Origin of the sequence: Polynucleobacter sp. 30F-ANTBAC, assembly GCF_018882385.1 — a bacterium.
In the GTDB taxonomy this organism is placed as follows: domain Bacteria; phylum Pseudomonadota; class Gammaproteobacteria; order Burkholderiales; family Burkholderiaceae; genus Polynucleobacter.
This window is the reverse complement of record NZ_JACVON010000001.1, coordinates 910,196-1,140,881: the sequence shown is the minus strand read 5'-3', so window position 1 is coordinate 1,140,881 and position 230,686 is coordinate 910,196. Positions and strand designations below refer to the sequence as shown.

At 42.4% G+C, this 230,686-nt stretch carries 240 protein-coding genes, 1 tRNA gene and 1 pseudogene (2 of these 242 cut by a window edge); 186 read left to right on the top strand and 56 right to left on the bottom strand.

Going from position 1 to position 230,686, the window contains the following annotated elements; all coding sequences use genetic code 11:
* From secY to dsbD, 10 genes are all read left to right on the top strand, one after another.
* On the top strand, positions 1-1,177 hold the 3' portion of the coding sequence (gene secY / locus ICN28_RS05425) for a preprotein translocase subunit SecY (protein ID WP_216286751.1). It extends 161 nt beyond the left edge of the window; only the last 1,177 of its 1,338 coding nucleotides appear in the window; its start codon lies beyond the left edge, outside the window; the stop codon is at positions 1,175-1,177.
* A 5-nt stretch (positions 1,178-1,182) separates the two neighbouring features.
* Positions 1,183-1,401, top strand: a complete 219-nt coding sequence (gene infA, locus ICN28_RS05420; protein WP_088812713.1) for a translation initiation factor IF-1 — start codon at positions 1,183-1,185, stop codon at positions 1,399-1,401.
* A gap of 27 nt (positions 1,402-1,428) precedes the next feature.
* Positions 1,429-1,545 (top strand): 50S ribosomal protein L36, encoded by a 117-nt coding sequence (gene rpmJ, locus ICN28_RS05415; protein WP_012357167.1) that lies wholly within the window; start codon positions 1,429-1,431, stop codon positions 1,543-1,545.
* A gap of 33 nt (positions 1,546-1,578) precedes the next feature.
* Entirely contained in the window at positions 1,579-1,944 is a 366-nt protein-coding gene (gene rpsM, locus ICN28_RS05410; RefSeq protein ID WP_216286750.1) for a 30S ribosomal protein S13, read from the top strand.
* 16 nt (positions 1,945-1,960) lie between these two features.
* On the top strand, positions 1,961-2,362 hold the full coding sequence (gene rpsK / locus ICN28_RS05405) for a 30S ribosomal protein S11 (protein WP_216286749.1): 402 nt from the start codon (positions 1,961-1,963) through the stop codon (positions 2,360-2,362).
* A gap of 86 nt (positions 2,363-2,448) precedes the next feature.
* Complete coding sequence (gene rpsD / locus ICN28_RS05400) at positions 2,449-3,072, top strand: 30S ribosomal protein S4 (RefSeq protein WP_216286748.1); 624 nt, start codon at positions 2,449-2,451, stop codon at positions 3,070-3,072.
* A 27-nt stretch (positions 3,073-3,099) separates the two neighbouring features.
* The gene (rpoA, locus tag ICN28_RS05395) at positions 3,100-4,080 is read left to right on the top strand and encodes a DNA-directed RNA polymerase subunit alpha (RefSeq protein ID WP_216286747.1); all 981 of its coding nucleotides are present in this window, start codon (positions 3,100-3,102) and stop codon (positions 4,078-4,080) included.
* Between the two features lie 18 nt (positions 4,081-4,098).
* Entirely contained in the window at positions 4,099-4,485 is a 387-nt protein-coding gene (gene rplQ, locus ICN28_RS05390; RefSeq protein WP_216286746.1) for a 50S ribosomal protein L17, read from the top strand.
* Positions 4,486-4,549: 64 nt separating this feature from the next.
* Positions 4,550-4,879 carry a divalent-cation tolerance protein CutA gene (gene cutA, locus ICN28_RS05385; protein WP_216286745.1) on the top strand — a complete coding sequence of 110 codons (330 nt, stop codon included), beginning with the start codon at positions 4,550-4,552 and terminating at the stop codon, positions 4,877-4,879.
* Positions 4,843-6,522 carry a protein-disulfide reductase DsbD gene (dsbD, locus tag ICN28_RS05380; protein WP_370626448.1) on the top strand — a complete coding sequence of 560 codons (1,680 nt, stop codon included), beginning with the start codon at positions 4,843-4,845 and terminating at the stop codon, positions 6,520-6,522. The genes cutA and dsbD overlap by 37 nt, the downstream gene beginning before the upstream one ends.
* Positions 6,523-6,544: 22 nt before the next feature.
* Here dsbD and hemB read toward each other — a convergent pair whose 3' ends face one another.
* A complete protein-coding gene (gene hemB / locus ICN28_RS05375; protein ID WP_216286743.1) occupies positions 6,545-7,531 on the bottom strand; it encodes a porphobilinogen synthase in 987 nt (328 codons plus the stop codon).
* Positions 7,532-7,539: 8 nt separating this feature from the next.
* Entirely contained in the window at positions 7,540-8,223 is a 684-nt protein-coding gene (gene yihA / locus ICN28_RS05370) for a ribosome biogenesis GTP-binding protein YihA/YsxC (RefSeq protein ID WP_216286741.1), read from the bottom strand.
* A 109-nt stretch (positions 8,224-8,332) separates the two neighbouring features.
* On the opposite strand from yihA, the gene ICN28_RS05365 reads away from it, so the two are divergent.
* The 3 genes from ICN28_RS05365 to ccsB all read left to right on the top strand — a co-directional run bounded on the left by ICN28_RS05365 (position 8,333) and on the right by ccsB (position 12,420).
* The gene (locus tag ICN28_RS05365; protein ID WP_216286739.1) at positions 8,333-9,010 is read left to right on the top strand and encodes a cytochrome c; all 678 of its coding nucleotides are present in this window, start codon (positions 8,333-8,335) and stop codon (positions 9,008-9,010) included.
* Between the two features lie 76 nt (positions 9,011-9,086).
* Complete coding sequence (locus ICN28_RS05360) at positions 9,087-11,240, top strand: cytochrome c biogenesis protein ResB (RefSeq protein WP_216286737.1); 2,154 nt, start codon at positions 9,087-9,089, stop codon at positions 11,238-11,240.
* Entirely contained in the window at positions 11,230-12,420 is a 1,191-nt protein-coding gene (ccsB, locus tag ICN28_RS05355) for a c-type cytochrome biogenesis protein CcsB (RefSeq protein WP_216286735.1), read from the top strand. Before ICN28_RS05360 ends, ccsB begins: the two co-directional genes overlap by 11 nt.
* Before the next feature lie 37 nt (positions 12,421-12,457).
* On the opposite strand, the gene lysA is transcribed toward ccsB, so the two are convergent.
* Positions 12,458-13,747, bottom strand: coding sequence for a diaminopimelate decarboxylase (lysA, locus tag ICN28_RS05350; RefSeq protein ID WP_216286733.1), 1,290 nt, complete (start codon positions 13,745-13,747; stop codon positions 12,458-12,460).
* Positions 13,744-13,914 (bottom strand): lipoprotein, encoded by a 171-nt coding sequence (locus ICN28_RS09505; RefSeq protein ID WP_255536125.1) that lies wholly within the window; start codon positions 13,912-13,914, stop codon positions 13,744-13,746. Before ICN28_RS09505 ends, lysA begins: the two co-directional genes overlap by 4 nt.
* A 53-nt stretch (positions 13,915-13,967) precedes the next feature.
* Between ICN28_RS09505 and cyaY the strand changes: the two genes are divergently transcribed.
* A complete protein-coding gene (cyaY, locus tag ICN28_RS05345) occupies positions 13,968-14,342 on the top strand; it encodes an iron donor protein CyaY (RefSeq protein ID WP_216286933.1) in 375 nt (124 codons plus the stop codon).
* A 29-nt stretch (positions 14,343-14,371) separates the two neighbouring features.
* Here the strand turns inward: cyaY and ICN28_RS05340 are convergent, their stop codons facing one another.
* Positions 14,372-16,681: a penicillin-binding protein 1A gene (locus ICN28_RS05340; RefSeq protein WP_216286731.1), complete on the bottom strand. Its 2,310-nt coding sequence runs from the start codon at positions 16,679-16,681 to the stop codon at positions 14,372-14,374.
* Positions 16,682-16,877: 196 nt separating this feature from the next.
* On the opposite strand from ICN28_RS05340, the gene ICN28_RS05335 reads away from it, so the two are divergent.
* The 24 genes from ICN28_RS05335 (at position 16,878) to ICN28_RS05220 (ending at position 38,887) form a co-directional block, all read left to right on the top strand.
* The gene (locus tag ICN28_RS05335; RefSeq protein ID WP_216286729.1) at positions 16,878-17,333 is read left to right on the top strand and encodes a hypothetical protein; all 456 of its coding nucleotides are present in this window, start codon (positions 16,878-16,880) and stop codon (positions 17,331-17,333) included.
* Positions 17,330-18,439: a type II and III secretion system protein gene (locus tag ICN28_RS05330; protein ID WP_216286728.1), complete on the top strand. Its 1,110-nt coding sequence runs from the start codon at positions 17,330-17,332 to the stop codon at positions 18,437-18,439. The genes ICN28_RS05335 and ICN28_RS05330 overlap by 4 nt, the downstream gene beginning before the upstream one ends.
* 10 nt (positions 18,440-18,449) lie before the next feature.
* Positions 18,450-18,974, top strand: a complete 525-nt coding sequence (locus ICN28_RS05325) for a shikimate kinase (RefSeq protein ID WP_370626447.1) — start codon at positions 18,450-18,452, stop codon at positions 18,972-18,974.
* Complete coding sequence (gene aroB, locus ICN28_RS05320; protein WP_216286727.1) at positions 18,971-20,053, top strand: 3-dehydroquinate synthase; 1,083 nt, start codon at positions 18,971-18,973, stop codon at positions 20,051-20,053. The genes ICN28_RS05325 and aroB overlap by 4 nt, the downstream gene beginning before the upstream one ends.
* A 5-nt stretch (positions 20,054-20,058) precedes the next feature.
* Positions 20,059-21,168: a deoxyguanosinetriphosphate triphosphohydrolase gene (locus ICN28_RS05315; protein WP_216286726.1), complete on the top strand. Its 1,110-nt coding sequence runs from the start codon at positions 20,059-20,061 to the stop codon at positions 21,166-21,168.
* A gap of 5 nt (positions 21,169-21,173) precedes the next feature.
* A complete protein-coding gene (locus tag ICN28_RS05310) occupies positions 21,174-21,872 on the top strand; it encodes a transposase (protein ID WP_216286725.1) in 699 nt (232 codons plus the stop codon).
* A 215-nt stretch (positions 21,873-22,087) separates the two neighbouring features.
* Positions 22,088-26,836, top strand: coding sequence for a glutamate synthase-related protein (locus ICN28_RS05305; protein ID WP_370626445.1), 4,749 nt, complete (start codon positions 22,088-22,090; stop codon positions 26,834-26,836).
* A gap of 31 nt (positions 26,837-26,867) precedes the next feature.
* Positions 26,868-28,331 (top strand): glutamate synthase subunit beta, encoded by a 1,464-nt coding sequence (locus ICN28_RS05300; protein ID WP_216286724.1) that lies wholly within the window; start codon positions 26,868-26,870, stop codon positions 28,329-28,331.
* A gap of 79 nt (positions 28,332-28,410) precedes the next feature.
* Positions 28,411-29,223 (top strand): ABC transporter ATP-binding protein, encoded by an 813-nt coding sequence (locus ICN28_RS05295; RefSeq protein ID WP_216286928.1) that lies wholly within the window; start codon positions 28,411-28,413, stop codon positions 29,221-29,223.
* Positions 29,220-30,008, top strand: coding sequence for a lipid asymmetry maintenance ABC transporter permease subunit MlaE (gene mlaE, locus ICN28_RS05290; RefSeq protein ID WP_216286723.1), 789 nt, complete (start codon positions 29,220-29,222; stop codon positions 30,006-30,008). The genes ICN28_RS05295 and mlaE overlap by 4 nt, the downstream gene beginning before the upstream one ends.
* A 26-nt stretch (positions 30,009-30,034) precedes the next feature.
* Positions 30,035-30,511: an outer membrane lipid asymmetry maintenance protein MlaD gene (mlaD, locus tag ICN28_RS05285; RefSeq protein ID WP_216286722.1), complete on the top strand. Its 477-nt coding sequence runs from the start codon at positions 30,035-30,037 to the stop codon at positions 30,509-30,511.
* A gap of 58 nt (positions 30,512-30,569) precedes the next feature.
* Positions 30,570-31,310, top strand: coding sequence for a VacJ family lipoprotein (locus ICN28_RS05280; RefSeq protein WP_216286720.1), 741 nt, complete (start codon positions 30,570-30,572; stop codon positions 31,308-31,310).
* 35 nt (positions 31,311-31,345) lie between these two features.
* Positions 31,346-31,987: an ABC transporter substrate-binding protein gene (locus ICN28_RS05275; RefSeq protein ID WP_216286718.1), complete on the top strand. Its 642-nt coding sequence runs from the start codon at positions 31,346-31,348 to the stop codon at positions 31,985-31,987.
* Positions 31,988-31,999: 12 nt separating this feature from the next.
* The gene (locus ICN28_RS05270) at positions 32,000-32,278 is read left to right on the top strand and encodes a lipid asymmetry maintenance protein MlaB (protein WP_216286716.1); all 279 of its coding nucleotides are present in this window, start codon (positions 32,000-32,002) and stop codon (positions 32,276-32,278) included.
* Positions 32,275-33,018 (top strand): ABC transporter ATP-binding protein, encoded by a 744-nt coding sequence (locus ICN28_RS05265; RefSeq protein WP_216286714.1) that lies wholly within the window; start codon positions 32,275-32,277, stop codon positions 33,016-33,018. The genes ICN28_RS05270 and ICN28_RS05265 overlap by 4 nt, the downstream gene beginning before the upstream one ends.
* Positions 33,015-33,809 carry an ABC transporter permease gene (locus ICN28_RS05260; RefSeq protein WP_370626444.1) on the top strand — a complete coding sequence of 265 codons (795 nt, stop codon included), beginning with the start codon at positions 33,015-33,017 and terminating at the stop codon, positions 33,807-33,809. Before ICN28_RS05265 ends, ICN28_RS05260 begins: the two co-directional genes overlap by 4 nt.
* A gap of 18 nt (positions 33,810-33,827) precedes the next feature.
* Positions 33,828-34,067: a BolA family protein gene (locus ICN28_RS05255; protein ID WP_216286712.1), complete on the top strand. Its 240-nt coding sequence runs from the start codon at positions 33,828-33,830 to the stop codon at positions 34,065-34,067.
* 72 nt (positions 34,068-34,139) lie between these two features.
* The gene (gene murA / locus ICN28_RS05250) at positions 34,140-35,423 is read left to right on the top strand and encodes a UDP-N-acetylglucosamine 1-carboxyvinyltransferase (RefSeq protein WP_216286924.1); all 1,284 of its coding nucleotides are present in this window, start codon (positions 34,140-34,142) and stop codon (positions 35,421-35,423) included.
* Between the two features lie 7 nt (positions 35,424-35,430).
* Positions 35,431-36,069 (top strand): ATP phosphoribosyltransferase, encoded by a 639-nt coding sequence (gene hisG, locus ICN28_RS05245; RefSeq protein WP_216286711.1) that lies wholly within the window; start codon positions 35,431-35,433, stop codon positions 36,067-36,069.
* A 14-nt stretch (positions 36,070-36,083) separates the two neighbouring features.
* On the top strand, positions 36,084-37,409 hold the full coding sequence (hisD, locus tag ICN28_RS05240; RefSeq protein WP_216286710.1) for a histidinol dehydrogenase: 1,326 nt from the start codon (positions 36,084-36,086) through the stop codon (positions 37,407-37,409).
* A 162-nt stretch (positions 37,410-37,571) separates the two neighbouring features.
* Positions 37,572-37,916 carry a CCDC90 family protein gene (locus tag ICN28_RS05235; RefSeq protein WP_216286709.1) on the top strand — a complete coding sequence of 115 codons (345 nt, stop codon included), beginning with the start codon at positions 37,572-37,574 and terminating at the stop codon, positions 37,914-37,916.
* A 3-nt stretch (positions 37,917-37,919) separates the two neighbouring features.
* A complete protein-coding gene (locus ICN28_RS05230) occupies positions 37,920-38,165 on the top strand; it encodes a hypothetical protein (protein WP_216286708.1) in 246 nt (81 codons plus the stop codon).
* A gap of 90 nt (positions 38,166-38,255) precedes the next feature.
* On the top strand, positions 38,256-38,498 hold the full coding sequence (locus tag ICN28_RS05225; protein ID WP_216286707.1) for an AbrB/MazE/SpoVT family DNA-binding domain-containing protein: 243 nt from the start codon (positions 38,256-38,258) through the stop codon (positions 38,496-38,498).
* Complete coding sequence (locus ICN28_RS05220) at positions 38,495-38,887, top strand: PIN domain-containing protein (RefSeq protein ID WP_216286706.1); 393 nt, start codon at positions 38,495-38,497, stop codon at positions 38,885-38,887. The genes ICN28_RS05225 and ICN28_RS05220 overlap by 4 nt, the downstream gene beginning before the upstream one ends.
* On the opposite strand, the gene hisC is transcribed toward ICN28_RS05220, so the two are convergent.
* Positions 38,879-39,949, bottom strand: coding sequence for a histidinol-phosphate transaminase (gene hisC / locus ICN28_RS05215; RefSeq protein WP_216286704.1), 1,071 nt, complete (start codon positions 39,947-39,949; stop codon positions 38,879-38,881). The two genes, ICN28_RS05220 and hisC, sit on opposite strands and share 9 nt — an antisense overlap.
* Before the next feature lie 125 nt (positions 39,950-40,074).
* On the opposite strand from hisC, the gene hisB reads away from it, so the two are divergent.
* Genes hisB through tatC form a run of 10 tightly spaced genes read left to right on the top strand, consistent with a single transcriptional unit; the run spans position 40,075 to position 45,880 of the window.
* On the top strand, positions 40,075-40,662 hold the full coding sequence (gene hisB / locus ICN28_RS05210) for an imidazoleglycerol-phosphate dehydratase HisB (RefSeq protein WP_216286702.1): 588 nt from the start codon (positions 40,075-40,077) through the stop codon (positions 40,660-40,662).
* A gap of 39 nt (positions 40,663-40,701) precedes the next feature.
* Positions 40,702-41,379, top strand: coding sequence for an imidazole glycerol phosphate synthase subunit HisH (gene hisH, locus ICN28_RS05205; RefSeq protein ID WP_255536123.1), 678 nt, complete (start codon positions 40,702-40,704; stop codon positions 41,377-41,379).
* 47 nt (positions 41,380-41,426) lie between these two features.
* Complete coding sequence (gene hisA / locus ICN28_RS05200) at positions 41,427-42,170, top strand: 1-(5-phosphoribosyl)-5-[(5-phosphoribosylamino)methylideneamino]imidazole-4-carboxamide isomerase (protein WP_216286700.1); 744 nt, start codon at positions 41,427-41,429, stop codon at positions 42,168-42,170.
* Between the two features lie 45 nt (positions 42,171-42,215).
* Complete coding sequence (hisF, locus tag ICN28_RS05195; protein WP_216286698.1) at positions 42,216-42,974, top strand: imidazole glycerol phosphate synthase subunit HisF; 759 nt, start codon at positions 42,216-42,218, stop codon at positions 42,972-42,974.
* A gap of 51 nt (positions 42,975-43,025) precedes the next feature.
* A complete protein-coding gene (gene hisI / locus ICN28_RS05190; protein WP_216286696.1) occupies positions 43,026-43,397 on the top strand; it encodes a phosphoribosyl-AMP cyclohydrolase in 372 nt (123 codons plus the stop codon).
* Between the two features lie 37 nt (positions 43,398-43,434).
* On the top strand, positions 43,435-43,827 hold the full coding sequence (locus tag ICN28_RS05185; protein WP_216286694.1) for a phosphoribosyl-ATP diphosphatase: 393 nt from the start codon (positions 43,435-43,437) through the stop codon (positions 43,825-43,827).
* A gap of 25 nt (positions 43,828-43,852) precedes the next feature.
* On the top strand, positions 43,853-44,218 hold the full coding sequence (locus tag ICN28_RS05180) for a histidine triad nucleotide-binding protein (protein ID WP_216286692.1): 366 nt from the start codon (positions 43,853-43,855) through the stop codon (positions 44,216-44,218).
* 14 nt (positions 44,219-44,232) lie between these two features.
* The gene (gene tatA, locus ICN28_RS05175) at positions 44,233-44,463 is read left to right on the top strand and encodes a Sec-independent protein translocase subunit TatA (protein ID WP_216286690.1); all 231 of its coding nucleotides are present in this window, start codon (positions 44,233-44,235) and stop codon (positions 44,461-44,463) included.
* Positions 44,464-44,523: 60 nt separating this feature from the next.
* Positions 44,524-45,033, top strand: a complete 510-nt coding sequence (gene tatB / locus ICN28_RS05170; RefSeq protein ID WP_216286688.1) for a Sec-independent protein translocase protein TatB — start codon at positions 44,524-44,526, stop codon at positions 45,031-45,033.
* A 31-nt stretch (positions 45,034-45,064) separates the two neighbouring features.
* The gene (gene tatC / locus ICN28_RS05165; protein ID WP_216286686.1) at positions 45,065-45,880 is read left to right on the top strand and encodes a twin-arginine translocase subunit TatC; all 816 of its coding nucleotides are present in this window, start codon (positions 45,065-45,067) and stop codon (positions 45,878-45,880) included.
* Positions 45,881-45,899: 19 nt separating this feature from the next.
* On the opposite strand, the gene ICN28_RS05160 is transcribed toward tatC, so the two are convergent.
* Complete coding sequence (locus ICN28_RS05160; protein ID WP_216286685.1) at positions 45,900-47,606, bottom strand: tetratricopeptide repeat protein; 1,707 nt, start codon at positions 47,604-47,606, stop codon at positions 45,900-45,902.
* Positions 47,607-47,850: 244 nt separating this feature from the next.
* Here ICN28_RS05160 and ICN28_RS05155 point away from each other — a divergent pair, with 244 nt between their 5' ends.
* From ICN28_RS05155 to ICN28_RS05130, 6 genes are all read left to right on the top strand, one after another.
* Positions 47,851-48,999, top strand: a complete 1,149-nt coding sequence (locus tag ICN28_RS05155; protein ID WP_216286684.1) for a porin — start codon at positions 47,851-47,853, stop codon at positions 48,997-48,999.
* 253 nt (positions 49,000-49,252) lie between these two features.
* Positions 49,253-50,149, top strand: a complete 897-nt coding sequence (locus tag ICN28_RS05150) for an amino acid ABC transporter substrate-binding protein (RefSeq protein WP_216286683.1) — start codon at positions 49,253-49,255, stop codon at positions 50,147-50,149.
* Between the two features lie 65 nt (positions 50,150-50,214).
* Positions 50,215-50,982: an amino acid ABC transporter permease gene (locus ICN28_RS05145; RefSeq protein WP_216286682.1), complete on the top strand. Its 768-nt coding sequence runs from the start codon at positions 50,215-50,217 to the stop codon at positions 50,980-50,982.
* Between the two features lie 15 nt (positions 50,983-50,997).
* Positions 50,998-51,663 carry an amino acid ABC transporter permease gene (locus tag ICN28_RS05140; protein ID WP_216286681.1) on the top strand — a complete coding sequence of 222 codons (666 nt, stop codon included), beginning with the start codon at positions 50,998-51,000 and terminating at the stop codon, positions 51,661-51,663.
* 41 nt (positions 51,664-51,704) lie between these two features.
* The gene (locus ICN28_RS05135) at positions 51,705-52,439 is read left to right on the top strand and encodes an amino acid ABC transporter ATP-binding protein (protein WP_216286680.1); all 735 of its coding nucleotides are present in this window, start codon (positions 51,705-51,707) and stop codon (positions 52,437-52,439) included.
* 145 nt (positions 52,440-52,584) lie between these two features.
* Positions 52,585-53,208, top strand: coding sequence for an OmpW family protein (locus tag ICN28_RS05130; protein WP_216286679.1), 624 nt, complete (start codon positions 52,585-52,587; stop codon positions 53,206-53,208).
* A 72-nt stretch (positions 53,209-53,280) separates the two neighbouring features.
* Here ICN28_RS05130 and ICN28_RS05125 read toward each other — a convergent pair whose 3' ends face one another.
* On the bottom strand, positions 53,281-54,477 hold the full coding sequence (locus tag ICN28_RS05125) for a S1C family serine protease (RefSeq protein ID WP_216286677.1): 1,197 nt from the start codon (positions 54,475-54,477) through the stop codon (positions 53,281-53,283).
* Positions 54,478-54,575: 98 nt separating this feature from the next.
* Between ICN28_RS05125 and ICN28_RS05120 the strand changes: the two genes are divergently transcribed.
* From ICN28_RS05120 to ICN28_RS05085, 8 genes are all read left to right on the top strand, one after another.
* Positions 54,576-55,343, top strand: coding sequence for a Nif3-like dinuclear metal center hexameric protein (locus ICN28_RS05120; RefSeq protein ID WP_216286920.1), 768 nt, complete (start codon positions 54,576-54,578; stop codon positions 55,341-55,343).
* 169 nt (positions 55,344-55,512) lie between these two features.
* Complete coding sequence (gene petA / locus ICN28_RS05115; protein WP_216286675.1) at positions 55,513-56,112, top strand: ubiquinol-cytochrome c reductase iron-sulfur subunit; 600 nt, start codon at positions 55,513-55,515, stop codon at positions 56,110-56,112.
* Positions 56,113-56,123: 11 nt separating this feature from the next.
* Positions 56,124-57,524 carry a cytochrome bc complex cytochrome b subunit gene (locus ICN28_RS05110; protein WP_216286673.1) on the top strand — a complete coding sequence of 467 codons (1,401 nt, stop codon included), beginning with the start codon at positions 56,124-56,126 and terminating at the stop codon, positions 57,522-57,524.
* Positions 57,525-57,552: 28 nt separating this feature from the next.
* On the top strand, positions 57,553-58,308 hold the full coding sequence (locus tag ICN28_RS05105) for a cytochrome c1 (protein WP_216286671.1): 756 nt from the start codon (positions 57,553-57,555) through the stop codon (positions 58,306-58,308).
* 22 nt (positions 58,309-58,330) lie between these two features.
* Positions 58,331-58,942 carry a glutathione S-transferase N-terminal domain-containing protein gene (locus ICN28_RS05100; RefSeq protein ID WP_089515064.1) on the top strand — a complete coding sequence of 204 codons (612 nt, stop codon included), beginning with the start codon at positions 58,331-58,333 and terminating at the stop codon, positions 58,940-58,942.
* 24 nt (positions 58,943-58,966) lie between these two features.
* Positions 58,967-59,365, top strand: a complete 399-nt coding sequence (locus ICN28_RS05095; protein WP_216286670.1) for a ClpXP protease specificity-enhancing factor — start codon at positions 58,967-58,969, stop codon at positions 59,363-59,365.
* Between the two features lie 33 nt (positions 59,366-59,398).
* Positions 59,399-59,472 (top strand) — tRNA-Thr (locus ICN28_RS05090).
* Between the two features lie 222 nt (positions 59,473-59,694).
* The gene (locus ICN28_RS05085; RefSeq protein ID WP_216286669.1) at positions 59,695-60,321 is read left to right on the top strand and encodes a phasin family protein; all 627 of its coding nucleotides are present in this window, start codon (positions 59,695-59,697) and stop codon (positions 60,319-60,321) included.
* Positions 60,322-60,444: 123 nt separating this feature from the next.
* Here ICN28_RS05085 and ICN28_RS05080 read toward each other — a convergent pair whose 3' ends face one another.
* The 3 genes from ICN28_RS05080 to prmC all read right to left on the bottom strand — a co-directional run bounded on the left by ICN28_RS05080 (position 60,445) and on the right by prmC (position 62,908).
* The gene (locus ICN28_RS05080; protein ID WP_216286668.1) at positions 60,445-61,647 is read right to left on the bottom strand and encodes a DNA recombination protein RmuC; all 1,203 of its coding nucleotides are present in this window, start codon (positions 61,645-61,647) and stop codon (positions 60,445-60,447) included.
* Between the two features lie 66 nt (positions 61,648-61,713).
* Entirely contained in the window at positions 61,714-62,025 is a 312-nt protein-coding gene (grxD, locus tag ICN28_RS05075; RefSeq protein WP_370626459.1) for a Grx4 family monothiol glutaredoxin, read from the bottom strand.
* A 25-nt stretch (positions 62,026-62,050) separates the two neighbouring features.
* Positions 62,051-62,908 (bottom strand): peptide chain release factor N(5)-glutamine methyltransferase, encoded by an 858-nt coding sequence (gene prmC, locus ICN28_RS05070; protein ID WP_255536122.1) that lies wholly within the window; start codon positions 62,906-62,908, stop codon positions 62,051-62,053.
* A 63-nt stretch (positions 62,909-62,971) separates the two neighbouring features.
* Between prmC and ICN28_RS05065 the strand changes: the two genes are divergently transcribed.
* Positions 62,972-63,712: a DUF3800 domain-containing protein gene (locus ICN28_RS05065; RefSeq protein WP_216286666.1), complete on the top strand. Its 741-nt coding sequence runs from the start codon at positions 62,972-62,974 to the stop codon at positions 63,710-63,712.
* A gap of 81 nt (positions 63,713-63,793) precedes the next feature.
* Here the strand turns inward: ICN28_RS05065 and prfA are convergent, their stop codons facing one another.
* Positions 63,794-64,873, bottom strand: coding sequence for a peptide chain release factor 1 (gene prfA, locus ICN28_RS05060; RefSeq protein ID WP_216286665.1), 1,080 nt, complete (start codon positions 64,871-64,873; stop codon positions 63,794-63,796).
* On the bottom strand, positions 64,874-66,193 hold the full coding sequence (hemA, locus tag ICN28_RS05055; RefSeq protein ID WP_216286663.1) for a glutamyl-tRNA reductase: 1,320 nt from the start codon (positions 66,191-66,193) through the stop codon (positions 64,874-64,876).
* Positions 66,194-66,224: 31 nt separating this feature from the next.
* Between hemA and ICN28_RS05050 the strand changes: the two genes are divergently transcribed.
* Entirely contained in the window at positions 66,225-66,476 is a 252-nt protein-coding gene (locus tag ICN28_RS05050) for a hypothetical protein (protein WP_216286661.1), read from the top strand.
* A gap of 23 nt (positions 66,477-66,499) precedes the next feature.
* On the opposite strand, the gene ICN28_RS05045 is transcribed toward ICN28_RS05050, so the two are convergent.
* From ICN28_RS05045 to ICN28_RS05030, 4 genes are read right to left on the bottom strand one after another with little or no spacing between them, the layout of a single operon-like run.
* Positions 66,500-67,231, bottom strand: a complete 732-nt coding sequence (locus ICN28_RS05045; RefSeq protein ID WP_216286660.1) for a uracil-DNA glycosylase — start codon at positions 67,229-67,231, stop codon at positions 66,500-66,502.
* Positions 67,232-67,290: 59 nt separating this feature from the next.
* Positions 67,291-69,084 carry a M61 family metallopeptidase gene (locus ICN28_RS05040; RefSeq protein ID WP_216286659.1) on the bottom strand — a complete coding sequence of 598 codons (1,794 nt, stop codon included), beginning with the start codon at positions 69,082-69,084 and terminating at the stop codon, positions 67,291-67,293.
* Between the two features lies 1 nt (position 69,085).
* On the bottom strand, positions 69,086-69,811 hold the full coding sequence (locus ICN28_RS05035) for a DsbC family protein (RefSeq protein ID WP_216286658.1): 726 nt from the start codon (positions 69,809-69,811) through the stop codon (positions 69,086-69,088).
* A gap of 33 nt (positions 69,812-69,844) precedes the next feature.
* Positions 69,845-71,050 (bottom strand): FAD-dependent monooxygenase, encoded by a 1,206-nt coding sequence (locus ICN28_RS05030; protein ID WP_216286657.1) that lies wholly within the window; start codon positions 71,048-71,050, stop codon positions 69,845-69,847.
* Between the two features lie 19 nt (positions 71,051-71,069).
* On the opposite strand from ICN28_RS05030, the gene ychF reads away from it, so the two are divergent.
* The 7 genes from ychF to ICN28_RS04995 all read left to right on the top strand — a co-directional run bounded on the left by ychF (position 71,070) and on the right by ICN28_RS04995 (position 76,686).
* Positions 71,070-72,164, top strand: coding sequence for a redox-regulated ATPase YchF (gene ychF / locus ICN28_RS05025; protein WP_216286656.1), 1,095 nt, complete (start codon positions 71,070-71,072; stop codon positions 72,162-72,164).
* 25 nt (positions 72,165-72,189) lie between these two features.
* Entirely contained in the window at positions 72,190-72,723 is a 534-nt protein-coding gene (locus ICN28_RS05020) for an antibiotic biosynthesis monooxygenase (RefSeq protein WP_216286655.1), read from the top strand.
* 109 nt (positions 72,724-72,832) lie between these two features.
* A complete protein-coding gene (gstA, locus tag ICN28_RS05015; protein ID WP_216286653.1) occupies positions 72,833-73,438 on the top strand; it encodes a glutathione transferase GstA in 606 nt (201 codons plus the stop codon).
* Between the two features lie 12 nt (positions 73,439-73,450).
* Positions 73,451-74,761 carry a DUF1329 domain-containing protein gene (locus tag ICN28_RS05010; RefSeq protein ID WP_216286651.1) on the top strand — a complete coding sequence of 437 codons (1,311 nt, stop codon included), beginning with the start codon at positions 73,451-73,453 and terminating at the stop codon, positions 74,759-74,761.
* A 205-nt stretch (positions 74,762-74,966) separates the two neighbouring features.
* Complete coding sequence (locus ICN28_RS05005; protein WP_216286649.1) at positions 74,967-75,221, top strand: phenol hydroxylase subunit; 255 nt, start codon at positions 74,967-74,969, stop codon at positions 75,219-75,221.
* 54 nt (positions 75,222-75,275) lie between these two features.
* Complete coding sequence (locus ICN28_RS05000) at positions 75,276-75,545, top strand: MmoB/DmpM family protein (RefSeq protein WP_216286647.1); 270 nt, start codon at positions 75,276-75,278, stop codon at positions 75,543-75,545.
* A gap of 79 nt (positions 75,546-75,624) precedes the next feature.
* A complete protein-coding gene (locus ICN28_RS04995) occupies positions 75,625-76,686 on the top strand; it encodes an NADH:ubiquinone reductase (Na(+)-transporting) subunit F (protein ID WP_216286644.1) in 1,062 nt (353 codons plus the stop codon).
* On the opposite strand, the gene ICN28_RS04990 is transcribed toward ICN28_RS04995, so the two are convergent.
* Positions 76,683-77,417: an FCD domain-containing protein gene (locus tag ICN28_RS04990; protein ID WP_216286642.1), complete on the bottom strand. Its 735-nt coding sequence runs from the start codon at positions 77,415-77,417 to the stop codon at positions 76,683-76,685. The genes ICN28_RS04995 and ICN28_RS04990 overlap by 4 nt on opposite strands.
* A 163-nt stretch (positions 77,418-77,580) precedes the next feature.
* Here ICN28_RS04990 and ICN28_RS04985 point away from each other — a divergent pair, with 163 nt between their 5' ends.
* Genes ICN28_RS04985 through ICN28_RS04930 form a run of 12 tightly spaced genes read left to right on the top strand, consistent with a single transcriptional unit; the run spans position 77,581 to position 86,802 of the window.
* The gene (locus ICN28_RS04985; protein ID WP_216286641.1) at positions 77,581-77,907 is read left to right on the top strand and encodes a 2Fe-2S iron-sulfur cluster-binding protein; all 327 of its coding nucleotides are present in this window, start codon (positions 77,581-77,583) and stop codon (positions 77,905-77,907) included.
* A 42-nt stretch (positions 77,908-77,949) separates the two neighbouring features.
* On the top strand, positions 77,950-78,876 hold the full coding sequence (locus ICN28_RS04980; protein ID WP_216286639.1) for a catechol 2,3-dioxygenase: 927 nt from the start codon (positions 77,950-77,952) through the stop codon (positions 78,874-78,876).
* On the top strand, positions 78,876-79,295 hold the full coding sequence (locus tag ICN28_RS04975) for a heme-binding protein (RefSeq protein ID WP_216286637.1): 420 nt from the start codon (positions 78,876-78,878) through the stop codon (positions 79,293-79,295). The genes ICN28_RS04980 and ICN28_RS04975 overlap by 1 nt, the downstream gene beginning before the upstream one ends.
* 24 nt (positions 79,296-79,319) lie before the next feature.
* Positions 79,320-80,774, top strand: coding sequence for a 2-hydroxymuconic semialdehyde dehydrogenase (locus ICN28_RS04970; protein WP_216286635.1), 1,455 nt, complete (start codon positions 79,320-79,322; stop codon positions 80,772-80,774).
* 39 nt (positions 80,775-80,813) lie between these two features.
* Complete coding sequence (gene dmpE, locus ICN28_RS04965; protein WP_216286916.1) at positions 80,814-81,596, top strand: 2-oxopent-4-enoate hydratase; 783 nt, start codon at positions 80,814-80,816, stop codon at positions 81,594-81,596.
* Positions 81,597-81,601: 5 nt separating this feature from the next.
* A complete protein-coding gene (locus ICN28_RS04960) occupies positions 81,602-82,396 on the top strand; it encodes an SDR family NAD(P)-dependent oxidoreductase (RefSeq protein ID WP_216286633.1) in 795 nt (264 codons plus the stop codon).
* 35 nt (positions 82,397-82,431) lie between these two features.
* A complete protein-coding gene (locus ICN28_RS04955; protein ID WP_216286632.1) occupies positions 82,432-83,328 on the top strand; it encodes an acetaldehyde dehydrogenase (acetylating) in 897 nt (298 codons plus the stop codon).
* A 40-nt stretch (positions 83,329-83,368) separates the two neighbouring features.
* A complete protein-coding gene (gene dmpG, locus ICN28_RS04950) occupies positions 83,369-84,400 on the top strand; it encodes a 4-hydroxy-2-oxovalerate aldolase (protein ID WP_216286631.1) in 1,032 nt (343 codons plus the stop codon).
* 31 nt (positions 84,401-84,431) lie between these two features.
* The gene (gene dmpH / locus ICN28_RS04945) at positions 84,432-85,220 is read left to right on the top strand and encodes a 2-oxo-3-hexenedioate decarboxylase (RefSeq protein ID WP_216286630.1); all 789 of its coding nucleotides are present in this window, start codon (positions 84,432-84,434) and stop codon (positions 85,218-85,220) included.
* Between the two features lie 18 nt (positions 85,221-85,238).
* A complete protein-coding gene (locus ICN28_RS04940) occupies positions 85,239-85,430 on the top strand; it encodes a 2-hydroxymuconate tautomerase (protein ID WP_089515093.1) in 192 nt (63 codons plus the stop codon).
* 14 nt (positions 85,431-85,444) lie between these two features.
* On the top strand, positions 85,445-86,284 hold the full coding sequence (locus ICN28_RS04935; RefSeq protein WP_216286914.1) for an alpha/beta fold hydrolase: 840 nt from the start codon (positions 85,445-85,447) through the stop codon (positions 86,282-86,284).
* A gap of 32 nt (positions 86,285-86,316) precedes the next feature.
* Entirely contained in the window at positions 86,317-86,802 is a 486-nt protein-coding gene (locus ICN28_RS04930) for a Spy/CpxP family protein refolding chaperone (RefSeq protein ID WP_216286629.1), read from the top strand.
* A 104-nt stretch (positions 86,803-86,906) separates the two neighbouring features.
* Here the strand turns inward: ICN28_RS04930 and ICN28_RS04925 are convergent, their stop codons facing one another.
* The 3 genes from ICN28_RS04925 to ICN28_RS04915 are packed head-to-tail and all read right to left on the bottom strand — an operon-like array spanning position 86,907 to position 91,800.
* Entirely contained in the window at positions 86,907-87,608 is a 702-nt protein-coding gene (locus tag ICN28_RS04925; protein WP_216286628.1) for an NAD(P)H-dependent oxidoreductase, read from the bottom strand.
* 39 nt (positions 87,609-87,647) lie between these two features.
* Entirely contained in the window at positions 87,648-88,334 is a 687-nt protein-coding gene (locus ICN28_RS04920) for a Crp/Fnr family transcriptional regulator (protein ID WP_216286627.1), read from the bottom strand.
* 16 nt (positions 88,335-88,350) lie between these two features.
* The gene (locus ICN28_RS04915; protein ID WP_216286912.1) at positions 88,351-91,800 is read right to left on the bottom strand and encodes a pyruvate carboxylase; all 3,450 of its coding nucleotides are present in this window, start codon (positions 91,798-91,800) and stop codon (positions 88,351-88,353) included.
* A gap of 216 nt (positions 91,801-92,016) precedes the next feature.
* Here ICN28_RS04915 and ICN28_RS04910 point away from each other — a divergent pair, with 216 nt between their 5' ends.
* The 18 genes from ICN28_RS04910 to ICN28_RS04825 all read left to right on the top strand — a co-directional run bounded on the left by ICN28_RS04910 (position 92,017) and on the right by ICN28_RS04825 (position 113,163).
* A complete protein-coding gene (locus ICN28_RS04910) occupies positions 92,017-92,763 on the top strand; it encodes an FCD domain-containing protein (protein ID WP_216286626.1) in 747 nt (248 codons plus the stop codon).
* 37 nt (positions 92,764-92,800) lie between these two features.
* Positions 92,801-94,261 carry a 2-hydroxymuconic semialdehyde dehydrogenase gene (locus tag ICN28_RS04905; RefSeq protein WP_216286624.1) on the top strand — a complete coding sequence of 487 codons (1,461 nt, stop codon included), beginning with the start codon at positions 92,801-92,803 and terminating at the stop codon, positions 94,259-94,261.
* Between the two features lie 32 nt (positions 94,262-94,293).
* The gene (gene dmpH / locus ICN28_RS04900; protein WP_216286623.1) at positions 94,294-95,097 is read left to right on the top strand and encodes a 2-oxo-3-hexenedioate decarboxylase; all 804 of its coding nucleotides are present in this window, start codon (positions 94,294-94,296) and stop codon (positions 95,095-95,097) included.
* A gap of 69 nt (positions 95,098-95,166) precedes the next feature.
* Entirely contained in the window at positions 95,167-96,096 is a 930-nt protein-coding gene (locus tag ICN28_RS04895) for an acetaldehyde dehydrogenase (acetylating) (RefSeq protein WP_216286622.1), read from the top strand.
* A 2-nt stretch (positions 96,097-96,098) separates the two neighbouring features.
* The gene (gene dmpG / locus ICN28_RS04890; RefSeq protein ID WP_216286621.1) at positions 96,099-97,154 is read left to right on the top strand and encodes a 4-hydroxy-2-oxovalerate aldolase; all 1,056 of its coding nucleotides are present in this window, start codon (positions 96,099-96,101) and stop codon (positions 97,152-97,154) included.
* A gap of 215 nt (positions 97,155-97,369) precedes the next feature.
* Entirely contained in the window at positions 97,370-98,314 is a 945-nt protein-coding gene (locus ICN28_RS04885) for a YCF48-related protein (RefSeq protein WP_216286620.1), read from the top strand.
* A gap of 9 nt (positions 98,315-98,323) precedes the next feature.
* Positions 98,324-100,705 (top strand): MMPL family transporter, encoded by a 2,382-nt coding sequence (locus ICN28_RS04880; protein WP_216286619.1) that lies wholly within the window; start codon positions 98,324-98,326, stop codon positions 100,703-100,705.
* A 141-nt stretch (positions 100,706-100,846) separates the two neighbouring features.
* Positions 100,847-102,961, top strand: a complete 2,115-nt coding sequence (locus tag ICN28_RS04875) for a DUF1302 family protein (protein WP_216286618.1) — start codon at positions 100,847-100,849, stop codon at positions 102,959-102,961.
* A gap of 18 nt (positions 102,962-102,979) precedes the next feature.
* A complete protein-coding gene (locus tag ICN28_RS04870) occupies positions 102,980-104,290 on the top strand; it encodes a DUF1329 domain-containing protein (protein WP_216286617.1) in 1,311 nt (436 codons plus the stop codon).
* A gap of 150 nt (positions 104,291-104,440) precedes the next feature.
* Entirely contained in the window at positions 104,441-106,114 is a 1,674-nt protein-coding gene (locus tag ICN28_RS04865) for a sigma-54-dependent Fis family transcriptional regulator (RefSeq protein WP_216286616.1), read from the top strand.
* A 240-nt stretch (positions 106,115-106,354) separates the two neighbouring features.
* Positions 106,355-107,356: an aromatic/alkene monooxygenase hydroxylase subunit beta gene (locus ICN28_RS04860; protein ID WP_216286615.1), complete on the top strand. Its 1,002-nt coding sequence runs from the start codon at positions 106,355-106,357 to the stop codon at positions 107,354-107,356.
* A gap of 21 nt (positions 107,357-107,377) precedes the next feature.
* On the top strand, positions 107,378-108,925 hold the full coding sequence (locus tag ICN28_RS04855) for a YHS domain-containing protein (protein ID WP_216286614.1): 1,548 nt from the start codon (positions 107,378-107,380) through the stop codon (positions 108,923-108,925).
* A gap of 11 nt (positions 108,926-108,936) precedes the next feature.
* Positions 108,937-109,296 (top strand): phenol hydroxylase subunit P4, encoded by a 360-nt coding sequence (locus ICN28_RS04850; protein ID WP_216286613.1) that lies wholly within the window; start codon positions 108,937-108,939, stop codon positions 109,294-109,296.
* A 289-nt stretch (positions 109,297-109,585) separates the two neighbouring features.
* Positions 109,586-110,518, top strand: coding sequence for a catechol 2,3-dioxygenase (locus tag ICN28_RS04845; RefSeq protein ID WP_216286612.1), 933 nt, complete (start codon positions 109,586-109,588; stop codon positions 110,516-110,518).
* Between the two features lie 71 nt (positions 110,519-110,589).
* Positions 110,590-111,363: an SDR family NAD(P)-dependent oxidoreductase gene (locus ICN28_RS04840; RefSeq protein ID WP_216286611.1), complete on the top strand. Its 774-nt coding sequence runs from the start codon at positions 110,590-110,592 to the stop codon at positions 111,361-111,363.
* 30 nt (positions 111,364-111,393) lie between these two features.
* On the top strand, positions 111,394-111,831 hold the full coding sequence (locus tag ICN28_RS04835) for a tautomerase family protein (protein ID WP_216286610.1): 438 nt from the start codon (positions 111,394-111,396) through the stop codon (positions 111,829-111,831).
* Positions 111,832-111,866: 35 nt separating this feature from the next.
* Positions 111,867-112,658, top strand: a complete 792-nt coding sequence (locus ICN28_RS04830; RefSeq protein ID WP_216286609.1) for a 2-keto-4-pentenoate hydratase — start codon at positions 111,867-111,869, stop codon at positions 112,656-112,658.
* A 58-nt stretch (positions 112,659-112,716) separates the two neighbouring features.
* Entirely contained in the window at positions 112,717-113,163 is a 447-nt protein-coding gene (locus ICN28_RS04825; protein ID WP_216286608.1) for a nuclear transport factor 2 family protein, read from the top strand.
* A gap of 52 nt (positions 113,164-113,215) precedes the next feature.
* Here the strand turns inward: ICN28_RS04825 and ICN28_RS04820 are convergent, their stop codons facing one another.
* Together ICN28_RS04820 and ICN28_RS04815 are read right to left on the bottom strand one after the other, a co-directional pair.
* Positions 113,216-114,637 carry an outer membrane beta-barrel protein gene (locus ICN28_RS04820; RefSeq protein WP_216286607.1) on the bottom strand — a complete coding sequence of 474 codons (1,422 nt, stop codon included), beginning with the start codon at positions 114,635-114,637 and terminating at the stop codon, positions 113,216-113,218.
* A gap of 34 nt (positions 114,638-114,671) precedes the next feature.
* Positions 114,672-115,247 carry a TetR/AcrR family transcriptional regulator gene (locus ICN28_RS04815; RefSeq protein ID WP_216286606.1) on the bottom strand — a complete coding sequence of 192 codons (576 nt, stop codon included), beginning with the start codon at positions 115,245-115,247 and terminating at the stop codon, positions 114,672-114,674.
* A 112-nt stretch (positions 115,248-115,359) separates the two neighbouring features.
* Here ICN28_RS04815 and ICN28_RS04810 point away from each other — a divergent pair, with 112 nt between their 5' ends.
* The gene (locus ICN28_RS04810) at positions 115,360-115,785 is read left to right on the top strand and encodes a hypothetical protein (RefSeq protein ID WP_216286605.1); all 426 of its coding nucleotides are present in this window, start codon (positions 115,360-115,362) and stop codon (positions 115,783-115,785) included.
* Positions 115,786-115,797: 12 nt separating this feature from the next.
* Here the strand turns inward: ICN28_RS04810 and trpC are convergent, their stop codons facing one another.
* From trpC to rpe, 5 genes are read right to left on the bottom strand one after another with little or no spacing between them, the layout of a single operon-like run.
* Positions 115,798-116,604, bottom strand: a complete 807-nt coding sequence (trpC, locus tag ICN28_RS04805) for an indole-3-glycerol phosphate synthase TrpC (protein ID WP_216286604.1) — start codon at positions 116,602-116,604, stop codon at positions 115,798-115,800.
* A gap of 28 nt (positions 116,605-116,632) precedes the next feature.
* Positions 116,633-117,670, bottom strand: coding sequence for an anthranilate phosphoribosyltransferase (trpD, locus tag ICN28_RS04800; protein ID WP_216286603.1), 1,038 nt, complete (start codon positions 117,668-117,670; stop codon positions 116,633-116,635).
* A gap of 16 nt (positions 117,671-117,686) precedes the next feature.
* Positions 117,687-118,271, bottom strand: coding sequence for an aminodeoxychorismate/anthranilate synthase component II (locus ICN28_RS04795; RefSeq protein WP_216286602.1), 585 nt, complete (start codon positions 118,269-118,271; stop codon positions 117,687-117,689).
* Positions 118,255-119,772 (bottom strand): anthranilate synthase component I, encoded by a 1,518-nt coding sequence (gene trpE, locus ICN28_RS04790; protein ID WP_216286601.1) that lies wholly within the window; start codon positions 119,770-119,772, stop codon positions 118,255-118,257. The genes ICN28_RS04795 and trpE overlap by 17 nt, the downstream gene beginning before the upstream one ends.
* Entirely contained in the window at positions 119,772-120,482 is a 711-nt protein-coding gene (rpe, locus tag ICN28_RS04785; protein WP_216286600.1) for a ribulose-phosphate 3-epimerase, read from the bottom strand. Before rpe ends, trpE begins: the two co-directional genes overlap by 1 nt.
* A 58-nt stretch (positions 120,483-120,540) precedes the next feature.
* Here rpe and apaG point away from each other — a divergent pair, with 58 nt between their 5' ends.
* From apaG to ICN28_RS04770, 3 genes are all read left to right on the top strand, one after another.
* Entirely contained in the window at positions 120,541-120,915 is a 375-nt protein-coding gene (gene apaG, locus ICN28_RS04780) for a Co2+/Mg2+ efflux protein ApaG (RefSeq protein ID WP_216286598.1), read from the top strand.
* Between the two features lie 81 nt (positions 120,916-120,996).
* Entirely contained in the window at positions 120,997-121,236 is a 240-nt protein-coding gene (vapB, locus tag ICN28_RS04775; protein ID WP_216862367.1) for a type II toxin-antitoxin system VapB family antitoxin, read from the top strand.
* Positions 121,236-121,634 carry a type II toxin-antitoxin system VapC family toxin gene (locus ICN28_RS04770; RefSeq protein WP_216286597.1) on the top strand — a complete coding sequence of 133 codons (399 nt, stop codon included), beginning with the start codon at positions 121,236-121,238 and terminating at the stop codon, positions 121,632-121,634. Before vapB ends, ICN28_RS04770 begins: the two co-directional genes overlap by 1 nt.
* Before the next feature lie 17 nt (positions 121,635-121,651).
* Here ICN28_RS04770 and ICN28_RS09570 read toward each other — a convergent pair whose 3' ends face one another.
* Complete coding sequence (locus ICN28_RS09570; protein WP_255536121.1) at positions 121,652-121,777, bottom strand: hypothetical protein; 126 nt, start codon at positions 121,775-121,777, stop codon at positions 121,652-121,654.
* A 242-nt stretch (positions 121,778-122,019) separates the two neighbouring features.
* On the opposite strand from ICN28_RS09570, the gene ICN28_RS04765 reads away from it, so the two are divergent.
* Positions 122,020-123,006 (top strand): murein transglycosylase A, encoded by a 987-nt coding sequence (locus ICN28_RS04765; RefSeq protein ID WP_255536120.1) that lies wholly within the window; start codon positions 122,020-122,022, stop codon positions 123,004-123,006.
* Positions 123,007-123,021: 15 nt separating this feature from the next.
* Here the strand turns inward: ICN28_RS04765 and ICN28_RS04760 are convergent, their stop codons facing one another.
* Positions 123,022-123,810 (bottom strand): enoyl-CoA hydratase-related protein, encoded by a 789-nt coding sequence (locus tag ICN28_RS04760; RefSeq protein ID WP_216286595.1) that lies wholly within the window; start codon positions 123,808-123,810, stop codon positions 123,022-123,024.
* Positions 123,811-123,932: 122 nt separating this feature from the next.
* Here ICN28_RS04760 and ICN28_RS04755 point away from each other — a divergent pair, with 122 nt between their 5' ends.
* Together ICN28_RS04755 and ICN28_RS04750 are read left to right on the top strand one after the other, a co-directional pair.
* On the top strand, positions 123,933-124,709 hold the full coding sequence (locus tag ICN28_RS04755; protein ID WP_216286594.1) for an enoyl-CoA hydratase: 777 nt from the start codon (positions 123,933-123,935) through the stop codon (positions 124,707-124,709).
* 31 nt (positions 124,710-124,740) lie between these two features.
* Entirely contained in the window at positions 124,741-125,502 is a 762-nt protein-coding gene (locus tag ICN28_RS04750; RefSeq protein ID WP_216286592.1) for a DUF3047 domain-containing protein, read from the top strand.
* Between the two features lie 3 nt (positions 125,503-125,505).
* Here ICN28_RS04750 and ICN28_RS04745 read toward each other — a convergent pair whose 3' ends face one another.
* Positions 125,506-126,702, bottom strand: a complete 1,197-nt coding sequence (locus ICN28_RS04745; RefSeq protein WP_216286591.1) for a M20 aminoacylase family protein — start codon at positions 126,700-126,702, stop codon at positions 125,506-125,508.
* Positions 126,703-126,847: 145 nt separating this feature from the next.
* Here ICN28_RS04745 and ICN28_RS04740 point away from each other — a divergent pair, with 145 nt between their 5' ends.
* Positions 126,848-128,521: a long-chain-fatty-acid--CoA ligase gene (locus ICN28_RS04740; RefSeq protein WP_216286589.1), complete on the top strand. Its 1,674-nt coding sequence runs from the start codon at positions 126,848-126,850 to the stop codon at positions 128,519-128,521.
* Here ICN28_RS04740 and bioD read toward each other — a convergent pair.
* The 4 genes from bioD to ICN28_RS04720 are packed head-to-tail and all read right to left on the bottom strand — an operon-like array spanning position 128,507 to position 132,805.
* Positions 128,507-129,241: a dethiobiotin synthase gene (gene bioD, locus ICN28_RS04735; protein WP_216286588.1), complete on the bottom strand. Its 735-nt coding sequence runs from the start codon at positions 129,239-129,241 to the stop codon at positions 128,507-128,509. The genes ICN28_RS04740 and bioD overlap by 15 nt on opposite strands.
* Positions 129,231-130,457 (bottom strand): 8-amino-7-oxononanoate synthase, encoded by a 1,227-nt coding sequence (locus tag ICN28_RS04730; protein ID WP_216286586.1) that lies wholly within the window; start codon positions 130,455-130,457, stop codon positions 129,231-129,233. Before ICN28_RS04730 ends, bioD begins: the two co-directional genes overlap by 11 nt.
* A gap of 9 nt (positions 130,458-130,466) precedes the next feature.
* Complete coding sequence (bioA, locus tag ICN28_RS04725; RefSeq protein WP_216286584.1) at positions 130,467-131,828, bottom strand: adenosylmethionine--8-amino-7-oxononanoate transaminase; 1,362 nt, start codon at positions 131,826-131,828, stop codon at positions 130,467-130,469.
* Entirely contained in the window at positions 131,825-132,805 is a 981-nt protein-coding gene (locus tag ICN28_RS04720) for a tripartite tricarboxylate transporter substrate binding protein (RefSeq protein ID WP_216286583.1), read from the bottom strand. The genes bioA and ICN28_RS04720 overlap by 4 nt, the downstream gene beginning before the upstream one ends.
* A gap of 67 nt (positions 132,806-132,872) precedes the next feature.
* Here ICN28_RS04720 and bioB point away from each other — a divergent pair, with 67 nt between their 5' ends.
* Complete coding sequence (gene bioB / locus ICN28_RS04715) at positions 132,873-133,829, top strand: biotin synthase BioB (protein ID WP_216286582.1); 957 nt, start codon at positions 132,873-132,875, stop codon at positions 133,827-133,829.
* Here bioB and ICN28_RS04710 read toward each other — a convergent pair.
* Entirely contained in the window at positions 133,826-135,001 is a 1,176-nt protein-coding gene (locus ICN28_RS04710) for a porin (RefSeq protein ID WP_216286581.1), read from the bottom strand. The two genes, bioB and ICN28_RS04710, sit on opposite strands and share 4 nt — an antisense overlap.
* A gap of 234 nt (positions 135,002-135,235) precedes the next feature.
* Between ICN28_RS04710 and coq7 the strand changes: the two genes are divergently transcribed.
* The 18 genes from coq7 (at position 135,236) to lpxC (ending at position 155,045) form a co-directional block, all read left to right on the top strand.
* On the top strand, positions 135,236-135,865 hold the full coding sequence (gene coq7 / locus ICN28_RS04705; protein ID WP_216286909.1) for a 2-polyprenyl-3-methyl-6-methoxy-1,4-benzoquinone monooxygenase: 630 nt from the start codon (positions 135,236-135,238) through the stop codon (positions 135,863-135,865).
* Between the two features lie 194 nt (positions 135,866-136,059).
* On the top strand, positions 136,060-136,488 hold the full coding sequence (gene mraZ / locus ICN28_RS04700; protein WP_216286580.1) for a division/cell wall cluster transcriptional repressor MraZ: 429 nt from the start codon (positions 136,060-136,062) through the stop codon (positions 136,486-136,488).
* 12 nt (positions 136,489-136,500) lie between these two features.
* Positions 136,501-137,460, top strand: a complete 960-nt coding sequence (gene rsmH, locus ICN28_RS04695) for a 16S rRNA (cytosine(1402)-N(4))-methyltransferase RsmH (protein ID WP_216286579.1) — start codon at positions 136,501-136,503, stop codon at positions 137,458-137,460.
* Positions 137,457-137,720 (top strand): cell division protein FtsL, encoded by a 264-nt coding sequence (gene ftsL, locus ICN28_RS04690; RefSeq protein ID WP_216286578.1) that lies wholly within the window; start codon positions 137,457-137,459, stop codon positions 137,718-137,720. The genes rsmH and ftsL overlap by 4 nt, the downstream gene beginning before the upstream one ends.
* Positions 137,720-139,480: a penicillin-binding protein 2 gene (locus tag ICN28_RS04685; RefSeq protein WP_216286577.1), complete on the top strand. Its 1,761-nt coding sequence runs from the start codon at positions 137,720-137,722 to the stop codon at positions 139,478-139,480. The genes ftsL and ICN28_RS04685 overlap by 1 nt, the downstream gene beginning before the upstream one ends.
* 71 nt (positions 139,481-139,551) lie before the next feature.
* Positions 139,552-141,051, top strand: coding sequence for a UDP-N-acetylmuramoyl-L-alanyl-D-glutamate--2,6-diaminopimelate ligase (locus ICN28_RS04680; protein WP_216286576.1), 1,500 nt, complete (start codon positions 139,552-139,554; stop codon positions 141,049-141,051).
* Positions 141,048-142,487, top strand: coding sequence for a UDP-N-acetylmuramoyl-tripeptide--D-alanyl-D-alanine ligase (gene murF, locus ICN28_RS04675; RefSeq protein WP_216286575.1), 1,440 nt, complete (start codon positions 141,048-141,050; stop codon positions 142,485-142,487). The genes ICN28_RS04680 and murF overlap by 4 nt, the downstream gene beginning before the upstream one ends.
* Entirely contained in the window at positions 142,487-143,656 is a 1,170-nt protein-coding gene (mraY, locus tag ICN28_RS04670) for a phospho-N-acetylmuramoyl-pentapeptide-transferase (protein WP_216286574.1), read from the top strand. Before murF ends, mraY begins: the two co-directional genes overlap by 1 nt.
* A gap of 9 nt (positions 143,657-143,665) precedes the next feature.
* Positions 143,666-145,231, top strand: a complete 1,566-nt coding sequence (gene murD, locus ICN28_RS04665; RefSeq protein ID WP_370626442.1) for a UDP-N-acetylmuramoyl-L-alanine--D-glutamate ligase — start codon at positions 143,666-143,668, stop codon at positions 145,229-145,231.
* Complete coding sequence (gene ftsW, locus ICN28_RS04660) at positions 145,228-146,505, top strand: putative lipid II flippase FtsW (RefSeq protein ID WP_370626441.1); 1,278 nt, start codon at positions 145,228-145,230, stop codon at positions 146,503-146,505. Before murD ends, ftsW begins: the two co-directional genes overlap by 4 nt.
* Positions 146,502-147,602, top strand: coding sequence for an undecaprenyldiphospho-muramoylpentapeptide beta-N-acetylglucosaminyltransferase (gene murG, locus ICN28_RS04655; protein ID WP_216286573.1), 1,101 nt, complete (start codon positions 146,502-146,504; stop codon positions 147,600-147,602). Before ftsW ends, murG begins: the two co-directional genes overlap by 4 nt.
* On the top strand, positions 147,599-149,032 hold the full coding sequence (gene murC, locus ICN28_RS04650) for a UDP-N-acetylmuramate--L-alanine ligase (protein WP_216286572.1): 1,434 nt from the start codon (positions 147,599-147,601) through the stop codon (positions 149,030-149,032). Before murG ends, murC begins: the two co-directional genes overlap by 4 nt.
* Positions 149,025-150,017: a D-alanine--D-alanine ligase gene (locus ICN28_RS04645; protein ID WP_216286570.1), complete on the top strand. Its 993-nt coding sequence runs from the start codon at positions 149,025-149,027 to the stop codon at positions 150,015-150,017. Before murC ends, ICN28_RS04645 begins: the two co-directional genes overlap by 8 nt.
* Entirely contained in the window at positions 150,014-150,835 is an 822-nt protein-coding gene (locus ICN28_RS04640) for a cell division protein FtsQ/DivIB (RefSeq protein ID WP_216286568.1), read from the top strand. The genes ICN28_RS04645 and ICN28_RS04640 overlap by 4 nt, the downstream gene beginning before the upstream one ends.
* 5 nt (positions 150,836-150,840) lie before the next feature.
* Positions 150,841-152,070, top strand: coding sequence for a cell division protein FtsA (gene ftsA, locus ICN28_RS04635; protein ID WP_216286906.1), 1,230 nt, complete (start codon positions 150,841-150,843; stop codon positions 152,068-152,070).
* A gap of 54 nt (positions 152,071-152,124) precedes the next feature.
* Positions 152,125-153,423, top strand: coding sequence for a cell division protein FtsZ (gene ftsZ / locus ICN28_RS04630; protein WP_216286566.1), 1,299 nt, complete (start codon positions 152,125-152,127; stop codon positions 153,421-153,423).
* Between the two features lie 160 nt (positions 153,424-153,583).
* On the top strand, positions 153,584-154,084 hold the full coding sequence (locus ICN28_RS04625) for a peroxiredoxin (RefSeq protein WP_216286564.1): 501 nt from the start codon (positions 153,584-153,586) through the stop codon (positions 154,082-154,084).
* 46 nt (positions 154,085-154,130) lie between these two features.
* A complete protein-coding gene (gene lpxC / locus ICN28_RS04620; RefSeq protein ID WP_216286562.1) occupies positions 154,131-155,045 on the top strand; it encodes a UDP-3-O-acyl-N-acetylglucosamine deacetylase in 915 nt (304 codons plus the stop codon).
* A gap of 28 nt (positions 155,046-155,073) precedes the next feature.
* Here lpxC and ICN28_RS04615 read toward each other — a convergent pair whose 3' ends face one another.
* Complete coding sequence (locus ICN28_RS04615) at positions 155,074-155,583, bottom strand: hypothetical protein (RefSeq protein ID WP_216286560.1); 510 nt, start codon at positions 155,581-155,583, stop codon at positions 155,074-155,076.
* A gap of 7 nt (positions 155,584-155,590) precedes the next feature.
* On the opposite strand from ICN28_RS04615, the gene secA reads away from it, so the two are divergent.
* Genes secA through mutT form a run of 4 tightly spaced genes read left to right on the top strand, consistent with a single transcriptional unit; the run spans position 155,591 to position 160,954 of the window.
* On the top strand, positions 155,591-158,332 hold the full coding sequence (gene secA / locus ICN28_RS04610) for a preprotein translocase subunit SecA (RefSeq protein WP_216286558.1): 2,742 nt from the start codon (positions 155,591-155,593) through the stop codon (positions 158,330-158,332).
* 57 nt (positions 158,333-158,389) lie between these two features.
* Positions 158,390-159,625 (top strand): bifunctional glutamate N-acetyltransferase/amino-acid acetyltransferase ArgJ, encoded by a 1,236-nt coding sequence (gene argJ, locus ICN28_RS04605; RefSeq protein ID WP_216286556.1) that lies wholly within the window; start codon positions 158,390-158,392, stop codon positions 159,623-159,625.
* Positions 159,626-159,662: 37 nt separating this feature from the next.
* Positions 159,663-160,523: an ATP-binding protein gene (locus ICN28_RS04600; RefSeq protein ID WP_216286554.1), complete on the top strand. Its 861-nt coding sequence runs from the start codon at positions 159,663-159,665 to the stop codon at positions 160,521-160,523.
* Complete coding sequence (mutT, locus tag ICN28_RS04595; RefSeq protein WP_216286552.1) at positions 160,523-160,954, top strand: 8-oxo-dGTP diphosphatase MutT; 432 nt, start codon at positions 160,523-160,525, stop codon at positions 160,952-160,954. The genes ICN28_RS04600 and mutT overlap by 1 nt, the downstream gene beginning before the upstream one ends.
* A gap of 24 nt (positions 160,955-160,978) precedes the next feature.
* Here mutT and zapD read toward each other — a convergent pair whose 3' ends face one another.
* Together zapD and coaE are read right to left on the bottom strand one after the other, a co-directional pair.
* Positions 160,979-161,731, bottom strand: a complete 753-nt coding sequence (gene zapD, locus ICN28_RS04590) for a cell division protein ZapD (protein WP_216286551.1) — start codon at positions 161,729-161,731, stop codon at positions 160,979-160,981.
* Between the two features lie 42 nt (positions 161,732-161,773).
* The gene (gene coaE, locus ICN28_RS04585; RefSeq protein ID WP_216286549.1) at positions 161,774-162,439 is read right to left on the bottom strand and encodes a dephospho-CoA kinase; all 666 of its coding nucleotides are present in this window, start codon (positions 162,437-162,439) and stop codon (positions 161,774-161,776) included.
* 88 nt (positions 162,440-162,527) lie between these two features.
* On the opposite strand from coaE, the gene ICN28_RS04580 reads away from it, so the two are divergent.
* From ICN28_RS04580 to ICN28_RS04540, 9 genes are all read left to right on the top strand, one after another.
* The gene (locus ICN28_RS04580; protein ID WP_216286547.1) at positions 162,528-163,298 is read left to right on the top strand and encodes a hypothetical protein; all 771 of its coding nucleotides are present in this window, start codon (positions 162,528-162,530) and stop codon (positions 163,296-163,298) included.
* Positions 163,299-163,320: 22 nt separating this feature from the next.
* On the top strand, positions 163,321-164,391 hold the full coding sequence (locus ICN28_RS04575; protein WP_216286545.1) for a site-2 protease family protein: 1,071 nt from the start codon (positions 163,321-163,323) through the stop codon (positions 164,389-164,391).
* Positions 164,392-164,775, top strand: a complete 384-nt coding sequence (locus ICN28_RS04570; protein ID WP_216286543.1) for a hypothetical protein — start codon at positions 164,392-164,394, stop codon at positions 164,773-164,775.
* Positions 164,768-166,348 carry a hypothetical protein gene (locus ICN28_RS04565; protein WP_216286542.1) on the top strand — a complete coding sequence of 527 codons (1,581 nt, stop codon included), beginning with the start codon at positions 164,768-164,770 and terminating at the stop codon, positions 166,346-166,348. Before ICN28_RS04570 ends, ICN28_RS04565 begins: the two co-directional genes overlap by 8 nt.
* Before the next feature lie 2 nt (positions 166,349-166,350).
* Complete coding sequence (locus ICN28_RS04560) at positions 166,351-167,589, top strand: hypothetical protein (RefSeq protein WP_216286541.1); 1,239 nt, start codon at positions 166,351-166,353, stop codon at positions 167,587-167,589.
* A gap of 17 nt (positions 167,590-167,606) precedes the next feature.
* A complete protein-coding gene (gene flgA, locus ICN28_RS04555) occupies positions 167,607-168,335 on the top strand; it encodes a flagellar basal body P-ring formation chaperone FlgA (RefSeq protein ID WP_216286540.1) in 729 nt (242 codons plus the stop codon).
* A 17-nt stretch (positions 168,336-168,352) separates the two neighbouring features.
* Positions 168,353-168,685 (top strand): hypothetical protein, encoded by a 333-nt coding sequence (locus tag ICN28_RS04550; RefSeq protein ID WP_216286539.1) that lies wholly within the window; start codon positions 168,353-168,355, stop codon positions 168,683-168,685.
* A gap of 12 nt (positions 168,686-168,697) precedes the next feature.
* The gene (locus ICN28_RS04545) at positions 168,698-169,087 is read left to right on the top strand and encodes a hypothetical protein (protein ID WP_216286538.1); all 390 of its coding nucleotides are present in this window, start codon (positions 168,698-168,700) and stop codon (positions 169,085-169,087) included.
* Positions 169,088-169,180: 93 nt separating this feature from the next.
* A complete protein-coding gene (locus ICN28_RS04540; RefSeq protein WP_216286536.1) occupies positions 169,181-169,912 on the top strand; it encodes a hypothetical protein in 732 nt (243 codons plus the stop codon).
* Here the strand turns inward: ICN28_RS04540 and ICN28_RS04535 are convergent.
* From ICN28_RS04535 to flhA, 4 genes are read right to left on the bottom strand one after another with little or no spacing between them, the layout of a single operon-like run.
* Positions 169,909-170,610: a FliA/WhiG family RNA polymerase sigma factor gene (locus tag ICN28_RS04535; RefSeq protein WP_216286534.1), complete on the bottom strand. Its 702-nt coding sequence runs from the start codon at positions 170,608-170,610 to the stop codon at positions 169,909-169,911. The genes ICN28_RS04540 and ICN28_RS04535 overlap by 4 nt on opposite strands.
* 8 nt (positions 170,611-170,618) lie before the next feature.
* The gene (locus tag ICN28_RS04530) at positions 170,619-171,425 is read right to left on the bottom strand and encodes a hypothetical protein (protein ID WP_216286532.1); all 807 of its coding nucleotides are present in this window, start codon (positions 171,423-171,425) and stop codon (positions 170,619-170,621) included.
* Complete coding sequence (flhF, locus tag ICN28_RS04525; protein ID WP_216286530.1) at positions 171,422-172,792, bottom strand: flagellar biosynthesis protein FlhF; 1,371 nt, start codon at positions 172,790-172,792, stop codon at positions 171,422-171,424. The genes ICN28_RS04530 and flhF overlap by 4 nt, the downstream gene beginning before the upstream one ends.
* 9 nt (positions 172,793-172,801) lie before the next feature.
* Positions 172,802-174,901 carry a flagellar biosynthesis protein FlhA gene (gene flhA / locus ICN28_RS04520; protein WP_216286529.1) on the bottom strand — a complete coding sequence of 700 codons (2,100 nt, stop codon included), beginning with the start codon at positions 174,899-174,901 and terminating at the stop codon, positions 172,802-172,804.
* 382 nt (positions 174,902-175,283) lie between these two features.
* On the opposite strand from flhA, the gene ICN28_RS04515 reads away from it, so the two are divergent.
* From ICN28_RS04515 to ICN28_RS04485, 7 genes are all read left to right on the top strand, one after another.
* Positions 175,284-176,219 (top strand): flagellin, encoded by a 936-nt coding sequence (locus tag ICN28_RS04515; protein WP_216286528.1) that lies wholly within the window; start codon positions 175,284-175,286, stop codon positions 176,217-176,219.
* A gap of 35 nt (positions 176,220-176,254) precedes the next feature.
* Positions 176,255-177,208 carry a flagellin gene (locus ICN28_RS04510; protein WP_216286527.1) on the top strand — a complete coding sequence of 318 codons (954 nt, stop codon included), beginning with the start codon at positions 176,255-176,257 and terminating at the stop codon, positions 177,206-177,208.
* Positions 177,209-177,293: 85 nt separating this feature from the next.
* On the top strand, positions 177,294-177,716 hold the full coding sequence (locus tag ICN28_RS04505; RefSeq protein ID WP_216286526.1) for a flagellar protein FlaG: 423 nt from the start codon (positions 177,294-177,296) through the stop codon (positions 177,714-177,716).
* A gap of 82 nt (positions 177,717-177,798) precedes the next feature.
* Positions 177,799-179,268, top strand: a complete 1,470-nt coding sequence (fliD, locus tag ICN28_RS04500; protein WP_216286525.1) for a flagellar filament capping protein FliD — start codon at positions 177,799-177,801, stop codon at positions 179,266-179,268.
* A gap of 9 nt (positions 179,269-179,277) precedes the next feature.
* On the top strand, positions 179,278-179,664 hold the full coding sequence (gene fliS, locus ICN28_RS04495) for a flagellar export chaperone FliS (protein WP_216286524.1): 387 nt from the start codon (positions 179,278-179,280) through the stop codon (positions 179,662-179,664).
* 48 nt (positions 179,665-179,712) lie between these two features.
* Positions 179,713-180,672 carry a hypothetical protein gene (locus ICN28_RS04490; protein ID WP_216286522.1) on the top strand — a complete coding sequence of 320 codons (960 nt, stop codon included), beginning with the start codon at positions 179,713-179,715 and terminating at the stop codon, positions 180,670-180,672.
* On the top strand, positions 180,662-180,967 hold the full coding sequence (locus tag ICN28_RS04485) for an EscU/YscU/HrcU family type III secretion system export apparatus switch protein (protein WP_216286520.1): 306 nt from the start codon (positions 180,662-180,664) through the stop codon (positions 180,965-180,967). Before ICN28_RS04490 ends, ICN28_RS04485 begins: the two co-directional genes overlap by 11 nt.
* 73 nt (positions 180,968-181,040) lie before the next feature.
* Here the strand turns inward: ICN28_RS04485 and fliE are convergent, their stop codons facing one another.
* From fliE to ICN28_RS04470, 3 genes are read right to left on the bottom strand one after another with little or no spacing between them, the layout of a single operon-like run.
* Positions 181,041-181,373 (bottom strand): flagellar hook-basal body complex protein FliE, encoded by a 333-nt coding sequence (fliE, locus tag ICN28_RS04480; RefSeq protein ID WP_216286518.1) that lies wholly within the window; start codon positions 181,371-181,373, stop codon positions 181,041-181,043.
* Positions 181,374-181,393: 20 nt separating this feature from the next.
* Complete coding sequence (locus tag ICN28_RS04475) at positions 181,394-182,767, bottom strand: sigma-54 dependent transcriptional regulator (protein ID WP_216286516.1); 1,374 nt, start codon at positions 182,765-182,767, stop codon at positions 181,394-181,396.
* A 35-nt stretch (positions 182,768-182,802) separates the two neighbouring features.
* A complete protein-coding gene (locus tag ICN28_RS04470) occupies positions 182,803-183,924 on the bottom strand; it encodes a PAS domain-containing sensor histidine kinase (protein ID WP_216286514.1) in 1,122 nt (373 codons plus the stop codon).
* Positions 183,925-184,173: 249 nt separating this feature from the next.
* On the opposite strand from ICN28_RS04470, the gene fliF reads away from it, so the two are divergent.
* The 26 genes from fliF (at position 184,174) to ICN28_RS04340 (ending at position 209,092) form a co-directional block, all read left to right on the top strand.
* Complete coding sequence (gene fliF / locus ICN28_RS04465) at positions 184,174-186,027, top strand: flagellar basal-body MS-ring/collar protein FliF (RefSeq protein WP_216286512.1); 1,854 nt, start codon at positions 184,174-184,176, stop codon at positions 186,025-186,027.
* An 11-nt stretch (positions 186,028-186,038) separates the two neighbouring features.
* Positions 186,039-187,154 (top strand): flagellar motor switch protein FliG, encoded by a 1,116-nt coding sequence (fliG, locus tag ICN28_RS04460; RefSeq protein WP_216286510.1) that lies wholly within the window; start codon positions 186,039-186,041, stop codon positions 187,152-187,154.
* 9 nt (positions 187,155-187,163) lie between these two features.
* Positions 187,164-187,862, top strand: a complete 699-nt coding sequence (locus ICN28_RS04455; protein ID WP_216286509.1) for a FliH/SctL family protein — start codon at positions 187,164-187,166, stop codon at positions 187,860-187,862.
* Between the two features lie 9 nt (positions 187,863-187,871).
* Positions 187,872-189,254 carry a FliI/YscN family ATPase gene (locus tag ICN28_RS04450; protein ID WP_216286508.1) on the top strand — a complete coding sequence of 461 codons (1,383 nt, stop codon included), beginning with the start codon at positions 187,872-187,874 and terminating at the stop codon, positions 189,252-189,254.
* A complete protein-coding gene (locus ICN28_RS04445) occupies positions 189,251-189,700 on the top strand; it encodes a flagellar export protein FliJ (protein ID WP_216286507.1) in 450 nt (149 codons plus the stop codon). The genes ICN28_RS04450 and ICN28_RS04445 overlap by 4 nt, the downstream gene beginning before the upstream one ends.
* Positions 189,701-189,728: 28 nt before the next feature.
* The gene (locus tag ICN28_RS04440; RefSeq protein WP_216286506.1) at positions 189,729-191,744 is read left to right on the top strand and encodes a flagellar hook-length control protein FliK; all 2,016 of its coding nucleotides are present in this window, start codon (positions 189,729-189,731) and stop codon (positions 191,742-191,744) included.
* A gap of 12 nt (positions 191,745-191,756) precedes the next feature.
* Positions 191,757-192,800, top strand: a complete 1,044-nt coding sequence (fliM, locus tag ICN28_RS04435; RefSeq protein ID WP_216286505.1) for a flagellar motor switch protein FliM — start codon at positions 191,757-191,759, stop codon at positions 192,798-192,800.
* A gap of 2 nt (positions 192,801-192,802) precedes the next feature.
* Positions 192,803-193,189: a flagellar motor switch protein FliN gene (gene fliN / locus ICN28_RS04430; RefSeq protein ID WP_216286504.1), complete on the top strand. Its 387-nt coding sequence runs from the start codon at positions 192,803-192,805 to the stop codon at positions 193,187-193,189.
* 63 nt (positions 193,190-193,252) lie between these two features.
* A complete protein-coding gene (locus ICN28_RS04425) occupies positions 193,253-193,666 on the top strand; it encodes a flagellar biosynthetic protein FliO (protein WP_216286502.1) in 414 nt (137 codons plus the stop codon).
* Entirely contained in the window at positions 193,663-194,418 is a 756-nt protein-coding gene (fliP, locus tag ICN28_RS04420) for a flagellar type III secretion system pore protein FliP (protein WP_216286500.1), read from the top strand. Before ICN28_RS04425 ends, fliP begins: the two co-directional genes overlap by 4 nt.
* Complete coding sequence (locus ICN28_RS04415; RefSeq protein ID WP_216286498.1) at positions 194,418-194,687, top strand: flagellar biosynthetic protein FliQ; 270 nt, start codon at positions 194,418-194,420, stop codon at positions 194,685-194,687. Before fliP ends, ICN28_RS04415 begins: the two co-directional genes overlap by 1 nt.
* Position 194,688: 1 nt before the next feature.
* Positions 194,689-195,471 carry a flagellar biosynthetic protein FliR gene (locus ICN28_RS04410; protein ID WP_216286497.1) on the top strand — a complete coding sequence of 261 codons (783 nt, stop codon included), beginning with the start codon at positions 194,689-194,691 and terminating at the stop codon, positions 195,469-195,471.
* A gap of 238 nt (positions 195,472-195,709) precedes the next feature.
* Positions 195,710-196,123 (top strand): flagellar basal body rod protein FlgB, encoded by a 414-nt coding sequence (gene flgB / locus ICN28_RS04405; protein ID WP_216286496.1) that lies wholly within the window; start codon positions 195,710-195,712, stop codon positions 196,121-196,123.
* Positions 196,117-196,524 (top strand): flagellar basal body rod protein FlgC, encoded by a 408-nt coding sequence (flgC, locus tag ICN28_RS04400; protein ID WP_216286905.1) that lies wholly within the window; start codon positions 196,117-196,119, stop codon positions 196,522-196,524. The genes flgB and flgC overlap by 7 nt, the downstream gene beginning before the upstream one ends.
* 14 nt (positions 196,525-196,538) lie before the next feature.
* Positions 196,539-197,219: a flagellar hook capping FlgD N-terminal domain-containing protein gene (locus ICN28_RS09660; RefSeq protein ID WP_216286495.1), complete on the top strand. Its 681-nt coding sequence runs from the start codon at positions 196,539-196,541 to the stop codon at positions 197,217-197,219.
* 41 nt (positions 197,220-197,260) lie between these two features.
* A complete protein-coding gene (locus ICN28_RS04390; protein WP_216286494.1) occupies positions 197,261-199,351 on the top strand; it encodes a flagellar hook-basal body complex protein in 2,091 nt (696 codons plus the stop codon).
* A gap of 29 nt (positions 199,352-199,380) precedes the next feature.
* Positions 199,381-200,130 carry a flagellar basal body rod protein FlgF gene (locus ICN28_RS04385; RefSeq protein WP_216286493.1) on the top strand — a complete coding sequence of 250 codons (750 nt, stop codon included), beginning with the start codon at positions 199,381-199,383 and terminating at the stop codon, positions 200,128-200,130.
* A gap of 28 nt (positions 200,131-200,158) precedes the next feature.
* Positions 200,159-200,941 (top strand): flagellar basal-body rod protein FlgG, encoded by a 783-nt coding sequence (flgG, locus tag ICN28_RS04380; protein WP_216286492.1) that lies wholly within the window; start codon positions 200,159-200,161, stop codon positions 200,939-200,941.
* Positions 200,938-201,630: a flagellar basal body L-ring protein FlgH gene (locus ICN28_RS04375; protein WP_216286490.1), complete on the top strand. Its 693-nt coding sequence runs from the start codon at positions 200,938-200,940 to the stop codon at positions 201,628-201,630. Before flgG ends, ICN28_RS04375 begins: the two co-directional genes overlap by 4 nt.
* 22 nt (positions 201,631-201,652) lie before the next feature.
* A complete protein-coding gene (locus ICN28_RS04370) occupies positions 201,653-202,774 on the top strand; it encodes a flagellar basal body P-ring protein FlgI (protein ID WP_216286489.1) in 1,122 nt (373 codons plus the stop codon).
* Positions 202,775-203,104 (top strand): hypothetical protein, encoded by a 330-nt coding sequence (locus ICN28_RS04365; protein ID WP_216286488.1) that lies wholly within the window; start codon positions 202,775-202,777, stop codon positions 203,102-203,104.
* Positions 203,105-203,158: 54 nt separating this feature from the next.
* Entirely contained in the window at positions 203,159-205,033 is a 1,875-nt protein-coding gene (locus tag ICN28_RS04360) for a flagellar basal body rod C-terminal domain-containing protein (RefSeq protein WP_216286487.1), read from the top strand.
* Positions 205,034-205,043: 10 nt separating this feature from the next.
* Positions 205,044-205,919, top strand: coding sequence for a flagellin (locus ICN28_RS04355; protein ID WP_216286486.1), 876 nt, complete (start codon positions 205,044-205,046; stop codon positions 205,917-205,919).
* A gap of 25 nt (positions 205,920-205,944) precedes the next feature.
* Positions 205,945-206,844 (top strand): flagellar motor stator protein MotA, encoded by a 900-nt coding sequence (gene motA, locus ICN28_RS04350; RefSeq protein WP_216286485.1) that lies wholly within the window; start codon positions 205,945-205,947, stop codon positions 206,842-206,844.
* Positions 206,845-206,857: 13 nt separating this feature from the next.
* The gene (locus ICN28_RS04345; RefSeq protein WP_216286483.1) at positions 206,858-207,835 is read left to right on the top strand and encodes a flagellar motor protein MotB; all 978 of its coding nucleotides are present in this window, start codon (positions 206,858-206,860) and stop codon (positions 207,833-207,835) included.
* A 117-nt stretch (positions 207,836-207,952) separates the two neighbouring features.
* Positions 207,953-209,092, top strand: coding sequence for a flagellar biosynthesis protein FlhB (locus ICN28_RS04340; protein WP_216286481.1), 1,140 nt, complete (start codon positions 207,953-207,955; stop codon positions 209,090-209,092).
* Here the strand turns inward: ICN28_RS04340 and ICN28_RS04335 are convergent.
* From ICN28_RS04335 to ICN28_RS04315, 5 genes are read right to left on the bottom strand one after another with little or no spacing between them, the layout of a single operon-like run.
* The gene (locus ICN28_RS04335; RefSeq protein ID WP_370626458.1) at positions 209,089-209,589 is read right to left on the bottom strand and encodes a surface-adhesin E family protein; all 501 of its coding nucleotides are present in this window, start codon (positions 209,587-209,589) and stop codon (positions 209,089-209,091) included. The two genes, ICN28_RS04340 and ICN28_RS04335, sit on opposite strands and share 4 nt — an antisense overlap.
* Positions 209,590-209,616: 27 nt before the next feature.
* Positions 209,617-210,087, bottom strand: a complete 471-nt coding sequence (locus tag ICN28_RS04330) for an A24 family peptidase (protein ID WP_216286477.1) — start codon at positions 210,085-210,087, stop codon at positions 209,617-209,619.
* A complete protein-coding gene (locus ICN28_RS04325; RefSeq protein WP_216286475.1) occupies positions 210,084-211,088 on the bottom strand; it encodes a type II secretion system F family protein in 1,005 nt (334 codons plus the stop codon). Before ICN28_RS04325 ends, ICN28_RS04330 begins: the two co-directional genes overlap by 4 nt.
* Positions 211,085-212,179, bottom strand: a complete 1,095-nt coding sequence (locus ICN28_RS04320) for a GspE/PulE family protein (RefSeq protein WP_216286473.1) — start codon at positions 212,177-212,179, stop codon at positions 211,085-211,087. Before ICN28_RS04320 ends, ICN28_RS04325 begins: the two co-directional genes overlap by 4 nt.
* A complete protein-coding gene (locus ICN28_RS04315) occupies positions 212,172-213,449 on the bottom strand; it encodes an HlyC/CorC family transporter (protein WP_216286471.1) in 1,278 nt (425 codons plus the stop codon). The genes ICN28_RS04320 and ICN28_RS04315 overlap by 8 nt, the downstream gene beginning before the upstream one ends.
* A gap of 257 nt (positions 213,450-213,706) precedes the next feature.
* Between ICN28_RS04315 and ICN28_RS04310 the strand changes: the two genes are divergently transcribed.
* Genes ICN28_RS04310 through ICN28_RS04295 form a run of 4 tightly spaced genes read left to right on the top strand, consistent with a single transcriptional unit; the run spans position 213,707 to position 218,492 of the window.
* Complete coding sequence (locus ICN28_RS04310) at positions 213,707-215,890, top strand: TonB-dependent hemoglobin/transferrin/lactoferrin family receptor (RefSeq protein ID WP_216286469.1); 2,184 nt, start codon at positions 213,707-213,709, stop codon at positions 215,888-215,890.
* A 32-nt stretch (positions 215,891-215,922) separates the two neighbouring features.
* Complete coding sequence (locus ICN28_RS04305; protein WP_216286468.1) at positions 215,923-216,768, top strand: hemin ABC transporter substrate-binding protein; 846 nt, start codon at positions 215,923-215,925, stop codon at positions 216,766-216,768.
* Positions 216,761-217,714 (top strand): iron ABC transporter permease, encoded by a 954-nt coding sequence (locus ICN28_RS04300; RefSeq protein ID WP_216286467.1) that lies wholly within the window; start codon positions 216,761-216,763, stop codon positions 217,712-217,714. The genes ICN28_RS04305 and ICN28_RS04300 overlap by 8 nt, the downstream gene beginning before the upstream one ends.
* 1 nt (position 217,715) lies before the next feature.
* Entirely contained in the window at positions 217,716-218,492 is a 777-nt protein-coding gene (locus ICN28_RS04295) for an ATP-binding cassette domain-containing protein (RefSeq protein ID WP_216286466.1), read from the top strand.
* Here the strand turns inward: ICN28_RS04295 and ICN28_RS04290 are convergent, their stop codons facing one another.
* Together ICN28_RS04290 and ICN28_RS04285 are read right to left on the bottom strand one after the other, a co-directional pair.
* The gene (locus ICN28_RS04290) at positions 218,493-219,608 is read right to left on the bottom strand and encodes a Fic family protein (RefSeq protein ID WP_216286465.1); all 1,116 of its coding nucleotides are present in this window, start codon (positions 219,606-219,608) and stop codon (positions 218,493-218,495) included.
* A gap of 129 nt (positions 219,609-219,737) precedes the next feature.
* The gene (locus tag ICN28_RS04285) at positions 219,738-220,727 is read right to left on the bottom strand and encodes a polyprenyl synthetase family protein (protein WP_216286464.1); all 990 of its coding nucleotides are present in this window, start codon (positions 220,725-220,727) and stop codon (positions 219,738-219,740) included.
* A gap of 196 nt (positions 220,728-220,923) precedes the next feature.
* On the opposite strand from ICN28_RS04285, the gene rplU reads away from it, so the two are divergent.
* The 4 genes and pseudogenes from rplU to proB all read left to right on the top strand — a co-directional run.
* Positions 220,924-221,235 carry a 50S ribosomal protein L21 gene (gene rplU, locus ICN28_RS04280; protein ID WP_216286463.1) on the top strand — a complete coding sequence of 104 codons (312 nt, stop codon included), beginning with the start codon at positions 220,924-220,926 and terminating at the stop codon, positions 221,233-221,235.
* Positions 221,236-221,256: 21 nt separating this feature from the next.
* On the top strand, positions 221,257-221,517 hold the full coding sequence (rpmA, locus tag ICN28_RS04275; RefSeq protein ID WP_216286461.1) for a 50S ribosomal protein L27: 261 nt from the start codon (positions 221,257-221,259) through the stop codon (positions 221,515-221,517).
* An 84-nt stretch (positions 221,518-221,601) separates the two neighbouring features.
* Positions 221,602-222,690, top strand: a complete 1,089-nt coding sequence (gene obgE / locus ICN28_RS04270) for a GTPase ObgE (RefSeq protein ID WP_216286459.1) — start codon at positions 221,602-221,604, stop codon at positions 222,688-222,690.
* 29 nt (positions 222,691-222,719) lie between these two features.
* A pseudogene (proB, locus tag ICN28_RS04265) lies at positions 222,720-223,505 on the top strand (glutamate 5-kinase); the annotation flags it as partial.
* 11 nt (positions 223,506-223,516) lie between these two features.
* Here the strand turns inward: proB and ICN28_RS04260 are convergent.
* Both ICN28_RS04260 and ICN28_RS04255 read right to left on the bottom strand, forming a co-directional pair.
* Complete coding sequence (locus tag ICN28_RS04260) at positions 223,517-223,996, bottom strand: CNP1-like family protein (protein ID WP_216286457.1); 480 nt, start codon at positions 223,994-223,996, stop codon at positions 223,517-223,519.
* A 35-nt stretch (positions 223,997-224,031) separates the two neighbouring features.
* Entirely contained in the window at positions 224,032-224,637 is a 606-nt protein-coding gene (locus ICN28_RS04255) for an RNA pyrophosphohydrolase (RefSeq protein ID WP_216286456.1), read from the bottom strand.
* 83 nt (positions 224,638-224,720) lie between these two features.
* Here ICN28_RS04255 and ICN28_RS04250 point away from each other — a divergent pair, with 83 nt between their 5' ends.
* Positions 224,721-226,454 (top strand): proline--tRNA ligase, encoded by a 1,734-nt coding sequence (locus ICN28_RS04250; RefSeq protein ID WP_216286455.1) that lies wholly within the window; start codon positions 224,721-224,723, stop codon positions 226,452-226,454.
* Between the two features lie 76 nt (positions 226,455-226,530).
* Here ICN28_RS04250 and ffh read toward each other — a convergent pair whose 3' ends face one another.
* Complete coding sequence (gene ffh / locus ICN28_RS04245; protein WP_216286454.1) at positions 226,531-227,895, bottom strand: signal recognition particle protein; 1,365 nt, start codon at positions 227,893-227,895, stop codon at positions 226,531-226,533.
* A 20-nt stretch (positions 227,896-227,915) separates the two neighbouring features.
* Here ffh and ICN28_RS04240 point away from each other — a divergent pair, with 20 nt between their 5' ends.
* The 3 genes from ICN28_RS04240 to ICN28_RS04230 form a co-directional block, all read left to right on the top strand.
* Complete coding sequence (locus ICN28_RS04240; RefSeq protein ID WP_216286453.1) at positions 227,916-228,773, top strand: inner membrane protein YpjD; 858 nt, start codon at positions 227,916-227,918, stop codon at positions 228,771-228,773.
* Between the two features lie 38 nt (positions 228,774-228,811).
* Positions 228,812-229,606: a 1,6-anhydro-N-acetylmuramyl-L-alanine amidase AmpD gene (ampD, locus tag ICN28_RS04235; protein WP_370626439.1), complete on the top strand. Its 795-nt coding sequence runs from the start codon at positions 228,812-228,814 to the stop codon at positions 229,604-229,606.
* Between the two features lie 299 nt (positions 229,607-229,905).
* On the top strand, positions 229,906-230,686 hold the start of the coding sequence (locus tag ICN28_RS04230; RefSeq protein WP_216286452.1) for a ribonucleoside-diphosphate reductase subunit alpha. It continues 2,171 nt past the right edge of the window; the window shows 781 of its 2,952 coding nt (coding positions 1-781); its start codon is at positions 229,906-229,908; its stop codon lies off the right edge, out of view.

The following is a 230,686-nucleotide window of genomic DNA, read 5'->3' as shown; positions in this document are numbered from 1 at the left end:
CGATAGTCAAAGTGGCGGTATTTTAGGAATGTTTAACCTGTTTTCAGGTGGGGCGTTATCAAGATTTTCTGTCTTTGCTTTGGGTATCATGCCTTACATTTCAGCTTCAATCATCATGCAATTAATGACGATTGTTGTACCAACTTTAGAAGCAATTAAAAAAGATGGTCAAGCTGGTCAAAGAAAAATAACGCAATACACTCGCTATGGCACATTGGTACTTGCCACATTCCAAGCTTTTGGTATTGCCATTGCGTTAGAGGCCCAACCAGGTTTAGTAATTGACCCAAGTTTCTTATTTAGATTGAACACTGTTGTTACATTGGTAACAGGAACAATGTTCTTGATGTGGCTTGGTGAACAAATTACAGAGCGTGGTTTAGGTAATGGCATTTCAATTATTATTTTCGGTGGTATTGCTGCGGGATTGCCAAGCGCTTTAGGTGGTTTATTTGAATTGGTTCGCACTGGATCAATGAGCACATTATCAGCAATGTTAATTGTTGTGATTGTTGCGGCAGTGACGTATTTTGTGGTGTTTGTTGAGCGTGGTCAGCGTCGTGTTTTGGTGAACTACGCCAAGCGCCAAGTAGGCAACAAGGTTTATGGTGGTCAATCTTCCCATCTACCGTTGAAGTTAAATATGGCTGGTGTTATTCCTCCAATTTTTGCCTCATCAATTATTTTATTTCCCGCAACAATTGCAGGATGGTTTACAGCCGGCGAAACTACAAACCCAGTAACTTTGTTTGTTAAAGATTTAGCAGCGACTTTGGCCCCGGGTCAACCCGTTTACATCTTGATGTACATGTTAGCAATTATTTTCTTCTGTTTCTTCTACACAGCGATGGTATTCAATAGTAGAGAGACAGCTGATAACTTAAAGAAGAGTGGTGCCTTTGTTCCTGGAATTCGTCCTGGTGACCAAACAGCTCGCTACATTGATAAGATTTTGACTCGTTTAACTTTGATGGGTGCAGCGTACATGGTTTTGGTGTGCTTGTTGCCTGAGTTCTTAGTTTTACGTTGGAATGTTCCGTTCTACTTTGGTGGTACATCCCTATTAATTATTGTGGTTGTAACTATGGACTTCATGGCTCAAGTTCAGTCTTACATGATGCAACAACAATATGATTCACTATTGAAGAAAGCCAACTTCAAAATGGGTAACTCATAAGCTATATGGCAAAAGATGATGTCATTCAAATGGCTGGTGAGATTGTAGAAAATTTACCGAATGCCATGTTCCGTGTGAAGTTAGAAAACGGTCATGTGGTATTGGGACATATCTCAGGAAAAATGCGTATGCACTATATTCGCATTCTTCCTGGTGACAAAGTCACAGTGGAGCTCACACCCTATGACTTGTCAAAAGCGCGTATTGTTTTCCGCGCGAAGTAGTAACTAATTGTATAGAAGAGGTTAATTATGAAAGTTTTGGCATCTGTTAAGTGTATCTGCCGCAACTGTAAGATCATTAAGCGCAAGCGCGTGGTAAGAGTTATCTGTTCATCAGATGCTCGTCACAAGCAGCGTCAGGGTTAATAAAGCAGCCGTCTCAAAAAAGAGGAAAGTTACATGGCACGTATCGCCGGGGTCAATATCCCCAACCACCAACATACCGTCATCGGTCTAACTGCTATTTTTGGCATTGGTAACTCATTGGCTCGCAAGATTTGCGATGCTTCTGGTGTTGCTATTGATAAGAAAGTAAAAGATCTTAGTGATGCAGATTTAGAAAAACTTCGTGAAGAAGTTGGCAGATTCACTGTAGAAGGTGATTTGCGTCGTGAAGTGACGATGAACATTAAGCGCCTAATGGATTTAGGTTGCTATCGTGGTCTTCGTCATCGCAAAGGCTTGCCAATGCGCGGTCAACGCACACGTACTAATGCTCGTACACGCAAAGGCCCTCGTAAGGCCGGTATTGCACTTAAGAAATAATTAGGAAGAGCTGACAATGGCAAAACCACAACAAAACAACGCGGCTCGCGCCCGTAAAAAAGTTAAAAAGAATATTGCTGACGGTATTGCACACGTTCATGCATCATTCAATAACACGATCGTGACTATCACGGATCGCCAAGGCAATGCGTTGTCATGGGCGACTTCAGGTGGCCAAGGTTTTAAAGGTTCTCGTAAATCGACACCATTTGCAGCACAGGTAGCAGCAGAAGTTGCTGGCCGTGCAGCGATTGAGTGTGGAATTAAGAACTTATCTGTTGAGATCAAAGGCCCAGGCCCTGGTCGTGAATCAGCAGTGCGAGCTTTGAATGCTTTAGGCATCAAGATCACTGAGATTCAGGATGTGACTCCAGTTCCGCATAACGGCTGCCGTCCTCCAAAGCGTCGTCGTATCTAATTTTTTAATCAAGACCACCGTCCATCGCTCGTATAGGGTGGACTCACCATCGGTTTTCGAACTGAAGGCAAAGAAAGGAAGCAAACGTGGCACGTTACATAGGCCCTAAGGCCAAACTATCTCGTCGGGAAGGTACCGATCTATTCTTAAAGAGCACACGTCGCTCTTTATCTGATAAATGCAAGCTTGATACTAAGCCTGGTCAACATGGACGCACATCAGGTTCGCGTACATCTGACTACGGTAACCAATTGCGTGAAAAGCAAAAGGTTAAACGTATCTATGGCGTTTTAGAGCGTCAATTCCGTCGCTATTTTGCTGAAGCAGAGCGTCGTAAAGGCAATACTGGTGAAAACCTTTTGTCTTTATTGGAATCTCGTTTAGATAACGTTGTTTATCGTATGGGTTTTGGCTCAACACGTGCTGAAGCTCGTCAGTTAGTTTCTCACAAAGCAATTTTGTTGAATGGTAATGTTGCAAACATTCCTTCAATGCAAGTTCGTCCTGGAGACGTTATTGCAATTCGTGAAAAAGCTAAAAAACAAACTCGTATTCAAGAGTCTTTAGGTCTAGTTGCTCAGTCTGGTGATATCAGCTGGGTTTCAGTAGACGCTGCTAAATTAGAAGGCACATTCAAGCAAGCTCCCGATCGTGATGATATCGGTGGTGATATCAATGAAAGCTTGATCGTCGAACTTTACTCACGTTAATGTGTCGCCCTCTTAAGGAATAAATATATGCAAAACACACTACTGAAGCCGAAAATTATTTCTGTCGAAGTGCTTGCAGAGAACCAAGCGAAAGTTGTTATGGAGCCGTTTGAACGCGGTTACGGCCATACCTTGGGTAATGCCTTGCGTCGTGTGCTTTTGTCGTCCATGGTAGGTTGTGCTCCAACAGAAGTCAGCATTGCTGGCGTTGTTCATGAGTATTCAACAATTGACGGCGTTCAAGAAGACGTTGTTAACCTACTTTTGAACCTCAAAGGTATTGTTTTTAAACTACAACAGCGTGATGAAGTACTTTTAACATTACGTAAAGAAGGTGCTGGCGTTGTTACAGCAAAAGATATTGAATTGTCACATGACGTTGAAATTATCAACCCAGATCACGTGATTGCTAATTTATCCGCTAACGGTAAATTGGATATCCAGATCAAAGTTGAAAAAGGTCGCGGATATGTGCCAGGTAATGTACGTAAGTACCAAGACGAGTCTTCAAAGACTATCGGTAGTATTGTTCTAGATGCATCATTTAGCCCGGTACGTCGCGTTAGTTATGCTGTTGAGTCAGCTCGTGTTGAACAACGTACAGACTTAGACCGTTTGGTAATGACAATTGAAACTAATGGTGTGTTAACTCCTGAAGAAGCAATTCGTCAATCAGCCAGCATCTTGGTTGATCAATTGGTTGTGTTTGCACAACTCGAAGGCACACAAGCTACTGGCGATGCAGCTCCAAGCCGCTCACCAGCTGTTGATCCAATGTTAATGCGTCCAGTGGATGATTTAGAGTTAACAGTTCGTTCAGCAAATTGCTTGAAAGCTGAAAACATTTACTACATCGGCGATCTCATTCAGCGCACAGAAAACGAGTTGTTAAAGACTCCAAATCTTGGCCGTAAATCATTGAATGAAATTAAAGATGTCTTGGCCGCTCGCGGTCTGACCTTGGGCATGAAGCTAGATAACTGGCCTCCTGCAGGTCTTGAGAAATAATAGAAAGGAAGAGCCACCATGCGTCACGGAAACGGACTTCGTAAATTAAATCGTACATCCTCACATCGTTTAGCGATGTTGCGCAACATGTCTAATTCATTGTTGCAACATGAGGTTATTAAAACAACTTTGCCTAAGGCTAAAGAGTTGCGTCGTGTAGTTGAGCCGCTCATTACTTTAGGTAAAAAAGATAATTTAGCTAACCGCCGTTTAGCATTTGATCGTTTACGCGATCGCGAAATGGTTACTAAATTATTTACAGAACTAGGACCACGTTTTGCTACTCGCCCAGGCGGCTACTTACGTATTCTTAAGTTTGGCTTCCGCGTTGGTGACAATGCGCCTATGGCTTTAGTTGAGCTTTTAGATCGTCCAGAAGTAACAGAAGCTCCTTCTGCAGAGTAATCTCAGAAAGACTTATAAAAAAGCCTGGTTATGCCAGGCTTTTTTGTTTGGTGGATAATCAGTTATGGAGTCAATTTACCTGGTAATAACGACGTTCCCGACGAGGGAAGAAGCCATTGATATGGCCAGCAGAATTATTGAGAATCAATTGGGAGCTTGCGTACAGATTCAAGAGTCATGCACATCAATATACGAATGGAAAGGCGTGCTCGAGACTACAACAGAATTTCCAGTTCACATTAAAACAGTTGAAGCCAAAAAAGAAGCACTCAAGACATTTATTAAAGTAAGCCATTCATATGAGGTTCCTGAGATCGTGGCAATTAAGCTAGACGATACATCCGAAACATATGCGCAATGGATTGCAAGTCAAGCATGTGGAGCATCCTCATGAGAACCATTAAAAAAATATTTCTAGTAGGGTTGATTGGGTTAGCGAATTTGTTCGCAATGAGTAGCATAGCTATAGCAGTGGACTTTCTTCCCCCAGAAAAGGCATTCAAGGTTGTTGCTCAAACACAAGAAGATGCGAGCGTGTTAGTAACAGTGAAACCAGAGAATGGTTATTACGTTTACAAGGAATCAATTAAATTTAAATTGCTTAGGCCGAAAATAGACACTGCTCTAGGTCAACCTTTGCTTCCAAAAGGAAAAGTTAAATTTGATGAGAACTTTGGCAAAGAATTAGAAACATACCCCCATCCTTTCCAAATCACTTTGCCAATCGATCGCGAGCAAATGAGCACGGGTTTTTTATTGCAAATCGAGTTGCAAGGTTGCGCGGACAAGGGAATTTGTTATCCACCCATGCAGTTAAATTTCACGCTCTCTGCTCCCAATGTTGTCGTTGAGGGAGTACCTCCCGAAGATTTTTCAGAGCTTGCTGTTCAGTCAGGTGGCTTGAGTGATTTATGGGCAGCTAGAGATGATGTTGGAGAGCTATCAAAACTTTTGATGAGTATTTCACCATTCGTTTTAATTGGAGCATTTTTTATTCTGGGATTGGCTATGGCATTAACACCATGCGTTTTGCCAATGTTGCCAATTATGTCGAGCGTTGTATTTGGTTCAAAAAATAATCAGCACCAAAATATTTCAAAAGTTCGAGCAACATCACTCGCAGCAATCTATGTCTTAGGCATGGCTCTGATGTATAGCTTGGCTGGAATGGCCACCGCTGCATTGGGTTCCAATATTCAATCGTACCTACAAAATCCATGGGTACTTGGTGCATTTGCATTCATGTTGTTAGCTCTCGCGGCGAGTTTATTTGGTTTTTATGAGCTGCGCTTACCTCAGTCACTCCACAATAAGATTGATAAGGTTGCTGGCAAGCAAGAGGGTGGAAGCCTGCTTGGTGCATTTTTACTTGGTGCCATATCAACACTCATTGCGAGCCCTTGTGTGACTGCGCCACTTGCAGGAGTCTTAGCTTTTATTGCGCATACTGGCTCTGTTCCATTGGGCGGACTCTTATTGTTTGTCATGGCGTTAGGAATGGGCTTCCCATTGATGTTATTTGCGGTCGGTGCAAAAGGTTTATTACCCAAGGCTGGCTCATGGATGTTGATGGTGCAAAAGATATTTGGTGTGCTTTTGGTTTTATTGGCGGTATGGGTTGTTTCGCCAGTATTCTTAAATGGCTCTGTGCCAAGGAACGACGCAACTCACCAACTTTCATCAGGCTTGGTTTTTAATGTCGTGAAAACTAGTCGTGAATTAGATACGGCCTTGAAATTAGCAAAAGAAAATAATCAAACGGTTATGTTGGATTTTTATGCGGACTGGTGTGTGACCTGTAAAGAGATGGAAGTTTTGACATTCAATGATGCTACCGTATCAAAGAAGTTAAGGTCTTACCAATTAATTCAAGTGGATATGACAAAGAACACCGCGGATCAACAAGTCATACTTAAACACTATGGTCTATTTGGACCGCCAGCGATTCTATTCTTTGATCAACAAGGCCAAGAGCTGATTTCAAAGAGAGTTATAGGCTTTATGAAGCCAGAGCGTTTTATAGAACGATTAGAGTAAGGCCTACAAAGGCTGTGAGCCCTTACTGATTGAGTATGCGTGCGGCATCTCTAGCGAAATACGTCAAAATGCCATCCGCACCAGCACGCTTGAATGCCAGTAGAGATTCCATCATGACAGCATCACCATCAATCCAGCCGTTGATGGCCGCCGCTTTGATCATGGCATATTCACCGCTAACTTGGTACGCAAAAGTAGGGTGACCCAGCTCGTCTTTTACGCGCTTAACAATGTCAAGGTAAGGCATGCCTGGCTTCACCATCACCATATCCGCCCCCTCTTCAATATCTAAAGCCACTTCACGAATCGCCTCATTGGAGTTGGCTGGATCCATTTGATAAGTTTTTTTATTGCCTTTGCCAAGATTGCCGGCCGAGCCGACTGCATCTCTAAACGGGCCGTAGAAGGCGGACGCATATTTTGCTGAGTACGCCATGATTTGAGTATGAATAAAGCCGTGTGCTTCAAGAGCATCACGTATCGCAGCAATTCGTCCATCCATCATATCTGAAGGGGCAACCATATCGACGCCAGCCTGAGCGTGAGTTAAGGCTTGTTTAACGAGTGCATCAACAGTGACATCATTGATCACATAGCCATCATTATCAATAATGCCGTCTTGACCGTGACTTGTATAAGGATCAAGTGCAATGTCTGTCATGATGCCTAAGTTTGGAAAACGTTTTTTTAATTCTTTTACAGCATTAGGAATTAAGCCGTTGGCATTAAATGCTTCCTTGCCATCTGCAGTCTTAAGGTCACCACTAATGACTGGAAATAAAGCCATGACAGGAATGCCTAATTGAACGCACTCCTCTGCAATCGGCAATAACAAATCCAGTGAAACGCGACTTACTCCAGGCATTGATGCCACTTCTTCCTTGCGACCTTTTCCTTCAAGTAAAAAAACCGGATAAATAAAATCATTACTGCTTAAATTATTTTCTTGAACGAGTCGACGTGACCAATCAGTTTTACGTAATCTGCGAGGACGATGGAATAGTTGCATATAAAACCTTATGAAGAAAGTTGGGGTTTTAGGTTTTTGGAGATACGATTTTCATTGCTGGTATGAGCCAGTGACGCTTCAATGCCCAACCATTCAGCCACTATTGAATCAGCTTCAACTAAGCCAATGCGTTTGGTGCTTGAAAATAGTTGAGCGGTATAAGGGCCGTGAGGATTGAGTTCTTTGAGCTTATTCTGTAATTTTTTCAGAGCCAAGCGACCTTCAGACTGATTGAGCTTGTCACATTTAGTTAACAAAACATGAATTGGTCTGCCAGTTGGAGTAAACCACTCAATCATTTGTTGATCAAGGTCAGTCATGCCTCTTCTGGAATCCATGATCAAAACCATGCCCTTTAGGTTTGGGCGGGTTTGTAGATACGTTGAGAGTAAATTATTCCAGTGAGCTTTTGTTTTAAGGTCAACCTGAGCGTAGCCATATCCAGGTAAGTCGACTAAATTGGCTAAATTGGTCTTATCTTTCGTTAAAATGCCGAAAAAGTTGATATGTTGCGTTCTTCCTGGAGTTTTGCTGGCAAATGCGAGCCTATTTTGCTGGCAAAGGACATTAATAGCCGTTGATTTACCCGCATTGGAGCGCCCAGCAAAGGCTACTTCCGGGATATCCCAGGTAGGAAGATCAACCAAATGGTTAATCGTAATTAGAAATTGTGCTTGGTGTAAGGTAGACATAGGTGTTTAAAAGGTTAGACCTATTGTAAAATCTCTCGTTGATAATTAGTTGTTTAATTAAAAATAAAGATTTTTAATCTTTTGCATCATATACATAAGGTGAATGCACATGCGTCAAACAATTTCAGTCACATTAAAGACTTTATTGATTACTTTAGGCCTATCTTTTGCGGTTGCTAGCTTTGCAGCTGAGCCGCCAGCTAAGGCGCCGACTAAGGCAGCCCCTGATGCTGCTAAGGGTGAAGCTCTATATAACAGCGGTGATGCCAAGAGAGGTGTGGTTGCTTGTGTGAGTTGCCACGGTTCCGGTGGTAATAGTGGCGCAGCAGCCTATCCGAAGTTGGCTGGTCAGCATGCCAGTTACATAGTGAAACAGTTAAAAGACTACAAGGGTGCAAAAGATCGTCCTAACGCCATTATGGGTGCATTTGCGGCCCTTCTCAGTGATGAAGACATGGCCGACCTTGGCGCTTATTTAGAAAAACAAACGCCTGGCGTTGGTACTGCTAAGAACAAAGCAACTATTGAGTTGGGTCAAAAAATATACCGTGGTGGTATCGCATCAAAGTCTGTAGCAGCGTGCGCAGGGTGTCATAGCCCTAATGGCTCAGGTATTCCAGCACAGTACCCACGGATCTCTGGTCAGTGGCCAGAATACACAGAGGCACAGTTAATTGCATACCGTTCAGGTGAGCGGAAGAACAGCGTGCAGATGAGTGCGATTGCATCTAGAATGTCTGATGTTGAAATCAAAGCAGTAGCAGACTATATCGCCGGCTTGCGTTAATAAAACTTCTTTAAGTTTTTTCTAAAAGAAGGGCCCATGAACTTAGTTTGTGGGCTTTATTTTTTTAGATGAGGGTATGAGCATTTTTACATCAGATAGCAGCGTATTTCAGCGTTTTACACGAGCAAGCGTCGAGCTCTTATCATCGATGCGATTTGCCATCGCATTACTGACGATAATTTCAATTGCCAGCATGATTGGCACAGTCATTAAGCAGAGTGAACCCTATGCGAATTACGTCAATCAATTTGGACCATTTTGGGCTGAAATTTTTAATGGCTTGGGATTGTTCGCTGTCTACACTGCATGGTGGTTTTTATTAATCTTAGCGTTTTTAGTGGTATCAGTTTCATTTTGTGTGGTGCGCAATGCGCCCAAAATGTTGGCAGATGTTCGCGCATGGAAAGAACATGTTCAAGAGGGCGGATTAAGAGCGCTCCATCACCATTTTGAGTATTCAACAAAGCTGGATCACCCTGCTGCCGCATCGGTTATTGCCGATCGATTAGTTAAAGATGGTTATTCTGTAAAAACTTTAATAGCCGATGACCATTCCAAAGTGATGGCCAAAAAAGGAGCCGCTAGTAAGTGGGGATATATATTCGCTCATAGCGCCATTGTTTTTATTTGCTTAGGTGGCTTGTTAGATGGCGACCTTTTCACCAGAGGACAAATTTGGTTTGGTGGTAAGAGTATCTTGCCAGCGAATACTCAAGGGATGTTGATTTCAGATATTCCTAGTGAGCACAAGTTAAGCGCCAGCAATCCAAGTTATCGTGCGAATATTTTTGTACCAGAAGGTGCAACGAGTGCTACTGCACTATTAAGCGCAACGAGTGGTAGCATTATTCAAGAGTTGCCCTTTTCTGTATCACTTAAAAAATTCCATGTTGAGTACTACAGTACAGGTATGCCCAAACTCTTCATGAGCGAAGTCTTAATCAAAGATTTAGACACGGGGAAAGAAGTTGAGGCCAAGATTAAGGTTAATGAACCGCTGATTCACCGTGGCGTTGCTATCTATCAATCTAGCTTTGAAGATGGCGGTTCAAAACTAAAGCTAAGGGCTTATCCGATTCAAGGGTCAATAGACTCTGTTAAATCGAGTTTCATTGTCAGTGGCGAAGTTGGCCAAAGTACTGCTCTGAAATCTAATAATGGCACCAGTTATTCACTTGAGTTTGTTGGGTTTAGACCAACCAATGTGGAGAACATTGCCAACGCATCTGGAGAGGTTGATGTCAGAGGGGTTGCAACACAGAAAGCGGATGCTGGCCTAGCACAAGCATTTAATAACCGTTTAGGTTCGGGCGCTAAAACAAGCAAGACCGCTGATTTAAAGAACGTGGGCCCCTCAGTCCAATATAAGCTTCGTGATGCATCAGGCCAGGCGCGTGAGTTTAGTAACTATATGCAGCCACTTTTCTTAAATGGTATGCCTATGTTTATGCTGGGCGTAAGAGAAAGTGCCGCAGAAGAATTTAAATACCTCCGCATTCCTGCAGATGACAACTTCAGTTTGAATGAGTGGTTAACCCTTAGAACTCTTTTACAAGACCAAGGCGCACGACAGAGAGCGGTTCAACGTTTTACACAAGTGCTGAGTCAGCAAACAGGTTTTGGATCTTCTCCTCAAGCTGTTTCTCAATTAAGAGAGAGCGCAATTCGATCCATTGAATTATTTGCAGGGGCTAGTGAGTTTGCAATTAAACAGGCTGAAGAAACCGGCGTGTCACCAGGCGGTTTTGTAGCGCTTGGTTCTTTCATTGATCGCGCTGTCCCTGAAGTTGAGCGTGAAAAAGCAGCAGAAGTTATTTTGAAAGTGCTCAATGGTGTTGTTTGGGAGTTATGGCAAGAAGCCCGAGCTCAATTAAATTTACCTGCAGCTAAACAAGATGAAAAGAGTCAGAGGTTTATTCAGGCTGCAACATCAGCTTTGTCGGATGCTAATTTTTATCCGGCGCCGTTAACGTTTCAGTTAGACTCATTTGAAGAGGTTAAGGCCAGTGTCTTTCAGGTAACCAGATCCCCTGGTAAGAACATGGTTTACTTTGGTTGTTTATTATTGGTATTAGGTATCTTTGCAATGTTTTATTTGCCTGAGCGCCGAATTTGGGTCAGAAGCTTGGGTAATGGTAAAAATCTTTTTGCCATGTCAACCTCGCGCAAGACACTCGATTTTGAAAAAGAATTCAACAAGTATCAGGAAGATTTAAATCATGGAAACTAAATATGTCAGTTCAGTCAAAGGCGGTTTGGTTCAGTCTTTGCTACAGAGCATTACTGATGGCTTAAAGTCATTAAAGTGGGGTGATTATGTATTCGCCCTGGCTCTGGCTGCGGGAGCTATTTTTGCTGAAATGAAATTTTCTGCCTATATGGATAGCTACGAAGAAATTATTTTGTTTTGCTCGGTACCTGTTTTAGCATTTCTTGGCTGGGCATGGTCGCCATTACGAAATTTAATGATTGGCTCAACCATCTTAACTTTTATAGCGATCTATTTCTATCAGACGCCTGAAGGTGGTTCGTTAGCAAGAGCTGAACAAGCTTTCTTCCTGAAGTACATGCTTTCAAGTCAATCTGCGATTCTGTGGATGAGTGTATTTTTTGCATTGAGCACCTTCTTCTATACATTGGGACTGGCTCTTCGATCAAATACCATGGGGCCTGCAGCGTCAAAGCTTTCATGGGCAGCAGTTTATTTTGGTTTGGCTGGCATGCTTGTACGTTGGTATGAGTCCTATTTAATGGGAATTGATATTGGCCATATTCCTATCTCAAATCTTTATGAAGTTTTCATTCTTTTCTGTTTAATTACAGCCATATATCACTTGTATTACGAGGCTCGTTATAAGTCTGTAGCTTTAGGTGCTTTTGTTCTTTGGATTATTTTGGCTGCTGTTGCTTTTATCCTTTGGTATAGCGTGACTCGAGATGCACATCAAATTCAACCGCTAGTACCTGCTTTACAAAGCTGGTGGATGAAAATCCATGTGCCAGCAAACTTTATTGGTTATGGTACTTTTGCATTAGCGGCTATGGTGGCTATAGCGTACATTTTAAAGTCTAAAAATTATTTGGCTGATCGTTTGCCAAGCTTAGAGCTTTTAGATGATGTGATGTATAAATCAATTGCTGTTGGTTTTGCATTCTTCACCATCGCGACCATCTTAGGCGCGCTTTGGGCTGCTGAGGCTTGGGGTGGTTACTGGAGTTGGGATCCTAAGGAAACTTGGGCTCTAATTGTTTGGCTGAATTACGCCGCTTGGTTGCACATGCGCCTCATGAAGGGCTTAAGAGGTATTGTCGCTGCTTGGTGGGCATTAGTTGGTTTATTTGTAACCACCTTTGCTTTCATTGGCGTGAATATGTTCTTATCAGGTTTGCATAGCTACGGCAGCTTGTAAGAAGTATTTAGCTACCTGCTTGGTCTATTAAGAGAGACTAGGCAGGTAGAATTTTCTCATTAGCAAAAAGACTCTCGATAGATTCGCGTTCACGAATTAAGTGAACTGTTGAACCATCCACCATCACTTCTGCTGCACGTCCTCGAGTGTTGTAATTGGAGCTCATGGTAAAGCCGTATGCGCCTGCAGAAAGAATGGCTAACTGATCACCTTGCGCAACTTTTAATGGTCGATCTCGACCCAGCCAGTCGCCTGATTCACATATAGGACCAACAATGTCATACGTTACTTCAGGCGATGCACTCTTATCATTGATTGAAACGATAGCATGATAAGCCTCGTACATCGCAGGACGCATCAAATCATTCATGGCCGCATCCACGATGCAAAAGTTTTTTGTTTCACCGGGTTTTAGATATTCAATGGTTGTTAATAGCAAACCAGCGTTACCAACTAATGAACGACCCGGTTCGAATAACACCTCTAAGTGACCGTAACCTTTGGCTTCAATATGGTTGAGAAGAGTGTTAGCAAAATCAGTAATTGCTGGCGGCGTTTCATTGGTATAACTAATGCCAAGTCCACCACCAATATCCAGGTGTCGAATTTTGATGCCAACACCATTTAAGGCTGTGATCAGGTGTAAGACACGATCTAAAGCATCCAAGTAGGGACTAATTTCTGTAATTTGTGAGCCAATGTGGCAGTCAATGCCAACAATTTCACAAAAGGGCATCTTCGCCGCAGCTTGGTAGGTGGCAATCACATCATCATAGGCAATACCAAACTTATTACCTTTTAAACCAGTAGAAATATAAGGATGAGTTTTTGGGTCAACATCCGGATTAACGCGAAGAGAAATGCGAGCTTTGATGCCCAAGCTTCCAGCAACCTCATTCAATCGAGTTAACTCAGGAATTGACTCCAAATTGAAACACTTCACGCCGGCCTGAAGGGCTGCAACCATTTCAGCCTTGCTTTTACCTACACCGGAAAACACGACTTTGTCTGGCGACCCTCCTGCAGCAAGAACTCTGGCGAGTTCACCTGCACTCACAATATCAAAACCAGCTCCTAATTTTGCAAATACATTCAAGATGGCTAGATTGCTATTAGCCTTCATGGCGTAATGCACGCGAGCACGTCTGTCTCCATTAGGTCTAAGGCAGGCAGCTTCATAAGCATTAAAAGCATCCGTCAGAGCTTTTCTGCTGTATACATAAGTGGGAGTGCCAAATTCTTGAGCGATGTTTGCTAATGAAACATCTTCAGCATGCCAGTTATTGTTTTTAATGGAAAAGCCATTTAATTGGGGAATAAGGCTCATTTAGCCTCCGTTGCTGCAGGCGGCCATTGCTTACCCATGGGTTCGGCTTTTTCCGGAGGGATCGGCAAATTGGGGATATTCGGGTGTGTCAGTGGCCCACGTATCCCGCATCCCAGCAGGGATATTGCTACACAAAGAAGCCAAGTCCTAGATACAATCAAACGCATATACATTAAGATTAAAAATGATCACTGACTATAGCATGGTCGATAAAGAAACTATGAACAATAATTCACCAATAGTAGAGGCTTTAACGGATTCTTCTTTTTATGTTGTTGCTGAGAAGACCCTTAAAGCGATAGAAATGTCGTTAGAAGAAGCATTTCAAGCAAGTGATTTGGATCTTGATATCTCTCGTCAGGGGGGTAATGTGGTCAATATTCAGTTCGAAGATAAAAGTGTCATTGTTGTAAACACCCAGGCCCCTTTGCAAGAAATTTGGGTTGCAGCAAAAGAAGGTGGCTTTCATTATCGTTGGGCAGGAACGCTAGAGACACCTTTATGGTTGGATACTAAAACCGGTGCTGAGCTTTTTTCCGAATTGAGTAGGTTAGCAAGTCAACAGGCTAAAACTACCCTAAAAGTAAGTTTCTAGATCAACCCCTTAAGTGAGGGGTTGATTGATTACTCAAGAATCGTTGCTCTTCCAAAGAATGGTAAAAATTCAGGAATTACCCAGTCACCATCTTGTTGGGTAACACCAGGAGGAGGCACTCTAGGGGACTCAGGAACGCCGTTAAGAGCAGTTTTCATATAGCGAGTCCAGATCGGTAGTGCTAAACCACCCCCTGTTTCACGGTCACCTAGGCTCTTCGGTTTATCAAAGCCTAGCCATGCAACTGCAACGACACTTGGGTGATAACCTGCAAACCAAGCATCCATTGATTCATTGGTTGTACCAGTCTTGCCGGCGATATCATTTCTTCCTAAAGCCGGGCGCGAACTGGCAGCAGTGCCTGTTTTGGTAACCTCTTGAAGCAAGCTATCCATCACAAAAGCAGTTCTTGCATCAAGTGCTCTAATTTGGCTTTCCCCAGCTTTTTGAGGTGAAGCTTCAAAAAGAACATGACCTTTAGCATCTAAAACTTTACTAATGAGATAGGGTTCAACACGGTAGCCGCCATTTGCAAAAACACCGTAACCGGTTGCTAATTGAAGCGGGGTAACAGAGCCTGCACCCAAAGACATAGTTAAATAAGGCGGGTGCTTTTCTGGTTCAAAACCAAATCTTTGAACATAGTCTTGCGTATAGCGGGCGCCAATTTTTCGGATAACACGCACAGAAACTAAATTTTTAGATTTCGCTAATGCCGTACGAATCGTCATGCGACCTTCAAACTTACCATCGTAGTTTTTAGGCTCCCACATCTGCCCGCCTGTTTCTAAACTGCTAATAGAAAGAGGAGCATCATTGGCAATCGTGTTGGGCATGATGCCTTTTTCAATGCCGGCCGCATATACAAATGGCTTAAATGAAGAGCCTGGTTGTCTTTGAGCTTGGGAGACGTGATTGTATTTATTTCTATTATGGTCAAATCCACCAACTAATGCTCGAATAGCCCCATCATGCGTATCTACAGCTACAAATGCTGCCTCAACCTGAGGCATTTGAGCAAGTATCCAGCGCCCCTCAAATGGCAACACGCGAATGATGGCGCCTGGTTTAATTTGTTGCTTTGGTTGCGCCTTGGGAGATAAGGCAATGCTCCCAAGCTTCAGGTCATCACCCTTAATTTTTATGGTGTCTCCTGTTGCAATGACCACACTTATTTCTTTGATATCAGCTTGGGTCACTACGCCCGCTAATAAATCATCGCTACTTGGGTGATCGCTGAGCGCATCATCAATTGCTCTTTGCCTTGGCACTTCATCAGGTGGCAAATTGATGTAGCCTTCCGGACCTCGGTATTTATGGCGTAGCTCATAGTCCATGATGCCTTTGCGAACTGCTGAATAGGCTGCATCTTGTTCGGCTCGTCGAATCGTTGTGATGACGGTCATCCCCTGTGTGTAGATGCTATCTCCATATTCGCTAATTAGAAGCTGACGCGCCATTTCTGCGACGTAATCGGCTTTTGTCACAAACTCTCTTCCAATGCCACGAACATGCAATGTTTCTGAAAGGGCTGATTGGTATTGGCTCTCGGTGATCATCTTGAGATCACGCATTCTTTGAAGAATATATTCCTGTCTAATTTTGGCGCGACGATAATTAACAACAGGGTTATATGCCGAAGGGGCCTTGGGTAGCCCTGCCAACATTGCCGCCTCAGCAATTGAAATTTGCCGAACATCCTTGCCGAAATAAATTTGGGCTGCACTAGCAAAACCATAAGATCTTTGGCCAAGATAAATTTGGTTCATGTAAAGCTCAAGAATATTTTCTTTAGATAAATTGGCTTCAATTTTCCAAGCTAATAAAACCTCATAAAGTTTTCTGCTGAACGATTTTTCATTGGTTAGGAAAAAGTTTCTAGCAACTTGCATCGTGATAGTGGAGGCGCCTTGAGCTAAGCTGCCACGAAGATTCGCTAGGGTCGCTCTGAGTACGCCCCAATAGTCAACGCCACCATGTTCATAAAAACGCTCATCTTCAATAGCAACAACAGCATTTTTAAGATAGCTTGGAATTTCATCAATAGACATGACGCTACGACGTTCTTCGCCAAACTCGCCGATCAATGCGTTATCGGCTGTATAAATTCGTAGAGGGACCTTAGGTTTGTAGTCCGTAATTGTGTCGAGATCTGGAAGATTCGGCTTAGCAATAATGAGTGCATAAGCAGCAACCAAGCCTACTAAGATCAATCCTGAGCTAGCAAGAAAAACACCCCATCGAATCAGAAATTGTTGCCAATTCCTGCTGGGATTTCTCGGCTTTTTCCCATTACCTAGCCTTGAGGGTGGTCGAACTGGGGTGCGTGTTGAACTCATGTTCTGATTATAGATAAAGCTGGGTTATTTAATTAAAAAAGCATGGTGGGGCTTTTACTTAGAAATCATCCTTTTCCTACAAAAAAATCAGAAATAGCTGATTTTTTGTAATTGTTAAAGAATTCAGAATAGCCAGATGTTTAAACGAAACCTAAGCTCTGATGCCTTTGATGCTGTCTCACTCGAAAAAAACGAAATGACCGCGCCATTAACTTCTTTATTGAAAGACCAAAATCCCGTATTGATTTATGGGGCGCTGTTCTTTAGCGCTGTGGTTCTTACGATCTCTTTCTTATTAGGGGCATTCTATTTTGAATTCAAAGCTCAAATTGAAAGGATGACTAGAAGTTACGAGCTTCTAGTCATCCAAACCAATTCAGTACAAGAAGAACTAAAAACTGAGGGGCTAAGAAAAACACATGACGAGTTGTCAGAGGTGGAGTCTTATCCACATATAGTTTACTGGGGAACAATTAAGGTCAAGGGTGTCACAAAAGCGTTGGTTGAAATCAATAACAGTCGCCAATTGGTTATGGTGGGGCAGTCAATAGATTCAAGCTGGCACATTGCAGAGATAGTGGATGACCATTTGATCAGTAAGTCCGAAGCTGGTGCCGTTGTCAAAGTTATGCGTGAGGAGTCTGGCTCATGATAAATAGAAGAAAAATGCTGGCTTGTCTTGTTGTAGGAGGGGTATATGCGAGCATTCCATTTTCGGTTCAATCCAAGTCTGAAACCGTTGGCGGTTCTTCTCAGTCAACGAAGACAGTGAGCTTAAATTTTCCCTCTATTGATGTGCGAGAGTTACTGCAAATGCTTGCTGATGCTCGAGATCTTAACTTAGTGCTCAGTGAAAAAGTGACTGGGCAGATGAGTATTCAAATGAAAGAGGCATCATGGCAGGCTGTATTTGATGCTGTTCTAGCCAGTAGGTCTTTAGGTCATCGATATGATCGAAATATCTTATGGGTAGCGCCTTATGAAGAAGTGGTTTCATTTGAGAAAAAGCAATTAGATCGCTCGCAGCAAGAAAATAAATCTCAACAAAATCAAACAGAGCTTCGCCAAATCATGATTGAGGCAAGAATTGTGGAGGCTGAAAGAAGGTTTGCAAGAAATCTGGGTGCCAAGTTGGCCTATCAATCCCAAACAGGGCACTTATCCGGAGGTCATTCTTTACCCGCAGCTGGTTTGCATGGGTTTGAGCCTGGTGTCGCGGCCATTAGTCTGCTAGGTAAGCAAGCTGGTCAGGCATTGCAAATTGAATTGTCTGCTTTGGAGTCAAGTGGCATGGGGAACATCATTTCAAATCCAAGAGTATTAGCTGCCGAGAATTCTCAAGCACTGATTGAGCAAGGTACAGAGTTGCCTTATCAATCATCCGCTGGGCAAGGGGCAACCAAGGTGCAGTTTAGGAAGGCTAATCTTAGATTAGAGGTGCGGCCTCGAATCCAAAAGAATCAGATGATTGTTTTAGATGTCGATATCAATAAAGATAGCGTGGGTCTTAAAACAGAGCAAGGATTTGCCATTGATACCAAGCATGTCAAAACTCAGGTATTGGTAGAGAGTGGTGGTACGGTGATTTTGGGTGGCATTTTCCAGGATATGGAAAGAAAAGATAAGGCTAGCACTCCTTTTTTAAGTGCTATTCCACTTATCGGGGCTTTATTTAGGCAAGAATCTAAAACTGTTGATAAAACAGAGTTATTAATTTTTTTAACACCAACCTTGGTTTCTGGTCAAAAGCCTCAGTAGAATCTCACTTGTGAATGCAATTGTTGAAAATATCTTCTTAGTCGGTTTAATGGGTGCGGGTAAAACAACCGTAGGTCGCCTTTTGGCTAAGAGATTGGGGCGCCGTTTTATAGACACGGATCATGAGATTGAGGCCCGTTGCGGTGTCAAGATACCAACCATTTTTGAAATGGAAGGTGAGGCTGGCTTTAGAAAGCGTGAAGCGCAAGTCATTGATGAGTTAACTCAAGAAAAGAATTTGGTTCTAGCCACCGGTGGTGGGGCTGTTCTCTTACCTGAAAACAGGGCTAACCTTCATAATCGCGGCATGGTTTTCTATTTGAGAGCCAATCCCCATGAGCTATGGTTGCGTACCAAAAATGATAAGGGGCGTCCATTGCTGAATCAGGGGGATGCAAGACTAACTTTAGAGAAGCTATATGAACAAAGAGACCCTCTCTATCAGGATGCTGCTCACCATACTATTGATACGGGTAAGCCCAGCGTTTCTCAGCTGGTCAATACATTAATAATGCAATTTGAATTGTCAAAATGAAAACACTTGAACTTGAGCTCGGTGAGCGCAGTTACCCAATCCACATTGGGTCACAATTAATTGATCAAGCCGATCTTTATAAGAAGCATCTCAAGGGTTCTTTTAGCGCTGTAGTGACTAATGAGACTGTTGCGCCACTTTACGCCGATAGGGTTGTAAAAACACTTGAGAGTCTGGGGCAAAAAGTTCGCTTGGTAGTGTTACCGGATGGTGAGGTTTATAAAACATGGGAAACCCTTCAAAAAATATTTGATGCTTTATTAGAGAGTGGCGCAGATAGAAAAAGCACTTTAGTGGCTTTGGGTGGTGGTGTAATTGGTGATATGACCGGTTTTGCTGCTGCGAGTTACATGCGTGGCATTCGTTTTATTCAAGTGCCAACCACTCTGCTATCGCAAGTTGATTCTTCCGTTGGTGGGAAAACAGGGATTAATCACCCGCTGGGTAAAAACATGATTGGTGCTTTTTACCAACCTCAAGCAGTTATTGCGGATCTTGATACCTTAAAAACATTACCGCCTAAAGAGTTGGCTGCCGGTTTGGCAGAGGTCATTAAACATGGCGCTATTGCTGATGCTGATTTCTTTTCATGGATGGAAAAAAATATTGAACCATTAAATGCTTGCGATCCAAAGGCTATGGAGCATGCTGTATTGAGATCCTGTGAAATCAAGTCTCAAGTTGTTGCTCTTGATGAAAAGGAAGGTGGCATCCGTGCTACGTTGAATTTTGGTCATACATTTGGTCATGCTATCGAGGCAGGAATGGGTTACGGCGAATGGTTGCATGGTGAGGCCGTTGGTTGTGGCATGGTCTTGGCTGCTGATCTATCCGTCCGTACGGGGCGCCTATTAGAAGTTGATCAGCAGAGAATTAAGAACTTGGTAGCCTCATTAAAACTACCTTCCATTCCGCCTAAATTCGGCGTGGCGCGTTATATGGAATTAATGAGTGTTGATAAAAAAGCAGAGGGTGGTGAGGTTCGTTACATCTTATTAGAAGGTATTGGCCAATCCACGATTAAAACGGTCGATGACAATTTAGTCATTCAAACCTTAGAAGCTACTGGGGCTGCTTAAATCTAATGAATTTGGCTAGCTATGCCGTTCAAGAAAACGCATCGATAGGTCGAGTTCATGCTGAGCCTATTGAGCCCACTCAATCTGGTAGAAGCCCTTTTCAAAGAGACCGCGATCGAATTATTCATTCGACAGCGTTTCGTCGACTTGAATATAAAACACAAGTTTTTCTAAATCATGAAGGCGATCATTTTCGTAATCGCTTGACCCACAGTCTTGAGGTCGCTCAGATTGGTCGTGCTGTTGCAAGGCGCTTAAAGTTGAATGAGGATTTGGTTGAAGCAATTTCTCTGGCACATGATTTAGGTCACACACCATTTGGCCATGCTGGGCAAGATGCACTCAATGAATGCATGAAACCCTACGGTGGTTTTGAACATAATTTACAGAGCTTATGGGTTGTTGATTTTTTAGAAGAGCGCTATGCCCGTTGGGATGGCTTGAATTTATCTTTTGAAACGCGCGAAGGGATCTTAAAGCACTGCTCTCATAAGAATGCGCAAGCCTTAGGTCTTTTAGGTGAAAGATTTATTCAAGGAACTCAACCGAGCCTAGAGGCCCAATTAGCTAATCTTGCAGATGAAATTGCCTATAACAACCATGATATTGATGATGGCATTCGTTCGGGTTTATTAACCATTGATCAAATGAGTGAAGTTGGTTTGTGGCGCGATCAAAAGGAAAAAGTTGAAAATGCATTTCCAGGTTTGAGCGACCGCAGGTTAGTCTATGAAGTTGTTCGCCATATCATTCATGTTTTGGTTGATGATTTAGTTAAAGAGACGCAAAGACGGATACAACTATTTAATCCTTTATCAGTTGATGATGTCAGGAAACAAAAACCATTGGTAGCGTTTTCAGATCACATGCGGGAGCAGGCAACAGAGATGAAGCGATTTTTATTTAAAAATTTATATCGCCATCCTCAAGTTAATGCGATGACAAAGAAAGCTAGTGAAATGATTGTTAGCCTTTTTCATCATTATGAAAAGCATCCCAAAGATTTACCAATTGATTTTCGCCCAAACGATGAGATATATCGCAGAATATCTCACTACATTGCCGGCATGACAGATCGGTATGCCAATAAAGAATTTCAGAAATTGGTCCCTTAATAGCTATGGCCAGACTACCTAGAATTGTTTTGGCAGGCTACCCCTTACACATTATGGTGAAGGGCCACAACGCTCAAGACATATTTTTTTCAGATGACGAAAGAAGGGCCTACTTAGAGTGGTTAAGAGATGCAGCAAGAGAGTATGAGTTAGCCATTCATTCTTTTGTTTTGATGCCCAGTCATATACATATTTTGGCCACCCCCAAAACACCTCTGAGCGCGTCCCGTGTGATGCAGTCAGTGAGTCGCCGTTATGCACAAATGTTTAATCACAATCATCAGCGAACAGGAACAGTTTGGGAGGGAAGATTTAAATCTTCATTGATTGAGCCCGAAGCTTATCTATTGCTTTGCCAGAAATATATTGAACAAAATCCAGTCAGGTCAGGGCTGGTACAAACGCCTGAAAAATGGCATTGGTCAAGTTATCGGCACCACGTGGGTGCTGAAACAATGCCTTGGATAGCCGATCATTCACTTTATTGGGGTTTGGGTAATACCCCTTTTGAGAGACAGCTCTCTTGGCAAAAGTTAATGAGTGAGCCATTAACTAATAATGATGTAATTAAAGTGAGTAATCACTTAAATTATGGTTGGCCTATGATGACAAGTTCTGGACATGAGAAGCTGGCGCTCAAGACAACCCGGCCTTTAGTGCCAAGACGAGCCGGTAGACCTAAAATCATCAAGCCCGTTATTTGAATTTTGCACCAACATTGGGAAATAAAAGACCAAAAAGATTAACTCTGTCCCTTATTTATAAGAAACGCAAAATGACCTTGAAATAATTGGTGACAGACACTAATTATTTTCTATTGCAAGGACGCGGGTATTCCCCTATAGTTACCCAAAACCCCGCTATTGGGGTGTTCCTGTCTCCACTAGGCGGCAGCATTTACTTACCGAAGGAATATTCCGTGACTAATTCAACTTCATTGCGCCCTGAAGCGCAAGGTCTCTATGACCCAGTTAATGAACACGACGCATGTGGCGTTGGTTTTGTAGCTCATATCAAGGGTCATAAAAGCCACGAGATCGTAACTCAGGGTCTAAAGATTCTTGAGAACATTGATCACCGTGGAGCGGTCGGTGCTGATCCTTTAATGGGTGACGGCGCGGGTATTTTGATTCAGATCCCTGATCAGTTTTACCGTGAAGAAATGGCTAAACAGGGGGTGGCATTGCCTCCATTCGGTGAGTACGGCGTTGGTATGGTTTTCATGCCAAAAGAAAGCGCTTCCAGATTAGCATGTGAGCAAGAGTTAGAAAGAACAGTACGCAATGAGGGACAAGTTGTATTGGGCTGGAGAGATGTACCCGTAGATGCTGATATGCCGATGTCGCCAACTGTGCGCAAAACAGAGCCAATTATTCGCCAAATTTTCATAGGCCGTGGCCGAGACATTATGACAACGGATGCGCTAGAGCGTAAGTTGTATGTGATTCGTAAAACAGGTAGCCACGCCATTCAAGCACTGCAGTTGCAACACGGTAAAGAGTATTTTGTTACCTCAATGTCAGCTAGAACCATTGTTTACAAAGGTCTATTGTTGGCTAACCAAGTGGGCGCCTATTACAAAGATTTAAAAGATTCACGAGTTGTTTCAGCCTTAGCGTTGGTTCATCAACGTTTCTCTACCAACACGTTCCCAGCATGGGAGTTAGCTCACCCATACCGCATGATTGCGCATAATGGTGAAATCAATACCGTTAAAGGTAACGTGAACTGGATCAATGCCCGCACAGGTGCCATTAGCTCTCCAGTATTGGGCGATGATCTACAAAAATTATGGCCGTTAATTTATCCAGGTCAATCAGACACGGCAAGCTTTGATAACTGTTTAGAGTTATTGGTGATGGCTGGTTATCCAATGGCACATGCCATGATGATGATGATCCCAGAAGCGTGGGAACAGCATACATTGATGGATGACAACCGCCGTGCTTTTTATGAATACCACGCCGCCATGATGGAACCGTGGGATGGTCCTGCAGCAATTGCATTTACAGATGGTAGACAAATTGGCGCGACATTGGATCGTAATGGTTTACGTCCAGCACGTTATTACGTCACAGATGATGACTTGGTCATCATGGCTTCAGAAGCGGGCGTCTTAACGTTCCCAGAAAACAAGATTGTTAAAAAGTGGCGCTTGCAGCCAGGCAAGATGTTCCTAATTGATATGGAGCAGGGTCGCATCATTGATGACGTTGAGTTAAAAGATGCCTTAGCAAAAGCCAAGCCATATAAGAGCTGGATTGATGCTGTTCGTATTAAATTGGATGAGATTGATGCAACGCAAGCCGACATCAATGATGATGCTGAAAAAATTCGTCCGGCAGCAAGTCTATTGGATCGTCAGCAAGCATTTGGCTACACCCAAGAAGACCTCAAGTTTTTGATGGCGCCAATGGCATCTTCAGGAGAAGAAGCGATCGGATCCATGGGTAATGACAGTCCATTGGCTGTTTTATCTAATAAGAACAAACCTCTCTATAACTACTTTAAGCAATTATTTGCTCAGGTAACTAATCCACCAATCGACCCAATCCGTGAAAACATGGTGATGTCATTGGTGTCATTTGTTGGGCCAAAGCCTAACTTATTAGATACGAACAACATCAATCCTCCAATGCGTTTAGAAGTATCGCAACCAGTTTTGGATTTTGATGATATCGCGAAGATTCGTCACATTGAGCACTACACCGGCGGCAAGTTCCGTTCCTATGAGTTAGATATTTGCTATCCATCTGCATGGGGTAAAGAAGGTGTGGAAGCTCGCTTGGCTTCTTTATGTGCAGAAGCTGTTGATGCTGTGAATTCAGGTTACAACATCATGATTATCAGTGACCGTCAGGTGGCCGCTGATCACGTAGCTATTCCAGCACTTTTGGCAACTTCAGCGATTCATCAACATTTGGTTGAAAAAGGTTTACGCACAAGCACTGGTTTAGTGGTTGAGACCGGTAGTGCGCGTGAAACACATCACTTTGCATTGTTAGCAGGTTATGGTGCTGAAGCAGTTCACCCGTACTTGGCAATGGAAACATTGGTGGATATGGCTAAGGGCTTGAAGGGTGATCTATCTGCTGACAAGGTAGTTAAGAACTTTACAAAAGCTGTTGGTAAAGGTTTACAAAAAGTCATGTCTAAGATGGGTATCTCAACTTACATGTCTTATACCGGTGCGCAGATTTTTGAAGCTATTGGTTTGAATAAAGAGTTGATTGATAAGTACTTCAAAGGTACAGCGTCAAACGTAGGTGGTATTGGTGTATTTGATGTCGCTGAAGAAGCGATCAAGATGCACAGCTTGGCCTTTGGTGCAGATCCCACATTAACAAATATGTTGGATGCTGGTGGTGAGTATGCATTCCGAGTTCGTGGTGAAGATCACATGTGGACACCTGATTCGATTGCTAAGCTTCAGCACTCCACACGTCAAGGTCCTGAAAAAGGCGGCTACCAAACATACAAAGAGTACGCGAACATCATCAATGACCAGACCAAGCGTCATATGACATTGCGTGGTTTGTTTGAGTTCAAGATTGATCCAAGTAAAGCTATTCCTTTGGATGAAGTTGAGTCTGCAAAAGAAATCGTTAAACGTTTTGCAACCGGTGCGATGTCATTGGGTTCGATTTCAACAGAGGCGCATGCAACTTTAGCTATTGCGATGAACCGTATTGGTGGCAAATCCAATACCGGTGAAGGTGGTGAAGATAACAAACGTTATCGCAACGAACTAAAAGGAATTCCTGTTAAGCAGGGTGAAACTCTTGCAAGTATTTTGGGTGATGATGTCATTGAAGCCAACATTCCATTGAGTGCAGGTGATTCATTACGCTCTAAGATCAAACAAGTGGCTTCAGGCCGATTTGGTGTCACTGCTGAATATTTAACTTCTGCAGATCAGATCCAAATCAAAATGGCGCAAGGTGCAAAGCCAGGCGAAGGCGGTCAACTGCCCGGTTCTAAAGTATCGGATTACATTGGTAAGTTACGTTACTCTGTACCAGGTGTAGGTTTGATTTCACCTCCTCCGCACCATGATATTTATTCCATTGAAGATTTAGCGCAGCTCATTCACGACTTGAAGAATGTGAATAGCAAAGCGGACATTTCAGTGAAGTTGGTGTCTGAAGTGGGTGTCGGTACTGTAGCAGCGGGTGTCGCAAAAGCTAAAGCAGATCACGTAGTGATTGCCGGACATGACGGCGGTACAGGTGCTTCACCGCTATCTTCAATTAAGCATGCTGGTAGCCCATGGGAATTAGGTTTAGCTGAAACACAGCAAACTTTAGTTTTGAATGGTTTACGCAGTCGTATTCGTGTTCAAGCAGATGGCCAAATGAAAACTGGTCGTGACGTGGTGATTGGCGCTCTATTGGGAGCTGATGAATTCGGTTTCGCAACAGCACCGCTCGTCGTTGAGGGTTGCATCATGATGCGTAAGTGTCACCTCAATACTTGCCCAGTGGGTGTGGCGACTCAAGATCCTGAGTTACGTAAAAAATTCTCAGGCAAGCCTGAGCACGTGGTGAACTTCTTCTTCTTTATCGCGGAAGAGGCTCGTGAGATTATGGCTCAGTTAGGTATTCGTAAGTTCGATGACTTAATTGGTCATACAGAATATTTAGATACTAAGAAGAGTATTGAGCATTGGAAAGCTCGCGGTTTAGATTTCACGAAGATTTTCCAGGCTCCAAATGTGGACGCTAGCGTGCCACGTTTGCAAGTTGAAACCCAGGATCATGGTTTATCAACGGCTCTTGATCATGTGTTGATCGAAAAATCAAAAGCGGCTTTAGAAAAAGGCGAGCGTGTATCTTTCATTCAGCCGATTAAGAACGTGAATCGTACGGCGGGCGCCATGTTGTCTGGTGAAGTGGCTAAGCGTTATGGTCACGAAGGATTGCCTGATGACACGATTCATATTCAACTAAACGGAACTGCTGGTCAAAGTTTTGCCGCTTTCTTGGCGCACGGTGTCACAGTTGATTTGGTTGGCGATGGTAACGACTATGTTGGTAAGGGATTATCAGGTGGTCGCGTGATCGTTCGTGCACCTCATGAGTTCCGTGGTCAAACATCACAAAACATCATCGTTGGTAATACAGTTCTTTACGGCGCTGTAGCTGGTGAAGCATTCTTCAACGGTGTTGCTGGTGAGCGTTTTGCAGTTCGTAATTCCGGTGCTATTGCAGTGGTTGAAGGCACTGGTGACCATGGATGCGAATACATGACAGGTGGCACAGTGGTTGCTCTTGGCTTAACAGGTAGAAACTTTGCTGCTGGTATGAGTGGCGGTATTGCTTACGTTTATGACGAAGATGGTTTATTTGGTAAACGTTGCAATACAAGTATGGCGACTCTTGAGTCAGTATTAACTTCTGCAGAGCAAGAAGCCAAATTACCAAAATCAGAGTGGCATGCGCCTGTTAATGTTAAAGAAGGTGGCGAGCGTCTAACGGACGAGGTTATCTTGAAGAACTTAATTGAGCGTCATTTCAAACACACAGGTTCAGAGCGTGCCAAAGAAATTTTGGCTGACTGGGAAAAGTCACGAGCACGTTTTGTCAAAGTATTCCCAACTGAATATAAGCGTGCTTTAGGCGAGCTCTGGGAGAAATCTCAAGCTACTAAAAAAGCAGCTTCTGTTTAAGTTAATTAGGTCAAGAGATAAAGGATTAGTGATGGGTAAGGTTACTGGATTCATGGAATACGAGCGCCTCAGTGAGCATTATGAGGAGCCTAAGAAACGCGTTAAGCATTACAAAGAATTTGTATTAGCGTTAACGGATGACGAAGCAAAAACTCAGGGTGCGCGCTGCATGGATTGCGGCATTCCATTTTGTAATAGCGGTTGCCCTGTTAACAACATCATCCCTGATTTCAATGATTTGGTTTATCAGCAGGATTGGAAGCAAGCGATTGATGTGTTGCACTCAACCAATAACTTCCCTGAATTCACGGGTCGTATTTGTCCAGCACCATGTGAGGCGGCATGTACATTAGGTATTCACGAGGCTCCAGTTGGTATTAAGTCTATTGAACATGCCATCATTGATAAAGCTTGGGCCAGTGATTGGGTGAAGCCACAGCCGCCGAAGCAAAAGACCGGTAAGAAGGTCGCCATTGTTGGCTCTGGTCCTGCAGGTATGGCAGCAGCACAGCAGTTAGCCCGTGCGGGTCATGATGTGACTTTGTACGAGAAAAATGATCGTGTAGGCGGTTTGCTTCGTTACGGTATCCCTGACTTCAAAATGGAGAAAGGTTTAATTGATCGTCGCGTTGAGCAAATGAAAGCCGAAGGCGTTAAATTTGAAACAGGTACTTTTGTTGGTAAAGAAGCGCTTGGTCAAGAGGTTAAGAATTATTCCAAAAAAGTAGTTTCTCCAGCGCAGCTTGAAAAAGACTTTGATGCGGTGATTATTACGGGTGGTGCAGAGCAGCCTCGTGATTTACCGGTTCCTGGTCGTGAATTATCTGGCATCCATTACGCATTAGAGTTTTTGATTCCACAAAACAAAGAAGTTGCTGGAGATAACAAAAATGAAATCCGTGCCGATGGTCAGCACGTGATTGTGATTGGTGGCGGTGATACAGGTTCAGATTGTGTGGGTACATCGAACCGCCATGGTGCCGCATCTATTTCTCAGTTTGAGTTATTGCCTCAACCACCAGCAGAAGAGAATAAGCCTTTGGTTTGGCCGTATTGGCCAACGAAATTGCGCACGTCTTCTTCTCATGATGAAGGTTGTGATCGTGATTGGTCGGTAGCAACGAAGCGCTTTGAAGGAAAAAATGGCAAAGTTGAAAAGCTGATCGGTGTCCGTCTAGAGTGGAAAGATGGCAAGATGCAAGAAATCGCTGGCAGTGAGTTTGAAATGAAAGCTGATTTGGTATTTTTAGCAATGGGCTTTGTTTCTCCTGCGCAACAAGTACTCGATGCATTTGGTGTAGAGAAGGATGCCCGTGGCAATGCCAAGGCAAATACCGAAGGTGAAAAAGCTTATTACACCAACGTTCCTAAAGTGTTTGCGGCTGGTGATATGCGTCGCGGACAATCTTTAGTCGTTTGGGCAATTCGTGAAGGTCGTCAATGTGCTCGTGCCGTTGATGAGTTCTTGATGGGAAGTAGCGTATTACCTCGTTAATCTTCTCCACTTCAGTTGATATTGATACACTGCCACTATGACCCAATTAGGAAGCATAGTGGCAGAGTCACATAAAAACATGGCAAGCACTCAATCAATCGTTTCGTTGAAGGGGGTTGATTTCTCCTATGCGCCGGGAGAAAGAACTATTCTTTCCGGTTTAAACATGGAGTTTCCTCGTGGCAAAGTAATTGCTGTCATGGGCGGGTCCGGTTGTGGCAAAACCACTGTGTTGAGACTCATTGGCGGTCAAGTGAATGCTCAAAAAGGCCAGGTTCTTTTTGAGGGTCAAGATGTGGGTCTCATGAATACGTCTCAGTTAATGAGTGTGCGCCGTCGTATGGGGATGCTATTTCAGTTTGGCGCTCTCTTTACAGACATGAGTGTTTTTGAAAACGTGGCCTTTCCATTGAGAGAGCACACCCCCATTAGTGAAGAAACCTTGCGCGATTTAGTTCTGATGAAATTAAATGCGGTGGGTTTGCGCGGTGCTCGCGATTTAATGCCCTCACAAATTTCCGGCGGTATGGCTAGGCGCGTTGCCTTGGCAAGAGCAATCGCTCTGGATCCGCCGTTGATTATGTACGATGAGCCATTTGCAGGTTTAGATCCTATCTCCTTAGGAATCACAGCCCGCTTAATTAAAAATATGAATGCGGCACTTGGCGCAACGAGTATTTTGGTAACGCACGACATTCCTGAAACATTTGAAATTGCAGATTATGTTTATTTCATTGCAAACGGTGGGATTGCTGCAGAGGGAACGCCGGATGACTTGAGAGCATCAGAAGATCCATTTGTTAAGCAATTTGTTTCTGCAGAGCCTGATGGTCCAGTACCTTTTCATTACCCTGGAAAAACTCTGGCGGAAGACTTTGGAGCCTCGGTATGAATGCTATTTTGAATACGTTAGGTGGCCTAGGTTCATTTGTCAGAGAAAACCTGTATGGCTTAGGTTATGCCACCAGGATGTTTTTGACGATTATGCGTCGTTCCGTATTTCTTCTGAAGCGACCTCGCTTGGTGACCGATCAAATTCATTTTGTTGGTAATTATTCATTTGTGATTATTGCGGTCTCAGGTTTATTTGTAGGCTTTGTACTGGGCTTGCAGGGCTACTACACCTTAAATAGATATGGATCTGAGCAAGCTTTAGGTCTATTGGTGGCACTTTCTTTAACTCGCGAATTAGGCCCGGTTGTCACAGCACTCTTATTTGCTGGTCGTGCAGGTACTTCTTTAACCGCAGAGATTGGATTAATGAAAGCCGGTGAGCAGTTAAGTGCTATGGAAATGATGGCGGTTGACCCATTAACAAGAGTGGTTGCTCCGAGATTATGGGCCGGCATTATTGCAATGCCTATTTTGGCTGCTATTTTTAGTGCGGTTGGCATTATGGGCGGGTATTTGGTTGGCGTTCCTCTGATTGGGGTGGATGAGGGGGCTTTCTGGGCTCAGATGCAAGCGGGTGTCGATGTTGCTCAAGATATCGGTAACGGTGTGATTAAAAGTATGGTTTTTGGTGTGGCGGTCACTTTCATAGCCCTTTTCCAAGGTTATGAAGCTAAGCCAACACCAGAGGGTGTTGCAAGAGCCACTACCAGAACCGTGGTGATTGCTTCCTTAGCGGTCTTAGCTTTAGATTTCTTATTAACTGCAGTGATGTTCTCAAGCTGATAAAGTCTTATAAAATTTAGAAAAATATGAAAAAACAATCATTAGACATTTGGGTAGGGTTATTTGTTGCTCTAGGGCTTTTAGCTTTGCTATTTTTGGCGCTAAAAGCGGGCAATATGAGTGCATTTACGTTTGAGCCTACTTATCAAGTAAGTGCCAAGTTTGACAACATTGGCGGCTTAAAGCCAAGAGCTCCTGTTAAAAGTGCGGGTGTCGTAGTAGGTCGAGTGGCTGAAATTCGTTTTGATGATCAAAGCTATCAAGCAACCGTCGTGATGAATTTTGAAACGCGCTATCAGTTCCCTAAAGATAGCTCTGCAAAAATTTTGACATCCGGATTATTGGGTGAGCAATATATTGGTATTGAAGCTGGTGGAGATGAAGCAATGATCAGTCAAGGTGGCAAATTAGTTCAAACACAGTCAGCAATTGTTTTAGAAAACTTAATTAGTCAATTTTTGTACAACAAAGCATCAGACTCAGCGCCTGCGGACAAGAAATAATTTATAAAGCATTAGTTATTTCAATCATATTTAATAAGATAAAAGAATAAACAACATCATGGGTCGACTAAGTCATCAGTTAAGTCATCAGTTTTTAAAAAGTATTTTAATGGCGTGTGTTCTTGCCTTAACTGCATGCGCGTCGATTCAGCAAACAGAACGTGTTGCGCAAATTGATCCATTTGAGCGAGTTAACCGCGCTGTTTTTTCTTTTAATGAAACAGCGGATCAGTATGTTATTAAGCCAATAGCTGAAGGGTATCAGTTTATTCTGCCTGAGTTTGTAAGAACAGGCGTGACTAACTTCTTTAGCAATATTAATGACGTACTCATTGCTGCTAATAATTTATTGCAAGGTAAGCCAGGTAATGCGGCAAGTGATATCGGCCGTTTCTTTGTTAACTCCACCATTGGTGTTTTGGGTTTATTTGATGTGGCCACCGATATGGGCTTAGATAAAAATCGCGAGGATTTTGGTCAAACTCTGGGTGTGTGGGGTATTGGTGATGGTCCTTATGTGGTTTTACCTTTCTTTGGCCCTAGTAACGTGAGAGATACCGTTGGTTTTGTGGTTGATGTGGAAACAGATTTCATGATCAATACAAACAAGTTAAATTCCGATGAAAAAATTGCGATCAACGGCTTAAGAATTATTAATCGTCGCGCTGATTTATTGGATGCGGGTCAATTGTTGGAAGATGCAGCTTTTGATAAATATAGCTTTTTGAGAGATGGTTACTTGCAGCGTCGTCGCAGTCAGATTTACGATGGTGAGCCGCCACCACTCAAAGAAGAATAATTTTCATATTTACATTACAAAAGACAAATTAATATATGCGTTCATTATTAAATAAAATTATTTTTTCAATACAAGCACTATTTCTAGTATTGGTGATGGGGGGCGCTCAAGCGCAAGACGTGAAGGCAGTTGCATCTACACCCGATGGCTTAGTGAAGTTTGTGGTTGATGATGTCATGACAACCATTAAAAATGACAAAGCCATTCAGTCAGGTGATTTAAGAAAAATCAACGCGCTAGTGGATCAAAAGATTTTGCCTTATAGCGATTTTCAAAAAACAACCCGAATGTCAATGGGTCGGAATTGGTCTAAAGCTAGCCCTGCTCAGCAGGCACAGATTACGCAAGAATTTAAAGTACTTTTAATTCGTATTTACGGTGGAGCATTGGCTCAAGTTAAAGATCAAAAAGTTCAATACAAACCCTTTAGAGGCTCGGCTGATGATACGGATGTAGTCGTTCGAACTGCGGTTGTTGGTAAGGGCGAGCCGATCCAGTTGGATTACCGTTTGGAAAAAGGTGCTACTGGTTGGAAGGTCTACGATATCAATATCCTAGGGGCCTGGTTGGTTGAGTCTTATAGAAATCAATTTAATGATCAAGTGAGTAAGGGTGGTATTGAAGGTTTGATTAAATTTCTTCAAGACCGCAATACTGCTTTATCAACCAACAAATAAAGCATGACCGTAATGAGCCAAATCTATCAATTGCCAGCAATCATTTCACATGAGAATGTTGAAGATGTTTTATTGGCTATTGAAAAAATTCTAAAGGCATTACCTTCTAGTGACTCCTTAACAATAAATTGCCAAGAGTTGAAGTCGTTTGACTCTACTGCATTAAGTTTGATCTTATCTATCAAGCGCAGAGCTGAAAAATCATCAGTCGCTATTCATTTGAATAATGTTCCTGAAAAGCTGGCTAGCTTGGCTAAAGTTTATGACTTAGCAGATATTGTTTTGTCATGAGTGCTATTGCGTTTGAAGACCTTAGTAAAAACTACGGTTCACTGAAGGCACTTGACCACATTAATTTAGAAATTCAAGAAGGTGAATTTTTTGGTTTGTTAGGCCCAAACGGTGCTGGCAAAACAACCTTGATATCTATTTTGGCGGGACTGTGTCGTCCAAGTTCAGGTCATGCTCGAGTCATGGGGCATGATGTTCAAGCTGATTTTAGGATGGCAAGACGTCTTTTAGGCATCGTGCCACAAGAGTTGGTTTTTGATCCATTCTTTAATGTTCGTGAAACTTTAGAATTTCAGTCGGGCTATTTTGGGATTAAGAATAATGCTGATTGGATTGATGAAATCATGCATCACTTAGGCCTTACTGATAAGGCCAATCAAAATATGCGCGCCTTGTCGGGTGGTATGAAGCGACGTGTATTGGTTGCTCAAGCATTAGTCCACCGCCCACCTGTGATTGTGTTGGATGAGCCAACTGCGGGCGTCGATGTGGAACTGCGTCAGTCCTTATGGAAGTTTGTAAGTCGCTTAAATCAAGAGGGGCACACAATAGTTCTAACCACTCATTACCTTGAAGAGGCTGAGCAGTTATGTGGGCGGATTGCCATGCTTAAGAAAGGGCAAATTGTTGCTCTAGATACAACAGCCAATTTATTGGGCCGGGTTAAGAATAAAGATACTCGTGATGGCGATCTTGAAGATGTCTTTATGCAAATCATGAATGAGGAGAGCGCATCGTGATTCCTCAGACTTCATTTACCTCTAATCACAATGCAACCAGTGGTTTTTTCGCTCTTTTTTATAAAGAAGTTAAACGCTTTTGGCGAGTGAGTTTTCAGACGGTCGCTGCACCTGTTTTAACCGCCATTTTGTACCTCATGATTTTTGGCCATGTCCTGGAAGATCATGTCAAAGTTTATGGGGCGATCAACTACACGTCATTTTTAATTCCAGGTTTAGTGATGATGAGTCTTTTGCAGAATTCTTTTGCGAATACCTCCTCGTCAATTATTCAATCAAAAATTACCGGCAATTTAATTTTTGTTTTATTAGCACCTTTGTCACACTTTGAGTTTTTCGCTGCTTATGTTCTAGCGGCAATGGTTCGTGGTTTAGTGGTGGGGTTGGGTGTTTTATTGGCAACTTGCTGGTTTACTGATATTCATTTTGAATACCCTCTATGGATCGTTACTTTTGGTTTACTTAGTTCTGCGGTGCTGGGTGCATTAGGTTTAATTGGCGGTATTTGGGCTGAAAAGTTTGATCAATTAGCGGCCTTCCAAAACTTTTTTATCATGCCAGCAACCATGTTGTCAGGTGTGTTTTATTCGATCCATACCTTGCCTGCAGTGTGGCAGACCATTTCTCATTTCAACCCATTTTTTTATATGATTGATGGATTTAGATTTGGTTTTTTTGGCGCATCGGATGTTTCGCCTTGGATGAGTCTCATAATCATTGGCGCTTTTTTAGTTATTGTTGGGCTGATTGCTTTGCGCATGCTAGCATCGGGCTATAAATTACGTCATTAATCAACTAAGTGAGTCAAGATGCTACCGACCCCTGAGCTAGTTAAATCTTATATCGAGCAAGGCATTACATGCCAGTTCATTACTGTTGAAGGTGATGGACAACATTTTTTTGCGACGATTGTTAGCGATGAGTTCGCGGGTTTGAGATTGGTGCAGCGCCATCAAAAAGTTTATGCGGCTTTGGGTGACCGGATGAAAGCCGAGATTCATGCTTTATCCTTTAAAGCATTGACGCCTGCAGAACATCAAGCGCAATAAGATTCATCGCAATTAGTAAAACTGGTGGGAGAATGAGCTGCCACCCCTTTAAGAAAGTTTTTGAGATCAACAGTGGAAAAGTTAGCTATTCAAGGTGGGCAGCCATTAAAAGGTGAAATTATCATCACCGGTGCTAAAAATGCAGCATTACCAATTCTATGTGCAGCACTTTTGAGTTCTGAGCCTATTACCCTACGTAATTTGCCTGATCTTCAAGATGTCAGAACGATTTTGAAAATTTTGGCTCAAATGGGTTTGAAGGTGACTTTCCCAAATCCTGAAGATCGCTCCGTGGTTGTTTTGGATGGGGCTGATATTCATACGCCAGAGGCTTCATACGATCTAGTTAAAACAATGCGTGCCTCTATTTTGGTATTAGGCCCGTTACTCGCTCGCTTTGGTCGCGCGAAAGTTTCTTTACCAGGTGGTTGCGCAATCGGTGCACGCCCAGTTGATCAGCACATCAAAGGTCTTAAAGCTATGGGAGCTGAGATTCGTATTGAGCATGGTTATATTGAGGCGAAATTTGGTAAAAATCCAAACGCCTTAACCGGCGCCAAAATATTGACAGACATGATTACTGTCACCGGTACTGAGAATCTCTTAATGGCTGCCGTTTTAGCTGAGGGTGAAACGATTTTAGAAAATGCAGCTCGTGAGCCAGAGGTAACTGATTTGGCTGAGTTGCTGATTAAGATGGGTGCCAAGATTAGCGGTTTAGGTACGGATCGTTTGATCATTCAGGGGGTTAAAAAACTCCATGCTGCTGAGCACAGCATTATTCCGGACCGTATTGAAACAGGTACTTTCTTATGCGCAGCTGGGGCAATGGGTGAGCTGGGCGCAGATTTAATGATTAAAAACGCCCGCCCCGATACCTTGGATGTGGTGATTGATAAGTTACGTGAAGCAGGACTTCAGATTGAGGTTGGTCCTGATTGGATCCATGTCAAGATGAATCAGCGCCCGAAAGCGGTCAGTTTTAAAACATCTGAGTACCCGGCATTTCCAACAGATATGCAGGCGCAGTTTATGGCTATGAATGCGATAGCGCAAGGCACTTCCCGTGTGACGGAAACTATTTTTGAAAATCGTTTCATGCATGTGCAAGAGTTGAATCGCTTGGGCGCTAATATTGTGATTGAGGGTCATACTGCCACCACCGAGGGTGTGGGTACGTTGTCTGGTGCCATTGTGATGGCAACCGACTTGCGAGCTTCAGCTAGTTTAGTGATTGCTGGGTTGGCCGCAAAAGGTGAAACGATCGTTGATCGAATTTATCATTTGGACCGAGGTTACGACCGTATGGAACGGAAATTAGCAGCAGTAGGCGCAAATATTGCGCGCGTGAAATAATAGAGCCATGTCTAATATGATTACCTTAGCGCTCTCAAAGGGCCGTATTTTTGATGAAACCTTGCCAATGTTGGCCAAGGCGGGCATTACTGTATCGGAAGACCCTGAGTCTTCTCGTAAATTGATCCTACCAACATCTAGCCCCAATCTTCGTGTGATCATTGTGCGTGCGTCAGATGTGCCGACGTATGTGCAATATGGAGCTGCAGATATTGGCGTTGCTGGCTATGACGTTTTAGCCGAGCATGGCATGGATGGTCTATACGCGCCTATTGATCTGGGTATTGCAAAATGCCGTTTATCGGTTGCAGTACGTGAAGGTTTTGACTACGCTAGTGCAGTCCGCCAAGGTGCACGGTTGAGAGTGGTTACAAAGTATGTTCAGCAAGCACGTGAGCATTTTGCAAATAAAGGCGTTCACGTTGATTTGATCAAACTGTATGGTTCTATGGAATTGGGACCTTTAGTAGGTTTAGCCGATGCGATCGTTGATTTGGTGTCGACGGGCAATACGCTTAAAGCAAATCAGTTGAAAGAAGTTGAAGTCATCGGTGAAATTAGTTCACGCTTGGTTGTAAATCAAGCAGCGTTTAAGCGCCGCCGTGATGAATTACAACCTTTATTGGATGCTTTTGCTAAAGTTTAAATAAGCCAATCAAGATGACAAAATTCACAGTCCGCCAACTCAATAGCCAAGATGCCAACTTTGCAAAAGATTTGAAAAATCTTATGGCATTTTCAGCAGAGGATGATGCGGCTATTGATTCGGCGGCTGCAAAAATTTTGGCGGATGTCCGCAACAGAGGTGACGCTGCTGTATTGGAGTACACCCAAAAGTTTGATCGCATAAATGCCAATCAGGCGAGCTCCGTTAAAGCATTAGAAATTTCAAAAGAAGATTTACTCGCTGCCCTTAATGGCTTGCCCAAAGATCAAAGAGATGCTCTTGAAGCAGCTGCAGCTCGAGTTAAAAGTTACCATGAGCGACAGAAATTAGAGTCGGGTTGCCACAGCTGGGATTACGCCGATGAAGATGGCACGCGCTTGGGGCAAAAAGTAACGCCTCTGGATCGAGCAGGTTTATATGTGCCAGGTGGTAAAGCGGCCTATCCATCTTCTGTTTTGATGAATGCGATTCCTGCCAAAGTGGCTGGTGTTGGTGAAGTGATCATGGTGGTTCCTACACCTGATGGCGTGCGCAATCCTTTGGTGCTTGCCGCAGCTGCTGTGGCAGGTGTGGATCGCGCGTTCACGATTGGTGGTGCGCAAGCTGTTGGTGCTTTGGCTTACGGTACAGAAACTATCCCAGCGGTCGATAAGATTGTTGGTCCAGGTAATGCATATGTGGCGGCAGCAAAGCGTCGAGTATTTGGTACGGTTGGCATTGATATGATTGCAGGACCTTCTGAGATTTTAGTTTTGTGTGATGGCAAAACAAATCCAGATTGGGTCGCGATGGATTTGTTTTCTCAAGCAGAGCATGATGAATTAGCTCAATCGATTTTGCTATGTCCTGATCAAAGTTTTATAGATCAAGTGCAAGCTAGCATCCAAAAGTTTTTACCAGAAATGCCAAGGCAAGCTGTCATTCGCCAATCACTACAAGATCGTGGTGCCATGATTTTGGTGAAAGATATGGCTGAAGCGTGTGAGATTGCCAACTCAATTGCTGCAGAACATTTAGAAATTTCTGCTGAGAACCCTCGTCAATGGGCAGAGTTGATTCGTCATGCTGGCGCTATCTTTATGGGGCCATTCACTAGCGAGTCTTTAGGTGATTATTGCGCAGGTCCTAATCACGTTTTACCCACAATGAGAACAGCTCGTTTCTCGTCACCTTTAGGCGTTTATGATTTCATTAAACGTTCTAGCATGATTGAGGTGAGTGCTGCTGGTGCTCAAAAGCTAGGACAGATTGCTAGTACCCTCGCTCATGGTGAAGGCTTGCAAGCACATGCGCGGGCTGCAGAGTTACGACTCAAGTAGTAATGAATGGTAATCGTAATCGATAACCGACAAGCGACAAGCAAGAAACCAAATCTCTAAATTAAACAAAAGTAATGGCACACAACACGTGTGGCATTACTTTTGGTGATTTGATTTATTACTTATAAAAACTATAAAATGTTGCTTTAAGAGGAGATCAAAATGAATAGCCCTGTATTGAGTAATCTTCAATATGCAAAATCATTGCAGGCAGTTGGCTTTACGGAATCCCAGGCAGAAGCCATTACAGAAGGTGTGGGAACGACTCATCATGCCATGCAAGATTTTGCAACAAAGAAAGAGTTATACGAAGTGAGGGATCAGCTTAATCAAAAAATTGATGATAAGTTTAATTTTTTAAATAGTAAGGTCACACATTTAGAGGAAAAAATAAATTGCATGGCGGATGTTTTGACAAGCAAATTATTTAACCGCCTCGGTGGCTTGATCGTGGCATGCATGTCGATTGGTTTTAGTGCCGTGGTATTCATTATTAAGGGTATTTAATTAATGGATACGTATAAGACTATCAAACGAATGGAGACTGCGGGTATTCCTGAAAATTATGCTGAAGTTATAACAGCAGTTATCAGTGAATCAAGAAGACATTCAGATATTGCTACTAAGGGCGATCTTAAAGAAATGCGTTATGAAATTCATTATGAAATGAAATGTTTGGAGCAGCGTATGACTATCAAGGCTGGCGTATTGGGTGTAGCCATATTTATTATTTCAATGATTAACAATAGGTTTTAAATAAAGGGAAACATGACGAATATGGCTTTGTTGTCAAATTTGACACCTTACTTTAATATAAGGAATATACGTATAAGTAAGGAGTTAATCATGCCTGAGGCAAAAATAACTAGCAAGGGGCAAATAACTATTCCAATACAAGTAAGGCACGATTTGCAACTTGACGTAGGGGATAGCGTAGAGTTTATAAAGGTTGGAGATGGTCGTTATGAGGTCGTTGCAGCAAATGCTCGGATTTCAGACATTAAAGGGATTTTTGAAAAACCAAAGAGAAAAATTAGCCTTGATGAAATGAGAGACGCTGTCATTAAAAAGGCAGCCTTAAAAGTATGATCGGCCTAGATACAAATGTTCTAATTCGCTACATCATGCAAGATGATGTAGCCCAGTCAAAAAAAGCATCATTATTAATCGAAAGCCTCAGAGGGGATAGACTAGGGTATTTTTCAAATATCACTATGGCTGAGGTCGTTTGGGTTCTAGAGTCCTGTTATGAACTCAACAAGCAAGATGTCATTAGAGTGATTGAGGGACTATTAAAAGCGCGAGAAATTAAAAAGGAAAACTCAGAGTTACTCTGGCGAGCGCTTCAATTATTCAAAGAAACAAATGTTGATTACTCTGATTGTTTAATTTCCGTGATATCAAGCAATGACGGCTGCACGGAAACATTTACATTTGACAAGAAAGCTAGCAAGCTCTCAGGAATGACTTTACTTTAAAAAGTCCTTTAAGTTTTTCACTAACATGGCGCACTGCTCATCCGTACCAATCGTGATTCTTAAATACTGATCAATGCGTGCCATTTTGAAATGGCGAACAATGATGTGTTTTTCACGCAAGACCGCAGCAATTTCTGCGGCATCTTTTTCAGGATGTTTCGTGAAAACAAAATTAGCGTGTGATGGAATGGTTTGAAAACCGAGTTGGCTGAGATCCTCGATGAGAGTTTCTCGGGTCTGAACAACCGCTTTGCTAATTCTCTTGAGGTAGTCTTGGTCATCAATAGCGGCGATGGCGCCTGCCATCGCTAGCTTATCAATCGGGTAAGAGTTAAAACTATTTTTAACCCGTTCTAGTGCTTCAATGAGATCAGGGTGACCCACGGCATACCCCACTCGCAGTCCAGCTAATGCATAAGATTTTGAGAGGGTGTGAGTGATTAATAAATTCGGGAACTCATTCACCAAATCAACGGCTGATTCTGTGCCGTAATCAACATAGGCTTGATCAATGACGATGACACTTTCAGTATTGGCTTGAAGTAGCGCTTTAATTTGTCCCAATGCCAATGCTTTGCCAGTTGGAGCATTCGGGTTGGGGAAAATAATGCCCCCATTTTTGCCATTATTTTTCTGAATGTAGTCGGTTATATCAATTGAGAAGTTTTCGGTTAAAGGAATCGTTTCAAAGGCGATGTCGTACAGATTGCAATAAACCGGGTAAAAGCTGTAGGTGATATCCGGAAAAAGAATAGGGTGGTCTTGTTTGAGTAGCCCTAGAAAAGCGTGGGCCAATACTTCATCGGAGCCATTGCCAACAAATACTTGATTGGCTTGAAGGTTATGGATTTTGGCAATCGATTGTTTTAAAGCATCTGAATTTGGGTCTGGATACAGGCGAAGCGCATCATTATTGGCAGCGGCAATGGCCATGAGTACTTTTGGAGACGGTCCATAAGGGCTCTCATTGGTGTTGAGCTTGATCAATTGGCTTAATTTGGGCTGTTCCCCGGGTACGTAAGGGGTCAAATTTTTAACAGTTTTGCTCCAAAATCGGCTCATCTTGATGTCTTACCTTGTTTTCTGAATGTTTTTTCGATGGTTTTTAGCTAATTTCTTTAAGAATCAGCGTGTTCAAGAGATTACCACGGGGTGGAATTTCATGAGGACGGTGATATTATGACGATATGCGCCAAGTAGATGTCACAAGAAACACGTCCGAGACTCAAATTCAGATTGCCCTCAATTTAGATGGCACGGGTCAAGCTCAACTTAATTCTGGGGTTCCTTTCCTAGATCATATGCTCGATCAGATCGCCCGACACGGGATGATTGATTTGGCAGTGACTGCAAAAGGAGATACCCATATTGATGATCACCACACGGTTGAAGATGTCGGCATTACGCTAGGTCAAGCTATCGCTAAAGCAGTGGGCGATAAAAAGGGTATCACCCGTTATGGCCATTCTTATGTGCCATTGGATGAAACCTTGTCGCGAGTGGTTGTCGATTTTTCAGGTCGTCCAGGTTTAGAGTTCCATGTGCCTTTCACGCGTGCTCGTGTGGGAGATTTTGATGTGGATCTCACGATTGAATTTTTCCGCGGATTTGTGAATCACGCTGGCGTCACTTTGCACATTGATAATTTGCGTGGCATCAATGCTCACCATCAAGTGGAGACGGTTTTTAAAGCCTTCGGTCGTGCTTTACGCATGGCTCTAGAGTTGGATCCACGTGCGAGCGGTGTTGTGCCATCAACCAAAGGCAGCTTGTAAGCCACTCACTTTAATTATCTTTTGTAATCAAAGCATATCTTGTCTAAAAATTCACCGAGTATTGCTATTGTTGATTACGGCATGGGTAATTTGCGGTCTGTCGCTCAGGCTTTAATGCATGCTGCCCCAGAGGCAAAGATTGTGATTGCATCCAATGCCGACCAAATTAAATCTGCGGATAAAGTAGTTCTGCCTGGCCAAGGGGCAATGCCGGATTGCATGACGCATTTAAGAGAGTCTGGTTTATTGGAGGCTGTTTTAGACGCTGTGAAAACCAAACCTATGTTGGGTGTTTGTGTGGGCGAACAAATGCTCTTTGACAGCAGTACGGAAGTTCGTTTCGATGCACCTGCTGGCACCGATTTAACTCCTGGTTTGGGGTTATTGCCTGGCAAAGTGATTCGTTTTGATTTGGCTGGTAAAAATCAAGCAGACGGTTCACACTTCAAGGTGCCCCATATGGGCTGGAATCAGGTTCAGCAAGTTAAAGCCCATCCGCTTTGGGACGGCATTCCGGATAACAGCAGCTTTTATTTTGTGCATAGCTACTATGCAGTGCCTGACAATTCAGCACATACTGTAGGTGCAACTGATTACGGTACTTTATTTACTTGTGCAGTGGCTAAAGAGAATATTTTTGCAACGCAGTTTCACCCAGAAAAAAGCGCACAATTGGGCTTACGTTTGTATCAGAACTTCACACGTTGGCAGCCTTAAGTAGAAATCTTTTAATCAACCTTTATTTATTACTTATCTAATTCATCATGTTGTTAATTCCAGCTATTGATCTTAAACAAGGGCACTGTGTTCGCTTAGAGCAAGGTGATATGGATAAAGTAACAACCTTCTCTGAAGATCCAGGTGCCATGGCAAAACATTGGGTTGATCAAGGTGCACGACGTTTGCACTTGGTGGATCTTGATGGGGCGTTTGCAGGTAAGCCTAAAAATGAATCAGCGATCAAATCTATTTTGAAAGCGGTTGGTAGCGATATACCCGTGCAATTGGGCGGTGGTATTCGTGATCTTGAAACAATTGAGCGTTTATTGGATGACGGCATCACGTATGTGATTATTGGCACAGCGGCCGTTAAAAATCCAGGCTTCTTGCAAGATGCATGCGTCGCATTCCCAGGGCACATCATCGTTGGTTTGGATGCCAAAGAGGGCAAAGTTGCTACCGATGGCTGGAGTAAGTTAACAGGGCATGAAGTCACTGACTTGGCTAAGAAATACGAAGACTATGGTGTTGAAGCCATTATCTATACCGACATTGGTCGCGATGGTATGTTGCAAGGTATCAATATGGATGCCACGGTTAAGTTAGCTCAAGCCGTTAACATTCCGATCATTGCCAGTGGTGGTCTGACGAATATGAACGATATTGATGCTTTATGTGCTGCTGAGCCTGAAGGTGTGATGGGTGTGATTGCAGGCCGTGCTATTTACACAGGTGATTTGAAATTAGCAGAAGCGCAAAAATATGCGGATCAAAAAAGCGCTAAGTAAAAAATAAAAGTAATTAAAAGAAACTTAAAGAAAAGTAATTAACCAATGCTCTCTAAAAGAATTATTCCCTGTTTAGATGTCACAGCCGGTCGAGTTGTGAAGGGGGTTAATTTTGTTGAATTAAGAGATGCGGGTGATCCGGTTGAAATTGCCAAGCGGTATGACGATCAGGGCGCCGATGAGATTACATTTTTGGATATCACTGCGACTTCCGATGAGCGAGATTTAATTCTGCACATCATTGAAGATGTCGCCTCTCAAGTATTTATTCCTTTGACCGTGGGTGGTGGTGTTAGAGAAGTAGCAGATGTGCGCCGCTTGTTAAATGCCGGCGCTGATAAAGTTGGGATGAACTCTGCTGCTGTGGCCAATCCAGATCTAGTTTCGGATGCCGCTGCTAAGTATGGTTCTCAATGCATTGTGGTGGCCATTGATGCAAAGCAGACTCAGCCTGGTTTATGGGAAGTCTTCACGCATGGCGGTCGGAAAAATACCGGGATTAACGCCATAGCTTGGGCGATGGAGGTGGCCAAGCGCGGTGCTGGTGAAATACTATTAACCAGTATGGACCGTGATGGCACTAAAAATGGATTTGATTTGGAGCTGACTCGCGCTGTGAGTGATGCCGTATCCGTACCCGTGATTGCATCCGGTGGTGTTGGTAATTTGCAGCATTTAGTGGATGGCATCACGCAAGGTCATGCCGATGCTGTTTTAGCTGCGAGCATTTTCCATTTTGGTGAATATACGGTGGGGCAGGCTAAGCAACTTATGGCAGAGCAAGGCATTCCTGTTCGCTTATAAAAACAGACCAAATAGAACAAGCCGAACAAATAGAAAAGCAGAATAAAACAAATGAGCTCACCGAATAATTCAGATTGGTTGTCGCAAGTGACTTGGAATGATCAAGGCTTGGTGGCCGTGATTGCACAAGAAGCCGATACAGGTGATGTGTTGATGATGGCATGGATGAACCGCGAGTCTTTGCAATTAACTCTAGAAAAAGGTGAGGCAGTTTATTGGTCGCGCTCTAGAAAAAAGATTTGGCATAAAGGTGAAGAGTCTGGTCACGTGCAGATCGTGAAAAGTATTCACTTGGATTGCGATGGCGATACGATTTTGATCAAGGTTGATCAAAGGGATCGTATTGCTTGCCATACCGGCGCTCACAGTTGTTTCTTTCTAGATTTAGAAAAAACACCGACAGGACCTGTCTGGAAGAAGTAGTTTAGAGTTTCTTAATTATTTAAATAAAGACCGAACAATGACTGATCCAATCAACGAAGCTAAGGGAAACTCCATGGATGCGATTCAACGCTTGGCAGATGTTGTTGATGCTCGTAAAGCAGATTTTTTGGCGGGTAAGGCTGATCCAGAAGTTTCTTATATTGCTAAGTTATTCAGTAAGGGTGATGACGCCATTCTGAAAAAGATTGGTGAAGAAGCTGCTGAAACAGTGATGGCGGCAAAAGATAGCCGTTTTGGCCAAATGGCTCCTGAACTTCAATCCAAACTAGTGGGTGAGATTGCCGATCTTTGGTTCCATTGTTTTGTGGCTTTATCGCAATTCAATTTAAGACCCGAGGATGTAATTGCTGAATTAGAGCGTCGTGAGGGTGTTTCGGGGATTGCTGAAAAAGCTGCCAGAAAACCATAATCCATTAACAGCATTTTTTAAAGCCATGAGCCAAAACCATTCAGAGAACTGCATCTTTTGTAAGATTGTGGCAGGTCAGATTCCGAGTAAAAAAGTCTACGAGGATGAGGAAATGTATGCCTTCCATGACATTAATCCTTCAGCTCCGGTCCATTTTTTAATGATTCCTAAGCGACATTTTGCAAATTTAATGGATGCATCTAGCGCAGATGAGGCATTACTGGGTAGAATGATGGCAATTGCACCGCGCCTTGCTTCTGAGCAAGGATGCCGCCCTGGCGACACCGGGGGCTTTCGTGTGATGGTCAATAATGGAGTAGATGGTGGCCAAGAGGTTTACCATCTGCATATACATGTGATGGGTGGCCCCCGTCCATGGAATAAAAACTAATTAGGAGCAGTCTCATGGGTTCATTTAGCGTTTGGCATTGGATTATTGTTTTGGTGATCGTTCTCTTGGTATTCGGTACTAAGAAATTACGTAACATCGGTTCAGACCTTGGTGGTGCAGTGAAGGGTTTCAAAGATGGTATGAAGAATGGCGAAGAGAAGCCTGCCGACACAGCTATTGCAAACCAAGCTGCTGCTGATGGCAAAACAGTTGATGTGCAAGCCAAGGATGTGAATAAGGCGTAAGCCTTTAGCCATCAGGCACCTGATGGCTATCACTTCCATCACATATAAAGTTCATTTGACATGATCGATCTTGGTGTTTCCAAGCTCGCCCTCATTGCGGTAGTTGCATTGGTGGTGATTGGTCCTGAGCGTCTACCCAAGGTGGCGCGCATGGCTGGTAATTTGCTGGGTCGTGCGCAACGCTACATGGCTGAAGTGAAGTCCGAGGTCAATCGTCAAGTCGAGTTAGATGAGTTGAAGAAAATGCAGGAAGCTGCTACCTCGGCCATGAAAGATGTGCAGTCGAGTGTGAATCAAGTGGAGTCAGGATTATCGGATATTGGTAGAAATATCAATGATGCAGTTTCCGATCAAAGCTTTGAAGATTTTGGCTATAACGACTACGGCATTCGTGAGCCTAAGACAAATGTTCGTCAAGGCCGTAGCAGTTGGGGTGTCAAAAAAGCAGCGATGCCACAGTGGTACAAGCGCAGCGCTGGTGTTAAGACCAGAGTTCAATCGGGTGCTGCACGAGTCAAGCGTTTTAGACGAGCAGCGGCTCAACAGCGCACACCCAAGTCTTTTTTCTAAATTCGACGTACAAATAGAAATAATTTAAAAGATGACGCAGAACGCCAGTCAAGATTCTAAAAATACTGATCCTGAGAAGGATGATGGTATTCAAGAAACCTTTCTTTCTCATTTGTTTGAGTTACGCGATCGTTTAATTAAAGCAGTAGGTGCTTTGTTATTTGTTTTCTTGTGCTTGGTATATTGGGCGCCAGATATCTTCCATCTTTTTTCTAAGCCACTTTTAGATGCATTACCTAATGGCGGCAGAATGATTGTGACGGATGTCACAGGTTCTTTCTTTGTACCCATGAAAGTAACCATGTTGGTTGCTTTCTTAGGTGCCTTACCCTTCATCATGTATCAAATCTGGTCTTTCATTGCGCCTGGTTTATATAGCCACGAGCGTCGCTTGATTATTCCCATTGTGACCAGTAGTTATGTGTTGTTTATTTCAGGTATGGCATTTGCCTACTTTTTAGTATTTCCAACAGTCTTTCAGTTCATGGCGCATTACAACGCACCATTGGGTGCTGATATGGCAACGGATATTGATAAATATTTAAGCTTTGCAATGACAACCTTTTTGGCTTTTGGTTTAACTTTTGAAGTGCCAGTGGTCGTGGTTGTATTGGTGAAGCTGGGGATGGTCAGAATTAAAAAGCTCAAAGAGATCCGTCCTTACATTATTGTGGGCGCCTTTGTGATTGCTGCTGTTGTGACGCCTCCAGATGTTCTTTCTCAACTTTTGTTGGCGGTTCCTCTTTGCATACTGTATGAGCTAGGTATTATTGTTGCCAGATTCTACGAAGCCAAGCTCGATCCAGAAGATGAAGCTGCTGAGGCTGCCGAAGCGAATAAAGCTTAATTGTTGACTAGTTAGCTAACTAAGTCTTCAAGTCCTCGGCATCATCGTCTTGATCATCTAACTCCTCCATCGATACATCGAGTGTCTGCATGAGTTTTTCTAAGCGATAGCGACGCTGCCTTAAATTGCCCTCATCAATGATGTGATTGCTAAAGACATTTGCAAATGCTTTGCTTGCCATCATCAATGCTTTGCGCTGTTCTAGGGTTTCAATCAGGATGAGTTTAGGTACGGAGCGCGGTAGATGTGCTCTGATATCAATGACGGCACCATGTTCATGTTGAACGCTAGCGATATCCGTTAAAAGAAGTTCGGCTTTGGATAGATTGAGTTGATTTGCAACGATCACCCGATGACAGATTAATAACATATCGCCTGTAAAACGATGCGTACCTTCAGATAGGGCTTTGTTGCTTGCCAGTGCGATGCTGCTCCAACGATTCTTATCCGCATGAGGGCAACTGATCATCACTTTAGATAGCAGTTCTTGTGCAGCAACAACACCTTGTTGTGCTGCATGCCAAATCCAATACGAAGCTTGCATCCCCTCAATGTCTTCATCAATCTGGCTGCGCTTGCGCCATAGGGCGGCACCTTTACGATACTGGGCATCTGGATGACCTAAGTCTGCTGCTTTATCAAAGTATTGATCACTATCTTCCGCACTGTAGCCGGAGTATTGCGGCATACGATTAATAAGCCCCAAGGCATACCATGCATCGCGTTCACCTTTATTGGCTGCTTGCTTTAACCAATAAACCGCTCGCTTAAGTCGTGCATTACCACTTGATAACGCATCAGGAGTAGAGGCTCCTGAAGAGTCAGAGCTAGAGAGTTCATCAGGCTGAGTAGATCGAGTATCAGTGTCAGCAGCTACAACAGTTGCCACGTCTTTTAGATTTAGTTTAGCTAAGCGAAGACCCAATGCCAATTGAGCGGGGGTGTAGGCTAACTCTGCAGCAATTTCTAAAGCATCCGTATCGCCAAGGTGTTGCCATGCAGCCCAATACAGCAAGGTATGCTCAGCAAGAGGTTTCTTGGATGTTAATAATTGCGGCAAATGCACTTTAAGAGCCGGTACTAAATCCGCATCGATGTTATTGGCAAAAGAGGTGAGGCTGGATAAGCCAACGCTATTTGCTTGTATCGCTAAACCAATCATGATCTTTTTAGACCGAGCTACATCTAGAACCCCCAAGCGCCCATCTTGCAAACAATGCGACAGTACTATCTGTGCAGCACTTTGGTCTTCAAATGAAGATAGATCGGCTAGTTCTTCAAGATAGCGTTGGGCATGGACTTTAAAACTTTCCATGCCGCCAGCATCCGCCCAATGCTTATCGGTCATCTGTGCAAATGCCATGGCAGTGATGGGGTTTGAAGAAATGCGTTGTTTACTCAAGCTAAAGTGCGCCACCACCTGGGCAACCAGCCATCTAGCGCGACTATGACCGGCATGTGAAGCATGTAATAGGCACTTCCAAGCAAAGGGCGCATGCTCTGGCGAGAGGCTGGCTGATAGATCGAGATGATCCGCCAATAATTTAGAAATATCTTCAATAAATCCGATACTTAGGGAAGCTTTCTCAAGCCATAACAAAGCATTTTGGGTGTTTTTAGGCACTCCATCGCTTCCAAGTAGGTAAATTTCACCTAATTTCTGTTGCGCAAAAGCATCACCTGATCGGGCTGCTTTCATAATTTTCAGGAAATCTCTACTTGCCATATGACAAATCCACCATATTTATTAGGGTTAATATGTATTTAACACCTAATTTCCCTTGAAATACAGGTAAAAGAATTTAGTTTGTTGCGCAGATGCAACACTAGTTCTAAAACTTCTAAAAATCGACAGAACTAAAGGGGTGTAGACCCACAAGCACTTAATAAGTGCCATACACAAGGAGCAATATGCCTAGGTCCCTAGAAGAACTAGGTACGTTTATTTCACATTATTTGGAGATTTACGAATGAAAAAATTATTAATCGCAACAGCAGCATTAGCAATGGTAGCTGGTACAGCACAAGCTCAGTCATCAGTAACTGCTTACGGTATCTTGGATATCGGTTACTCTGATCTTTCAACAACAGCTGCTTCAGCTGCTGGTGCAGCAGTTGGTGCAACAACAGATACAAAAGGTATCAACGCTGGTTCTGGTTTGTCATCTTCACGTTTAGGTTTCAAGGGTACTGAAGACCTAGGTGGTGGCTTGACAGCTGGTTTCGTTTACGAGTTAGGAATTACAGCAGAAAACGCAACAACTGCTCACTCAACACGTCAAGCTTTAGTTTCATTGGCTTCTAAGAGTGTTGGTTCTTTGAATTTCGGTCGTGGTAACACACTAGGTAAGAACCATAACGATGGCTTCTCAGCTTTCGGTGGTGGTGCTTCATTTGAGCAAGGTGCTGTTGCATTTGAAGTAACTCGTGGTAAGGCTTTGGCTGATGCAACTGCAACAAAGACTAACGGTATTGTTGACCGTGCTTCAAACCAAGCTACTTATGTTTCTCCAAGCTTTGGTGGTGTAACTCTTTCAGCTCAGTTAGTTGCTAAGTCAGTTGACTCAGACGCTGCTGCTAAAGCTGGTGAGACATCATCAAGTGGTACTGCATTCCAGTTGGCATATGCTGGTAACGGCTTCACAGCTGCTTACACACGTTCTGATTTAGATACAGAAGTTGAAGCTGTAGCTGCAGTCGCAAATACATCAACAGCAGTTGGTGGTTCATTGGGTTCAGCAGCTGTTGCAGCTTCTAAATCAGAGACAAAACTTGACCAGTTTGGTGCAACTTACACAATGGGCGGTTTCAAAGTGTTCGGTTTGTACAACACAGTTAAGTACAAAGCTACTGTTACAACAGCAGAAGCTGAAAACAAAGGCTATGACATCGGTGCTACATACACAATGGGTAAAACAACATTGTTAGCATCTGTTGGTGATGGCGAAATGACAACTGCAGCTGGTGCAACAACTGATGTAACTGGTTACCAAGCTCAAGTTCGTTACGCTCTAAGCGGCCGTACTACTGCTTACGCTCTATACGGTAAGACAGAGTACAAGCAAGCTACAACTGGTGAGTCAGATGTAACTATGATTGGTGTACGTCACTCATTCTAATTTAACGCTGGCCTAGCCAGTTTTAAATAGATAGTGTTGAAACCCACTCTTCGGAGTGGGTTTTTTCATTTGCGATTTTACTTTTATCTTTTTCTTTATTTATTCAGTATTTGATTAGGGTCGTGGCTTTTTCCCCAATCTAGGGCATACCCATCTACTTTTATTACCTGAAATCTGCTAAAAAGGATAAATCTAGCTTTCTGCCTGATTAAGGGTGTTTTGCTGGGTTTTTAATAACAATGAAGGAGTATTCATGAAAAAGAATTTATTAGTAGCAGCATTGCTAGGTTTGGGTGTAATTGCCTCTGCACAAGCAGATACATTGGCTAAGATTAAGTCATCAAGTGCTGTAACAATGGGTGTGCGTGAGTCTTCAGGCGCTTTGTCATACACAGTAGGTGACGGCAAGTACGCTGGTTACCATGTAGAGATCTGCCAACGTGTGTTGGGCGATGTTCAAAAGCAATTAAAGTTAAACAAGCTTGATATCAAGTATCAAGCTGTAACGTCACAAAACCGTTTGCCATTGGTTGTTAACGGCACAGTGGATATCGAGTGTGGCTCAACAACAAACAATGCTACTCGTCAAAAAGACGTGGCATTTGCGGTAACAACATATGTTGAAGAAGTACGTATTGCTACTAAAGCTAACTCTGGCATTACTTCTTTGGCTCAGTTAGCTGGTAAGAAAGTTGCTACAACAACAGGTACAACATCTGTTCAGTTGCTACGTAAGCACGAGCGTGCTAACAATGTGAACTTTGAAGAAGTATTTGGTAAAGATCACGCTGACAGCTTCTTGTTGTTAGAGTCTGGCCGTGCTGATGCATTTGTGATGGACGGTTCTATTTTGGCCGGTAACATTGCTAACGCTAAAAACCCAGCAGATTTCAAGATTGTTGGTGAAGTGATTGCAGTTGAGCCAATCGCCATCATGATCCGTAAAGATGACCCAGCTTTCAAGAAATCTGTTGATGACAGCATCAAGAAGATGATGAAAGACGGTACTTTAGCTAAGTTGTGGGATAAGTGGTTCTTACAACCAATTCCACCAAAAGGTAACAAAGTTGGTTTAGCGTTGTCTGCAAGTACTAAAGAAGCTTGGGCTAATCCAAATGACAAGCCTGCTGAAGAGTACGCAAAGAAATAAAAGTAGTAAAAGTAATAAAAAGTGAAATAATTCCCTAACTAAGTCGTATGAAAGAAAATTATTAGATGTCTTGGAATTGGGAAGTATTTTGTAAAAGCACTTTAGAAGAAGATTTCTCCCCTGTATGTTTTGGTACAGGTGGAGAAATCACTTATCTAGATTGGATGTTGTCAGCTTGGGGTTGGACCATTTCGGTTTCAGCTTTAGGTTTAGTTGTTGCGATGGTTCTAGGTATCCTGATGGGCACCCTCCGAACCTTGCCGCCAGACACTTTATTAACTCGCGCTTTGGCCACTCTTGGCAACGCATGGGTAGAGTTATTCAGAAACATTCCTGTACTGGTCCAGGTGTTTCTTTGGTACCACGTCTTGCCAGCATTTTTCCCGGTGATGAAAGGCTTCTCTTCATTTATCTTGGTTAGCCTTGCTTTGGGCTTCTTTACCTCATCTCGTATTGCTGAACAGGTCAGAGCCGGTATTGGGGCTTTGCCACGAGGGCAGCGTTTTGCTGCCATGGCCATGGGTTTGAGTACAGTGCAATCGTATCGTTATGTGATTTTGCCGATGGCATTGCGGATTGTGATTCCGCCATTGACGTCAGAGTCGATGAATATCATTAAAAACTCTTCTGTAGCATTTGCTGTTTCTGTTGCCGAGCTCACGCTATTTGCGATGCAAGCGCAAGAAGAGACCTCTCGAGGTATTGAAATTTATTTGGGTGTGACAGCACTCTACGTTGTGTCAGCACTTACGGTGAACCGTGTCATGGCTTTGATTGAGTCAAAGACAAGAGTTCCAGGCTTTATCGTGACCGCCAGTAGCGGCGGACACTAAAAGGAAGATGAGCCTATGAATATCGATCTTTCTTTTTATAGCTGGGAACTGATTAGTAGTTACGTTCTTAGCGGTTTTATTTTTAGTGTTCAGCTAACTGTTATTGCTACAGTCGGCGGCATTTTCTTTGGCACGCTTTTAGCGCTGATGCGTTTATCAGGTAAACCATTTTTAGCTATTCCTGCTGCAGCTTACGTGAACATGATGCGCTCGATCCCCTTGGTCATGGTGATCCTATGGTTCTTCCTATTGATGCCAACAATTTTGGGTCGACCAATTGGCGCCGAAGCTTCAGCGATTATTACGTTTATTGCATTTGAAGCAGCCTTCTTTTGCGAGATCATGCGCTCAGGCATTCAGTCAATATCAAGAGGTCAAGTTCATGCAGGCCAAGCAATGGGTATGACTTATTCGCAAAATATGCGTTTAATCATATTGCCTCAAGCTTTCCGCAACATGATTCCTGTGCTGCTCACTCAAACCATTATCTTGTTCCAAGATACATCCTTGGTTTATGCCATCGGTGCATATGACATGCTCAAAGGTTTTGAGGTGGCAGGTAAAAACTTTGGTCGTCCGATTGAGACTTATTTAGCAGCGGCAGTAATCTATTTCTTGATTTGCTTTAGCTTATCTAAGTTGGTCAGAGTATTGCAGCAACGTGTCGCGATTATTCGTTAATAGCAAAAATACAATACAAAATAAATATATAAGAGATCACCATGATTGAAATGAAAAACGTCTCCAAGTGGTATGGTAATTTCCAAGTTCTCACAGACTGCACCACCGATATCAAAAAAGGTGAGGTGGTGGTGGTTTGTGGACCATCAGGTTCTGGCAAATCAACCTTGATTAAAACCATCAATGCCTTAGAGCCATTTCAGCAAGGTCAAATTACAGTAGATGGTATTGCTGTTCACGATCCTAAAACCAATTTACCCAAACTACGCTCACGCGTGGGGATGGTTTTCCAACACTTTGAGTTATTTCCTCACTTATCTGTTACTGAAAACTTAACCTTGGCTCAGATCAAGGTTTTGGGCCGCAGTAAAGAAGAAGCGATTGCCCATGGCCTCAAGTATTTAGAGCGCGTTGGTCTTTCAGCGCATAAAGATAAATTTCCAGGTCAGTTATCCGGTGGTCAGCAGCAGCGTGTGGCTATTGCAAGAGCATTAAGTATGGACCCGATCGTGATGCTATTTGATGAGCCGACTTCAGCCTTGGATCCAGAAATGGTGGGAGAGGTTTTGGATGTCATGGTTAAGCTAGCCCAAGAAGGCATGACCATGATGTGCGTCACTCACGAAATGGGTTTTGCACGCAAAGTGAGTCATCGCGTTATTTTTATGGATCAAGGCAAAATTGTTGAAGATTGCGCTAGGGATGATTTCTTTAACAAGCCAGAAGATAGAAGCCCAAGAGCGAAAGATTTCTTATCTAAGATTTTGGCGCATTAAAACACCAATAAGCCTTTTATTGATCTAAATCAATAGATCAATCACTGAGCAATTTAAAGCCTAGCCGATTTGACTTGTATCAAATTGGCCTTGATTGAATGTATTTAATCTCTCCTTGTTAGTGTTACTTAATAAGGAAGAGAAAATGAAAAAAACAACAATTAGTAAATTAGCTTTAGGTCTTTTGGCTGCTTTGTCATTTAATGCAATGGCTGATGAGAACCCTTGGATGGTTCGTGCGCGTGCCACTCATTTGAATTGGGATAATAAAAATGATTCTCAATTAAGTAATGCAGTGGGGGCAGATGTTAACGCGAAAAACCAAACAATCCCTGAAGTAGACGTTACTTATTTCTTTACCAAGAATATCGCTGCTGAATTAGTTCTGAGCTACCCTCAACGTGTTGAAGTAAGAGCGGGTCAAGATACTCTAGGATCTGTAACAGCACTTCCGCCAACACTATTGGCCCAATACCACTTTACGCAATTTGGACCGTTGAAGCCTTACGTGGGTGCAGGTATTAATTACACACGCTTTGGTAGCCGTGATTTAGGTGCTGGAAATTTAGTTTCTGTGGAACAGTCTAGTTTTGGTTATGCCGCTCAGGTAGGTGCTGACTATATGTTGACTAAAAACTGGGGTATCAATTTAGATGTTAAATATATCCAGATTAAAACAGATGTAGTTTTAAATTCAGCAAACGCTTCTTTAGGACAATTAGATTTAAGTCCAATTGCTACTTCAGTTGGTGTGACATATAAGTTTTAATTAAAACTTAGCTCTGAAATAGATGAAGGAGCCATTGGCTCCTTCATTTTTTATGGATTAACTTAAATCAACCTACTTTGTTGCTCGACTCTTAGGCCCTGGCCTCTTGCCAACTTGGATCTCCACTTCTAAGTCTTTACTTTTACGATGGATGATCGCTTTGACTTTATTGCCTGGCGTGATCTGTGCAATCTTGTGAAGTAATTCCGTAATGTCGTTGACATTTTTGCCATCAATACTCTTTAGTACATCTCCTGGTTTGATGCCCGCTCTATCCGCAGGACCACCCTTAAGGGTTCCGTTAATTAAAACGCCACCTTTATTGATGTTGAGAGCTTGAGCTATCTCAGTGCTGATGTTTTGTGGCTCCACTCCAATCCAGCCTCGTATAACGCCACCATTCTTAACAATGGCTTCCATGACTTCTTTAGCCGTGCTGACAGGGATTGCAAATCCAATCCCCATGGAGCCACCGTTTCGAGAATAAATGGCAGTGTTGATGCCAATGAGATGACCTCGGGTGTCAACCAGTGCGCCACCTGAGTTTCCTGGATTGATCGCTGCATCAGTTTGAATAAAATTTTCAAAGGTATTGATACCTAGGTGATCTCGACCTAATGCTGAGACGATGCCAGAGGTCACAGTTTGTCCAACACCAAACGGATTGCCAATCGCTAAAACGACATCACCTACTTTGACTGACTCAATTTTTCCAAACGTAATGGAGTTTGGAAGATTGGGAATTTGTATTTTTAAAACAGCAATATCTGTATCGGGGTCGCTACCTATGACAGTTGCTTTTGCTTTTCTGCCATCGGACAAGGCAACTTCAATTTGATCGGCACCTTCAATCACGTGTTGGTTGGTTAGGATCAATCCTTCTGAACTAACGATCACGCCAGAGCCTAAGTTTGGGTTGCTATCTGCTTGGTTATCAGCAGGATCCCCAAAGAAGAATTTAAAGAGAGGATCTTCTTGATGCGGATCGGACTTACTTTTCTTTTTTGGTTTTGGTGTGTTCGTAGAGGTGAATATATTCACCACAGAAGCCATCGATTTTTTGGCTGCTTCATGGTGCGATCCTGGGTTGGGCGTGCTGGGATCAACATGGGATTCTTTGATGGTGATCGTACTGGTACTTCCCCACTGACTAAAAAGACTAAAACCGCTACTATCTAACCATTGTGGTTTGAATGTGCTGATAATGAACAGCACCGCAAGAAGGGCGGTGATGATTTGTGCAAAGAGTAACCAAAGATGTTTCAACATGCTGTTAGATTAATGGAATGTTGAGAAAAATTCAGAGAAATATTGAAAGAGCCTGATAAGAGATGACAGCCAAGCCTAAAGCCAAAGCAACCCAGTGTATCGATCGTGATCAGCTATCTGTTTATTTAACAGATTTGTTACAAGTGAATCGTGTTAAAGATTATTGCCCCAACGGGTTACAAGTACAGGGAAAAAGTTCGATCAAGAAAATTGTGACAGGTGTCACAGCCAGTTTAGCTTTGATAGAGGCGGCAATTGAAGAGAAGGCGGATGCGATCTTGGTGCATCATGGCTGGTTTTGGAAGAGTGATGATGTGCGGGTGGTCGGACAGCTTCACGCTCGTCTTAAGTTATTAATGGCTCATGAGATCAATTTGTTTGGTTATCACTTGCCCTTGGATTTGCATCCTAAGTTAGGTAACAACGCTCAATTAGCTCAAGTGATGGGCTGGGTCGATGCTCAACCAGCTGTAGGAAGTGATTTGGGAGCAATGGATGGGTTGGTGTGGCAAGGTAAAACCAGTGGCACCCAGAAGACTCTAGGGCAGTTGGCAAGAAGTGTAGCCAGCCGTTTAGGGCGAGATCCTTTGGTCATCGGCGATCTCAATAAGCCAATTAAAAAGATCGCTTGGTGTACCGGAGCAGCCCAGGGCTATATAAATGAAGCTATTTCAATGAAAGTGGACGCTTACATCAGTGGTGAGGCATCTGAGCCAACCTTCCATGCGGCCGAGGAGATGGGGGTGGCCTATATTGCAGCAGGGCATCATGCAACTGAGCGCTACGGTATTCAGGCGCTAGGACAACATATAGCTAAAAAATGGGGTCTTAGTCACCAGTTTATCGATATCCCCAACCCTATTTAGACCTGTAACCCCCATTCTCTTAAGACTTATTTTAGTAAGACCATGTAAGTCCAGCTCTTTTTTATAGATTTAGCTGTTTTTTTGATCCAATGGGGTTTAATTCATGGGGTCGCTTTCGCTATAATCGCTTGTTGACGTGAAAAATAGCCTTTCTAGAGGAAAATCAGTAATGAGTGATCAATGCATGGATAAAAGCCGTCGTAAATGGCTTATCGCAACTTCAGTCGCAGGTGGTGTTGGTACAGCAGCAGTCGCTTTACCATTAGTAAGCACATTTGCCCCATCCGAAAAAGCCAAAGCAGCAGGCGCACCCGTTGAAATGGATATTGCAGGCATGCAACCTGGCGAGATGCGTACGGTTGAGTGGCGCGGTAAACCAGTTTGGGTGGTTCGTCGAACGCCTGAAATGTTGGCTTCTTTAGCTGCGGTGGAAGGCGAGTTAGCCGATCCTAAATCAGAGCGCAATCCCAAAGATTTGACGCCTGAGTATGCGCAAAATCAACACCGTTCCATCAAACCTGAGTACCTTGTCGCAGTTGGTATTTGCTCTCACTTAGGTTGTTCTCCAATTACTAAATTTGAAACCGGCGCTCAGCCATCCTTGCCAGATAACTGGACAGGTGGTTTCTTATGCCCATGCCATGGTTCAACATTTGACTTGGCTGGCCGTGTATTTAAAAACAAACCTGCGCCTGATAACTTAGAAGTGCCACCTCACATGTATTTGAGTGACACAAAGTTAATCATCGGTGAAGATAAGAAAGCGTAAGGGGTTCAGACATGGCATTTCATGAAAAAGAAGTTCCTGCAAACGCATCACGCGGAACAAAATTATTGGCTTGGGTGGATTCACGTTTTCCACTAACAGCAACAATCGAAGGTCACTTAACCAAGTACTACGCACCAAAGAACTTTAACTTTTGGTACTTTTTTGGTTCATTAGCTATTTTGGTTTTAGCGCTTCAAATCATCACAGGAATTTTCTTGGTGATGCATTACAAGCCTGATGCTGAAAAAGCGTTCCAGTCTGTTGAATACATCATGCGCGAAGTACCTTGGGGTTGGTTGGTTCGTTACCTCCACTCAACAGGTGCATCGATGTTCTTCGTGGTGGTTTATTTGCATATGTTCCGTGGTTTGATCTACGGTTCCTACCGTAAGCCTCGCGAACTCGTTTGGATTTTCGGTTGCGCTATTTTCTTGTGCCTGATGGCTGAAGCTTTCATGGGTTATTTATTGCCATGGGGTCAGATGTCTTATTGGGGTGCTCAAGTGATTGTGAACTTGTTCGCTGCGATTCCTTTGGTTGGCCCAGATCTATCTTTATGGATCCGTGGTGACTATGTGGTGGGTGATGCAACTCTTAATCGTTTCTTCTCATTCCACGTGATTGCCGTACCTTTGGTGTTAATCGGTTTAGTTGCTGCGCACATCGTTGCTTTACACGAAGTGGGCTCTAACAATCCAGATGGTATTGAAATCAAAGAGAACTTGGATGCTAATGGTATTCCTCTTGACGGTATTCCATTCCATCCTTACTACTCAGTCCATGACATCATGGGTGTTGGTGTGTTCTTGATGATCTTTGCATTCATTGTGTTTTTTGCACCTGAGATGAATGGTTACTTCCTCGAGTTCAATAACTTTATTCCAGCAGATCCATTGAAGACGCCACCGCACATTGCGCCAGTTTGGTACTTCACACCGTTCTACTCAATGTTGCGCGCAGTGACATCCGAGTTCTTAATCCCAATGTGGTTATTCGCTGCAGTGCTGTTGGGCTTGGTGATTCGTGGGACACAAGATAAGAAGTTGCAAGGTATCTGCATTGGTATCTTGGTAGCTTTAGCGGCCGGTTTCTTCTTGTTTGATGCGAAGTTCTGGGGTGTGATGGTGATGGGTGGTTCAGTGGTAATTTTCTTCTTCTTGCCATGGTTAGATAACTCACCAGTTAAATCAATTCGTTATCGTCCTCAGTCTCACAAATACATCTATGGTGTATTTGTTGTGACATTCGTTATTTTGGGTTACTTGGGTATTCAGGCACCATCACCAATTGGTGAGAAGGTGTCTCAGCTAGGTACTTTGATTTATTTTGGTTTCTTCTTGGCGATGCCTTGGTGGAGCAAGATGGGTCAATTCAAGCAACCTCCAAGTCGCGTTAATTTTGTAGCGCATTAATGCCGAGACCCATTAAGGAAATAAGAAAATGAAAAAATTATTATGGAAACTTCTTGGTAGCTTGGCGCTTGTGGCTACGATGGGTTCAGTTCAAGCTGCAGGTGGCGGTCATCCTTTAGATTCTGCCCCGAATCGCGTGAACAGTGAAGCGGCACTTCAGCATGGTGCTAAGTTGTTTGTGAACTATTGCTTGAACTGTCACGGTGCTGTGAGCATGCGTTACAACCGTTTACGCGATATTGGTTTAACGGATGAGCAGATCAAACAGAACTTATTGTTCAGCGGCGAAAAAATTGGTGATTTGATGAATGTATCAATTTCACCAAAAGATGCTAAAGCATGGTTTGGTGCGATGCCTCCTGATTTATCAGTGATTGCCCGTGCCAAAGGTCCTGATTATCTTTACACCTATTTACGTACATTCTACAAAGACGATACCAAAGCAACAGGTTGGAATAACTTGGCTTTCCCAAGCGTTGGTATGCCTCACGTGATGTGGGAGTTACAAGGTATCCGTACAGCGAAGTATGTTGACGAAAAAGATCCACATGATGCGACGAAAACAATTCATGTGTTCAAGGGTTTTGAACAAGTTACACCCGGCAAATTAAAACCGCAAGAGTTTGATGATGCTATGGGTGATTTGGTTGCTTATCTCCAGTGGATGGGTGAGCCGGCGCAGTTGGATCGTAAGCGTTTAGGCGTTTGGGTTTTGATGTTCTTAGCAGTATTTACGGTATTGGCTTGGGGTTTGAATAAGTCTTACTGGAAAGACATCCACTAAAAATAATTAGGAGATTGACCCTATGATGGTTTTATATTCGGGCACGAACTGTCCGTTCTCGCAGCGTTGCCGTTTGGTTCTATTTGAAAAAGGTATGGACTTTGAGATCCGTGATGTGGATCTCTTTAATAAGCCAGAAGATATTTCAGTGATGAATCCTTATGGCCAAGTACCTATTTTGGTTGAACGTGATTTGATTCTTTATGAGTCAAACATCATCAATGAATATATTGATGAGCGTTTTCCTCATCCACAATTGATGCCGCCTGATCCAGTAGCTCGCGCACGTGCACGTTTGTTCTTATTCAATTTTGAAAAAGAGCTTTTCATTCACGTATCGACTTTAGAAAATGAAAAAGGCAAGGCAGCAGAGAAGAACCATGAAAAAGCGCGTTTAGCGATTCGTGATCGTTTGACTCAGCTAGCTCCTATTTTTATTAAAAATAAATACATGTTGGGTGATGACTTCTCAATGCTTGATGTGGCCATTGCCCCATTGCTATGGCGTTTAGAGCATTACGGCATTGATTTATCTCGTAATGCTGCGCCTCTCATGAAATACGCCGAGCGTATTTTCAGCCGTCCTGCGTATATTGAGGCATTAACGCCTTCAGAAAAGGTGATGCGTCGCTAATAGCGACCTACACCCGTGGACTTCATGAGCGAGGCTCCTAGCAATAAACCTTACCTAATCCGCGCACTGCATCAGTGGTGTGTGGATTATGGTTTGACGCCTTACATTGCGGTATTTGTAACCGAGAAAGTTCAAGTTCCGATGGACTATGTGAATAACAATGAAATTGTTTTAAACATCAGTCCGGATGCTTGCCAAAGTCTCTCTTTAGATAATGATTGGATCAGCCTTCAGGCGCGTTTTGCTGGAGTTCCAAGAGACATTCATGTACCAGTGGCTAATGTGATGGCCATCTACGCTAAAGAGAATGGGCAGGGCATGTCGTTTCCAGTAGAAAAAATTGAACCACCACCTACAGAAACAGATTCAACAATAAATACACCAATTTCTAAAGGAAGACCTAGCCTAAAGCTAGTGAAATAAGTTAGAATATTGGGCTTAGTAGCACTAAAAGTAGCCCCCTTAGTTAAATGGTATAACACTTGACTTGTAATCATGGATTGGCAGTTCGATTCTGTCAGGGGGCACCAAAATCCAGTCCTAAAGCCTATTTTCAAGCTCTTTCTTAATTGAGCATCTAAAATAAAATCCCAAGTAAATCAGTTAAAGAATTTCTCATTATGAGAAATAAGCTATTTTTGACGCAATGCAGCAAAAATAGCTTGAAATGTCCTTTGCTTACCCTAAAATAGAGTTTGTGCGGTGCAATATATGCACTGCAATAATATTAACCAACCTATTTGGAGTAGACCATGAACCAAGACCAGATCACAGCAAAATTCGCAGAATTCCAAGGTGAAAGCCTAAATACAGCATTTGTATTGAGCACAAAAGCATTAGAGCGTGCTCAAGAATTAGCTGACATCAATTTTTCAGCTACTAAATCAGTGATTGAAGAAGCTCAAGATGGTTTAGAGCAAGCTTTAACAGTTAAAGATCCACAAGCATTTGCATCTTTCGTACAAAGCGATGCATTAGCACCAATCGGTAACAAATTAGCTGCACATCAGCGCGCTGTTGCTAAGATTGTTCGCGAAGGTCAAGTTGAGTTGGCAGAAGTTGCTGAAGCTCAATTAGAGCAATTCCAAGCTGGTATCCAAAACTGGGTAAATACATTTGCCGCTAATGCACCTGCTGGTTCAGATGTATTTGTTAATGCATTGAAAACATCTGTAACAACATCATTACAAGGTTTTGAACAGTTCCAAGCTGCTGCTAAAGAAGCTGCTGCTGTTGCAGAAGCAAATGCTGAACAAGCTGTTGAAGCTATTCAAGGTTTAGCTAAGCAAGCTAAGTCAGCTGCTGTTAAGCCAGCAACACGTGCTACAGCAGTTCGTAAAGCAGCTGTTAAAAAGACAGTACGCCGTGGCCGTAAGTAATTAAAAGCCATACCTTCATCAGTTTCGGCTGATGAAACAAAAAACCCGCTTCATGCAAATGATGCGGGTTTTTTATTGGCTGGGTTTAAAAAAAGACCCAATTAGCCCTTATCAATTTAAGCGTTAATCTAGTTCCTCATCAGCCACATCAGTGAGTTTTGATGGCAGTGTTTTATTAGGTTTCACGCCCAATTTTTTAACATTCTCAGCGGTACGAATTAAATTGCCGCGACCTGTTTTCAGTTTGCCAACAGCGTCACTGTAGCTCGATTGAGCTTGTTCTAAGCGCTGTCCTACTTTATCTAAGTCCTCAACAAAACCAACAAATTTGTCATAAAGCATGGCACATTGGCGGGCAATTTCTTGGGCATTTCTATTTTGATGTTCTTGGCGCCACAGGTGTGCAACTGTTCTAACGGTTGCCAGCAATGTACTTGGGCACACCATCACAATATTTTTCTTCAGAGCCTCTTGATAGATATCTGGAGCATGGCGCATAGCAGCTAAAAATGCAGGCTCAACTGGAATAAACATTAATACAAAGTCAATGGATCCCACACCATAAAGATCCTGGTAGTTTTTTGCAGATAAGCCTTGAATGTGTTGCTTGATCGACAGCACATGGCTATTTAATTCGGCGGTTTTTATAGCGTCATCATCCGCTTGCATATATCTTGTGTAAGCAGTGATGGAGACTTTACTATCAATCACCAAGTGTTTGGATTCAGGAAGGCGGATGACGACGTCTGGTTGTAACCGTGATCCATCATCGATGGTATGGCTATCTTGAACAAGGTATTCTTCCCCTTTACGCAAGCCAGAATTTTCTAAAATGGTTTCAAGAACCAATTCACCCCAATCACCTTGTGTTTTCGACTCGCCTTTTAAGGCATTGGTGAGTGCTCTAGTTTCATCCGTCATTTTGACGTTGAGACCAGCTAATTTTTCTACTTCTTGCTTAAGGGCAAAACGTTCTCTGGCTTCTGATTGATAGGTGTAGTCTACTTGCTTTCTGAAGTCGGTGAGTTTTTCTTGGAGGGGCTTTAAAAGAGTATCTAGGTTTTGCTGATTCTGTTCTGCAAAGCGTTTCGATTTTTCTTCTAGTATTTCATTGGCAAGATTTTTAAACTGATCAGATAGGGTTGTTTTAGCATCTTGAGCAGATTGAAGCATGCCCGCTAATTTTTCAGCACTGACTCTGCGTTCAGCATCTAATTCAGACTCGGCACGAACACGTGCTTGGCTCTGATTCCAGGCATAAAAAAGACTAGCAATAGAGATAAGGCAGAAAAGGCCTAATAGAAGAAAAGCAATAGAAGTATCCATACCGCTATGCTAAACCAATGCTGGCTCTTTGGATGAGCCAGCATCAATTATTTATAAAGTGAGTCGTTAAGCTTTGAGCGCTTGTTGAAGTTCACCGCTTTGGTACATCTCGGTCATGATGTCAGAGCCACCAATAAATTCACCTTTAACGTATAGCTGAGGAATTGTCGGCCAGTTTGAGAACTCTTTAATACCCTGGCGGATACCTTCATCTTCTAATACATTCACAGTGTGCGGGGCTGTAACGCCACAAGCCTGCAAAATTTGAATCGCTCTTCCAGAAAAGCCGCATTGTGGGAACTTAGCGTTACCCTTCATGAATAAAACCACTGGGTGGCCTTCAACGATTTCTTTGATTTGTGTTTGAACGTCCATGATGCTTCCTTTTGAATAAGTACTTATTTTAACGAAGCTTAGCACTTAGTGCTCTAGAAATACCCGCTAGATCAAAGTGGACTTGTATCTCCTGATAGCCCTCTGTTTCTAATAGCTGCTTTAAGGCATCGGATTGATCGTAACCGTGCTCTACCAGCAATAAACCGTTTGGTGCCAAATGAGCCTTGGCTTGATTAAAGATGATCTTATAAGGGCTGAGACCATCCTCATGATCTGTCAGGGCATCCGCCGGTTCAAAGCGCAGATCTCCTTCCTGTAGATGCGGATCTCCTGCTCGGATATAAGGGGGATTGCTCACAATCACATCAAACTGCATCAATGCATGAATAGGCTCCAACCAGCTACCCTGAACAAATTCAGTACGATCTAGAAGATCAAGGGTGCGCGCGTTAGCTTGAGCAATCTCAAGGGCATCCTGGCTCATGTCGACGGCTGTGACATGAGCGCTAGGAAGGTTGTGAGCTAAAGCCAAGGCAATCGCACCACTACCTGTCCCAAGATCCAAGATCTTGGTAGGGCGTATCTCAACTGTAGAATTTTTATTACTTTTTTGAACGTGGTTTAAAGCCAACTCAACCAGAAGCTCAGTTTCAGGGCGCGGTATTAAAACACCTGGCGCTACTTGAAGTTGAATATTATAAAAATCCTTCAAGCCTAAGATATAAGCAACGGGCTCACCATCCAAGCGTCGAGATTCGTAGTCTTGCCATGCTTGTGTCACGCTATCAGGAAGAACATCTGTATCTCTGCTAATCAGAGCACTCTTCGGCCAACTCAAATGAACTCCAACCAAATGGGCTAATAAAACTCTAGCATCCACTTTATCCAGTGGTGTGCTGTTGAGGAGTTCTTTAATACTTGTCATGATAAACATCATACGTTGGAAGGGTTATTCAAGCGAGGATAATAAACCGCTTTTTGGCCGAAGATGATTGAAAAATTTAGTAATCACATTGTTTTTGTTGATGAAAGTGGCTCATCCAATACTTGTAATGTTGACCCTCTATACCCACTTTTTGTTCTATGTTTCTTTATATGCAAGAAAGAGACATATGTATTTGAGATATGTCCGAAGATAAATCAATTTAAATTTAATTATTTTGGACATTCTGAAGTCGTTTTGCACGAAAGGGATATTAGAAAAGATCTTGGGAGCTTTTCATTCCTAAAAACAAAGAAAGTAAAAGATGTTTTTATTAATGATTTAACAAATATCATTGAAAAAATTGATGGTCAAATAGTGTGCGTAGTTTTAGATAAAAATAAACTATTAATTCAAGATAAAGATAATAAAAATCTTTATAACTTGGCTTTAGATATAGGATTTAAAAAGATCGATGAGTTTTTCCAATTAAGTGAAAACTCTTCTGAAAGAGACTCATTAGCTCATATTGTTTTTGAGAAAAGAGGGCGCTCTGAAGATGTTAGTTTGGAAAAATCTTTCAAGCAGTTATGTGACAGAAAAAACCTAAGCTTAAATTACAAGCCTATTTTTTCTGATAAGAAAACTAATACGATAGGTTTACAGCTGGCAGATTTATTTGCAAGACCACTGGGCATGTCTGTATTTAAGCCAGATCAAAAAAATAGGGCTGTAGATATTGCCAAAAAAATGCTTCTTAACGAAAGTGGTTCTTTAGTTGGAGGACAGGTTCATGTGTATCCATAAAACAAAAGACTCCCAAACAACAGGAGTCTTTTGTCGACCGAGAATCCCCAGTCCTTGTGAACATTCTACACCAATTTTTCTCTAAATATCACCCAATGCTGCTAGTAGCTCTGCCTGATGCTCAGCTGCAAGGGCACCTAAGAGTTCCTGAATATCACCATCCATCATGGCATCAATCTTGTAAAGCGTTACGTTAATGCGATGGTCTGTAATTCTGCCTTGTGGGAAGTTATAGGTTCTAATGCGGTCGCTGCGATCGCCGGAGCCAACCAAACTTTTACGTGTCTCAGCTTCTTTGTCATGGGCGGCACGTCGTTTGGCATCCATGATGCGTGATACCAAGACTTTCATGGCTTGTTCGCGGTTACGGTGTTGGCTTCGATCATCCTGGCACTCTACGACGGTGCCTGTTGGTAAGTGGGTGATACGAACAGCGGAGTCGGTTTTATTAATGTGTTGGCCGCCAGCACCAGAAGCTCTAAAAGTATCAATTCTTAAATCTGCTGGATTAATTTCAATGTCACTGATGGCATCCGCTTCTGGCATCACTGCAACGGTGCAAGCGGATGTGTGGATACGCCCCTGAGTTTCAGTTTGTGGAACTCGTTGTACGCGATGACCGCCTGATTCAAATTTCAGCTTTGAGAATGCGCCCTGACCGACCACACGAAGGATGACCTCTTTGTAGCCACCGAGATCCGATTCTGAAGCGCTAACGATTTCTATTTGCCAGCGTTGACGTTCGGCATAGCGGGTATACATTCTAAAAAGATCTGCTGCAAATAAAGCGCTCTCATCGCCGCCCGTGCCAGCTCTAATTTCCAAAAAGATATTTTTATCATCATTAGGGTCTTTAGGTAGAAGAAGGCGTTGCAAGTCAGCCTGCATGTTTTCCATACGGATGCGGGCATCTTTGATTTCTTCTTCTGCAAAATCTTTCATCTCGGGATCGTTTTGCATCTCCTGAGCAGCTTTTTCATCGGCTTCCGCTTGAAGAAATAGCTGAAATTGCTCAACTACAGGCGAGATCTCCGCATGCTCACGATTGAGCTTGCGGTACTGATCCATGTCCTTGGTGATTTCTTCTTGGACCAATAAAGAGTTTAGTTCTGCTAGTCGAGCATCTAACTGCTCGAGCTTAGCTTTCATACTTGGTTTCATCTATTTATCGGAGTGGTGTGCGCGGAATAAACCGGGCAGGATTTTCATCAGGGCTTCACGTTCTTCACCCTGGGCATGTTGCAACGCATGGAGAGAGCCATGCAAGAATTTATTCGTTAAACCTTGAGCCAAAGCATCTAAAACTGCTTGGGGATCTTCACCTTTGGCAAGAAGCTTTCTGGCCCGCTCCACTTCAAATGCTCGTAAGTCATCGCCCCGTTGACGAAGGTCTTGAATCAATGGCACTGTGCCACGACCTTCTAACCAATGCATAAAGTTGGATACGCGTGTTTCAATAATCGCTTCTGCTTGACCCACAGCCGCTTGTCTAGAATCTGTTCCTGTTTGAACAAAATCGCCTAGATCATCCACCGTGTACAAGTAAACGTCATTTAAACGGCTCACCTCAGTTTCAATATCGCGGGGCACCGCTAGGTCAATCATAACGATGGGGCGATGCTTGCGAGATTTGATCGCACTTTCAACCATGCCTAAACCAATGATAGGAAGAGTGCTAGCTGTGCATGAAACAATGATGTCAAACTCATGCAGACGTGTTGGTAGATCTGACAGTCTTAATGATTCTGTTACCAAACCTTGCTCTGCTAAATGATCGGCTAATTCTTCGCCGCGCTCCAAAGTTCGATTAGCAACGGCTACTAACTTGGGTTTACGCGCTGCGAAATGGGTAGCACATAGGCTGATCATTTCGCCAGCACCAATAAAAAGAACTTTTTGATCTCCAACACTTTCAAAAATTCTTTCTGATAAGCGTACCGCAGCAGCGGCCATTGAAATCGAATGGCTACCAATTTCTGTGGTGCCACGCACTTCTTTCGCTACTTGAAAAGTTTTTTGAAAAAGTTGGTTGAGATACGTGCCTAGAGAACCTGCCTCATCTGCAGTTCGCACAGCATTTTTTAATTGGCCTAAGATTTGAGTTTCACCCACCACCATTGAATCTAATCCGCAGGCAACTCTAAACGCATGCCTAACTGCTAGAGATTGAGGCAAAACATACACATGGGGTAGTAGCGCTTCACTATCAATACCACGTGTTTTAGCTAACCATTCAATGGTACTGTTCTTAAATAATGTTTTATCGCTTGAAGATTGACCATCATTCGCTGCACAATACAACTCCGTACGATTGCAGGTTGATAAGATGGTAGCTTCTGGTAGTTGGGATGATGAGATTTGAGAGAGATGATCTTTCAGATGGTGCAAGGCAGGTTGAATCATCTCAGGCGTGAATGCAACCTGCTCCCGCATCGATATCGGTGCGGTGTGGTGATTGATGCCTAATGTCAAAATCTGCATAACGAAATTATAAGTTTTTCATGGGGTTAAGATGAGTTTTCTAGCATTTTTAATATTTGGGGGTTCTGTAGGCTTAATTAGCGCCCACTTTTACCCTAAAAAACGACTAAAACTCAAAGATTTGCTGCCTTATAGCCTCGCTGGGATCGTGATTAGCTTCTTGGTTTCGTTTTTTGGTCAAACCTTTGGATTATTCAGTTCTGGCCAGATTTTGGAATGGTTGGGGGCGCTCGTTGTAACGGTTTTACTCGTTGCTTGCTTAAGAGCTTTCGCTAAAAAATAACCAGGTGATGCTTTTTGCATTAATCAAGACCAGGTAATAGGCTGCTCACCACGCTTTTCAAGCAGTTCATTCACTTTTTTAAAGTGCTGGCAACTACCGGTATCTCCCGGCAATAAAAATGGTTCATGGGTCCGGTACACACTCAAACCGGAAGGATGCGATGCAGTCAAGATGGTGGCGCTGATAGCAGAATTTGGGGTATTGATAGTTTGTGACGCTTGCTCAATGAGTGCTTTTTTCTTCTGAGCATGAGCGCCCCAGAGCAGCCAAATCAATTCAGGCTTTTTAAGTGCTAAGCGATACAGTAAACAGTCGGTTAACTTTTGCCAACCGAAGTTGGCGTGAGAGCCAGCTATTTCAAGCTGCACAGTTAGTGTGGCATTGAGCAGTAAGACGCCTTGTTTCGCCCAGTGACTGAGATCGCCATGTTGCAATCCTGAGTAACCATCTAAGGCAATCGCCTTGCTGATGTTTCTAAGTGAGCTAGGAAAACTGCGCCATCCTGGTTTGATAGTCGCTGGGATTGAGAAAGCCAAACCTTGGGCAAGACCGGGAGTTTGGTAGGGATCTTGACCCAATAAAACAACTCTAACTTGTTCAACTGATGTTTCTCTTAAGGCTTTAAAAACATTGTCAGGAGCAGGTTGTATTAATTCACCTAATTCTTCATAGGCTGCTGAGAGATTCTTTTCCAGCTGAGAAAACTCTTCTGAATCCAATTCTTCATGAATCAACTCCGCCCAATCGCTGGGCATGAGTGTGCGTATAGAAAAAAGAGAGTTAGTCACTTAAATGGCGAATGAGGATTAATCAATTAATAAGTGGCTAATGAAAATTGCTGAGGTTGGAGGCTAGCTATCTCTTTAGCGTTACTAGATAAAGTGGCAGAAAACTCTGTTTCATGTCGATAGGCAAGGATGCTAATCTTTTTAGCATTCTCTAAATCGAGAATCAGTTGCATCAACAGCTGATCTAACCTAGCAGGAGTAACGCGCTCCTGCCCGATGCCTGATAAGTAATCCCCAGCTGATAAGCCTGCTCTTTGAGCGAGGCCACCATCTAAAACATGAGTGAGCTTGATCCAACCGTTGTTAACGGAAGTTCTGATGCCTAATAACTGTTTAGCACTTTCTGCATGATCTGAAGCTTTTTTAACTTTTGAAGTTACTTGAATATTTGCCGATATAAGTAATTTCATCAAAGGCAAGTCTTTAGTACCCTCTATGTAATCCGACTTGAAGGATTTCCAGATGGTTTGGAAGCTTGGCCCGATGATGAATTCAATCGCACTGTCAAAATCATTTTCGGCCATGCCCTGTTGCGTCAATTGATACATCTGCCAGAGATGTCTCATCACATCATCCAATGATTGTTGGTTGCGTGTGTGTTGTCGGATCGTGATATCCAGGGCCAAAGCAATTAGAGAACCTTTGGCGTAATAGCTGACCACGGCATTGGGTGTGTTCTCGTCCATCTGATAATACTTTGTCCAAGCATCAAATGAACTTTCAGCCACGCTTTGTTTATGTCGACCTGGCTGACGCAGCACCATGTTCCAGGTTTTTTCTAAGCGCTTCAAGTAAGCTGATAAATCAATACGCTTACTTCTGAATAGTTGAAGATCATCGTAGTAGCTGGTGAACCCTTCAAACAACCAAAGCAATCGGGTGTGATTTTTTTGATCCAAGATGTAAGGATCAAATGCTTTTGGTTTGATGCGCTTGACCATCCAAGCGTGAAAGTACTCGTGACTGCAGAGGCCTAAAAAATCCTCATAGGCTTCGTGCTTGCTTAGGTTCTGATGTGGGTAGGGAAGGTCATCTCTTTTGCACAAAAGGACTGTGCTATCGCGATGCTCTAAGCCACCGTAGCCATCACCGACTGTATTAACGATGAAACTGTATTGCTGAAATGGGGCTCGATGAGACTTGGGCTCAAAAAATTGTATATGTGCATCGCAAATAGCTTTTAAATCTTTGGCTAACTGCTGAGTATCAACCTCTTTGATGGCCCCTTGAATCACCATGCGGTGTGGGGTGCCACAAGATTGCCACGTGATTGTTTGAAACTCTCCGATCGCCACAGGGTGATCAATCAGTGCATCATAAGAATGGGCTTGATAAATACCAAAGCGTGATGCATCCACCTTTTTAACCGGTAAAGTTGTTTCAATACGCCACGATGGGTGAGTTGAAGCCGGTTTGAGAATCTCAAGCTCATGGACTTCATCGGCGTAATCAAGAACCTGCAAACACAAGCTGGTGGGGTTGAAGAACGCACGAGTTGAGTCAATATATGCCGCTCTAACAGAGGTATCAAATGCATAGACTTGATACGTTAGTGTGACATCTTGATTCGATGGGCTCACATACCATGTGTTGCTATCGATCTTTTCTAGAGCAATACTTTTTTTGGTGACTGCATTTTTAGCTGTGATGGTTTCCAAGTGTTTGGAAAAGTCACGCAACATATAGCTGCCCGGGATCCATGCCGGAAGCTGAACTTGAACACCCTGATCTTTTAGGATGCGACTCGGAATTTGAAGGGTCACCTCAAAGCGGTGCCCATGACAATCTTTTAGTTCAACAACGTAACGAATCCGACTCATCTTATTTTAATTTCTTCTCAATTTGCGCTAAAGGAACTGCACCAGCAATACGGGAGCCATCTGTAAAGAACATGGCCGGTGTTCCAGTGACGCCTAATTTCTTGGCTAGAGATGTGTTGCGGTCAAGTGGCGTCGCGCACTCACCATTACCGCTTGGAGTTTGATTCTCAAGCATCCAGGCATTCCATGCCTTGTTGCGATCGGATGCACACCAAATTTGTTTGGATTTTGTTGCGGAGTCCGCTGATAGCAAAGGTACTAGGAATGTATAAATGGTCACGTTATCCAGTTGTTGGAATGACTTTTCTAATTTTTTGCAAAAACCACAGTTAGGGTCTGCAAAAACCGCAAGTTGGCGTGTGCCATTTCCGCGTACAACTTTGATAGCGTCATTGAGAGGCAAGTCTGACCATTTAATACGATTCAAATCGTTACTGCGTTGTTCCGTTAGATTGATGCCTGTTTTAAGGTCGATCAATTCACCTTGAACAAGGTAGCGTGCGCTGGCGTCAGCGTACACCACATCATTACCAATGGCGACTTCATATAAGCCGGAAACAGGTGTGCCGCGAACTGCTGTGATTTTTGCGCGCTCACCTAACTGTTTTTGAAGCTCTGTTTTTATTTTTTGCTCTGCGGCATTTTGTGCATGCGCAGTTGTGCCACTTACAGCTGCTACTAGAGCAAGTGCCAGTGCTTGAAAATGCATTTTTGAAAATGAAGTCATAAATACCTTATTGAATAAATGGAGTTACTTTGATTAAGAAAGTGCTTTTTTAATAAGTTGTCGTTTTAAAAAACGGCTACGGTTCACTAGACCCATGCCCATGTTTCTAACTGTTTTCAATAAACCACTTGGGCTGGCAAATAATTTCTGTAATTGGTCTGTTGTAAAAAGTAATGCGTCTGTGTCGCCATGACGGGAGCGTTCATAACGCCTTAAAAGAACAGGGTCATCAATGCTTCTAAAAGCTTCTTTAGTTTCTATCAGTTGTCCGAGAGTAGCGACATCTCTTAAGCCTAGATTAAGACCCTGGCCTGCTAAGGGATGCATCACGTGAGCAGCGTCACCGATCAAAATGATTCGAGGATGTTGGTCTGGTGCAATGATGCGTTGCGCTTTCATTCTGCGTAAAGGAAAGTTCTTAGGATTGGTGATGACTTTCAGTGTTCCAAAGCGCTGACGCACAGAGCCAAAAGCTGCAGCCATCACTGCAGAGGAGAGGGTCTCAGGATTGCATTGTTGAAGCTGTTCAGCATGCGCTGCTTGCGCAGACCAAACCATAGAGAGTTTTTTATTGGGAAGTGGCAAGAGTGCCAGTATTTCACCATTTTCTAAAAACCATTGGCAGGCTGTCCCTTGATGATCGAGCTCACATTCAAAATTAGCAACTACTGCTGTTTGGCCATAATCATTAATAGGGGTTTCAATTTGAAGCTTTTCTCGAATCGGTGATCGAGCCCCATCCGCTGCTATGAGGAGTTTTGCAGTAAAGCTTTGGCCTGATTCGGTATGAACCGTCACAGCATCTTTTGTTGAGATGAAGTCGGATATTTTGTCGGTAATGCGCTGAATATTGCCTTGAAATTGAGAGGCCGCATCCAAGGTTCTTTCAATATGACTGGCTTCTACAATCCAGGCTAATTGCGGTACGGTAGCGCTATAGGCCGAGAAGTGGAGCTCATCCTGGGCTTGCCCGCTGTCACCAAAAATTCGCATGTCACTGACGATTTGAGTGCGCCCATGATCCATCGCTGCCCAGACATTCATATCCGAGAGTAATTGTTGGCTACTCGACGATAAGGCATAAATTCGGCTATCCCAAGTCAAATCATCATTACAATGGATGCCTGGATCGAAATTGGGTGCTATGTGCACTATCTTTAAGCCTAAACGGGCTAATCGAAGTGCAGTTGCCTTTCCGGCAATACCAGCACCAACAATAATAAGATCGTAACTGTTCATATTGGAATAATAACTCGCTATGTCATTGAAATGCGGTATCGTCGGCCTACCTAACGTTGGCAAATCAACTTTGTTTAATGCTCTTACCAAAGCGGGTATTGCAGCAGAAAATTACCCTTTCTGCACGATCGAGCCTAACGTAGGCGTTGTGGAGGTTCCTGATCCTCGTTTAGCCAAGCTGGCTGAGATTGTGAAGCCTGAACGAGTTTTACCTGCAGTGGTTGAATTTGTTGATATTGCGGGCTTAGTGGCTGGCGCATCCAAGGGCGAGGGCTTAGGAAACCAGTTTTTAGCCAATATTCGTGAAACAGATGCCATTACCCATGTGGTGCGCTGTTTTGAAGATGGTAACGTGATTCACGTGGCTGGCAAAGTTGATCCACTTTCAGATATTGGCGTTATTGACACAGAGTTAGCGCTAGCGGATCTCACAACAGTTGATAAAGCATTTGCCCGTTATTCAAAAGCTGCTAAATCAGGTAATGACAAAGAAGCTAATGCTTTAGCTCCCCTGTTAGCAAAGGTTCAGGCACAGTTAAATCAAGCCTTACCCGTGCGTGCGATGGGTTTAAGTGATGAGGATTTGGCGTTATTGAAGCCATTTTGTTTGATTACAGCAAAGCCTGTAATGTATGTTGCCAACGTGAAAGATGATGGTTTTGAAAATAACCCTCATTTGGATGTAGTTAAAGCGCATGCTGCTAAAGAGAAAGCGCCGGTAGTAGCTGTTTGTGCTGCTATCGAAGCTGAAATTGCTGAATTAGAGGATGAAGATAAAAAGGCATTCTTAGGCGATATGGGAATGGATGAACCAGGTCTTGATCGTGTGATTCGTGCTGGGTTTGGTTTGCTGGGCTTACAAACTTATTTCACGGCAGGCGTGAAAGAAGTTAGAGCTTGGACAATTCATGTGGGAGATACGGCACCTCAAGCTGCGGGCGTGATCCACACGGATTTTGAGCGTGGTTTTATTCGTGCGCAAACTATTTCTTATGATGACTTCATCACCTTCAAAGGTGAATCAGGCGCTAAAGAAGCTGGCAAGATGAGAGCAGAGGGCAAAGAGTATGTTGTTAAAGATGGTGATGTTCTGAACTTCTTGTTTAACGTTTAATTACTAATAAGAGGTCCATAAGCAGATGACTAGCCCAGTCATTCGAGTTGTTCATAGTCGAACCAAGGAAGGTTGTCACGCAGCCTATGAGGCTTTGATTTTGGGGATGTTTGAGTCAATGAGGCATTTCCCCGGATTTCTCGGCTCTGAGCTTCTGCCACCATTATCTGGTGCGGATGAATATCAGGTGATCGTCAAATTCTCATCACAAAAAGATTTAGATCTTTGGGATAGTTCACAAAAAAGACAAATGTGGCATGCGCGTTTTCGACCACTCTTGGCCGCCGATCCTGAGTACCATCTATTGACTGGTTTAGAAGCTTGGTTTTCTCTGCCAGAGGTTCCTGTTGGTAAAAAGCCACCTCGAAATAAGATGGCTTTGATCACTTGGTTGGGCATTTGGCCAACAGCATCCTTTTTCTTATATTTCTTAACTCCATATATAGAGCCTTTGCCTTATTTACTTCGAACGGCAATAGTGACAGGCTTGGTTGTTATCGTCATGACCTATTTATTAATGCCACGTCTCGTTCAGGTTTTTAAAAGCTGGTTGAGTTAGGGATGTTGGGCTTTAGAGCAACTAGGGGTTTACTCTAAATCTCGAGAAATATTGATTATTTCGGAAATATTTGGTTTAGGATATTCTTTTTACCTATACGGAGATATTCATGAAACTCTATTACGCTTCAGGTGCTTGTTCTTTAGCAGTTCACATCGTCCTTTGTGAGACTGGTTTGCCATTCGAAAAAGAATCAGTCGATTTGGGAACAAAGAAGACAGCCGGTGGTGCTGATTTCACCGCAATTAATGCGAAAGGGTATATCCCCGCGCTTCAGTTAGATAGTGGTGAGTTACTCACTGAGGGACCAGCAATTAATCAATATTTAGCAGATTTAGTTCCTGAGAAAAAATTAGCGCCAGCCAATGGAACTTTAGATCGAGTACGCCTGCAGTCATGGTTAACTTTCATCGGCACAGAGTTACATAAATCTTTTACACCTCTTTTCCACCCGAATACAGATGATGTGAAATCACAAGCTAAAACCAATATTGCGAAGCGATTAACTTATGTGAATCAAGAGTTAGCAGGAAAGCAATATTTAGTAGGGGATCAATTCACTATTGCTGATGCTTATTTGTTTACCGTGATCGGTTGGATGGGTTTCTTAGCTATGCCAACAGATGCTTATCCAAATATTCAGGCGTTGGTCGCTAAAGTAGCGGCACGTCCAGCTGTTCAAGCTGCGATGAAGGCTGAAGGTTTGATTAAGTAATTATCAATTTTGATGAAAAAACAACTTGCCTCTCTTGCTGCTTTACTGAGCACAGTATTTTTTAATGTCTCTGTCTATGCAGCGAGTGAGCAAGATCTTCAAAATAGTTTTGATCCGTATGTAAAAGGCTTTCCTCAATTTAAAGAGTTAAAGCCTGGTTTAGTAATTGATAAAACCAACCTAGAGCAATTCAAAGCTATCTTAGATCCTGGTTTGCAGTACGTTATTCAAAATGATTGGCACCAAATCAAAGTAGGGCCAAGTACTCAATTTCAGATCAATCAAAAATTTATTGAGGCCAGTAGGCAGAATCTTAATAAGGCTCAACTTGGTGAAAAGGTTGGAGATATCAATCACTATATCTCTGGGCGTCCATTCATTGAAGAACCTGACTTAAAAGATCCACGCGCCGGTGAAAAATTAGCTTGGAATTTCAGGGCTGGTGCGGGTGTCGGTGATAGTGGGGTGATCTATCCATTCTATTGGCGTTATCGAGATCTAATGAGCGGCAAGATTGAGAAGACAGTGAAGTTTTCTTTCAATATTCTTAAATTTAAGCATCGTGTTGAAGAGCCAGCTCCGGAGATTAAGCCTAATTCTGCTGATTTAGCGGTGGCTATTTATGCCAAAGTTTTTGAACCGCAAGACCTTAAAAATACCCAGCTATTAATTTTGCATGCTGATAATGATCACAAACCACAAGATGCTTATATGTATTTGGGGTTTCAACGTCGTGTGCGCCGTATGGCACCCGGTCAATACACCGATGCATTTTTAGGCTCTGATGTGATGATTGAAGATTTTGAGGGATTTAATGGAAGAATCTCTGATATGAAATGGCATTACAAAGGGGCTCAGAATCTTTTGTTACCCATGTTCAACCATCGTGAGATGAAATTAGCAACAGATTTGCCGATTGAAAAGGATGGCTACCAATTTATTGATGTGAATGGACAAGGCGGCTGTTTCCCTGATGTCACATGGCAATTGCGCAAAACCTTTATCTTAGAAGTTGAGCCACTTGATCCTAAACATCCTATTAGTAAAAGAATGTTTTATTTAGATGCGCAATCAATGCATATCGTTAGAACCTTAATCTACGATCGCAAAGGACAATTGTGGAAGGTGGGTACTTTGGGTAAGACTCATCCAGATGCACATTTACCAGAGAATAAAAATTTGGGATCTCCAGTAGACGATATCTTTTCGGCAGTCGATGTTCAAACTAAGCATTGCACAACTGGGCAATTTAAGACAAAAGTTGATCACAAAGCTAATCCAACCTCACTTTTTCAAGTTCAAAACTTAAGAGGCGGTGATTAAAACGAAAGTTTTTGACCCATATCTAGTAAATAAGGGTAAACATGGGTAGTTCGTCTGAGTTGCTAAGCGCAATCTATTTATAAGATTCTTAGGGCTTACCCTTAAATCTCGAGAATACTATAATATTTCGGGAATATTCAATTATTATTCGATGGTTAAATAGAAGACTTATCTATTAGAGTTTTTTAAAGGTATAGGTGACGAAATGGCAGAAGAGTTCAACCCTGAAAAAAGATTTGTCAGGTTCATAGAGAAACGTGATGATGGTTTTGTTGAGTTTGAGTTCGCTGTTGGCGAACCTGAAATTTTTGCCGAAATGATTCTAAAAGCAGAAGATTATGAAATCTTCTGCAAAGAACAAGGTGTGGTGATGATTGACGAAGATTCCAATCCCATCGATAAATCGGATGATTTTGAATGGCGCTTGCGTGATGCCACTCAAAAAAGATTGGATAAGTAATTTAAGAATTAATTAAATTAATAGAGATATTTTTAAAATTAGGGAAAATAGAAAATGGCAAACGTATTTATTGCATTCCAAACCAATCCAGAAAGTCGTTATATTGTTGAGGCAATTCTTGAAGACAATCCAGGTGCTGTGGTTGACGAGCAGCCAGCGATGGTCAAAATTGATGTGCCGAATAAAATGGTTATTAAACGTGCAACCATTGAAGAAAAAATGGGGCGAGATTTTGAGTTGCAAGAAATGCATATGCACTTGATTACTCTATCAGGCAACGTTGACGAAGATGATGAGCAGTTTGTTTTAGAGTGGAAGTCTTAACAAGACATATAGTATTACTAAGCCACTGCATCAGTTGCATTTGGCATACCTTTTATATAGCTATTATTTGTGAGTTTTTATGTCATATGAATTAACCATTGAACCGCTTGGTCAAACAATCGAAGTTGAAGAAGGTCAGACAATTCTTGATGCTGCTCTTAGAGCAGGTATTTATTTGCCACACGCCTGTTGTCATGGTCTTTGTGCCACTTGTAAGGTGCAGGTGGTTGATGGTGAAGTGGAGCATGGTGAAGCATCAACTTTTGCTTTAATGGATTTTGAGCGAGAAGAGCAAAAGTGTTTGGCTTGTTGCGCTACTTTGCAAAGTGACGTGACGATTGAAGCTGACATTGATGAGGATCCAGATGCTAGAGTCATTCCGGTGGTTGACTATGAAGGCGTTGTTTCTCGTATCGAAAATTTAACGCCAACAATTAAAGGCATTTGGTTAAAGCTTGATGGCGATAAAAAAGTCGACTTTCAGGCAGGGCAGTATGTCAATTTAGAAATCCCAGCATTGAATCAGAGTCGTGCATTTTCATTAGCTAATGCGCCGCACGATGGTGAAGTTGAGTTAAATATTCGTATTGTTCCTGGTGGTTTGGTGACAACCTATATTCATGAGCAACTAAAAGTTGGTGACAAGCTGAAGTTAAGCGGCCCCTATGGGCGTTTCTTTGTTAAGAAATCAACCAATACACCAATGTTATTTATTGCAGGTGGATCTGGCTTATCAAGCCCTAAGAGCATGATTTTGGATTTGCTCAATGAAGGATGTGAATTGCCAATGACGTTGATGTATGGTGCAAGATCGCAAACAGAACTTTATTATGATCAAGAATTTAAAGCTTTGGCTGCTAAGCATCCTAACTTTACTTACATAGCTGCATTATCTGATGAGCCCGCTGACTCTGGATGGACGGGACCTAGAGGTTTTGTTCATGAAGCTGCTAAAGCTCACTTTAACAATGACTTTAGTGGACGTAAAGCCTACTTATGTGGTCCGCCGCCGATGATTGAGGCCGCCATCACAACGTTGATGCAGGGTCGTTTATATGAACGAGATATCTATGCTGAGAAGTTTATTTCAGCCGTGGACTCTACTAATACGGTTCGTAGTCCACTCTTCAAAAATATTTAATCGGCTTGTTGATTAAATATCCCTTCGGGAAGCTTTGATACCAAGGAATAGGTCAGCTTAATATGCTGACCGAGCAGCCTGGTACAAAGCTTGATGTCTCTATTTAAGGCAGCAGATTTAAGTGCCTCATGCTCTGCATGTACATCTCGCGCGTTATCTTTTCTAAAACGCATAGCTATTCGTCTATAGCGTTCTGAGTGGTGATAAAGAATCCCAATAAATTGCAGCAACCATTTTGATGGGCAGGCTGAAACTAAAGCGGAGTGAAACTCTTCATTTCTTTGCTCCCATTCATGAAAGAAACTATCCTCTTGACCGTCTGCTGTTTTACCCAACTTCTTCTCTGCCAGCGTCAGGCGGTGATAGGCTGCAATCACATCCGCTTCCCATTTGTCGTTGCCGTAAGTCATCGATTGGGAAAGTGCTTCCATTTCTAGCATGACTCTCATTTCAGTAATGTCTAAAAAGTCAGCCAAAGACATGGGGCTAACCGTAAAGCCTTTTTGTCCTTGAGTAAAAACTAAGCTATCAGCAACCAAGAGTGCTAAAGCCTCACGCAGGGTCCCTGCGCCAACGTTATATCTATCTTTTAAGTGTTCAACTCGTAATTTAGTCGACGGGGAATGAACGCCATTAATAATGTCGCGTCTTAGCGCTAAGTAGGCACCTTCAACCAGTGTTTTGGGCACTGGCGTTTTAGGTACAAATGAAGACTGAGGAACTAAATGCATGATTTTTATGGAATATCTTATTTTTTATGAATTATCGATATTTTGCCGTGTCTTGAATGGTTTGAGTAAAAAAAACGAGGCTTTTAGGGAAAACACTCATTGTGATAAATCATCAGGTATTTCAAAATAATCTCGAGATTAATAGGTACAATCGAGAAAGCAGATGTCTCATAAGGTATTCATTGAAGATACTCAAGAAGAGTATAGCTGTCGTGAAGACCAGCATTTATTAGCTGGTATGGAGGCGCTTGGTCGTAAAGGAATACCGGTAGGTTGTCGCGGTGGCGGTTGTGGTGTTTGCAAGATAGAAATTACCAGCGGTGAATATACCAAGCGTGTGATGAGTCGAGATCACGTAACAGTTGAAGAAGAGGCTAGAGGTTGCGTCTTGGCTTGTCGAGTGAAGCCGCAATCGGATATCCGATTAAGAGTCGTTGGAAAGATGAAAAAGAATGTTGTAAGAGGCATTACAGAAACAATAGAGAAGTAACTTATTAACACTAATTTTTAGTAGATTTAACAGGAGAAAAGCATGCCAATGACAGGTGTTTTGCGTCCAGGCCACGCACAAATTCGCGTTCTAGATATGGATGAATCCGTACATTTTTATACCAATGTGTTGGGTTTAAAAGAAACAGGTCGCGATAAATCCGGCCGTGTGTACTTCAAGACTTGGGATGAGCGTGATCACAACAGTGTGATTTTGCGTCAAGCCGATCGTGCTGGCATGGATTTCTTTGGTTTCAAAGTTGAAAGCAAAGAAGTCCTTGAGAATTTAGACAAGGCTTTAAAAGCGTATGGAGTAACAACAGAGCGTATGCCAGCAGGTGAATTAATGGAGACCGGTGAGCGTGTCAGATTTAAGGCGCCAACAGGACATACATTTGAACTCTATGCTGAAAAAAATCATGTGGGTAATGGCTTGGGTGATGTAGCTCCAGAAGCTTGGAACCCTGATCAAAAAGGTATTTCTCCAGTGCGTATGGACCATGCGTTGCTTTACGGTAAAGACATCGATGGCACAAGAAAATTATTTGAAGATGTATTCGGTTTCCGCGTGACTGAGCGTGTGAAGTTAGAGGACAAAACGACTGATTTAGCAGCGTTTATTACTTGTTCAACGAAGGCTCATGATTTGGCTTTGGTTCGCCATGGTGAAGATGACAAATTGCATCATGTTTCATTCTTGCTAGATTCTTGGGAGCAAGTGCTTCGTGCTGCTGACATCATGAGTATGAATCGTGTCTCAATTGATATCGGTCCTACACGTCACGGTATTACACGTGGCGCAACCATTTACTTCTTTGACCCATCAGGCAATCGTTTAGAAACTTTCTGTGGTGGCTATGAGTGGTATCCAGACATGCATGAGATTACTTGGCCAATCGAAGAAGTGGGCCGTGCAATTTTCTATCACGATCGTAAATTGAATGAAGCTTTCTTGGCCGTGGTGACCTAATGAGTCATTTTGTATCTCAAAAAATCGTTAGTTCTGATGCTGCTGCAAAAATAACTCAAGGCGCCATTGAAAAAGCCAATGAGTTAGGCATCAAAATTAATGTGGCTGTCACGGACTCGAGTGGAGTCCTGATGGCTTTTTTGAGAATGCCGGGAGCATTTTTACACTCAATCGATATTGCTATCGATAAAGCCTATACCGCTGCAAGTTTTGGTTTTCCAACCAGTCAGTGGATGAGCATCATTCAGGATGATCCGGCGTTAAGGGAAGGTATTGTGCAGCGAGAGCGTTTGGTCATTTTTGGTGGTGGTGTCCCCATACAAATTGATGGTGAATTAATCGGTGGGGTTGGCGTCTCTGGTGGTTCTGCAGAAGAAGATGAAATTTGTGCGCTAGCAGGAATTTCAAAGATTAAATAATTAATAAAACGAATAGAAAACAACATGAAACAATTTCTAAACTTCATTAACGGTGAGTTTGTTGCCACCGATAAAACATTTGAAAAACGCGCCCCTGTTAGTAATCAGGTGATTGGTATGGTTCACGAGGCGGGACTATCTGAAGTGGATCAGGCAGTAACAGCTGCAAGAGAGGCGCTAAAAGGGGATTGGGGAAAACTAACAACGGTCAAGCGCGTTGAAATGTTGTATGCCGTTGCAGATGAGATTAATCGCCGTTTTGATGATTTTTTAGAAGCTGAAATTGCCGATACTGGTAAACCAAGATCTTTGGCATCTCATATTGATATTCCACGCGGTGCGGCCAACTTTAAAGTATTTGCGGACATTATTAAAAATGTACCAAACGAAACATTCCAAATGGACACGCCAGATGGTGGTAAGGCAATTAATTACGCTATCCGTAAACCTTTAGGTGTGATTGGTGTTGTTTGCCCTTGGAACTTGCCATTGTTATTGATGACATGGAAAGTTGGCCCAGCATTAGCTTGCGGCAATACAGTTGTCATCAAGCCTTCAGAAGAAACTCCAGGAACTGCCACACTATTAGGGGAAGTGTTTGATAAGGTTGGCGTGCCTAAAGGTGTTTATAACGTGGTGCATGGTTTTGGCCCTAATTCTGCTGGCGAATTTTTAACGAAGCATCAAGGCGTGAATGGCATTACCTTTACTGGTGAAACCAGAACGGGTGAAGCTATCATGGCAGCAGCTGCAAAAGGTGTTCGTCCAGTTTCATTTGAGTTGGGTGGCAAGAATGCAGCGATTGTTTTTGAAGATTGCGATTTCGACAAAGCTATTGCAGGCGTTACACGTTCAGCATTTGAGAATTGTGGTCAAGTATGTTTAGGTACTGAGCGCGTTTATGTTCAAAGACCTATTTTTGATAAATTTGTTGCGGCTCTTAAAGTAAAAGCTGAGGGTCTTAAAGTTGGACCATCCAATGAGCCAGGCGTCGGTTTGGGGCCATTGATCTCTGCTGAACATAAAGAAAAAGTCACATCCTACTATGCCAAAGCTGTTGCTGAGGGTGCAACAGTTGTTACAGGTGGTGGAACACCCAAGATGGCTGATGAGTTTAAAGATGGTCATTGGGTTCAGCCAACTATTTGGACAGGGTTACCAGAAACTGCTTCAGTGATTCGTGAAGAAATTTTTGGGCCATGCTGTCATATTGCACCATTTGATACCGAAGAAGAAGCGATTGAATTGGCAAATAACACAACATATGGTTTGGCAACATCTGTTTGGACAGAGAATTTGGGCCGGGCGCATCGCATGGCTGAAGCCATTGAAGTGGGCTTATGTTGGATTAATAGCTGGTTTTTGCGTGATTTGCGTACACCTTTTGGTGGAGCAAAAGGTTCAGGTATTGGACGTGAAGGTGGCGTTCACTCATTAGAGTTTTATACTGAGCTACGCAACGTTTGCGTCAAACTTTAATAAGCAAATTTCTAGAGAAATGAAGAGATAAAAATGGCTATGGATAAAAAAATTATCACTGATTTGGGTGATGAACTTTACAACGCATTAAAAAATCGTCATGTGATTGATCCGCTTAGTAGCAGATATCCTGATATGACAGTTGAAGATGCGTATTCAGTTCAAGAGCGCATGATTGCTCGTCGTATCGAAGCAGGTGAGCGCATTGTGGGTAAAAAAATTGGTGTTACTTCAAAAGTAGTCATGAATATGTTGGGTGTTTATCGTCCAGATTTTGGTTATTTATTAGACGGCATGATTTACAACGAGGGTGAATCAATTGAATTTGATAGCATGATTCAACCTAAGGCTGAAGGTGAGATTGCCTTCATCTTGAAAAAAGACTTAATGGGCCCTGGTTTAAGTAATGCTGATATTTTGGCCGCTACTGAATGCGTGATGCCTTGTTTTGAAATTGTGGATTCAAGAATTCGTGATTGGAAAATCAAGATTCAAGATACCGTTGCTGATAACGCTTCTTGTGGTGTTTTTGTCTTGGGTGACAACGCAGTTGATCCAAAGAAAATTGACTTAAATACTTGCGGCATGATTTTAGAAAGAAATGGCGATATTTTTGCAACAGGTGCAGGCGCTGCAGCGTTAGGCTCTCCAGTGAATTCAATTACATGGTTGGCCAATACATTAGGTAGCTTAGGCGTTGGTTTAAAAGCCGGTGAAGTTGTTTTGTCTGGTGCATTAGCGGCTATGGCGCCAATTGCTAAGGGTGATAACTTCAGAGCAACGATAGGTGGTTTGGGCAGCTGTTCTGTTCGTTTTAGTTAATCACTATGGACCTAAAGATTGCAGGTAAAACCGCTTTAATTACCGGCTCAACAGCCGGTATTGGTTTTGCAATTGCTAAAACATTGGCAGAAAATGGCGCGCGAGTGATTGTGAATGGCAGAACCCAAGCATCTGTTGATCAAGCTATTGCCAAACTCTCCGAACGCGTGCCATCTAACTTGTTGCAAGGCTGTGCTGCAGACTTATCAAGTGCTGCCGGTGTAGAGAAACTCTTGGGTGCTCACAGTGATGTGGATATCTTAATTAACAATTTAGGTATTTTTGGCATTGTGCCATTTGCTGAAATTAGTGATGCAGAGTGGATGAGATTTTTTGAGGTGAATGTGATGAGTGGTGTGCGATTATCGCGCCACTATTTACCGCTCATGCTTAAGAAAAATTGGGGTCGCATTATTTTTATCTCAAGTGAGTCTGGTATTTGTCCCCCTGGGGATATGGTTCATTACGGGATGACAAAGACTGCCCAGTTATCTGTTTCTCGAGGTTTAGCTGAAGTGGCTGCAGGTACTGGGGTAACGGTTAACTCAGTTCTACCTGGGCCGACTAAAACAGAAGGCGCGGCTAACTTCTTTGCCTCTATGGCAAAAGATCAAGGTATTACGATTGAGGAGATGGAGCGTAAATTCTTTGCTGAAGGCCGTCCAACATCTTTAATCAAGCGATTTGTTTCACCAGAGGAAGTTGCTTCTATGGTGGCCTATATCAGTAGCCCATTATCAGCCGGAACAACTGGCGCAGCTTTGCATGTTGATGGTGGTGTGATTCGTAGCATTGTTTAAATAATTATTGAATTTGATAAATAAGGTGTTCTTAAATGAAAAAAATTAAATGTGCATTGATTGGTCCTGGAAATATTGGTACTGATCTATTAGCGAAATTACAAAGAAGCCCAGTATTGGAGCCAGTATGGATGGTGGGTATTGATCCTGAGTCTGATGGTTTAAAGCGTGCTCGTGAGATGGGTATCAAGACAACTTCAGATGGCGTTGATGGTTTGTTGCCACACGTTAAAGCTGACGGGGTTCAAATTGCGTTTGATGCAACTTCTGCTTATGTTCATGCTGAGAACTCACGTAAATTAAATGAATTGGGTGTGTTAATGATTGACTTAACGCCTGCGGCGATTGGTCCTTATTGCATTCCACCGGTGAACTTGAAAGAGCACTTGGGTAAAAAAGAAATGAACGTGAACATGGTGACATGTGGCGGTCAGGCAACTATTCCAATGGTGGCGGCAGTTTCACGTGTGCAAAAAGTACTTTATGGTGAAATTGTTGCGACAGTATCTAGCCGTTCAATTGGTCCTGGAACACGTAAGAATATTGATGAGTTCACACGAACAACAGCGGGTGCTGTTGAAAAAGTAGGTGGCGCAGAAAAAGGTAAAGCCATCATTATCGTTAATCCAGCAGAACCTCCATTGATGATGCGTGACACGATTCACTGTTTGGTCGAAGGTGAGCCAGATCAAGCCAAAATTACGGCTTCGATTCATGACATGATCAAGGAAGTGCAAAAGTACGTTCCAGGCTATCGATTGGTGAACGGTCCAGTATTTGATGGCAATCGCGTATCTGTATTTATGGAAGTTGAAGGTTTAGGTGATTACTTGCCTAAATACGCTGGTAACTTAGACATCATGACTGCAGCTGCTGCAAGAACTGCTGAGATGTTTGCAGAAGAAATGTTGTCTGGCAAGTTGGTTTATTAATTAACCAATTAAAAGAATTTAGAAATAAAGGATTAAGAATATGAGCAGCTTAAAAGGTAAAAAAATCACCGTTCATGACATGACATTGCGTGATGGTATGCACCCAAAGCGTCATCAAATGACATTGGAGCAGATGGAAACAATTGCCTGTGGTTTAGATGATGCTGGTGTGCCATTGATTGAAGTCACCCATGGTGACGGTTTAGGCGGGTCATCTGTTAACTATGGTTTCCCGGCACATACGGACGAAGAATATTTGTCTGCCGTCATTCCAAAGATGAAAAATGCCAAAGTATCAGCATTGCTTTTACCAGGCATGGGTACGGTTGATCATTTAAAAATGGCTCACGAATTAGGTGTGCACTGTATTCGTGTTGCAACACACTGTACCGAGGCTGACGTATCAGAGCAGCATATTGGTATGGGTCGTAAATTAGGAATGGATACCGTTGGCTTCTTGATGATGGCTCATAAAGCATCTCCAGAGAAATTGGTTGAGCAAGCTAAATTAATGGAATCCTATGGCGCTAATTGCGTTTATGTGACTGACTCTGCTGGTTATATGTTGCCAGATGATGTGAAAGAACGTTTAACAGCTGTTCGTCAAGCATTAGATCCAAAGACTGAGTTAGGTTTCCATGGTCACCATAATATGGCAATGGGTATTGCCAACTCATTGGCTGCGGTTGAATGTGGTGCAAATCGTATTGATGCGGCAGCTGCTGGTTTGGGCGCTGGTGCTGGTAACACGCCGATGGAAGTATTTATTGCGGTATGTGATCGCATGGGGATTGAAACGGGTGTTGATGTATTCAAGATTCAAGACGTTGCTGAAGATCTAGTAGTACCTATCATGGATCACGTGATTCGAATTGATAGAGATTCATTAACTTTAGGTTATGCCGGCGTTTACTCATCATTCTTATTGTTTGCAAAACGTGCTGAAAAGAAATATGGCATTTCTGCTCGTGAACTTTTGGTTGAGTTGGGTCGTAAAGGCATGGTTGGTGGCCAAGAAGACATGATTGAAGATACAGCGATGACGCTTGCAAAAGCGCGTGGACTTATTTAATAGAAACCTTATTGAGGTTAAAGGAAAGAATATGAAGTTAGATCAAGCAACCATTAAAAAATTAGCAGAGCATCTTGAGAACTGTGAATTAAATGCAAAAGATACTCCAAAGATCACGGATGATCATCCTGAGATGGATTGGGATGATGCTTACGCCATTCAAGATGAAATCAAGCGTCGAAAAATCGCTAGAGGTCATAAAATTGCAGGCCTTAAAGCTGGCTTGACTTCACACGCCAAGATGAAGCAAATGGGTGTTGAGACACCATGTTTTGGTTTCATGGCTGATTACTATGCATTGCCCGATGGCGGCGAGTGCAAAGTATCAGAATTAATCCATCCAAAAGTGGAGCCAGAAATTGCTTTCGTATTAAAGAAAGCACTTAAAGGGCCAGGCTGCCACATTGGTTCAGTATTGGCTGCGACAGACTTCGTATTGCCCGGCATTGAGGTGATTGACTCACGTTATCGCGATTTCAAATTTGACTTAAAGAGCGTGATTGCAGATAACACCTCAGCAGCTCGCTTCGTGATCGGTGGCAATCCTGTGTATGTGGGTGATGTTGATTTGAGAACAGTTGGTATCGTGCTTGAAAAAAATGGTGAGCCAGTAGCCTTTGGTGCTGGTGCTGCGGTATTGGGTCATCCTGCAGCTGCTATTGCCATGATGGCGAATCACTTAGGCGCACGTGGTGAAGAAATTCCTGCTGGCACTTTAATTTTATCGGGTGGTGTAACTGAAGCCGTTGCAGTAGCAGCTGGTGATAACGTGACATTAAAGATTCAGGGAATGGGTAGCACCAGTTTACGTTTCATCTAATTCATAAAGGATACTCAAATGCCATTTGCACAAATTTATTTGATGGAAGGCCGCACTGAAGACCAAAAGCGCGCTGTGATTGAAAAAGTGACACAGGCACTTCATGAGGCTGTTGGTGCGCCCAAGGAAAATGTAAGAGTTTGGATCCACGATATGCCAAAAGAAAACTGGGGTATTGCTGGGGTAACAGCAAAAGATTTGGGTCGATAAATTAAAGGGTCATGATGTCTACAGTTTCAACAAATCCTGAAATCGGTCAATCCATTGTTGCTGGAGGCATCAAAACGAATTATCAAGATCATGGTCAAGGGGATCCGATCTTCTTGATTCATGGTTCTGGTCCTGGTGTGACAGCATATGCTAACTGGCGTTTAACAATGCCAGTCCTTGCAGAAAAATTTAGAGTGGTTGCGCCAGACATGGTGGGTTTTGGATTTACAGAAAGGCCCGCTAATGTGCAGTACAGCATGGATATGTGGGTCTCACATGCCCTGAGCTTGATGGACGCATTGAAAATTGAAAAAGCTCATTTAGTAGGTAATTCATTTGGTGGAGGTCTAGCGCTAGCCTTGGCTTTAAGAGCGCCTGATCGTGTCAATCGTTTAGTTTTGATGGGTGCGGCAGGTACTAAGTTTGAATTGACTGAGGGCTTGGATGCCGTTTGGGGGTACAAAGGCACCCTTGAGCATATGAAAGAGCTTGTTAACTTATTTGCCTTTAATAAAAATTTAGTCAGTGATGATCTTGCTAAGTTACGTTATGAGGCAAGTATTCGCCCGGGATTCCAAGAAGCATTCTCAGCCATGTTCCCAGCGCCACGCCAGCGTTGGGTGGATGCATTGGCTAGCGATGAAGGGAAAATCAAGACATTAACCCATGAAACCATGATTATTCATGGACGCGATGATGCCATTATTCCTTTATCGGCCAGTTTGCGTTTGCATGAGTTAATTTCAAAGTCGCAGTTACATGTCTTTGGAGAATGTGGCCATTGGACGCAAATTGAGCACTCAGCTAGATTTAATCAGCTATTATTGAATTTCTTTTTGGAAGCTAGAGCTTAAAATTTTTTAAGCATAGATCAGTGAGGACTCAATTGAGCGCTAATAAACTTATTCAATCATCTTTGATTCTTATCATCGGGGCCTGTTTTTCATTGACAGCCTTGGCAGATGCTAAGCCAACGGCGCGTGAGGAAATGAACCAGGAATTTAAAAACCGAGGCATCGGCGGCAAACGCTATGAAATTGATCGTAGCCCTATTGGATCATTTGATTACTACATGGAGCGCTTGGATGCGACCAAGAAAAAATTAAATATCACCAAAGAGCAACAGGCATTATGGTCTGAATATGAGAAAAGTTTAGTAGCTTTGTTTACAGATATAAAAAGAGCAAAAGCACGTTTAGGTGGCGCAACAGCCGTTCAGCAAATTGGTCAAGTGTTAGGTGTCACTCAGAATAGATATGCTGGCATGGAGCAAATTCATGATTCAGCAAAGAAGCTCTACGAAAGCATGAGCGATAGTCAAAAGAAAACAGCAGATGAAATTCTCATATCGACTGTGCCAAGTTTTGATTGATGGTTCAGTGATATCAAGTTTCCTTGGTCTTATTAAAAAGAAACCCCTCAGTTGAGGGGTTTCTTTTTATGTGGTGATTTCTAAAGATTCAAAGGAAGAAAGCATTAAATTTTTGGCATCATGCGGTCATCAAAGTTTGCCAAGCTAGGGAAGCTCAAAGGTTCTAGTTGATCTAGATTGGTAAGATATTCGCGATATTGTTTTAAAAGAATTTGGCGGTCCTCATCCGTAATATAAGGAACGTGCCAGCCAATAAATGGGGGAAGTACGGATAAGCCGACATAAGCCATAGACCCTCTCAGCAATGGACGTAGCATGGTGCTCATGTCACCGTGAATCTTATCTTCGCCAAACATATGTTCGCGTCCACCCAAGGTAAACGCCATGAGGCCTTTTTTCCCTTTTAATCCACCTTGATCATAGAAACGTTTGCCACCATAGCAAAAACCAGATATAAAAACGCGATCAATCCAACCTTTAAGAATAGCTGGGACAGAAAACCAATACATGGGGAAATTAAATATCAGAACATCGCACCATTTCAATTTATCAATTTCAGCCTGAATATCAGGTGAAATTTTTCCACTTTTATAGGCTTCGCGCTGTTCAAGCGCATAGACCAAATAATCAGGCTGACTTCTAACCTCAAAGTCATTACTACTAGCTACAGGATTCCAATTCATTTGGTGTAAATCAGATACTTGTACCTCGTGACCTAAGCTTTGAAATGTTTCAACCGCCGTATCTTTCATAGCCGTACAAAAAGATTGTGGTTCTGGATGCGCATGAACAATAAATATTTTCATAATTACTTTAAAAAGGGCTTTTGGATCGAGGTGTGAGGATTACTCATAGGTTTCATTGCCCATTTTTCTTAAATTCTCTAAATCAGTAACTTCAACTTCACCATAACTAATTTTGATGTACCCCAAGCTTTCTAATTTCTTTAATGCCATATTAGTTCTTTGTCGTGAAAGGCCTGTTAAAAAGCCAACTTCTTCTTGGGATAACTTCAGAGCAGTGCTCTGACCTGGGTAAAGGTGTTGGTTAAATAACCCAGCAATGATTTTTGCAACTCGAGAATTAGTATCTAAAAATCTTTCAGATTCAATCATTGAAATGAAATGAAAAAGTCGTTCATTAATTTGCTGAATGATGTATTGATTGAATTCAATGTTCTTACTCAATATCCAATGAAATGTTTCTTTGGGTAGGCAAATTAAAACAGAGTCACGCATAGCAATGGCATCGTAAGAGCGAACCACCTCTTTTCTCATTAAGGGGCTTTCACCAAACCAACTTCCAGAAGGGATGGCCATATAGGTAATGGATTTACCCCCATGAGAAACATTGTTGGCTTTAATTAGGCCTGAGATAACGCCATACCAGTAATCTGGTATTTCACCTTTACGACAAACATATTCATTTTTGGCAATTTGCTTAATGGTTAACTCCTGATGAACTCTTGCAAGTTCATCAGGGTCTAAACATTCCAACCAAGGAACATTATTCATAAAACTATTGCTCAACATTTGTTATCCTGGCAGCTTAGATAAATTCAATTAATAAGTCTTTTGCATCGACTTGATTGCCTGAGCTTACATGAATTTTCTTGATCACACCATCTTCATTGGCTGTAATCATGGTTTCCATTTTCATGGCTTCAATTGATACAAGGGGATTGCCTTTTTGAATCTTTTGACCTTCTTTGACTGCAATGGTTGAAATCATTCCCGGTAATGGCGCAGCAATATGTTTTGGGTTATCAATTTCAGCTTTGATGCGACCGACTTTAGTGGCTGTGGCACCTAACTTCTTGACTTTAACTGTTCGAGGTTGACCATTCAATTCAAAAAATACTCGAACAACTCCTTCTTCATCGACAGGTGTTGTGCCTTGAAGTCGAATGACTAAAGTTTTTCCTGGGTCAATTTCAATCGCCATTTCTTCGCCAGAATTTAAGCCGTAGAAAAACACGGGTGTTGGTAATAGGGAAACATCACCATTGTGTTTATGATGATCCGCATAAGTAGTAAATACTTTCGGATACATTAAGTAAGAAGCTAGTTCGGTATCGCTAATATGACGATTAATTTTTTCTTCAGCTTGTTTTTTAGTTTTTACTAAATCTGTTGATTCAAGATGAGCGCCTGCTCGACCATCAATAGCCACTTTATCTTTAAGAATTTTCTTGCCTAATTCTTTAGGGAACCCATCTGCTGGATAACCCATTTCTCCACGGAAAAGAGAAATAACTGATTCAGGGAAATTGATTTCTTTAGCTGGATCGAGTACTTGCTCAGGTGTTAAATCATTGGTAACCATATAAAGAGCCATGTCACCAACTACTTTGGAGCTTGGAGTAACTTTAACAATATCACCAAATAGTTGATTGACATCCGCATAGGCTTGAGCAACCTCAGACCAGCGTTGATCAATGCCTAATGATCTGGCTTGCTCTCTTAAGTTGGTGTATTGACCGCCTGGCATTTCATGAAGGTAGACGTCTGAGGTGCCTGAGCGGATATCCGCTTCAAATGGTGAGTAAAATTTACGTACACCTTCCCAGTACGCTGAAACAGGTCTAATTTGATTCAGGGCAATGCCCGAGTCACGTGAGGTTCCTTCAGTTGATGCGATGATTCCCCCTAAGCTTGGCTGCGATGTGAGGCCACTCATGGCATCCATAGCACCATCCACTGCATCAACTCCAGCCTCAATGGCTGCTAATACGGATGCAATGGAAGCGCCACTGGTGTCGTGGGTATGGAAGTGAACTGGTAAGCCCACTTCCTCTTTAATCGCTTTAACTAAAGCGGTAATTGCAAGAGGTCTACAAACGCCAGCCATATCTTTAATGCCAATAATATGAGCACCAGCTTTTTCAAGCTGTTTCGCCATATTGACGTAGTAATTTAAGTTGTACTTGGCGCGGTTGGGATTAAAAATATCACCGGTGTAGCAGATGGTTGCTTCACATAGAGCATTATTTTCTAATACGGCATCCATTGATACACGCATATTTTCAACCCAGTTGAGTGAGTCAAAAACGCGGAATAGATCAATGCCATTTTGAGCGGCTTGTTCAATGAAGTAGCGCACCACATTGTCGGGATAGTTGGTGTAACCAACGGCATTCGATGAGCGCAGTAACATTTGTAACAAAATATTAGGAGCAGCTGACCTAATCTTCTTTAAACGATCCCATGGATCTTCGTTTAAAAATCTCATCGACACATCAAAAGTGGCACCACCCCAACATTCTAATGAGAATAGTTGAGATAAATTTTGCGCGTAATATGGCGCAATTTTGACCATATCATCTGTTCTCATGCGAGTTGCAAAGAGCGATTGATGGGCATCACGCATCGTTGTATCGGTTAAGAGGATTCGCTTTTCATTTCGCATCCACTCACTGAATTTTTTAGGCCCCATGGCAGTTAATCGATCCTTGGTTCCCACATCTAGCACTTGATTAGGATCTATTTTAGGAATCAAAGGTTTGCTTAATGGTAATGCTGGTAGTGTTCTGCCAGCAACTTCTGGATTGCCATTCACAATGACGCCACTGATGAAGTTCAAGAGGCGTGTTGCGCGATCTCGACGTTTTGGGAATTTATAAAGTTCGGGCGTGTTATCAATAAATCGAGTTGAACATTCGCCAGAAATAAATAACGGGTGATTAATGACATTTTCTAAGAACTGCAGATTCGTGCTGAGACCGCGAACTCTGAATTCTCGGAGTGCGCGATCCATACGAGCAATTGCTTCTTTAGAAGTTGGTGCGGAGGCTGTCACTTTAACTAATAATGAGTCATAGAATGGGGTAATGACTGCACCAGCATAGGCGGTACCAGCGTCTAAGCGAATCCCAAAGCCCGCAGCACTTCTGTAAGTTGAAATCTTTCCATAGTCAGGTGAGAATCCATTCTCAGGATCTTCAGTGGTTACGCGACATTGCAAAGCGTGGCCGTTCAATTTGATATTTTCTTGAGAAGGAATACCTGATTCAGGAGTACCAATTTTGGCGCCTTCACTGATATGAATTTGTGCTTTAACAATATCAATCCCAGTCACTTGTTCTGTCACGGTATGCTCTACCTGAATGCGTGGATTCACTTCAATGAAATAAAACTCACCTGAATCGCCATCCATCAAAAATTCAACAGTACCCGCATGCGTGTAATGGACCGCTTGCATCAAGCGAATAGCAGAGTCACATAGTGATTTTCTTTGCACCTCATTCAAGTAAGGAGCTGGAGCTCGTTCAACGACTTTTTGATTTCTGCGCTGAACAGAGCAGTCACGTTCAAAGAGATGAACCACGTTGCCATGCTTATCGCCGATAATTTGGACTTCAACATGTCGGGCATTTCTCACAAGTTTTTCTAAATAAACTTCATCGTTACCAAATGCTGCTAACGCTTCGCGTCTTGCAATAGGTAACTCGGCTTCTAAAGATTTTTCATCCTCAATGACGCGCATCCCTCGTCCACCGCCACCCCAACTTGCTTTCAGCATCAATGGGTACCCAACTGCTAAAGCTAATTTTTTGGCTTCATTAAAATCTTGCGGCAAAGGTTTGGTGGCTGGCATGACAGAGACGCCTGCAGCAACTGCGGCGTTACGGGCATCGACTTTATTACCCAGTGTGCGCATCACGCTAGGATCAGGGCCTATAAAGATAATGTCATTTTTACGACATGCTTCTGCAAAGTCAGGATTCTCTGACAAAAAACCATAACCAGGGTGAATCGCATCAACATTGGCTTTTTTGGCAATACGTAAGATATCTTCAATATCCAAATAAGCGGAAATGGGTTTTTTACCCTCACCAACTAAATAACTTTCATCGGCTTTGAAGCGATGCAGGGCAAAACGATCTTCATTGGCATAAATACCAACCGTTCTAATGCCCAATTCGTTAGAAGCACGCATGACACGAATAGCAATTTCGGATCGATTGGCGATGAGTATGCTGCGTATTTTTTTCACAATGGACTCTCTTATCAATTTAAAAATCAGGTTTATTTCCGCAAAGATTTAGTCGTTACAAGTAAAAATTGAACCCATTTTTATCAATATTAACTATAAATCTCGATATTTATGTACAATCTTAATATAAATAACTTGTATTTGGTGAACTAAATCCATTAATACAAGAATGAAGTCGATGTTGATAAGGAATAGCCAAAGTTTGGCAGAAGGTCATAAATGAAAATAGTTTCAAATGCATTTTTTGGTGAAGATCATTTGGTGCCAAAAACATTGGTTGAAGGCGCTTATCTTGCATTGAGAAGTGACATCATCAAAGGAATTTATACGCCATCCAGCAAGCTCAAGGTAGAGCATTTAAAAGAGATCTATCAGGTCAGCGGTGGAACATTAAGAGAGGCTCTGGCACTTTTGGTTGCCGATAGCTTGGTTTATGCAGAAGGACAAAAAGGTTTTTTTGTTTCACCGATGTCAATCAAAGACTTTAAAGAAATCACCCAGTTACGCGTTATGTTGGAATTACAGGCGCTTAAGCAATCGATCCAAAATGGCGATGACAAGTGGGAGGCAGATGTCATGGCGTCATTTCATCGCCTATCACTCGCAGAAAGAAAATTAGCGCTGGAGGATATTGAGCAACGTAATGCCCAGTTTTCACTATGGGAAGAGCGTAACGCAGAATTTCATGCGGCTTTGGTATCAGCATGCGAGTCAAAATGGCTATTGCAATTTATTGGCATTTTGTACCAACAATCCGAGAGATACCGATCACTAGGTATCCAATACGGGACCAATTTAAAACGCGATTTACATGCAGAGCATGAAGCATTGAAAGATGCGGCATTAGAAAGAAATATTTCATTGTGTTCAAGCATCCTTGCAGAGCACATCGGTATTACGTATGAGCTATTTGAGAAGTTACCAGAAGATGTTTTTTCTGGAAAAGAATCTTTAGAAATAGCATAAATCTACAAATCAAAAAAACAAAATCACGAGGGAAAAAATGAAACAAATTAAAAACTTTATTAATGGCGAGTTTGTAGTCGGAAGTCATAACAAATTTTTTGACAAGCGCTCACCCGTTGACAATCAAGTGATTGCTCAAATTGCTGAAGCCAGTCAGAGTGATGTGGATGCTGCAGTCAAAGCTGCTCACGAGGCATTGAATGGTGAGTGGGGAAGGATGACCGTTGATCAACGTGTCGAAATCTTATACGCCGTTGCGGATGAGATTACACGTCGCTTTGAAGATTTTGTTGCTGCTGAAATGGCAGACACCGGTCAGCCTAACCATGTGATGCGTCAGGTGTTTATTCCACGCGGCGCTGCTAACTTTAAAGTATTTGCTGATGTTGTTAAAAACGTCCCAACGGAGTCATTTACGATGTCAACGCCCGATGGTCGTGGTGCAGTTAATTATGCTGTTCGCAACCCTAAAGGCGTCGTTGGTGTGATTTCGCCATGGAATGCACCATTTTTATTAATGACATGGAAAGTTGGTCCGGCTTTGGCTTGCGGTAATACTGTCGTTATAAAACCATCTGAAGAAACGCCAATGACTACAGCATTATTGGGTGAGGTGATGAATGCAGTGGGTATGCCTAAGGGTGTCTTTAACGTTGTGAATGGCTTTGGTCCTGATTCTGCTGGTGAGTTTTTAACTCAGCACCCAATGGTTGATGCGATTACTTTTACAGGTGAGACGCGCACAGGAACGGCGATTATGAAAGCGGCAGCAGAAGGTATGCGCGATATTTCGTTTGAGCTAGGTGGCAAGAACGCGGGCGTGGTATTTGCTGATGCGAACTTTGATGAAGCGGTGAACGGAATTTTCCGTTCAGCATTTTTGAACTCAGGACAGGTTTGTTTGGGCACAGAGCGCGTTTATGTAGAGCGTCCAATTTTTGATAAATTTGTTGCGGCACTTAAAGCTAAAGCTGAGGCTGTTAAATATGGACGTCCGGAAGATCATGGGTCAGATTACGGTCCATTGATTTCGGCTGAACACAAACAAAAAGTCATGTCTTATTACAAGAAAGCTGTTGATGAGGGTGCTACGGTTGTTACAGGTGGTGGCGTGCCCACTATGCCGGATGACTTAAAAAATGGGCACTGGATTCAACCGACTATCTGGACAGGTTTACCTGAAACCGCATCGGTTGTTCAAGAAGAAATTTTTGGACCATGCTGCCATATTCGCCCATTTGATACAGATGAAGAAGTGATCAAGTTGGCCAATGACACCCAATATGGTTTATCAACCACCATTTGGACAACAAACTTGGCCAGAGCTCATACAGTCGCTGCCAAAATTGATGTGGGTATTACATGGGTCAATAGCTGGTTCTTAAGAGATTTAAGAACCGCATTTGGTGGATCTAAACAATCTGGTATTGGTCGTGAAGGTGGAGTGCACTCTCTTGAGTTCTATACCGAAACTCGCAATATCTGTATCAAGCTTTAATACATCGCACCATCACTATAAAAGGTATTTGAATGGCTTTAGAGTTAACCATTAATCAAGACGATATCCAGATTTTATGTGATCGTGTAGAAGGTGCCCAAGAGGGTGCTTATGCGATTCATAAGTTGACAGATGACTATCCCAAAATGACCATCAATGATGGTTATGCGGTGCAAGCGGAATTAAGAAAACGTTATTTAGCTAAAGGTCATCAGTTGGCAGGTTGGAAGGCAGGCTTGACTTCAAAAGCTAAGATGGAGCAAATGGGTGTGCACGTTCCATCCATTGGTTTTTTAACCGATAAGATGGCTCGTACAGAAAATGTTGGCATTAAAACTTCTGAGATGGTTCATCCGCGGGTTGAATGTGAAGTAGCATTTGTGACGAAGAAAGATCTTCAAGGTCCTGATTGCACGTTACAAGATGTATTGGATGCAACGGATTATGTTTTACCTGCTGTTGAAATTATTGATTCTCGATTTTCTGGATTTAAATTTGATTTAGCCAGTGTTGTTGCTGATAACGGTTCTTCCGCAAGATATGTGACAGGTCAAGTCAGATTGAATCCTTCAGATATTGATTTGACTAAAGTCGGTGTCGTCATGAAAAAAAATGGTCAAGAAGTTGCTGCAGGCGAATCTTCTGCTGTTTTAGGCCATCCTGCAGAAGCCATTGCGATGTTGGTCAACATTTTGGCTGAACAAGATGAAATGCTCCCTGCTGGAAGTTTCGTAATGAGCGGTGGTATTACTGAGGCAATCCCAGTTCAAGCGGGGGATGCCATTACCGCAGAATTTCAGCATTTAGGCCATGTATCTATGACATTTGTCGTTTAAATGACATATAAGAATGGCATTTAAAGTTAGAGTTTGGTTCTATAGATGGTCTACAAAGGGTGAATCAAGATGGCAAAGATTAAATGCGCATTAATAGGGTCTGGAAATATTGGTACAGATCTTATTTATAAGTTAAAACGTTCTGAGTTTTTGGAACCTGTTTGGATGGTGGGTATCGACCCTGAGTCTGAAGGTTTGGCAAGAGCTCGTGATATGGGATTGAAAACCACAGCAGAAGGTGTGGATGGTTTATTGCCTCATGTACTAAGTGATGGCATCCAAATTGCATTTGATGCAACCTCTGCTTATGTGCATGCTGAAAACTCACGCAAGTTGAATGAGTTAGGTGTGTTGATGATTGACTTAACGCCTGCGGCGATTGGTCCTTTATGCTGCCCAACAGTTAACTTAGACCAACATGCGGCCAGTGGTGAAATGAACGTGAATATGATTTCATGTGCGGGTCAGGCAACTATTCCAATCGTTCATGCGGTTTCTCGTGTGCAAGCAGTTCCTTACGCTGAGATTGTGGCGAGTTTGGCATCTAAATCAATTGGCCCTGGAACGCGTGCCAATCTAGATGAATTTACTTACACAACATCAGATGCTGTTTGTAAAGTGGGTGGTTCAGTAAAAGGTAAAGCTTTAGCCATCATTAACCCAGCTGATCCTCCAATGATCATGCGCAATACGATTTACTGTTTAACAGAAGATGAGCCTAAGAAAGATGAAATCAAGGCGTCTATTTTGCGCATGATTGAGGAAGTGCAAAAGTATGTTCCAGGCTATAAGTTAGTGAACGGTCCTGTTTTTGATGGTAAAAAAGTTTCTGTCTTTATGGAAGTGGCTGGCTTGGGTGATTACCTACCTAAATATGCAGGCAACCTCGACATCATGACTGCAGCAGCTACTAGAACTGCTGAACTTTTTGCGCAGAACATTATGTCTGGCAAAGTGACTTTAAAAGCAATCAAACCAACTCAAGCAGTGGAGGCTTAATTATGTTTGATAACAATCATCTTAAAGGTAAAAAAGTTATTCTTCACGATATGTGTTTGCGTGATGGCATGCATGCCAAGCGTGAGCAAATTTCTGTAGATCAAATGGTTAGTGTGGCAACCGCGATGGATGATGCGGGTGTTCCTTATATCCAAGTGACTCACGGTGCTGGTTTGGGCGGTAATTCTTTACAACATGGATTTGCATTGCATACCAATGAAGAGTACATCTCTTCAGTGGCATCAAAAATGAAAAAAGCAAAAGTATCTGTTTTGTTGATTCCTGGTTTGGGAACGATGAGAGAGTTACAGTCTGCTTATGATTGTGGCGCGCGCAGCGTTCACATTGCAACTCATTGTACGGAAGCGGATACTTCACCACAGCATATTGCTTATGCACGTAAGTTGGGGATGGATACAACCGGCTTCTTGATGATGGCTCACTTGAACAGCGTTGAAGGTTTGGCTCAGCAAGGTAAGTTAATGGAGTCGTATGGTGCACAAACTGTTTACATCACGGACTCGGCTGGCTATATGTTGCCTAATGAAGTGAAAGCGCGTGTTCATGCTTTGCGTCAAGTGTTAAAGCCAGAAACAGAAATTGGTTTCCATGGTCATCACAATCTGGGTATGGGTATTGCTAATTCAATCGCAGCTATTGAAGAAGGTGCGACACGTATCGATGGCTCGATAGCTGGCTTAGGTGCTGGTGCGGGTAACACACCGCTCGAAGTGTTTGCAGCAGTTTGTGAACGCATGGGTATTGAGACCGGTTGTGATTTATTCAAGCTGATGGACATTGCAGAAGAGCTCATCACGCCAATGATGGATCATATGGTGCGTGTAGATCGTTCATCATTAACACTAGGCTTTGCTGGTGTTTACTCCACATTCCTATTGCATGCTGAGCGAGCAAGTAAGCGTTTTGGTGTGCCAGCCAGAGATATTTTGGTTGAGTTAGGCCGTAAAAAGATGATTGGTGGTCAAGAAGATATGATTCTTGATACGGCTATGACCATGGCCAAAGAGCGCGGTATTCAGTTTGAAGAGTCTGTTTAAGCTTAAAACTTTAAAAAACCTAGCTTAAAGAAAAAGGAGTTCATGACGAACTCCTTTTTTATTGCAAAAATTTTCTGACACTAAGCTGAAAAAATCCTTAAAAAATAAGGATTAAGAAAAAATAAAGTCAGCCGGATTAGGGTATGTACGCATTGCCCATAAGCTGATTCAAGAGAAAAATAATCTCGAGATTACTTTACTTAGTCGGAATTTTTATGAACTTTAAATATTTGAAGAGTGCGGGTGTACTTTTAGCGATTAGCGCCATGCTAACAGCTTGTAGTAAATCTGAGTCGACAGCTGTATCAGTAACGCCTGAAGCTTTAGCAACTCGCGTTGACCAATTTCAAGGTGTGGCCTCGAATCAGAAGGTTGCAGTGATTGTTGGTAAGAATGTCGTTGCTGTTGTGCCTCATGATGGTGGCAAGCCAACTAGAGTTGACCTAAAAGGCATTGTGTCATTGATTGATGTGGCAACTTGTTCAGATGGAAGTTTTGTTGCGCTCGACTTTTATAAGAAGGTTTGGACATCTACCGACAACGGCCAATCATGGGAATCTAAAGTAACGCCTGATTCAATGAGACCTCTTGGTCTTGCTTGTGGTCCAGCCAATACTTATTGGGTCGTTGGTAGCAATTCAAGCATTGCTAACAGTAGCAATCGCGGTGGCTCATGGAGTGTGAACACCAATAATGAAGATTCAATGTTCAATACGATTCAGTTTATTGATGCACAAAATGCCGTAGTTACTGGTGAGTACGGCACATTTAAAAAGAGTTCTGACGGCGGTAAGACTTGGTCAACACTTTCTATTGGCCCAGAGTTCTACCCCTATACAGCCTTATTTACTTCAGTTAAAGAAGGTTTTGTTACTAGTTTGACCGGAATCATCATGCATACCAAAGATGGTGGTGCCACATGGTCAGCAACAAAAAATCCAACAGGCTTATCTCAGTTTGGCTTAGTCAATGTTGGTGGTCGTGTTTACAGCGTTGGTTTAGGTGGAACTGTGCTCAGCTTTAACGGCAATCAGTGGACACCAGTGAAGATCGAAAATTTTGGGGCGCCTTATCTCAAAGGCGTGGCGGCAATTGGTCAAGGAAGCTTCCTTGTTGCTGGCGGTAACGGCGCATGGAAAGTAGTAACTGCAAAGAACTAGGAATAAAAAGTGAAAAAGAAACTAACTCATATCCTTCACACCGGTGAAGAGTGGCTATTTGCCAATCCTAAAATTGTTCTTGGAATTATTTTTGCAATCAGTTTAGGTTTTGCATCCTTGATTCCTAACGTGCGTATGGGCACAGACTTTGAAGACTTGTTGCCGCAAAGTCATCCTTTCATTCAATTGCACAACGAGATCAAAGATGACTTTGGTGGCGCTAGTGCTGTTGTTGTTAGCGTAGAAGTTAAAGAAGGCGATATTTTTACGAATGAGACTTTGCAGTTAATTGAGAACTTGACGCAAGGCGTTGATAGTTTGTCAGGCGTTAACCATAACTTGGTTAGCAGTTTGACTCACCGTTTAACTCGTAAAGTGACTCTTGATGAGACGGGTAACATCCGATCAACTTTGTATTTTGATCCTACTGCTGAGAAATTATCTCAAGCTGAATTAGATCAAATGAGACGTGATGTGATGTCGAACCCAAGGGTTTATGGATTAATGGTTTCACCAGATCTCAAGTCGGCCATCATTAGAGGCCAGATGAATGAGGGTGGTGACATTGATTATCAAAAAACATTCACTGAATTAACAGAGTTACGTGCTAAGTACGCAACAGAGCACGCTCTAATTCATGCAACTGGTTTACCAGTTTTGACAGGTTGGGTTTATACATACCTCAATCAGATTTTGCAGATTTTGCTTTACACATCTGTATTAATTTTTGCTTTGTTGGTGGTTTATTTCCGCCGCTTCTATGGTGTGGCATTGCCTTTATTGGGTATTTGTTTATCGTCTGCTTGGGGTTTGGGATTCATGACGATTTTGGGTTACACACTTGACCCACTCTCAATGACTATTCCATTCCTAATTGCTGCCCGTGCAACTTCTCATGGTGTTCAGTTAGTAGAGCGTTATTACTATGAATTAGAGATTACTAAAGACGGTAAAAAAGCAGCTCGTAATTCATTGGATGCTTTATTTAGACCAGGTTCTTTAGCGATCACGATTGATGCGATTGGTATTTTTGTTATTGCATTGGGTGCAGCGCCTATCAATATTAAGTTAGGTTATTACGCTGGTTTCTGGGGTTTCTCAGTGATCTTCACGGTTCACTTTATGGTGCCATTGTTCTTGACTGTTTTGCCAGCTCCTAAGAAGACTCAGAACAATCGTTCAGGCACAACAACTGTTCTCTATAACTTTGCCAAAGTATTGGTGAATCCATTGAACGTTAAAATTGGTTTGATTGGTACAGCCCTTGCTGTGGTGGTTGCATCATTCTTCGTAGCGCAAGTGAAGTTTGGTGAATCAGAGCCAGGCTCTCCGATTTTGAATCGTACTCACGATTACAACATTTCTGCTAAATCTATCAATGAACATTTCCCAGGGTCTGAGGAGTTGTTTGTGGTGGCTCGAACGAAGGATGAGAAAGGTATTTCACGTCCAGAAGTGGTTCATGCAATGGAGCAGTTTGGTGACAAGATGATGGTGAAAGATCCAGAGTTGGGTGGCTATAAAGCTATTCCTGGTTTGATCCGTCAGGTCAATATGTTGACACACAGTGGTGATCCTCGTTGGGCACAAATTCCTGATACTCAAATTGAGGTGGCAGGTTTGATGTCCGCTTATGAACTCTCTAGCCCGATTCCAGGTGCTATGAAAGAGTTTATGAACCCACAAGGTACCGATGCTGTTTTAGCATTCTTCTATAAAGATCACCAAGCAACAACACTTGAGCGCATTGTGACGAACTCTAAGCAATTGGTTAAAGAGATTAATGGCACAGTTGAAAACTTTGAGCTTTTGTTAGGTGGCGGCATTATCGGTGTGAGCGCTGCGATCGACGAAGAGAACTTCGTTGATACGATGATCATTACGCCGGTTGTGATGATCATGGCCTTCATTTTCGTGATGTTCTATTACGAGTCACTTCACGCCGGTTGGTTGATGGTGTTGCCAATGTTGTATGCAACGATTTTGACTTACGGTTACATGGGTTTCATGAACATTGGTATTAGCGTGAACACGATTCCTGTGATTGCTGTGGGCGTCGGGGTTGGTATCGACTATGCCGTTTACATCATGGACCGTATCCGTGAAGAGTACGAGGAGACTCGTGATCTTCGTGAATCAGTTTTACGTGCGTTAAGCACAACTGGTTTGGCAGTGGGCTTTACGGCTGCAACGTTGATTGCTGGTGTGATTATGTGGGTGATCTTCTCTGATCTTCGCTTCCAATCAGACGCGGCACTTCTATTAACAGTGATGTTGGCCTTGAATGCTGTTGCTGCAGTACTTTTGGTACCTGCTTGGGTGATGGCATTTAAACCGAAGTTCATCACAGGTGCACATCGTGATCAGGACGGAATCTTACAGAATTCTTAACAATATCTCGAGATTTTATTAGGGGTTTTACTAATCGGGAAAGTTCCTAGATAAAAAATCTCGAGAATGCAGTATTTTAACGGTAATAAGTACAGGTTTTTTTGATTAAAAGTGATAGCAAGTTCGTTAAGGAGAGAGTTTATGAATAACCAAAAATGGCGCAAAGCTATTCAGCCAAAGGCGATAGCCCTTGCTGCTGTATTAGTGGTATCTAGCGCAAGTGCTGTTGCACAAAATTTGCCAGATATGGGCATTACAAGTGGTGATCCATGGCAGGCTGACCTGTTCTATGAGAATCACACAGCGAAACGTGAAAGCGTTGGCGTATCCAAATTCCGTAATACTCTTCAATCAGAGATGTCAAAGAACCTCAATGACGGTTGGAGATTCCGCGGTATCTTGCGCGGCACATATGATGGTGTTTATGACATCAACGATAAAGAATTCGGTAAGAATGCTGGTGGCGCTGTTCAGATGGGTAATGCCTCTGGACCTGGCGCTGACTATGTACTAACAAATGTTTTGGGTGCTCCAGGTTTAGGCCCATACGCAACTGCAATGGTCCCTTATGGCGGCGGCATAGGTTCAACGCTGGCACAGGCTCTCGCTGGAGCCCAACCCACCAATACTTTTGTAAATAATGGTGTAATACCAGGAGGAACTTCATACGCACCATGGAATCAAAATTCCGGTCTTCAAATTCTTGGTGCTGGTTGGAATAACTCTAATCAAACTGGTGGTGTTGGCTTAGCAGTTCCAGTTCGCCCTTGTGATTATGATTCTCGTGGTTGTAAAGACTTTGGTGGCTATGGCGACAAGAAGAAATCTGAATTGGCCATGCCAGAGTTCAATGATCGTCTCGACTTCATCCGTGAAGCTTATGTTACAAAAACATTTGGCATGGATGCTGGCCAAAGTACTTTCTTGAAAGTTGGTAAACAACAAGTTGTTTGGGGTCGTACTGACTTGTTCCGTGTTCTTGATGTGATCAACCCAGTTGATTACTCTCGTAATAACATCTATGACGAGTTGCAAGATATCCGTATTCCAATGTGGATCGCTCAAGCGGAATACCGCATGGGCGGCAGTGAATCCATGCAAGACCGTAACTTATCAGTTGTATGGAACTTTGATAAATTCCGTCCAAATAATTTAGGTCAAGGTGGTACACCGAATAGCATTTTGGATGCCGGCAATTTCTTCCGCGCCATGTCAAACTGTTGGGATAACGGTTGTACTGTAGCTAACTTTGCAGCTGCTGGTTTTACAACAGGTAACAATCCATTAACTGGAATGGGCACAATGGGTGCAGGGGGTCCTCTTGGACAAGGCTACGGTGGTTTAGCAACTAACTTTGGCCCAGGTGTGATTGGTATTCGTAACGTAGATTTGCCTAACTGGAGTTTGGACAACACACAATTGGGTATGAAGTTTGAAGGTGTTACCCAAGATGGTTTGAGTTTCTCTTTGAACGCATTAACCTATCGTTCACAGTTGCCGTCATTGCGTGGTGGCAAGGGTGCAACCAATGCGTTTACAGGTGCTTATCAAGCAAGCAATCCTTACTTGATTGCATTTGATGTGGTTTATCCTCGTGTTAACTTGCTGGGCGGTTCTATGGACTTCCAAGTTGAGTCTCTTGGTGCCGCAATGCGCTTAGAGGGTGCTTATACAAGTGGTGAAGAGTTTGCTAATACCTCTCGTCCAGAGTTGTACTCTAAAAACAATGTATGGCGTTCTGTGATTGGTTTTGACCGTCCAACATTCGTTCCGTTCATTAGTACAGAGCGAACTGTGTTGTTCTCAGGGCAAATGTTCTATCAGCATATTTTCGATCATCAGCTGTATCAAGGTTTATATGGACAATATGGTATGCCTGACTGGAAAGACAACGTCATTGCAACTCTCTTGATGAAGGCTTTCTTGATGAACGACCGTTTGAGCCCAGAAATCATTTTTGCTCGTGACTTCCGTGCTGGTGCAAACGTAGCTGCTCCTGCAGTTGAGTGGTCAGCAACGGATAACTTGAAGTTCAAGTTTGGTGCAAACTACAAGTTTGGCCCAAGCCAACAGCAACATCAGTTTGATGATGCAAGAAATGCCAACCCATTTGACCCATACACATCAATTGGTCAAGGCGTTGGTCAAACAACAGGCTTAAGCAACTCAGAGCCTCTAGGCCGCTTCCGTGCTGGTCCGATTGGTACAGCGTTTGGTCAGAACGAGATCTTCGCAACAATGCGTTACAAGTTTTAATTTAGGAGTTAATTAATAATGAAAACAAAATTTTCCGCAATATTTGTTGCTCTACTAACCGCTGGTGCGGTTGGTATGGCAACAGCAGCAACAGAAGCCGATTTAGAAAAATCATTCTTCCCATATAAGAGTGGTGTTCCAACAGTTGCTGGTTTGACTGAAGGTACTGTTGTTAGTGCTAAGAACGTTGATCAGTTCAAAGATGCGATCGACCCAGCTTTGTTTGACATGATCAAACGCGGTTGGTTGGAAGTGCCTGTTGCTAAAACAACTTCTTTCGATATGAACAAGGCTTATGTTGAGGCATCACGTGCCAACATGAATAAGACGAAGCTTGGTGCAAAACCAGGTGAAATCGAAGGCTTTGTTGCAGGTCGTCCATTCTTGGAAGAGCCATCAGCTGCAGATCCACGTGCCGGTGAAAAGGTTATGTGGAACTACAAGTACGGCGTGAACTGGGGTGATAACGCTGCGATTTATCCTTTCTACTGGAAATATCGCAACATGACAACAGGTCAGCTTGAGAAGACATTGAAGTTAAATCTTCACTTCTTGAACTTTACACATCGTATTGAACATGAGCCAAAACCAGAAGTAACTCCAAACCCATCTAAGTTGTTCCGTGGTATTTACATGAACATCATGGAGCCACAAGATTTGAAGGGTACTCAGTTATTGATTCAACGTTACGAAGACGATACAAAAGCAGATGATGCATATTTGTATTTAGGTTTCCAACGTCGTGTACGTCGTTTGGCAACTGGTCAAGTAACTGACTCATTCTTGGGTGCTGACTTGATGATTCAAGACTTTGAGGGTTACAACGATCGCTTATCAGCATACAAGTGGAAGTTTATAGCAACTAAGAACGTGTTGATGCCTTACTACTACCATAACCAATTGAAATTAGCAGAAGATATGCCTGTTGAAAAAGACGGCTTCAAGTATGTTGATTTTGGTGGTCAAGGTAAGTGTTTCCAAAACATCACTTGGCAGTTACGTAAAGTGTTTGTTGTGGAAGGTTCACCAGTTGATCCAAGCCCAATCAGCAAGCGTTTACTTTACATCGACGCACAAGCAAACACGATTAACCGTAGCGTGATCTACGATAAGAAAGGTGAAATCTGGAAGACATTCACAATTGGTAAGTCACATCCAGACTCACATTTACCTGTGAACAAAGGTTCAGGTATTCCGATCGACGATTCATTCTCAATGGTTGACTTGCAAGCTAAGCATTGCACAACAGGTCAATTCAAAGGTCAGGTTGATCCTAAGTTGAACCCACCACGTATGTTCCAAGTTCAGTTCATGCGCGGCGGTGACTAATTTAGTTTCTGTGTGAATTTAGGTTGGGTGACCAACCTAAATATTCAAACCCTTAAGGGCTTCGGTTCTTAAGGGTTTTTTCTTGTTACAAAATTGTAAAAATAGACGAAAATAGAGTTGTTAAATATCAATTAATGATGGGAGACAACGTTGAAAAAGGTTCTGGAACCAGAACTCATTGATTTGCGCTCTAAGCTGAAATTTTCTTTTGAAACAGGGGAAATTTGGTTAGGTGAAAATCGCATGATGCTCATGCACGTAGCTGCTATGGGTGCTTTTCGCAATGAAATCATTCAATCATTGGGTTTAGAGCGTGCACGAGGCTTATTGGTCCGCTTGGGTTATGCCTCAGGTGTGCGTGACGCTGAATTAGCTAAGAGCTTGCCTAGCAATGATTGCCCTGAAGCGGGCATCATGTTGGGACCCATGTTGCATTCATTTAAGGGCATGGTCCGCGTTGAGAAACGTAAGCTAGAAATGGACATCCCAAATGGTAAGTTTGCCGGTGAGTTCGTATGGGAGAACTCGTGGGAAGCTCAAACGCATTTACAAGAGTTTGGCGTAGGCACAGACGCTGAGTGTTGGACGCAGGTAGGTTATGCATCCGGTTATGTATCAACTTTTGTTGGTCGTCCTGTGATATTCAAAGAAACTCAATGTGTGTGTAAAGGCGATCATCATTGTTATATCGAAGCTCGCCTCCTAGAGCATTGGGAAGACTCCGAAGATTACTTAAAGTATTACAAACCAGAAAATATTGCTGGGCGCTTGATTGATCTTCAAGAAGAGGTTGTGAGCTTAAGAGCATCGCTGAATAAAACAGCACTTCCAGCGAGTGTTATTGGTGAATCTGAAACATTTAAAGAAGCTTTGGATTTAGCATCCACTGCTGCTGCAAAACCCATTACCGTTTTATTATTAGGCGAGACCGGTGTTGGTAAAGAAGTATTTGCGCATTGGATCCATGACAACAGTGATCGTGCTACTCAGCCATTTGTGGCCTTAAATTGCGCTGCTATACCGAATGATCTTTTAGAGTCTGAATTATTCGGTGTTGAAAAGGGCGCGTTTACAGGTGCGCAACAAGCACGTCCAGGTAGGTTTGAAAGAGCCAATAATGGCACGTTATTTTTAGATGAGGTGGGTGATTTAACACCGGCAGCTCAAGTGAAGTTGTTACGTGTGCTGGAGAGTGGTGAATTGGAGCGCTTGGGAGATATCAAGACGCGCAAAGTGAATGTTCGGTTAATCGCCGCCACCAATGTGAATTTGCAGCAAGCTGTTAAAGATGGCAAATTTAGAGCTGATTTGTACTACCGCTTAAATGCCTACCCAGTGAACATTCCGCCCTTGCGAGATAGAAAAGCAGATATACCTTTGCTCTTGGAAGCGTTCATCAAGAAATATGCTTTATTGCATAACAAGAGAATTGCAGGTGTGACAGATAAGGCCATGAAGATGCTCATGACTTATACCTGGCCTGGAAATATCCGTGAGCTAGAAAATATGATGGAGCGCGGTGTTTTATTAACTGCTTCTGATGAAATGATAGAACTAAAGCATTTATTTGCTGGGGTAGCCGATCTTCTCCCAGATGAAGTTGAGTTAAGCCCTCAAGGCAGAGTTAATACACAGAGCAAATCCTCAATAAATAACTTGATTGAGGAAATGATCAAGGATGGTATTTCTTTGGAAAACTGTGAATTAATGCTGATGGAGGCTGCTTTAAAGAAAACCGGGGGCAATATAGCCAAAGCAGCAGAGTTACTAGGTGTTACGAGACGCCAAGTGGCTTATTGCCTTGAAAAAGAAGACAAGAAGTAACTCATTTAAACGGATCTAAAGAGTAAAAGTCATCCAAGTTACAAATTTGTAACATCGAAGTTACACGCTTTACAAAATTGTAACTTTTTGAACACCCTAAACCTTAGTGGTTTTCCCTGAATCAGTCGCCTGCAACGCCTATAAACATTGAGCTAGATAGGGTTTGGCACGATCTTTGCATTATTACAAAGGAGTAATAAACAATTTTAGTGCAAGCCTTCACCTTTATGGAGCAAAAATATGCAAGTTGATTTACAGACGATTGCTTTAAAGCCGCTTAGAAATACCTTTAAGCATCTTGAAAAGCGTTTTGGCGACAAGGTAGCAACCCGTTATCAAGAAGCTACTTATGATCTTCAGCCTACCGATAACTTTCATTACAGACCAACATGGGATCCAGAGCGTGAGATCCATGATGTGCGTCGTACGAAGATTGTTTTAAAAGATTGGTATGTTTTAAAAGATCCACGTCAGTTCTACTATGGTACTTACACTCAAGCGCGCGCTCGTCAGCAAGATGCAATTGAAAAGAGTTTTGACTTTATTGAAGAGCGTGGCTTAGAGACCTCTCTTAATGCTGAAGTTAAAGCGATTGCTCTTAAAACATTGATGCCTCTTCGCCATGTGGCTTGGGGCGCCAATATGAACAATAACTGTATGGCTGCTTATGCTTACGGTACTGCACTTAATCAAGCTTGTACTTATGCAAGTTTTGACCATTTAGGTATTGCTCAATATTTAACTCGTCTAGGTTTGGCTTTAGGTGACGTTGATGATCTAAAAGCTGGTAAAGCGGCTTGGGAAAAAGATGCTGATTGGCAGCCATTGCGCCAATACATTGAAGAGACTTTAGTGACTCGTGATGTGATGGAGTTATTTGTGGCGCAAAACTTTGCATTGGACGGCTTACTTTATCCATTGATTTACAAAGAAGCTGTTGATGGTGTTTGGGCAGTTAAATCAGGTCCAACGATCGGCATGATGACGGTGTTTATGGCTGACTGGCAAGCTGAAACAGCAAAGTGGGTTGATGCTGTTCTAAAAGCTGCTGCAGCTGAATCACCAGAAAACAAAGAATTGTTAAGTGAGTGGGCCAGTGCTTGGGCTAAGAAATCAAGAGATGCATTGGTACCAGTAGCAAAGATTGCTTTAGGTGTTGAGGCAGATGCAGCATTAGCAGACGTTTCTTTGGCATTGCAAGAGCGTGCTAAAAAAATCGGTATTGAGTTGAATTTCCAATAATTAGAGACGGAGATATAAATCATGGATATGAATGTAAAGAAGAAGTTAGGTTTAAAAGAGCGTTATCACTTAATGACGCGCGATTTAGCTTGGGATGCGACTTATCAAAAAGAAGAGGATATTTATCCTCAATTGGCTTATGAAGGTATCAAGATTCACGATTGGGATAAATGGGAAGACCCATTCCGTTTAACAGTGGATGCTTACTGGAAATACCAAGCAGAAAAAGAGCGCAAGCTATATGCCATTATTGATGCGTTCTCTCAAAACAATGGTCATCTAACAGTGACTGATGCGCGTTATGTTAATGCGTTGAAACTATGGTTAAACGGTATTACGCCTTTGGAATATGAAGCACACAAAGGTTATGCGCGTTTAGGCCGTGAATTCAAAGGTGTTGGCGCATCAGTTGCTTGCCAAATGCAATCAATTGACGAATTACGTCATGCACAAACACAGATTCACGCGATGTCTAACTACAACCGTTTCTACAACGGTTTAGATGACTGGCATCACAAAGCTGACCGCATGTGGTACTACTCCGTACCAAAGTCATTCTTTGAAGATGCTTTATCAGCTGGCCCATTTGAATTTATTACAGCGATTTCATTCTCATTTGAGTATGTATTAACAAACTTGTTGTTTGTGCCATTTGTATCAGGTGCGGCCTACAACGGTGACATGGCTGCCATGACATTTGGTTTCTCAGCACAGTCTGATGAATCACGTCATATGACTTTAGGTCTTGAAGTGATCAAGTTCATGTTAGAGCAAGATCCACAAAACGTGCCTATCGTTCAGAAGTGGATTGATAAGTGGTGCTGGAGAGGTGTGCGTCTCTTAACGCTTGTAGGCATGATGCAAGACTATATGTTACCTAAGCGGGTAATGAGCTGGAAAGAAGCTTGGGAGATCTACTTTGAAGGTAACGGCATGGCCTTGTTCAACGACTTGGCGCGTTATGGTATCAAGGTGCCAGAGTGTGTAGAGCAAGTGCGTAAAGAAAAAGGTCATATTACTCATCAAGCTTGGTTAACATTTAACAGTGCTAACTACTTAACTAACTTCCATACTTGGATTCCAAATAAGGAAGAGTTGGATTGGTTGGATGCAAAGTATCCAGACACATTCCCTAAATACTATCGTCCTCGTTTTGAGTATTTCCAGAAGTTGGAAGATGAAGGTAAGCCATTCTTCTCAAAAGGTTTACCGCGTTTATGCCAAGTTTGTCAGATTCCTGTGTTCTATACAGAGCCAGATGATCCGACTCAATTGGCGTATGAAGAAGGCACTTATATGGGTGAGAAGTTCCAATTCTGTTCAACACATTGCCATAAGATTTTTGATGACGAGCCAGAGAAATATGTTCAATCTTGGTTGCCTGTGCATCAAATTTTCCAGGGAACAAACTTTGTAGAGGGTACTAACCCAACAGTTGAAGGCTTTGATCCTGTAAGAGCAGTGGCTGAATACTATGACTTGGATTGGGGGCGTGAGAATGGTCCATTCCAAGGTTCAGAAGATCAGAAAAATTTCGCTCAATGGCGTGATCAAGCAACTAAAAACTAATAGGGGGATTTATGGCAGTTGCAGCAATTTCAGAATATAAGTTCCCTTCAAAGGATGCCGCGGATAAGTTCCATGGCAATCAGTTGTTGTACGTGGGATGGGATAAGCATTTGATGTTTTATGGCACAGCAGCTTTCCCATTGCCACCTGTGATGAAGTTCAGCGATCTATTCGGTGGGCCTTTGGCGCAGTCTTATGGAGCGCATCCTGACTTTGCCAAAATTGATTGGTCAAAGGTGACTTGGTTAAAAGACAACAAACCATTTCAACCTGATTATGAAAAATCATTGGCTGATAATGGCATTGGTCACAAAGACTGTTTGCGTTTCCAAACACCAGGACTAGATGGCCTATTTGGAATTTGTTTCTAAACACTGTATGTGATGTTGATAATGAAAAAGGCGCCTCGTGCGCCTTTTTCATTTCTAATAAATTTAATTTATTAATTCTTTCTTTAGATTAAAAAAGGTCTCTGAGATTTAACTTAGTCGCTCTGATGACATTGTCAGCAAAGGGTTTCAGCCTCAATATATATTTTTTATTCTAGGGAAAATTCTGATTGATTTACCAGTTTTTAAGTATCACAATCATTAAAGTAAAAAAACATTTAATCAGTGTTGAAGGATATGTTTCTTTCAACTAACAGCAAGGAGAAGTTAGATGGCAATGACAGGCGTATTAAGACCGGGTCACGCACAAATTCGCGTGTTAGATTTAGAAGAGGCATTACATTTTTATAGAAATGTTTTGGGTTTGGTCGAGACTGGTAAGGATGCCACAGGTCGTTATTACTTCAAAGCTTGGGATGAGCGCGATCATAGTAGCGTGATCATTCGTCAAGCGGATCGTGCGGGCATTGATTTTTTTGGCTTTAAAGTTTTAGATGTACCAACGCTCAATCAATTAGAAAAAGATTTAAATGCTTACGGTGTTAAAACCGAGCGTATTCCAGCAGGTGAGTTATTAGAAACTGGTGAGCGTGTTCGTTTTCAAGCGCCATCAGGTCACTTCTTTGAACTTTATGCTGAAAAGAAACAAATTGGTAATGGATCAGGTTTGGTGAATCCAGGACCATGGAATCCTAAAACGGCTGAACATGGTATTGCACCAATCCGTATGGATCATTGCTTGCTGTATGGTCCGAATATTCAGGGCAATAAAGAATTATTCACCAAGGTTCTAGGTTTTAGAGTGGTTGAATATGTGATGGCACCAGATGGCGAGCATACAGCCGCTTTCTTCATGAGTTGCTCTCATAAGGCTCACGATATCGCCTTTGTTGAGCACCCAGAGCCAGGTAAATTGCACCATATCTCTTACCGTCTAGAGTCATGGGAAAAAGTTTTACGTGCTGCAGACATTATTGGCATGAACAAAGTCCCTGTTGATATCAGTCCAACGCGTCATGGCGTTACCCGTGGCACAACCATTTATGCATGGGATCCATCAGGCAATCGCTTTGAAACATTCTGCGGAAGTTATGAGCCATATCCAGATTGGGAGCCAATTAAGTGGACATTTGATGAGTTTGGTTATGGTTTAGATCATACGACTGGCAAGTTGCATGAATCGTTCTTGACCATCGTTAGTTAAGTTTTGTTTATTTAATGGTCAGATCGGTCACTTAGTTGCTTACTAAGTGACCATTTTTTTAGAGGTTAAAAATGACAACTTCCAGTCAAGAGCGTGAATTAGTGGTCATGGTTGGTGCAACTGGGGCATTAGGTGAAACAGTTGCAAGGCGCTTAGTGGAATCTGGATTGCATCTCATTGCAGTTGGGCGATCAGAGGATGATTTAAAAAAGTTGGTGAGTAGCTCAGAGCATATGAGTTATTGCATTGCTGATATTGGTGATGATTCTGCTATAGAGAAAATTAAAGCAGTTGTGACTAAAATGAATCGCACCGTTCGTATGGTGGTTCATGCAGCTGGTGTTCCAGTTGCAGGGGGTGTTTTAGAGGCTAACCCGTTGGCACTTTCACAAGCAATCAATATTAAAGCTGGCGGCATGATGCGTTTACAGCGTGCTGTGGATGCACATTTGGTGCGTGGTTCACGTTTAGTGGCCGTTGGTGGGCATTATGGCTTTGAACCGACAGCCTATGCAGCAACAGCTGGTGTTGCCAATGCAGGTTTAACAAATTTGATGCGTCAATTTAGTTGGGCCTTAGGTGCCCGAGGCATTACTGCTCATCTAGTGGCTCCAGGTCCGGCAGATACAGAACGTTTACGCAATGTAGCCAATACCCGTGCTGCTCAACGCGGTATTTCTGTTGAAGAAGTATTTGATGAATTAAAAGAGGAATCTGCGATTCATGCGTTTACAACACCGCAACAGGTGGCGTGGGGTATTTGCTTGTTGTTAGCACCTGAGGCTGATGCGATGGCAGGTTCATCATTGATGTTGGATTCAGGGCGTCGTCGTGGCTTACCTTAATTATAAAATTAATTATCTAAAGGAATATATATGCCAGTAGCACATATCAATATTTTGCAGGGGCATTCTAAGGAAACTTTAAAAAACGTTATTCGTGATGTTTCTCAAGTCATGATTGACGTATTGGCAGCACCTAAAGATCGACTAGAGGTGTGGGTGACAGAAATTGATCCTGACCTTTGGGGGATTGAAGGGCAGCCAGCCAGTGAAGTTTTAAAAGTTAAACCACGGGGCCAGGTTGAGATGCCCTATGTTGAGATGGTATTGATGGAAGGTCGTTCAGCAGAACAACACCATCAGGTGATTGCAGGTGTCACGAATGTATTGGCCCAGCATTTAGGTACTGAAAAAAATCGTATCCGGGTTCATATTGCCAATTGCAAGCCTGATAATTGGGGTATTGGTGGTGTGGCTGCTGCTATTTTGCGAAAAGCTGAAATAGAGGCTCGAGCCAAAGCCGCTTCATAACGTATTTTCTAAAACTTATTGATGAGAGAACGGTGATGGCATCTAAAGATTTAATTGAGAAGCTTTCCTCTAACCTTTGGATAGCTGAGCAAACTCAAACTCCAATTGATACCCTGACATCTCTTCATCCCGAGTTAACACATGATGATGCCTACGCGATTCAAGCTGCGACATTGAGACATCGCTCAAGCCCAATGGTGGGATTCAAGTTGGGCTACACCAGTGCGGCCATGCGTGCACAAATGAATATAGCAGAGCCTAATTATGGTGTTTTAACAAAAGATCATTTACTGGATCATCGAGAAGGTGCTTTAGATGGCTATATTCCATTTGAGGAGCTTATCCATCCATTGGTTGAGCCGGAAATAGCTATCCTCATTAATCAAGAGATCTCGGGGGCTGGGCAAACTCGCCATACCATTCAGAGTCATGTTGAAGCAGTGATGCCTGCTTTGGAGATTGTGGATACGCGTTACAAAGAATATAAATTTTCTTTGGTCGATAATATTTCCGACAATAGTTCTGGTGCTCGAGTGGTATTAGGTGCGCCTAAGAAACTATCTCAGGTCGATGATCTTCGATTAAGTGGCGTTCTACTTTGGTCCGAGGGTGCTTGTTTGGATACCGGGATAGGTGCTAATTCCATGGGCGATCCTTTGGCATCGATTGCATGGTTGGCTAATTTTTTAGCTCAACAGGAATTAAGTATCCCTGCCGGATCTATCATTATGACGGGTGGTTTAACGAAAGCTCACCCCGCTAAAACCAAACAAACGTTTTTAGCGGAATTTGGTGGTCTAGGGTATGTCAAAGCCTATTTTTCTTAAGTGATGACGGTTTTTTAGACTCTATTTAAAGTTGTTTCAGTTCAACAAAGAAAACAAAATGCTCACTAAAGAATCAATGGAAAAAACCATCCGCGACTATTTTGATGCTTGCAACAGGGGTAGCTCAGAAGCAGTTCAAAATTTTTTTACTAAGGAAGGAACACATTATTTCCCAGAGGGAAGTCCCTTTGGTGTTTTAAGTGGTTCTGTTGCTATTGGCGATTGTTGGGCTAAATGTGTTGCTGAGTTGGGTTCTTTTTGGACGGTGGATAATTTTGTGGGTGACCCTGAAACGGGTAAAGCCGTCATTGAATGGACTCACTTTAAGAAAAAAATAGGTCAGGTGTTACGCGGTGACGAATGGTATCAATTCACACCTGATGGAAAGATTCAGGAGATCAGGGCCTACTATGCTAGCCCCACACACACAGGAGTCGTTGAACACCGAATTGGCGGTTTTGACTACGAAGGTCGTGGTTATCCGTTGGATATAGATAAGAAATAAAAAACCGGTGATAGCTGTTGCTAAAACCGGTTGAACTCAACTACAGGCTCAATCAGAAGTAAAACAATAAATCTGCAGAGATAGTTGTTTGTTTGTTATCTGTTGCAGTTGATGGGCCTGCATGTGGTACATTGCCAAAAAATTTAGTTCCACTATTCGTGGTCTTTGCCCAATCATGCCTTAGCTCTGGCCTTAAAACTATATTTTTGTTTAGATCAATATTAGCACCAAGGGTCAATGCTTGGACCGTTGCTCCAGGAGTGCCTAATGGTGTCAAAGCAAAACCTTGCGGGTCTTTAAATATTTCATAGCGCAAGCCATAGCGAATTGTTTCGGATACTTTGAATGTTAAGTGACCATTGAAGCCTTTATACGCGGCACCAGTAAATGGCGTGCATGTAGCCGGGTTCACGATATAGCAGGCATCACCAGAGCCCTCTTGTTTGCCATAAAGAAGTTCGCCCGCAATCTTCCATTGAGTATGGGGTGCAAAGCCAGCCACAAGCGAATGCTGCTCTCTTCTTTGACCTGTTGATGCAACTATAGGATGATTAGGGTACCAAGTCATCGCTTCGTTTGAACGAGTTGAATCAGTCTGTTCATCCCCAGCAATGAAGCTGTAGTTGATGAACTTAGACATGTCATTACTTCTCCAGCGCAAAACACCAAAAACGTTATTACTGTTGTTATTGTCTTTACCTAATTGATAGCCTTTACCGAAACCAAACTCACCAAGAACCATGCCGTATTGATTGCGAACCAGATTAGTTGAAATTTGAGTGCCAATAATTTGGTCAATTTGTGAAACTAAGGCGTAAGTTCTTGAGTAAAAGAAGTTAGGCGCTTGGCGCCATGATGGTGGAATTTCATATCCTAGATTAACACCAAAGCGACCGGTTGTAATAGCAGTGCCAAGACCAAGTGGGGCATAAGCTTGTGCATAAACCATTGGAAATGATAGGTAATTCATCTGGTTCGCGTTAGGTGGAATTCCTGGGGCTCCTTGATTACGATGCCAAGTGTTTTCAATGCCATTGGCGGCAGACATCAAACTATCACGACCATAGTGCAAGTCTGCTCTAAATCCCCATGAATACTTCTCTGACATAGGGCCAGGTAAAGGTGTGATTCTGGGGATAAAGTTCGCTTCTGGTAATTTTTCAATTGAAAGAATCATGCCATTAAATTGAGGACCTTCATCAGATGGCCCGGCAATAGTATTTGAGCGTGACTTCTTTTTGTCTCCAGAGCTGGTGACGTCGTTATATGAATAGCCTGCTTGCAATAATCCAAAGACTGTAGCGCCAGTGGTTTCTTTAATGGCTTTACCTACTGAGGTCTCTTCTAATAAGAATGGGCTACTTGTATTCTTAGATGTATCTGCCTGAGATTGGGCTGATGTCATAGTTGATGTTGCCAGCAAAAAAGTAGCTAGTTGTATAAAAGCTACTTTTTTAAAGTGAGGATGATTCATGAGTTTCCTTGAATAAAAATAGATGTATGTGGATTTATTTAATAGATGTTTGATAAGCCAATATCAATGAATTAGCTGAGCTAGCAAGATTCTTTGCGGGGCTTTTTGATTCAAATGAATTGGTACTGATTTTCGCGCCTTCTATCAAAAGAAAAAGCATTTCTGCTAAGGAAGTGTGCGATGGAAGTTTGGCTTGTTTACATAAAGACTTTAGTTCATTCCTAATCCAAGCCTTATGTTCAAGCACCACAGATCTAGCGATGTGATCATCATCAGTTAACTCAACAGATGAGTTGGTTAATGGACAGCCACGTGAGCTAAGAAGTAGTGCTTGACCAACGCCACGAATAATTTCTTTGAGTTGTGTAAGTGGATCATTAGGGTACTGAATATAAATACTTAACCACCAATCACGATGTTGATCATTTTGTTGTTGAAGCCATTCAGCAATCAAATGATCCTTCGATTCAAAGTTTCTATAAATACCAGCCTTGGTGGTAGCTGCGTGTTTGGCCACCTCTTCAACGCCAACAGCTCTGATACCGTTGTGATAAAAGAGCTCTGCTGCGGAAGATAAAATTCTATCTTTTAGGGATAAGAAACTAGTCATTGAAATGATGAAAGTTATATTTGTATTGAATGATACCAATCGGTATCATTTTTTCTATTAGCGTTTATACTAATTTGAGGCTATGATAAAAAAATATTTTGAAAGATAAATCATGCCCATCTTGGAATATCACTTAGCAGACAATTGCTACTCAGATTCACAAATAAAAGAGTTATTAGTGTCATCGAGTCATCTATATGCTGAAGTTTTAGCTTGTCCTCTGGATAGAGTCAGAGTTTTTGTTAATTTTTATCAAAAGAGACATATGGCTGTTGCAGGTGAGTTGTTGAGTGAAGGAGGTGTTGAAGCACCGTACTTTCACTTTCTTGTTCTGGAAGGGAGACCCATAGAGCAATGTCATCAACTATTGACAGGTTTTACAGACCTTGTGGTAGACGTATTGAAAGTCGATAGGTCTTGGATTCGCGGGGGATGTTGGCCCATACCCCCGCAATATTGGGCAATTGGTGGTCAACCCGCAAGTCTGATGCGTGCCTCTGAAATCAAGGCGCGAGCATTGGGTGGTGACTTGAAATAAGGGTTGCTGATTTTATTTAAAAAATAATTGTTTTAAGCCTAATCCAGGATCATCTTGACGCATAAAGGCCTCGCCGACTAAGAAGGCATGAACGTCAGCAGCGCGCATTTTATGAACATCCTCTTGATTGAGAATGCCACTTTCTGTGACAACGCGCTTTTCTTTTGGAATGTATTGCAATAATGACAGTGTGACATCTAGGCTCACCTCAAATGTTCTGAGGTTGCGATTATTAATGCCAAGTAAAGGTGTTTTTAGTTTGAGAGCACGGTCAAGCTCAGCGCCATCGTGAACCTCAACGAGTACGTCCATTTGCAATTCATGGGCAATACTCTCAAAGTCTTTCATTTGAGAATCATCTAAAGCTGCTGCAATTAATAGAATCGCATCCGCACCCATGGCTCGTGCTTCATACACTTGATAAGCATCCACCAAGAAATCTTTTCTCAGAACAGGAATATGGCAGTGGTTGCGAGCTTCTCTCAGGTATTGGGCAGAACCTTGAAAATAGTCTTTATCGGTTAATACTGATAAGCAAGCGGCACCATTACTTTCATAAGACTCTGCAATTTTGGCAGGATTGAAATCATCTCTAAAGACACCTTTACTTGGGCTGGCTTTTTTAATTTCAGCAATGACGCCGGCCTGACCAAGTGATATTTTATTTTCAATGTTTGCAATGAAACCGCGTGGTTTTTGATGCGAGTCATTCAAACTAGCTTCAGCATCAGATCGTACGGTATGCATTGGAATTTGAGCAGATGCTTTAGAGACTTCATCAAACTTAGTGGCCAATATACGTTTTAGAATGTCGCTCATGATGTAATTTTTTATATTCTTGATATTTTTATTGAGATGTTGCTAGTCTTTGAGTTGTTGCAATGAACTCATCTAATTTGGCTTTAGCTTGACCATTTTGAATAGCTGCTTGGGCCATGATAAGTCCCTCACCAATGTCTTTGGCAAGATCAGCAGCGTAAAGTGCAGCGCCAGCATTTAGACAAACAATATCTTGAGCGGGACCCGTTTCACCATTCAAAACACCCAAAACTATCTTCATAGATTCTTCAGGGCTGGCTACTTTAAAGTGCGATGTGGAGCATGTCTTTAAACCAAAATCTTGGGGTGAGATTTCATATTCCTTAATTTCACCATGAATGAGCTCACCGATCATCGTGGGTCCCTCAAGAGATACCTCATCTAAGCCATCTTTGCCGTACACAACTAAGGCGTGCTGAAGACCTAATTTTTGAAGAGCTCTAGCTTGGATGCCAACTAAGTCAGGGTGGAAAACACCCATCAACATGTGCGGTGCATTTGCTGGGTTAGTGAGTGGTCCTAGGATGTTAAAAATAGTCCGAACCCCCATTTCTTTTCGAACGGCAGCCACATTCTTCATGGCTGGGTGGTGGTTAGGAGCAAACATAAACCCCATGCCACAACTATCTAGAGATTTGGCAACTTGGGGTGCTTGCAAGGTGATACATACACCTAAAGCCTCTAAAACATCAGCAGTGCCAGATTTGCTACTGACGCTGCGATTACCATGCTTGGCAACTTTTGCCCCAGCCCCAGCTGCTACAAACATGGCCGTGGTTGAAATATTAAATGTGTGAGCGCCATCTCCACCTGTGCCAACGATGTCGACGAAGTGACTGTTATCCGCAACAGTGACTGGTGTCGCAAACTCACGCATCACCATGGCCGCTGCTGAGATTTCACCAATCGTTTCTTTTTTCGAGCGCAAAGCTGTCAAGATAGATGCAGTCATTGTTGGCGATAGTTCGCCTGACATGATGGCACGCATGATCTGTAACATGTCGTCATGAGCTAGTTCACGATGTTCAATGCAGCTCTGTAAGGCTTCTTGTGGCGTAATGGACATAATTAAACCTTCAGTCTTAAGCTTTAATAACAGGGCTTTGAGTCTTTAAAAAGTTATTTAATAACTCGTGACCGTATTCTGACAAAATGGATTCTGGATGAAACTGAACGCCTTCAATTGCAAATTTCTTATGGCGTACACCCATGATTTCACCATCATCAGTCCAGGCTGTAATTTCTAAATCAACTGGCAAGCTTTCTTTTTCGATAGCAAGAGAGTGGTAACGAGTGACCGTGAATTCTTTTGGTAAATCTCTGAAGACGCCTTGCTGAGTGGTATGAACTGTATCTGTTTTGCCATGCATGACACGTTTGGCGCGAATGACTCTCCCGCCAAAAGCTTCACCAATGGCTTGATGACCTAGGCAAACACCTAACAGAGGCACTTTGCCGGCAAAGTGTTGCAAGGCGGCAACCGAGATGCCAGCCTCTTTAGGGCTACACGGTCCTGGAGAAATACAAATGTGATCAGGCTTCAACGCCTCAATCTCAGGGATGGTGATTTCATCATTCCTAAAAACTTTTACCTCTGCACCTAATTCACCAAAATACTGAACCAAGTTATAAGTAAAGGAGTCATAGTTATCAATCATTACTAGCATCGAGACCTCCTTGAACCATTTCAGCAGCGCGTAGTACAGCGCGTGCTTTGGCTTCCGTTTCTTTCCATTCAGATTCTGGATCTGAGTCAGCGACCACACCCGCACCTGCTTGAGAATGAACATGGCCATCCTTGATGATGCCTGTTCGAATCACAATCGCCACATCCATGTCGCCTGAGAAAGATAGGTAGCCGGCAGCACCACCATAAATGCCACGTTTCACAATCTCCATCTCATCAATGATTTCCATAGCGCGAATTTTTGGAGCGCCAGATAAGGTGCCTGCTGGGAAAGTGGCTTTTAAAACATCCATATTGGTAGCGCTATCTAAGAGTTCACCTTCAACCGAGCTCACAATGTGTTGAACGTGAGAATACTTTTCGATCACCATGCGATCAGTCACTTTAACGCTACCATTTTTAGCAATTCTGCCGACATCGTTGCGCGCTAAATCAATCAACATCACATGTTCGGCAATTTCTTTGGGGTCTGCCAATAGTTCCTTGGCTAACTGCTCATCGTGTTCTGGATTGGTGCCTCTTGGGCGTGTTCCAGCAATCGGGCGAACAGTGACATAACGCTTTTGCTCGCCAGCTACATTTTTTGTTTCTTGGCGAACTAAGATTTCTGGGGATGAGCCAACTACTTGATGATCACCAAAGTCATAAAGGTACATATAGGGCGAAGGATTTAAGGATCGCAAAGCTCTATAAAGAGACAGGGGTGAATCGGTGTAGGGTTGGCTGATTCTTTGACCAATCACTACTTGCATGCAATCGCCTGCCAAGACATATTCTTTTGTCCGTTTAACAGCATCGATGAAATCAGCTTTAGCAAATTTACGGATCGCTTCTGTTTTCTGAGTGGGAGCCGTGCTCGGATTCTTAACCGCTGCAGTCAAACCTTGGCGTAAATCGTGAAGTCGGCTTTGTGCTTGCTCGTAAGAATCGGCCACTTGTGGATTGGCATAAACAATTAGATATAACTTACCAGCTAGGTTATCAATGACTGCCAACTCTTCCGTCAGCATCAACTGAATATCTGGCAAATTCATTTCGTCTGGTAATTTTTGCTCAGCCAAGCGAGGCTCAATATAACGAATGGTGTCATAACCAAAATAACCAGCTAGACCACCGCAAAAACGAGGTAAACCTGGCTGTAACGCTACTTTGAAGCGCTTGTGATAATCCGCAATGAAGTCTAAAGGGTTGCCATGATCAGTTTCAACAACCTGACCATCTGTTATCACTTGGGTCAACGTGTTTTTAGGACCACCACTCACTTTAATTAAGGTTTTGGCTTGCAAGCCAATAATCGAATAACGTCCAAAGCGTTCACCGCCCACGACAGACTCTAATAGGAAGGTATTTTTTGAACCGTGCTCTTGGGTGAGTTTTAGATAAAGAGATAAAGGCGTCTCTAAATCTGCTAAAGCTTCGGAAACTAAAGCAATACGGTTATAGCCTTGTTTTGCCAAGGCGTTGAAGTCTTTACGTTGCATCAAACTTTTCCTAATTCTCCACGCATCGTATCAATGATGGTTTTGTAATCAGGTTTGCCAAAGATGGCAGATCCAGCCACAAAAGTATCAGCGCCAGCAGCAGCGATTTCGCGAATATTGTCGGCTTTTACACCTCCATCAACCTCTAAACGAATTTTTCGTCCAGATTTAGCTTCATAAGCATTCAACTTGGCTTTGGTTTCACGCAATTTATCCAAAGTTCCTGGAATAAAAGATTGTCCGCCAAAGCCGGGGTTGACCGACATGAGAAGAACCAAGTCTAACTTATCCAAAACATGGTCTAGGTAGTGCAGTGGTGTGGCTGGGTTAAAGACCAAGCCTGCTTGGCAGCCGTTATCTTTGATCAAGCCTAAAGTTCTATCAATGTGAGAACTGGCTTCTGGGTGGAAGCTAATTAAATTAGCACCTGCTTTGGCAAAGTCCGGCACGATGCGATCGACTGGTTCAACCATTAAGTGCACATCAATGCAGGCTGGCTGACCGTCCTTGACTGCGTAAGAACGAATAGCCTCACAAACCAAAGGGCCTATCGTTAAATTGGGTACGTAATGGTTGTCCATTACATCAAAGTGGATCCAATCAGCCCCCGCAGCCAGTACTGATCTGACTTCTTCACCTAGGCGAGCAAAGTCAGCCGAGAGAATGGAGGGGGCAATTAAGTAGGTTTGTGGGGTATTTGTATTAGCCATAAGTCATTTTAGCTCGGTCTGGCTTGCAGTAGCGTCTTCTATAGCGGAGAATCTTGCTATGGAACAACACCAATTCAATGTTCAGGTCAAAGTCAGCTACCTCCCTGACGAGTCAGATGCCGAAAATAGGCAGTTTGCCTTCGCTTACACCATTACGATTAGAAATATAGGGCAACTTCCAGCTCAGCTGATTGCCCGTCATTGGATCATTACAGATGGTGATAACGAGGTTCAAGAGGTTCGCGGCTTAGGAGTGGTAGGGCAACAGCCACTTTTACGCCCTGGAGAGCAGTTTGAGTACACCAGTTGGGCAACTTTACCGACCCCTATGGGAACCATGAGAGGTGAATTCTTCTGTTGCAGTGAAGATGCTCAGTTTTTTCAAACCCCTATTCCAGAGTTTGCGCTTGTCATGCCAAGAACACTGCATTAATCAGCCCGATTTGTTGGATGTGGCCGATCGATTGTGAATGCTATATACTTATGCTATATACAAGCTAGGTAAAGGTGCTTCATGTCAATAACAACTGCAACCGTTTTTATTAATAACCGTACTCAGGCCATTAGATTGCCAGCGGAAGTTAGATTACCCGAAGAAGTGAAAAAAGTTGTTGTGCGAATTCGTGGTCGCGATAGGATTATTACGCCTCTTGATAACACCTGGGATAGTTTCTTTTTAAGTGGTCCGGTTGTCAGTGATGATTTTATGAATGAGCGTGGCGAGCAGAGAAGCGCTGAAAGAGAACGTTTGTGATGCTGAGATACTTACTTGATACCAATATAGTTATTTACGTGCTTAAAAGAAGACCCATAAAAGTATTAGAAGTCTTCAATAAAAATGCCAGCCGAATGGCGATATCTAGCATTACCCTATCCGAGTTGATGTACGGGGCAGAAAAAAGTCAGCAGGTTGATAAAAATTTAGAGGCTGTAGAGGAATTCGTTAGTCATCTTGAAGTTTTATCTTATGACGCTAAAGCCTCACAGCATTACGGCCAAATCAAGGCTAAATTAGAGAAAAAAGGGCAAATTATTGGTGAGAACGATATACATATTGCTGCACACGCCATTAGCCAAGGGCTCACTTTAGTCACCAATAATTTAAAAGAATTTAAAAGAGTGCCACACCTTGCATTAGAGAATTGGGTTTAATTCTAGATTTAAGGATCTTAACGATCTTGACGGTCTTTTCTGCCCATCATGGTCCAAACAACAATAATGATGAAAATTACTAAGGCAACACCTGCTTCTAAAATAAATAAAAGCATTGGAAATTCATCAAATAAATCACTCAATTTAGTTTCTCCTTGAAAGTGAAAATGTCACTTTTCTGATAAGTGGCATCATAAGCCTAATAGATTAAATAGCCCATCCAACTATGAATAACCTTCCCCTGAAAAAGACTTTAAAAAAAAGCACATGGTTCTTTGTTCTTTCATTCTTTTTGTCAGCGTGCTCAACAACTCCTGAGTATTCGCCTCGGTCCACGAAAGAGGTGTCAAAGGAAAGTAGCTATTCCAATCGCATTGCTGAGTTTATGCCAGTATCTTGGGGGGACTTGCCAGGTTGGCAAGAGGATGATTTGACTGCAGCATGGCCCGCCTGGAAAAGAAGTTGCCAGGGTTTATTGAAGCGAAATCCAAGTGACCTGAATTGGAAGCCTGCTTGTGGTGCTATGGGCAAAGTGGATGCCACTAGCAGTGATTCAATTCGACGTTACTTTCAAAGTTATATGAAGGTGATGGAAATTCGGCATCAATCCGGATCTTCTACTGGAGGAGTTCATGGTTTAGTAACTGGTTATTACGAACCCTACCTGAATGGCTCAAGAAAAAAAGGGGGGGTCTACCAGACACCCATTCATCAATATCCAGAAGCCTGGCGTAAGAAAAAGCCAAGCTCACTGCCTCCAAGGGCTGAATTATTATCTAGCGGGCAATTGAATGGTCAAGAAATTGTCTGGGTCGATGATGCGGTTGCCGCTGCATTTATGCATGTGCAAGGTTCAGGACGTATTCGGATGAATGATGGAAAAGTGATTCGAGTTGGTTTTGCAGGAACGAATGATCAACCATTTAAATCGTTTGCTCAGTGGTTATTGGATCGAAAAGAAATTACTCGTGCAACAGCAACCATGCAGGGTATTCAGGCTTGGGCCGAAAAAAATCCTAAACGTGTGCAAGAAATGCTTAATGCTAATCCACGTTATGTATTTTTTAGAGAGTTACCCGCCAGTCATGATGCAAGTATTGGGCCTATTGGTGCTCTAGGTGTGCCTTTAACTGCGGAGCGTAGCATTGCTGTTGATACCAAGGCATTACCTTTAGGGGCGCCAGTTTTTCTTGATACTACTTATCCATTGAGTAAAAAACCTATTCAACGTTTGATGATGGCGCAAGATACCGGTAGCGCTATTATTGGAGCTGTGCGCGCTGACTTTTACTGGGGTACCGGTGATCAGGCTGGCTCGTATGCTGGAAGAATGAAGCAACAAGGCCGGATGTGGGTTTTGCTGCCCAAATAATCGCCTAAATGGAATTTAACTATTGTTAAATCGAGCTGGGCGCTTTTCTAAGAAAGCACTAACTCCTTCGTGAAAGTCATTGGTTTTCCCTAACCGATCTTGGGCTTCACATTCAACAGCTAACTGCTCAACTAGTGTTCGGTTGAAACTTGATTGCATCGCTTTTTTAATTTCTGTCAAAGCTAATCCTGGCATTTTCGCTAGCTGGTTGGCTAACTGAGCAGTTTCAGAAATCAAGATTTCTTCATCAAATGATTTCCAGATGAGCCCCATTTGATCCGCTTGTTCGCCCGTTATTTTCTCACCCGTCAAGGCTAGCCCCATGGCCTTTTGAAGACCAATTCTTTTGGGAAGGAACCAGGTTCCTCCAGCATCAGGCATGAGACCGATTTTAATGAATGCTTGTATAAAAGATGCACTTTTGCTGGCAATCGTCAAATCAGCAGCAAGAGCTAAGTTACAGCCTGCGCCAGCAGCAACGCCATGAACAGAAGCAATGACGATTTGCTTCATGGTGGTGAGGCGATAAATCAGAGGGTTATAGTTAATTTCAAGTGTTTCCCCTAAATGATTGAGTTTTAAGTCAGGGTCACTTAAGTCTTGGCCAGCGCAAAAACCTTTCCCAGCCCCTTTGATGATGAGGATTTGAATACGAGGGTCTTGGTCTATGCAATCTAATGCTAAACGAAATTCCTCGTGCATTTTTGCAGTAAGGCTGTTGAGCTTATCAGGGCGATTCAAGGTAATTTGAGCAACCCGATCGGTGGTCTCATAAATGATCTCTGTTAGTTCTGCTTGATTCATTTTTTCTTATATGTGAATTGATTACCTAAATACTAGCATCTTGTTTAAGATATAGGACATATGCTCTTATGGGGCCCTATTAAATTGCAGTTAGTTCCATTAATTAATTGAAAAGAGAAAAAATGAGTTATGAAACTATTGTCACTTCCATTGAAGGTCGTGTTGCTGTTATTACGCTAAATCGTCCTAAAGCATTAAATGCTTTAAATGATCAATTAATGGATGAGTTGGGCGCTGCATTGTTGGCGTTTGATGGCGATGAGTCCATTTCTTGTATGGTGATTACTGGTAGCGAAAAGGCATTTGCCGCAGGTGCTGACATTGGCATGATGGCGCAATACTCATTTACTGATGTTTATAAAGGCGATTACATCACTCGGAATTGGGAAACGATTAGACGTATTCGTAAACCAGTGATTGCTGCAGTTGCTGGTTATGCCTTGGGTGGTGGTTGTGAGTTGGCGATGATGTGCGATTTCATTATTGCTGCTGATAATGCAAAATTTGGTCAGCCTGAAATTAAGCTAGGTATTCCACCGGGTTCAGGTGGTACGCAACGTTTACCAAGAGCCGTTTCAAAAGCTAAGGCGATGGACATGTGCTTAACAGCCAGGATGATGGATGCAATCGAAGCAGAGCGTGCCGGCCTCGTTTCTAGAGTGGTACCGGCTGAGCAGTTGATGAGTGAAACTATGTCCGCAGCTAAGACCATTTCTGAAATGTCATTACCTATTTTGATGATGGTTAAAGAAAGTGTGAATACGGCTTATGAAGCCTCATTAAGTGAAGGTATCCACTTAGAGCGACGTTTATTCCACGCAGCATTTGCAACAGAAGATCAAAAAGAGGGCATGACAGCATTTATTGAAAAGCGGCCAGCGAAATTTAAAAATCAATAATGCTTCCAAGTTGCCCAAGAAGAAATTAAGTATGTTGCTCAGTCAAAAAGGCTTTGTTAAGACCCTATCCATCATCTTTATTCTGAGTTTGAGTGCTTGTGCGACTTTAGAGCTTGGTGATGTGCAGGCGCCGCCTGCAGAAAAGGTTGTTAAATTTTCTGATCTTAACCAAGGTGGTCGGCTTCCTAAGGCTTGGCAGGTATGGCGCATTACACCGCAAAAAAACAAGACTGTTTATTCGCTGGAGCAGTATGAGGGTAAGACAGTTTTACAAGCTAATGCGGATGCTGCTGCATCGGGTTTGGTTTTACCTTTAAAGCCAAGGGATGCAGAAGGTTTATTTTTAAATTGGCAATGGAAGGCTTTGGACTATATCCCCAATGCCAATAATGATGAGTCATCTCGGGATGATGCACCGCTGAGAGTTTTAGTAGCCTTTGATGGTGATAAGGGCAAATTACCCGTACGAGACCAAATGGTTTTTGAGATGGCCAAAATTGTCAGCGGCCACGACATGCCCTACGCAACTTTGATGTATGTCTGGGCAGCCAAAAGCCCCCTGGAAACGATCATCACTAGCCCTCGAACATCCCGTATCAAAATGATTGTTGTGAACACTGGGGGAAAGCAGCTCGGCCAATGGCAGAATCATCACCGAGATTTAGTGAAAGATTATGAGGCCGCTTTTTCGGAAGCTCCAGGGAAAATCATTGGATTGGGATTGTTAACGGATACAGATAACACGCGTACTCAGGTAAGAGCTATTTACGGTGATATAGAGCTTGTTAAGTAGGCTTTATTTTGCAGATAAGTATTGTTGAGTGAGATTGACCCAATAACTACTACCTAATGGTAAAAGGGCATCATTAAAATCGTAGCAAGGGTTATGCAGCTGGCAAGGTCCTAAGCCATGACCCTGAGAACGGTGATCGCCATCACCATTGCCAATAAAAACATAGCAGCCAGGTTTTTCTTGCAACATGAATGCAAAGTCTTCTGCACCCATGGTGGGGTCAATGCGTGGGTTCACATGCGCTTCGCCAACCAAATTTTTCATAACTTCAATCGCAAATTCAGTTTCTTTTGGATGGTTAATTGTGGGTGGGTAGTTCCTTAAGAACTCAACATCAGCCTCGCAATCAAAACCTTGCGCAACGGTGGTAGCAATATGACGTAAGCGAGTCTCGATCAAATCCAATACTTCATGCGTGAATGTTCTAACGGTGCCGCCTAGCCATGCGCTATCAGGAATGATGTTGCTGGCGTCACCAGCGTGAAATTGAGTAATGGAAAGAACTGCCGCATCAATTGGACGCTTGTTTCGAGTGATGATGCTTTGTAGTGAGCTTGCAATTTGAGTGGCAGAAAAAACTGGATCTGCACTGTTGTGAGGCAATGCTGCATGACCGCCTTTACCTTTGACTGTGATAACAAACTCATTGCTTGAGGCCATCATCGGTCCAGGGGTAACGCCAAATTCGCCAACACTCATGCCTGGCCAGTTGTGCATACCAAATACGGCATCACAAGGAAATAATTGAAACAAGCCATCTTTGATCATTTCTCGTGCGCCACCACCACCTTCTTCTGCTGGTTGAAAGATGAAATGAACAGTGCCTTTGAAATCACGATGCTTAGATAGGTATTCTGCGGCTCCTAACAACATGGCAACGTGACCATCATGTCCGCAGGCGTGCATTTTTCCATCATGTTTTGAAGCATGTTCAAATTGGTTGTGTTCTTGAAGAGGTAAGGCGTCCATGTCTGCACGCAAACCAAGTGATTTTCCTGCTCCTTGTGTTCCTGTAATCGTGCCAACTACACCTGTTTTTCCTAACCCACGATGAATCTGAATGCCCCATGATTCAAGTTGCTGAGCAACCTTGTCAGCAGTACGGTTTTCTTGGAAGCAAAGCTCCGGATGTGCGTGTATATCTCGGCGAATAGCCTTAATAAGATCAACTGATTCAAGAACTTCTGGTAATAGTTTCATAGATTTAATTTTTTATCTCTGCCCTAATCATATCGTTTCTTAAGTTGATACGCTTAGGGCTTGGTAATCATGCTACTTTAGTGCAGTATTCCACAATAATAAGCAGATTCCGTTAAAAATAAAAACATCGAATAAAGAAAACAGCATGAGTCACGATAAGCCTTGGTTGGATAGTTATCCTACTGGTGTTCCTCACCAGATAGAGCCTCATGAGTGCCAATCCTTGGTGCAGATGATGGAAACTGCTTTTTCGAAGTACTCGCAGCGTGATGCATTTAATTGCATGGGTAAGTCCATGACTTTTGACCAATTGAATGAGGCATCGAAAGATTTTGCTGGTTATTTACAGTCTTTGGGTTTAACAAAAGGGGCTCGCGTTGCATTAATGATGCCCAACCTGTTGCAATACCCTGTTGCGCTCTTAGGTACTTTAAGGGCGGGGTGTGTTGTTGTGAACGTCAACCCTCTTTATACCTCGAGAGAACTTGAGTACCAATTGAATGACTCGGGGGCTGAAGTACTTATTATTTTGGAGAATTTTGCACACGTTTATGAGAAGGTAAAAAGTCAGATTGCGATCAAGCATGTGGTCGTAACGAGCATGGGTGAACTCATGGGTGTTAAAGGATGGATGGTTAATTGGGTTGTTAGAAATCTAAAAAAATTAGTGCCAGTTTGGCAGTTGCCCGAAAGCATTAGTTTTAAAGAGGCTCTTGTTAGGGGGCATCAAACTTCTTATCAATCACCCAAAGTCTATTCAAACGATATCGCCTTCTTGCAATACACGGGAGGAACAACGGGTTTATCCAAAGGTGCCATTCTTCAGCACCGACATATCATGGCAAATGTTTGTCAAATTGAGGCGTGGTTGGAGCCTGGTTTAAGAGGTAAGTCCATTGATCAGATGGTTTTTATCTGTGCCTTGCCTCTTTATCATGTCTTTGCTTTAACAGCTTGCTGTATGTTTGGTATTCGCAGTGGGGGTCTCAATATTTTGGTCACCAACCCAAAAGATATTTCTGGGTTTGTGAAGTTATTAAAAGGTCTCAAAAAGTTTCATATTTTTCCGGCTGTGAATACATTATTCAATGCTTTAATGAATCACCCTTCATTTACCAAAATTAATTTTTCAAATTTACTTGTAGCAATTGGTGGTGGTATGGCAGTTCAAAAAGCCACAGCAGATCGATGGTTGTCTTTAACTGGAAAACCAATTGCCGAGGGTTATGGCCTTTCAGAAACCTCTCCTGTGGCTTGCTGTAACACGCCATTGATTACTGAATTTTCGGGGCACATTGGCCTACCTTTGCCAGGCACCGATGTCAGTATTCGAGCAGACGATGGGGCTAATTTGTCCTATGGAGAATTAGGTGAAATTTGTATTCGTGGACCACAGTTAATGGCGGGTTACTGGAATCGCCCTCATGAAACCACGCAGTCAATGACTGATGATGGCTTTTTTAAAACCGGTGACATTGGTTTTATGTCTAAGGATGGTTATGTGAAGATTATTGATCGCAAAAAAGATATGGTGCTCGTCTCCGGGTTTAATGTTTATCCGAGTGAGGTAGAAGAGGTTATTGCCATGTTGTCAGGGGTTTTGGAATGCGGTGTAGTTGGTGTTCCTGACCCAGTCACTGGCGAAGCAGTTAAGGCTTACATTGTTAAAAAAGATCCTCAATTAAGCGAAGAGGAAGTTCTAAATCACTGCAAAGCCCAATTAACAAATTACAAAAGACCCAAGTACGTTGAGTTTAGAGAACAGTTGCCTAAAACAAATGTCGGAAAAATATTACGACGTGAATTAAGAGTTGGCTGAATCAGCTTCAGGTAGTCGAAGGTGGCTGGCTGCTATTTGGAGTGCTGATAGGGTGTAAGGTGTTGAGGCTAGTTCTGGATCGATCTGAGGAATGATGCCCAGTAATGGGGCCTTGATGAGTTGACGCAAGGATTGAATATTTTCATCGATGAGGTTCATGGGTCCAACTGTATTGGCAACCCAGCCAGCGATTGTTAAACCTCTGCTTAAAATCGCTTCGACAGTTAGCAGGGCATGATTAATGCAACCCAAGCGCATGCCAATAACCAAGATGACAGGTAAACCAAGATCCTGTGCAAAATCAGCGCTATCTTTATTTTGATGGAAGGGTACTTTAAATCCTCCTACACCTTCTACAACAATCGCATCAGTTTGTTTTTGAAGATTTTGGTAGCCTTGCAACATGGTTGTGTAATCAAGTTCAAGCTGCTCTTTTTCTGCTACAAGATGCGGTGCAGATGCAGTTTTTAAAACGTAAGGGCAGATGTTTTCTATTTCTTTAGCTGCTGGATGGTTGGATGCTAAGGCCAAGGTCAGCAGATCTTCATTTTGCAACTGACCATCGATCAGTCTGATGCCTGCTACAACCGGCTTGTACCCGATGACAGAAGTGTGATGTTTTTGTAACTTAAGTAACAGGGCTGCGGAGACGAGTGTTTTACCCACTTCTGTATCAGTTCCTGTGACAAAAAATCCTATGGGGGGTTTCTTAGAAGTCATTTTCAATCGCGTGCAAGGCTTCAATGAGCTGGTTAATTTGTGATTCTGTATGCGTAGCTGACAGTGTCACTCGCAGTCTTGCTGTGCCCTCGGCTACTGTAGGGGGACGAATCGCTGGGACCCAGATGTTTTGATGATCCAAAAGCTGAGCAACTTTAAGAGCATCTGCATTGCTGCCAATCACAATGGGTTGAATAGCTGTAGAGGAAGGCATTAACTGCCACTTTTTTAGCTGGAGATTCTTTTGCCAGTATTGAATATTGTTGTAAAGCTGTTGGCGATGATGGGGTTGAGCCATTAACTCCAAGCTTTTTAATAGGCCGTGCGCTACCAGGGGTGGACTTGCTGTTGTGTAAATGTAAGTCCGACCTTTTTGCATGATCCATTCGACGAGATTTTCCTCAGCGGCGATAAACGCACCACTGAGTCCTGCGGCTTTACCCAAAGTGCCCATGTAGATAATTCTGGCTGAGTTTGGGTTATTCGAACGAATGTTAAACATATCCAATGCGCCCAGGCCTTGCTGCCCAAGTAATCCAAAACCATGAGCATCATCAATCAAAATCAAAGCATTAAATTTTTCAGCTAATTCCAGTAATTGATCGATGGGGGCAATATCACCATCCATGCTAAATACAGCATCAGTCACAATCAACTTAAAAGGATTGGGATCTTCGCTCAAAAGTTTTTCGAGCTGTTTTAAATCGTGGTGTGGATAGACTTTAACTTGAGCATTATTTTGCTTGCTAGCAAGGCGTACACCATCAATCAAAGAGGCATGGTTGAGCTCTTCTGAAAAAATGGTCATGCGTAGCGTAGCGTTTTGATTTCCAAGTGAGCACAAGCCAGTGATAGCTGCTAAGTTGGCCATGTATCCCGTGCTAAAGAAGAGAGCTTTTACTTGTGGGATAAAAGAGGCTTGAGTGTCAGCTAATTTTTTTTCAAGTTGCTCGTGGGCTTGATTGTGACCGCTAATCATGTGTGATGCACCACTTCCTGCGCCATACAGTTGAGCACCTTCTATCAGGGCACCGGTTAGCTCGGCGTGATTGGCAAGACCTAAATAATCATTGCTGCAAAATGTGAGCATTGACCGACCATTGATGACCATTTCTGGGGCGCTGGCGCTCTCACTAATTTTTAATTTTCTTCGAAGAGATTGCTGATCCAGGTGTTGAAGAAGATCGCGGTAGTGCTGAATATAAGAATGGCTCATCTCTGAATTCTAGACCTTGTTTTTCATGACCAGGTGAAGCGTTTCTTGAATACCCTTGGCCAGAATATTTAGCTCGTCACCGCTAAGCGTGTAAGGTGGCATCACGTAGATGGTTCTACCAATTGGTCGGACCAAAATTTCTTTAGATAAGGCTGTTTTAAAAAATTCTTTAGAGAAGTTAATGGGCGCTGCGCTCGCTTTAATATCGAATGCCAAGATCATGCCCTTTTGTCTTAAATGTTCAATGCGCTCATCATTCTTCCCCCATTCAAATGCTTTTTGCATGGATGATGCTAGTACTTTATTTTTACTAATGACATCATCGTTTTTAAATATATCTAATGTGGCTAATGCGGCTGTGCATGCCAGAGGATTGCCCGTATAGGAATGAGAGTGGAGAAATCCTCGACCGATATCTTCATCATAAAAAGCTTGATAGATTTTTTCGGTAGTCATGACAAGTGATAAAGGTAAATAGCCGCCGCTAATACCTTTTGATAAGGCTAGAAAATCTGGCCAAATACCGGATTCGCCGGCCTGTTCAACGGCAAAAAATGTCCCAGTTCTTCCGCAGCCCACAGCGATTTCATCAGCTATTAAATGTATTTGATATTTATCGCATAGTTGACGTGCGCCAACTAAGTAACTTGAATCGTACATAGCCATCCCTGTAGCACACTGAACTAGAGGCTCCAGAATAAGGGCGGCAATTTTGCCTTCATTTTTTTGTAGGGTGCTTTCCAGATCTTGAAGTGCAATAGTAGCAACATCATGGGCTGTTTGATCTTCTTGTGCCAGTCTGAAGTCAGGGCTGGCAACGATATGAGCTTGACCAATTAATGGACCATAAGCATCTTTAAAGAGGGCGACATCCGTCACAGCTAAGGCGCCAAGTGTTTCACCGTGGTAACTATTTTTTAAGCAGATAAATTCTTTTTTATTGGGCAGTCCTAAATTTCGCCAATAATGAAAACTCATTTTGAGTGCAATTTCTATCGCAGAGGCACCGTCTGATGCGAAAAAGGTATGACCTAAATGATGAGATGTTAAGGCGCTTAACCTTTCTGATAGCTCTACGACGGGTGGGTGTGTGAAACCAGCCAACATGGCATGTTCTAGCTGGTCTAATTGTTTTTTTAGTGCGGTATTAATGTAAGGGTTTGAGTGCCCAAATAAATTAACCCACCATGAGCTCACTGCATCCAAATACCGATGACCATCTTGATCGTAGAGCCAACTTCCTTTTGCATGAGATAACGCGATGAGTGGAAAGCGTTCGTGATGTTTCATCTGCGTACACGGGTGCCATACGGCTTTTAGGCTACGCTCAATCCATTGCTCTGAAAGTGAAGAGGGTCGTTCGGAGTTCATTCTGCTTGGATGCCTGTTTCTTGAATTAATTTTGACCAGCGCTTTGAGTCAGATTGGATCAATCGGTTAAGAGCATCGGGACCTTGAGGATTTGGTTCAAGGCCCATGGCTAACAAACGTTGTTTCACCTCGGGTAACGATAATATTCTTTTGGTTTCTGCGGCAATTTTTCGTACATCTTCTTTTTTCATGCCGGCAGGCCCCATCAGAGAAAACCAAGATGTCACTTGAAAGTTTTGTAAAGCTGGAACACCTGATTCACTTAGCGTTGGAATCTCTGGAGCATAAGCGGATCTTTGAAGGCTTGTTACTCCGATAGCTTTGAGGTCGCCCGATTTAATTAATGGCATCGCAGAACTTAAATTATCAAAACTCATTTGTACTCGTCCACCGAGTAGGTCAGGGATAGCCTGTGCTCGGCCTTTATAGGGAATGTGTTTGATTTGAGTGTTAGTAAGTTGCTGAAACAATTCACCAGACAAATGAATGGATGTACCTATGCCCGATGAAGAGTAGCTCATTTCATGGGGTTTAGATTGAGCTAGGGCAACCAACGTGCGGGCATCATGAGCTGGCACTTCTTTATTTAAAACTAAGACGTTAGGGGTGCTTGCTAAAAAAGTAATCGGCTCTAAATCTCTATGGGCATCATAAGAGAGATTTTTATATAAATAGGGATTAATCGTGAGCGTGCCGACTGTTCCAATTAAGAGCGTGTGACCATTTGGGGTTGCTTTGGTCGCTAATTCGGTGCCAATATTGCCACCCGCCCCCGGTTTATTTTCTACAATTACTTGATTATTATGATCTTTTTGCCAGTGTTCGGCTAAAACTCTAGCCAGGATATCAGGGGCTCCGCCGGGCGTGAATGTCACAATAATCCTCACGGGCTGAGTACTTTGCTTAGGCCAAGAACTCTCTGCGATTGCAGTTTGAGTCAGGATACATAAAGAAACAAAAGTTAGGATGTAATGCATAGGCTCTATTTGAACACTTCAACCTGTATCATTGACAATTATTATCAAAAATTCCCCTATTAAGCTTATGTCTACTACTGTTGCTCAAGTTCTTGAACTATACGAATTGCCAATGAACGACTTGATGGCCCGTGCCGCTTCTGTTCATCGTGAAAATTTTCCTGATGGTGATATTGAGTTGGCAACTTTGTTGTCCATTAAAACTGGCGGCTGCCCCGAGGATTGTGGCTATTGCCCACAAGCTGCTCGTTATCACACGGATGTTAAAGCTACCAAAATGATGGATGTTGAGGAAGTTTTAGAGGCTGCTCGAGCTGCAAAAGAAGCGGGATCTAATCGTTTTTGTATGGGCGCAGCATGGCGAGAACCTAAAGATCGAGATATTGAAAAAGTAGTTGCCATGATTAAGGGTGTGAAAGATTTAGGTTTGGAGACTTGTGCAACCTTAGGTATGTTGGCGCCTGAGCAAGCAAAAGCTTTAGGTGATGCTGGTTTGGATTTCTATAATCACAACTTAGATACCAGTGAAGATTTCTACAGCTCAGTGATTAATACACGTGACTATCAAGATCGTTTAGATACTTTGAAAAGTGTTCGCAGTGCTGGCATGTCCGTCTGTTGTGGCGGCATTATTGGAATGGGTGAAACTCGTGCACAGCGAGCAGCATTCATCGCTAAGTTGGCCAATTTAAATCCGTATCCTGAATCAGTCCCTATTAACCATTTGGTACCTGTAGCAGGAACACCTCTAGCTGACCAAAAAGGCGTTGACCCATTGGAGTTTGTTCGAACCATTGCGATTGCTCGTATCACGATGCCAACGGCTCGGGTGCGTTTATCTGCCGGTCGTCAAGAGCTAGGTCGTGCTGTTCAAGCTATGTGCTTTATGGCTGGTGCTAACTCCATTTTCTACGGTGATAAATTGCTCACAACCAACAACCCAGAAGCGGATGCTGATCGTGAGCTTTTAGCTGAATTAGGATTAAAAACTAAAGCAGCTTGTAAGGCTGAGGTGCTGGTTTAAAAACGATGTCTTAGGCCAGCGGTGATGCTCTGCTGGTTTTTAGATTTATTTGTTTCAGATACCCCTGCACGATTAGAGTGCCAGTCCATCACGCCATAAATGTCAGTTCTTTTTGAGAGCTTATAAATACTGCTTAAAACGGTTCTCTTATCTTTATCCAATAGGGCATATGTTTTAGATTGGTGTTGTAGTTTGGTATACAACGCCAGTCCTAATTCAACTTTAGGATTGAGATCGTATTGCACACCCCAAGCGCTGACAAATACAGTTGATCCTACTTGATCCTTATTAGGAATTGTCAACTGAGGGTGTTTCAGAATGGCACCCGATTTCAATTCAGGTAGCTTAGTTTGTGAAATTCCAGCTTTCAATTTCAAACGATCCAGTTTGTATTCTCCAGCTAGGTTATAGATTTGTGTTTTACCAAGTGCTTGTGAACTTGCTGCAGCAGTGTCTTGGATTTTTGTTACACCAATTTCCGTATACGAAGCACCGATACCCCAAAGAGAATTTCTGTAGATCATGCCGACTGCCATTTCACTTCCGTTTGTCATAGAACCCACTTGGTTGCCAGATTTATAACTAGCTAGTGTCATAACCTTCGCCAGTCGTTGGCTGTACTTGATGGTGTTATCGGAGCGGTTGTGATTATTTTTTAAATCTGCGTAACCACTTAGGTGGTGAATCGTTTGGTGTTGACTCATGTTATTGGTTGGATCAAATTCTTTGATCACGTCATAACTAACGGTATATTGCCTTCCCATGGTGAGCCGACCAAATTGTTGATCACCAATACCTAAATAAGCTTGGCGACCAAACAAACTTCTATTTTCACTCTTCTTCCCATACACCTTGGTATCGCTCGAAGAGTTTGACTCTCCAGTTCCTATATTGATGCCAGCTTCAAGGTTGAATAATATGGCGCTACCTTGACCTAAATCTTCATGACCCCTAAAACCAAGATGTGAGCCTGATAGCCCACCAGAGTTTGCAGAAAGGCGATTACCTTTTGAATTGCCTAAGTGATCATGCCCAACTTTATTGCTGTATCGCATGCCGCTATCGATAGTTCCATAAATTGATGGGCTGCTAGTTTGTGCCTGGACACTTGTGGTGACCAGTGGTGCTGTGAAAAGGGATAGCACCGCTACGCTGATAAGCGTTTTTTTCATGAGTTCTCCGATAAAGGTTGATGCAAAAAAACAACAAAAGTGATGTTTTTTTGCATGGTTTGCAAAGAAACCAAGCTATAAGATATCAATAAAGTAAATTTAAGACAGTAATTAACCTTAAATATCGGTAAATTTCTTAGAATTTGTTGTAATAAAGCAACAAATTATTTAGTTGTCCCCCAACCTGCCTGAATAGCAAGGGTTTAAGATGTTGCTATGAGCACAAAACAAAAAATGAGCCCTGTAGATGATTTGATCGTTGAGTTTGATCGGGCCTTACGTTCGATCGTTGGCGCAACTCCCATGAGAAGACCAGTGCCAATAGCAACAGAGCCTGCAACAGCAGAGCTAACGGTGAGTGAGAAGAAACACTCAGCAGGTCTTATGCGAATCAATCATGTGGGTGAGGTTTGTGCGCAAGCGTTGTATCAATCACAAAAATTACACGCAAAAAGTGATGCATTAAAAGCCAAGCTGGAGCATGCAGCGATTGAGGAAGAGGACCATTTGGCTTGGTGTGAGAGTCGTTTAGAGCAGCTGGATGCGCGACCTAGCTTGCTTAACCCCATCTGGTATGGAGGGTCATTTCTATTGGGCTCTATCGCCGGCTTAGCGGGTGATAAGGTCAGCTTAGGATTTGTTGCGGAAACGGAAAAACAAGTAGAACATCACTTAGATGGCCATTTAAATGATTTACCTACAAATGACACCGTTTCGAGGGCTATAGTGGCTCAAATGCGTGCAGATGAGATAGAACATGGCCAAATGGCCATTAAAGAGGGTGGAATTGAACTACCTCAAGCAGTCCAATCATTGATGAAGACCATGGCTAAAGTAATGACCTTGACTGCCTACCGTCTATAACCCTAAGCTAACTTCTTAAGAGTACTTTCCATGGCTATGTTTTTATTGGAAATTTAGCCTTAAAATACCATCAGCATGTCCTTCTAAGTACTTGTTCTACTTAAAGAAAATGTAAAAAAAGTACCCAAAACACTTGACCATCAATGGGGCATCCTCTAAAGTGGGGAAAAGTGTGAAAAAGTGGGGAAAATTACGTGTTTCAAGGTGCTTCTGCATTAACTCTCGATGCCAAGGGTCGCATGTCGATCCCGTCAAGGCATCGTGACGCCCTGCAATTACAGGGTGAAGGCAGAGTCACGCTCACGAAACACCCTGACGGATGTCTTTTGCTGTTCCCCCGTTCCGAGTGGGAAGCATTCAGAACGCGCATTGCACAATTACCAATGGATGCTCATTGGTGGCGCAGAATATTTTTGGGTAATGCATTTGACGTTGATATGGATGGTTCGGGGCGTATTCTCGTTAGTCCGGAGCTAAGAGCCGCTGCCAATGTTGATAGAGATGTCATGCTCTTAGGCATGGGCAGTCATTTTGAGTTGTGGGATGCCGCTACATATGCACAAAAAGAGCAGGTAGCAATTGCACAAGGCATGCCCGATGCTCTCAAGCAATTTACCTTCTGATGTGGGTCGAACATGACATACACCCATCGCCCAGTATTGCTGGCCGAGGCAGTCACCTCGGTATTGGGTTGCTCGGATCTAAGCGAGAAAGTCAGTTCGCCGAAAAAAATTATCGATGGAACTTTTGGTCGGGGCGGTCACAGTCGCTTGATATTGGAAAAGCTCAGCTCTCAATCCCAATTAATTGCCTTCGACAAGGACTTACAGGCGATTGCAGAGTCAGAAAAAATTCAAGATCCACGATTTCAAATTATTCATCAGAGCTTTGCTTCGATGGCAGAAGAGATTCAAGCCGAGACAGTCGATGGCATTTTATTGGATCTAGGGATCAGCTCACCACAAATCGACGACCCAGGTCGTGGATTTTCATTTCGTCAAGACGGTCCGTTGGATATGCGAATGGATACCACACGTGGAATCAGTGCGGCGGAATGGTTGGCAACAGCCGAACAAAACGAAATAGCGAGGGTCATTAAAGACTATGGGGAAGAACGGTTTGCTGTACAGATTGCAAAGGCGATTATTACTCGCAGAGAGCAAGGCGAGTCCCTCACTCGGACAGGAGAGCTCGCGGCGCTCGTGGCTAGTGTCGTCCGCACCCGCGAAGCGGGCCAAGATCCGGCCACGCGCACCTTTCAAGCTATACGGATTTATATCAACCAAGAACTTACCGACTTGGAGAATGGATTGAGAGCAGCATTCAATTGCCTCAAGCCGGGTGGTTTATTGGCGATCATCAGCTTCCACTCTTTGGAAGATCGAATTGTGAAGCAGTTCATGCAAGGTTTGGCACATATTGAAGTGCCAAGGGGGCTACCTCTAACTGAAGAGCAGATGCCAAAACCATTTGCAGAACTATTAGGCAGAATAAAACCTAGTACAGAAGAAGTAAAAGAAAACCCTAGATCACGTTCTGCCATTTTGCGCGTGATGAGAAAAATTAAAAGTCAGCATGGTGGGCATTTGTCATGAATCGCTCCACGATCATTCTCTTAATAATCTTGATGTTGTGTGCATTATCTTTGGTTGCCGCTCAGCAAAAAACGCGCTCTCTATATGTGGCACTTGAACGAGCGCAAACGGAAGAGCGCCGATTAAATCAAGATTGGCTAAGACTTGAGTATGAGCAGCGTAATTTATCTAAGTCATCTCGCATCACAGATATTGCTCGTAAGCAGTTGCTGATGCAGCCGATTCATCCAGGCCGAACACAATACGTGGTGGTAGATTAATGCCACGTATTTCTTATTCATCAACACCTAATCTAATCTTGCGCCTCCCTATGTGGAGATCAAGACTAGTTTTATTTTTAATCTTTATTGGTTTTATTGCGCTGTTATTAAGGGCCATTTGGGTTCAGGGTTTTGACAATTCCTTTTATGAAGAAAAAGGGAATAAAGCGACTTTACGATCTATTGAAATGCCTGCAAGTCGAGGAAAAATTCTGGATCGAAATGGAGAAGTTTTAGCAACAAGTTTGTTGGCTAAAGCCATTATCGTTTTCCCAGACGCTGTGCCAGACAATGTTCCTAAAGAAAAAATTACAGAGTTAGCTCGCTTATTAGAAGTGAGTGAAGCTGAAATAAGGAAAAAATTTACGTCCGAAAGAAATCAAGTATTTCTGAAGCGACAAGTTGATCTGGATGTTGCAAAAAAGATTAAAGATTTAGGTATTCCAGGGATTGCTCAAAATAGCGAATACAAGCGCCTTTACCCAGAAGGTGAGGCGATGGCGCATGTCGTTGGCTTTACAAATGTGGAGGATCGCGGGCAAGAAGGTATGGAGTACGCCAGAGAAAAAGATTTGGCTGGTCAGCCAGGTCGTCGTCGTGTGATCCAAGATCGATTGGGACGTTATGTTGAAGGACTCGGAATTATCAATCCGCCAAAAGATGGCACTGATTTGCAATTATCAATTGATAGCAAAGTTCAATCTCTAGCATTTAATGAAATTAAAGCGATTGTGGAAAAACACAATGCCAAAGCAGCAGGTGTTGTTGTTTTAGATGTTCAGACTGGTGAGATTTTGGCACTGGCTAATTGGCCAACCTATAACCCCAATACACGTGTTGGGCTAACTGGTGAAAAGTTAAGAAACCGCGTATTAACCGATACTTTTGAGCCGGGCTCTACAGTCAAACCATTTTCTGTAGCAATTGGGCTTGAGAAAGGTTTATTCCAGCCGAATACCCAAATGCAAATTGGTAAAAAATTAGTTGTAGGTAAGAAAGCAATTACAGATACACACCCTTATGACTCTTTGACAGTTGCTGAAATTATTCAAAAATCAAGCAACGTTGGAACTGCCAAAATTGCGATGCAATTACAGGCGCAAGATATGTGGGAAATGTTTCAAGCTGTTGGCTTGGGTCAGGTCCCCAATATTGATTTCCCCGGGGCAGTAGCTGGTCGATTGCGCCCCCATAAAAGCTGGGTGCCAATTGATCAGGCAACCATGTCTTATGGTTATGGATTGTCTGCTTCATTATTTCAAATTGCCAGAGCCTATACGATCTTTGCAAGAGATGGTGAGTTGGTACCGGCAACTATTTATAAAAGCGATGTTAGACCAAAGGGTACGCAGGTTATTTCCGCAAAGACCGCAATTCAAATGCGAGAAATGCTAGAGACAGTTACTCAAACTGGTGGAACAGCGATCAATGCTCAAACTCTTGGGTATCGTGTTGGTGGAAAAACTGGAACGGCGCATAAGGTTGAAGGTAAGGGGTACGCAACTAATAAGTACCGTGGATTTTTTGTAGGCTTGGCGCCAATGAGCGCGCCTCGCATCGTTGTGGCGGTCATGGTTGATGAACCAAGCTCTGGTGGTTACTACGGTGGTGTTGTTGCTGCTCCAGCTTTTTCAAATATTGTTGCTGGCACATTGCGAGGTATGAGTGTGTTACCAGATGCTGCGATTAAGCAAATGGTTAATAAAGAAACGCAGTTGCCTTTCGGCAATGCTGCGCAAAAGGTATCGCTCAGCAGATGAACGCCATGTTACCAATCACAGCCCTCTCGCCCTATAGTTTTCTCCAGCCTTTTATGAAGGATGGAGGAAAAATGACAAGTGATTCACGTGAGGTGCGTGTAGGTGATGTCATGCTCGCTTATCCAGTTGGTAATGAGCGGCAGTGGAGTGATAACCGTCAGTACATAACAGCTGGATTAAAGTTGGGTGCAGCACTGGTTTTATATGAGCCTAATAACTTAGAAAAAATCCTCAATAAAGCTGAACTGGAACAAGTTCTTCATGATCCTAGGTGTATCGCGTTTGAGAACCTTGCCGAAGAATCGGGCTATCTTGCAGCATATTGGAATAGCCACCCTAGCCAATCTATGAAAATGATTGGTGTAACGGGAACAAATGGCAAAACAACTGTCACGCAATGGATCGCGCAAGCTCTTGAGTCTAAGTTTAAGAAAACGGCTGTGATGGGTACTTTAGGGGCTGGCTTACTTGGCCAGTTGGAAAGTACAGGTTTTACAACTCCTGACGCTTCTAGAACTCAAGCCCTTCTCAAGAGTATTCAATTGCAAGGGGCTGAGTTGGTGGCAATGGAGGTTTCATCTCATGCCTTAGATCAAGCTAGGGTAAATGGTGTTGAATTCGATACGGTGATTGTGACCAATCTGACACAAGATCACCTGGACTATCACGGTAATATGGCTGAATATGCCGAAGCTAAAAAGAAAATATTAGATGTACCTAGTGTAAATAATTTCATTATTAATGCTGACGATGATTTTGGTCAGTTATGTTTACAAGAGTTAGGTAAAAAAATAAGTCCAGAAGTGAGTGTATGGGCATACGCCACTCAAGCAGAAAAATTACTCTCTTTGCCTTGTTATTCATCTGGAAAAATAAAAAAAATATTGGCTGAGAATATTCAAGCAGCTACAGAGGGCATGGTCTTTGATTTATTAATTGATGGTCAATCATTCGGCAATCTTCAGACGCAATTAATTGGTGTATTTAATGTCAGCAACTCTTTAGCTGTTTTAGCGACATTAATCACTAATAATTACTCTGAATTAGAGGCTGTTAAAACCATTAAGGAATTAAAGCCAATTGCCGGTCGAATGGAGTTGGTTCGAGGTAAAGCAATTCATGCGCCTATGGCGCTGGTTGATTTTGCACACACACCGGATGCATTGGAGCAAGCGCTTAAAGCTCTCAGGCCTATTGCGGAAAAACGAGCAGGTGATTTATGGTGTGTGTTTGGTTGTGGTGGTGATAGAGATAACTCCAAGCGTCCTCTAATGGGGCGAATCGCTCAGAGGTGGGCTGACCATGTGATGGTTACCAGCGATAACCCAAGAAGTGAAGACCCAGAAAAAATTATTGCTGATATTTTAAGTGAGTGCGAAACATTAGAGAAAATACAAAAAAACTCTGATAGAGCAACCGCTATTTTGCAGGTGATTCGACAAGCTCGTCAGCAAGATGTTGTGCTGGTTGCTGGCAAAGGTCATGAAGAGGTCCAAGAGATATTGGGAAAGCGGCACGCTTTCTCAGATCAGTTGCATCTTCAATTGGCTATGGGGGGTGCTGCTATATGAGCCAACTCTGGATGATGCAGTCTCAATTACAAAAATTTTTACCTGGTGCTCAAATGGTGAATGCATCAGCTAATGATTTCCCAATTAAGCGATTCATTAGCAATAGCCGCGACATTCTGCCTGGCGATTGTTTTATAGCCATTCGCGGTGAAAAATTTGATGCCCATGACTTTTTGAATGATGTTCACGCCCAGGGAGCAAGTATTGCTCTAATCAGTGATGTTGAGAAGTTGCCCAAAAATTTACCTGGAATAGTGGTAAGGGATACAGTTGAAGGTCTTCAGGATTTGGCTCAAGCATGGAAGAAGGTTTGTGCCGGGCAGAATTTAAGAAAATTAGCGGTTGTGACTGGTAGTAATGGCAAAACAACCGTTAAAGGAATGATTGAAAGTATTTTTTCAGCTGGAGTAGGAATTCAGCACGCCTTGGCAACACAAGGTAATTTGAATAATGAAATTGGTTTGCCATTAACTTTATTGAGATTAACGGCCGATCATCAGTTGGCAGTTATTGAGTTGGGGATGAATCATCCTGGTGAAACAAAACTATTGGCAGATATTGCTCAGGCGAATATTGCGCTGATTAATAACGCACAGCGAGAACATCAAGAATTTATGGCAACAGTCGATGCTGTTGCGCAAGAGCATGGTCTAGCAATTTCTGCATTGCCCAGTGATGGAGTTGCTGTCTTTCCGGCCGACTCAAAATATTCCAGCTATTGGAGAGAGTTATCAGGAGCAAGAGAAGTTATAGATTTTGCATGGGGCAAAGATGCTCAAGCATCTGTCACTGGGACTTGGATTGATCAGGCAAGTAATCGTATAAGTATTCATTGCCCGCAGGGCTCAATGGAGCTGCAGTTAAATATTTTGGGTGAACATAATGCATGCAATGCATTAGCTGCCACGGCTGTTGGTTTGGCGGCAGGATTAGCTCTTGATGACATTAAAAAAGGCTTAATTAACTTTCAGCCTGTGAATGGGCGCATGCAAATTCACCAGCTAAATAAAAACACAACCTTAATTGATGACACCTATAACGCTAATCCGGATTCGGTTCGAGCGGCTATTGATGTTTTGTCGTCCATGGGAAATTCTGCTTGGCTTGTTTTGGGCGATATGGGTGAGGTGGGTGATCAGGGTCCTCAATTTCATGCAGAAATTGGCACGTATGCTAAAGAAAAAGATATTAAAAAATTATTTGCGACAGGTGACTTAAGTAAAGAAGCAGTTCTTGCTTACAACCAAAAAATAACTGATGGAAAAGAGAGTGCAATCCATGCGACTCACTTTGAGAAATTTGACGACTTATGTTCTGAGTTGAAGGGTTTATTGCAAAAGAGCTCAGATAAAGAGCAGGTAACTTTGCTCATTAAAGGATCTCGTTTTATGCGTATGGAAAGAGCCGTGAAAGCCTTAGCTGAGGAGATTCATTAATGTTGTTATGGTTAGCGCAATGGTTACAAGATGACTATGGCTTTTTGCGAGTCATTAACTACATCACATTCCGAGCTGTGATGGCAACACTGACGGCAGGTTTAATTGGTTTATTTTGGGGCCCATGGGTTATTCGCAAATTAACGGCTTTAAAAGTTGGTCAAGCTGTGCGACATGATGGACCTCAAACGCATCTAATTAAAACAGGTACACCAACAATGGGTGGGGTACTTATTTTATTAGGCATTGCCGTCTCTACCTTGTTGTGGGCTGATTTAAGTAATCGTTTTATCTGGATTGTTTTAATTGTTACTTTAGGTTTTGGTGCAATTGGATGGGTAGATGATTATCGAAAAGTAGTTTACCGAGATCCAAAGGGTATGTCTTCAGGTGAGAAATATTTTTGGCAATCACTTATTGGCATCTTTGCTGCTATTTATTTAGCCTTTTCAGTTTCAGAGGTCAACAATTTAAAGGTTCTTGAACTTTTCTTAAGCTGGGTTCAAAGTGGTTTCTCAATTAATTTACCGGCTAAATCAAATTTATACGTTCCTTTCTTTAAAGAGGTTAGTTACCCATTGGGTGTTCTCGGCTTCATTGTCTTAACTTATTTGGTGATCGTTGGAAGTTCAAATGCAGTTAATTTGACGGATGGATTAGATGGTTTAGTCATCATGCCAGTGATATTGGTTGGTGCAGCTTTGGGTGTATTTGCTTATGTGATGGGTAATGCGATTTATACAAAGTATCTTTTATTCCCATTCATACCAGGTGCTGGCGAGTTAATGATTTTCTGTGGTGCTATGAGTGGAGCAGGATTGGCTTTTTTATGGTTTAACACTCATCCAGCTCAAGTATTCATGGGTGATGTGGGAGCTCTTTCATTAGGCGCTGCATTAGGAACGGTTGCTGTGATTGTTCGTCAAGAAATTGTTCTATTTGTAATGGGCGGTATTTTTGTTGCTGAAACCGTTTCAGTCATTTTGCAAGTCACTTGGTTCAAGGTGAGCAAGAAGATGTATGGTGAAGGTCGACGAATTTTTAAAATGGCACCACTTCACCATCACTTTGAATTGAGTGGCTGGAAAGAAACTCAGGTTGTTGTCCGATTCTGGATCATCACTATTTTATTGGTGTTGATTGGTTTATCTAGTCTGAAATTACGATAGGTGAGCAGAGTGAATCAACTACAGCACCCATTTGGCAAACAATATACGGAGCAAGTCCGTGTATTGGTGCTGGGTATCGGTGAGTCAGGTGCCGCTATGGTGCGCTGGTGTAAGACTCAGGGTGCTCACGTTGTTGTTGCTGACACAAGAGAAAAGAGTCAATTGTCGGAGTTGGCTCTGCAATACGAAAAAACCACTCGCGAAATCGGTATTAGCGAGATTCACTTTGGGCAATTATCTTTAGATTTATTAAATGATATTGATATCGTCGCAATTAGCCCAGGTCTTTCACCTATAGCTGAACCAGTTCAATCATTTTTACAGCTGGCTTCTGAAAAAGGTATTCCAGTTTGGAGCGAGATTGAGTTTTTTGCGCAAGCCATTGAGGCTTTACGAGTTGAGCAAAATTATCAAACAAAAATTATTGCTATTACTGGTACTAATGGCAAAACAACAACAACTGCATTAACAGGTTTGCTATGTGAGCGTGCGGGTATGGCCGTCGCCGTGGCTGGCAATATAAGCCCCGCAGCGCTAGATAAGTTATTGGACATTGAAGACTTACCTCATGTGTGGGTTTTGGAGTTGTCGAGCTTTCAGTTACAGCATACTTATAGTTTGAATGCGGATGCAGCAACTATTCTGAATATTAGCCAAGATCATTTTGATTGGCATGGTGATATGAATCACTATGTGATGGCTAAAGCAAAAATTTTTGGCGATAAAACGACTGCGGTTTTAAATCGTGATGATGAGTTGGTGATTGGTTTGGCGGAAAGCCTATCCGCTTCTCGGGTCATCACTTTTGGGCATGGATCACCAACGGAAGAAGATGCCTTTGGAATTTTCCATGACACCGCTGCAGGCGGTATTGATTGGTTGGTTTGGGCTGAGCCAGATGAAGAGGCTAATGAGCTTAAATTAAAACGCCGCCGTAAAAAATCAGTTGAGGATGATGAGCCCTTACGGTTAAAACGCTTAATGCCTGCTGATGCATTGCGAATTAAAGGACGTCATAACGCTAGTAACGCACTGGCTGCAATAGCTATGGCAAGTGCCATTGGTTTACCTATGGGTCCTCTTTTACATGGGTTACGTGAATACCAAGGTGAGCCACACAGAGTCCAAAGTGTGGCGATCATTGATGGTGTTGAGTACATTGATGACTCTAAAGGCACCAACGTAGGGGCAACCATTGCTGCGCTAGTCGGGTTGAGTGAGTCAGCTGGTCAGCAAGCAAAGATTATTTTAATTGCCGGTGGTGAAGGTAAAGGGCAAGATTTCCAGCCATTGCTTGATCCGGTAGCAAGATTTGCTAAATCAGTCATATTGATTGGTCGCGATACACCTTTGATCAAAAATGCATTAGCAAGCTCGGGTGTTAATTTATTTGAAGTAAGCACCTTAGAAGCTGCAGTATTGCAGGCATCTGAACTCGCTCATTCTGGCGATATAGTTCTGTTATCACCCGCTTGCGCAAGCTTTGATATGTTTAAAGATTATGCTCATCGTGCCGAAGTTTTTGTGGGTGCTGTTAATGAGCTGGCAATTTCTCGTGGGCAGGTGAGCGCATGATGAACTTTTTTAAACGTTTAAGTGCTGGCGGTGTTAACGGCTTTAAGGGTGGAATTAAAGATAGTATTAAAGTTGGATTTGAAGATTTCCGGCTGGGCTTAAGGGATGCCACAACTGTTGTTAAGCCAACCCGATCACGCATGATGGAATATGATCAGCCATTGTTATGGGCTGTATTGTTATTGGTGACGCTTGGTTTGGTGATGGTGTATTCCGCATCCATTGCATTGCCTGATGGTCCTAAATATGCAAAATATAGTAGTAGTCACTTTCTAATACGCCACGCGATCGCTATGGTGATTGCATTTGGGGCAGGCATCTTAGCCTTTAAAGTGCCATTAAGAGTGTGGGATAAATTAGCCCCAGCTATTTTCATTTTAGCTTTCATCTTGCTAATCATTGTTTTGATTCCTGGTGTAGGTAAGGGTGTTAACGGAGCTCGTCGCTGGATTCCTTTGGGCATAATGAATTTTCAGTCATCTGAGTTAATGAAGTTCGCTGTCGTTTTATTTGCGGCCTGGTATACCGTTCAGAGACAAGACTACTTGCATCATCTAGTTAAAGGGCTTGCACCTATGGGTGCTGCCGTTATTGCAGTTGGCATTTTGCTATTGTTGCAACCTGATATGGGTGCATTCATGGTTATTGCCATGATTGCCATGGGTCTTCTTTTCTTGGGCGGTATTAGTGGAAAATTATTCGGCGCCTTAGTGGGGCTTGCTGTGGGTAGCTTTGCCACAATTATTATTCTTTCTCCATTCCGCCGAGAGCGTATTTTTGCTTATTTGGACCCTTGGGATACGGAGTTCGCTGCAGGAAAAGCCTATCAATTAACACATTCTCTTATGGCATTTGGTCGAGGCGAATGGTTTGGAGTTGGATTGGGCGGTAGTGTTGAAAAGCTTCATTACCTTCCTGAAGCGCATACCGACTTTATTTTGGCTGTGATTGGTGAAGAGTTAGGTTTTGTGGGTGTCACAGTTGTTATTGGTATTTTTTATTGGATTGTGAGAAGAGCATTCTTAATTGGTAGAACAGCACTTCAGCTTGATCGAAGTTTTGCAGGCTTAGTAGCCAAAGGCATAGCTATTTGGATTGGTTGGCAAGCATTTATCAATATGGGTGTTAATTTAGGAATACTTCCTACTAAAGGTTTGACATTACCGTTTGTGAGCTTCGGTGGCTCAGGTCTACTGATGAATGCAATAGCCATCGCTGTATTGCTAAAAGTTGATTTTGAAAACAGAGTGATGATGCGAGGTGGAAAAGTATGACCAAGCATCCGTCAACACAAAAATTTCCAACGCTATTGGTGATGGCTGGTGGAACAGGTGGACACATCTTCCCGGGATTGGCTGTTGCTGAATACTTGCGGTCTGACGGATGGCATGTTGCGTGGTTGGGTAACCCGCAAGGGATGGAGTATCGCTTGGTAACCGGGCGTGGATTTAATTTTGAAGGAATTCAGTTTGGCGGACTCAGAGGTAAAGGGCTTAAAACGATAGTGCTTTTACCTTTTAATTTATTACGTGCATTTTGGCAAAGCATTCAGGTCTTGCGTCGCGTGCAGCCTAATGTTGTTTTAGGTATGGGTGGTTATGTGACATTTCCTGGTGGAATGATGAGTGTCTTATTGGGTAAGCCATTAGTTTTGCATGAGCAAAATTCAATTGCTGGTTTAGCCAATAAAGTACTTGCAAAGTTAGCAGACAAAACATTATGTGCATTTCCTAATGCTTTGTCTGGAGCTGATTGGGTTGGTAATCCACTAAGAGCTGGGATGAGTGAAGTTGAATCTCCTGCTGCCAGGTATCAATCTAGGTCAGGGGTTCTCAGAATTTTAGTTGTTGGTGGTAGTTTGGGGGCTGCGGCTTTAAATACAACCATCCCTAAGGCACTTTCATTAATAGCTGAAGAGCAGCGTCCTCATGTCACTCATCAATCAGGTGAAAAGCATTTGGTGTCTCTTCAGAAGACGTATCAAGATCTTGGTGTTACTGCCAATGTTGTCCCATTTATTGAGGATATGACAGATGCATACGCTAAAGCAGATTTGGTGATTTGCCGAGCAGGTGCTATGACTGTGGCTGAGCTATCCGCTGTAGGCGTTGCTTCCTATTTGGTGCCATTCCCGCATGCGGTTGATGATCATCAAACTTTTAATGCCAAATTTTTAGCTGATGCTGGTGGGGCTATTTTGATGCCTCAAGCAAATTTCGATTCTGAAAAATTAGCTCACTATTTATTGAAGCTAGATAGAAAAGAATTGCAAAAAATGGCAGAGCAATCGTTGACTTTAGCAAAGCCTATGGCAACCCAAGATGTGGCCCTAGTTTGCAAACAATTTTGTAAAGATGGGACTCCGGCATGAAGCACATTCTTCATCAAATTCATTTTGTAGGTATTGGTGGCGCTGGAATGAGTGGCATTGCTGAGGTCCTATTGAATTTAGGATACAAAGTCAGTGGTTCAGATATGGCTGAAAGTGCAACGACCAAGCGTCTGCGCGAGTGTGGTGCTGAAATTCATATTGGTCACGATGAGAAAAATGTGGGTAGCGCGGAAGCAGTTGTTATTTCAACAGCGGTAACTGGCGATAACCCAGAGGTTTTAGCCGCTAGAGCATCGAGAATTCCAATTGTGCCAAGGGCTGTTATGTTGGGTGAGTTGATGCGCTTAAAGCAAGGTATTGCTATTGCTGGTACTCATGGAAAAACAACAACAACAAGCTTATTGGCTTCAATTCTGGCTGAAGGCGGTTTGGATCCAACTTTTGTGATTGGCGGTAAATTAAATTCTGCTGGGGCAAATGCTCGCTTAGGTACTGGTGACTTTATTGTTGCTGAAGCGGATGAGTCCGATGCATCATTTTTGAATCTGCTACCTGCTATTGAAGTGATTACTAATATTGATGCGGATCACATGGATACGTATCAACACGATATGGCTAAATTGAAGCAGGCATTTGTTCAATTTACTCAGCGTATGCCTTTCTATGGTGTTGCTGTGCTTTGTGTGGATGATCAAAATGTCAGAGATATCCTGCCTTTTGTTTCTCGTCCAATGTTGCGTTATGGCTTATCTGATGATGCTGATGTAAGAGCAATTGATGTTGTGGCGGATGGGCCAAAAATGCATTTTGTTGCCATACGGCACACTGTGCGTCGTCATGGTGAAAAACCAGGTCCTCTCAAGGTTACTTTAAATCTTCCTGGGTTGCATAACGTTCGTAATGCTTTGGCTGCTATTGCCATAGCAACAGAACTGGGTGTTTCTGATGAGGCCATTATTAAAGCTTTGGCAGAATTTCATGGGGTGGGTCGCCGATTCCAAAAATATGGTGATGTGAAGTTACCGCAAGGTGGTTCATGTACGGTAATTGATGATTATGGTCATCACCCTGTTGAAATGGCTGCAACATTATCTGCGACGCGAGGCGCATTTCCAGGTCGCCGTCTTTTGCTAGCATTTCAACCACACCGCTTTACAAGAACACGTGACTGTTTTGGTGACTTTGTCAAAGTTATTCAGGGGGTTGATGCCTTGGCATTAACTGACGTATATCCAGCAGGCGAAGCACGCATTCCAGGTGCTGATGGCGAAAGTTTGATCAATGCTTTAGCAAAAGCAAAAGATGTTGGTCGGTTGTTAGATAGTCAAGCTACTCAATTTGTTAAGGACGTGAATGATTTGCCAAAATTATTGTTGAGTATGGCGCGTGATGGCGATGTGATTATCACAATGGGTGCTGGATCAATATCTAGTGTGCCAGGAAAACTTGTGGAGTTAACTCATGGATAAATTAATCAAGTCTCTATGGAGTGAGCAAGTACAAAAAGATTTAGCACTAACTAATTCTCAAGCTTTAGGTAAGGTGGGAGTTTTGTTGGGTGGCAAATCAGGTGAGCGCGAGATTTCTCTGATGTCTGGTCAGGGTGTTTTAGAAGCATTGCAATCTAAAGGTGTTAATGCTCATGCATTTGACACGGGTGAGAAAACCGTCGCTGAATTAGTTGCACAAAAATTTGATCGTGTGTTTATTGCATTGCATGGCCGTTATGGTGAAGATGGAACTATGCAAGGAACGCTTGAGCAATTAGGTATTCCTTATACAGGCAGTGGTGTTTTAGCATCAGCATTGGCAATCGATAAGCAAGCAACCAAACGTTTATGGGCTGGCTTTAATTTAGCTACACCTAAGTTTGTGATGCTAAGTAAAGATAGTCAGTGGGATGAGGTTGCCAAATATTTAGGTCTACCAATTATTGTGAAGCCGGCGCGAGAAGGTTCATCTTTGGGTTTAAGTAAGGTTACCAGTGTTGCCGAATTGCCAGCAGCATATGAGTTGGCAGCAAAACTCGATCGTGACGTTATGGCTGAACAATGCATTATTGGTGAAGAATTAACCTGCCCGATTGTTGGTGATGGCATCCATGCTCGAGCTCTACCGGTTATTCGGATTGTTGCTCCAGATTCTAATTATGACTATCACAATAAATACTTCTCTGATGACACAAGATACTTATGTCCAACAGGGTTAGATCTGCAGTTAGAAGAAACAGTCCAAGCACTGGCCTTGGATGCATACAGAGCTTTGGGTTGTAAAGGTTGGGGTCGTGCTGATGTCATGATTGACAATAAAACTAACCAGCCATATTTGCTGGAGATGAATACGGCACCCGGCATGACAGGGCATTCTTTAGTGCCTATGGCAGCAAAAGCTGCTGGTGTCGACTACGCTGATTTAGTCATGTGGTTGCTAAGTAAGGCAGGGCTGCATTCATGAAATGGCTAGGTCACACTTTTAGCATGTTAGCTTCTATTTTGGGCGTTGCTTTTAGCCCGATATGGAATCAACCACGCGTTTTAAAAGTGTTATCGAACTTTTTATTTGTTATTGCCATATTGGCCACCTGTTCATGGTTTTTATTTTGGCTTGGTCAAAGACCAGTCTTTTCTTTGGAGCATTTAACTGTTGAGTCATTGGATGGTCGTGAGTTAAAGCATGTCAATTTACCAACGATTCGATCACGCGCGATTGATCAAGTTCAAGGTAATTTCTTCACGATTCGGCTAGATCAAACGCGTCAAGCATTTGAGTCTATGCCGTGGGTCCGTAGGGCTAGTGTTCGAAGAGATTGGCCTAATGGAATTGTGGTGGCTATAGAAGAGCATCAAGCCTTTGCTGTATGGCAAGGATCAGATATACCGAAATTAATGAATACCTACGGGGAGTTGTTTATTGCCAATATGGCTGAAGCAGAAGATAGCGCATCTTTGCTGAAGGTTTCTGGACCTGAAGGTAGCAACAAAGAAGTCTTTGCTAAATTAAAAAAGTTAAATGCTTCGATTGCTCCATGGAATACAACGGTGCAAAAGTTGGAATTGTCCTCACGTTATGCGTGGAAGGCGAAGTTAGGTAATGGTTTAAATATTGATTTGGGCCGTGAATTAGACGACAGAGATAGTAAGCAAATTGAATTAAGCGTTGAGCGATTGATGAAAACTTGGCCGCAGGTTGAAGAAAAGTGGGGACAACGTATTGACTCAATTGATTTGAGATATGCCAACGGATATGCCATACATATAGGGAAAAAATTGTGAGCGTAATTAGTAAAGACTCTAAAGATTTGATTGTTGGATTAGATATTGGCACATCCAGAGTGGTTGCGTTGGTGGCTGAGCTTAATCCAGATGGCCAATTTAACGTTATTGGTTTGGGGCAGGTTGCATCGAAAGGTTTAAAGAAAGGCGTTGTTGTCAATATTGAAGCAACCGTTCAGTCAATTCAAAAAGCTTTAGAAGAAGCTGAGGTTATGGCGGATCGCCGAATTGCTCAGGTATTTGCTGGGATTGCTGGTAACCATATTCATAGTTTTAACTCTACTGGCATGGTGGCTATTAGAGATAAAGAGGTTACGCAAGGGGATGTTGATCGTGTGATTGAGACGGCAAAGGCCATCAATATCCCAACAGATCAGCAAATTATTCATATTTTGACGCAAGACTTCATTATTGATAGACAAGAAGATGTGCGTGAGCCTATCGGCATGAGTGGTATTCGTCTTGAAGTCAAAGTGCATATCGTGACTGGTGCTGTTAGTGCTGCACAAAATATTGTGAAGTGTGTCCGTCGCTGCGGTCTAGAAGTTAACGATCTTATTTTGCAGCCGATTGCATCGAGTGTTGCGGTATTAACGGAAGACGAAAAAGAACTTGGTGTTGTATTGGTAGATATCGGTGGCGGCACAACGGATATTGCTATTTTTAGTCAAGGCGCTATCCGTCATACAGCAATTATTCCAATCGCTGGTGATCAAATTACGAACGATATTGCAATGGCGTTGCGCACACCTACGATCGAAGCAGAGGATTTGAAAATTCACTTCGGTATTGCTCGCCAAGATATGGCAAGCCCTAATGAAAATATTGAAGTGCCGGGAGTGGGGGATCGTGAGTCTCGCTCTATGTCTCGCCAAGCTCTTGCAGCAGTCATTGAACCTCGTGTTGAAGAGCTATTAAGTTTGGTTCGTGAAGTGGTACGGGAATCAGGTATGGAGCATTTGGTTTCATCAGGCGTTGTTTTAACTGGTGGTACGGCTTTGATGCCAGGAGTCGTTGAGATCGCTGAGGAAGTTTTTGCTAAGCCAGCCAGAGTAGGTGTGCCTGAATACCGCGGTCATTTAAGTGAAATTTTAAGAAGCCCACGTTATTCAACGGGACTTGGTTTGTTAATGGAGGGTCGCGTGCAATTAGTGCGTGGTCGTCGTATTGCGCAGTCAGGAACATTGCAAAACATTGTGGCGCGCATGCGTGAATGGTTTATGGGTAATTTTTAATTTAGTTTTTAGTTTTCTTTTTGTCGTCGTCAACTGTAGTTAATAGGAGGTGTTATGGAATTTGAAATGTTAGATGCAGAACCAGCGGGTAAAACCATTATTAAAGTGGTTGGTGTTGGTGGTGCTGGCGGTAACGCTGTGCAACACATGATTCGCCGTGGTGTTCAAGGTGTTGAGTTCATTTGCATGAATACAGATGCAGGTGCTCTTCAACGTTCTAAAGCAAGTCTCAATATCCAATTGGGTGCCACAGGCCTTGGTGCTGGTGCTAAACCTGAGGTGGGGGCTGCTGCTGCTGAAGAAGCAAAAGCTCGTATCGCAGATGCATTGCAAGGTGCTCATATGGTATTCATTACTGCTGGTATGGGCGGCGGTACAGGTACTGGCGCTGGCCCAATTGTTGCCCAAGTTGCAAAAGAAATGGGCATCTTAACGGTTGGTGTGATTAGCAAGCCATTTGATTTTGAAGGTGCTAAGCGTGGCAAAGTTGCTGAAGCAGGTGCTCATCAGCTTGAAAACTATGTGGATTCATTAATTGTTGTTCTTAATGAAAAACTATTTGAAGTCATGGGTGAAGATGCTGAGATGGATAAGGCATTTGGTTGTGCAGATGATGTATTGCATAACGCTGTTGCAGGTATTGCGGAAATTATTAATGAGCAGGGTCTAATTAACGTTGACTTTGAGGACGTTAAAACAGTCATGAGTGAGCAAGGTAAAGCCATGATGGGTACTGCAACTGTATCTGGTATGGATCGTGCACGCTTAGCAGCTGAGGCAGCAGTTGCATCACCATTGCTTGAAGGTGTTGATCTATCGGGTGCTCGTGGTGTGTTGGTTAATATTACAGCTAGCCGTTCACTCAAGTTATCAGAAACACGTGAAGTAATGGGTGCTATTCGTGGTTATGCTGCAGAAGATGCTACTGTTATTTTTGGTACTGTTTACGATGAAACTCTAGGCGATGCTTTGCGTGTAACAGTAGTGGCTACAGGCTTGAACGGTGGTAAGCGTAAAGAGCAACAGCCTGAAGTTATTTGGCGTAATACACAGGCAACTGGAACTTATGACGCTGTTTCTACGATTGCTGACCTCAGTGCTTTTGCACCACAGAGTCCTTCTGCAACTATGGCGATGGCCAGTGTTGCAGCAGCTCCAGCAGCAGCGCTAGCACCAGCTAGTTCGGCAACTGATTACAGTCAGTATGACGTACCTAAGGTATTTAGAAGTAATCGTGATTCATCAGTTGAGACGCGTTTTGGCGCTAATAGCTCACCTGAAGCAAAAGCGATGATGGATAAAGGTGCTGATTACTACGATATTCCGGCTTTTTTACGAAAGCAAGCTGACTAAAATCAGCTGTAATTAAGAATATCTATATAAAACAACGGCATAACGATGCTGATGGTGGCGCGCCTCCTGCGAAATGACGACGCATGCGATACCATCAGCATTAAGCAAGAAAATGCTTATATTCGTTATGACTGATTAATTAAAAATGATGGAGATAAAAATGATTACAGTGGGACAACAATTACCAAACGCTACTATTCATGAATATTTAGACGTTGCTACAGAGGGTTGTGCAATCGGTCCTAATGCTTTTGAAGTCAGCAAATTAACTGCAGGTAAGAAAATTGTTATTTTTGGTTTACCTGGTGCCTACACGCCAACTTGTTCAGCAAAACATGTACCGGGCTATGTTGCTCACGCTGCTGAGTTAAAAGCCAAGGGTGTCGATGAAGTTTGGTGCGTATCTGTCAATGATGCTTTCGTGATGGGTGCTTGGGGTAAAGATCAAAAAGTGAATGGCACTGTTCGCATGATGGCTGATGGATCAGGTGAGCTTACCAAGAAGTTGGGTTTAGAGCTTGATTTAATTGCCCGCGGCATGGGTGTTCGTTCAAATCGCTACATGATGATTGTTGATAATGGTGTTGTTAAGCATTTAGCAGTTGAAGGCCCAGGCCAGTTTGAAGTGAGTGATGCTGCTTCAGCACTTAAAGCTCTTTAAATCTAGCAAACTCATTAAATAAGCTTATTCGAAAATATAAATTGATATGTTGAAACAGCGCACCATTGCAGCCCCAGTTAAAACAGTTGGTATTGGTTTACACACTGGGCGCAAGGTGTCGCTGAAACTCCTTCCTGCCCCAGTTGATACGGGCATTATTTTTCGAAGAACTGATTTAACTGAATCAAAAGACATCAAGGCTGATGCTCATGCTGTCACAGATACAAGATTGGCGACAGTTCTGCAAAATGGCGACACCCGTGTATCGACCGTGGAACATTTGTTATCAGGTTGTGCAGGTTTGGGTATTGATAATCTAATTATCGAATTAGATTGCGAAGAAATTCCGATCATGGATGGTAGTGCTGCTTCTTTCCTTTTCTTAATCGAATCTGCTGGTTTAGAGGAACAGGATGCCCCTAGAAAATTCATCGTCATTAAAAAAGCGATTGAAGTTAGAGAGGCTGGAAAGTTAGCGCGTTTAGAACCATTCAATGGATACAAGTTAGATTTCACAATTGATTTCAAACACCCTGCTGTTGATAAGACCGGTCAAAGACATGTGATTGATTTTGCTGACAGTACTTATGCTCGTGAGATTGGTAGAGCAAGAACATTTGGCTTTGCTCATGAGGTGGAAGCTTTGCGAGAAATGGGTTTGGCGCGCGGTGGTAGCTTAGATAATGCGATTGTTTTGGATGAGCACCGAATCCTGAATAACGAAGAATTACGTTATGACGATGAGTTTGTCCGCCATAAAATATTAGATGCCATTGGTGACTTGTATTTAGCGGGTCACCCTATTGTTGGTGCTTATATTGCTGAAAAATCGGGTCATGCTATGAATAATGCGCTTTTAAGAAGTATGTTTGCTGATCCTAGCTCCTTTGAAATTAAAACTTTCACTGAAGAAAGTGCACCTAAGGCTTATTCACAAACAGATAAGCCATTATTTGCCTAAAAATTAGGCAAATACCCCTTTTGATGGGTTATTGCCCATTTTTCAATAGTTTTTCTACGGCAAGCCTCAGTGGAGACCCATCTTCTAGTGTTGGAAGTAGCTTTGCCCAGGAGTTTTGAGCTTTTTCACTAAAAATAGGACGAGATTCAGGGGGTAAAACCACCTTTTCTGGGCTGATTCCAACCCCTCCTGGGGACTGTTTAATGGTGATATTTTGAGCTGGCCAACCCTGTTCTTGAAGATTAAATAGGATGGATGGTAGTTTTTGTTGTAATCGCGTTGCCACAGCAGCATTCACGGCAAATAGTTTTAACTCCCCTGAATCTTCAGTAAAACCACCTAGCTTAATATAAGGAATAGCCATCTCAAGCCCATTCTTATTGAGGCTCAAGGCTAAAGCTCTTTGTAAATGCTGATTATTTTCAACCTGTTGAAGCAGGTTGCTGAGGGGACTATTTTCTTCAACGCAAGCTAAAGCTTGACGGGCATTCGCAGATGGCCGTCTGGGTGCTAAACTTTGAGGCTTAAATTTCCTCATAAAAGTCATGGTTACTGGTCTTCTCAAGAAAATATTCGGCAGCCGAAATGATCGGCTCATAAAACAATATAAGCGCATTGTCGCTCAGATTAATGCTCTCGAGCAGAGTATGGCATCTTTGGACGATGCCGCATTGCAGGCAAAAACAGCTGAATTTAAGGCAAAACTGGCTTCTGGGCATCGTTTGGATGAGATCCTGCCCGAAGCATTCGCGGTCGTTCGAGAGGCCAGTAAGCGGGTGATGGGCATGCGCCATTTCGATGTCCAAATGGTGGGTGGTTTGGCGTTGCATCAAGGCAAAATTGCAGAAATGCGCACGGGCGAGGGTAAAACACTGACGGCGACCCTACCTGTTTACCTAAATGCTCTTGCTGGTCAAGGTGTGCATGTTGTAACAGTCAATGATTACTTGGCGCAGCGTGATGCTGAGTGGATGGCTAAGTTATATAACTTCTTAGGTTTGACAGTTGGCGTTAATTTGTCAAATATGGAACATGATGCCAAGCAAAGTGCCTATAAGTCAGACATTACATATGGCACAAATAACGAATTTGGGTTCGACTACCTCCGCGATAACATGGTGCAAGATGTTGGCCAGCGTGTACAACGTGGCTTGGCCTATGCCATTGTTGACGAAGTTGACTCGATTCTGATTGACGAAGCACGAACACCGTTAATTATTTCTGGTCAGGCAGAAGATCACACCGATGTCTATGTCACCATGAATGCCTTGCCACAATATTTGACAAGACAATTTGGCGAAGAAAAAGCAGATGGTACGGGCGTCATTACGCCAGGTGATTACATCGTTGATGAAAAATCTCACCAAGTCTTCTTGACGGAGTCTGGTCACGAAAAAGCAGAAAACGCTTTAACTAAATTAGGTTTAATTAAAGAAGGTGAGTCTTTATACGCACCTCAAAATATTACATTGATGCATCACGTCTATGCTGCATTAAGAGCGCATACGCTGTTCAATAAAGATCAGCATTATGTGGTTCAAAACGGTGAAGTCATTATTGTTGATGAATTCACCGGCCGTTTAATGAATGGTCGTCGTTGGTCAGATGGTTTGCATCAAGCCGTTGAAGCTAAAGAAGGTGTTGCTATTCAAAATGAAAATCGCACCTTAGCAACCATTACTTTCCAGAATTACTTCCGTATGTACGGTAAGTTGGGTGGTATGACTGGAACGGCTGATACAGAAGCTTATGAGTTCCAAGAGATTTATGGTCTAGAGACGGTCATTATTCCGCCCAATCGAATCAATGCACGTATTGATAAGCAAGATCAAATTTATAAGTCTTCGATGGAGCGTTATAACGCTGTTGTTAAAGATGTTGTTTCTTGTTACGAACGTGGTCAGCCAGTTTTAGTTGGAACAACCTCTATTGAAAATTCAGAGTTGATTTCATCTCTTTTAGACAAGGCACAATTGCCTCATCAGGTTCTTAATGCGAAACAGCATGCCAAAGAAGCTGAAATTATTGCTCAAGCAGGTCGTCCCAAAATGATTACGATCGCCACGAATATGGCGGGTCGTGGAACGGATATTGTTTTAGGCGGTAACGTTGAAAAACAGGCTTCATTGATTGAGGCGGATGACACATTATCGGATCAAGATAAAAAGACACGCATTCAAAAGTTGCATGATGAATGGCAAGGTTTGCATGATGTGGTGATGCAAGCAGGTGGTTTGCACATTATCGGTACGGAGCGTCATGAAAGTCGCCGCGTTGATAACCAATTAAGAGGTCGAGCAGCTCGTCAAGGGGATCCAGGCTCATCTAGGTTCTATTTGTCATTGGATGATGCGCTGCTAAGAATTTTTGCTGGTGAGCGCTTGAAATCAATCATGGATCGATTGAAGATGCCAGAAGGCGAGCCAATTGAGGCTGGCATGGTGACGCGTTCTATTGAGTCTGCTCAACGCAAAGTTGAGGCGCGAAACTTTGATATACGCAAACAGCTATTGCAGTATGACGACGTCGCCAACGATCAGCGTAAAGAAATCTATCGCTTAAGAAATGAAGTGCTAGAAACAGGCGATGTGGGCGAGTTAATTGCTAATTTACGCGAATCTTGCTTCTCTGATTTATTTGCTGAATATATCCCTCAAGAATCCGTCATTGAGCAGTGGGATATTCCTGGTTTACAGCAATTATTGGCCAATGAATGGGGTCTAACAATCAACCTTCAGGCTTTAATTGATGCTGATGAATCAATAGATTCGGAAGAATTATTGACTAAGGTTCTTGAGGCTGCTGAGGCTGCTTACCAAGCTAAGGTTGAGATGGTTGGCCGAGATTCATTTGCAAATTTTGAGCGTTCAGTCACTTTGCACAGTCTTGATACAAATTGGCGTGAGCATTTAGCAGCCCTAGATCACTTGCGTCAAGGCATTCACTTAAGAGGGTATGCTCAAAAAGATCCTAAGCAAGAGTATCGAAGAGAATCATTTGAATTGTTTGCTCGTCTATTAGATGTTGTGAAGCTGGATGTGACTAAAACCATTATGTTGGTGAAGATTCAAACTCCAGAAGAGTTGGCTCAAGCATCCGAATCCATGCAAGAAGAATTGAGTGACTTGAAGGGCGTGCAGTATCAGCATGCCAACTCTGAGTCAGAAGAAGATGAATCTTCAGAAACATCAATGCCTATTCAAAATGGATCTAAAGTAGGACGTAATGACCCATGCCCATGTGGCAGTGGTAAGAAGTACAAACAATGTCATGGTCAACTCAGCTAATTTTTTAATGTAGCTAGCCGAGTTATTTATTTTTTTGCTTTATTAAAGAGTGTGCACATGTCAGTTAATTCACCTTTACCCATTGCAAGTGATTTAAATCCTGTTGAGGGCTTACGTTTAGGTTTTGCGGAAGCAGGAATTAAAAAGCCGGGACGTAAGGATGTTTTGGTTTTTGAATTGGCTGAAGGTACAAGTGTTGCTGGTGTATTTACCAAAAATCGCTTTTGTGCGGCACCGGTACAAATTTGTCGTGAGCACTTAAATGTCAGTCAAAAAGAAAATTTACAAATCCGCGCACTTTTAGTTAACACGGGTAATGCAAATGCTGGTACTGGTGAGCCTGGGTATCAGAATGCCATTAAAACCTGTGATGAATTAGCCAAGCTCTTAGGCATACGTCGTGAGCAAGTCTTGCCTTTTTCGACAGGGGTCATTCTTGAGCCTTTGCCAGTTGATAAAGTCATTGCCGGTATGCCTCAAGCGATCAGTGGGCTAAAGGCTGATAACTGGTTGAATGCTGCGGAATCCATTATGACGACGGATACACAGCCTAAGGCCTGCTCCACAAAAATAGAGGTCAATGGTCAACAGATCACTCTAACAGGTATTAGTAAAGGTGCTGGGATGATTCATCCCAATATGGCTACCATGTTGGGATATGTCGCTACAGATGCCAAGATTGCACAAGATTTATTGCAAAAATTAACAACGGAAGTGGCAGACGTATCTTTTAATGCGATTACGATTGATGGTGATACGTCAACCAATGATTCATTTGTGGTGATGGCGACCGGTGCGTCTGGTCTTGAGATTCCAAGTTCTGGCGTTGCTTATGAAGCATTTAAAAAAGCACTTACTGAGATTAGCCAAAAACTTGCTCAAATGATTGTGCGTGATGGTGAGGGTGCAACCAAGTTCATCACGATTCAAATTGATGGTGGCAGGAATAAAGAAGAATGTAAGCAGGTTGCTGAAGCCATTGCACATTCTCCTTTAGTGAAGACTGCTTTTTTTGCAAGCGACCCTAATTTAGGCCGTATTTTGGCTGCCATTGGATATGCAGGCATTGCTGATTTAGATGTTAACGGTGTTCAACTCTGGTTAGATGATGTTTGGGTTGCTAAAAACGGTGGCCGCCATCCCGACTATAAAGAAGAGGATGGTCAGCGCGTAATGAAGAAGTCTGAAATTCAAGTAAAGGCTGATTTGGGACGCGGGAAAGCCTCACAAACCATTTGGACTTGTGACCTATCTCATGAGTATGTCTCAATCAATGCAGACTATCGCTCTTAACTCTGAAGTCTTGGTTTAGTGACTCACCTTATTATTTATGTCAGATAAATTAGATCGCTTATTAGCCAAACTAGATGCCTGGATGCCTCAAGAGTTATCTGAGGCTGATTGGAATTCGGCGGTTGCATTTCGTTGGCGCCGTAAAGATACTTTGTTAGGTAAGTTAGGCTATCTTCAGGCTGTTAAACATACCTCCGATATTTCCTTTGCAGATCTTCAGCATATTGATCGTCAAAAGGATCAAATATTTAGTAACACCAAGCATTTTGTCGCTGGTAAACCAGCGAACAATGTTTTGCTCACTGGTGCTCGAGGGACTGGTAAGTCTTCGCTTATCAAAGCTTGTTTGAATGAGTTTGCTGCTAAAGGTTTGAGGTTGGTTGAGGTTGATAAAGAGCACCTCACTGACTTGGGTGACTTGACTGAATTATTGGCAGTACGACCTGAGAAATTTATTATCTTTTGTGATGATCTATCTTTTGAAGATGGAGAGTCAGGTTATAAATCACTTAAATCTGCATTAGATGGTTCTGTAGCTGCGCAAGTTGAAAATATTTTGATTTATGCAACATCTAATCGCCGCCATCTCTTGCCGGAATATATGACTGATAATGAGTCATATCGACATACATCGGATGGTGAGATTCATCCGGGTGAGGTGGTTGAGGAAAAAATTTCTTTATCAGAGCGTTTTGGATTGTGGATTTCTTTTTACCCACCCAAACAAGATGAGTATTTAGATATCGTAGGACATTGGTTAAATCACTTTGGTTTAAATCAGTCCCAGATCGAAGCAGCCAGACCAGAGGCATTAATTTGGGCGTTGGAGCGAGGTTCTAGATCAGGTCGTGTTGCATGGCAATTCGCACGGCACTGGGCAGGTCAACAGGACGATTAATGGCAGATACTTCATTAGGGCGACCTATTGTGGAGGTAGCCGTTGGTGTTTTGCTTAAAAAAGATGACGCTGTTTTATTGGGGCAGCGGCCAGAAGGTAAGCCTTACGCGGGCTATTGGGAGTTTCCTGGTGGAAAAATTGAAGCAGGTGAATCCCTGTTTGAAGCTCTTCAGCGTGAGTTAACTGAAGAAATCAACATTCGCATTTTGGATGCCAAAGAGTTTTTAACGATTGAGCATGATTATCCCCACGCCTATGTCCGTTTACACGTTTGTTTAATTCGTAACTGGGAAGGTGAACTGAGGGGTCTTGAAAATCAGGCAATTGCTTGGTTGCCTTTAACCGACATTCCTCATATTGAAGCTTCAGAGTTGCAACCAATTTTGCCGGCAACATTACCTATTCTGAAAAAGCTTCAATCTATTTTATAAGTTGAGTTTGATGTAACAGTTTGATTAAAAGTTACACAAAGACATTTTAAATTCATAATCTTTAGGTAATGGTTTAGGTTTGCTAATACCATCACACTCCATGAATCGAATCCAAAGCATGTATTTGTTAGCGCTAATTTCTGGGATGATGCTTGGATCTTTAATGGATATGCGCATTAACTGATAAGTTTTACCAGAGAGCATTTGTTGATACGCCCCGTTAGTAGCAATCATGCTACTCGCTTGACTTGATTCTCTAAGCAATTTCAAGAACATGCTACTCGCTTCACTCCAGGGTTCCAGTGGAGCCATATAGGATTTTAGTGAGTCCCTTCTTGTGGGGGCATCGATAAATTGCCATGCATGATAGGAGGGCAAGTCAACAGGACTTGTACCGCCTGGAACACTTAAGCGAGTGCGAATTGTGTTCAACCATTCGCTATCCGTAATTAATGAATTGGGTTTGCCAATGGTGTTATTAATTTTGTTCCAAATGACATTCATTTCATTAAGCGTTTTATCAAGAATAGCTTGATCAACACCTTTTTGATTTTTAAGAGACTCAAGGCTATGCTTTTGACGGTCAAGCTCTTTCATTAAACTTGATTTCAAATCTGCTCTTGCTGTAATTTCGCCTAAATCAAAAATAATCGAAATGGCTTGATGCATATCTCGCGCATCATCTTTTTCAACATGGTAATGGAACCGATCAAATAAGTACTCTAGTCGAAGCAAGCTTCGAACTAGCTCATTGAAAGGATACTCATAAATGATCATATGGAGCGATTCTAGACTGAAAAAGCCTTGAAATAACTGTTTTTATGAAGTTTTTTGAAGAATTTTATTGTGTAAATTTAGGCACTGCATTTCTAGATGATCTAAACCCTTATCATTTTCAATAATAAATTGGGCTTTCTTTAATCTGTCGGCTCTCTTAATTTGATGACCCATAATTTGAAGTACCGTTGCTTTATCTAAATGACTTCTCTCTTGAACTCTAGATAGTTGGAGCTCCTCTGGGCAATCAACCACAACGACCAGGTCTATTCTTGGGGGCTCTTGCTGGTACCAAGTGCCTGATTCAAAAAATAGTGGCACAACAAAAACAACATAGGGAGAATTAGCTTGTGAGCTAACCTTTTCAAGGGTGTCATCTGATATTTGGTTAATCAAGGGGTGGGTGATCTCTTCTAATCTAGCTTTGGCGCCAGAATTATGAAAAATTTCATGCCTCATTTTTTCTCTATTGAGAGCCCCATTAGGCAAAATAAAGCTTGAGCCAAAGACTTCAGCAATTTTTGGCATGGCTTGACCGTTAGGCCCCGTGATTTCATGGGCGATTTTGTCAAAATCAATGATTTTGGCTCCCAATTTTTCTAAACAGTGGGCCGCTGCACTTTTACCACTACCAATGCCGCCAGTTAATCCAACCCGAAAAATGGTGGGCTTAGCCTTTATGGAGGGTAAAGTGGTTGATATATTCATTGAATTACCTATTTTAGAGGCACATTTCGCCCCGATTCCCTTTGTTTTTAATATACTTTGTATATATTAATCATAATAAAAGAGTTAAATGCAAGATTTTTACCCAATTAATAATCTAGGCTATGTCATAGTCGGTTTGTGCATTTTCATAACTCTCCTTTTTATTGGCCTTTGGGCTTACAAAAACTCTAAAAATAAGAGCGAAGAGAATTTATCCTCAGAGTTAATGCTGGAAAAACAAGTTGCAGAGCAAGACCCGTTATGGAAAAAGGCGCTTGAAGAAATTAATCTCATTCAAGGTAGTTTAGATAGAGATTTTGAAATGTTGCAGAAAAATTTAGCTCAAGAGCGTTATCAGGTCACTGCCAATGCAGAATTAGCTAAAAAATTAGCTACCAAAAAACAACTGCCATTAACGTTATTTAGGATATATGAAGAGACTCGGTCATACCCTAAAAAGCAATCAGATGCTAAAGCTGAAGATCTAAAGTGGCATAAGCAAATAGGACTAACCGATTTATTTGTTGATCAATTAATTGTGGATGTTGGCCTCAGGGTCGCATTTAAGTTGTTTAGCAGAGATTATGTGCTTAGCTCAAAGTGGCACGAGTATTCGCAAGTGAAGTTTTTGGAGCTCACTCTGTTGGATGGTAATAAAGACGCCTGTTTGATTGTTAGAGTCAGGCCCGAGGAATCGGAGTCAAAAATATTGCTTGAGGAAGCTGTTATAGCAATGAAATCCGGAGCGTGGTTACGGGACTTATTAACTTGTCGCATGCTCATGGATGTTAGAGAGGCGGAGTTAGTTTTGAGAGCTAAGCACCAAGACGTCGAAAGACTAAAAAAGCAATTTGTATAGAATGACCTAGAAAGCCATGAGAATGTATAGCAAGAATAAAAAAATAAAAAAAATTAAAGGTTTAAGTTATTGGTTTTTTGCCTTGTCGTTATTGATATTGGCTTTAGCTACTGCTTGGATGGGTTACTTGGGTCAACAGACCTTAGACTTTACAAAAGAGAACGCATCAATTGCCATTAAGAATCCATTATTTACAGACTATCTTCTTGAATTGGGTGTTGAGCATTCAACTAAAGTAATCCCAACAAATCCTGTTGCGAATAATGAGTTACCCAAAACAATACCTCTTGGTAACCCCATTGCTGCAGCTAAAGAAAAATTAATTCAAACTGAAAAATCTAATTTAAATATTCAGGAATCGTCTGAAGAAACCCTGCTAAAAATATTTTCCAATTTAAGGGGTTTTGAGAATAAGCGTGCTGAAACTATTTTAAGAAAAATAAATCCAATAGTTGCACACGTCCAAAAAGGTTCGTTGGCTGAGGGTTGGGGCTTCAAGTCAGGCGATCAAATTAAAATGATTGGAGTTGAACCAATTAATTCGGTCTGGGATTTTTACCAATTAGTTGATACAACAACAACTCAACAGCTTTCTTTTTCTATCGCGCGCGGAAAAAAACAACTACAAATTACCTCAACAGATGGAAAAGAAAATTTTTCAGTTAATCAGATTGGGATCTTATTTGTTATTCCTGATGGTTTAAGTTACATCTCAAAATCGGATGGGGTAAGTTTAGCGAATCAATTTGACGAGCAATTTGTCAAGGTTGTAGGCGAAAGCCTTAAAAAAGACTACGTATCTAGTTTGAATACTTTTATCTCCGGTCTTATGTCAATGGGGTTCAATCAAAACTTTGATTTAGATAAGTATGAAAAAATAAATACGACTGGAATGCTAACTTGGCATCATGAAAAGTATTTAAATCAAATGGATGCGTTCCATGGTAAGTTGCGATCCAACATCTCCAATCAAGAGACTGTTATGAAAGCATTTCAACAGGCTTTGCTTGGATTTGCTGCTGCGTTCATTTTATGTATTTCAGCTTTTGTGATTCGTTTACGTTTCTTGTCTAACCAAAATTTAGAAAGCTAATTGATGTTAGAGCAACAGCAATGGTTGGGTTTTGAAATTAATCAGCGTAAGTTGGCGTTGCCATTGAGCGCTGTTGCATCTGCTTTTTATAGTGTTTTGCTTAAGACGCCGGCCAAGCCATTTGGCCTTGAAGTGCATGAAGGAGTACCTGTCTTTCTCCTGTCACCTGCCGAGCTTTTTGGAGTTGAGTTAAAGACCCTGGAAAATGAATCAGAGCCTTCATCGTGGGTGATAGTTTTAAAGTCTAATGAAGATGCCGATATTGGTTTTAGGGTTCAGAAAACAATTGGACCGTTTCACGCCGTCATCAATCTTGAAAATCAAATTCATTATTTGGATCAAGTTCTTGATGTGGTGAGTCTACTGGAGAATACGCATGACTAACTTTTTTAAAATTTTAAGTGAAATGCTGTCTAAAAAAGATTTTGGTAGAAAGTTACTTTTAGTATTTTTGCTAATTTGTGCGCTAACTTCATTTGGTGTTTCCATTATGATCGAGCGACATAAAAATACCTCAGCAGCCGAGGCTTTGCAAAAAAGTGAACAGGTGAAAATTTATGTTGAAAAAATTAATTTATCAAGGCAAGTTGTAGAGGTATCTCAATCTCTTGGAAGTGATTACTTTAGTAGAGTTAATCGAGCGCAAAAGCAATTGGAAAAGCTTGTTGGTCCCGAAAAAATAGATCCAATTTTGGAAAAATTACTTCTAGAAAAGCCAGTATCCGATCAACACGTTAAGGCTCGAATCTTTCTTCTTCGAGATGCTATGAAGAATTTGGTTTCAACTGAGAAAAGTATTATTGCTCTAAGTTCTGGGTTGGAGGCTGCTCAAGCTATAAGCCATGTATCTAAGAAGTCTTTGCTTGATATTAATCGTATACGTACGGATTCTCCATTCAGAAAAACAGCTGAAGCTATGTCGTCGCTTTCAATCGCTTTGCAAAATTGGACTAATAATGTCGGTGATGTTGAGTCTACAAAGCAGCTTCAATCATCTTTACTATTGGCTGCTGATCAGAAGCCAATATTAGAGGCTTTGAATAAAGATAATAAATTTAATGCTGCTCAAGAGAATATTTATAAGGTTTTGAAAAAGACCCCAGTATGGGTCAGGTCTGCAGAGTATGCAGATGCGCTTGAGAAATTCACGGTTTCTCGAGATAAGGTTTTGGATCTCACAAAAGATAAAGATATTTATGATGCCATTGCAAGTTCGCTGGAGTCGAGTGTCAGCAGTGGTGATGCTCAAGTATTTCTTGATATGACTCACCTCTTGACCATTATTTCAATCGTGGGAGCGTTAATCGTTATTGTTGTTGGTGATAGGCGTAAGAGTTACAGCGATATCGATATTCAAGATATCGGGCATTCTAAAAAAGTGAGTTTCTTGCGAGAAACACAAGATATTTTGCCGTACACCCAAATTGCTGTGAACCAGGTTTCTGATCTTGGGGGTAAGGTTTTAAAAGCGTTAAAACGTTTTCATGGGGTTCTTACTGAAGCGAGTTTATCTGGTCAAAGAGATCGTGTGGATGCTCTTAAGCCGATGAATCTTGTTGAGACGGAATTATTAAGAATGCGTCAAGAAATTGTAGCTTTACGTGAACAAACGATACAAATGTCTTTATCTAACTCCGGTATCTCATCGGGTGGCAATGTGGCAGATCAATGCATCAGGATAAGTGCCATAGTTGATAACTTAGAGCAAAATCTAGTGCAAGTTGATACGTCAATCAAACAAGCCTTTGCATACAAGCAAGGTATGGAGAAAAATGATTTGCATAAGATTAGCCGAGAGTCTGAGGGTCTTATTTTGGCGCTCACTCAATGGGAGAGGCAAATTGAACGTATGGATGGCGTTTTAGAAGAAATGAGTGACGCGCTTGAACATGCTATTCATGGGGAAAATTTTGAGTCTGAACCTAGGAGCACCTCATCTTTTAGATTGGATGCTTAGTTGTGGCTAACGACTTTTTAACACTTTTCGTTACTGATATTAATCGCTCATTTGATGGTTTAATTCTTTCTATTGAAAGAGATCGGCCAGACTTGTTGCAAGCAGCATTGCATGCAAGAGATCTGGCAGATGCCCTGAGTAGCGTTGGTTTATTGCAGCTTAGCGCTATTACTGCTGATATCGCTAGGCAACTATCTCAAGAGCAACAATCAGTTTTACCTGTGACGTACCAGTTGGTAGAGCTTCTAAAAAAAGCTCTTGATGTCTTGGCTGCAACAGATGACGTGGTGATTATTCCTGATCAAATTGACGAAATTCAAAAGTTAGCTAATAGCATGTTGGATTTGTCTCAATTAAATGAACCACTTAAAAATCAATTTAATCTCAATCCTAATTCTGATGTCATGCCTGCGACATCAAAATCATGGCAAATAAATGCAGTAGATTCGCAGCAACCCAGCCCGACAAAGCCATCTCAAGTTTCCAGTTTATATTCTGGGGCAATTCTGCTGGCCCAAAGAAGGCATGCGCTTAATACAGTTCAAAGGATTCGCAGATTGGTCTTTGAGCAAGCATCTCCAAAAGATGTGGATAGTTTGTTAGGTGAGCACCAAGATGCTCTTTTAGAGTTTGGTCAATTAAATCTTGCTAATTATCTTGATGGAATAGCAGAGCAAGTAGATGCGGCTATGATTTTGGCCGATGCTGATGTGTTGGAAGCTCTTTCTACGATTTTAAGCATACTGCCTAAGGCTTCACTATTAAGAGTCTCAAAGCAAGCTTTAACTTTATTCATTGATTTGCAAAATGTCTCTCCAAGCCCTTTAGAGTTAGAAAATGCAGGTCAATTGGTAGCCAATCTTTCAGGACGTCTAGAATTTGTTAATCAATCTGTTCGATTAATTATTCCAAGTAGTTTAAAAAGAATGCGGCTAATCTCGTTTATGAGAGGGGCTGATCAATTTGTTGTTAGCTGGGCGCAGTTGGTTTCCGTCGGCAATGTTCTCAACACAGTAGGCACATATGATGCCTTGGGGGGTGCGGAGGGTTGTCCTAAAGAAATCACTCTCATGTGCGGCCTGCAAAGCTGTACTTTGTATGCCGAGGAATTATTGCCAGTTTCGAATATGAATGTATTTGCCTTGCCTAGTTTATTAACCGGACCAGAATGGTTGCGCGGTGTTGCCATAGATCACGCTAATCGTCCATACTCTTGGATCTCCTTAAAAAGGACCGCATGAGGAAGGTTAGAGAAGTGATGGCTCAACGTTTTTCAATAAGGTTTCTAAGCTTTAGAAAAGCTTTTTTTATGAGCTTATTCATGAGCTTAGGGCTTACTTTTGGTACTTTGGGGTATGCCCAAACGCAAATTCCACTTTCCTTGGATAAATCAATACGTCAATTTGTATCAAAACACCCAACAATGGCTGGATTAAAGGTGGATATTGAGTATATTGACTCAAAAATCAAGCTGCCAAACTGTGCTGGCCCAATTGATGTTGCTTTGCCCGCCCGGGTAAGACCTTGGGGGCGGGTTAACTTACAGCTGCGCTGTCAGACTGGAAAAGGTTGGTTTATATCATTACCCATCAAAGTTTTAGTATTTGGTGAGTATGTACTCACTACCAAGTTTATCAATTCTGGATATAGAATATCACCTGCTGACGTCCGCATAATCGAAGGAGATTTGAGTTCGCTTCCAGATGATGTGGTTCGCTCTATTAATGAGGCAACGGGTAGGCAAGCTGTTAGGGCTATTCAGGCGGGGTCCTATATTTCGCTAAACAATTTAAAGGAACCATCCGTAATAAAGGTAGGAGATCGAGTCAGAGTCCAGGTGATTGGGGCCGGTTTTCAAGCAACAGGTGAGGGAATTGCTCAATCATCCGGTTCAATTAATGAGATAATAAAAGTTAAATTACCGGATGGTCAGGTTCTCCAAGGGACAATCAGCTCACCCGGGGCAGTAGAAATTAATGTGAATTAATAAGAGAAGAGTTAAGTTTGAAGATTAATGACAGCAGACCTCTAGTAACAACAACTGATGCTAAAAAAGGCGTCGGATCTCCTGTTGATTCAAAAAAGTCAAATGTCAGCAGTGGTGAATCCGCTGGACCTTCAGCAACACCCGCGGTCAATATCGGGATTAATTCGTCAGTTGCTCAAACAACTAACGCACCAGCAAGTACATTAGCTCATCAAATTTCAGAAACTGAAGCCTTATCTAAAATTCGTGAATTAATTGAAAAAGGTGAATTCAAAATGGATTTCCCTAAGATAGCAGAGCAAATGCTCAAAGACGCTGTCTCTGCTATTGATCGATCAAAAAACAATTAAAGACCGATTCGAGTGTCTAGTGCAATTCAAACACAAGTTAATCAAGTAGCTCAAGCCGTATCTTTTTTGAGAGCAGTTCTTGAAGAAGATCGAATGGATGATCTAGCCGATGCGCTAGCAAAAGCTCAAGCAGCACTTGATCAGATGAACTCATATCCAGGTGGCGTTGAACAGTTAAAGAAGGATATCTCTTTACTTGATGAACACTTGAAAACAGAAATAGAAGAGAAGTTGCAGAAGGCTGGAGTGGATCATCAGATTAACGGTGAGTTGATCAAATTGGCGATGCAAAAAAATGCAGCTCTTCAGGCATTTATGGCTCAACAATCAGACTCTGCAACCTACTCAAGTTCCGGCAGTATTCCAAATCTAACGGGTGGCGTATTGTCTCGTAAGGTGTAGGGGCATCAAAAGTATCAGGTAAGGGGAGCTAGTTCCCAATAAAATAAAAATTAGCGAAGCAAAGTTATTTAAAGGTATTGAAAAAGATACAACATGAATAATAATTTTTCTGAGGCCCTGATTTATTTATTGACCTATTTAATGCCCATGCAGGCGCCTGGCGTACTATTCTTTTATGCCCTTGGAATTATCTTCATTAAAACAGCCACCAATAGAGGCATCGCTAAAATAGGGCGCCATATAGCTAGTATTTCAGCGATTATTTTTTCTGCAGCAGTCATTAAGATGTTTAACCAAGAAAACATCCAATCAGTCTCTGAAAACACCGTTACTTTTTACTTATTTATCGCATTTGTTTGCTTTGCAGGAGCTTATGTTTCATCGTATAGATTGGTTGATATTCAAGGTGAGCAACTTGAAAGTATCTTTTCAAAATTAAAAAAATTAGCAATAGAAGAGAAAAAAACAACACAAACAGAGATCTCAATCGATTCGGAAGTTAAAGGTGAGATAGTAGAAGATAAAAAATATCAAAATTATTTTAGGGGGCAATTGTTAGCTGCAAGATTGCCAGATAATGCTTTTGATTACAAAGCATTAAGCATTCAGGAGTTGGTGAAGAATAAGTTCTTCTCAGTTAAGCAGGAAGAAGAAGTGTTGTATCTCATGTTTTTTAGTGACCATGTGGCTGTCGAATCCGATGGGTTCTTGAAGGTGTTTAACTCATTCGAAGAATGTAAAGCCGCACATAAAAATAATAATATTAAAAAGCTTCACCCACCGGGATCGGTTTTGACACTTGAAATTAGTGCGCTATTTAATTAACTCAAATCTTTCTTAAGATCTGAGCGGATGCGAATCATTGCCTGTGTGTGAAGCTGGCTGATCCTTCCGGGAGTCAACTGCATCACAACCGCAATCTCGCGATACGATAGCTCTTCTTGATAGTGTAAGGCCATGATTAATTGCTCTTTTTCAGGCAAATTTTTAAGAGTGGCCTCCATCTGACTAGCAATTTGCTTCATCGAGATTAAGCGCATTGGATCATTGGCGTGATCTGATGGCAGCATGTCTTCTGGCAAGTCATCTAATGGCATCAAATTAACCATGCTGCCAATCACTGCAAAATAGTCATCTAAGCTAAGACCTGCTGCTTCTGCTATTTCTAAATCATCTGCTGGTCGCCCCAATTTCTGCTCGAGTGAACGAGTTACTTTTTCTAAGGATGTGACTTGATCTCTTTGATGTCTTGGAAGAATGTCATTTTTTCTACAAGAATCATAAATAGCACCTCTAATTCTAGTTTTTGCATACACTTCAAAACTGAGATTGGGTTGCGGTTCATAACGTTGTAAGGCATCTAATAAGCCAGTCATACCCTCTTGAATAAGATCATCTACTTCGACGTTAGCAGAAAGACGTGATGCAATGTGGTGAGCGATCTTTTTGACAAGAGGGGTGTGAGTCTTAATCGCCTCATCAAGATTATGGCTGTTGTACGGGTTGGCCGAGCGAGGACGCATACTAAGACTTAACTTGCTATTTTGTTAGCCATCTGTTTGAAAAGGCCAGCTGGCAAGAGGAGGTCTTTCTTTTTCACAGTTGTATCAGTTTCTTGGGTGGATAATTCACCTAGGGATGTTGCACCTACCCAGCAGAGCAGTTCAATGGGCTGTTCAAGGTATTGTGTTGCTGCAGTCTTTAGTCTTTCAAAGGCTTGCTCACCTTCTTTTCGATCAAGGCCGCCAACCATCATGACTGGAATTGGTTTTTCTGTTCCAGTTAATGTGAGCTCCTTAATAAGTCCCAAGGTTTTAACCAAAGAGTCGCTATTCACAGAGGCTATGACAATGTAATTAATTTCTTTGCTGTAAAGCGAAAGAACCGGATTAAATGGGTCAGTTGTTGCTATGACAAAATAATCAATATTCATCCCTAGTTGATGCAGACGAATATCAAGAGCAGGGCCTCTTGTTTTTTTAGTTTTAAAGTACTGATGAATTCTGGCACTACTTGCAAACCAAAGATTTTCATCGACCTCGCGTATGCATTTTTCAATTCCAATTAGATTTGAAAAAGCCTGTCCTAAGTCATATTGCACAGGATAGGAAAATCCCGCTAACCCTTGACGTTGGTTAAGAGGTACTTCATCAATCAATAGGACTTTATGATCCGCTTTACGAAGTGAGTGTGCGGTGCCTAAGCCAATCGCAACAGTGCTATCAGCATCTAAAGCACTTGCCAACACATAAGCCTTGGCATAAGGTTGGCCAAAAATGTTTCTTAAGCCTTCCGCTTGGTCTGTGGCGCTAATACTTGCTGGGCTATCTGGGTTCATGAGAAGTTCTTTTTAGTCCAGTCGTTAAGATGGTCTGCCATGAGTGCCGGTACTTGATCATCATTGACATTTAAATTATTGCCTAAATGTCGTGGATGCATGGCTCTATGCGCAAGGTAAGGGATATTCGCTTGACTTAAATCTTCGGGAACTCGTTGCCCATTAGATAAGAATAGCAGGGGTAGCTGATGTCGAATGAGGCAATCTAATACAGGGGCTAGTTGGGCTGCTTCATCAGTTTTAGTAATGATGGCACCTAGAATACTAGATTGATCACCTTCCTTGGATGCTTGATTGTGGAGCATGATGACGTCTTCTTGAGTTCTTAAGTCTGTCGTAGAACTCATGACCAAGATGCGGTGGGCATGACGTGAACCTTCTTTGAGAAGTTGTGATTGTTCGATCATGAGAACGTCGCGTTGATTCACACCTGCAGTATCAAGGAGGATAATTTTTCTTTGTGATAGCTCATCAATTTTTGATGCCAAATCTTCACTATCTCGAAGAGAGACAACTGGTAGACCAAGAATTTTTGCAAAAACCTTTAACTGTTCTTGAGCTCCAATACGGTAAGTATCAGTCGTTAACAAGGCAACTTGATTTCGTCCATATCGAAGAACACATCGAGCAGCAACTTTTGCAACCGTTGTAGTTTTACCCACCCCAGTTGGGCCAATAAAAGCAAAAACACCACCCTGATCAAAAGCGGTAATTGGGTCGACTAATTTAATCATGCCCTCAAGTTTGAGTTGAGCTTGATGAAGTAGTTTCTTTACGTCACCTTCTTCAGTTAAATCTTGAACCAATTGTGCGCACAACTTAGGTGAAAAACCAGCACTCAATAAAGCTTTTGTAACTTCGGCTTGGTTAACTGCTTGCTGTTGCATGTTGCCCCAGTAGTTCGTCGCTAGATGCGACTGCAGCATTTTTTTAACTTCTTCTACTTCAGCAATTAAGCGTTCAACTCTTGGGGACTCATTAGGGCTGGGTGAGTGACCCGCTAATTTTGAATTGTCAGAATGATTGGTTGGCTGAAGGTTATTGGGTTGAATGACTGGGCTGCGATCTAAACCTCTTGCCCTTGAGCTGTTTTGCAGAACATCTGCAATGACTAAACCACCTAGGTTAGGAATAGAGCCTGGCTTCTTTTCAAGGGGTGGCTCTGAAGTAAAAGTCTTAGCCTGAGTTGATGGAAAAGTAGTTTTCTGATTGGCTAGATAAGATAGTGCATCCGGTGAGATAGCAACAATTTCAACCCCTTCTGGAACATCTTTAGTTGAAAGCACCATCGCATCAGACCCCATCTTTTCTCTAACCATTCTTAGAGCTTCAGCTGAGTTGGCGGCAACAAATTTTTGCGGTCCCATAATGATTCGTTAACCTCGATTAGTGTTAGGCGCAGCTTGTGAGCACAGTACTTGATAGTAAGATAAATTAGAGGTTGGTGGTAGTTCACCCATACCTAAAACAATAACTTGAGGCCGCACTCTTTTAGCCAACCTTGAGAAGGTCAAACGGCATCTGGTGCTGCAAACGATCACCGGTGGCAAGTTAAGACTTTCAAGTGCGTCTACTCCGCGAATAACTTCTTCACCAAATAGTCTGGCTAAGCCTGGTTCAATAACACCGTCAGGCGCTACTGAGTTATTGCCAATGGCTTGGTCAATCAGTCTTTCAAACTCTGGTTGTATACCCAATACGGAATAATTGATTGAGTCGCCAAATGTTTCTTGAACAATAGTTCTTCTAAGAGCGAAACGAATATGCTGAAGCATATCTTGTGGCTCAGGTAATTTCGGAGCAACTTCCCCAGCAATCTCAAGAATAGTTCTTAAGTCTTTAATGGGGACACCTTCTTCTAGTAATAATTGAAGGAGTCTTTGTAGGTTAGCAACCGTCACAACTTTTGGAATAACGTCTTCCACTAACTTGGGGTAACTATTCTTAAAGTGTTCTAGCAAATCTTGAGTTTCTTGACGACCGAGTAATTCATGAGCATGTTTGTGTACAAGATGATCTAGGTGCGTGGCAAGAACTACGGCTGGCTCAACCACTGTATAGCCTTTGGTAATGGCTTCATCTCGTTGAGTGCGGTTGATCCAAATAGCAGGCATTCCAAATGTTGGGTCAGTCACTTTAATGCCAGAAATATCTTCTGCACCAGCCGGTTGAATGGCTAGTAACTTATCCGGTAAACATTGACCTCGACCTATCTCAGCGCCATATAGTAAAAAACGATAAGTCTCAGCTTGGAGCTGAAGGTTATCTCGAATATGAACAGAGGGAGTAAGGAAGCCTACATCGCCGATAAATTTTTTACGAATGGCTCGAATACGTTTGATTAGATCACTGTCATCACCTTTTTCAACTAAAGAAATAAGGCGGTAAGGTAATTCTAGGCAAAGTGGCTCAATAACTGGAACATCTTTCCAATCAAGTTCTTCGCGGATGGATGGTGTTGCTGCAACAGCTGCAGCTGTTGCAGATTTTTTAGCAATTTTTGTTTTGATAACCCATGCTAATCCACCAAATACCACGGCAAATGTCAAAAATACAGCATGTGGCATTCCAGGCACGATACCGAGCACACCCAAAATCACGGCAGCAACTGCCAAGCTTGTGCTGTTGGTGCCGAACTGTTTACCAACTTGTTCCGAGAAAGTATCTTCTGTTGCAACTCGCGTTACCAAGATACCTGCAGCTGTTGAAATGATCAGGGCTGGAACTTGCGCTACCAGTCCATCACCAACGGATAGTGCTGCAAATGTTTTAAATGCAGTACCAAAATCCAGGTTGTATTGCAGAACACCAACAATGACGCCACCAATCAAGTTGATTAGCAAAATCATGATTCCAGCAACAGCATCACCACGAACGAACTTTGATGCACCATCCATGGAGCCATAAAAATCAGCTTCTTGGGCGACGTCATTTCGTCTTTCACGGGCTTCATCTTGTTTAATGATGCCGGCGTTAAGATCGGCATCAATGGCCATTTGTTTGCCAGGCATGGAATCTAAGGCAAAACGTGCGGAAACTTCGGCCACTCGCCCTGAACCTTTTGTAATCACCACAAAGTTAATGATGGTAATTACGATAAAAATCACAATACCAACAGTAAAGTTGCCGCCAATCAGAAACTGACCAAAAGCTTCAATGACTTTACCGGCAGCACCGGGACCGGTGTGTCCCTCAATTAAGACGACACGAGTAGACGCAACGTTTAAAGAGAGTCTTAAAAGGGTTGTTAGTAAGAGAACGGTTGGAAAAGCAACAAAATCCTTAAAGCTTTTGATATTGATGGCCAATATCAAAACCATGATAGCCACCGCAATATTGAAGGTGAACAATATATCAAGCAAAAGTGCTGGTAGTGGAACCAGCATCATTACTAGAACAAGTAAAACTAATATGGGTATCGCTGCGGAGGCCGAGGGTGTCGGTAAGCGCTGTAAAGAAATACCAAAAAAAGCCATAAATTAAAGCGCCTAGATAGACCTAAAAAATAATTACTAATTATTAATGCCAAAAATGACAGTAATAATAAAAATTACCATTGATTAATAAGACCAATTCTAACTGATCTTAGGCAAATTTCTTATGAAAAATAGGGCTAATCAGCCTGTTTTGAGCATTTCTGCCATATAAATCCCACTTTTATTAGCTAAAGGGCTATTTGCTTGTGATTTTCATAAGTTATTACCGGGAAATTAAAAAATAAATATCTTCTAAAACAATGACTTATATATTTAATTGTGAATTGGCTAAACAAAAAATAGGTGGCGACCGTAATAGATTACGAAGAAAACTAATTTTTAAAGTAACAACTTAACCAGCTTAAAGCACTAGGAGATTTAAATGCCAGCAATCCTAAATACAAATATGGCTTCTTTGTACGCTCAAAAGAACTTGAGTACTGCCCAAGCAGACTTAGCAAGTTCAGTTCAGAAGTTATCTTCTGGTAAGCGTATTAACAGCGCTAAAGATGATGCAGCTGGTTACGCTGTTGCTGAAGCTGTTAAAGCAACAAAGAACGTAACTGATCAATCAATCCAAAATACACAAGACGCCATCTCTTTAGTTCAAACTGCAGAAGGCGCATTGGATGTTGTAGGTAAGATTTTGCAACGTGTATTGACTTTGGTAACCCAAAAAGAAAATGGCTCATTGACTACACCACAGTTAAATTCAATTAACAATGAAATTGTTAGTTTATTTAAAGAAGTAGCTGAGATTAAGAATAGAACAAAATTCCAAGGTGCTGGAGAATCAATTTTTGGTCGAGTTGGCGCTGTTGGAGTTACGGAGTCAGGCACTGACATACCTGATATGTTGAAATTTTCAACAGGTGATAACTCTACAACCACTATTTCAATTGCAGATTTATCTTTGAAGGCATTATTTACAGGTGTAAAAAATGCAACTGGTTCTGCGGATGTGAATTTATTCCAGGCCGTTACTTCACAAACCACATCAACAGATGCAAATATTCTTACTGCTACTGACAGCATTGCTAGTGCAGACTTTACTTCTAAGGCTGTGATGTCTGCAGTTCAAAATAATATTGCAAACCGTGCTGCACTAGGCACATGGCAGACTCGCCTTAATTACATCGTTGACAACATGCAAACATTGTCAAACAACTTGGCTGATGCCCAGAGTCGTATTGTAGACACTGACTATGCTTCAGAAACTGCTAAGTTGACACGTGGTCAGATTTTGCAACAAGCTGCCACATCTATGTTGGCTCAAGCTAACCAAATGCCAAACGTGATCTTGACACTTTTGAAGTAATTCAAATTAATTAAAAAATTAAATCGGAGATTTAAATGCCAGCAATCCTAAATACAAATATGGCTTCTTTGTACGCTCAAAAGAACTTGAGTACTGCCCAAGCAGACTTAGCAAGTTCAGTTCAGAAGTTATCTTCTGGTAAGCGTATTAACAGCGCTAAAGATGATGCAGCTGGTTACGCTGTTGCTGAAGCTGTTAAAGCAACAAAGAACGTAACTGATCAATCAATCCAAAATACACAAGACGCCATCTCTTTAGTTCAAACTGCAGAAGGCGCATTGGATGTTATGGGTAAGATTTTACAGCGCGTATTGACGCTTACAACTCAAAAAGAAAATGGTTCTTTGACGGATAGCCAAAAAACTTCAATCAATAATGAAATTGCAAGTTTATTGAATGAAACTGCAGAGATTAAGAAGAGAACAAAATTCCAAGGTGCTGGAGAATCAATTTTTGGTCGAGTTGGCGCTGTTGGAGTTACGGAGTCAGGCACTGACATACCTGATATGTTGAAATTTTCAACAGGTGATAACTCTACAACCACTATTTCAATTGCAGATTTATCATTACTAGACGCAACGTCAACAACAAGTAATTTAGGTTTGGTTAGCGCTTCAGCTGGTGCAGATGCTACAGCAAAAGCAACGGCTGGCAAAATTGACTTTGCAGATGCTGCTGACGCCACTGCAGGAACATTGGTTGCTGCTGACGTCCAATATTTAAAAGCAAGTGTTGTTATGACTGCTGTTCAGAAAAATATTGATAACCGTGCAAACTTAGGCACATGGCAAACTCGCTTGAACTTCATCGTTGACAACATGCAAACATTGTCAAACAACTTGGCTGATGCCCAGAGTCGTATTATCGACACAGACTATGCTTCAGAAACCGCTAAGTTGACACGTGGTCAGATCTTGCAACAAGCTGCAACATCTATGTTGGCTCAAGCTAACCAAATGCCAAATGTGATCTTGACACTTTTGAAGTAATTTGAAGTATTGAAATATTATGGAAATAACATTACCCTAATAACATGTGTTGTTAGGGTAATGCATTAATAAACGAGGTTTCAACATGAATCCTATTAGTTCGAGTACCGCAGTACCAGTTGCTATTACCCAGCAAGAGCCACGAAATGTCTCTGCTGGTAAAGGTGATTCTGCGCCAGTTGTGCCAGCATTCAAAGCGCCTGAAATCACTCCTAAAAAAGAGGTGGTGATTGCGCTTGATACGACAGGTACGTCTGCTGCAAGCGTTCGTGAATTTGCCCAGCCAATTGAAAAAGTTGTGCAGGCTGCTGCTGCTGCCATTCAAGACTTTATTCAGTCAAAAGGCTCTAATCTAAGTGTTAGCGTTGACCATACAACCGGTTACCATGTGATTCAAGTCACAGATGCAAGCGGTAATCTGGTTATGCATTTACCTTCCGAAGCTGCAGTTCGAGTGGCTCACAATATGGAAAGTTTACAAGGGTTATTCGTTAATAACGTTGCATAGGTTATTAGTCGCATGCAGTGCATGCAAGATGGCATGTAACTTGCATGTTTTTAAGCATTAAAAACATTTCAAAAAGCAAATCATGGCCGTTAGCTCAACCTCAGGTAGCACATCATCTTTAGCGGGATCCAATGGAAGCCTTGGTAACGGTACTGTTATCGACGTTAACTCGATTGTTTCAAAGCTAGAGGTCGTTGAGCAAGCACCAATTGATAAGGTCGCTAAAGATATTGATAGGAATAACGTTGCTATCAGTGACATGGGCACGATTAAGGCAAAAATTGCCGCTTTGCAAACTGATTTTCAGTCTTTCTCTGACTCCAATATTTATTCCAATAAATTAGTTAATAGCAGTGACTATACGGTTGTAGATGCTGCTGTTAGTACAGGTTCCGCAGCAATTGCTGGAAATTACAATATCAATGTCACTGCACTAGCTGCATCAGCCTTTGCCGGATTTGGTGGGTTGGATGCTAATAATGTTGCTTGGCCAACAACAATCACTGATCCTGCGACATCCGATACAGCAACTTTAAGAAGTTTTTTTAGTGTTAGCCCAACTGCTTCAAACATCATCACTGTTGGTGCAACAGGCGATATTCCAGGTGTATCGGTCGATTTAACTCAATTTACGAGCCTCAATGCCGTTCGCGATAGGATTAATTCGTTATCAACCTCTGTGCGTGCTTCAGTTGTCGATACAGGTAACGGATACAGTCTAACTTTAACCGCTATGAATGGTGGGGCGGCTAACAACTTAGTTTTAAAAGATAGTTTAGGGGCTAACTTGGCTTCTACTGTGAGCTCTGCTGGAGTTGATGCAAAGTTTACGATTAATGGTCAATCATTTATCAGACCATCGAATAGCGTTTTAAATGCTGTGCCTGGTCTAACCTTGCAGCTAGGTAAGATAGGTAGCTCTTTATTGTCAGTGACATCTGCCTCAGCACAAAATGCACAAACAGTATTAACTCAGATTATTGATAACTACAACAGTTTGATTTCTTCCTATACAGAGTTGAGCAAGTATGATCCTGATCCCTCTAAAAGAGGTTCTTTGTATGGTGAAAGTAATTTATCTTTTGTGATTGACTCTATCACCAACTCCCTAATGAATGGCTTTAAAGACGCCGCAGGGTCAACGCCATTGCTTGATAAAAATGGTAGAGCTATCAGCTTAATTACATTGGGTCTTGAGCTACAGTTAGATGGAACACTACAGTTCAATAGCACGATGTATAACAACTCAGTCAGTAATGGTGTATTTGACAAGTTAGCTGCCGGTTTTTCAGCGCCGACTTATGCCTCAATCAATGCAGCTATTGGTTTAAGTGGCATGACAGGTAGTATCGCAACCAATATTGATGGCATTAAGAGCGAAAATACAACTTTGCAGTCAAGAGTGAAGGATATGCAAACTCGTAAAGCAGAAAAAATGGCTAAATATGCTGCTCAATACGCGGCATTAGATGCTTTGTTATATCAACTGCAAGCTACAAACAGTTCTTTAACGACGACCTTCAATGTTCTCAATAACAGTAAGAGTAACTAATCGGTTTGTATGACAAATAAAGCCGTTGCCGGATATAAAAATATTTTTGCCCAGACATCAGTTGGCATCGCTCGGCCTGAAAACTTAATTTTGTTGGTTTTTGAAAAGCTTTTAGATCATTTGTTATCAGCTGAAAATCAAATGCAAGCTGGTGAGTTAGCGGTGGAACCTTTAGATAAAGCACTTGATATATTTAAAATTGGATTGATACCTGCCTTAGATTTTGAAAAAGGTGGTGATATTGCTAGAAACTTAGCTTCTCTCTATGACTGGTCGATTCGACATTTACTGAAAGCCAGAATTAATAAAGATGCCAATATGATTAAAGAGGTAAGGGAAGTTCTCCTGCCTATTTATGAAGCATGGCAGGGTGTGGTGAGTGAAAGAGCTATTTAATAAAATAATTTTCACGCAGAGTAGCTTTTAGCTGCCTGGGGACGAGCCATGGTCTTCCCAATACCTCCCATCAATTTACCTGACACTTCAACACCTTCAAGTTCAAAAATTAAGGTTGAAGCAGTTAATAAGATTGCGCCTGTAGTTCTCAATGACCAAGTTAGTGTTGATGCAAGAACGGCAGTTAAGTTGCCTGATCCAGTAGCGTTGATGCAATCAGGATCTCAAGCAAGAAATTCATTGTCACACCCTGGTTTGGTTGCTGGATCACTTCATCCAGGGCAAGCAGTGCTGCTTGAGGGCATGGCTTTACATGCTTCCATGTTGCAAGGTACTCTGAAACCTCAATCGGCAGACTTAGGTAAATTATTGGCGTTATTGGGTGGCGTTGGTACAGAGGATGCTGCGGGTGTTGATTGGCCCGGTACTGAGAGTAAATCGTGGCGAGGTTTGAGTGGTGAAGTTGTTCCTCCTAAACAGGCCATGCAAAATTTATTGATGAACTTAGCGAGTTCATCGCTATTTGCTGCTCGTCACTTGGCCGATACCTTAGGGCCAAAGTTACTCCATCCTTCCGGTTTGGATGATGCCTCTTTGATGGAGGAGACCACCAAGGTTTTGGAAAATCTGTCATCTGATTCAGCTTCTGCCAAAGAAGCTGCCCGACTTTTATTGCATGGTCAATTATTCTGGCAAGGTGAGTTAATGCCTGGGGTTAAGGGGAAGTTAACCCGAGAAGATGCTTGGGAAAATGATCCTGATCATGAAGGGCAGTTAATGAAAGGTAGCAAAATAAGTTTAGAAGTTAATCTGCCAAGAGCCGGTGTTTTTAAAGTTATTGGTGTTCAGTTTGGAGATGTATTGCGTTTAAGAATTGAAACTGCTGAGAAAGAGAAATCTATTTTTCAGAAGTCTTTAAGCGAATTAGATGACCGATTCAAAGAGCAAATCGCCATACCTGTTAATTATGTTTTAAGTGATATTGCACAAGGCAATCATGAGTCATGATGATATGAATCAGGGTAAGCCAATAAAAGCAGTGGCGCTTGCCTATGAAAAATCTGCTTTAGCCCCTCGTATTGTTGGCCAAGGTGAGGGTTATGTGGCCGAGGCTATATTGGCTAAAGCCGCAGAGCTTGGTATTCCAACTCGAGTTGAGCCAGAGTTAGTTGAATTTTTGATGCAATTAAAACTCAATGAATTGATACCCCCTCAGCTGTATGCTGCTGTTGCAGAAGTCTTGGCGTGGGCTCATCAAGTGGATGAAAAGTTGTCTGACAAATACGATATTAACAATAGTTAAAAATAAAAAAGCGCTCTTGTAAGCGCTTTTTTTGGGATGTATTTTTTGATGCTGCTGATGCAGCACCAGCTTATTAAACTTGTAGGTTGGTAACTTCTTTGTAGGCGTCAACAAGACGGTTACGAACAGCTAACATGCCTTGAAATGAAATGTTTGCTTTCTGTAATGAAACCATGACTTCTTCAAGGCTCATATTGGAGTCACCAGTTGAGAAAGCCTGCACCTTTGCTTGTGCTGAGTTTTGAGCATTGCTCACATCTTGAACAGCATTTTTAAGAATAGTTTTGAAGTCAACGCCATTGGAGTCACTTGCTACAGAAGGCAAATTGCTAACAGGCTGACCCGAAGTCGCTTGTTGCATTGCTTGCATCTGGGCAAGTAAGGCGTTCATCTTTTCAATGTTCATAACTTAATCATATTCCAAATTTAAATAAATTCAAAACCCGCTTCGCGATAAGCTTTTAACTTATATCGAAGGGCTCTTTCAGAAATCCCTAAGATTGCGACAGCTTGTTTGCGATTACCCCCCACTTGCGCCAGAACTTTTAGGATATGTTCTCTCTCTAAAGAGTTGATATCGCCATGAGTATCTGTTGCCAAAGAAGGGCTAGGCTGTTGAATATATGCAAATTTCGTGCCAGATTCTTGATTTATTGGTAAATCGAGCTCTACATGCTCTGGTTCAATCAAATCATCATCTGAGAGAAGGAGAGCTCTCTGGATGGCATTCTCAAGTTCTCGAACGTTTCCTGGCCATTGGTATATTTGAAGCGCCTGTTGGGTTGCCGGGCTCAAAACAACCCCGCTGCGCCCCATCGTATGGCTGTAACGCCTTAAAAAGGCTTCGGCTAAAGGCAAAATATCCTGGGTTCTTTCCTTAAGACTTGGTATTTTGATTGGGAAAACGGCCAAGCGGAAGTAAAGATCTTCACGGAATCGACCTTCAGCAACCCTGGCTTGAAGATCTTGGTTGGTAGCGGCGACGATTCTGACATCACAGGATAGCGACTCTCTACTGCCAAGCCTTTCAACAACATGGTCTTGAAGAACCCTGAGTAGCTTGGCTTGGAGCTCTAGAGGCATTTCACCAATTTCATCTAAAAATAGTGTGCCGCCATTGGCTATTTCAAATTTACCTGGTTGCGCCTTGGTTGCACCTGTAAATGCGCCTTTTTCATGACCAAATAGCGTTGATTCCAGCAGAGTTTCTGGAATGGCTGCACAGTTAAGTGCAATATAGGGCTTGCCAGCTCGTTTTGATAAATCATGGATTCTTCTAGCAAATACATCTTTACCGACGCCTGATTCTCCTGTCAGTAGCGCTGTGGTGTCGGTTTTTCCAACTCTTTCACAACGGGCCATAACGGCAAGTGTTGCCGGGTCGGCGGCAATAATTTCCGCCACATTATTGGATTTTGCCCCTTGCCCTGTAACTTCTTGTTTTTGATAGCGAGCAATGACCTCAACTAACTGCTCTGGTACGAATGGTTTTATTAAAAAATCTCTGGCACCCGATTTCAATGCCTCAACTGCAAGCTTTGCATCGGCATAAGCGGTCATAACAACAACAGGCATGTCAGGGCAAATTTTTAATGTCTCTTTAAGAAGTTCGATGCCATTCATACCTGGCAGCCTAAAGTCCGTGATTAAGACCCCTTCATAACCTGGATGTATCTGGGCAAGGGCTAGCTCAGCACGCTCATAGATCCTGTAGTCAATCCCTTTTAGGGATAAAGTAATGCTGATGGCCTCACGAAGGTCATCATCATCTTCAACAAGTAGAACAGGATTTTTAGACATAGGTTTCTTGAGATCTTTTAATGGGTGACAGAGATTTATAGCTCAATCAGTGAAGGTAAGATAATCGTAAATCTAGCTCCGCCACCCTCACGGTTGCTGACTAAGATTTCACCGCGATGACTATCAATGGCATTTCTTGCAATCGATAAGCCCAATCCTGTCCCGGTTATACGGCTGGTAGAGAATGGTTCAAACAAAGTATCCATCATGTCTGCAGCAATCCCTGGACCTTGATCATCAATCATGATTTGCACTCTGCCTTGAAGGGCGATGGTTGTTACAGCAATACTTTGACCAGATTGGGTTACTTGTAAGGCATTTTCTAATATGGCAATTAAAGCGCTAACAATAGACTGTTTTTCTACATTGACAACACTGCCAGAGCTTTGAAGGCTAAGATTTAGACCGATTTGACGCTCATCACAAATGGCTTGAATCGCTTGGCAGGCCTCATCAATAAGGTCGTCCAAAGGAGAATTGGTCATTTGTTGAGGGCGTTGGCGTAAGAAAAGCAGCATGTTGCCCGCTAACTTTTCCAGATTCATTAGCTGTTTTTTTAAGCGATCAGCAAAAAGCCGTTTTTGATCATCTCCGACCTTTTCATCTGATAAGTGAGATGCATAAAGTAATGCGGTAGAGAGAGGAGTTCTTAATTGGTGTGCAATTCCAGCGCTCATTTTGCCCATGGCGGCTAAACGATTGACACGTTCTCGTTCAGCATGACTTGAAATGGATGCGGTGATGTCTTGGATTTGAATGACGCTACGGACACTGCTATCAATTTGATGAACTTGCAAGATTTGCTCAGTTTGACCATGTTTTTGATGGTATTCACCTACTGTGGTCGAGCTTTTCCAACTTTTGGGAATATTCCAAAAAGAACCTTTTTTAAGATCTGGGATCAATTGAATAGCTGCAGGGTTAAAATCTATAACTATCTGATTTTCAACAAGAATTACTCCTGCTGGTAAGGCGTTTAGAAGGCTACTTAAACGCCCATTAACTTCAACTAATTCTTGGCTTAATTGGCTAATTTGACTCTGTAATGCTAATTGTTGTTCTTCAAGAGCTTTTGAGGCGTCAACAAAGAGAGCAAAGGCTGCTTCCAAGTCTTGGGCAATAGCAATATTGGGTGTTTGGGAAGAGCCGGTTGACATTATTGATTGATTTAAAAGGAAAGTTTTGTATAAAAACTATATACAATCATGTGCAAGAAAGTAATATCATATTTCATATTAAAGATATATATATCTTTTTTGTAAGAAACAGCATTTAACTCAAATAATTAGAGATAAGAAAAGTAAAAGTTGAGCGACAAAATAGAGCCCAAGTTACCAGATCCAGAAAAGGATGCCGCTTTTCTAAAAATAGGATCTTCTAGTCCTCAAAATGGGGCCACCTCAGCTATGACAAATCAAAAAAATACAAATAATTCTGATAGTCCTTTTACTCAAATTAAATCAAGATTTGAGGCCCTAAATTTACGTCAAAAATTAGGCCTCGGTGCAGCAGTTTTATTTCTCCTTGCGGTGGTAGTTGGTTTAGCCTCCTCTGGCGAAAATAAAAACGATTACAAAGTTTTATTTTCAAATCTAAATGACCGAGACGGTTCTGCCATTGTTGCTTCCCTGCAGCAAATGAATGTGCCCTATAAATTTACGGAGGGCGGCGGTGCTTTGATGGTGCCTGAACGTGTTGTTCATGAAACACGTTTAAAGTTGGCTGGTCAAGGCTTACCTAAATCTGGATTTGTTGGCTTTGAACTTTTGGAAAATCAAAAGTTAGGAACAAGTCAATTTGTTGAGCAAGTCAATTACCAGCGAGGCTTAGAGGGTGAGTTAGCTAAAAGTATTAGCTCTGTTGCTCAAGTAAAAACTGCCAGAGTACATTTAGCAGTTCCAAAGCAATCAGCTTTTGTTAGAGAGCAAGAGAAGCCAACTGCATCAGTTGTATTGACGATGTATCCCGGTCGCTTTATGGATCCTCAACAAGTCATTGCGATCACGCATTTAATTAGTTCCTCTGTGCCAAAAATGTCAGCCCAAGATGTCACAATTGTTGACCAAGAAGGCAATATGTTGGCACCGAATCCTCAACGCAATGCGGGGTTGGATTCGTCACAACTTAAATATGTTGCTGAGCTTGAAAGTGCTTTATCTAAGAGAGTGGCAACCATACTTGAGCCAGTAGCGGGACGAGAAAATATTCGTGCGCAAGTAACAATAGATATGAATTTTGACGAGCGCACTCGTACAGAAGAGATCTATGGTAAAAATTCAGCGCCTAACCAATCATCCGTTAGAAGTCAGCAAAATCTAGAGTCTTCCGGGCAGCAGGTTGCAAATGGAGCGGTACCAGGTGCGTTAACAAATCAGCCCCCAGCTCAACCCTTGGCACCTCTTGGTGGACCATTGGCAAATGATAATGATGCTCGTCAGTTAGCTTCACCCGGAAAGAGTACGGCAGAAAATAGTTCTAATCGTCGTGAGAGTACTGTTAATTACGAGGTTGATAAAGCGATTGAGTATCTCAAGGCCAATAAGGGTCAATTAAGAAGAGTTTCGGCAGCGGTCGTTGTTAATTACAAGCCAGGCATCGTCAAAGATGGGCAAATGACTCCTCCGGTTGCATATACCGCAGAAGAGCTTCAACAGATCAATAGTTTAGTCAAGGATGCGGTGGGTTATGTGGAGCGCCGAGGTGATACCGTTAGCGTTGCCAACATACCGTTTTCATCTGAGCCAGTTGAAGTCGTTCCTTTTTATAAGGAAGCTGGCGTTATTGATCTGATAAAAGAGTTAACAAAATTTGGTTTGCTAGCAGCAGCTCTAATAATGGTTTACTTAACGATTGTTAGAACTTTAATTTCTCCAAAAAAGGCAGCCGAGCCAATTCCTCCGCGTGTGAATATTGCCGATGAGTTTGATGAAAAGGTAAAGGCCGAGATGGCTGCTCTTGATCCTAGCGTTCGTGATCAAAGAATGCTTGAAATACAGCGTGAACGAGAAAATAGAATGTTGGCGCAACAAGAAGAACGGATGCGCGAAGAGGATGAAAGAAAATTTGTTGAAGAAGAAAAAATTCGTCGAGAAGAATCTATTCGTCAAGAGTATGAGGAGTTAATGGCATACACCACTAACTTTGTTAAAAATGATCCGCAGGTCGTAGCCTTGTTATTTAAAAATTGGGTATCTCTTAAAGAGCAAGAGAAAAAGTTTCCTGATGATTTAGATGATGCGGTAACAAGAGGGGGTGTCTAATGGAGTTGCCAATGGATGAAACCTATAGCGCAAGCATTAATCCCGCTGAAAAAATTTCGTTGAGCGATGCCGTTAAGCAAGGGATGAAGGAATCAGATGCATCCAAGGTTTCGGCAATCATGGGTGTAAAAGAGGTTGATGGCTCTGCTAAGGTCGCAACTATTCTGTTGACTGTTGGTCCTGAAATTGCCGCTGAAGTTTTGCGCCAGTTAACACCATTTGAAGTTCAACATCTGTCCGCTAAGATGGCATCTATCAGAGCTCTTGATAGAGATGTGGTTATCAATGTTTTGCGTGAATTTAAAGATTTAACTTTCAATCATGCACAAATTTCATTGGATACCGAAGCGTTTATGCAAAACATGCTGAAGCGTGTTCTTGGTGCTGGTGGTGCTGCTGATTTGTTGGGTCGCTTAGGTTCATCCGTTAATTTGGACGGTATTGAAGCGCTTTCTTTAGTACAACCTCAGACGATCTATGACATCATTAAAGATGAGCACCCACAAATTATTGCGACCTTATTGACATTTCTCGAGCCGGGTCAGGCGTCAGCTTTGGCAGCTCTCTTCCCAGAAGATCAGCGTAATGAGTTAATGCTTCGCGTGGCCTTATTGGATAAAGTTGATCCATCAGCTTTACAAGAGTTAAATGAAGTCATGCAGCAATCTGTTGGGCCTGAGTCTAAGAATGTAAATTCAGGTTTGGGTGGCATTGTTCCTACAGCAGAAATTCTTAATTTAATGACTGGTCAAATGGATCAGAGAGCGCTTGACGGTATTCGTACTTACGATAGTGAGCTAGCAGACTCCATCGCTGAAAAGATGTTTATCTTTGAAGACTTCTTAGGAGTTGATGATCGCTCAATGCAGCTACTTCTCCAAGAAATCCCACAAGATGTCATCATCATTTCATTAAAGGGCGCAAGTCCTAAGTTGCGTGAAAAGATATTTAAAAACATGACGCGTCGAAATGCTGAACGCATTCGCGATGAACTGGATGTCATGCCACCGGTCAAGGTGATTGACGTCGAGTTACAGCAAAAAGAAATGATTAAATTGGCTAGAAAAATGGCTAGCGATCAAAAAATTGTTCTAGAGCGAGTTAATCAATTCGGAAGTTTGTCGTAAAGATTTCTCATGGTTATTAAATGGGAGCCTCCATCGTTTGATCCTAAGCCAGCCTTTTCTTCATCGGCTGATGTATCGCTATCCCCGGCTGAGCTCAAAACCCCAGTAGTGCCGCTACCCTCGGTTGAAGAAATTGAGGCTATTCGGAATGCTGCCTACCAAGAAGCTCATGAGAAGGGGTACCAGGAAGGTTTGTCTAAGGGTTTGGAGTCAGGGCGCCAGCAAGGAACTGAGGCTGGAGCGCGGGCTGGTTATCAGCAGGCTTATGACGACGCTTCTCAAGAAATTAAGTCTCTTAGTACAGCGTTAAACGAAATTTTATCTGCACTTAAAGGAATGCCTGAAGCTATTTCAGCACCTTTGAATGAGCTCGCCTATGACATAGCAATTCGTATTGCCGGTAAAGAGTCAATGGAGCGTGGGCCATTTGTTGCTGCCGTTCAAGAAGCTCTCATGCGCTTACCTCGTCCTGGAGAAAACCTTTTCTTAAGAATTCGCGCGGAAGAGGTTCAGGTTTGGAAGAAAATGGTTGAGGATCCTGGGTTACCTTTTGTTTGTACTATTTTGTTGGACTCAGAGGTTCCTAGTGGTCATGCCTACGTAGAGTTGGGTGGCGCTAAGATTGATATTGGTTATGAAGCACGTTTAGCAATTATTAGAACTGCATTGGGCCTTTCTCAAGATAGAAAAGTAGCTGAAGATAACTGAGGTGTGACGATGACCATTCTTCCAGCTCAAGTTAATGCTAGATTGCAGAGCGTTAGAAATCATTTACAAACTGTTCCAAAATCCATTCGAGAAGGACGCTTGAAGAGGGTTTCAGGTTTGGTTTTGGAAGTGGAAGGTTTGCCATTGCCGTTAGGTGCGGGAGCGTGCATTATTTCAGGATCAAGCTCAACCATCATTGATGCGGAGTGCATTGGGTTTAATGGTGGCACTACCTATTTGATGGCCATTGATTCCATGGATGGAGTAACGCCTGGCGCTCTCGTTTATCCAGCCAATACACCCTATAAAACTTCAAATGGTTATGTCGTCCGATCATCCATTGAGCCCTTGGCAATTGGTGAGGAATTATTGGGGCGAATTGTTGATGGTTTTGGGCGACCTTTGGATGGAAAAGGTGGCGGGGAAACAAAAGCCACAAACTCCCCAACTAAAAGTATCAATCCCCTTTTAAGAACGCCTATCCATGAACCACTAGATTCAGGAATACGTTCTGTTAATGCAATGTTAACGGTCGGGCGAGGCCAGCGATTAGGTATTTTTGCAGGCTCAGGTGTAGGTAAAAGCGTGATGCTGGGGATGTTATCTCGTAATTGCGTCGCAGACGTTATTGTGATTGGCTTGGTTGGTGAGCGTGGTCGAGAGGTTCGAGAGTTTGTCGACGATATCCTAGGCGAAGAGGCGCTCAAGCGAGCTGTGGTGGTAGCTGCTCCAGCTGACTCATCTCCTTTAGCTCGCTCAAAGGGCGCTTGGTATGCCACTGACATTGCCACTTGGTTCAGGGATCAAGGTAAACATGTGGTCTTAATTGTGGACTCCTTGACTCGCTTTGCTATGGCGCAGCGTGAGATAGGTTTGAGCTTGGGGGAGTCGCCAGTTTCAAGAGGTTATCCACCCAGTGTTTTTGCAAAGATGCCAGAACTGGTGGAAAAGGTTGGAAATGGGGCAAATCCTGACGGATCAATAACAGCCTTTTATACAGTTTTGTTAGAGGCCGATGATATTAATGATCCCGTTGCGGATACCGCAAGGGGTATTTTGGATGGCCATTTTTTCTTATCCAGAGAATTAGCTGATAGCGGTCACTATCCTGCCATTGACATTGAAAAATCAATATCCAGGGTGATGCCCCGTGTCGTTGATGAAAAGCATTTGCAGGCGGCAAGACGAGTGAAGCAGCTTTATAGCCGCTATATGCGTGGGCGAGATCTTTTGACAATGGGTGCTTATGCGCCTGGCACTGATCCTGACTTTGATGTTGCGATTAGGTTATGGCCCAAAATTCAAGCTTTTTTACAGCAAGACGCTGGAAACGTATTTAACTTTGAAGAATCAGCAAGATTACTGCTTGAGATAGCTGGAGAATCTCAATGAGTAATGCTTTAAAGTTATTGCATCGAATTGCAAAAATTCGTGAAGAACAAACTGTGAGCCAGTTTAAAAAACATAACGCTCAGTTGCGACAGGCTGAGGACTTTAATCAGCAAATTAGCAATTATGTTCAAGAATATGAGCAGCAGATGGTTGAAACGGCAAAAAAAGGCACATCGGTTGCCTATTTACAAGACTCAACATCCTTTAGAAATAAGTTGACTGCTGGCGCACAAGAGCAGCAACAGCAAATTGACGGTCTTAGTTACGCCACCCAGCAGGCCAAACAGCAGGCCATGGAGGCTAAATTAAGAGCTCAGGGTATCCAAAAGGTTCTGGCAAGGAAGCAGGCTGAAGTTGTAGCAAGACAGCTAGCTATTGAGCGCTCAGAGCTTGATGATAGCTACTCTGCAAGGCATAAAGGAGGATCTGGCACGAAAGATGCATAGTTAGTTGTACTCTAAAAGGGAAATGACTATGGCAAACCTTAATTCGATCCAGATGAATCAGCCTGTAAGGGCTTTCAACTCTAATCAATCTATCAATGGGGATTCTCAAGAATCCAATATAGATCAATCATTTACAAGTTTTCCAGATGAGCTTGAGGCGGCAAAAGGCCAAAGTCAAAATGCCTCTACTGGTGCCAACTCATCAGACTCAAAACCGGAAACAATTGAAAATGTTGATTTGCAAAATTTGCCGCTAACAGCCGCTGTTAACTTAACCAATACTGCAAATATTGCCGCTGTTATCCAGGTTGTTACGCCATTAGAAGGCTCTTCCCCAGAGGCACTCACTGCAGAGCAGCTTCAGTTGATGGCGATCAACGCACAAAGCGCCTTGCCAAATGAAATGGTGGCTAATGAGCTTGTTTCCGAGGTATCTGCTAATTCTGATGCAATGCTCAATTTGCCGGTATTGCCTCAAGTTATTGCAACACCAGCGGCTCTATCGGCCAGTGATCAAGATGCGCAGACCCTTCTTGCAAATCAAAATCTTGCGGTAAATGCTAAACAAGATCTTGCTGCAGTCACCCCCCAAATTCTTGCGCCAAATGTTGTTGGCAATGAAGTGACGGTAGAGGAAGTTGTAACGGATGCAGCGAATAAAATTGATTTAAGCACATTACCATCTGCTGCTAAAGCAGTGAATGTCGCTGAAACTAAAGTGGATGCGGTTTCTCAAGAGACTGTATTGGCAGATAACTTATCTCAGGTCGTCAGCGTTAGTAACCAATCAGTTAATCAGCTTGTTGCCAATTCAAATAACACCGGTAGTTCAGTTGAAGTAAGTGACTCATCAACACCTCAGGCGGTGAACGCTGTCAATTCAGGAAAATTACTTGATCTCAATCAAGCTTCTCAAGTAGCGTCCTCAACCATGCTCGAACAAGCTGATACCACGTTGACAGTTGATAAAAAAACAGCGGCTGATTTTGTTGCAGCTGGCGCACCAACCAATAGTGCATCTGTTGTTAGCAACCAAATTTCATCAGCAACTGCCACGGATCCATCTGTCTCAAGTGACACTCAAGCGCCAACAGTTGCTAATTTAATCGTTGAGAGTTCTCAGCCTGAAACTGGTCCAGCGAGTGTTTCTGTTCATCAAGCGGATAACAGTATTGATTTAGTTAAAGCCAATGGCTTAGATGTTGCAGGCGATAGTAAAGTGGCTAATGTTGATACAAATAAAACTTCAGCCCAGGTAATTGCAAATCAAAATTTAGTCGTCAACATGGCAGATGAGGGCGCAACTCTCGACACGAGCATCAAAGTGGAACAAGTTGCCACTCAATCTGAATTTGTGGTGGATGGTGAGCAAATTCAAGTGAGTCGTGACAGCTTAGCTCAATCAGAAGAAATTTTAGAGATCCGTTCTGAAAATGCCAAATTAGCTAAAGTTGATTCTGGTGTTCAAGTTGATGCATTTGCAGCGACTGATATGAAAGACATGATCAAGGTTGATACTGTTAGCAGCGGCATCCCGATGTCTGACATTCATAGAAGCACTTTTTTAGTTAATGCTGATCAAGAATTGAAATTATCTCAGTCAGCTCCAGTGAAATTAGAGCCTCATAATGTTTCATTAGCTACAGGACCTTTAAATATTGAGGTTATGAGAGTTTTAAAAGAGGGCGGTGGTCGCGTCATCATGGAGGTAACTCCTCCAGATCAAGGTACTTTACAGCTTGATTTACGTTTAGATAATCAGGGTAAAGCTATTTTGGTTGTTGATGGGGCGAGCGATTCAACAAGAGCTCGACTAGAGCAAGGTAGCGCTGAATTGCGCCAGCAATTAGCAGATATGGGCTTGCAGTTGAGTCTTAATATGCGTCAGAAGTCAGATTCAGAGGGGCAATTTAGATTCGCTTCTTCTTCAGATGGCTTTAGTAACCATAAAAATTCAAGCAATGATTCAGGTTCTCGTAATGAGGCAGGCGTCATTGTCCCTAACCAAATTAACTCGGATGGCAGAGTTCACCTCTACGCTTAATAGTAAAAAATTATGAATTCAAGAAGTGTAGATAAACAGACGTCTGTATTTGATAAGTGGAATGTCATGGTCCGCAGGAGAATGCCTGCATTAGAGATTGTGAATGATACTTTTGCCAGAAGTTTGCGTTCAGTTTTTACAAATATGGTGGGTACTTCAATTGAAGTTAATTCACTTGCCCCAGCTTTGAAAAGTTATCAGGACTTCTTAAATGAAATGCCTGAGCGATCAAATATTAATATCGTTAATATTCGGGCATTAAGAGGTGTTGGATGCTGGGTTATTGATCCAAAGATTCTTCATTTGGCAATTGATAATATTTTCGGTGGCAATGGTCATATCCCTCTTAAGTTTGAGCAAAAGAGATTTTCAGTCACTGAGTTGAGAATTATTCGACGTATTCTTGATCTTTTGATGCGAGAGTACGAAAAGGCCTGGAAGCCAGTTGCAGAGATTAAATTTGATTTTGTACGTCATGAAACAAGCTTTAATGCTGTCAGAGTCACGGCTCTGGATGAAATGGTCTTGCATTGTAAGTTCAAGATTGAAATTCATGGCGTTGAAGGGCAGATAGATTTCTGTATTCCATATTGGGTTTTCGAGCCGTTCAAAGAGAAAATCTGTAGCAATGATGTCAAAGTTAAGCGTGAAAATGATTTGCTTTGGACCACTGCTTTAGAAAGCCAGGTACAAGGTGCTTTGGTAACTGCTGTAGCCGTTTTAGCAAGAAAAGAAATGACTATCGGCGATATATTAAGTATGTCTGTCGGGGAAATCATACCCATTGAGATTCAGGACCCTGTGACCATGTTTGTCGATGGATTACCTATGATTCGAGGTAAATATGGTGTTAAAAATGGTCGATATGCTGTCAAACTCGAGTCGATCCAGCACCCTGAAGAATTTTTAAAAAGCCCTCTCGATAATGCACGTTTGGGGCCAAGTCTGATGCGCAGTACTGAGCGTGGTGAGCTATATGAGCAATTTGATGACCGAATGGCAGCTTTGGCCAAGGAAGTTGAGTCGATTGCCCCCTCTAAAAATAAAGGTGAATAAACATGATGGATAACAAAAATACCCTTGGTGGTGATGATATTGCTACAGCCTTGACAGGTAATGAAGCGGCTGTAAGACGAGCTAATTTTGATAATTTAGACGGGTCATCAGCCAATGCAATGAGTGGAAATGACATTGATTTAGTGATGGATGTGCCAGTTCAGGTTACAGTTGAGCTAGGTAGAGCTAAAATGCAGATACGTAACTTGTTAGCACTTACTTATGGATCTGTCATTGAGTTGGATATTTTGGCAGGTGAGCCATTGGAAGTGGTTGTTAACGGTTGCTTAGTCGCTCAAGGCGAGGTTGTCATTGTTAATGACCGTTATGGTATTCGTTTAACAGACATTGTGACCCCGGCAGAGCGTTTAAGAAAAATTAATCGCTGAGGTGTTTCGATGGGCCGATTTTTCGGTAGTCCAATAAGTCAAACTACAGGTATAGCCTGTAGTTTGTTTTTTGCTTTTCCAGTTTGGGCACAAGATGCTGCCAAAACTAGCTACACAAGCTCTCAGACCTATCAAAGTGCAGGTGGGGGTAGTTTCATATGGCTCACCCTCGTTACTCTAGTTTTAGCTGCTGTCCTAGTTTCTTTAATTGCCTGGTTTGTTAAGCGCAATCTACAAATTGACGTACCTAATTCCACTATTAAAGTGCTGAGTTCTCAAACGATTGGCCCACGTGAGCGTATTGTTATTGCTCAAATAGTTGGCAGAGTTTTTGTTTTAAGTCATACGCCAACTCAAATTAGCGTTATTACTGAATTAGATGCGGCTGAGGTAGCAACCTTACCTAAGACAAATAAGCATGTCCCTGATTTTGCAAAAAAATTATCTGACTTGCTTCGCAAAGGAATCAAATCATGAAGCATTTGATTTCTCAGAAATGGTTTCGTTGGAGTTTGATTGGCTTTTTGGCGCTTGGTTCTGGTGTAGTTCTTGCCCAGGCCCTTCCGATGGTGACAACCTCTGGCGGTAAGGGCGGGACGGTTTACTCTATCCCAGTTCAAACGGTTATTGCTTTAACAGCGCTTAGCTTTTTACCTGCCGCCTTAATGCTAATGACTAGCTTCACAAGAATTCTGATTGTTTTTTCGCTGCTTCGTCAGGCTTTGGGTCTGCAGAGTATGCCGCCCAATATGGTGTTGATCGGTTTATCTTTCTTTTTAACGCTATTTATTATGAATCCGGTTTTTGAGCCGATTTATAAAGATGCTTATCTCCCTTATACCCAAGGAAAAATGAGTTTTGATAAAGCCGTGGAAGAGGGTACTAAGCCTATTAAGGCTTTTATGTTGAAGCAAACAAGGCAAGATGATTTAAATGTTTTTGCCAAGCTGTATAACAAGCCAATTGCTTCAAAAGAAGATGTGCCGATGACTGTCTTGATTCCAGCATTTGCTATTTCAGAGATTAAAACGGGATTTTTAATTGGCTTCATGATTTATCTCCCCTTTATTGCTATTGACTTTGCGGTGGCGAGCATTTTGACGTCTCTAGGTATGGTGATGATTTCACCCATGATGTTTTCATTGCCATTGAAGCTAGTTATCTTTGCTTTGGCTGATGGCTGGGCATTGTTGGCAGCCTCTCTTGTAGAAAGCTATAAGGTCTTCTAATGGATACCGGTACAGTTATTGAATTAGCATTCCAAGCCATGCGAATGACCTTTGTGTTGGCTGGGCCAACTCTTTTGGCTCTATTGATTGTGGGTCTTATTTTAGGAATCTTGCAAGCGGCAACTTCAGTTAACGAGAGCTCAGTTACTTTTGTGCCAAAGTTATTTGTCGTTGCAATTGTGCTGCTTTTGGCTTGGCCTGTTAGTTTGGCTATTTTTATTGATTATGTGCGCGAAATTATTATGCGTATTCCATCGATGATTATTTAGCATGTTGACATTTAATGGCGATTTAATACCCCAGATTGTCGCCATCATCATGTTGGTGTCATTTAGAGTATTCGGGTTATTTTTAACAGCACCGATGTTTGCGTTTCGAGCTCTGCCAATGAGGTTAAGGGTTCTGACAGCATTAGTGATTGGTTTGGCTGTGGCCCCCATGATTCAGCCAGACCCCACTATTCTGATGGGTACCCCAACCACTTTTGTTGCAGCTGCCATGGAGTTAGCCATTGGTGCGATTGCTGGTTATGTGATTCGTTTAGGATTAATGGCTTTTGATGTTTTAGCTGAAACCCTATCCATGTTGGCAGGTTTTAGTTTTGCAGCAACTTTTGGCAGAGATCCCACGCTATCACCCGGTTTATTGGGCGAGTTCTTGCTATTAACGGCCATTGCTTTGGCATTTGCCTTAAATATTCATTTGGTTTTAATAGAAATTCTTTTAGATAGCTTTAAGGCGATTCCTTTTGGAACATGGCCCAGTGCTTGGGATATGAAGGGCATTATCTCCATCATCGTCAAAGCATTTCAGTTTGGGATGATCTTGAGTATGCCAACGATTATTGTTTATCTGATATTTAATATGACACAAGCTATTTTGGGTAGAACTAGCCCACAGTTAAATTTATTCTCAGTTGGATTTGCGGTTAGCGTACCGATTGCATTTGTCTTATTGATTATCTTATTACCTGATATGCCAGGCCTGGTTTCTAGAATTCTAGAGACCCCAGTTGATTTTGTTAGAAAAGGCCTGAACCCCGTCGTTAATTAATGGAGGCGGTCATTCGGTTAACTTTGTAGGCATTTATTTCCGAGAAATAAAAATCTTTACTGCAAAAATTGCCGCCCCGACTCTAATACACCTCAAAACTAATCCTTTCCTCATGGGAAATTAGTTATAAGTCATTGAATATATTGAATATTTAATGATCAATCCAATCTGGCATGACATTTGCTCTTATTAAACCGTGACTAGGACAATGGGTTCTAGTAAAAACAGGGTTTAGCAAATGACGATCGTTCCACAATATGACTCAATAGCTTTTGGAGAGGCAGCGTTAAAACTACGCAGCTATCGCCAAGAGTTGATTGCTTCAAATCTTGTGAATGCCGACACACCAGGATATAAGGCAAAAGATATTGCCTTTGGTGATGTGTTGCGTCAACAAATGTCAGCAACTTCCATGAAGTCTGGCTTAGCACTCTCTGTTACAAGCAACAAGCACCTTCAAGCAAGCCATTCTTTTGATACGGCAGTTCAATTTCGTCAAGCAGTTCAGCCTGCTCTTGACGGTAATACAGTTGATCCGGATGTTGAAAGAACTGAATTTGCTAAAAATTCATTTATGACTGAAGCAACTTTGAATTTCTTAAGTTCTTCCATTCGTTCACGCTTGTCAGCTATTTCAGGGCAGCCATCATGAGCTTAATGAGCACATTTAATATTGGTTCAACTGGTTTGGTGGCTCAGGCTATGCGTTTAAACGTGACATCATCGAACGTGGCTAATGCCGAAAGCGTAGCGGGGCCAGATGGGCGTACTTATCGTGCTCGTCATGTGTTGTTCCGCTCAACAGAAGTTCCTAATGCTCAAGGTGTTGGTGTTGAGGTCTCAAATATTGTGGAGAGCGATGCTCCATTGCGCCAAGAGTACAAGCCTGGCCACCCAATGGCTAATGCCAATGGTTACGTACAAATGCCGAATGTGAATCCTGTTGAAGAAATGGTCAACATGATTTCTGCTTCACGTTCTTACCAGATGAATATCGAGATGATGAATACCACTCGTCAGCTCATGTTGAAAACGCTTGATTTAGGTCGTTAATAAAGGAAACCTCAGTGGCTATTACTTCTAATATTTCTGCAATCAAACAATACGATCCTGCTGCAACTGCTAAAGCTGCACAGGATGTCACATCTACAAAAGATTTAACGCAAAACTTTTTGAAGATGTTGACAGTTCAGTTGCAGAATCAAGATCCTATGAACCCAACTGATACAGCTAGCATGACAACGCAGTTAGCGCAGTTGAATATGGTTGATGGCATCAATAAGATGAATACATCCATGGGTTCTTTGTTAAGCCAGATTCAATCAAGCGACTTTATCAACATGTCTACAACGGTTGGCAAATACGCAATGGCACCAAGTTCAAATATTAATTATGACGGTTCAACCCCGGTTAATTTGGCTGCAAAACTTGCAAGCGATGCGTCAAACGTATCCGCAACGATTACGAATGAATTAGGTCAAAAAATTCTTGAGGTTGATTTGGGCGCCGCTAATGAAGGCGTTGTTAATTTCTCTTGGGATGGCTCAGATGCTGCTGGCAATCCAGTTGCAGCGGGTATGTATAAGTTATTAATTGCATCTACAACTACTGACGGTAAAGAAGAGAAGCCAACGGCTTATGTTAGTTCACGTGTTGCAACGATCGGTAAAAACGGCACAGCTATTGAAGTTAACTTGGCTGACGGAAGAACATTGACTCCATCTGAAATTGCTCAGTGGGTCGCTTAATTAATCTAATAGATAAAAAATTGTCAAAAGGAGTTTGAAAAATGAGTAACTACACAATAGCGTTATCAGGTTTGCAAAACACATCATTAGCAATTGATACGACAAGTAACAATATTGCTAACGCAAACACTGTTGGTTATAAGGCCGGCGAGTATGTATTTGCTGATCAATATTTTCAGGCTGTTAACCCATCAGATCCTAATCGTGTTGGTTTAGGTGCTCAGCGACTATCCGTTCGTCGCGCTCTAACATACGGCACGATCAATAATTCTCAAAATCCTTTGGATATGGCTATCGGTGGTGATGGCTGGTTCCGTATTCTTTCTGACAAGAACGATCCTAAATCTTTGAACTACACACGTAACGGCCAATTTGCTGTTGCAAAAGATGGTTTTATCGTCAATGAAAATGGCATGTACTTGACTGGTTACCAGCCAAGTGCTGACGGTTCATCTGTTACTGACACATTGGGTACATTAAAGATGCCTGATGACTATGCTAATGGTGAGCAAACAGATACTTCAAGAATTGATGTTGTTTTGGATTCTAGAGAAAATGCGTTTGTTAAAGGTAGCGGTGTGGCATTCGATCCAGCGCAAAATACATTTAACAGCAAAACAACTCAAATTATTTATGACTCAAATGGTACATCTCATACTTTAGAGACCTACTACCGTCGTGTAACTGACAGTCAGTTGCAGATTACTTCTGGTGCTGGTGGTTATACCTATTCACCAGGTGAAGCATCTTCACCAAATACATTGTCAACAACGTCAGTAACAATTCCTAAGACATCTGTAATGACAGTTCAAACAGCGCCAATTACGACATTATTGGGCTCTGCAACTGGTAAGACTGCAGTTGGAACTGGTAATGCAACGATTAATTTGAGTGGTACAACAGTTGCTGGTGCTGCGTTGGCTGTAGGCGATAAAGTTTATATGAATGGTGTTGATACTGGCTTAACAGTTGCAACAGCAGTTACTTCTGGATCATCAGTTTCAACTATTACTGTTGCTGGTACGCCAACAATTGATATTCCATCTAATGCCTCATTTACATTTTACAAAGCAGACGTTGCTGCAACTGCAACTGACACGACATTAAGTGCAACAACGGATGGTAAGGCTTGGTCAATCATTAACACACCAACCGCTGGTTTGTCAGTTGGACAAAGATTGTTTGTAAATGGAATTGATAGTGGCGTGAATATCGCTGCAATTGGTACTGGCACCGTTACTTTGGATGGTCCTTTACCAAGCTCTGTGAAATCTGGAGCAGCTCTTGCATCGACTTCATTGGTATTCAAGCAGTCATTAGATATGACTTTGATTGCCCCAGATGCTACTAATTTAGTGGTTCAAGGAACAACGAATAAGCAAGCTTCCAACACAATTTTGAATGCTGTTCAGTCAAACGTTGAAGTGTATGCATCGATTGATGGCAAGTTTTATAACCATACAGATCCAACAAACACGTATGGCAATAGAGAAATTACGGAAGATGTTCCTGGTGCCGGTGGTTATGGTGCAGTTGCTCGTATTGGCTTAGTTGCTGGTCGCAATATTGACTCATTGGTCACTGATTTTGGTACTGGTAAGCCATTGTTTAGCACTAAAGTTACTTTAACGACTAAAGTGAGCAACGGTTCTCAGCAGAGCACAACTATCCCATTGATCTATGACTTAGATTTGTCAAATACTCAATTACAGGCGTCTTCATTCCAGGTAACAGCTAGCGTTCAAGACGGTGAGCCACGCTCAGAGTTGGCTAGCGTTTCGATTGATGACGGTGGCAATATCGTTGGTATCTATGGTAACGGCCGTAAGATTTTTGCTGGTCAAGTGGCTTTAACTCACTTTGATGCTTCACAACAATTAGTGCCAACAGGTGGTAACTCGTTTGCTCCAAGCTATATGTCTGGTACCGAGGGTGACGTCGGTGTAACAGTTGGTCGTCCTGGTGAAGGTTCATTTGGCGCATTGAAACAAAATGCGGTTGAACAATCTAACGTTGATTTGTCAAATGAGTTGGTGAAATTGATGATCTTGCAACGTTCATACTCTGCGAACTCTCAAAGTATGCGTGCATTCGATCAGACATTGCAAGACACCATCCGTATGACTTCTTAATAATTAGTTATTAAAGATAAGGTAAGAAGATGTTAGATCGGTTTGCATATGTAGCGATGACTGGTGCCAAGCACACAATGGGCCAGTTAGCGAATACAACCAACAATCTTGCGAATGCCCAAACCCCGGGTTTTCGTGAGATGGTGGCGTCTTTCCGATCTGTGTCATTGAATGGTGAACGTGCGGATTCTCGCGCTTTTGTCGTTGATAGCACCCCGGGTTCAGTATTTACACCGGGTCCCATTCAGACAACTGGAAATCCTTTTGACGTGGCGATTAAGAATAACGAAGGTTTCTTCGCTGTTCGTCGTCCTGATGGAAGTGAAGCGTATACGCGTGCCGGAAAATTCACATTAGATGACTTAGGTGTTTTTAGAGCCGGTCAAAACTCAGTGGTTGGAGAAGCTGGTAGTGAAATTACTGTGCCAACTGATGTCAGCCGAGTAGAAATTGCCAATGACGGCATTATTTATGGATTCAACTCAGCCTCCAATGCGTTTGATCAGATCGATCGTTTACGTTTGGTCAATATTGATCCAAAAAATTTAGTGCGTGGTGCTGATGGCTTATTTGAAGCTGTTGGTGTTGAAGAGCCAGAGTTAGACAGAGATATTCGAGTACAGCAGGGCGCGTTAGAGTTAAGTAACGTTAACCCGACCAATGCAATGGTTCAGATGATTGAACAGAACAGAATGTTTGATTTAAATATTCGTTTCATTCAAACCGCTGACCAAAATGCTAAAGCAGCCAACACCCTTATGACCATGTCACGTGGTTAAAAGTAATATTTAAAACAGGAAATTTAATATGATTCGCTCACTATGGATTGCAAAGACTGGACTTGATGCCCAGCAAACCAATTTGGACGCGATTTCCAATAACTTAGCTAACGCCAACACAGCTGGTTTTAAAAGTGTTCGCCCTATGTTTGAGGATTTGTTATATCAAACTATTAGAGCTCCTGGAGCAAATACCGAAGCTCAAAACGTTCTTGCAACTGGTTTGCAAATCGGTGCAGGTTCACGCGTTGCGGCAACTGAAAGATTAAACACTCAAGGTGGCTTAGTAAGTACAGGTAATTCGCTTGATGTGGCTATTCAGGGTAATGGGTATTTCCAGATTCAAACCCCAGATGGCTCTTTTGCCTACACGCGCGATGGTAATTTTACAAAAAATTCATCAGGTCAAATGGTAACGATTTCTGGTGATCTCGTCGCTCCTGGAATTACGCTTCCTTCAGATACGACTTCAGTCACAATTACCGCTGATGGTCGAGTTCAGTACACCCAGCAGGACATTACAAGGGTAGTGACAGCTGGAAGTATCAATCTTGTTAATTTTATTAATCCATCAGGATTGGCTTCAATTGGTAGAAATTTATTTTTAGAAACCCCAACGTCAGGAACACCACAACAAAATTTACCAGGCACGAATGGTTTAGGAGTTTTGGTGCAAGGGAATATTGAGCAATCCAACGTCAACGTTGCAGAAGAGTTGGTCAATATGATTGCAGCACAACGTGCATACGAGATTAATGCTCGTGCGATTACCGCTTCTGACCAAATGTTGCAAAAAATAGGACAGCTATGATGATTAAATCATTTCGTTTATTAGCAGTAACTTTTGCTTGCTCATTTTTATTTGGTTGTGCAACTGCCGATCGCCCATCATTGGTTTTAACGCCAACAACGGCTAAACCTATCGCAGCAAGTTCACAAGCGATGAGCCAGGGAAGTTTATTTCCTCTTGCAACAACTGCTTCAGCAAGCTATCGACCACTTTTTGAAGATTATCGTGCGCGCTCAGTGGGTGACACATTAATCATTTTGCTTAATGAAACAACTAGTGCAACTAAGAGAAGCGGTTCATTAGCAGAGCGTAAATCAAGTGCTGATATTGGAATTGAAGCTGGCAAAGGTATTCCAGGTAATGTTGACTTGAATAAATTAAATCTTACAGCGGGTGGTGGCGTTAAGCACGAGGGTACTGGTAACAGTGCTGCTGCTAATACATTTAATGGAACCATCACTGTGACTGTTTTAGAGGTTTTGGCTAACGGAAATTTAGTCGTTGCTGGTGAAAAACAGTTAGGCGTGAGTTCTGAAGAAGAAGTGATTCGTTTTGGTGGTGTTGTTAACCCAACAAACTTGATCAACAACACAGTTTCATCAGCCCAAGTAGCGGATACCCGCATTGAGTATCGTGGCAGAGGTGCAACGGATGACGTACAACAAGCCGGTTGGTTCACTAGAGCATTAATGAAGATTTCACCTCTTTAAGAGCTAAATTAAGGCCTAAAAAATGAAAAATTCAAAATTAATTAAATCTCTGGTGACTTTACTTGTATTGGCATCACAGTTTGCTGTTTCGCCAACTGCTTCAGCTGACAGAATTAAAGATATTTCCAATATTGCTGGTCAAAGACCTAACCAATTAGTAGGTTATGGCTTAGTAGTTGGTTTGGATGGTACTGGTGATTTAACGACTCAAACACCATTTACATTGCAGAGTGTTACAGCGATGTTATCTTCTTTGGGTGTGACTATTCCGCCAGGACAGAGCCAAACTCAATTACGTAATGTGGCTGCTGTGATGGTTACCGCTGAGTTGCCAGCTTTGGGTCGTCCAGGTCAGCAAATTGATGTAACGGTTTCAGCGATGGGTAACTCTAGAAGCCTAAAGGGTGGCACATTATTAATGACGCCTTTACGCGCTGCAGATGGCCAAGTTTATGCGCAAGCGCAAGGCTCAATGGTTGTTTCTGGAGCAGGTGCATCAACTCAAAACGCTCGAGTAAGTATCAATCATTTATCTGCTGGAAGAATACCATCAGGAGCTCTTATTGAGCGCTCGACACCAACAGCTGCTCCAAGTGAGTTTGTTCAAATTGACTTGAAAAATAGTGACTTTACTTTGATGCAGAGAACTGCTGACGCTATTGTTCGTCGTTTTGGACGTGGGACTGTTATGCCCTTGGATGCGCGTTCATTGAATGTACGAGTACCGACAGATCCAATGAGCAGAATATCTTTCATGGCTGAGTTGCAAGAATTGGATGTGCGAACAGTGCCTGACGCAGCCAAGGTTGTTCTGAATTCAAGAACGGGTTCTGTGGTTATGAATCAATCCGTTAAGTTGGCACCATTTGCGGTTGCTCACGGGAACCTATCAATTAGAGTGAATCAAGCACCTAGCGTTAGTCAGCCTGGGCCATTTAGCGGTGGCAGAACAGCCGTTACGTCTAATGACACAATCACTATCGATCAAGGCAAGGGTGGTTTAAGTTATTCAGCTGGAAGCGCATCCCTTGAGAATGTTGTTAAAGCTCCCAATATGTTGGGTGCAAGCCCTCAAGACCTCATTGCAATTTTACAAGCCATGAAGGCCTCTGGTGCTCTTAAAGCAGATTTGGAAGTTATCTAAATGACTTCGATTAACTCTTCTCCTTGGAGTCTTGGTTCTGTAGGTGGCGCGAATAACGCTGACTTTAAGAATCAGGCTCAAGCAAAGCAAGTGGAAGAGGCTGCGCGTGGCTTTGAAACCATATTGGTCCGACAAATGCTTCGTGAAGTGCGTAAATCATCGTTTTCTGAAAAGCAGGATATTAGTAACGGCTACCTAGAAATGGTTGACGATCAGATGGCTGGCTTATTGACCCAGGGCAAAGGCCTAGGTTTTTCTCAGAAAATGACTGAGCAAATGTTAAGACAGAGTGATATGGCAAAACTAATCAATTCTGGAAAAAATCCGTAATAGTCTGTGTGGTTACGTATTTATTGCAGTCAATAACTAAATAGAGAGAAATTTGTGAGCAACTTGTCCATCATTAACGCTGCCTATTCCGCATTAGAGTCTGCCCAATCAGGCTTAACGGTGACATCGCAGAACGTTGCTGGTGCATCAGTTGAAGGGTATAGCCGTCGTCGTTCAACAACAATCGTGAATGTGATGGCTCCTAACTCAAGAGCAATTACAGGTACTGCATTCTCCGTTGAGGGTTTCACTCGTTTTACGGATGCATTACTGAATAAACAAATGCTTCAGCAAAGAAGTAAGTCCAGTTATACAGCTACTTTATTAGAGACTGTTGCTGGTTTGGATTCTTTGATGATGGATCCTTCCAATTCAATTTCCGAGGCTGTGTCAAAGTTCTTCAATGCAGCAGGTACCTTGGCATCTGATGCAGGCAATATTACAAATATTCAGAACTTTGCTGCCACAGCAACGCAAGTTGCTTCAAGGGTGAGCAGTTTTTCAGAGGTTATTTCTCAGCTTGAAACGAGTACTCAAGCAAAATTAACTGCGGTTTTGGAAGAGGCTAATGCTATAGCGCCAGAGCTTGCCAGGATTAATTTAGAAGTATTGGCAGGAACATCAATGGGCAATACAACGCCATCTGCAGACATATTAGATGAGCGTGATCGAATTACCATGAGATTGCAAGACCTCTTAGGCGGGTCAACTTTGATGCATGAAGATGGCACCGCAAGTTTTCAAGTAGGCGGCGTCTTTTTAGTTGATCGTCAAACAGCTAATAAGTTTGTTAATACCAATACCTCTACAAGTATTTATGAAATAAAGATTCAGACTGGAGATGGTCTTAAGAGAAATTTATCTCCATTGAATACACAATTTACTCAGCTTCCAATTTCATACTCTTTATCTACGGCTGTTGGAGATTTTATTGATGCTCCATCATTCTTTGCTAACAGAGGAAGCGGCTACGCAGTTAATGATGTTGTTTCAATGCCAATCGCAGGAGCAAATCCAGCAAGTTTTAGGGTAATGGAAGTTGATGGTACTGGTGCCGTCACAAAGTTATCACCAATTGATATTGGTAAATACAGCTACACAAAGTCCGGGCCCTATGAAACTTCTGCAATTACAGGTGTTGGTTCAGGTCTTACATTAAGTCCTGGTTTTTCATCAGAATTATCGCAGCTACAAACTAAAACATCATTTCAACTTGGCCAAGCCGGTGCTGCTTTTGAAATTTTAAGTAATTTTGTACCTAAACTTAAGCAGCAACTGACTTCCTTCGCCATTACATTAGCGAGAGATGTTAATGCTGTTAAAACAGTCAGTGGCGCCTCTATAACTTCAGTTTTTGGTTTTAAGTCAACGACCTCAGGCGGTAGTGTGGTTACGGCGTTGCCTAGTGATTTTTCAGATAAGTGGGTTGAAGACCCAGCTACTCACGTATTTACTAAGAGTTCTAGTTCTACTGCTAGGTTGTTAACAGCAACAGACATTATGAGAATGTCTGACCCTAAGTCACCTTCTTACAATACAACTATTGCATCTATTGTTAATGGTTCAGCCGGTCATACTTATGATCCAAGCTTATTTACTTCTAACATACCATTTGACACAACTGTTTCCCCAGTGCTCGATGCCAAGGCGGCCAATGATATTGAGGCTCTTCGTGATAACTTTAGTCAACCATTGACCATCATGACATCTCAAGTGGGCAGTGCAATTGCTAACTGGAAGAATCTTGATAAAGCCAATACTTCTATTGAAAGTCAGCTTAATAATCGTAAAGAGTCGATATCTGGAGTTAATCTAGATGAGGAAGCTGCCAATATGATTAAGTTTCAGCAGTTGTATGGCGCTGCAAGTAAGGTTATGCAAACAGCTAATCAAATGTTTATGACATTACTTTCAGCTATGAATGCTTAAGGGGTAACTTATGAGAATTAGTAGCCAACAAATGTTTGATGCGGGTGTGAAATCGATTCAGGATCATGCCGGCGATACTATGAAGTATCAAACTCAGATTTCATCCGGTAAAAAATATCAAAATGTTTCAGATAGCCCTGCAGATATTGGTTTGGGTATGAAATACGCCTTTGATAAAGCCCAGTTTGAAATGTTTCAAAATAATCAAAAATTAATGATTGATCGCACCAATGTGATTGAGGCGCAATTAGGTAGCATTTATACAGCGATGTCATCTTTAAAGCAGGTGGTTGCCCAGTCAAATGGAGCTTCAGGTCAATCGGACCTATCGGCGCTTGGGCAGAAAGCAGCATCATTACGTGATTTAATTATTCAATTGACCGATGCAAAAGACTCAAGTGGTCGCCCAATTCTAAAGCCATTGCCTGTAGGTACTGACTCAGTTGGTAATGTTGAAATTGAACCAAATGTTTTCATACCAGAAGGCATTAGTCTTTCTGAATCAATGGGGCGCTATAACAGCTCTGCTGGCGCTCCAGTTGGTGGCGCATATGTGGACGTCATTGCAATTGCTAATAGTGTTGTTAGTGCGTTGACTGGTAATCCTCCTACTGTCCCTTCGACCGAAGTCGCGGCAAACCTTGATATTGCTGTGACTCAGGTAAGAGCGGCTCAGGTTAAATCAGGTCTTCTAAGTAAGCAAATTGAAGGCTCGCAGGATGCAGTTGAAACAAAGATGGGTAATCTTGAAAATGCTCGTGCAGTCATGTTGGATACCGATATTGCAGAAGCATCTGCTAATTTAAGTCGTTCACAAACATTATTGCAGGCCGCCCAAAATATTTTTTCCAAACTTCAAACGTCAAGTTTGTTTGATAAGTTGTGATCAATTTAGTTGAAAGAGTAGAACCATGAACTTAACAATAGGTTGGATTATTGCTATATTTAGCGTGATAGGTGGCTATGTAGGTGTCAGCCTTCATGGATCAACTGAGCCTATAAGTTTTTATGCGGTTGGAAATTCTCTTTTCCATTTGTGGCAACCTTTTGAGTATCTGATTATTATTGGTGCTTCTTTTGGTGCAATGATTGCCTCTAATAAAAAACGCGTGCTATCTAAAATCTGGCTTGCTGTTCGTAATATTTTTAAGCCGAATAAAATCAACAAAGAATCAAATGTTGAGTTGTTATGCTTGATGTTTGAACTAACTCAAAAAATCAAGCGCAATGGCCTGATGTCTCTGGAGTCAGATATTGAAGAGCCTCAGACAAGCCCTATTTTTAATCGATATCCAACGGTGAGAGATGATCAGAAAATGATCGACTTTATCACTGACTATTTACGTATGATGCTGGCTGGTTCTATGGACTTGGTGCAGTTTGAAAGTTTGATGGAGCAAGAGATTGATGTGTTACATGATGAAGCATCAACACCTGCTGTAGCTGTGCACACCATGGCAGATGGTTTGCCGGCATTTGGTATTGTTGCGGCCATTATGGGTGTTGTGATTTCTATGCAATATATTAACGACCCTTCTGTTGGTGAAAAAATTGCTGCTGCGATGGTTGGTACCTTTTTGGGTGTGTTGTTGTCTTACGCTATCGTATCTCCAGTTGCCAAAGTTCTTGAGCACAATGCGGAAGTTGAGATTCGTCCATATTCAGCGGTCAAAGCTATTTTGTTGGCACATTTAAATAACTTCCCACCTTCTGCCGCTGTTGAGTTTGGTAGAAAAGTTCTTTTCTCAGATCAACGTCCTTCATTCGAAGAGTTAGAAGAAGGAACTAGAGAAGTGGTTAGAGCTAAATAATTAGCGACTATTTATGGCTTTCAATAATTCCAACGCGACGCTTGTGATTCGCCGCCCTCGTAAAAGGGTAAAGAAGTCTTTCCATGGGGGTGCTTGGAAGCTTGCTTATGGCGATTTTGTGACTGCCATGATGGCTTTCTTCATGATTATGTGGATCATTAATATGCTTCCACAAAAACAAAGAGAAGGCGTTGCAGATTATTTTAAAGAGCCGCTTCGAGGAACCGTCACCAAAGGTGAAAATCAGTTAAACGAAATTGGTGCCAACCCTGAGTTAAAAGGGCAGGGCGACAGCAAGAGCATTAAAGACGGTAAAGAAGATAAGCCTGATGAGGGTATGAGCAAAGGGCAGTCAACAATGTCCGAGGCTAATTCAGCAAAAGCTGATATGCAGCGTATGGCAGAACTTAAAAAAGAAATTGAGAGATTAATTGCTGAAAACGCAGGCCTTATTAATGCAAACAATCAAATGTTTGTAGAGGAAACCGTCGAAGGATTAAAGATCATTCTATCTGAGACTAAAAAACCAATGTTTAATATTGGTAGTAACTCAATGGAAGAGAGCACCAGAGCTGTCTTACGTAAGTTGGCACCAGCGTTATCCGCTTCAAAATTTCAAATTAAAGTTGAAGGACATACTGATAATTTGCAATACAAAACGGGTAGCGCTTATACCAATTGGGAGCTTTCAACAGAGCGTGCTAATTCAGCTCGAAGAGAGTTAATGGCGGGTGGTTTGGGTGCTGAGAAAATTGCACAGGTATCAGGCTATGCAGATACGGTTCATCTAATTCCTGGAGAACCAAACAATCCACTCAATAGACGAATTTCAATCACTGCCTTTTCTCATATGAACACCAAGTTTAAGGATGAGGGGAAGCCAATAGCTAGTCCTACACCTGCTGTGAGAACAACGCCACCAGCTGGCAATGCTGCTCCGGTAGGTACTCCGCGAAATCCAGCAGTGGTTTTGCCTGGACCTAAGCCTTAATCAGCTCACTTCAGAATCTTTTTTGAGCATAACTAAAGCCCTCAATTGAGGGCTTTTTTCTTAGTTGCCAAACAAAAAGGTATGATTTGGTAATTAAGAAAAATATAAGGATTAAGTTTGGCTGATGATAATGAAAATCAGGAAGAGCGGTCGTTAGAGCCCTCGGAACGGCGAATACAAAAAGCTCGCGAGGAAGGTCAATTACCTCAGTCAAAAGACTTGTCTACTTTTGCAGTTTTATTAGCACTTCCTATCTTTGTTTTTTTACTTGGCCCTATCTTTATGAGTCAAATGATTTCCTTGGTAAAGGATGGATTGACTTTTACTACTCCAGATCGTTGGATGGATCATCTAAATCAGTGGGCATTTGGATCATTTCTTGGTTTATGCGGTATTTTGGCGATGATTATGGTTCCGTTATGGATCATTTCAGCGCTCTCACCACTTTCCCTTGTGTCTTTTAAACCCATCTTTGCATTTAAATTTAATCCTTCTCGTCTTGATCCAATTGCAGGATTGGGGCGAATGTTTTCAGTGAATACATTGGCTGAGTTGATTAAGAATATTTTTAAAGCTTCATTATTGCTAGGTGTTGGCCTACTTTATTTAGTGGGTTTATTGGGTAGTTTGAGTTTGTTGGTTAATCAAGATTTAAGCGTGGCACTGTCACAGTCCTATAGCCTAGTTATGTATGGCTTTATGTTTTTGTTAATTCCGATGGCATTCATTGCTTTTGGAGATACATTTTTTCAATGGTTTAACTTCCAAAAAAGAATGCGCATGACTCAAGAAGAAATGCGCCAAGAAATCAAAGAGTCTGAAGGCTCACCTGAATTGCGTGCCAAAATTCGACAAAAGCAACGACAAATTGCTACGTCACGGATGATGCAGGCAATTGAAAAGGCAGATGTTATCTTAGCCAACCCTGATCACTACTCCGTTGCATTGCGCTATGACCAAGATAAGATGGCGGCACCAATTGTGGTGGCTAAAGGTATGGATGATATTGCCTTACGGATTCAGGAATTAGCAAAGGAGCATCAGGTGCCTATTGCTCGTATCCCTCCTTTAGCTCGTTTGATGCATGCTAGATTGGATATTGGTCAGCCTGTTCCAATTCAATTGTTTGAGGCCGTTGCTAAGGTGTTAGCCTGGGCTTATGAGATCAAAGAGGGTATTGATCCAAATAAAGATCTGCCTGAGATTGGTGAGCTTCCAGACTTGGATGGGGATAAGTTGAAGGCAAGAAAGAACTAATTAGCTGCTTTTTCTTCAGCAGTTTCTCCAGCAATTTCCCCAACAATTTCCTCATCTTCATCTAATGTCTCTTCATTATCTGATGCTGATTCAGAGGTGGTGTTGGCGGATTCATTAGATATTTTTGACCTGCAGCTAATGTTAAAAAGAGCAGCCTCGATAGAGTTAGGCTGAAATTTTCTCCAGGAAGAGTAGGGTTGATTACTTTCAGCCATCACCTCGCCTTTACCCATCTGATCAGCTGTAAAAATAAACATCAATGTTTTAACTTGTTCCTCTAGGCAGTCACTTTCCAGTAAAAACTTTTTAGACTTTGGATACCCATTTGGTACAGGATCTTCGTAATTGATAATGCCCCAAACTTTTGCGTATTTACCTTGAGAGCTAAAAGTACTGGGATCATAAAAATAGCTTTTAGACTCATTAATGGCAGTCCACTTTGCAAGTGCGCAGCTTGAAAAGCCAATTAAAAAAAGGCTAAAAAGGACTTTTTTCATATTTTCCAATTCGTATATTCCCATTTGTTATGAATTTAGCACAAAGAGGCGGTATGAAAGAAATATGATGCCACCAAATGCAATAAATGGACCAAATGGAAAAGCTTGGGAATATCCTTCATGATGCGCTTTGAGCCAGATATATCCACCAACAAGGCCCGAACATGAGGCAACAATCAAAATATAGGGTAGGGCCTCCCAGCCTAAAAAGGCTCCCAATGCAGCTAAAAGCTTGGCATCTCCCATGCCAATACCGTCGATACCCTTAAGCTTTCTATAAACCCAATTGAGAGTGTAGATAGAGCCCCAGCCTATTGCCGCGCCAATTAGTGCGGATGAGGGAGTAGTCCACTGAATCCACCCAGCATAGTTGGCAATTAAACCCAAAGCTATTAAAGGAAGGGTTAAATAATCGGGCAGTAAGAATGTTCTGAAATCAATCCACGATAAAACTAAAAGAACGCTAATCACTATCCCAGCAAAAATTAAATCAATCACAAGATTTGCCCCATTTCAAAAATTGGCAAGTACAAAGAAATTACCAATCCACCAATTAAAATACCCATGAATAGCATCAACAATGGCTCAAGGCTTTGAGTTAATTGATCAACGAGGTGGTCTAGCTTTTCCTCTTCTTGTTGAGCAATTGATAAAAGTGTTTTTCCAAGATCACCAGAACATTCACTCATTTTAATTAATTGCCAATATTCTTTTCTCACTAAAGAGTGATGATGGTCCACTATTTTTAGAGCGTCTGAAAATGACCGGCCTTGAGAAAGCAATAATTTAACTTTTGAGCATAAGGACAGGGTAACCCAATCATTAGAATTAAGGGCTGTTGAACGAAGGGCTTCTAATATGGGGATGCCATTTCCATAAAGAATGCCTATATTTCTAGTTAATTGGGTAACGATGGTGGCTTTTCTGATTTTTCCATATATAGGAATGATCAAAATTAGTTGATCTAACCATTTTTGAAATGCCACATTTGACTGCCAGATCTTATAAATCACTAAATAAATTAAAAATAACCCTATCAAGCCATAGAAAAAATAATGATTAACCCAGTGTGATGCATGAATAAGTAGTTGTGTTGGAATAGGTAACTCGGCTTGAAAATTTTTGAACATACTCTCAAAGCTGGGTATGACCCACTGAAACATCGCGAATAGGACAAGTAAGGAGATGAATAAAACTGTCGCAGGGTAATGTAAGGCCTTGTTAATTTTTTTCTTGAGTTTGATTTTCTTATCAAGAAAGACAGTTGTTTGTTTAAGGCTTTCATGGAGGCTACCACTGGCTTCTCCGGTTTTAATTAGACCTATGCAAAATGAATGAAAGCCTAATTGATTAAGAGCAAATGACAGACTTTGTCCTTGATTAAGATATTTCTCAATAGGGGCAATCTCCATCAACTTGATAGCGTCTAATAAAGGTATTCCAGAAGCAATCAGTATGCTGAGTTGCCTGCTGATTTGAAGTTGTTCTAAATCTTTCATGCTATTTGAGATTGAATTTCATGCAAGGTTGTGATGCTTTTTTCGAGCAATAACTGCGCACTCTCTTTCAGGGATAGGATGTTTTCATTTTTGCATTGCATCTGGATATCCAATAAAGAGGCATTGTGATCGACAAGAGAGCGGATGGATGGCGTCATGGGCATAACTTGATGAACGGCTGTTCTACCTTTGAAACCAGTATCTTGGCAAACATCACAGGGCTTATTTTTTCCGCCGCATTGGTGGCAAATTAAACGAACTAATCTTTGCGCTGTGATGCAAAGCAAATCATTGGATAGGTCGTTATGGCTAACGCCCAAGTGCTTAAGTCGCCATAGTGCTGATGGCGCATCATTTGCATGAAGCGTCGCTAATACTAAGTGTCCAGTTTGAGCTGCTTGAAATGCAATTTTGGCAGTTTCACTATCCCTAATCTCACCCAACATGATGACATCAGGATCCTGTCTCATCAGAGCTCTCAATGCCACATCAAAACGAAGCCCTGTTTTTTCGCTGACCTGTACTTGATTGATGCCTTTTAATTGAATTTCAATGGGGTCTTCAATGCTGCTAATGTTTTTACTACCATCAAGAAGATATTTCAGGCAAGAATATAGAGTTTGTGTTTTACCGCTACCAGTTGGACCGGTGACTAAAATAAATCCTTGGGGTTGATTTAAAGCATTCTCTAATTGTTTTAGTTGATGATCTTGTAATCCAAGTCGATCAAGACATAAACTTTCATCATCTCGATTAAGTAGTCGGCAAACAATTTTTTCACCATGCAAAGTTGGTAGCGTTGAGACGCGGCAATCGATCGTATGGTTTTGATGCGAGTGAACTAGCATTTGCCCGTCTTGGGGCAAACGTTTTTCCGAGATATCTAATCTTGCAAGAATTTTGATGCGACTTGCAATTCTTTCGTGCCATTGGGCTGGTGAAGTTGCTAAATGGCTGAGATGACCGTCGACTCTCAGTCGAATATGGCTAAGCCCACTTTCCGGCTCAATATGGATGTCGCTCGCTTTTTTAAGGAGAGCTTGATCAATGATGTTTTGCCAGAAATGAATAACTGCATCATCTTCAGACATTCGGCTTATAGATGCGAATGGTTTTAATGATTTGCTCATCTACCTGAATAATTTCCATCACCACTTTATCTAACTTGACGCTGACGTTGTTATCTGGGATGTCTTCGAGAGTTTCAATTAACAAACCATTTAATGTTTTAGGACCATCCGTTGGTAAATTTAAACCCAACAACCGGTTTAAATCTCTTAAGCTCGCTGTTCCATCGGCCAAGTAAGTACCATCAGGCAACCATTTTGTTTTTGCAGATAAATCTGGCAAAGAGGTTGTGAATTCACCGATTAATTCTTCTAAGATGTCCTCAATCGTAACCAAGCCTTGTAACACGCCATATTCATCCACGACAAGGCCCACTCGCTCTTGGTTCTCTTGGAAGAACTGGAGTTGCTGTAAAACAGGTGTGCCACTTGGAATGAAGTAGGGTTCGCTTAATAGTTCTTTAAAGTGATGGTGCTCTAAATTTTGATCACCTAATAAGCTCAGCGCCTTTCGAACGGCCAAGATGCCAATCACCTTATCGGTATCTTCACCGCAAACGGGTAATTTGTTGTGATAGCAAGTTTCTAACTGGTGAATCACATCTTCAATCGGCTTTGAAAAATCCAAAACTTCCATGCGGGCGCGTGGCGTCATCACATCATCCACTTGAATGGTTTCTAAGTTGAATAGATTCACCAAAATACTACGATGCTTATTCGGGATGAAATGTGTTGACTCTAAAACAACAGAGCGTAATTCTTCGGGACTCATTTGGGAATTTTTATTGGCTGCTGTATCGACCCTAAGAATTTTTAGTAACCCGGTAACGAATACATTAATCAACCACATGGCGGGTTTGAGAATCACAATCAAGGGCTTGATAATCCAGCTTGCGCCCATAGCAATTCGCTCGGGGTAAGTGGCGCCAATTACCTTGGGCGTAATTTCACAGAAAATAATAATTAAGATTGCTGCTACACCGGTACTGATTGATAAAACAGAGCCGCTATTACCAAAAGCATGTAACGCAATACCGGTTAGTAAAACAGGAACAATAGTATTCACAACGTTATTGCAGATCAAAATGACGGATAGCAGTTGTTCTGTTTTGCCAACTAACTCGAGCGTATTCTTAGCTCCTTTATTTCCTCTGTGAGCGAGATGTCGGATTCTATGGCGGTTGGCTGCCATCATGCTGGTCTCTGCAATAGAGAAAAAAGCAGAAAAAATTAAAAGTAACGCAACTAGTGCAAGTTGTGTCCACCAGGGCCAATTATTAAGCCAGGAATCCATGAATACTTTCTAGATCGATTGATATGAGAGTGACTATAGCAAACCATGATGCATTTCCATGAGAAAGCTAAGAATAATCCCCTTCTTGGTGGCTGATTATTTTGTAGGAAATTTCCTACAAATGGGGAAAAATAACCACGTTAATAAGAATAGTTCTCATCTGTGATAAAGTTTTTAAGAGTGCTCAATTAAGCACTTTTTTTACACAAGCCAGCAGCCCTTTGTTAGCCAGCCAGTGTTTTATTGGAGAGGCTAACGTGATACATCAAACTTCACCCCATTCTGCTATCAAGCTGCTAGCTAGTCTGCTGATTGCTCCATCCGTAACTGCTTACGCAAGTAACAGAGACTATGCAAGCATCACTCATTTGGAGCCCATTGCAGTTATTGCAACCAAAGGTGAGCGTCACATATTGGAAACGCCTAGCTCGGTTAGTGTGTTTGATTATGAGGACATTAAAAGAAAAAATAGCAAAGACATCAAAGATCTATTTGAGGAAGAGTTAGATGTGGAGGTTCGTTCGCAAGGGGCACGTTTTGGTATTGCTGCAGGCACAGGAAGATCGGGTCAAGAGAGTATCAATATTCGTGGTTTAGAAGGTAATCAAGTTTTATTGATGGTAGATGGTATTCCAGTTGCCCAAGCATTTAACTATGGGGCTGCTTCTACAGGAAGAGTAGATTACCTTGAAATGGAAGGTATTTCATTGGTGGAGGTGCTAAGGGGGCCTACGGCTACCCAATATGGCAGTGATGGTCTTGCAGGTGCCATTCATTTTCAAACATTAACCATGGATGATGTTCTTCAAGCAGGAAATAATAAAGGTGGATATATCAAGGGGGTTGGTCGAACCGTTAATCAATCCAGCATGGGCGCTATAGCCCTAGCAGAACGAGGTAATGAATGGGATGTCATGCTGCTTTCGTCTAATGCCTATGGTTCTGAACTAAAAAATCAAGGTTCAAATGGCAGCCTTAATGATCTCAGAACGGTTTCAAACCCTGAGAAAAATCAACAAAATTATTTGCTGGCGAAATTAAGAAGAAAATTTTCAACATCTCAAAGTATCTTAGTCACAGTTGAGGATCTGGATAAGCAAAGAGATACCGAGTTATATAGCGGTAGATCTGCTAAGGTATTTGACCTGGATGCGCAAGATCGAATTCAACGACAAAGATTTTCAATAGATTTCAACTCCAAAAATCCAATATTAGGTTTTGAAGATGAGTTGAATATTAAGTTGTGGATGCAGCAATCTCAAGTTCACCAATTAACCATTGAAGATAGATTGGTTGACCGACAAAGAAATAATCAAACAAAAGATCAATCTACAGGCCTTAAAACTCAATTAACACACTATATCGAGGGTGTAAGTTCGCAAAAGTGGACCTATGGCTTTGATATACAGCGATCTGAAGTTAAACAATCAGTTCAAAGATCAGGTGATTACAGTGATCAGATCAAATATCACCCCGACTCTATAAAAGAGCAAGCAGGACTATTTACTCAGCTTGAACTAGATGGCCTGGCTTATGGTTTTATACCGGCGCTTCGTTTTGATAAATATGCCTATCAATCGGAGCAGTTCGGGTATTCGCTCCCTACAGTCAATTTGACCGACAGTGCATGGTCCCCAAGTCTTGCCGCCATTTGGAAATATCAACCTTTTGCGCATCCTTATATCAATCTGGCAAAAGGGTTTAAAGCACCAACTCAAGACCAAATTAACAATGGGTTTTCTAATTTAAGACATGGTTACACTAGTAAAGGCAATCCAGATCTCAAGTCAGAAACTTCTCAAGGAATTGAAATTGGTCTCAAGGGAAAAGTGGGGGCTTGGCGATACCAGGCAGCAGCTTACCGTAATGAATACAAAGATTTTATTGAGCACCAAGTGATTGGTGGCACTGGGCGGCGTGGCGATCCGCTTATTTACCAATATGTTAATCATACGCAGGCACAAATCCAAGGTATGGATTTACGTATGGAAGGTGCTATTGATTCGAACTGGCGACTGACATCAGGGTGGGTGACCTCAACTGGTTATAAACAATCGGCAAAAGGCGTTCAATCTGAATTAGACACGATTCAACCGATGAGGGCGGCACTTGGTTTGATCTATCAAACTGCTCATTGGCAAAACAGTCTGCATTGGTCTCATACGTGGGCTAAAAAAGACAAAGATGTTGGAACTGTTACAGATATAAAAACTAGAAATCAGGTTAGCCAATATGTGGCTCCCTCCTATTCTGTTATTAATCTGCAGAGCCAATGGAAGCCGATATCCCAACTGACCATCTTGGCTGGCATCAACAATCTGTTCGATAAAAAGTATTGGAGATGGTCTGATGTGAGGGGCTTAGAAGCTGCTTCCCCAGTGATTGATGCGTATAGCGCTCCAGGAAGAAATATTTCATTAGGTGCGAGGTATGACTTTTAATGATTAATCTGAATAGAAGATCTATTTGCCAGATGCCAATGGCTTTATGTGCTACATCCGCATGGTGGAGTTCTTTTGTTAGAGCAGAAACTCCCATCAGAGTTGTTTGTATTGGCGGGGCATTGACTGAAATCATGTATGAGTTGGGTCTCGAAAAATATCTGGTGGGTGTTGATACAAGTTCTAATTTTCCGAGCATGGCGAATCTTTTACCCAATGTGGGGTATGCAAGAACCTTGTCTGCTGAAGGCATTCTCTCGATGAGGCCGACTCACGTAGTGTGTTCGGCAAATGCTGGACCCCAGCATGTTGTGACAATTCTTAAAAGGAATAAAAAAATTCACTTTTCTCAGTTTGATTCACATCATCGTTTTGAAGGTTTATTGCAAACCATTAAAGAGCTAGCTTATTTATTTGATGTGTCTAAGAAAGGGGATTGGTTAACAGAGCGTCTTTTGGATGAGTGGGCGCCATTATCAGCAGGCCATGGCATGGCTAGCGGGGGAGGTAAGGCGTCTGGAGTCGCACCAAAGGTTATATTTATCTTATCTCATCGAGGCTCTGAGATTGTGGTGGGAGGGAAGGCTACAGAAGCTGATGCCATGATCGAATACGCGGGAGGCATGAATGTCGCTTCTAGTTTGAAGGGTTATAAATCTTTTAGTAAAGAGATAGTCATCCAGACTAATCCAGACATTATTTTGATGACACAGCAATCTGAAAAATATGTAATGGCTGTATTGAAGACCCATTATTTTTCTTCCGTATCTGCTATTCGGAATCAACGGTTTATCGCTATTGAGGCTAATCAGCTTCTTGGGTTTGGACCAAGATTACCCATGACTGTTGCTCAGTTAAGAAAGGCGTTTTTTGTTTAACTTAGTGATTGTCAGCTTGGTGCTCATGCTTGGCTTTATCAGTGTTTTATTCATAGGTCCTGCATCGCTTTCGTTGGAGGATTGGAAAACATCGGTTGTTTTTTGGGACATTCGCTTACCTCGAGCACTTTTGGCTATTTTGGTGGGTGCCAGTTTGGGTTTTTCTGGAGCGATGACGCAAGCTTTATTTAGAAATCCACTTGCTGATCCGGCTTTATTGGGTATATCGGGTGGAGCTGCATTAGCTGTTGCCCTATTTATTATCGTCAGCCCTGTTTGGGTGCTTAGTGAAATGATTGGCATCCCACTAGCTGCTTTTGGAGGAGCTTTATTCAGTTGTTTTCTATTAATGAATCTTTCAAAGCAGTTGTCTTTTAATTCCATAGGTCATTTATTACTCTGCGGTATTGCATTAAACGCATTTTCAGCAGCTTTGATTGGTTTATGTATTTACCTTGCTGATGATTCTCAGCTGCGAACATTTACATTTTGGACGCTTGGCTCTGTGGCTTCGGCCAATATGTTTTTCGTTGCTGTGATTTCTTTTTTATTGATGAGCACTTTTATCTTTATTTATCCATTGAGCGGATCCATTAATGCTTTAAGTTTGGGTGAAGATGTTGCTCAACATCTGGGTATTCATGTCACACATTTAAAAATGAAGATGGTGATTTCAGTCGCTCTTTTATGTGGTGTCAGTGTGGCTTTTTGTGGAATGATTGGTTTTATTAGTCTGATGGCTCCGCAGATGGTGCGCTTGGTTTTAGGCGCAGATCAAAAAAGTGTCTTGATCTACTCAACATTCTTGGGTGGCTTTTTATTGTTAATTGCAGACACCTTGGCTAGAACCTTAGCTCTTCCCGCTGAAATGCCTGTAGGAATTTTCACCTCCTTGATTGGGGCGCCATACTTTTTATATTTGCTTAAAAAGAAAGTAAGGGGTTGAAATGCCAAATCCATTATTGACGATTGAGGGACTAAAAAAGTATTGGGATCATGGATCTCAGTTAGCACTTGATATCCCCCAACTTCGTGTTCATAACTCTGAAAAGATTGCGATCTTGGGACCCAGTGGTTCGGGTAAATCAACATTTTTAAAAATTCTATCAAAAGATTTAAAAATGGGGGATGGGACTATTTATTTTTTAAATCAGTCTTTGGATGAATGGTCTGTCCTCGAGTTGAGCCATCAACGAGCGGTGTTGCCTCAATCCCATGAAGTGGGATTTGATTTATCGGTTGACTTGATTGTGAGTTTGGGAAGAGTCTCAAGACCTTGTCAAAATGAAACGAACTATATTGTTCGGCAATGTTTATGCCTATGCCAAGCATCTCATTTGTTGCATAGAAACTACCATCAACTATCTGGTGGTGAAAGAGCAAGGGTGCAAATGGCAAAAGTATTTGCTCAGCTATGGGATGTTCATGGAGGGTTCCTGTTGGTCGATGAGCCGTTTGCTGCATTAGATCCCTACCTACAAGTATTTTTGCTTAAGAGTTTGATTCAATTTGTTACTCAACGATCTCTTGCAGTGCTTGCTGTATTGCATGATGTGAATCACGCTATGCAGTTTTTTGATCGGGGTGTATTGCTTAAACAGGGTCAACTGTTCATGGATGCCCCATTATTAGAGATTCAGAAAGAGTCTTTGGAGCATCTCTACGGCAATCATTTTTTACAGTTGAACGCCACTACTGGCACAAGGTATTTTTTTGCTCAGTAGCTAATCAATGATTAGTTCGTAGCTTGTACTTCTTCCGCCCGACTCTGTTTTTTTCAAAATCCCGAGGAGGATTAATTCTTGAATATCTCTAAGAGAAGTATCGGTTGAACATTTATTGATGACGGCCCATTTTGAGCTGGTTAGCTTGCCATCAAATCCATCTATTAATTTATTGATGATTTTAATTTGCCTTGGATTGAGGGCTTGCCCTCCATTTTTTTGCCAAAATTCAGCTTTCCCCACTACGTGTTGAAGTGTGGCTTGTGATGCCTGAATGGATCTTAAAAGGCAACTTAAAAACCAATCTAACCACTCATCAATATGGAGGCTGCCTTTTTGTGTTTTTTCAAGCTGCACGTAGTATGTTTCTCTCTCTTTTTGAATTTGTGCGGAGAGGCTATAAAAACGCAGGTTCAGTTTTTCAGCTTTCGCCAAAGCCATGTCGCCAATGGCCCTGGCAATTCGACCATTGCCATCATCAAAAGGATGGATGGTCACAAACCATAAATGAGCAATGCCTGCTTTTATCAAAGGGTCGAGCCAAGACTCTTGATTAAACCAGTTTATGAATCGACCAATTTCTTCATCAATAATTTGAGCTGGCGGAGCTTGATAGTGAACTTTAGATTTGCTAATGGGACCAGATATAACTTGCATCGGACCTTTTGAGTCTTTTCTCCACGCTCCTATTTCAATTGGATTTAACAAACTTTGTTCTGGGAATAATCCTTCATGCCACGTCAATAATTTTTCTTTTGTGAGTTGGTCATTATTGGGTTGTGTGGCATCTAGAATCATTTCAACCACACCATCGATATGTCTATCTCTATTCGGTAATGCACCTATATCGACGCCAATATGTTTTGCAACAGAGGATCTGACGGCATCTTGATTGAGCAGCTCACCTTCAATTTGGCTGGTTTTTAGCACATCATCAGAGATGATCTCAAGATAGGCCTCTTGTTTGAGATTGAATCCTAGGCGATCAATATGCCCCAATAAATACCCACGAGCATGATGAATCTCAGCAATCTTGTCAGCTAGTATGGAGGTATTAAATTGCCAATTTGGCCAATCGTTCAGTTGCCAGATATAGGTATATTCGCCGTATTTCATGCGGTAATTATAGCCCGACTAACTTATTTTGGCGTTAAATACCGCAAAAAATGCGGTTAATATTGAAAATTATGCGGTGAATAGCAAAAAAATGAAAACCTTGTGATGATCTGTTTAACGGATTGAGGCTTAGGTAGATCTTTTGAGTGAGTAGTGGCAAAGATCGATCAAGCTTTGAGTGGCAGCATTCTGGGGGAAGCATGCCAAGGCATTCTGAGCCAATTGTGCTTCTCTTTCTGCTGCAGCTTGCGTGTAGTCGATAGCTTTAGATTCTATGATGGCTTGATAAACCTGTTGAAAGAGGTCCTCAGGTAACTCTTCCGCTTGCTCGATAGCACTTTTAACTAATTTCTTTTGCTCCGGTGTGCCATGCTCTAAAAGATAAATCAAGGGTAGGGTTGGTTTGCCTTCTCTTAAATCATCACCGGCATTCTTACCCATTTGCTCGGAGCTAGCGGTGTAGTCAAGGATATCGTCAACTAACTGAAACGCTGTACCAATATGTCGACCATAAGCTTCGGCTGCAAGGTACTGCTCTGGTGTTGCTTTAGCAAGGAGCGAACCTAACGCACAGGATGCTTCAAATAGTTTGCCAGTTTTATAGTGAATGACTTGCATGTAGCGCGCTTCAGTGACATCAGGATCATGCATGTTCATCAATTGAAGAACTTCACCCTCGGCAATGGTGTTGGTAGCCTCCGCTAAGATTTCCATAATCTTTAGCTCATTCGGCGCCACCATCATTTGAAATGCTCTGGAATACAAGAAGTCACCAACTAAAACGCTGGCGGCATTGCCAAAAGCAGCATTGGCGGTAGCTCTACCACGACGTAAGTCGGATTCATCAACCACATCATCATGTAGCAAAGTCGCTGTATGAATAAATTCCACAACTGCTGCCATGCTCAGATGGTGATTCAGTTCTTTGCCATTGGCGATAGATTGAGCTGTTAAAAGCAGCAATGCAGGACGAATACGCTTGCCACCTGCTTCAATAATGTAGGCAGAGATTTGGTTAATGAGAGCAACTTCTGAGCGCAAACTGGCCCTGATCACGTCATTTAAGGCGTGCATATCTGAAGAAATAGGGCTAAGAATAGTTTGTAAGTTAGTGCTCATTAACTAATGTAAATGTTGATTATTGATCGGTAACCAGTTTAACCCATTGAATTAATTGGTTTTTATTATAAAAAGTAGTAACAAACTCTATCGCAATCATCTTATTCTACTTTTTGACTAGAAATTAAGCTAGGGCTATAATCTATGGCTCTGCACGACATAGGGTTGTGTGGTGATTTGATAGAAAGATTTCAATATGTACGCGGTCATAAAAACCGGTGGCAAACAATATAAAGTTGCTGCTGGAGAAAAATTGAAAATAGAACAGATACCAGCGGATGTAGGCAGTGAAATCACTCTTGACCAAGTTCTCGCCGTAGGCGAAGGCGAATCACTGAAGTTTGGTGAGCCATTGGTGAGTGGTGCAACTGTTAAAGCCACTGTTATTTCTCAGGGTCGTCATGACAAAGTAAAGATCTTCAAGATGCGTCGACGTAAGCATTACCAAAAGCGTCAAGGTCATCGTCAGAACTTTACTGAGATTTTGATTAATTCCATTAAGGCCTAATAGGCAGAGGCGGAGTAGAAAATGGCACAGAAAAAAGGCGGCGGTTCAACACGTAACGGCCGTGACTCAGAGTCAAAACGATTAGGCGTTAAAGTTTATGGCGGTCAAGCCATCAATGCAGGCGGCATCATTGTTCGCCAACGCGGTACACGCGTTCACCCTGGTGTGAACGTCGGTTGTGGCAAAGACCACACATTGTTCGCATTGGTAGACGGTCATGTTCAATTTGGCGTTAAAGGTGCAGATAAGAAATCATTCGTTTCTGTACTTCCGACAGCTTAATTAGCCTTAACTGAGATAACGAAGAAAATTCAGAACTCAGCATAAGGCCTCGCCCAACAGCGAGGCCTTTTTTTATTGGAATTTATGAAATTTATCGATGAAGCGCGTATTGAAGTAGTTGCTGGCCACGGTGGTTCTGGTAGCGCCTCGATGCGTCGTGAAAAATTTATTGAATTTGGTGGACCTGATGGTGGTGATGGTGGTCGAGGCGGTAGTGTTTACGCTATTGCTGATCGAAACATCAATACCTTGGTTGACTATCGATATGCTAAAAAACATCTCGCTCAAAATGGTGAGTCAGGCCGAGGTGCCGACTGCTATGGTAAAGCGGGCGAAGATATTGAATTGCGCATGCCCGTCGGTACGATCATTCATGATATGGATACCGATGAAGTCATTGCAGATTTAACATTTCATGGGCAGCGCTTATGTCTTGCAAAAGGCGGTGCAGGTGGATGGGGTAATTTGCATTTCAAGAGTAGTACCAATCGCGCGCCAAGACAAAAAACATCTGGCTTACCAGGTGAAGAACATAAACTACGTCTAGAGCTGAAAGTATTGGCTGATGTCGGTTTATTGGGTATGCCGAATGCAGGTAAATCCACATTGATCACTGCAGTATCCAATGCGCGACCTAAGATCGCGGATTACCCGTTCACTACATTGCATCCTAATTTGGGCGTCGTTCGTGTTGGGCAAGAGCGCAGTTTTGTGATTGCTGATATCCCAGGTTTGATTGAAGGTGCTGCTGAAGGTGCGGGACTTGGTCATCGCTTCCTAAGACATTTGCAACGTACGAATTTATTGTTGCATTTGGTGGACATGGCGCCATTTGATGAAAACTTGGATATTGTTGCTGAAGCTAAAGCAATTGTGAATGAGCTTAAGAAATACGATGAGTCTTTGTTTGATAAACCACGTTGGTTGGTTTTAAACAAAGTGGATATGATTCCTGAAGATGAGAGAGCCAATCGCATCAAAGCTTTTGTTAAAGCATATGGTTGGAAGGGTCCTGTTTTTGAAATCTCAGCGCTGACTGGCGAAGGCTGTCAAAAACTTTGCTACGCTATTCAACAAGACTTGGATGATAAGCGCAAGGAACGTGACGACGCTGAAGAGCATGATGCTGATGTTCGTTTTCAGGGTGACGCATTAGATTCTGATGAGTCTTAGTAAAGCAAATAATCAATGAGGTGAGTAGGGTGGTTCGAGCGATACAAAACGCACAACGTATTGTTGTTAAAGTGGGTTCAACACTGGTGACCAATAATGGTCAAGGTTTGGATCATGAAGCGATTGGTCGTTGGGCTGCGCAAATGGCGGAACTCCGTTCTATGGGTAAGCAAGTGGTGATGGTCAGTTCTGGAGCGATTGCAGAAGGTATGCAGCGCTTATCTTGGGCAACCCGACCAACAGATATCCATGAGCTTCAGGCTGCTGCCGCAGTCGGGCAAATGGGCTTGGTTCAAGTTTACGAAACGAGCTTTGCTCAATATGGTATTCGAACTGCGCAGGTATTACTCACCAATGCTGACTTAGCAGACGAAAAGCGTTATCAAAATGCACGAATCACGTTGTTAACACTTTTAAAGCACGGTGTTGTTCCTATCATCAATGAAAATGATACGGTCGTCACGGATGAAATTAAATTTGGTGATAACGATACTTTGGCAGCTCTGGTAACTAATCTGATTGAAGCAGATGCCTTGGTTATTTTGACGGATCAAGATGGTTTGTATAACGCGGACCCTCGTAAAGACCCTCAGGCAACTTTGATTCAAGAAGCAGTGGCCGGTGATCCTCAGTTAGAGATGATGGCGGGTGGCGCAGGCAGTGCACTTGGAAAAGGTGGCATGCTCACCAAAGTGCTAGCCGCTAAATTAGCCAATCAATCAGGTGCTCACACAGTGATTGCTTCGGGTCTTGAGCCCCAAGTATTAGTTCGTCTTGCAAAAGGCGAACTGATTGGTTCACAACTGATTTCGAAATAGTTGCAGGCTTAAGGCTGCAAAAGAGAAATAATTTCTTTTATGTTTCTGCGTGGAATACTATTTTCACAAAAAGCATCTTTGACTAAAGCAGAGTGATATCTGTTGTAGCTATTAGGCGTGATGAACTGCCATTTGCTCCCTGGATTTTTTCGCCACTGTCCATCGCTTTGCAGCGTGCCATACAAACGCCATTCATGTTTTTCACAACGAATACCTTCGTAGCTAACTTGTTTTGCGCCCGAGGGGCTGGTGATGACAATGATGTATCGCAATACATCATCTTTACCTAATTCAATTGAGTCTGCATCAATAGCGAATGTCAGGGGTGTATTGATGGATACAAAAAACGGTTTGAGTTGTTTAGAAGGGGGTGCGCTAGGGAGTTTGACTTCAGCCTCATTCCAAAACCTTGGGGCATCAACATCATTCTCATCGGCTGGATCGAGAGTTTTGTACTGCGCGTGCGACGTGAAGCTAATAAGTAGCATGGTACTAACGAGCGCTTTAAGAATGAAATGCTGTTTCAAGAGGGGTCCTTCGGTGAGTCTGGTGTACTGACGTGATTGTTAGTCGCCATATTTTTACTGATATCAAGAGGAGAGCCCCAAGGCATCATCATCATGCGCGGACCACGGGCAATGTAACGAGCGAGTTCAGATAACGCTAATTCATATACTTCTCGCTTAAAGTCGATGACAACATCGAGTGGAATCCAGTAGGGGCTCCAGCGCCACGCATCAAATTCAGGGTGATCGGTAGCCCTCAGACATACATCGCTGTCTCGGCCAACCATACGAAGTAAAAACCAAATTTGTTTTTGACCGCGATAGCTTTGGCGAGATGAGCGCCGGTTCGATTGTGAGCTATTTGAGCGGCGCAAGAATTCAGCTGGCACGTCGTAACGCAGCCATTCGCGAGTTCGTCCAATGATTTGGACATGTTGCGGCTCTAGACCGATCTCCTCATGCAACTCACGATACATCGCTTGCTCTGGGTTTTCACCATGTTGAATCCCTCCCTGAGGGAACTGCCAGGAATGCTGACCAACACGCTTACCCCAAAAAACTTCGTTGCGTTGATTGATGAGAACGATGCCGACGTTGGGTCTGTACCCTTCTCTGTCGAGCATAATCGCGCCCTTTATTCCTTAATCCTTTAAAATCAATAAATTGATTATAGCTATAGCCCATCCATTATTTAATAAAGTGAACCATGAAAGCATCTCAATTTTTTATTAGAACTCTCAAAGAAGCCCCGGCAGACGCTGAAATCGTCTCTCATAAGCTGATGATGAGGGCTGGCATGATCCGAAAATTAGGGGCCGGCATCTATAACTACATGCCAATGGGTCTTAAGGTCATCCGTAAGGTCGAATCAATTATTCGAGAAGAAATGGACCAGGCTGGTGCTGTAGAGCTATTAATGCCAGTGATTCAGCCGGCTGAGCTATGGCAGGAAACCGGTCGTTGGGACAAAATGGGGCCTGAATTACTGCGCATTAAAGACAGGCATGACCGCGATTTCTTGATTCAGCCAACCTCTGAGGAGGTGGTAACGGATATTGCCCGTCATGAAATTAAGAGTTACAAGCAGTTGCCGGTGAATTTTTATCAAATTCAGACCAAATTCCGTGATGAGCGTCGCCCGCGTTTTGGCATCATGCGTGGCCGTGAATTTTGCATGAAGGATGCTTATTCTTTTGATCGTGATGTTGATGGAATGAAGCAGTCCTACGCCAAGATGTTCGATGCTTATCAACGCATTTTTACCCGTTTAGGACTTAACTTCCGTGCTGTGAATGCCGACAATGGTGCAATTGGTGGTACAGGCAGTCAAGAGTTCCACGTGATTGCAGATACGGGTGAAGATGCTATTGCTTACTGCCCAACTTCAGACTATGCTGCAAATATTGAAACAGCTGAAGCAATGACCTTGATCGCAAGCCGTTCTGCTGCCTCTCAAGAGTTGGTTTCTGTTGCAACGCCTGGTATGAGCAAATGCGAAGATGTGGCTAAGTTTTTGAAGTTGCCACTTGAGAAGACAGTGAAGTCAATTGTTTTGGCGGTGGATGCCGAAGAGGGCGCCAAGCTATTCATTTTGTTATTGCGTGGTGATCATGAGCTTAATGAAGTAAAAGCCAGCAAGGTACCTGGATTGACTGATTTCCGCTTTGCAAGCGAAGCTGAGATCATCGATTACTTTGGCACGCCGCCTGGTTATTTGGGACCAGTAAAAACCAAAAAACCATTAACAGTTGTGGCTGATCGAACCGTTGCAAATATGAGTGATTTTATTTGTGGCGCCAATCAAGAAGGCTTCCATTTAACGGGTGTGAATTGGGTTCGTGATCTACCAGAGCCAATCGTTGCTGACTTACGTAATGTCATCGCTGGTGATGCATCTCCGGACGGTAAGGGCGTGTTAGAAATTTGTCGCGGTATCGAGGTGGGTCACGTCTTCCAGTTAGGTACTCGTTACTCCGAGTCTATGAATGCGGTTTACCTGGATGAAAAAGGACAATCACAACCCATGGTGATGGGTTGTTACGGGATTGGTGTTACAAGATTGTTGGGTGCTGCTATTGAGCAGTGTTTTGATGATCGAGGTATTGTTTGGCCAGTATCGATTGCACCATTCCAAGTTGTTTTATGTCCAATGGGTTACGACCGATCAGATATGGTGCGTGATGCCTCTGATCAGTTATACCGAGATTTAACTGCGGCCGGCATCGAGGTGATTTTGGATGATCGTGGTGAACGTCCAGGTGCCATGTTTGCCGATTGGGAGTTAATTGGTGTGCCTTATCGTGTGGTGATTGGAGAGCGCGGATTAAAAGAAGGTCAGCTAGAGTTTCAAGCGAGAGCGGATACAGAAGCGATGCAAGTACCGGTTGCTGAAGTGGCAAAAAAAGTTATCTCAGCTATTCAAGCCAAGCTCGCTCACTAAATTACTCTGTAAAGAAAAAAGCCTTCAGTTCGCTGGAACTGAAGGCTTTTTTATGAGCATTATTTTTTGATATTGGTTAACGCTTAAACATATTGCCCATACCTTTGGCTGCCATACCGCCAAGCATTTTGGCCATCTTGCCGCCTTTGAATTGCTTCATCATGGTTTGCATTTGTTCAAATTGAGCCAATACTCGATTGACCTCTTGTACTTGCACGCCGGCACCTGCTGCAATACGCCGCTTACGGCTGGCCTTGAGAAGTTCTGGTTTCAGTCTCTCTTGAGGTGTCATGCTATCAATGATGCCTTGGGTCCTGCGAATTTGTTTTTCTGCAACGCCCATATCTTGTTTAGCTGCTGCTTGGGCAAATTGGGCGGGCAACTTATCAAGTAAGCTGCTCATGCCGCCCATCTGTCTCATTTGAGTGATTTGCATTCTGAAATCGTTCAGATCAAAGCCACCTTTTTTGAGCTTTTCCGCAAGTTTTTGAGCGTGTTCAACATCAACTGATTTTTGGGCTTGCTCAACCAAAGCAAGGATGTCACCCATACCTAAAATACGGCTCGCCATCCTGCTTGCATCAAATGGTTCTAAGCCATCCAATTTTTCAGCCACACCAGCAAACTTAATCGGAACGCCTGTGACATGGCGAACAGAAAGTGCCGCACCACCACGTGAGTCACCGTCTAACTTGGTCAGGATAACGCCCGTTAGAGGTAAGGTTGCATGGAAAGCTTTGGCGGTATTGATGGCATCTTGACCCAGCATGGCATCAACAACAAAGAGAGTTTCGATCGGTGTCACGATTTGATGAAGAGCACTGATCTCTTGCATCATCGCTTCATCAATACCTAATCGACCAGCCGTGTCGATAATTAATACATCGTGATAGTGGCGGCGTGCCCAATCAAGAGCATCTCTCGCAATATCTGCGGGCTTTTGATTGTCGCTGCTCGGAAAAAATTCTGCACCAGCCTGATCCGTGACTGTTTTTAGCTGAGCAATGGCAGCAGGTCGGTAGACGTCACAAGAGACTGTTAATACTTTTTTCTTTTGTGTGTCCTTGAGCCATTTGGCTAGCTTACCTACTGAAGTCGTTTTACCAGCACCTTGTAGACCTGCCATCAAAATAACTGCAGGAGGTTGTGCGGCTAAGTTCAGTTGACCTGCTTGAGGATCTCCCATGATGGCAGTGAGTTCTTTTTGAACAACACCAACCAAGGCTTGACCAGGACTTAAGCTACCAATCACCTCTTCGCCAAAAGCTTTGGCTTTGATATTGGCAATTAATTCTTTGACAACTGGCAGAGCTACGTCAGCCTCTAAAAGGGCAAGACGGACCTCGCGGAGCATCTCCGCGGTGTTTTCTTCAGTCAATCTGGCTTGACCGCGCATGGTTTTAACCACACGACTTAAACGATCTGTTAGATTCTGTAACATATGAGCATTAAACTATAGATATGAATATTTTAGGTCACCCCAGCCTTGCATGGTTACCCAGCGCTTTATATTTCTTGTTTTTTTGGCGAGAAATTAGAGTCTATGTCCTGAATTCTCAACAGAATCAAGACTCTCCTCGGGTTTCTCCCTCTTCTCAATGGCTTTTATTGCCGTTGCTACTGTTGCATGGCTTGATTTTGCATGAGTCCATTTTTACAGCAGAGGGTTTTATATTTGGATTTGCCCAAGCGTTATCCATGATGTCCTGGATTGGCGTTACTTTTTTCTGGTTTGAGAGTTGGTACATGCCTACTCGAGGCATCCGAGCGATTGTTTTATTGGCAGCAGGGTTTTGTAGTTTGCTGCCTGTGATTTTCCCTGGACATGTTTTATCTGCTCGTGCCATTGATGATCCTTGGTTTAGAGCCCATTTTATTGTGGCTAATATTGCTTATGGCTTACTAAGCTTGGCGGCATTGCACGCTATTTTGATGCATTGGCAAGATCGTCATTTACATATGCCCACTCACGATAAAACCAATAGCTTTTTTGCTAAGTGGGGGGAGCGCCTACCACCGCTTATGACCATGGAACATATTCTTTTCAGAATTCTTAAGGTAGGCTTTGCTTTACTAACTTTGACTGTTTTTTCAGGCGTGTTCTTTAGTCAAACCCTTTTTGGACGAGCTTTATTTTGGGATCACAAAACTATTTTTGGCATTCTGTCGTGGGTGATGTTTGCCGGTTTGCTCGTGGCTCGTTGGCGGATTGGTCTAAGAGGCTTGACTGCAATACGCTGGGTGCTCAGTTCTTTTGTGGTTTTATTACTGGCTTACGTGGGTAGCCGTTTTGTTTTGGAAGTGTTGTTACAGCGATGAAATGGCTGCTTTTTACCCTGATTTTGACGGGGCTCATTATGTGGTGGCGTTATGCACAGATTGAGCAGAATGGTCGCTCAAGCGCCAAGCCTAACAATCCCAAGCCTAACAATCCCAAGCAAGCCAAACCCAAACAGCCAAATAGTTCTCAAGGCACCGTCTCCAAGCCTCAAGAGATGAAGCAATGCCCTTGCTGTGGTTTAAGATTTCCGGCGGATGAAGGCGTTGGAGCTTATTGTTCTGCTGAGCATCAAAATGCCATTGATCCTAAAGGTTGGTGGGGCGCTGCTGATTGGCTTAAGTCACCCAACTTCGATGAGCGCCCATCAGGTATGCCTATTGAGTTGGTATTGATGCATCACATCAGTTTGCCGCCAGGTCAGTTTGGTAATCATTACATTGCTGATTTCTTTCAAAACAAATTGGATCCGAATGCGCATCCTTATTTTCAAGAAATAGCTGACCGTCAGGTATCCAGTCATTTCTTAATTAAAAGAGATGGGCAAGTGCAACAATTTGTTTCTACTTTGAACCGAGCATGGCATGCGGGCGCTTCAGAATTTTTTGGTCGTGATCGATGCAATGATTTTTCAATCGGTATTGAATTGGAGGGCACGGAAGATTTACCGTTTCAGCCGGCTCAATATCTTGCTTTAAAAGAATTGGTGACTGTTTTAAAGAAACAATATCCGATTGCCGCTTATGCGGGACATAGTGATGTTGCTCCCGGAAGAAAAAAAGACCCTGGCATTCATTTTGATTGGGCTTATTTTTCACAATTAGCGGGCATTCCTGCTCGCCAACTTCCTTATGGTTTAGATAAGCGTTCTTAAGTTTATTGGAGTCGCAAAACCGCAATAGGTTTGTGAGTGCTCACAAACCTATTATTCATTTCCAGCAAGCCCCAAATAAGTGCCAAAAATAGCGAAATTTCTAGCCAAATTAGGGATTTCGATAGGTATTTTTTTGTAAAAAATGCTTATCAAAAGCATGATAAATACCCTATACTTAGTACCGTTGTCGCAAGCTAAACACTAAATGTAGTGTTCTCAGCAGTGAATAGCCGTTGAAAAATAATCAAAATTACTCGTTTTACCCAATTAAATACACATAAAGAAGAGATAGGAGTCTTATGACCTACGCAGATCCGCAGGCAACTGGCGCAACAAGCAACCCATTTGCAGGCCAACCTGGTCAAGTTAACCAAAACCCATCAGAGGCATTTGTTGCTGGTGGAGTGGGCGGTACTCAAGCCACACAATTGTCTGATTACAAAATTATTCGACGTAATGGCTCAGTTGTTTCATTTGAGCCATCCAAAATTGCAATTGCAGTGACCAAAGCTTTTTTAGCTGTAAACGGTGGTCAAGGTGCTGCATCAGCACGCGTTCGTGAACAAGTGGAGCAATTAACACAAGTTGTTGTGCGCGCATTGTTGCGTAGCCGTCCTAACGGTGGCACATTCCACATTGAAGATATTCAGGATCAAGTTGAATTAGCCTTGATGCGTAGTGGTGAGCACAATGTAGCAAGAGCTTATGTTCTTTATCGTGAAAAGCGCAATCAAGAGCGCGCTGCACAAGTAGCGGCAGCACCTGTTGCACCAGTGATGGATCACCCAGGAATCAATGTCAGTGATAACGGTGTGATCAAGCCTTTGGATATGGTTGCCTTGCAAATGGTGATTCAGGCTGCGTGTGAAGGTTTAGGTAGTGCTGTTAATGCAGAGCCAATCATTCAAGAAACAATTAAGAATTTGTATGAAGGCGTGCCAATGGCACAAGTTTACGATTCAGCTATCTTGGCATCACGTACTTGGATTGAAAAAGATCCAGCGTACAGCCAAGTGACTGCACGTATTTTGATGCACACAATTCGTAAAGAGATTTTAGGTCGCGAAGTGCCACAAGGTG

Coding starts and splice junctions, on each gene's coding strand:
- ICN28_RS05000 (WP_216286647.1), top strand. CDS start 75,276: ATGGCAAACGTATTTATTGCATTCCAAACCAATCCAGAAAGTCGTTAT.
- ICN28_RS04745 (WP_216286591.1), bottom strand. CDS start 126,702: ATGAAACTATTACCAGAAGTTCTTGAATCAGTTGATCTTATTAAGGCT.
- ICN28_RS04910 (WP_216286626.1), top strand. CDS start 92,017: ATGAAAATAGTTTCAAATGCATTTTTTGGTGAAGATCATTTGGTGCCA.
- fliF (WP_216286512.1), top strand. CDS start 184,174: ATGACAAATCAAAAAAATACAAATAATTCTGATAGTCCTTTTACTCAA.
- obgE (WP_216286459.1), top strand. CDS start 221,602: ATGAAATTTATCGATGAAGCGCGTATTGAAGTAGTTGCTGGCCACGGT.
- ICN28_RS04260 (WP_216286457.1), bottom strand. CDS start 223,996: ATGCTACTTATTAGCTTCACGTCGCACGCGCAGTACAAAACTCTCGAT.
- hisB (WP_216286702.1), top strand. CDS start 40,075: ATGCGCCAAGTAGATGTCACAAGAAACACGTCCGAGACTCAAATTCAG.
- apaG (WP_216286598.1), top strand. CDS start 120,541: ATGGAACAACACCAATTCAATGTTCAGGTCAAAGTCAGCTACCTCCCT.
- tatB (WP_216286688.1), top strand. CDS start 44,524: ATGATCGATCTTGGTGTTTCCAAGCTCGCCCTCATTGCGGTAGTTGCA.
- ICN28_RS04840 (WP_216286611.1), top strand. CDS start 110,590: ATGACAACTTCCAGTCAAGAGCGTGAATTAGTGGTCATGGTTGGTGCA.
- ICN28_RS04385 (WP_216286493.1), top strand. CDS start 199,381: ATGTTAGATCGGTTTGCATATGTAGCGATGACTGGTGCCAAGCACACA.
- petA (WP_216286675.1), top strand. CDS start 55,513: ATGAGTGATCAATGCATGGATAAAAGCCGTCGTAAATGGCTTATCGCA.
- trpD (WP_216286603.1), bottom strand. CDS start 117,670: ATGTCCATTACGCCACAAGAAGCCTTACAGAGCTGCATTGAACATCGT.
- ICN28_RS05255 (WP_216286712.1), top strand. CDS start 33,828: ATGCTACCGACCCCTGAGCTAGTTAAATCTTATATCGAGCAAGGCATT.
- tatA (WP_216286690.1), top strand. CDS start 44,233: ATGGGTTCATTTAGCGTTTGGCATTGGATTATTGTTTTGGTGATCGTT.
- ICN28_RS05315 (WP_216286726.1), top strand. CDS start 20,059: ATGAATTTGGCTAGCTATGCCGTTCAAGAAAACGCATCGATAGGTCGA.
- rpmA (WP_216286461.1), top strand. CDS start 221,257: ATGGCACAGAAAAAAGGCGGCGGTTCAACACGTAACGGCCGTGACTCA.
- ICN28_RS05280 (WP_216286720.1), top strand. CDS start 30,570: ATGGGTCGACTAAGTCATCAGTTAAGTCATCAGTTTTTAAAAAGTATT.
- motA (WP_216286485.1), top strand. CDS start 205,945: ATGAACTTAACAATAGGTTGGATTATTGCTATATTTAGCGTGATAGGT.
- coq7 (WP_216286909.1), top strand. CDS start 135,236: ATGAGCCCTGTAGATGATTTGATCGTTGAGTTTGATCGGGCCTTACGT.
- hisC (WP_216286704.1), bottom strand. CDS start 39,949: ATGAGCCGATTTTGGAGCAAAACTGTTAAAAATTTGACCCCTTACGTA.
- ICN28_RS05145 (WP_216286682.1), top strand. CDS start 50,215: ATGTCTTGGAATTGGGAAGTATTTTGTAAAAGCACTTTAGAAGAAGAT.
- ICN28_RS04475 (WP_216286516.1), bottom strand. CDS start 182,767: ATGTCTAAAAATCCTGTTCTACTTGTTGAAGATGATGATGACCTTCGT.
- ICN28_RS05095 (WP_216286670.1), top strand. CDS start 58,967: ATGAGCGAGGCTCCTAGCAATAAACCTTACCTAATCCGCGCACTGCAT.
- ICN28_RS04345 (WP_216286483.1), top strand. CDS start 206,858: ATGGCTTTCAATAATTCCAACGCGACGCTTGTGATTCGCCGCCCTCGT.
- lpxC (WP_216286562.1), top strand. CDS start 154,131: ATGTTGAAACAGCGCACCATTGCAGCCCCAGTTAAAACAGTTGGTATT.
- ICN28_RS05020 (WP_216286655.1), top strand. CDS start 72,190: ATGACTAGCCCAGTCATTCGAGTTGTTCATAGTCGAACCAAGGAAGGT.
- ICN28_RS04980 (WP_216286639.1), top strand. CDS start 77,950: ATGCCAATGACAGGTGTTTTGCGTCCAGGCCACGCACAAATTCGCGTT.
- ICN28_RS04530 (WP_216286532.1), bottom strand. CDS start 171,425: ATGAACCCAGATAGCCCAGCAAGTATTAGCGCCACAGACCAAGCGGAA.
- ICN28_RS04640 (WP_216286568.1), top strand. CDS start 150,014: ATGAAATGGCTAGGTCACACTTTTAGCATGTTAGCTTCTATTTTGGGC.
- ICN28_RS04255 (WP_216286456.1), bottom strand. CDS start 224,637: ATGCTCGACAGAGAAGGGTACAGACCCAACGTCGGCATCGTTCTCATC.
- ICN28_RS05010 (WP_216286651.1), top strand. CDS start 73,451: ATGAAAAAACAACTTGCCTCTCTTGCTGCTTTACTGAGCACAGTATTT.
- ICN28_RS04825 (WP_216286608.1), top strand. CDS start 112,717: ATGCTCACTAAAGAATCAATGGAAAAAACCATCCGCGACTATTTTGAT.
- ICN28_RS04645 (WP_216286570.1), top strand. CDS start 149,025: ATGGATAAATTAATCAAGTCTCTATGGAGTGAGCAAGTACAAAAAGAT.
- fliE (WP_216286518.1), bottom strand. CDS start 181,373: ATGAACATTGAAAAGATGAACGCCTTACTTGCCCAGATGCAAGCAATG.
- ICN28_RS05275 (WP_216286718.1), top strand. CDS start 31,346: ATGCGTTCATTATTAAATAAAATTATTTTTTCAATACAAGCACTATTT.
- ICN28_RS04575 (WP_216286545.1), top strand. CDS start 163,321: ATGTATAGCAAGAATAAAAAAATAAAAAAAATTAAAGGTTTAAGTTAT.
- infA (WP_088812713.1), top strand. CDS start 1,183: ATGGCAAAAGATGATGTCATTCAAATGGCTGGTGAGATTGTAGAAAAT.
- ICN28_RS05265 (WP_216286714.1), top strand. CDS start 32,275: ATGAGTGCTATTGCGTTTGAAGACCTTAGTAAAAACTACGGTTCACTG.
- ICN28_RS04875 (WP_216286618.1), top strand. CDS start 100,847: ATGAATAACCAAAAATGGCGCAAAGCTATTCAGCCAAAGGCGATAGCC.
- ICN28_RS04600 (WP_216286554.1), top strand. CDS start 159,663: ATGTCAGATAAATTAGATCGCTTATTAGCCAAACTAGATGCCTGGATG.
- murG (WP_216286573.1), top strand. CDS start 146,502: ATGACCAAGCATCCGTCAACACAAAAATTTCCAACGCTATTGGTGATG.
- ICN28_RS05295 (WP_216286928.1), top strand. CDS start 28,411: ATGGCAAGCACTCAATCAATCGTTTCGTTGAAGGGGGTTGATTTCTCC.
- fliM (WP_216286505.1), top strand. CDS start 191,757: ATGAATTCAAGAAGTGTAGATAAACAGACGTCTGTATTTGATAAGTGG.
- ICN28_RS04820 (WP_216286607.1), bottom strand. CDS start 114,637: ATGAATCATCCTCACTTTAAAAAAGTAGCTTTTATACAACTAGCTACT.
- ICN28_RS05185 (WP_216286694.1), top strand. CDS start 43,435: ATGACTGATCCAATCAACGAAGCTAAGGGAAACTCCATGGATGCGATT.
- ICN28_RS05335 (WP_216286729.1), top strand. CDS start 16,878: ATGACCGCGCCATTAACTTCTTTATTGAAAGACCAAAATCCCGTATTG.
- ftsW (WP_370626441.1), top strand. CDS start 145,228: ATGATGAACTTTTTTAAACGTTTAAGTGCTGGCGGTGTTAACGGCTTT.
- ICN28_RS04240 (WP_216286453.1), top strand. CDS start 227,916: ATGAATATTTTAGGTCACCCCAGCCTTGCATGGTTACCCAGCGCTTTA.
- cutA (WP_216286745.1), top strand. CDS start 4,550: ATGGAGTCAATTTACCTGGTAATAACGACGTTCCCGACGAGGGAAGAA.
- dsbD (WP_370626448.1), top strand. CDS start 4,843: ATGGATTGCAAGTCAAGCATGTGGAGCATCCTCATGAGAACCATTAAA.
- ICN28_RS04905 (WP_216286624.1), top strand. CDS start 92,801: ATGAAACAAATTAAAAACTTTATTAATGGCGAGTTTGTAGTCGGAAGT.
- ICN28_RS04685 (WP_216286577.1), top strand. CDS start 137,720: ATGCCACGTATTTCTTATTCATCAACACCTAATCTAATCTTGCGCCTC.
- ICN28_RS04770 (WP_216286597.1), top strand. CDS start 121,236: ATGCTGAGATACTTACTTGATACCAATATAGTTATTTACGTGCTTAAA.
- gstA (WP_216286653.1), top strand. CDS start 72,833: ATGAAACTCTATTACGCTTCAGGTGCTTGTTCTTTAGCAGTTCACATC.
- coaE (WP_216286549.1), bottom strand. CDS start 162,439: ATGAATATATCAACCACTTTACCCTCCATAAAGGCTAAGCCCACCATT.
- ICN28_RS05085 (WP_216286669.1), top strand. CDS start 59,695: ATGAACCAAGACCAGATCACAGCAAAATTCGCAGAATTCCAAGGTGAA.
- ICN28_RS04410 (WP_216286497.1), top strand. CDS start 194,689: ATGTTGACATTTAATGGCGATTTAATACCCCAGATTGTCGCCATCATC.
- bioD (WP_216286588.1), bottom strand. CDS start 129,241: ATGACTTCTAAGAAACCCCCCATAGGATTTTTTGTCACAGGAACTGAT.
- flhA (WP_216286529.1), bottom strand. CDS start 174,901: ATGGCTTTTTTTGGTATTTCTTTACAGCGCTTACCGACACCCTCGGCC.
- ICN28_RS04990 (WP_216286642.1), bottom strand. CDS start 77,417: ATGCATTTAGTTCCTCAGTCTTCATTTGTACCTAAAACGCCAGTGCCC.
- rpe (WP_216286600.1), bottom strand. CDS start 120,482: ATGGCTAATACAAATACCCCACAAACCTACTTAATTGCCCCCTCCATT.
- flgG (WP_216286492.1), top strand. CDS start 200,159: ATGATTCGCTCACTATGGATTGCAAAGACTGGACTTGATGCCCAGCAA.
- ICN28_RS04295 (WP_216286466.1), top strand. CDS start 217,716: ATGCCAAATCCATTATTGACGATTGAGGGACTAAAAAAGTATTGGGAT.
- ICN28_RS05330 (WP_216286728.1), top strand. CDS start 17,330: ATGATAAATAGAAGAAAAATGCTGGCTTGTCTTGTTGTAGGAGGGGTA.
- ICN28_RS04250 (WP_216286455.1), top strand. CDS start 224,721: ATGAAAGCATCTCAATTTTTTATTAGAACTCTCAAAGAAGCCCCGGCA.
- rsmH (WP_216286579.1), top strand. CDS start 136,501: ATGACATACACCCATCGCCCAGTATTGCTGGCCGAGGCAGTCACCTCG.
- aroB (WP_216286727.1), top strand. CDS start 18,971: ATGAAAACACTTGAACTTGAGCTCGGTGAGCGCAGTTACCCAATCCAC.
- hemA (WP_216286663.1), bottom strand. CDS start 66,193: ATGCAGATTTTGACATTAGGCATCAATCACCACACCGCACCGATATCG.
- dmpG (WP_216286631.1), top strand. CDS start 83,369: ATGAGCAGCTTAAAAGGTAAAAAAATCACCGTTCATGACATGACATTG.
- ICN28_RS04870 (WP_216286617.1), top strand. CDS start 102,980: ATGAAAACAAAATTTTCCGCAATATTTGTTGCTCTACTAACCGCTGGT.
- ICN28_RS04995 (WP_216286644.1), top strand. CDS start 75,625: ATGTCATATGAATTAACCATTGAACCGCTTGGTCAAACAATCGAAGTT.
- flhF (WP_216286530.1), bottom strand. CDS start 172,792: ATGGGACCGCAAAAATTTGTTGCCGCCAACTCAGCTGAAGCTCTAAGA.
- ICN28_RS04440 (WP_216286506.1), top strand. CDS start 189,729: ATGGCAAACCTTAATTCGATCCAGATGAATCAGCCTGTAAGGGCTTTC.
- ccsB (WP_216286735.1), top strand. CDS start 11,230: ATGGAAACTAAATATGTCAGTTCAGTCAAAGGCGGTTTGGTTCAGTCT.
- rpsM (WP_216286750.1), top strand. CDS start 1,579: ATGGCACGTATCGCCGGGGTCAATATCCCCAACCACCAACATACCGTC.
- ICN28_RS04935 (WP_216286914.1), top strand. CDS start 85,445: ATGTCTACAGTTTCAACAAATCCTGAAATCGGTCAATCCATTGTTGCT.
- ICN28_RS04290 (WP_216286465.1), bottom strand. CDS start 219,608: ATGAAATACGGCGAATATACCTATATCTGGCAACTGAACGATTGGCCA.
- ICN28_RS04445 (WP_216286507.1), top strand. CDS start 189,251: ATGAGTAATGCTTTAAAGTTATTGCATCGAATTGCAAAAATTCGTGAA.
- ICN28_RS05080 (WP_216286668.1), bottom strand. CDS start 61,647: ATGGATACTTCTATTGCTTTTCTTCTATTAGGCCTTTTCTGCCTTATC.
- ftsL (WP_216286578.1), top strand. CDS start 137,457: ATGAATCGCTCCACGATCATTCTCTTAATAATCTTGATGTTGTGTGCA.
- murC (WP_216286572.1), top strand. CDS start 147,599: ATGAAGCACATTCTTCATCAAATTCATTTTGTAGGTATTGGTGGCGCT.
- ICN28_RS05050 (WP_216286661.1), top strand. CDS start 66,225: ATGAGTTTTCTAGCATTTTTAATATTTGGGGGTTCTGTAGGCTTAATT.
- ICN28_RS04955 (WP_216286632.1), top strand. CDS start 82,432: ATGAAAAAAATTAAATGTGCATTGATTGGTCCTGGAAATATTGGTACT.
- ICN28_RS04470 (WP_216286514.1), bottom strand. CDS start 183,924: ATGTCAACCGGCTCTTCCCAAACACCCAATATTGCTATTGCCCAAGAC.
- ICN28_RS04740 (WP_216286589.1), top strand. CDS start 126,848: ATGAGTCACGATAAGCCTTGGTTGGATAGTTATCCTACTGGTGTTCCT.
- ICN28_RS04415 (WP_216286498.1), top strand. CDS start 194,418: ATGGATACCGGTACAGTTATTGAATTAGCATTCCAAGCCATGCGAATG.
- ICN28_RS04335 (WP_370626458.1), bottom strand. CDS start 209,589: ATGAAAAAAGTCCTTTTTAGCCTTTTTTTAATTGGCTTTTCAAGCTGC.
- flgA (WP_216286540.1), top strand. CDS start 167,607: ATGGCTCAACGTTTTTCAATAAGGTTTCTAAGCTTTAGAAAAGCTTTT.
- ICN28_RS04920 (WP_216286627.1), bottom strand. CDS start 88,334: ATGTTGAGCAATAGTTTTATGAATAATGTTCCTTGGTTGGAATGTTTA.
- ftsZ (WP_216286566.1), top strand. CDS start 152,125: ATGGAATTTGAAATGTTAGATGCAGAACCAGCGGGTAAAACCATTATT.
- ICN28_RS04515 (WP_216286528.1), top strand. CDS start 175,284: ATGCCAGCAATCCTAAATACAAATATGGCTTCTTTGTACGCTCAAAAG.
- ICN28_RS04285 (WP_216286464.1), bottom strand. CDS start 220,727: ATGAGCACTAACTTACAAACTATTCTTAGCCCTATTTCTTCAGATATG.
- ICN28_RS04455 (WP_216286509.1), top strand. CDS start 187,164: ATGGTTATTAAATGGGAGCCTCCATCGTTTGATCCTAAGCCAGCCTTT.
- ICN28_RS04810 (WP_216286605.1), top strand. CDS start 115,360: ATGCCCATCTTGGAATATCACTTAGCAGACAATTGCTACTCAGATTCA.
- bioA (WP_216286584.1), bottom strand. CDS start 131,828: ATGAACTCCGAACGACCCTCTTCACTTTCAGAGCAATGGATTGAGCGT.
- ICN28_RS04325 (WP_216286475.1), bottom strand. CDS start 211,088: ATGAAAGATTTAGAACAACTTCAAATCAGCAGGCAACTCAGCATACTG.
- ICN28_RS04855 (WP_216286614.1), top strand. CDS start 107,378: ATGGATATGAATGTAAAGAAGAAGTTAGGTTTAAAAGAGCGTTATCAC.
- ICN28_RS04390 (WP_216286494.1), top strand. CDS start 197,261: ATGAGTAACTACACAATAGCGTTATCAGGTTTGCAAAACACATCATTA.
- mlaD (WP_216286722.1), top strand. CDS start 30,035: ATGAAAAAACAATCATTAGACATTTGGGTAGGGTTATTTGTTGCTCTA.
- tatC (WP_216286686.1), top strand. CDS start 45,065: ATGACGCAGAACGCCAGTCAAGATTCTAAAAATACTGATCCTGAGAAG.
- rpsK (WP_216286749.1), top strand. CDS start 1,961: ATGGCAAAACCACAACAAAACAACGCGGCTCGCGCCCGTAAAAAAGTT.
- ICN28_RS04305 (WP_216286468.1), top strand. CDS start 215,923: ATGCCAATGGCTTTATGTGCTACATCCGCATGGTGGAGTTCTTTTGTT.
- dmpH (WP_216286623.1), top strand. CDS start 94,294: ATGGCTTTAGAGTTAACCATTAATCAAGACGATATCCAGATTTTATGT.
- ICN28_RS04960 (WP_216286633.1), top strand. CDS start 81,602: ATGGACCTAAAGATTGCAGGTAAAACCGCTTTAATTACCGGCTCAACA.
- ICN28_RS04540 (WP_216286536.1), top strand. CDS start 169,181: ATGAATAATAATTTTTCTGAGGCCCTGATTTATTTATTGACCTATTTA.
- ICN28_RS05180 (WP_216286692.1), top strand. CDS start 43,853: ATGAGCCAAAACCATTCAGAGAACTGCATCTTTTGTAAGATTGTGGCA.
- flgB (WP_216286496.1), top strand. CDS start 195,710: ATGACGATCGTTCCACAATATGACTCAATAGCTTTTGGAGAGGCAGCG.
- ICN28_RS04760 (WP_216286595.1), bottom strand. CDS start 123,810: ATGAATCAAGCAGAACTAACAGAGATCATTTATGAGACCACCGATCGG.
- ICN28_RS05045 (WP_216286660.1), bottom strand. CDS start 67,231: ATGCCCAGCGATTGGGCGGAGTTGATTCATGAAGAATTGGATTCAGAA.
- mutT (WP_216286552.1), top strand. CDS start 160,523: ATGGCAGATACTTCATTAGGGCGACCTATTGTGGAGGTAGCCGTTGGT.
- fliD (WP_216286525.1), top strand. CDS start 177,799: ATGGCCGTTAGCTCAACCTCAGGTAGCACATCATCTTTAGCGGGATCC.
- trpE (WP_216286601.1), bottom strand. CDS start 119,772: ATGCAACGTAAAGACTTCAACGCCTTGGCAAAACAAGGCTATAACCGT.
- ICN28_RS04565 (WP_216286542.1), top strand. CDS start 164,768: ATGACTAACTTTTTTAAAATTTTAAGTGAAATGCTGTCTAAAAAAGAT.
- fliN (WP_216286504.1), top strand. CDS start 192,803: ATGATGGATAACAAAAATACCCTTGGTGGTGATGATATTGCTACAGCC.
- ICN28_RS04755 (WP_216286594.1), top strand. CDS start 123,933: ATGAGTTATGAAACTATTGTCACTTCCATTGAAGGTCGTGTTGCTGTT.
- ICN28_RS05220 (WP_216286706.1), top strand. CDS start 38,495: ATGATCGGCCTAGATACAAATGTTCTAATTCGCTACATCATGCAAGAT.
- ICN28_RS04975 (WP_216286637.1), top strand. CDS start 78,876: ATGAGTCATTTTGTATCTCAAAAAATCGTTAGTTCTGATGCTGCTGCA.
- secA (WP_216286558.1), top strand. CDS start 155,591: ATGGTTACTGGTCTTCTCAAGAAAATATTCGGCAGCCGAAATGATCGG.
- murF (WP_216286575.1), top strand. CDS start 141,048: ATGAGCCAACTCTGGATGATGCAGTCTCAATTACAAAAATTTTTACCT.
- ICN28_RS05135 (WP_216286680.1), top strand. CDS start 51,705: ATGATTGAAATGAAAAACGTCTCCAAGTGGTATGGTAATTTCCAAGTT.
- ICN28_RS04625 (WP_216286564.1), top strand. CDS start 153,584: ATGATTACAGTGGGACAACAATTACCAAACGCTACTATTCATGAATAT.
- prmC (WP_255536122.1), bottom strand. CDS start 62,908: ATGACAAGTATTAAAGAACTCCTCAACAGCACACCACTGGATAAAGTG.
- hisA (WP_216286700.1), top strand. CDS start 41,427: ATGTTGTTAATTCCAGCTATTGATCTTAAACAAGGGCACTGTGTTCGC.
- ICN28_RS04320 (WP_216286473.1), bottom strand. CDS start 212,179: ATGTCTGAAGATGATGCAGTTATTCATTTCTGGCAAAACATCATTGAT.
- ICN28_RS04830 (WP_216286609.1), top strand. CDS start 111,867: ATGGCATCTAAAGATTTAATTGAGAAGCTTTCCTCTAACCTTTGGATA.
- ICN28_RS05130 (WP_216286679.1), top strand. CDS start 52,585: ATGAAAAAAACAACAATTAGTAAATTAGCTTTAGGTCTTTTGGCTGCT.
- cyaY (WP_216286933.1), top strand. CDS start 13,968: ATGAACAATAATTCACCAATAGTAGAGGCTTTAACGGATTCTTCTTTT.
- ICN28_RS05340 (WP_216286731.1), bottom strand. CDS start 16,681: ATGAGTTCAACACGCACCCCAGTTCGACCACCCTCAAGGCTAGGTAAT.
- ICN28_RS04895 (WP_216286622.1), top strand. CDS start 95,167: ATGGCAAAGATTAAATGCGCATTAATAGGGTCTGGAAATATTGGTACA.
- ffh (WP_216286454.1), bottom strand. CDS start 227,895: ATGTTACAGAATCTAACAGATCGTTTAAGTCGTGTGGTTAAAACCATG.
- lysA (WP_216286733.1), bottom strand. CDS start 13,747: ATGAGCCTTATTCCCCAATTAAATGGCTTTTCCATTAAAAACAATAAC.
- ICN28_RS05125 (WP_216286677.1), bottom strand. CDS start 54,477: ATGTTGAAACATCTTTGGTTACTCTTTGCACAAATCATCACCGCCCTT.
- bioB (WP_216286582.1), top strand. CDS start 132,873: ATGTCTACTACTGTTGCTCAAGTTCTTGAACTATACGAATTGCCAATG.
- ICN28_RS04985 (WP_216286641.1), top strand. CDS start 77,581: ATGTCTCATAAGGTATTCATTGAAGATACTCAAGAAGAGTATAGCTGT.
- ICN28_RS05100 (WP_089515064.1), top strand. CDS start 58,331: ATGATGGTTTTATATTCGGGCACGAACTGTCCGTTCTCGCAGCGTTGC.
- ICN28_RS05300 (WP_216286724.1), top strand. CDS start 26,868: ATGGGTAAGGTTACTGGATTCATGGAATACGAGCGCCTCAGTGAGCAT.
- hisI (WP_216286696.1), top strand. CDS start 43,026: ATGAGCTCACCGAATAATTCAGATTGGTTGTCGCAAGTGACTTGGAAT.
- ICN28_RS05110 (WP_216286673.1), top strand. CDS start 56,124: ATGGCATTTCATGAAAAAGAAGTTCCTGCAAACGCATCACGCGGAACA.
- ICN28_RS04535 (WP_216286534.1), bottom strand. CDS start 170,610: ATGCGTCCTCGCTCGGCCAACCCGTACAACAGCCATAATCTTGATGAG.
- rplQ (WP_216286746.1), top strand. CDS start 4,099: ATGCGTCACGGAAACGGACTTCGTAAATTAAATCGTACATCCTCACAT.
- ICN28_RS04730 (WP_216286586.1), bottom strand. CDS start 130,457: ATGAGCCATTCTTATATTCAGCACTACCGCGATCTTCTTCAACACCTG.
- dmpE (WP_216286916.1), top strand. CDS start 80,814: ATGGATAAAAAAATTATCACTGATTTGGGTGATGAACTTTACAACGCA.
- argJ (WP_216286556.1), top strand. CDS start 158,390: ATGTCAGTTAATTCACCTTTACCCATTGCAAGTGATTTAAATCCTGTT.
- ICN28_RS05365 (WP_216286739.1), top strand. CDS start 8,333: ATGCGTCAAACAATTTCAGTCACATTAAAGACTTTATTGATTACTTTA.
- ICN28_RS04925 (WP_216286628.1), bottom strand. CDS start 87,608: ATGAAAATATTTATTGTTCATGCGCATCCAGAACCACAATCTTTTTGT.
- hisG (WP_216286711.1), top strand. CDS start 35,431: ATGTCTAATATGATTACCTTAGCGCTCTCAAAGGGCCGTATTTTTGAT.
- ICN28_RS05140 (WP_216286681.1), top strand. CDS start 50,998: ATGAATATCGATCTTTCTTTTTATAGCTGGGAACTGATTAGTAGTTAC.
- dmpG (WP_216286621.1), top strand. CDS start 96,099: ATGTTTGATAACAATCATCTTAAAGGTAAAAAAGTTATTCTTCACGAT.
- ICN28_RS05270 (WP_216286716.1), top strand. CDS start 32,000: ATGAGCCAAATCTATCAATTGCCAGCAATCATTTCACATGAGAATGTT.
- ICN28_RS04850 (WP_216286613.1), top strand. CDS start 108,937: ATGGCAGTTGCAGCAATTTCAGAATATAAGTTCCCTTCAAAGGATGCC.
- ICN28_RS05230 (WP_216286708.1), top strand. CDS start 37,920: ATGGATACGTATAAGACTATCAAACGAATGGAGACTGCGGGTATTCCT.
- prfA (WP_216286665.1), bottom strand. CDS start 64,873: ATGAAACCAAGTATGAAAGCTAAGCTCGAGCAGTTAGATGCTCGACTA.
- ICN28_RS04365 (WP_216286488.1), top strand. CDS start 202,775: ATGACTTCGATTAACTCTTCTCCTTGGAGTCTTGGTTCTGTAGGTGGC.
- fliG (WP_216286510.1), top strand. CDS start 186,039: ATGGATGAAACCTATAGCGCAAGCATTAATCCCGCTGAAAAAATTTCG.
- ICN28_RS04795 (WP_216286602.1), bottom strand. CDS start 118,271: ATGCTAGTAATGATTGATAACTATGACTCCTTTACTTATAACTTGGTT.
- ICN28_RS04485 (WP_216286520.1), top strand. CDS start 180,662: ATGAGTCATGATGATATGAATCAGGGTAAGCCAATAAAAGCAGTGGCG.
- ICN28_RS05105 (WP_216286671.1), top strand. CDS start 57,553: ATGAAAAAATTATTATGGAAACTTCTTGGTAGCTTGGCGCTTGTGGCT.
- ICN28_RS04510 (WP_216286527.1), top strand. CDS start 176,255: ATGCCAGCAATCCTAAATACAAATATGGCTTCTTTGTACGCTCAAAAG.
- ICN28_RS04615 (WP_216286560.1), bottom strand. CDS start 155,583: ATGAGGAAATTTAAGCCTCAAAGTTTAGCACCCAGACGGCCATCTGCG.
- ychF (WP_216286656.1), top strand. CDS start 71,070: ATGTCATTGAAATGCGGTATCGTCGGCCTACCTAACGTTGGCAAATCA.
- hisD (WP_216286710.1), top strand. CDS start 36,084: ATGACAAAATTCACAGTCCGCCAACTCAATAGCCAAGATGCCAACTTT.
- ICN28_RS04940 (WP_089515093.1), top strand. CDS start 85,239: ATGCCATTTGCACAAATTTATTTGATGGAAGGCCGCACTGAAGACCAA.
- ICN28_RS05035 (WP_216286658.1), bottom strand. CDS start 69,811: ATGACTTCATTTTCAAAAATGCATTTTCAAGCACTGGCACTTGCTCTA.
- ICN28_RS04885 (WP_216286620.1), top strand. CDS start 97,370: ATGAACTTTAAATATTTGAAGAGTGCGGGTGTACTTTTAGCGATTAGC.
- mraY (WP_216286574.1), top strand. CDS start 142,487: ATGTTGTTATGGTTAGCGCAATGGTTACAAGATGACTATGGCTTTTTG.
- fliP (WP_216286500.1), top strand. CDS start 193,663: ATGAAGCATTTGATTTCTCAGAAATGGTTTCGTTGGAGTTTGATTGGC.
- ICN28_RS04710 (WP_216286581.1), bottom strand. CDS start 135,001: ATGAAAAAAACGCTTATCAGCGTAGCGGTGCTATCCCTTTTCACAGCA.
- ICN28_RS05065 (WP_216286666.1), top strand. CDS start 62,972: ATGATTGAAAAATTTAGTAATCACATTGTTTTTGTTGATGAAAGTGGC.
- ICN28_RS04720 (WP_216286583.1), bottom strand. CDS start 132,805: ATGCATTACATCCTAACTTTTGTTTCTTTATGTATCCTGACTCAAACT.
- ICN28_RS04815 (WP_216286606.1), bottom strand. CDS start 115,247: ATGACTAGTTTCTTATCCCTAAAAGATAGAATTTTATCTTCCGCAGCA.
- yihA (WP_216286741.1), bottom strand. CDS start 8,223: ATGTCTACCTTACACCAAGCACAATTTCTAATTACGATTAACCATTTG.
- ICN28_RS04860 (WP_216286615.1), top strand. CDS start 106,355: ATGCAAGTTGATTTACAGACGATTGCTTTAAAGCCGCTTAGAAATACC.
- ICN28_RS05360 (WP_216286737.1), top strand. CDS start 9,087: ATGAGCATTTTTACATCAGATAGCAGCGTATTTCAGCGTTTTACACGA.
- ICN28_RS05040 (WP_216286659.1), bottom strand. CDS start 69,084: ATGAGTCGGATTCGTTACGTTGTTGAACTAAAAGATTGTCATGGGCAC.
- fliS (WP_216286524.1), top strand. CDS start 179,278: ATGACAAATAAAGCCGTTGCCGGATATAAAAATATTTTTGCCCAGACA.
- ICN28_RS04370 (WP_216286489.1), top strand. CDS start 201,653: ATGAAAAATTCAAAATTAATTAAATCTCTGGTGACTTTACTTGTATTG.
- trpC (WP_216286604.1), bottom strand. CDS start 116,604: ATGAGCGACATTCTAAAACGTATATTGGCCACTAAGTTTGATGAAGTC.
- ICN28_RS05155 (WP_216286684.1), top strand. CDS start 47,851: ATGAAAAAATTATTAATCGCAACAGCAGCATTAGCAATGGTAGCTGGT.
- ICN28_RS04680 (WP_216286576.1), top strand. CDS start 139,552: ATGACAAGTGATTCACGTGAGGTGCGTGTAGGTGATGTCATGCTCGCT.
- ICN28_RS05150 (WP_216286683.1), top strand. CDS start 49,253: ATGAAAAAGAATTTATTAGTAGCAGCATTGCTAGGTTTGGGTGTAATT.
- ICN28_RS04765 (WP_255536120.1), top strand. CDS start 122,020: ATGCCAGTATCTTGGGGGGACTTGCCAGGTTGGCAAGAGGATGATTTG.
- ICN28_RS05310 (WP_216286725.1), top strand. CDS start 21,174: ATGGCCAGACTACCTAGAATTGTTTTGGCAGGCTACCCCTTACACATT.
- ICN28_RS05225 (WP_216286707.1), top strand. CDS start 38,256: ATGCCTGAGGCAAAAATAACTAGCAAGGGGCAAATAACTATTCCAATA.
- ICN28_RS04505 (WP_216286526.1), top strand. CDS start 177,294: ATGAATCCTATTAGTTCGAGTACCGCAGTACCAGTTGCTATTACCCAG.
- ICN28_RS04355 (WP_216286486.1), top strand. CDS start 205,044: ATGAGAATTAGTAGCCAACAAATGTTTGATGCGGGTGTGAAATCGATT.
- ICN28_RS04845 (WP_216286612.1), top strand. CDS start 109,586: ATGGCAATGACAGGCGTATTAAGACCGGGTCACGCACAAATTCGCGTG.
- dmpH (WP_216286630.1), top strand. CDS start 84,432: ATGAAGTTAGATCAAGCAACCATTAAAAAATTAGCAGAGCATCTTGAG.
- ICN28_RS04970 (WP_216286635.1), top strand. CDS start 79,320: ATGAAACAATTTCTAAACTTCATTAACGGTGAGTTTGTTGCCACCGAT.
- ICN28_RS05160 (WP_216286685.1), bottom strand. CDS start 47,606: ATGGCAAGTAGAGATTTCCTGAAAATTATGAAAGCAGCCCGATCAGGT.
- ICN28_RS04375 (WP_216286490.1), top strand. CDS start 200,938: ATGATGATTAAATCATTTCGTTTATTAGCAGTAACTTTTGCTTGCTCA.
- ICN28_RS04580 (WP_216286547.1), top strand. CDS start 162,528: ATGCAAGATTTTTACCCAATTAATAATCTAGGCTATGTCATAGTCGGT.
- ICN28_RS04835 (WP_216286610.1), top strand. CDS start 111,394: ATGCCAGTAGCACATATCAATATTTTGCAGGGGCATTCTAAGGAAACT.
- ICN28_RS04315 (WP_216286471.1), bottom strand. CDS start 213,449: ATGGATTCCTGGCTTAATAATTGGCCCTGGTGGACACAACTTGCACTA.
- zapD (WP_216286551.1), bottom strand. CDS start 161,731: ATGATCATTTATGAGTATCCTTTCAATGAGCTAGTTCGAAGCTTGCTT.
- ICN28_RS09505 (WP_255536125.1), bottom strand. CDS start 13,914: ATGCGTTTGATTGTATCTAGGACTTGGCTTCTTTGTGTAGCAATATCC.
- ICN28_RS04450 (WP_216286508.1), top strand. CDS start 187,872: ATGACCATTCTTCCAGCTCAAGTTAATGCTAGATTGCAGAGCGTTAGA.
- rpmJ (WP_012357167.1), top strand. CDS start 1,429: ATGAAAGTTTTGGCATCTGTTAAGTGTATCTGCCGCAACTGTAAGATC.
- rplU (WP_216286463.1), top strand. CDS start 220,924: ATGTACGCGGTCATAAAAACCGGTGGCAAACAATATAAAGTTGCTGCT.
- hemB (WP_216286743.1), bottom strand. CDS start 7,531: ATGCAACTATTCCATCGTCCTCGCAGATTACGTAAAACTGATTGGTCA.
- vapB (WP_216862367.1), top strand. CDS start 120,997: ATGTCAATAACAACTGCAACCGTTTTTATTAATAACCGTACTCAGGCC.
- ampD (WP_370626439.1), top strand. CDS start 228,812: ATGTGGTGGCGTTATGCACAGATTGAGCAGAATGGTCGCTCAAGCGCC.
- ICN28_RS05005 (WP_216286649.1), top strand. CDS start 74,967: ATGGCAGAAGAGTTCAACCCTGAAAAAAGATTTGTCAGGTTCATAGAG.
- mlaE (WP_216286723.1), top strand. CDS start 29,220: ATGAATGCTATTTTGAATACGTTAGGTGGCCTAGGTTCATTTGTCAGA.
- ICN28_RS04750 (WP_216286592.1), top strand. CDS start 124,741: ATGTTGCTCAGTCAAAAAGGCTTTGTTAAGACCCTATCCATCATCTTT.
- ICN28_RS04490 (WP_216286522.1), top strand. CDS start 179,713: ATGGTCTTCCCAATACCTCCCATCAATTTACCTGACACTTCAACACCT.
- ICN28_RS05030 (WP_216286657.1), bottom strand. CDS start 71,050: ATGAACAGTTACGATCTTATTATTGTTGGTGCTGGTATTGCCGGAAAG.
- rpoA (WP_216286747.1), top strand. CDS start 3,100: ATGCAAAACACACTACTGAAGCCGAAAATTATTTCTGTCGAAGTGCTT.
- ICN28_RS05235 (WP_216286709.1), top strand. CDS start 37,572: ATGAATAGCCCTGTATTGAGTAATCTTCAATATGCAAAATCATTGCAG.
- hisF (WP_216286698.1), top strand. CDS start 42,216: ATGCTCTCTAAAAGAATTATTCCCTGTTTAGATGTCACAGCCGGTCGA.